At 44.5% G+C, this 230686-nt stretch carries 225 protein-coding genes, 1 tRNA gene, 1 other RNA gene, 1 riboswitch and 7 other annotated features; of the genes, 198 read left to right on the top strand and 29 right to left on the bottom strand.

From position 1 onward, the window contains the following. The first annotated feature begins 24 nt into the window (after positions 1 to 24). The 11 genes from mutM to thrS all read left to right on the top strand — a co-directional run bounded on the left by mutM (position 25) and on the right by thrS (position 11389). Positions 25 to 852 (top strand): DNA-formamidopyrimidine glycosylase, encoded by an 828-nt coding sequence (gene mutM, locus M3593_RS05880; protein WP_251541082.1) that lies wholly within the window; start codon positions 25 to 27, stop codon positions 850 to 852. 85 nt (positions 853 to 937) lie between these two features. Then, positions 938 to 1570: a sporulation membrane protein YtaF gene (gene ytaF / locus M3593_RS05875; protein ID WP_251541076.1), complete on the top strand. Its 633-nt coding sequence runs from the start codon at positions 938 to 940 to the stop codon at positions 1568 to 1570. 25 nt (positions 1571 to 1595) lie between these two features. Further along, on the top strand, positions 1596 to 2192 hold the full coding sequence (gene coaE, locus M3593_RS05870; RefSeq protein ID WP_144477445.1) for a dephospho-CoA kinase: 597 nt from the start codon (positions 1596 to 1598) through the stop codon (positions 2190 to 2192). Between the two features lie 347 nt (positions 2193 to 2539). After that, a complete protein-coding gene (locus M3593_RS05865; RefSeq protein WP_144477457.1) occupies positions 2540 to 3571 on the top strand; it encodes a glyceraldehyde-3-phosphate dehydrogenase in 1032 nt (343 codons plus the stop codon). A gap of 385 nt (positions 3572 to 3956) precedes the next feature. Then, complete coding sequence (gene speD, locus M3593_RS05860) at positions 3957 to 4337, top strand: adenosylmethionine decarboxylase (protein ID WP_144477460.1); 381 nt, start codon at positions 3957 to 3959, stop codon at positions 4335 to 4337. 105 nt (positions 4338 to 4442) lie between these two features. Then, complete coding sequence (locus M3593_RS05855; RefSeq protein WP_251541072.1) at positions 4443 to 4847, top strand: hypothetical protein; 405 nt, start codon at positions 4443 to 4445, stop codon at positions 4845 to 4847. A gap of 127 nt (positions 4848 to 4974) precedes the next feature. Further along, positions 4975 to 5433, top strand: a complete 459-nt coding sequence (nrdR, locus tag M3593_RS05850) for a transcriptional regulator NrdR (protein WP_144477801.1) — start codon at positions 4975 to 4977, stop codon at positions 5431 to 5433. A gap of 303 nt (positions 5434 to 5736) precedes the next feature. After that, a complete protein-coding gene (locus tag M3593_RS05845) occupies positions 5737 to 7152 on the top strand; it encodes a replication initiation and membrane attachment family protein (protein ID WP_251541071.1) in 1416 nt (471 codons plus the stop codon). Between the two features lie 5 nt (positions 7153 to 7157). Next, positions 7158 to 8090 (top strand): primosomal protein DnaI, encoded by a 933-nt coding sequence (gene dnaI / locus M3593_RS05840; protein WP_251541070.1) that lies wholly within the window; start codon positions 7158 to 7160, stop codon positions 8088 to 8090. A 133-nt stretch (positions 8091 to 8223) separates the two neighbouring features. Next, a complete protein-coding gene (gene ytxC / locus M3593_RS05835) occupies positions 8224 to 9099 on the top strand; it encodes a sporulation protein YtxC (RefSeq protein WP_251541069.1) in 876 nt (291 codons plus the stop codon). Between the two features lie 358 nt (positions 9100 to 9457). Continuing rightward, positions 9458 to 11389, top strand: a complete 1932-nt coding sequence (thrS, locus tag M3593_RS05830) for a threonine--tRNA ligase (RefSeq protein ID WP_251541068.1) — start codon at positions 9458 to 9460, stop codon at positions 11387 to 11389. A 407-nt stretch (positions 11390 to 11796) separates the two neighbouring features. Here thrS and M3593_RS05825 read toward each other — a convergent pair whose 3' ends face one another. Further along, entirely contained in the window at positions 11797 to 12000 is a 204-nt protein-coding gene (locus tag M3593_RS05825; protein WP_144477483.1) for a hypothetical protein, read from the bottom strand. A 255-nt stretch (positions 12001 to 12255) separates the two neighbouring features. Next, positions 12256 to 12382: a sequence feature (ribosomal protein L20 leader region), on the top strand. 131 nt (positions 12383 to 12513) lie between these two features. Between M3593_RS05825 and infC the strand changes: the two genes are divergently transcribed. The 5 genes from infC (at position 12514) to M3593_RS05800 (ending at position 14923) form a co-directional block, all read left to right on the top strand. Next, on the top strand, positions 12514 to 13017 hold the full coding sequence (infC, locus tag M3593_RS05820) for a translation initiation factor IF-3 (RefSeq protein ID WP_144477486.1): 504 nt from the start codon (positions 12514 to 12516) through the stop codon (positions 13015 to 13017). A 16-nt stretch (positions 13018 to 13033) separates the two neighbouring features. Further along, positions 13034 to 13234, top strand: coding sequence for a 50S ribosomal protein L35 (gene rpmI / locus M3593_RS05815; RefSeq protein ID WP_023627047.1), 201 nt, complete (start codon positions 13034 to 13036; stop codon positions 13232 to 13234). 37 nt (positions 13235 to 13271) lie between these two features. Then, positions 13272 to 13631, top strand: a complete 360-nt coding sequence (rplT, locus tag M3593_RS05810; protein WP_102263819.1) for a 50S ribosomal protein L20 — start codon at positions 13272 to 13274, stop codon at positions 13629 to 13631. A 386-nt stretch (positions 13632 to 14017) separates the two neighbouring features. Next, positions 14018 to 14293 carry a DUF1294 domain-containing protein gene (locus M3593_RS05805; protein WP_313959720.1) on the top strand — a complete coding sequence of 92 codons (276 nt, stop codon included), beginning with the start codon at positions 14018 to 14020 and terminating at the stop codon, positions 14291 to 14293. Positions 14294 to 14350: 57 nt separating this feature from the next. Beyond that, on the top strand, positions 14351 to 14923 hold the full coding sequence (locus M3593_RS05800; protein ID WP_144477489.1) for a TVP38/TMEM64 family protein: 573 nt from the start codon (positions 14351 to 14353) through the stop codon (positions 14921 to 14923). 61 nt (positions 14924 to 14984) lie between these two features. Here the strand turns inward: M3593_RS05800 and M3593_RS05795 are convergent, their stop codons facing one another. Further along, positions 14985 to 15383: a sigma-w pathway protein ysdB gene (locus M3593_RS05795; protein ID WP_144477492.1), complete on the bottom strand. Its 399-nt coding sequence runs from the start codon at positions 15381 to 15383 to the stop codon at positions 14985 to 14987. Positions 15384 to 15558: 175 nt separating this feature from the next. Here M3593_RS05795 and M3593_RS05790 point away from each other — a divergent pair, with 175 nt between their 5' ends. Next, positions 15559 to 16050, top strand: a complete 492-nt coding sequence (locus M3593_RS05790) for a dUTP diphosphatase (protein ID WP_144477495.1) — start codon at positions 15559 to 15561, stop codon at positions 16048 to 16050. Between the two features lie 75 nt (positions 16051 to 16125). Further along, entirely contained in the window at positions 16126 to 17211 is a 1086-nt protein-coding gene (locus M3593_RS05785; protein ID WP_144477498.1) for a M42 family metallopeptidase, read from the top strand. A 285-nt stretch (positions 17212 to 17496) separates the two neighbouring features. On the opposite strand, the gene sspI is transcribed toward M3593_RS05785, so the two are convergent. Continuing rightward, on the bottom strand, positions 17497 to 17709 hold the full coding sequence (sspI, locus tag M3593_RS05780) for a small acid-soluble spore protein SspI (RefSeq protein ID WP_144477501.1): 213 nt from the start codon (positions 17707 to 17709) through the stop codon (positions 17497 to 17499). A gap of 124 nt (positions 17710 to 17833) precedes the next feature. On the opposite strand from sspI, the gene M3593_RS05775 reads away from it, so the two are divergent. The 3 genes from M3593_RS05775 (at position 17834) to pheT (ending at position 22430) form a co-directional block, all read left to right on the top strand. Further along, positions 17834 to 18589, top strand: a complete 756-nt coding sequence (locus tag M3593_RS05775; protein WP_144477504.1) for a TrmH family RNA methyltransferase — start codon at positions 17834 to 17836, stop codon at positions 18587 to 18589. 70 nt (positions 18590 to 18659) lie between these two features. Beyond that, positions 18660 to 18903 (top strand) — a binding site (T-box leader). Between the two features lie 55 nt (positions 18904 to 18958). Then, the gene (gene pheS, locus M3593_RS05770; protein WP_144477507.1) at positions 18959 to 19996 is read left to right on the top strand and encodes a phenylalanine--tRNA ligase subunit alpha; all 1038 of its coding nucleotides are present in this window, start codon (positions 18959 to 18961) and stop codon (positions 19994 to 19996) included. Between the two features lie 19 nt (positions 19997 to 20015). After that, complete coding sequence (gene pheT / locus M3593_RS05765; protein ID WP_251541067.1) at positions 20016 to 22430, top strand: phenylalanine--tRNA ligase subunit beta; 2415 nt, start codon at positions 20016 to 20018, stop codon at positions 22428 to 22430. A gap of 339 nt (positions 22431 to 22769) precedes the next feature. Here pheT and rnhC read toward each other — a convergent pair whose 3' ends face one another. Further along, positions 22770 to 23699, bottom strand: coding sequence for a ribonuclease HIII (gene rnhC / locus M3593_RS05760; protein WP_251541065.1), 930 nt, complete (start codon positions 23697 to 23699; stop codon positions 22770 to 22772). Positions 23700 to 23831: 132 nt separating this feature from the next. Between rnhC and zapA the strand changes: the two genes are divergently transcribed. The 3 genes from zapA (at position 23832) to polX (ending at position 26510) form a co-directional block, all read left to right on the top strand. Continuing rightward, positions 23832 to 24092, top strand: a complete 261-nt coding sequence (gene zapA, locus M3593_RS05755; protein WP_144477805.1) for a cell division protein ZapA — start codon at positions 23832 to 23834, stop codon at positions 24090 to 24092. A 7-nt stretch (positions 24093 to 24099) separates the two neighbouring features. Beyond that, positions 24100 to 24642, top strand: coding sequence for a CvpA family protein (locus tag M3593_RS05750; RefSeq protein ID WP_144477516.1), 543 nt, complete (start codon positions 24100 to 24102; stop codon positions 24640 to 24642). Between the two features lie 146 nt (positions 24643 to 24788). Beyond that, entirely contained in the window at positions 24789 to 26510 is a 1722-nt protein-coding gene (polX, locus tag M3593_RS05745; RefSeq protein WP_251541063.1) for a DNA polymerase/3'-5' exonuclease PolX, read from the top strand. Positions 26511 to 26708: 198 nt separating this feature from the next. Here polX and M3593_RS05740 read toward each other — a convergent pair whose 3' ends face one another. Then, positions 26709 to 26846 (bottom strand): hypothetical protein, encoded by a 138-nt coding sequence (locus M3593_RS05740; protein WP_186326763.1) that lies wholly within the window; start codon positions 26844 to 26846, stop codon positions 26709 to 26711. A gap of 86 nt (positions 26847 to 26932) precedes the next feature. Here M3593_RS05740 and M3593_RS05735 point away from each other — a divergent pair, with 86 nt between their 5' ends. The 19 genes from M3593_RS05735 to M3593_RS05645 all read left to right on the top strand — a co-directional run bounded on the left by M3593_RS05735 (position 26933) and on the right by M3593_RS05645 (position 48542). Beyond that, positions 26933 to 29287 (top strand): endonuclease MutS2, encoded by a 2355-nt coding sequence (locus tag M3593_RS05735; protein ID WP_144477522.1) that lies wholly within the window; start codon positions 26933 to 26935, stop codon positions 29285 to 29287. A 137-nt stretch (positions 29288 to 29424) separates the two neighbouring features. Next, complete coding sequence (locus M3593_RS05730) at positions 29425 to 29598, top strand: hypothetical protein (protein WP_186326764.1); 174 nt, start codon at positions 29425 to 29427, stop codon at positions 29596 to 29598. A 76-nt stretch (positions 29599 to 29674) separates the two neighbouring features. Continuing rightward, a complete protein-coding gene (locus tag M3593_RS05725; protein ID WP_144477525.1) occupies positions 29675 to 30079 on the top strand; it encodes a DUF350 domain-containing protein in 405 nt (134 codons plus the stop codon). A gap of 283 nt (positions 30080 to 30362) precedes the next feature. Then, positions 30363 to 32066, top strand: a complete 1704-nt coding sequence (locus M3593_RS05720) for a long-chain-fatty-acid--CoA ligase (protein ID WP_144477528.1) — start codon at positions 30363 to 30365, stop codon at positions 32064 to 32066. A 212-nt stretch (positions 32067 to 32278) separates the two neighbouring features. After that, complete coding sequence (locus tag M3593_RS05715) at positions 32279 to 32881, top strand: fatty acid metabolism transcriptional regulator FadR (protein WP_144477531.1); 603 nt, start codon at positions 32279 to 32281, stop codon at positions 32879 to 32881. Between the two features lie 122 nt (positions 32882 to 33003). Continuing rightward, positions 33004 to 33777, top strand: coding sequence for an enoyl-CoA hydratase (locus M3593_RS05710; RefSeq protein WP_251541060.1), 774 nt, complete (start codon positions 33004 to 33006; stop codon positions 33775 to 33777). Between the two features lie 87 nt (positions 33778 to 33864). Then, entirely contained in the window at positions 33865 to 34638 is a 774-nt protein-coding gene (locus tag M3593_RS05705) for an electron transfer flavoprotein subunit beta/FixA family protein (protein WP_144477537.1), read from the top strand. Positions 34639 to 34676: 38 nt separating this feature from the next. Further along, positions 34677 to 35654: an electron transfer flavoprotein subunit alpha/FixB family protein gene (locus tag M3593_RS05700; protein WP_144477540.1), complete on the top strand. Its 978-nt coding sequence runs from the start codon at positions 34677 to 34679 to the stop codon at positions 35652 to 35654. A gap of 161 nt (positions 35655 to 35815) precedes the next feature. Beyond that, on the top strand, positions 35816 to 36130 hold the full coding sequence (gene trxA / locus M3593_RS05695) for a thioredoxin (protein WP_144477543.1): 315 nt from the start codon (positions 35816 to 35818) through the stop codon (positions 36128 to 36130). Positions 36131 to 36363: 233 nt separating this feature from the next. Then, positions 36364 to 37557 (top strand): hypothetical protein, encoded by a 1194-nt coding sequence (locus M3593_RS05690; RefSeq protein ID WP_144477546.1) that lies wholly within the window; start codon positions 36364 to 36366, stop codon positions 37555 to 37557. A gap of 110 nt (positions 37558 to 37667) precedes the next feature. Beyond that, the gene (locus tag M3593_RS05685; RefSeq protein ID WP_251541057.1) at positions 37668 to 38621 is read left to right on the top strand and encodes an NAD-dependent epimerase/dehydratase family protein; all 954 of its coding nucleotides are present in this window, start codon (positions 37668 to 37670) and stop codon (positions 38619 to 38621) included. After that, positions 38608 to 39549 (top strand): lysylphosphatidylglycerol synthase transmembrane domain-containing protein, encoded by a 942-nt coding sequence (locus tag M3593_RS05680; RefSeq protein WP_251541055.1) that lies wholly within the window; start codon positions 38608 to 38610, stop codon positions 39547 to 39549. Before M3593_RS05685 ends, M3593_RS05680 begins: the two co-directional genes overlap by 14 nt. 1 nt (position 39550) lies before the next feature. Beyond that, entirely contained in the window at positions 39551 to 41026 is a 1476-nt protein-coding gene (locus M3593_RS05675) for an alkaline phosphatase family protein (RefSeq protein WP_251541053.1), read from the top strand. After that, entirely contained in the window at positions 41013 to 41792 is a 780-nt protein-coding gene (locus M3593_RS05670; protein WP_144477558.1) for a glycosyltransferase family 2 protein, read from the top strand. The genes M3593_RS05675 and M3593_RS05670 overlap by 14 nt, the downstream gene beginning before the upstream one ends. 50 nt (positions 41793 to 41842) lie before the next feature. Further along, entirely contained in the window at positions 41843 to 42595 is a 753-nt protein-coding gene (locus M3593_RS05665) for a hypothetical protein (RefSeq protein ID WP_144477561.1), read from the top strand. Between the two features lie 35 nt (positions 42596 to 42630). After that, a complete protein-coding gene (locus tag M3593_RS05660; RefSeq protein ID WP_144477564.1) occupies positions 42631 to 43560 on the top strand; it encodes an FTR1 family iron permease in 930 nt (309 codons plus the stop codon). A 94-nt stretch (positions 43561 to 43654) separates the two neighbouring features. Further along, a complete protein-coding gene (locus M3593_RS05655; RefSeq protein WP_144477567.1) occupies positions 43655 to 45115 on the top strand; it encodes a hypothetical protein in 1461 nt (486 codons plus the stop codon). A 15-nt stretch (positions 45116 to 45130) separates the two neighbouring features. Beyond that, on the top strand, positions 45131 to 46903 hold the full coding sequence (gene uvrC, locus M3593_RS05650; RefSeq protein ID WP_144477570.1) for an excinuclease ABC subunit UvrC: 1773 nt from the start codon (positions 45131 to 45133) through the stop codon (positions 46901 to 46903). A 69-nt stretch (positions 46904 to 46972) separates the two neighbouring features. Next, a riboswitch (Lysine riboswitch) is annotated at positions 46973 to 47150 on the top strand. Between the two features lie 159 nt (positions 47151 to 47309). Then, positions 47310 to 48542 carry an aspartate kinase gene (locus M3593_RS05645; protein WP_144477573.1) on the top strand — a complete coding sequence of 411 codons (1233 nt, stop codon included), beginning with the start codon at positions 47310 to 47312 and terminating at the stop codon, positions 48540 to 48542. A gap of 245 nt (positions 48543 to 48787) precedes the next feature. Here M3593_RS05645 and M3593_RS05640 read toward each other — a convergent pair whose 3' ends face one another. Continuing rightward, the gene (locus M3593_RS05640) at positions 48788 to 49240 is read right to left on the bottom strand and encodes a YslB family protein (protein WP_144477576.1); all 453 of its coding nucleotides are present in this window, start codon (positions 49238 to 49240) and stop codon (positions 48788 to 48790) included. A 455-nt stretch (positions 49241 to 49695) separates the two neighbouring features. On the opposite strand from M3593_RS05640, the gene M3593_RS05635 reads away from it, so the two are divergent. From M3593_RS05635 to yihA, 29 genes are all read left to right on the top strand, one after another. After that, entirely contained in the window at positions 49696 to 50304 is a 609-nt protein-coding gene (locus tag M3593_RS05635; protein WP_144477578.1) for a succinate dehydrogenase cytochrome b558 subunit, read from the top strand. A 94-nt stretch (positions 50305 to 50398) separates the two neighbouring features. After that, entirely contained in the window at positions 50399 to 52156 is a 1758-nt protein-coding gene (gene sdhA / locus M3593_RS05630; RefSeq protein ID WP_144477581.1) for a succinate dehydrogenase flavoprotein subunit, read from the top strand. A gap of 6 nt (positions 52157 to 52162) precedes the next feature. Then, complete coding sequence (sdhB, locus tag M3593_RS05625) at positions 52163 to 52924, top strand: succinate dehydrogenase iron-sulfur subunit (RefSeq protein WP_144477583.1); 762 nt, start codon at positions 52163 to 52165, stop codon at positions 52922 to 52924. Positions 52925 to 53114: 190 nt separating this feature from the next. After that, on the top strand, positions 53115 to 53696 hold the full coding sequence (locus M3593_RS05620; RefSeq protein ID WP_144477586.1) for a class D sortase: 582 nt from the start codon (positions 53115 to 53117) through the stop codon (positions 53694 to 53696). Positions 53697 to 53909: 213 nt separating this feature from the next. After that, a complete protein-coding gene (locus M3593_RS05615; RefSeq protein WP_251541043.1) occupies positions 53910 to 56198 on the top strand; it encodes a DUF6359 domain-containing protein in 2289 nt (762 codons plus the stop codon). A gap of 130 nt (positions 56199 to 56328) precedes the next feature. After that, on the top strand, positions 56329 to 56796 hold the full coding sequence (locus M3593_RS05610; RefSeq protein ID WP_144477591.1) for an acyl-CoA thioesterase: 468 nt from the start codon (positions 56329 to 56331) through the stop codon (positions 56794 to 56796). Positions 56797 to 57054: 258 nt separating this feature from the next. After that, on the top strand, positions 57055 to 57279 hold the full coding sequence (gerE, locus tag M3593_RS05605; protein WP_019154738.1) for a spore germination transcription factor GerE: 225 nt from the start codon (positions 57055 to 57057) through the stop codon (positions 57277 to 57279). Positions 57280 to 57468: 189 nt separating this feature from the next. Next, on the top strand, positions 57469 to 57927 hold the full coding sequence (locus M3593_RS05600; protein WP_144477617.1) for a MarR family winged helix-turn-helix transcriptional regulator: 459 nt from the start codon (positions 57469 to 57471) through the stop codon (positions 57925 to 57927). A 10-nt stretch (positions 57928 to 57937) separates the two neighbouring features. Then, positions 57938 to 58735 (top strand): glutamate racemase, encoded by a 798-nt coding sequence (gene racE / locus M3593_RS05595; RefSeq protein ID WP_251541041.1) that lies wholly within the window; start codon positions 57938 to 57940, stop codon positions 58733 to 58735. Between the two features lie 127 nt (positions 58736 to 58862). Further along, positions 58863 to 59933 carry a GerMN domain-containing protein gene (locus tag M3593_RS05590; protein ID WP_144477623.1) on the top strand — a complete coding sequence of 357 codons (1071 nt, stop codon included), beginning with the start codon at positions 58863 to 58865 and terminating at the stop codon, positions 59931 to 59933. Between the two features lie 113 nt (positions 59934 to 60046). Next, complete coding sequence (gene rph, locus M3593_RS05585) at positions 60047 to 60802, top strand: ribonuclease PH (RefSeq protein WP_144477626.1); 756 nt, start codon at positions 60047 to 60049, stop codon at positions 60800 to 60802. A 13-nt stretch (positions 60803 to 60815) separates the two neighbouring features. Next, positions 60816 to 61409: an XTP/dITP diphosphatase gene (locus tag M3593_RS05580; RefSeq protein ID WP_251541039.1), complete on the top strand. Its 594-nt coding sequence runs from the start codon at positions 60816 to 60818 to the stop codon at positions 61407 to 61409. Positions 61410 to 61414: 5 nt separating this feature from the next. Further along, positions 61415 to 61939, top strand: coding sequence for a metallophosphoesterase (locus tag M3593_RS05575; protein WP_251541037.1), 525 nt, complete (start codon positions 61415 to 61417; stop codon positions 61937 to 61939). A gap of 120 nt (positions 61940 to 62059) precedes the next feature. Beyond that, positions 62060 to 62136 (top strand) — tRNA-Arg (locus M3593_RS05570). Positions 62137 to 62462: 326 nt separating this feature from the next. After that, entirely contained in the window at positions 62463 to 63365 is a 903-nt protein-coding gene (ilvE, locus tag M3593_RS05565; protein ID WP_251541034.1) for a branched-chain-amino-acid transaminase, read from the top strand. Positions 63366 to 63439: 74 nt separating this feature from the next. Beyond that, positions 63440 to 63676, top strand: a binding site (T-box leader). Between the two features lie 85 nt (positions 63677 to 63761). Continuing rightward, a complete protein-coding gene (gene ilvB / locus M3593_RS05560) occupies positions 63762 to 65477 on the top strand; it encodes an acetolactate synthase large subunit (protein WP_144477635.1) in 1716 nt (571 codons plus the stop codon). Continuing rightward, entirely contained in the window at positions 65474 to 65989 is a 516-nt protein-coding gene (ilvN, locus tag M3593_RS05555) for an acetolactate synthase small subunit (protein WP_144477637.1), read from the top strand. The genes ilvB and ilvN overlap by 4 nt, the downstream gene beginning before the upstream one ends. A 38-nt stretch (positions 65990 to 66027) precedes the next feature. Beyond that, positions 66028 to 67050 (top strand): ketol-acid reductoisomerase, encoded by a 1023-nt coding sequence (gene ilvC / locus M3593_RS05550; protein ID WP_144477639.1) that lies wholly within the window; start codon positions 66028 to 66030, stop codon positions 67048 to 67050. Continuing rightward, positions 67037 to 68575 carry a 2-isopropylmalate synthase gene (locus M3593_RS05545; RefSeq protein ID WP_251541033.1) on the top strand — a complete coding sequence of 513 codons (1539 nt, stop codon included), beginning with the start codon at positions 67037 to 67039 and terminating at the stop codon, positions 68573 to 68575. The genes ilvC and M3593_RS05545 overlap by 14 nt, the downstream gene beginning before the upstream one ends. Before the next feature lie 33 nt (positions 68576 to 68608). Continuing rightward, complete coding sequence (gene leuB / locus M3593_RS05540; protein WP_251541031.1) at positions 68609 to 69721, top strand: 3-isopropylmalate dehydrogenase; 1113 nt, start codon at positions 68609 to 68611, stop codon at positions 69719 to 69721. A gap of 73 nt (positions 69722 to 69794) precedes the next feature. Further along, entirely contained in the window at positions 69795 to 71204 is a 1410-nt protein-coding gene (leuC, locus tag M3593_RS05535; protein WP_251541029.1) for a 3-isopropylmalate dehydratase large subunit, read from the top strand. 233 nt (positions 71205 to 71437) lie between these two features. Continuing rightward, the gene (gene leuD / locus M3593_RS05530; RefSeq protein ID WP_251541027.1) at positions 71438 to 72034 is read left to right on the top strand and encodes a 3-isopropylmalate dehydratase small subunit; all 597 of its coding nucleotides are present in this window, start codon (positions 71438 to 71440) and stop codon (positions 72032 to 72034) included. Between the two features lie 155 nt (positions 72035 to 72189). Continuing rightward, positions 72190 to 73212: a tetratricopeptide repeat protein gene (locus M3593_RS05525; protein WP_251541025.1), complete on the top strand. Its 1023-nt coding sequence runs from the start codon at positions 72190 to 72192 to the stop codon at positions 73210 to 73212. 157 nt (positions 73213 to 73369) lie between these two features. Then, positions 73370 to 74659: a trigger factor gene (tig, locus tag M3593_RS05520; protein WP_144477651.1), complete on the top strand. Its 1290-nt coding sequence runs from the start codon at positions 73370 to 73372 to the stop codon at positions 74657 to 74659. A 56-nt stretch (positions 74660 to 74715) separates the two neighbouring features. After that, positions 74716 to 74895 (top strand): hypothetical protein, encoded by a 180-nt coding sequence (locus M3593_RS05515; RefSeq protein ID WP_251665101.1) that lies wholly within the window; start codon positions 74716 to 74718, stop codon positions 74893 to 74895. Positions 74896 to 75257: 362 nt separating this feature from the next. Beyond that, the gene (clpX, locus tag M3593_RS05510) at positions 75258 to 76523 is read left to right on the top strand and encodes an ATP-dependent protease ATP-binding subunit ClpX (RefSeq protein ID WP_144477655.1); all 1266 of its coding nucleotides are present in this window, start codon (positions 75258 to 75260) and stop codon (positions 76521 to 76523) included. A gap of 640 nt (positions 76524 to 77163) precedes the next feature. Next, positions 77164 to 78831, top strand: coding sequence for an ATP-dependent protease LonB (lonB, locus tag M3593_RS05505; RefSeq protein WP_251541023.1), 1668 nt, complete (start codon positions 77164 to 77166; stop codon positions 78829 to 78831). A 323-nt stretch (positions 78832 to 79154) separates the two neighbouring features. Further along, complete coding sequence (lon, locus tag M3593_RS05500) at positions 79155 to 81482, top strand: endopeptidase La (RefSeq protein ID WP_251541021.1); 2328 nt, start codon at positions 79155 to 79157, stop codon at positions 81480 to 81482. Further along, positions 81479 to 82063, top strand: a complete 585-nt coding sequence (gene yihA, locus M3593_RS05495) for a ribosome biogenesis GTP-binding protein YihA/YsxC (RefSeq protein ID WP_144477663.1) — start codon at positions 81479 to 81481, stop codon at positions 82061 to 82063. Before lon ends, yihA begins: the two co-directional genes overlap by 4 nt. Positions 82064 to 82120: 57 nt before the next feature. Here yihA and M3593_RS05490 read toward each other — a convergent pair whose 3' ends face one another. After that, on the bottom strand, positions 82121 to 82606 hold the full coding sequence (locus tag M3593_RS05490) for a LiaI-LiaF-like domain-containing protein (protein WP_251541019.1): 486 nt from the start codon (positions 82604 to 82606) through the stop codon (positions 82121 to 82123). A gap of 258 nt (positions 82607 to 82864) precedes the next feature. On the opposite strand from M3593_RS05490, the gene hemA reads away from it, so the two are divergent. From hemA to spoVID, 7 genes are all read left to right on the top strand, one after another. Further along, the gene (gene hemA / locus M3593_RS05485; RefSeq protein WP_144477667.1) at positions 82865 to 84211 is read left to right on the top strand and encodes a glutamyl-tRNA reductase; all 1347 of its coding nucleotides are present in this window, start codon (positions 82865 to 82867) and stop codon (positions 84209 to 84211) included. A 14-nt stretch (positions 84212 to 84225) separates the two neighbouring features. Then, on the top strand, positions 84226 to 85059 hold the full coding sequence (locus tag M3593_RS05480) for a cytochrome C assembly family protein (protein WP_144477669.1): 834 nt from the start codon (positions 84226 to 84228) through the stop codon (positions 85057 to 85059). A gap of 13 nt (positions 85060 to 85072) precedes the next feature. Continuing rightward, complete coding sequence (gene hemC, locus M3593_RS05475; RefSeq protein WP_144477671.1) at positions 85073 to 86008, top strand: hydroxymethylbilane synthase; 936 nt, start codon at positions 85073 to 85075, stop codon at positions 86006 to 86008. Continuing rightward, entirely contained in the window at positions 86005 to 86781 is a 777-nt protein-coding gene (locus tag M3593_RS05470; RefSeq protein ID WP_251541017.1) for a uroporphyrinogen-III synthase, read from the top strand. The genes hemC and M3593_RS05470 overlap by 4 nt, the downstream gene beginning before the upstream one ends. 3 nt (positions 86782 to 86784) lie before the next feature. Beyond that, positions 86785 to 87765: a porphobilinogen synthase gene (gene hemB / locus M3593_RS05465; RefSeq protein WP_144477807.1), complete on the top strand. Its 981-nt coding sequence runs from the start codon at positions 86785 to 86787 to the stop codon at positions 87763 to 87765. Between the two features lie 77 nt (positions 87766 to 87842). Next, a complete protein-coding gene (hemL, locus tag M3593_RS05460; RefSeq protein ID WP_144477675.1) occupies positions 87843 to 89135 on the top strand; it encodes a glutamate-1-semialdehyde 2,1-aminomutase in 1293 nt (430 codons plus the stop codon). 336 nt (positions 89136 to 89471) lie between these two features. Continuing rightward, positions 89472 to 90641, top strand: coding sequence for a stage VI sporulation protein D (gene spoVID / locus M3593_RS05455; RefSeq protein ID WP_251541015.1), 1170 nt, complete (start codon positions 89472 to 89474; stop codon positions 90639 to 90641). On the opposite strand, the gene M3593_RS05450 is transcribed toward spoVID, so the two are convergent. Next, positions 90629 to 90769, bottom strand: coding sequence for a hypothetical protein (locus M3593_RS05450; RefSeq protein ID WP_186326766.1), 141 nt, complete (start codon positions 90767 to 90769; stop codon positions 90629 to 90631). The two genes, spoVID and M3593_RS05450, sit on opposite strands and share 13 nt — an antisense overlap. A gap of 34 nt (positions 90770 to 90803) precedes the next feature. On the opposite strand from M3593_RS05450, the gene ysxE reads away from it, so the two are divergent. Beyond that, a complete protein-coding gene (gene ysxE / locus M3593_RS05445) occupies positions 90804 to 91841 on the top strand; it encodes a spore coat protein YsxE (protein ID WP_144477679.1) in 1038 nt (345 codons plus the stop codon). Positions 91842 to 91859: 18 nt separating this feature from the next. Here the strand turns inward: ysxE and M3593_RS05440 are convergent, their stop codons facing one another. Next, positions 91860 to 92054 carry a hypothetical protein gene (locus M3593_RS05440; protein WP_144477681.1) on the bottom strand — a complete coding sequence of 65 codons (195 nt, stop codon included), beginning with the start codon at positions 92052 to 92054 and terminating at the stop codon, positions 91860 to 91862. A gap of 180 nt (positions 92055 to 92234) precedes the next feature. Beyond that, positions 92235 to 92480, top strand: a binding site (T-box leader). Between the two features lie 54 nt (positions 92481 to 92534). Here M3593_RS05440 and M3593_RS05435 point away from each other — a divergent pair. The 3 genes from M3593_RS05435 to M3593_RS05425 all read left to right on the top strand — a co-directional run bounded on the left by M3593_RS05435 (position 92535) and on the right by M3593_RS05425 (position 98352). Continuing rightward, positions 92535 to 95177: a valine--tRNA ligase gene (locus M3593_RS05435; RefSeq protein ID WP_144477683.1), complete on the top strand. Its 2643-nt coding sequence runs from the start codon at positions 92535 to 92537 to the stop codon at positions 95175 to 95177. Between the two features lie 63 nt (positions 95178 to 95240). Continuing rightward, positions 95241 to 96551: a bifunctional folylpolyglutamate synthase/dihydrofolate synthase gene (locus M3593_RS05430; protein ID WP_144477685.1), complete on the top strand. Its 1311-nt coding sequence runs from the start codon at positions 95241 to 95243 to the stop codon at positions 96549 to 96551. Between the two features lie 82 nt (positions 96552 to 96633). After that, positions 96634 to 98352: a sensor domain-containing diguanylate cyclase gene (locus M3593_RS05425; RefSeq protein ID WP_144477687.1), complete on the top strand. Its 1719-nt coding sequence runs from the start codon at positions 96634 to 96636 to the stop codon at positions 98350 to 98352. A 29-nt stretch (positions 98353 to 98381) separates the two neighbouring features. Here the strand turns inward: M3593_RS05425 and M3593_RS05420 are convergent, their stop codons facing one another. The 3 genes from M3593_RS05420 to M3593_RS05410 are packed head-to-tail and all read right to left on the bottom strand — an operon-like array spanning position 98382 to position 100218. Next, positions 98382 to 99356 carry a hypothetical protein gene (locus tag M3593_RS05420; protein WP_144477689.1) on the bottom strand — a complete coding sequence of 325 codons (975 nt, stop codon included), beginning with the start codon at positions 99354 to 99356 and terminating at the stop codon, positions 98382 to 98384. A 12-nt stretch (positions 99357 to 99368) separates the two neighbouring features. Next, entirely contained in the window at positions 99369 to 99797 is a 429-nt protein-coding gene (locus tag M3593_RS05415; RefSeq protein WP_144477691.1) for a PilW family protein, read from the bottom strand. A gap of 4 nt (positions 99798 to 99801) precedes the next feature. Beyond that, positions 99802 to 100218 (bottom strand): PulJ/GspJ family protein, encoded by a 417-nt coding sequence (locus M3593_RS05410; protein ID WP_186326767.1) that lies wholly within the window; start codon positions 100216 to 100218, stop codon positions 99802 to 99804. A gap of 331 nt (positions 100219 to 100549) precedes the next feature. Between M3593_RS05410 and M3593_RS05405 the strand changes: the two genes are divergently transcribed. The 27 genes from M3593_RS05405 to pheA all read left to right on the top strand — a co-directional run bounded on the left by M3593_RS05405 (position 100550) and on the right by pheA (position 125413). Further along, positions 100550 to 101902 (top strand): VanW family protein, encoded by a 1353-nt coding sequence (locus M3593_RS05405; RefSeq protein ID WP_251541012.1) that lies wholly within the window; start codon positions 100550 to 100552, stop codon positions 101900 to 101902. 25 nt (positions 101903 to 101927) lie between these two features. Continuing rightward, a complete protein-coding gene (locus M3593_RS05400; protein ID WP_251541010.1) occupies positions 101928 to 103589 on the top strand; it encodes a GspE/PulE family protein in 1662 nt (553 codons plus the stop codon). A gap of 13 nt (positions 103590 to 103602) precedes the next feature. Then, the gene (locus tag M3593_RS05395; protein ID WP_144477699.1) at positions 103603 to 104643 is read left to right on the top strand and encodes a type IV pilus twitching motility protein PilT; all 1041 of its coding nucleotides are present in this window, start codon (positions 103603 to 103605) and stop codon (positions 104641 to 104643) included. A gap of 2 nt (positions 104644 to 104645) precedes the next feature. Continuing rightward, complete coding sequence (locus tag M3593_RS05390; protein WP_251541009.1) at positions 104646 to 105851, top strand: type II secretion system F family protein; 1206 nt, start codon at positions 104646 to 104648, stop codon at positions 105849 to 105851. A 126-nt stretch (positions 105852 to 105977) separates the two neighbouring features. Further along, positions 105978 to 106442 carry a type II secretion system protein gene (locus M3593_RS05385; RefSeq protein ID WP_144477703.1) on the top strand — a complete coding sequence of 155 codons (465 nt, stop codon included), beginning with the start codon at positions 105978 to 105980 and terminating at the stop codon, positions 106440 to 106442. A gap of 4 nt (positions 106443 to 106446) precedes the next feature. Then, positions 106447 to 107199, top strand: coding sequence for a prepilin peptidase (locus tag M3593_RS05380; protein WP_144477810.1), 753 nt, complete (start codon positions 106447 to 106449; stop codon positions 107197 to 107199). Between the two features lie 16 nt (positions 107200 to 107215). Further along, on the top strand, positions 107216 to 108211 hold the full coding sequence (gene pilM, locus M3593_RS05375) for a type IV pilus biogenesis protein PilM (protein WP_144477705.1): 996 nt from the start codon (positions 107216 to 107218) through the stop codon (positions 108209 to 108211). Continuing rightward, positions 108208 to 108849, top strand: coding sequence for a PilN domain-containing protein (locus M3593_RS05370; RefSeq protein ID WP_144477707.1), 642 nt, complete (start codon positions 108208 to 108210; stop codon positions 108847 to 108849). Before pilM ends, M3593_RS05370 begins: the two co-directional genes overlap by 4 nt. Beyond that, positions 108846 to 109667: a hypothetical protein gene (locus M3593_RS05365; RefSeq protein ID WP_144477709.1), complete on the top strand. Its 822-nt coding sequence runs from the start codon at positions 108846 to 108848 to the stop codon at positions 109665 to 109667. The genes M3593_RS05370 and M3593_RS05365 overlap by 4 nt, the downstream gene beginning before the upstream one ends. 117 nt (positions 109668 to 109784) lie before the next feature. Beyond that, a complete protein-coding gene (locus tag M3593_RS05360; RefSeq protein WP_186326769.1) occupies positions 109785 to 110906 on the top strand; it encodes an SPOR domain-containing protein in 1122 nt (373 codons plus the stop codon). A gap of 191 nt (positions 110907 to 111097) precedes the next feature. Beyond that, complete coding sequence (locus M3593_RS05355) at positions 111098 to 111670, top strand: Maf family protein (protein WP_144477713.1); 573 nt, start codon at positions 111098 to 111100, stop codon at positions 111668 to 111670. Positions 111671 to 111752: 82 nt separating this feature from the next. Next, positions 111753 to 112424 carry a RadC family protein gene (gene radC / locus M3593_RS05350; protein ID WP_186326775.1) on the top strand — a complete coding sequence of 224 codons (672 nt, stop codon included), beginning with the start codon at positions 111753 to 111755 and terminating at the stop codon, positions 112422 to 112424. A 161-nt stretch (positions 112425 to 112585) separates the two neighbouring features. Further along, positions 112586 to 113608: a rod shape-determining protein gene (locus tag M3593_RS05345; protein ID WP_144477717.1), complete on the top strand. Its 1023-nt coding sequence runs from the start codon at positions 112586 to 112588 to the stop codon at positions 113606 to 113608. A 76-nt stretch (positions 113609 to 113684) separates the two neighbouring features. After that, positions 113685 to 114575: a rod shape-determining protein MreC gene (gene mreC, locus M3593_RS05340; protein ID WP_144477719.1), complete on the top strand. Its 891-nt coding sequence runs from the start codon at positions 113685 to 113687 to the stop codon at positions 114573 to 114575. Beyond that, positions 114572 to 115090, top strand: coding sequence for a rod shape-determining protein MreD (gene mreD / locus M3593_RS05335; RefSeq protein WP_144477721.1), 519 nt, complete (start codon positions 114572 to 114574; stop codon positions 115088 to 115090). Before mreC ends, mreD begins: the two co-directional genes overlap by 4 nt. Before the next feature lie 330 nt (positions 115091 to 115420). Continuing rightward, positions 115421 to 116101: a septum site-determining protein MinC gene (gene minC / locus M3593_RS05330; RefSeq protein ID WP_144477723.1), complete on the top strand. Its 681-nt coding sequence runs from the start codon at positions 115421 to 115423 to the stop codon at positions 116099 to 116101. A 2-nt stretch (positions 116102 to 116103) separates the two neighbouring features. Then, entirely contained in the window at positions 116104 to 116907 is an 804-nt protein-coding gene (minD, locus tag M3593_RS05325) for a septum site-determining protein MinD (RefSeq protein WP_144477725.1), read from the top strand. A gap of 743 nt (positions 116908 to 117650) precedes the next feature. Beyond that, positions 117651 to 118427, top strand: coding sequence for a M23 family metallopeptidase (locus M3593_RS05320; protein ID WP_251541007.1), 777 nt, complete (start codon positions 117651 to 117653; stop codon positions 118425 to 118427). Continuing rightward, on the top strand, positions 118420 to 119286 hold the full coding sequence (locus M3593_RS05315; RefSeq protein WP_251541005.1) for a M50 family metallopeptidase: 867 nt from the start codon (positions 118420 to 118422) through the stop codon (positions 119284 to 119286). Before M3593_RS05320 ends, M3593_RS05315 begins: the two co-directional genes overlap by 8 nt. Before the next feature lie 64 nt (positions 119287 to 119350). After that, the gene (locus tag M3593_RS05310; protein ID WP_251541003.1) at positions 119351 to 120823 is read left to right on the top strand and encodes an Rne/Rng family ribonuclease; all 1473 of its coding nucleotides are present in this window, start codon (positions 119351 to 119353) and stop codon (positions 120821 to 120823) included. A gap of 70 nt (positions 120824 to 120893) precedes the next feature. After that, positions 120894 to 120973: a sequence feature (ribosomal protein L21 leader region), on the top strand. A 15-nt stretch (positions 120974 to 120988) separates the two neighbouring features. Next, positions 120989 to 121297, top strand: coding sequence for a 50S ribosomal protein L21 (gene rplU / locus M3593_RS05305; protein WP_144477733.1), 309 nt, complete (start codon positions 120989 to 120991; stop codon positions 121295 to 121297). 16 nt (positions 121298 to 121313) lie between these two features. After that, entirely contained in the window at positions 121314 to 121646 is a 333-nt protein-coding gene (locus M3593_RS05300) for a ribosomal-processing cysteine protease Prp (RefSeq protein ID WP_144477735.1), read from the top strand. A 12-nt stretch (positions 121647 to 121658) separates the two neighbouring features. Further along, positions 121659 to 121949 (top strand): 50S ribosomal protein L27, encoded by a 291-nt coding sequence (rpmA, locus tag M3593_RS05295; RefSeq protein WP_079509900.1) that lies wholly within the window; start codon positions 121659 to 121661, stop codon positions 121947 to 121949. A gap of 168 nt (positions 121950 to 122117) precedes the next feature. After that, the gene (locus M3593_RS05290) at positions 122118 to 122657 is read left to right on the top strand and encodes a Spo0B C-terminal domain-containing protein (protein WP_144477737.1); all 540 of its coding nucleotides are present in this window, start codon (positions 122118 to 122120) and stop codon (positions 122655 to 122657) included. 49 nt (positions 122658 to 122706) lie between these two features. Next, complete coding sequence (gene obgE / locus M3593_RS05285) at positions 122707 to 123999, top strand: GTPase ObgE (protein ID WP_144477739.1); 1293 nt, start codon at positions 122707 to 122709, stop codon at positions 123997 to 123999. Between the two features lie 89 nt (positions 124000 to 124088). Continuing rightward, positions 124089 to 124541 carry an ACT domain-containing protein gene (locus M3593_RS05280; protein WP_144477741.1) on the top strand — a complete coding sequence of 151 codons (453 nt, stop codon included), beginning with the start codon at positions 124089 to 124091 and terminating at the stop codon, positions 124539 to 124541. A gap of 26 nt (positions 124542 to 124567) precedes the next feature. After that, positions 124568 to 125413, top strand: coding sequence for a prephenate dehydratase (gene pheA / locus M3593_RS05275; protein WP_144477812.1), 846 nt, complete (start codon positions 124568 to 124570; stop codon positions 125411 to 125413). A 36-nt stretch (positions 125414 to 125449) separates the two neighbouring features. Here pheA and M3593_RS05270 read toward each other — a convergent pair whose 3' ends face one another. Then, the gene (locus M3593_RS05270; protein WP_144477743.1) at positions 125450 to 125992 is read right to left on the bottom strand and encodes a transcription repressor NadR; all 543 of its coding nucleotides are present in this window, start codon (positions 125990 to 125992) and stop codon (positions 125450 to 125452) included. 57 nt (positions 125993 to 126049) lie between these two features. Then, positions 126050 to 127189, bottom strand: a complete 1140-nt coding sequence (locus tag M3593_RS05265; RefSeq protein ID WP_251541002.1) for an IscS subfamily cysteine desulfurase — start codon at positions 127187 to 127189, stop codon at positions 126050 to 126052. Between the two features lie 446 nt (positions 127190 to 127635). Here M3593_RS05265 and nadB point away from each other — a divergent pair, with 446 nt between their 5' ends. The 13 genes from nadB (at position 127636) to yajC (ending at position 141044) form a co-directional block, all read left to right on the top strand. Further along, the gene (gene nadB / locus M3593_RS05260; protein ID WP_251541001.1) at positions 127636 to 129219 is read left to right on the top strand and encodes an L-aspartate oxidase; all 1584 of its coding nucleotides are present in this window, start codon (positions 127636 to 127638) and stop codon (positions 129217 to 129219) included. Then, entirely contained in the window at positions 129188 to 130069 is an 882-nt protein-coding gene (nadC, locus tag M3593_RS05255) for a carboxylating nicotinate-nucleotide diphosphorylase (protein WP_251541000.1), read from the top strand. Before nadB ends, nadC begins: the two co-directional genes overlap by 32 nt. After that, a complete protein-coding gene (nadA, locus tag M3593_RS05250) occupies positions 130041 to 131147 on the top strand; it encodes a quinolinate synthase NadA (RefSeq protein WP_251540999.1) in 1107 nt (368 codons plus the stop codon). Before nadC ends, nadA begins: the two co-directional genes overlap by 29 nt. A 166-nt stretch (positions 131148 to 131313) precedes the next feature. Then, positions 131314 to 133269: a SafA/ExsA family spore coat assembly protein gene (gene safA, locus M3593_RS05245; protein WP_251540997.1), complete on the top strand. Its 1956-nt coding sequence runs from the start codon at positions 131314 to 131316 to the stop codon at positions 133267 to 133269. Continuing rightward, positions 133259 to 134242 (top strand): aminoglycoside phosphotransferase family protein, encoded by a 984-nt coding sequence (locus tag M3593_RS05240; protein WP_251540988.1) that lies wholly within the window; start codon positions 133259 to 133261, stop codon positions 134240 to 134242. Before safA ends, M3593_RS05240 begins: the two co-directional genes overlap by 11 nt. Positions 134243 to 134342: 100 nt before the next feature. Then, on the top strand, positions 134343 to 135053 hold the full coding sequence (locus M3593_RS05235) for a YhcN/YlaJ family sporulation lipoprotein (protein ID WP_251540986.1): 711 nt from the start codon (positions 134343 to 134345) through the stop codon (positions 135051 to 135053). A gap of 553 nt (positions 135054 to 135606) precedes the next feature. Then, positions 135607 to 136137: a BofC C-terminal domain-containing protein gene (locus M3593_RS05230; protein WP_395883516.1), complete on the top strand. Its 531-nt coding sequence runs from the start codon at positions 135607 to 135609 to the stop codon at positions 136135 to 136137. Positions 136138 to 136556: 419 nt separating this feature from the next. Further along, positions 136557 to 137165 carry a Holliday junction branch migration protein RuvA gene (gene ruvA / locus M3593_RS05225; RefSeq protein WP_251540983.1) on the top strand — a complete coding sequence of 203 codons (609 nt, stop codon included), beginning with the start codon at positions 136557 to 136559 and terminating at the stop codon, positions 137163 to 137165. A gap of 64 nt (positions 137166 to 137229) precedes the next feature. After that, the gene (ruvB, locus tag M3593_RS05220) at positions 137230 to 138231 is read left to right on the top strand and encodes a Holliday junction branch migration DNA helicase RuvB (protein ID WP_144477761.1); all 1002 of its coding nucleotides are present in this window, start codon (positions 137230 to 137232) and stop codon (positions 138229 to 138231) included. Further along, positions 138228 to 138434 carry a DUF2905 domain-containing protein gene (locus tag M3593_RS05215; RefSeq protein ID WP_144477763.1) on the top strand — a complete coding sequence of 69 codons (207 nt, stop codon included), beginning with the start codon at positions 138228 to 138230 and terminating at the stop codon, positions 138432 to 138434. The genes ruvB and M3593_RS05215 overlap by 4 nt, the downstream gene beginning before the upstream one ends. A gap of 45 nt (positions 138435 to 138479) precedes the next feature. Then, positions 138480 to 139508, top strand: coding sequence for a tRNA preQ1(34) S-adenosylmethionine ribosyltransferase-isomerase QueA (gene queA, locus M3593_RS05210; RefSeq protein ID WP_144477765.1), 1029 nt, complete (start codon positions 138480 to 138482; stop codon positions 139506 to 139508). Positions 139509 to 139556: 48 nt separating this feature from the next. Further along, positions 139557 to 140696 carry a tRNA guanosine(34) transglycosylase Tgt gene (gene tgt / locus M3593_RS05205; RefSeq protein ID WP_144477767.1) on the top strand — a complete coding sequence of 380 codons (1140 nt, stop codon included), beginning with the start codon at positions 139557 to 139559 and terminating at the stop codon, positions 140694 to 140696. Positions 140697 to 140771: 75 nt separating this feature from the next. Continuing rightward, positions 140772 to 141044, top strand: a complete 273-nt coding sequence (gene yajC, locus M3593_RS05200) for a preprotein translocase subunit YajC (protein ID WP_144477769.1) — start codon at positions 140772 to 140774, stop codon at positions 141042 to 141044. Between the two features lie 85 nt (positions 141045 to 141129). Here yajC and M3593_RS05195 read toward each other — a convergent pair whose 3' ends face one another. Next, the gene (locus M3593_RS05195; protein ID WP_144477771.1) at positions 141130 to 141516 is read right to left on the bottom strand and encodes a TIGR04086 family membrane protein; all 387 of its coding nucleotides are present in this window, start codon (positions 141514 to 141516) and stop codon (positions 141130 to 141132) included. Between the two features lie 191 nt (positions 141517 to 141707). Between M3593_RS05195 and M3593_RS05190 the strand changes: the two genes are divergently transcribed. Beyond that, positions 141708 to 142361: a DUF421 domain-containing protein gene (locus M3593_RS05190; protein ID WP_144477773.1), complete on the top strand. Its 654-nt coding sequence runs from the start codon at positions 141708 to 141710 to the stop codon at positions 142359 to 142361. Between the two features lie 26 nt (positions 142362 to 142387). On the opposite strand, the gene spoVB is transcribed toward M3593_RS05190, so the two are convergent. Beyond that, positions 142388 to 143950, bottom strand: a complete 1563-nt coding sequence (gene spoVB / locus M3593_RS05185; RefSeq protein ID WP_251540981.1) for a stage V sporulation protein B — start codon at positions 143948 to 143950, stop codon at positions 142388 to 142390. Between the two features lie 118 nt (positions 143951 to 144068). Here spoVB and M3593_RS05180 point away from each other — a divergent pair, with 118 nt between their 5' ends. The 8 genes from M3593_RS05180 (at position 144069) to dtd (ending at position 154312) form a co-directional block, all read left to right on the top strand. Next, positions 144069 to 144368 (top strand): post-transcriptional regulator, encoded by a 300-nt coding sequence (locus tag M3593_RS05180; RefSeq protein ID WP_283903875.1) that lies wholly within the window; start codon positions 144069 to 144071, stop codon positions 144366 to 144368. 221 nt (positions 144369 to 144589) lie between these two features. Next, positions 144590 to 146860, top strand: coding sequence for a protein translocase subunit SecDF (gene secDF / locus M3593_RS05175; protein ID WP_251540979.1), 2271 nt, complete (start codon positions 144590 to 144592; stop codon positions 146858 to 146860). 162 nt (positions 146861 to 147022) lie between these two features. Next, complete coding sequence (locus M3593_RS05170; RefSeq protein ID WP_144476090.1) at positions 147023 to 147946, top strand: cation diffusion facilitator family transporter; 924 nt, start codon at positions 147023 to 147025, stop codon at positions 147944 to 147946. 19 nt (positions 147947 to 147965) lie between these two features. After that, positions 147966 to 148283, top strand: coding sequence for a LapA family protein (locus M3593_RS05165; protein ID WP_144476091.1), 318 nt, complete (start codon positions 147966 to 147968; stop codon positions 148281 to 148283). A gap of 156 nt (positions 148284 to 148439) precedes the next feature. Further along, on the top strand, positions 148440 to 150809 hold the full coding sequence (gene recJ / locus M3593_RS05160; RefSeq protein WP_144476092.1) for a single-stranded-DNA-specific exonuclease RecJ: 2370 nt from the start codon (positions 148440 to 148442) through the stop codon (positions 150807 to 150809). Continuing rightward, entirely contained in the window at positions 150800 to 151312 is a 513-nt protein-coding gene (locus M3593_RS05155; RefSeq protein WP_144476093.1) for an adenine phosphoribosyltransferase, read from the top strand. The genes recJ and M3593_RS05155 overlap by 10 nt, the downstream gene beginning before the upstream one ends. Positions 151313 to 151628: 316 nt before the next feature. Next, positions 151629 to 153821: a RelA/SpoT family protein gene (locus tag M3593_RS05150; protein ID WP_144476094.1), complete on the top strand. Its 2193-nt coding sequence runs from the start codon at positions 151629 to 151631 to the stop codon at positions 153819 to 153821. 50 nt (positions 153822 to 153871) lie between these two features. Continuing rightward, the gene (dtd, locus tag M3593_RS05145; protein ID WP_144476095.1) at positions 153872 to 154312 is read left to right on the top strand and encodes a D-aminoacyl-tRNA deacylase; all 441 of its coding nucleotides are present in this window, start codon (positions 153872 to 153874) and stop codon (positions 154310 to 154312) included. A 46-nt stretch (positions 154313 to 154358) separates the two neighbouring features. Here dtd and M3593_RS05140 read toward each other — a convergent pair whose 3' ends face one another. Continuing rightward, on the bottom strand, positions 154359 to 156116 hold the full coding sequence (locus M3593_RS05140; RefSeq protein ID WP_251540977.1) for an N-acetylmuramoyl-L-alanine amidase family protein: 1758 nt from the start codon (positions 156114 to 156116) through the stop codon (positions 154359 to 154361). A 182-nt stretch (positions 156117 to 156298) separates the two neighbouring features. Between M3593_RS05140 and M3593_RS05135 the strand changes: the two genes are divergently transcribed. From M3593_RS05135 to M3593_RS05115, 5 genes are all read left to right on the top strand, one after another. Next, positions 156299 to 156475, top strand: a complete 177-nt coding sequence (locus M3593_RS05135; RefSeq protein WP_186326742.1) for a hypothetical protein — start codon at positions 156299 to 156301, stop codon at positions 156473 to 156475. Positions 156476 to 156536: 61 nt separating this feature from the next. After that, positions 156537 to 156772 (top strand) — a binding site (T-box leader). Between the two features lie 233 nt (positions 156773 to 157005). Continuing rightward, positions 157006 to 158283 (top strand): histidine--tRNA ligase, encoded by a 1278-nt coding sequence (hisS, locus tag M3593_RS05130; protein WP_251540975.1) that lies wholly within the window; start codon positions 157006 to 157008, stop codon positions 158281 to 158283. 13 nt (positions 158284 to 158296) lie between these two features. Beyond that, entirely contained in the window at positions 158297 to 160072 is a 1776-nt protein-coding gene (gene aspS / locus M3593_RS05125; protein ID WP_251540974.1) for an aspartate--tRNA ligase, read from the top strand. A 62-nt stretch (positions 160073 to 160134) separates the two neighbouring features. Beyond that, positions 160135 to 160322, top strand: a non-coding RNA gene (gene ssrS, locus M3593_RS05120) — 6S RNA. Positions 160323 to 160811: 489 nt separating this feature from the next. Next, positions 160812 to 161573 (top strand): tRNA threonylcarbamoyladenosine dehydratase, encoded by a 762-nt coding sequence (locus tag M3593_RS05115; RefSeq protein ID WP_144476098.1) that lies wholly within the window; start codon positions 160812 to 160814, stop codon positions 161571 to 161573. Positions 161574 to 161641: 68 nt separating this feature from the next. Here the strand turns inward: M3593_RS05115 and M3593_RS05110 are convergent, their stop codons facing one another. Next, complete coding sequence (locus M3593_RS05110; protein WP_144476099.1) at positions 161642 to 162916, bottom strand: replication-associated recombination protein A; 1275 nt, start codon at positions 162914 to 162916, stop codon at positions 161642 to 161644. Positions 162917 to 163134: 218 nt separating this feature from the next. Here M3593_RS05110 and cymR point away from each other — a divergent pair, with 218 nt between their 5' ends. From cymR to M3593_RS05000, 22 genes are all read left to right on the top strand, one after another. Further along, positions 163135 to 163557: a cysteine metabolism transcriptional regulator CymR gene (gene cymR / locus M3593_RS05105; RefSeq protein WP_144476100.1), complete on the top strand. Its 423-nt coding sequence runs from the start codon at positions 163135 to 163137 to the stop codon at positions 163555 to 163557. Between the two features lie 85 nt (positions 163558 to 163642). Beyond that, on the top strand, positions 163643 to 164797 hold the full coding sequence (locus M3593_RS05100; protein ID WP_251540972.1) for a cysteine desulfurase family protein: 1155 nt from the start codon (positions 163643 to 163645) through the stop codon (positions 164795 to 164797). A 41-nt stretch (positions 164798 to 164838) separates the two neighbouring features. After that, the gene (gene mnmA, locus M3593_RS05095) at positions 164839 to 165954 is read left to right on the top strand and encodes a tRNA 2-thiouridine(34) synthase MnmA (protein ID WP_251540971.1); all 1116 of its coding nucleotides are present in this window, start codon (positions 164839 to 164841) and stop codon (positions 165952 to 165954) included. A gap of 98 nt (positions 165955 to 166052) precedes the next feature. Further along, positions 166053 to 166712: a tetratricopeptide repeat protein gene (locus M3593_RS05090; protein WP_251540970.1), complete on the top strand. Its 660-nt coding sequence runs from the start codon at positions 166053 to 166055 to the stop codon at positions 166710 to 166712. Between the two features lie 33 nt (positions 166713 to 166745). Continuing rightward, on the top strand, positions 166746 to 169181 hold the full coding sequence (gene recD2 / locus M3593_RS05085; RefSeq protein ID WP_251540969.1) for an SF1B family DNA helicase RecD2: 2436 nt from the start codon (positions 166746 to 166748) through the stop codon (positions 169179 to 169181). Between the two features lie 125 nt (positions 169182 to 169306). Continuing rightward, entirely contained in the window at positions 169307 to 169783 is a 477-nt protein-coding gene (locus M3593_RS05080) for a PRC-barrel domain-containing protein (RefSeq protein ID WP_144476105.1), read from the top strand. A 9-nt stretch (positions 169784 to 169792) separates the two neighbouring features. Beyond that, positions 169793 to 169984, top strand: coding sequence for a hypothetical protein (locus M3593_RS05075; RefSeq protein WP_144476106.1), 192 nt, complete (start codon positions 169793 to 169795; stop codon positions 169982 to 169984). A gap of 23 nt (positions 169985 to 170007) precedes the next feature. Further along, positions 170008 to 170142, top strand: coding sequence for a YrzQ family protein (locus tag M3593_RS05070; RefSeq protein ID WP_251540968.1), 135 nt, complete (start codon positions 170008 to 170010; stop codon positions 170140 to 170142). Between the two features lie 280 nt (positions 170143 to 170422). After that, positions 170423 to 171502 carry an AI-2E family transporter gene (locus M3593_RS05065; RefSeq protein ID WP_251541280.1) on the top strand — a complete coding sequence of 360 codons (1080 nt, stop codon included), beginning with the start codon at positions 170423 to 170425 and terminating at the stop codon, positions 171500 to 171502. Between the two features lie 65 nt (positions 171503 to 171567). Beyond that, positions 171568 to 171780, top strand: a binding site (T-box leader). 75 nt (positions 171781 to 171855) lie between these two features. Next, positions 171856 to 174489, top strand: coding sequence for an alanine--tRNA ligase (gene alaS, locus M3593_RS05060; RefSeq protein ID WP_251540967.1), 2634 nt, complete (start codon positions 171856 to 171858; stop codon positions 174487 to 174489). 80 nt (positions 174490 to 174569) lie between these two features. Continuing rightward, a complete protein-coding gene (locus M3593_RS05055) occupies positions 174570 to 174839 on the top strand; it encodes an IreB family regulatory phosphoprotein (RefSeq protein WP_023627198.1) in 270 nt (89 codons plus the stop codon). Between the two features lies 1 nt (position 174840). Continuing rightward, a complete protein-coding gene (ruvX, locus tag M3593_RS05050; RefSeq protein ID WP_186326743.1) occupies positions 174841 to 175257 on the top strand; it encodes a Holliday junction resolvase RuvX in 417 nt (138 codons plus the stop codon). 15 nt (positions 175258 to 175272) lie between these two features. Beyond that, positions 175273 to 175560: a DUF1292 domain-containing protein gene (locus M3593_RS05045; RefSeq protein ID WP_023627201.1), complete on the top strand. Its 288-nt coding sequence runs from the start codon at positions 175273 to 175275 to the stop codon at positions 175558 to 175560. A gap of 679 nt (positions 175561 to 176239) precedes the next feature. Then, on the top strand, positions 176240 to 177391 hold the full coding sequence (gene mltG, locus M3593_RS05040) for an endolytic transglycosylase MltG (RefSeq protein WP_144476109.1): 1152 nt from the start codon (positions 176240 to 176242) through the stop codon (positions 177389 to 177391). 284 nt (positions 177392 to 177675) lie between these two features. After that, positions 177676 to 178314, top strand: coding sequence for an O-methyltransferase (locus tag M3593_RS05035; protein ID WP_251540966.1), 639 nt, complete (start codon positions 177676 to 177678; stop codon positions 178312 to 178314). Positions 178315 to 178319: 5 nt separating this feature from the next. Beyond that, a complete protein-coding gene (locus M3593_RS05030; protein WP_251540964.1) occupies positions 178320 to 179249 on the top strand; it encodes a peptidase U32 family protein in 930 nt (309 codons plus the stop codon). 27 nt (positions 179250 to 179276) lie between these two features. Continuing rightward, the gene (locus M3593_RS05025; RefSeq protein WP_144476112.1) at positions 179277 to 180545 is read left to right on the top strand and encodes a peptidase U32 family protein; all 1269 of its coding nucleotides are present in this window, start codon (positions 179277 to 179279) and stop codon (positions 180543 to 180545) included. A 3-nt stretch (positions 180546 to 180548) separates the two neighbouring features. Further along, positions 180549 to 181184 (top strand): uridine kinase, encoded by a 636-nt coding sequence (gene udk, locus M3593_RS05020; RefSeq protein ID WP_144476113.1) that lies wholly within the window; start codon positions 180549 to 180551, stop codon positions 181182 to 181184. Positions 181185 to 181388: 204 nt separating this feature from the next. Continuing rightward, positions 181389 to 181865, top strand: a complete 477-nt coding sequence (gene greA / locus M3593_RS05015) for a transcription elongation factor GreA (RefSeq protein WP_144476114.1) — start codon at positions 181389 to 181391, stop codon at positions 181863 to 181865. 57 nt (positions 181866 to 181922) lie between these two features. After that, a complete protein-coding gene (locus tag M3593_RS05010; RefSeq protein ID WP_251540963.1) occupies positions 181923 to 183704 on the top strand; it encodes a peptidoglycan D,D-transpeptidase FtsI family protein in 1782 nt (593 codons plus the stop codon). Positions 183705 to 183789: 85 nt separating this feature from the next. Beyond that, positions 183790 to 184464: a YrrS family protein gene (locus M3593_RS05005; protein WP_251540962.1), complete on the top strand. Its 675-nt coding sequence runs from the start codon at positions 183790 to 183792 to the stop codon at positions 184462 to 184464. A gap of 160 nt (positions 184465 to 184624) precedes the next feature. Next, positions 184625 to 185782 (top strand): acyltransferase family protein, encoded by a 1158-nt coding sequence (locus M3593_RS05000; protein ID WP_251540961.1) that lies wholly within the window; start codon positions 184625 to 184627, stop codon positions 185780 to 185782. A gap of 82 nt (positions 185783 to 185864) precedes the next feature. On the opposite strand, the gene M3593_RS04995 is transcribed toward M3593_RS05000, so the two are convergent. Continuing rightward, on the bottom strand, positions 185865 to 186083 hold the full coding sequence (locus tag M3593_RS04995) for a YrzA family protein (protein ID WP_251540960.1): 219 nt from the start codon (positions 186081 to 186083) through the stop codon (positions 185865 to 185867). Between the two features lie 184 nt (positions 186084 to 186267). On the opposite strand from M3593_RS04995, the gene M3593_RS04990 reads away from it, so the two are divergent. The 3 genes from M3593_RS04990 to M3593_RS04980 all read left to right on the top strand — a co-directional run bounded on the left by M3593_RS04990 (position 186268) and on the right by M3593_RS04980 (position 187941). After that, positions 186268 to 186972, top strand: a complete 705-nt coding sequence (locus M3593_RS04990) for a 5'-methylthioadenosine/adenosylhomocysteine nucleosidase (protein WP_251540959.1) — start codon at positions 186268 to 186270, stop codon at positions 186970 to 186972. 181 nt (positions 186973 to 187153) lie between these two features. Beyond that, positions 187154 to 187408 (top strand): YrhC family protein, encoded by a 255-nt coding sequence (locus tag M3593_RS04985; protein WP_251540958.1) that lies wholly within the window; start codon positions 187154 to 187156, stop codon positions 187406 to 187408. 395 nt (positions 187409 to 187803) lie between these two features. After that, a complete protein-coding gene (locus tag M3593_RS04980) occupies positions 187804 to 187941 on the top strand; it encodes a YrzI family small protein (protein ID WP_144476120.1) in 138 nt (45 codons plus the stop codon). A 556-nt stretch (positions 187942 to 188497) separates the two neighbouring features. Here the strand turns inward: M3593_RS04980 and sigK are convergent. Continuing rightward, complete coding sequence (sigK, locus tag M3593_RS04975; protein ID WP_144476121.1) at positions 188498 to 189220, bottom strand: RNA polymerase sporulation sigma factor SigK; 723 nt, start codon at positions 189218 to 189220, stop codon at positions 188498 to 188500. A 273-nt stretch (positions 189221 to 189493) separates the two neighbouring features. Between sigK and M3593_RS04970 the strand changes: the two genes are divergently transcribed. From M3593_RS04970 to M3593_RS04955, 4 genes are all read left to right on the top strand, one after another. Next, positions 189494 to 189895, top strand: coding sequence for a DsrE/DsrF/DrsH-like family protein (locus M3593_RS04970; protein ID WP_144476122.1), 402 nt, complete (start codon positions 189494 to 189496; stop codon positions 189893 to 189895). A 115-nt stretch (positions 189896 to 190010) separates the two neighbouring features. Next, a complete protein-coding gene (locus M3593_RS04965) occupies positions 190011 to 190250 on the top strand; it encodes a sulfurtransferase TusA family protein (protein ID WP_023627220.1) in 240 nt (79 codons plus the stop codon). A 112-nt stretch (positions 190251 to 190362) separates the two neighbouring features. Then, positions 190363 to 191499 carry an NAD(P)/FAD-dependent oxidoreductase gene (locus M3593_RS04960; RefSeq protein ID WP_251540957.1) on the top strand — a complete coding sequence of 379 codons (1137 nt, stop codon included), beginning with the start codon at positions 190363 to 190365 and terminating at the stop codon, positions 191497 to 191499. A 14-nt stretch (positions 191500 to 191513) separates the two neighbouring features. Beyond that, on the top strand, positions 191514 to 192074 hold the full coding sequence (locus M3593_RS04955) for a helical membrane plugin domain-containing protein (RefSeq protein WP_144476124.1): 561 nt from the start codon (positions 191514 to 191516) through the stop codon (positions 192072 to 192074). 30 nt (positions 192075 to 192104) lie between these two features. Here M3593_RS04955 and M3593_RS04950 read toward each other — a convergent pair whose 3' ends face one another. Together M3593_RS04950 and M3593_RS04945 are read right to left on the bottom strand one after the other, a co-directional pair. Next, the gene (locus tag M3593_RS04950; protein WP_251540956.1) at positions 192105 to 192461 is read right to left on the bottom strand and encodes a group I truncated hemoglobin; all 357 of its coding nucleotides are present in this window, start codon (positions 192459 to 192461) and stop codon (positions 192105 to 192107) included. A gap of 78 nt (positions 192462 to 192539) precedes the next feature. After that, entirely contained in the window at positions 192540 to 193211 is a 672-nt protein-coding gene (locus tag M3593_RS04945; protein ID WP_144476126.1) for a response regulator transcription factor, read from the bottom strand. A 187-nt stretch (positions 193212 to 193398) separates the two neighbouring features. Between M3593_RS04945 and M3593_RS04940 the strand changes: the two genes are divergently transcribed. Beyond that, on the top strand, positions 193399 to 193545 hold the full coding sequence (locus M3593_RS04940) for a hypothetical protein (protein WP_186326744.1): 147 nt from the start codon (positions 193399 to 193401) through the stop codon (positions 193543 to 193545). A 140-nt stretch (positions 193546 to 193685) separates the two neighbouring features. After that, positions 193686 to 195464: a M3 family oligoendopeptidase gene (locus M3593_RS04935; protein WP_144476127.1), complete on the top strand. Its 1779-nt coding sequence runs from the start codon at positions 193686 to 193688 to the stop codon at positions 195462 to 195464. A 107-nt stretch (positions 195465 to 195571) separates the two neighbouring features. Here the strand turns inward: M3593_RS04935 and pssA are convergent, their stop codons facing one another. After that, on the bottom strand, positions 195572 to 196111 hold the full coding sequence (gene pssA, locus M3593_RS04930) for a CDP-diacylglycerol--serine O-phosphatidyltransferase (protein ID WP_144476128.1): 540 nt from the start codon (positions 196109 to 196111) through the stop codon (positions 195572 to 195574). 301 nt (positions 196112 to 196412) lie between these two features. Here pssA and M3593_RS04925 point away from each other — a divergent pair, with 301 nt between their 5' ends. Next, the gene (locus M3593_RS04925; protein ID WP_251540954.1) at positions 196413 to 197201 is read left to right on the top strand and encodes a phosphatidylserine decarboxylase; all 789 of its coding nucleotides are present in this window, start codon (positions 196413 to 196415) and stop codon (positions 197199 to 197201) included. A gap of 88 nt (positions 197202 to 197289) precedes the next feature. On the opposite strand, the gene M3593_RS04920 is transcribed toward M3593_RS04925, so the two are convergent. Continuing rightward, entirely contained in the window at positions 197290 to 197430 is a 141-nt protein-coding gene (locus M3593_RS04920) for a sporulation histidine kinase inhibitor Sda (RefSeq protein WP_079510333.1), read from the bottom strand. A 427-nt stretch (positions 197431 to 197857) separates the two neighbouring features. Here M3593_RS04920 and M3593_RS04915 point away from each other — a divergent pair, with 427 nt between their 5' ends. Genes M3593_RS04915 through M3593_RS04880 form a run of 8 tightly spaced genes read left to right on the top strand, consistent with a single transcriptional unit; the run spans position 197858 to position 202899 of the window. Next, positions 197858 to 198373, top strand: a complete 516-nt coding sequence (locus tag M3593_RS04915) for a YqeG family HAD IIIA-type phosphatase (RefSeq protein ID WP_251540953.1) — start codon at positions 197858 to 197860, stop codon at positions 198371 to 198373. 2 nt (positions 198374 to 198375) lie between these two features. After that, the gene (yqeH, locus tag M3593_RS04910; protein ID WP_251540952.1) at positions 198376 to 199479 is read left to right on the top strand and encodes a ribosome biogenesis GTPase YqeH; all 1104 of its coding nucleotides are present in this window, start codon (positions 198376 to 198378) and stop codon (positions 199477 to 199479) included. 42 nt (positions 199480 to 199521) lie between these two features. Continuing rightward, positions 199522 to 200352 (top strand): shikimate dehydrogenase, encoded by an 831-nt coding sequence (gene aroE, locus M3593_RS04905; protein WP_144476132.1) that lies wholly within the window; start codon positions 199522 to 199524, stop codon positions 200350 to 200352. Between the two features lie 3 nt (positions 200353 to 200355). Further along, positions 200356 to 200649 (top strand): ribosome assembly RNA-binding protein YhbY, encoded by a 294-nt coding sequence (gene yhbY, locus M3593_RS04900; RefSeq protein WP_144476133.1) that lies wholly within the window; start codon positions 200356 to 200358, stop codon positions 200647 to 200649. Between the two features lie 19 nt (positions 200650 to 200668). Beyond that, positions 200669 to 201238, top strand: coding sequence for a nicotinate-nucleotide adenylyltransferase (locus M3593_RS04895; RefSeq protein WP_251540951.1), 570 nt, complete (start codon positions 200669 to 200671; stop codon positions 201236 to 201238). After that, positions 201228 to 201794, top strand: a complete 567-nt coding sequence (yqeK, locus tag M3593_RS04890) for a bis(5'-nucleosyl)-tetraphosphatase (symmetrical) YqeK (RefSeq protein WP_251540950.1) — start codon at positions 201228 to 201230, stop codon at positions 201792 to 201794. The genes M3593_RS04895 and yqeK overlap by 11 nt, the downstream gene beginning before the upstream one ends. 4 nt (positions 201795 to 201798) lie before the next feature. After that, positions 201799 to 202152, top strand: coding sequence for a ribosome silencing factor (rsfS, locus tag M3593_RS04885; protein WP_144476136.1), 354 nt, complete (start codon positions 201799 to 201801; stop codon positions 202150 to 202152). Beyond that, positions 202153 to 202899 carry a class I SAM-dependent DNA methyltransferase gene (locus tag M3593_RS04880; RefSeq protein ID WP_251540949.1) on the top strand — a complete coding sequence of 249 codons (747 nt, stop codon included), beginning with the start codon at positions 202153 to 202155 and terminating at the stop codon, positions 202897 to 202899. 106 nt (positions 202900 to 203005) lie between these two features. Here the strand turns inward: M3593_RS04880 and comER are convergent, their stop codons facing one another. After that, complete coding sequence (gene comER / locus M3593_RS04875) at positions 203006 to 203827, bottom strand: late competence protein ComER (RefSeq protein WP_144476138.1); 822 nt, start codon at positions 203825 to 203827, stop codon at positions 203006 to 203008. An 89-nt stretch (positions 203828 to 203916) separates the two neighbouring features. Between comER and M3593_RS04870 the strand changes: the two genes are divergently transcribed. The 3 genes from M3593_RS04870 to M3593_RS04860 all read left to right on the top strand — a co-directional run bounded on the left by M3593_RS04870 (position 203917) and on the right by M3593_RS04860 (position 207387). Next, complete coding sequence (locus tag M3593_RS04870) at positions 203917 to 204516, top strand: helix-hairpin-helix domain-containing protein (RefSeq protein ID WP_251540948.1); 600 nt, start codon at positions 203917 to 203919, stop codon at positions 204514 to 204516. Positions 204517 to 204615: 99 nt separating this feature from the next. Then, positions 204616 to 205026 carry a deoxycytidylate deaminase gene (locus tag M3593_RS04865; protein ID WP_251540947.1) on the top strand — a complete coding sequence of 137 codons (411 nt, stop codon included), beginning with the start codon at positions 204616 to 204618 and terminating at the stop codon, positions 205024 to 205026. Positions 205027 to 205047: 21 nt separating this feature from the next. Next, positions 205048 to 207387: a DNA internalization-related competence protein ComEC/Rec2 gene (locus M3593_RS04860; RefSeq protein ID WP_251540945.1), complete on the top strand. Its 2340-nt coding sequence runs from the start codon at positions 205048 to 205050 to the stop codon at positions 207385 to 207387. A gap of 106 nt (positions 207388 to 207493) precedes the next feature. On the opposite strand, the gene M3593_RS04855 is transcribed toward M3593_RS04860, so the two are convergent. Next, positions 207494 to 207628, bottom strand: coding sequence for a YqzM family protein (locus M3593_RS04855; protein WP_023627242.1), 135 nt, complete (start codon positions 207626 to 207628; stop codon positions 207494 to 207496). Between the two features lie 314 nt (positions 207629 to 207942). Here M3593_RS04855 and holA point away from each other — a divergent pair, with 314 nt between their 5' ends. Next, positions 207943 to 208962: a DNA polymerase III subunit delta gene (gene holA, locus M3593_RS04850; RefSeq protein ID WP_251540943.1), complete on the top strand. Its 1020-nt coding sequence runs from the start codon at positions 207943 to 207945 to the stop codon at positions 208960 to 208962. A gap of 68 nt (positions 208963 to 209030) precedes the next feature. Here holA and rpsT read toward each other — a convergent pair whose 3' ends face one another. Then, entirely contained in the window at positions 209031 to 209291 is a 261-nt protein-coding gene (gene rpsT, locus M3593_RS04845; RefSeq protein WP_144476142.1) for a 30S ribosomal protein S20, read from the bottom strand. Between the two features lie 222 nt (positions 209292 to 209513). Between rpsT and gpr the strand changes: the two genes are divergently transcribed. The 3 genes from gpr to M3593_RS04830 all read left to right on the top strand — a co-directional run bounded on the left by gpr (position 209514) and on the right by M3593_RS04830 (position 212290). Beyond that, positions 209514 to 210638, top strand: a complete 1125-nt coding sequence (gene gpr, locus M3593_RS04840) for a GPR endopeptidase (protein WP_144476143.1) — start codon at positions 209514 to 209516, stop codon at positions 210636 to 210638. 94 nt (positions 210639 to 210732) lie between these two features. Continuing rightward, the gene (gene spoIIP / locus M3593_RS04835) at positions 210733 to 211938 is read left to right on the top strand and encodes a stage II sporulation protein P (protein ID WP_251540941.1); all 1206 of its coding nucleotides are present in this window, start codon (positions 210733 to 210735) and stop codon (positions 211936 to 211938) included. A gap of 19 nt (positions 211939 to 211957) precedes the next feature. Next, entirely contained in the window at positions 211958 to 212290 is a 333-nt protein-coding gene (locus tag M3593_RS04830) for a YqxA family protein (RefSeq protein WP_144476145.1), read from the top strand. 673 nt (positions 212291 to 212963) lie between these two features. Here M3593_RS04830 and M3593_RS04825 read toward each other — a convergent pair. Then, positions 212964 to 213869, bottom strand: coding sequence for a nuclease-related domain-containing protein (locus tag M3593_RS04825; protein WP_251540939.1), 906 nt, complete (start codon positions 213867 to 213869; stop codon positions 212964 to 212966). A gap of 191 nt (positions 213870 to 214060) precedes the next feature. On the opposite strand from M3593_RS04825, the gene lepA reads away from it, so the two are divergent. From lepA to mtaB, 9 genes are all read left to right on the top strand, one after another. Next, complete coding sequence (lepA, locus tag M3593_RS04820) at positions 214061 to 215896, top strand: translation elongation factor 4 (RefSeq protein WP_144476147.1); 1836 nt, start codon at positions 214061 to 214063, stop codon at positions 215894 to 215896. 79 nt (positions 215897 to 215975) lie between these two features. Continuing rightward, complete coding sequence (hemW, locus tag M3593_RS04815; protein WP_251540937.1) at positions 215976 to 217115, top strand: radical SAM family heme chaperone HemW; 1140 nt, start codon at positions 215976 to 215978, stop codon at positions 217113 to 217115. Between the two features lie 76 nt (positions 217116 to 217191). After that, positions 217192 to 218223 carry a heat-inducible transcriptional repressor HrcA gene (hrcA, locus tag M3593_RS04810; protein ID WP_251541278.1) on the top strand — a complete coding sequence of 344 codons (1032 nt, stop codon included), beginning with the start codon at positions 217192 to 217194 and terminating at the stop codon, positions 218221 to 218223. Positions 218224 to 218381: 158 nt separating this feature from the next. Continuing rightward, positions 218382 to 218975: a nucleotide exchange factor GrpE gene (grpE, locus tag M3593_RS04805; protein WP_144476149.1), complete on the top strand. Its 594-nt coding sequence runs from the start codon at positions 218382 to 218384 to the stop codon at positions 218973 to 218975. 36 nt (positions 218976 to 219011) lie between these two features. Continuing rightward, positions 219012 to 220844: a molecular chaperone DnaK gene (gene dnaK, locus M3593_RS04800; protein ID WP_144476150.1), complete on the top strand. Its 1833-nt coding sequence runs from the start codon at positions 219012 to 219014 to the stop codon at positions 220842 to 220844. Positions 220845 to 221027: 183 nt separating this feature from the next. Then, complete coding sequence (gene dnaJ, locus M3593_RS04795; protein WP_144476151.1) at positions 221028 to 222152, top strand: molecular chaperone DnaJ; 1125 nt, start codon at positions 221028 to 221030, stop codon at positions 222150 to 222152. Positions 222153 to 222171: 19 nt separating this feature from the next. Continuing rightward, positions 222172 to 223110, top strand: a complete 939-nt coding sequence (prmA, locus tag M3593_RS04790; protein WP_251540936.1) for a 50S ribosomal protein L11 methyltransferase — start codon at positions 222172 to 222174, stop codon at positions 223108 to 223110. A gap of 76 nt (positions 223111 to 223186) precedes the next feature. Continuing rightward, complete coding sequence (locus M3593_RS04785; protein ID WP_144476153.1) at positions 223187 to 223936, top strand: 16S rRNA (uracil(1498)-N(3))-methyltransferase; 750 nt, start codon at positions 223187 to 223189, stop codon at positions 223934 to 223936. A gap of 5 nt (positions 223937 to 223941) precedes the next feature. Continuing rightward, positions 223942 to 225294: a tRNA (N(6)-L-threonylcarbamoyladenosine(37)-C(2))-methylthiotransferase MtaB gene (gene mtaB / locus M3593_RS04780; RefSeq protein WP_144476154.1), complete on the top strand. Its 1353-nt coding sequence runs from the start codon at positions 223942 to 223944 to the stop codon at positions 225292 to 225294. Between the two features lie 207 nt (positions 225295 to 225501). On the opposite strand, the gene M3593_RS04775 is transcribed toward mtaB, so the two are convergent. Next, positions 225502 to 226428: a Na/Pi symporter gene (locus M3593_RS04775; protein ID WP_144476155.1), complete on the bottom strand. Its 927-nt coding sequence runs from the start codon at positions 226426 to 226428 to the stop codon at positions 225502 to 225504. Between the two features lie 211 nt (positions 226429 to 226639). Between M3593_RS04775 and rpsU the strand changes: the two genes are divergently transcribed. The 5 genes from rpsU (at position 226640) to M3593_RS04750 (ending at position 230581) form a co-directional block, all read left to right on the top strand. Then, entirely contained in the window at positions 226640 to 226813 is a 174-nt protein-coding gene (gene rpsU, locus M3593_RS04770; protein WP_015595024.1) for a 30S ribosomal protein S21, read from the top strand. Between the two features lie 17 nt (positions 226814 to 226830). Further along, positions 226831 to 227277, top strand: a complete 447-nt coding sequence (locus M3593_RS04765; protein WP_144476156.1) for a GatB/YqeY domain-containing protein — start codon at positions 226831 to 226833, stop codon at positions 227275 to 227277. Positions 227278 to 227551: 274 nt separating this feature from the next. Next, a complete protein-coding gene (locus M3593_RS04760) occupies positions 227552 to 228844 on the top strand; it encodes an NfeD family protein (protein WP_395883512.1) in 1293 nt (430 codons plus the stop codon). A gap of 146 nt (positions 228845 to 228990) precedes the next feature. Further along, positions 228991 to 229986 (top strand): flotillin-like protein FloA, encoded by a 996-nt coding sequence (floA, locus tag M3593_RS04755; RefSeq protein ID WP_144476157.1) that lies wholly within the window; start codon positions 228991 to 228993, stop codon positions 229984 to 229986. Positions 229987 to 230020: 34 nt separating this feature from the next. Further along, entirely contained in the window at positions 230021 to 230581 is a 561-nt protein-coding gene (locus M3593_RS04750; protein ID WP_144476158.1) for a hypothetical protein, read from the top strand. The last annotated feature ends 105 nt before the right edge of the window (positions 230582 to 230686 follow it).

Genomic DNA, 230686 nt, shown 5'->3' with positions numbered 1-230686 from the left:
AGAAAAAAAGAAAGGCGGGATAGGATGCCTGAGCTTCCAGAAGTAGAAACCGTCAGGGGCACGCTTGAGGTACTTGCAGTTGGCAAAAAAATTAGCCAGGTGTCGGTTTTTTGGCCCACGATGATCAAAAAGCCGAGTGAAGTTGAGCAATTTAATGATGCCCTACGCGGTCAGACAATCAGTGAAATCGGCAGGAGAGGCAAATTCCTGATATTTTATACAGATGACTATGCGCTTGTCTCCCATCTTAGAATGGAAGGGAAATACGGTTTGTTCAGCGCAGATGAACCTGTTGAAAAACATACCCATGTCATTTTTCATTTTACCGATGGGAAAGAATTGCGCTATAAGGATGTCCGCAAATTTGGGACAATGCACCTTTACGCCAAAGGGACGGAATTCGATTCGCAGCCGCTCGCTGATTTGGGACCTGAGCCATTTTCAGGAGACTTCTCAGTAGAATGGCTTTCGGAAAAGCTTAAAAGGACCAACCGGAAAATAAAGTCTGCACTGCTTGATCAAAAGATCCTTGTCGGTCTCGGGAATATTTATGTCGATGAGGCGCTTTTCCGGGCGAAAATCCACCCGGAACGAATTGCGAACTCATTGTCTCGGGAGGAAGAAGCTGTCCTCTACCGGGAAATTGTCAGTACTCTCTCTGAGGCTGTAGAGAAGGGCGGCAGCACAATACGATCCTATGTAAATTCACAGGGGCAGATCGGCATGTTCCAGCTACAGCTGCTGGTGTATGGCCGAAAAAATGAACCATGCAAGGTGTGTGGCACACCACTGGAAAAAACAGTCGTCGGAGGACGGGGTACCCACTTCTGTCCAACATGCCAAAAACTGTGAACATATAATCGCCTGTTGATTTTCTCACCATATCTAGGCTCCTTCCATATACTAACGTAGCGATTGACAGGAAGGAGCTCAGTTTATGGCACAAATAATCTCCCTGCTTTTACTTGCATTCGCTGTCAGTCTTGACAGTTTCAGTGTAGGGTTAACGTATGGATTGCGGAAAATGAAAATCCCGGTTAAATCGATTGCTGTTATTGCGGTCTGTTCAGCGGCCGTTCTGATGGCTGCCATGATGATCGGACATTTTCTTGAGAGCTTTTTTTCACCTGAATTGGCAGAGACAATTGGTGGCACTGTCTTGATAGTATTGGGCGGATGGGTGTTATTCCAGTTTTTTCGCAATGACCAGTCAGAGATGCTCTGTCATGAAAAAATCATCCTGAATTTTGAGATTAAATCACTTGGCATTGTTATCAATATTTTGAAGAAGCCGATGTCGGCAGACTTTGACCGATCGGGTACAATCAATGGAATCGAAGCCGTCATGCTCGGTCTCGCCCTGTCTCTTGATGCATTCGGAGCCGGGATCGGTGCTGCCTTATTGGGCTTTTCGCCCGGCTATCTGGCTTTGACGGTTGCCTGTATGAGTTCATTGTTCGTCTATGCCGGCATGAGAATGGGCAGCTATTTTTCAGAGAGGAGCTGGCTGCAGAAGTTCTCATTCGTACCTGGAATCTTATTGATCATAATTGGACTGCTCAAGCTTTAGCGGTCTGTTTGAAAGGATAAAACAAATGTCATTAATCATTGGATTAACCGGAAGTATAGCGAGCGGGAAAAGCACGGTATCGGCCATGTTCACTGAGCTTGGCATCACTGTGATCGATGCTGATATCGAAGCGAGGCTTGCTGTTGAGCCAGGAGAAAAAGCATACAATGATATTGTCAGCCATTTTGGCACAGAAGTTTTAGAAGAAGATGGCACTATCAATCGCCCTGCCTTAGGGTCGATCATTTTTAACAATGAGGAAAAAAGGTTGCTGCTCAACTCAATCGTCCATCCCGCCGTACGTGAGAGGATGGCCATGAAAAGGCAGCAAGCTGAAGCTGCCAATGAAAAAGCAGTGGTCCTGGACATACCATTGCTGTTTGAAAGCAAGCTCACAGGCCTGGTCGAAAAGATCATCGTTGTCTACGTGGATGAGAAGACCCAACTGGAGAGGCTGATGTCCAGGAATGGTTTCTCCGAAGATGAAGCACTTTCAAGGATCAAGTCGCAGATGCCTTTGAAGGATAAAGTGGATTTGGCAGATGAAGTCATCGACAACACAGGAACAATTGAGCAATCAAGGCAGCAATTGAAGAAAATCCTGAATAAATGGGGAATCTAAAGAGCCGAATAGGCTCTTTTTTCTTTTGCCGTTAACCTGGTTATTGCCATATTACTAAAAGCCCTTCTGGTCAGTACACCTTCCGCTATGGCCGAGCTTCCGGTTATACCCCTGTTACAGCCCAAATAAATACCTGTTGGCTCAATATCATCTTTGTTTCAGGATTTTTAATCTTTGTTTCAATAAAATCCACTCAAGAAATACTTGTCTTTACTGATAATTATTATCAGAATTATTTTAAATTTTAAATGTGTGCAATTATATATCACAAATAATTTTTAATATGTTATACTAATACCATAACAAAGGGTTATTAAGTATAACACTAATTCGGAAGGGGCCGTACAATGAAGGCGAGAATAGCGATAAACGGTTTTGGGAGAATTGGCAGAATGGTATTCAGAAGAGCCATTCTTGAGGAAAATCTTGAGGTTGTAGCGATTAATGCGAGCTATCCGGCTGAAACACTGGCGCATTTGATTAAATATGATTCAACCCATGGTCAATTTGCAGGTGAGATTATCCCTGCTGATGATCACCTAGTAGTCAATGGGAAAACTGTCAAACTTTTGAGCAATCGCAATCCTGCTGAGCTTCCGTGGAAAGAAATGCAGGTTGATATTGTCATAGAGGCCACAGGAAAGTTCAACTCACGTGACAAGGCTGCACTTCATCTGGAAGCAGGCGCAAAGAAGGTCATTATAACAGCACCGGGCACAAATGAAGATATTACGATTGTGATGGGCGTAAATGAAAGCGCATTAAAAATTGAAGAACATGACATCATTTCCAATGCTTCATGCACAACGAACTGCCTGGCACCTGTCGCAAAAATTCTGGATGATACTTTCGGAATTGAAAACGGATTGATGACAACTGTTCATGCCTATACAAATGACCAAAATAATATCGATAATCCGCACAAGGATTTGCGCAGGGCGCGTTCTTGCGGCCAATCAATCATCCCTACTTCAACAGGGGCGGCAAAGGCGCTTTCCCTTGTTCTTCCGCAGTTGAAAGGAAAGCTTCACGGCATGTCATTAAGGGTGCCGACGCCAAACGTTTCACTTGTAGACCTGGTTGTTGACTTGAAGCGAGAGGTAACTGTGGATGAGGTGAACGATGCGTTCTATTCTGCCGCAAAAGGAAAGCTTAAGGGTATACTGGATATTACAACAGATCCACTTGTATCCATCGATTTCAACACAAATGAGCACTCAGCGATCATTGATGGACTGTCTACAATGGTCATTGGCGCCAACAAAGTCAAGGTACTTGCGTGGTATGACAATGAATGGGGATACTCAAGCAGGGTGGTAGACCTGGTAAAACATGTTGCCGAGGCAATGTCTGCTTCAACAGCCGTGAAAGTTGGATAATTAGAATAGTCATTAAACAAGCCTGCCGCTCCCGGCAGGCTTGTTTAATGACGCTTTCGTTTTGTATCAGATTACCGTCTTCCCTCTTCAGAAAAACCTCTTTAATCTTACAAAGGTAATCAATCGATTCCCGGGGATATCCTTAAAATAGCTATCTAAAAACCTTTTGATATAGCAAGCTGAAATTCATTGAAAAAATTTTATTTTCATGTGTTGCAAAAAAAATATAAACAAAGTATACTAGTCATCGTGAACTTCTTAATAACGGTACCAATTGGCTACTTAAAGGGTTAGGACCTCTCTGGACTAACTTTCCCCCGTGGTAGTTAAGATACCATTGAAACTAGGAATTTCATTCTAATATTGTTAGAGGGGGAAATTGAATATGGAAACAATGGGTCGTCATGTAATTTCTGAACTTTGGGGTTGCGACTTTGAAAAATTGAATGATATGAACTTTATTGAACAAACTTTCGTTTCAGCAGCTTTGAAATCTGGTGCTGAAATCCGCGAAGTGGCTTTCCACAAATTTGCACCACAGGGTGTAAGCGGAGTTGTCATTATCTCTGAATCTCATTTAACTATTCACAGCTTCCCGGAGCACGGGTACGCCAGCATTGATGTTTACACTTGCGGCGATCTCGATCCTAATATTGCAGCTGACTATATTGCTGAAGCTCTTAGCGCTCAAACACGTGAGAATATCGAAATCCCACGCGGCATGGGTCCAGTGCATGTGAAACAGGCACAAGCGAAGGCTCTATAATTGAAAATATGAAAAATTACAAGGGGTGTAGTGATACACCTCTTTTTATTTTGTGCGAAAATTAAGGTAAACTGTAAATAGAAATAATCTGCAGGAGGATTTTTGATGTCTTTTTTGAAATCCATAACAGGAAGATACGAGAAATTCAGCGGGACGAGTGAAAATAACAGCGATGAACAATTGCGGACCCATTACTATAAAGCAAATTTTAATCAGGTATTCCAATCAGTCGAGGATCTGCTTAAAGCTGACCCTGCAGCCCGGATCACAAGTGTATCAAAGGAACATGGAGAAATCTCAGCTGAGCTAAACGGCAGGGTCAGGAGTTTTTTAACCGCGACTGTCATTACGACAAAACCCTTTGAGACAGCGGTCGATTTACATATCTCCACGGAAAAGTTTTCTATGGCAGGAATCAATCCTGCATTGAGACAAGAAGTAATCAAGGTATATGGAAAATTGGATAAAACACTTACGTTCATCGGTTCAGGTAAATATGGGAATCAATAGTCCCTCTTGTCCCATCAGCTTCTTTTTTATAAGATAATAGTAAGGATAATGCTTATGGACGTATTGGTGGATAAAGCGAATGGTCCTTCGCTCATTCTATATTTCAAAATATTCGGAGCTGATCGAGATGAAATGTCCAACTTGCCAAAATAACTCTACCCGGGTTCTTGATTCAAGACCGGTTGACGATAGCCGATCAATTCGACGCAGACGTGAATGTGAAGCTTGCGGATTTCGCTTTACCACTTTTGAGAAAGTTGAAGAAATCCCATTGATTGTTGTAAAAAAAGAAGGTACTCGCGAGGAGTTCAATCGGGAGAAACTCCTTCGCGGTTTGCTGAAAGCGTGTGAAAAAAGACCGGTCGCCCTAAAAGAGCTTGAGGATCTGGTCTCCGAGGTGGAAAAAGAATTGCGAAGCCATGGAGTATCCGAAGTCAAGAGCGAAGCAGTGGGCGAGATGGTGATGGACAGGCTGGCTAAGATCGATGAAGTCGCCTATGTCCGTTTCGCCTCTGTTTACCGGCAGTTCAAGGATATCAATGTATTCATCGATGAATTAAAAGAGTTATTGAAGAAAGAACAATGATAAAGCTGGGGTCCAGACCAATGAAGTATATTTACCAGGGCGCTTGCGCTTTATAAATTTTCACTTAGAGAATTGTCTAGCTCCAGCGCCTAGCCCCTCGAGACGTTTCGGTCCTGTCAATGAAGTCAAAGAGCGACTTCACTGCCAGGCCCCAACGCTTGTCGGGGCTGATCAGGCGCTTACGCTTTTCCATGAGGGAGCTGAAGGAAACTTCGGCTCTTTTTAAGGCGCGCGTGAACGATTTGATTTTCAGCATAGTGGTATTGTTATAGTTTTTAACCGGATAGAGTGGAGGGGAATAGGATGGCTCAGCATTGGCAGGAGACTTTGCCTGTAGACCAATATATTGTTGCATCCGGCGGCCTGCTGCATGATTATGATCGCAAGGTGCTCACCTTTTTGTACCAGCCGTTGATTGGGCCAGCTTGTTTGAGCCTTTATATGACCTTATGGGCCGAACTTGAAGAGAATCGGCTATGGTCACAGTCTGGTACCCATCATAACCTGATGACAATCATGGATATGAATTTGAAGGAGATTTATCACGCCCGCCAGAAGCTTGAGGGGATGGGTTTGCTGAAGACATATGTCAAAAATAGTGAAGATGGCCGTTCATTCATTTATGAATTACAGCCGCCGTTGACTCCTGAACAATTTTTCCTGGATGGCATGCTGAATGTCTATCTGTATCGAAAAATCGGAAAGAATCAGTTTTTGAGGCTTAAACGGTTTTTCAGTGACAAGCTGCCCGAGGCAGAGGAGGGATATTCTGAAATTACCCGGGCTTTTCAGGATGTGTTCCTGTCTGTTCCTCCTCAAGCACTCATGCATAATAGTGATTCAGCTGCCGACCTTGGAGAGGATGAAGCACAATCCTTCATCGGCAGGAGGGAGTCTGACAAAATACAGATTGACCCTTCGGAATTTAATTTCGATCTGTTATTGGGAGGTCTTCAGGATTCTTTGATCCCCAAAAAAGCTTTTACAACGAAGGTCAAAGAAGCGGTCAGCAATCTCGCCTTCCTTTATGGAATTGATGCGTTGAAGATGAAGAATATCGTCTTGAGTGCCGTAACAGCTGATAATGAAATCGATATCGAGGAGCTGAGAAAGGCGGCCCGGGACTGGTACCAATTTGAATACCAGGACCAGTTGCCGGCACTCTTGGACCGGACCCAGCCTCTTCAGCACAAAGCTGGAATCGAGAAGCCAAAAACAAAAGAAGAGGAATTGGTTCTCTATTTTGAAAAAACATCACCAAGACAACTGCTGATCGACTTATCAGGCGGTGCCGTGCCTTCAAAATCTGACCTGCAGATCATCGAAGAAGTGATGTTCAAGCAAAAGCTGCTTCCGGGTGTCGTGAATGTTTTGGTCCAATATGTTATGATCAGAACGGATATGAAGCTGGCCAAAGGCTATATTGAGAAAATCGCCAGCCACTGGTCGAGGAAGAAAATCTCGACTGTAAGGGATGCCATGGAGCTGGCGAAAAGTGAGCACAGGCAATACCTCGATTGGGCAGAAGGAAAGAAAACGACCGCTGCTTCAGGAAAACGGAAACCTGTACGCAAGGAAGTCTTGCCGGACTGGTTTGAGAAAAAGAGCGAGAATGGACCAGACCAGCAGCAAAGTTCTGCTGCCGGAGTGGACCCTGACTTTGAAATAGAAAAGAAAAAGCTTGAAGAAGAACTGAAAAAATACAAATCCGGGAGGTGATTCAGTTGCAAAACATAAATGAAACGCTGAAGAAGCTTGCTAATAACCAAAACTTCCAGGAACGTTATGAAACACTTAAAAGACAGGTCATGCAGGATCAGCATATAAAGCAATTCCTCGATGAAAATGCGGACTATATCACCAGGGAAATGCTTGACGGCAGCATGTCCAAACTGTATGAATTTTCTACCCAGAGCAAGGACTGTGATAAATGCGAAAGTCTCGCAGCCTGCAAGAATATGATCAAAGGCTATGAACCACAGCTTTTCATCAAAGGGAATTACATTGATGTCAAATATGACCGCTGTAAAAAGAAGGTCATGTACGATGAGCAGCAAAAGAACGCCCGGCTGATTAACAGCATATATGTGCCGAAGGAAATCCTGAAAGCGTCATTCGGGGATATTGAGCTTGATGACGCGGGGAGATTCAAGGCCATAAAAATGGCGAAGGATTTTGTTGAGAATTATGAATCCGGCCAGAAGCAAAAAGGTTTGTTCCTGCATGGGCCGTTCGGAACGGGTAAGTCATACCTGCTTGGCGCCATTGCGAATGAATTGGCACAGAAACAGGTCAGTTCCTTAATCGTATATGTTCCGGAGTTTTTCAGGGAAATGAAGAATGCGATCGGGGATCATTCGGTCAACGACAAGCTGGAAGCAATCAAAAAATCTGATGTCCTGATGCTAGATGATATCGGAGCGGAAACGATGAGCAGCTGGGCGAGGGATGAAATCCTTGGAACAATCCTGCAATTCCGCATGCTTGAGAACCTTCCAACCTTCTTTACTTCCAACTTCGACCTTAGCGGGCTTGAACACCATCTGACCCACAGCCAGCGGGGAGAAGAGGAACAGCTGAAGGCAGCGAGGATCATGGAACGGATCAAGTACCTGGCACAGCCGGTTAAAGTAGAAGGAAAGAATCGAAGAGTATAGCAATAGGCTGCAGCGAAACAGGCTGCAGCCTATTTTTTTTGCGCTTTAATCATCCAGCGGCGATATGGATACTTCTAAATTGTCCAAGTCCCCCATATATATAATCAGGGATTATTTAAAAGGGGGGATATGGTTGATTGAAATCATCTTCCAAAAAAAGCAGGATGCCTGGAATTTATACCATCACTTAGTCGCCAGGCTTGCTTCGTTGCAGGAAAAGAATTCAATTCTTCTTAATGAAGATCAAAATAGAGTCCTGATTCCAGAAGATTTTTTTATGAAAGAAAAAATACCGGAACTGAAGAAATGTGTATATGATTTTATTCTTAAGCTGAAACGGGATGACTGGTTAAGAAACATCCTTGCAGAATCTTTTTATTACACGGAAAGTGAAGAGCAGGATCAAATCCTTGATATCATTTACTCTGTCATGGAAGGGAACCGAAAGGATCTGGCACCTTTTATGGAGGGTGCCGAAGAACCAGGGATCGTTAAAAAAGCAATCAATGAAATACTTGATGAGAGAGTCTCATTTTCATTCGATTCCTTTGTCGTATTCAGGCTAAAATCATATTTTGAGCAGCTTTCGAATTGGGCAGAGGTCGCAATCGATGAGTATAAAATGGAACAGGAGTATCAGGTGTTCCTTCATACATTGAGAAGTTTTCTGAAAGGCAGAAAACCGCAAATGCCATATTTGTACTTGGTCATCGAAGAAAACATGACATTTTTTAATCAAGAGTTCACGGAAATGAAGCGGAGCGAGCTGTTTAAAACGATTGACCGGAGGCTGCTTGTCAATCACCCGGTCTACGTCGATTCCGGAACGATTGCGCCGCTCCTGTCGATCGCGCCACAGACGATTTTCCTGTATACCGATGATTCGCACCAGCCATTAGTGCGGACCATTATCAACCTTTTTGAAGAGCGGGTCAAGATTAAGCCAATTTCCGTTTTCGAAGAGGAAAGATTGGATTTTTTCAATGAGGATCATGAAAATATACGATAGCCCACTTGATTTTCAAAACATTACAAACTATAATTACGTACATACTAAAACAATAGTAAATGTAATGATGAGGATATGGGCATTCTTGAAAGGTTTGCAGAGAGGGAAGGCACGGCTGAAAACTTCCTAACACTAAAGAAACGCTTACCACCTCTGAACTCCAGCTATGAACGCCTGTAAGGCAAGTATTGGCTGGCGGCAGAAGCCGTTATCGCAACCAGAGCCATTCCTGCGTTCTTTATGCGCAAGAGTGGGAATTGGGTGGAACCACGTGTGATCAAACTCGTCCCTGTTTCAGGGACGGGTTTTTTTATTTTTTGCGCAAATATGCGCCACATTTCAAAAGGAGGAAAAGCCAATGGCAGACATGTTGAAAATATCGTTTCCAGACGGAGCAGTGAAGGAGTTTCCTGCAGGCACAACAACTGAAGACATTGCCGGTTCAATCAGCCCGGGCCTTAAGAAAAAAGCCATTGCCGGTATGGTGAATGGAAATCCGTATGATTTCAGGAGACCAATCGAGGAAGATGCTTCAATTGAAATCATCACTCCGGAACACCCGGAAGCACTAGAAATCCTGCGCCACAGTACAGCCCACTTAATGGCACAGGCAGTCAAACGCCTGTATAAAGATGTGAACCTCGGAGTAGGACCGGTGATTGAAGGCGGATTCTACTATGATATCGATATGGAGCATTCCCTTTCACCGGAAGATTTGCCGGAAATTGAAAAGGAAATGAAGAAAATCATCAATGAGAACATTGAGATTGTCCGTAAAGAGGTAAGTCGTGAGGAGGCTGTCAAATTCTTCAAGGAGCTTGGTGACCCATATAAGCTTGAATTGATTGAAGCAATTCCGGCCGATGAAAAAGTCACTCTTTATGAGCAGGGCGATTTTGTAGACCTTTGCCGCGGAGTCCATGTTCCATCAACTGGCAAGCTGAAGGAATTTAAATTGCTGAGCATTGCCGGTGCCTACTGGCGCGGCGACAGCGATAACAAGATGCTGCAGCGTATTTACGGAACAGCATTTTTCAAAAAGGAAGACCTGAAAGAGCACTTAAGACTGCTTGAAGAAGCGAAGGAACGCGACCACCGCAAGCTTGGCAAAGAGCTTAGCCTGTTCACAAACTCGCAGAAGGTTGGACAGGGACTTCCGCTTTGGCTTCCGAAAGGCGCGACGATCCGCCGCATCATTGAGCGCTATATTGTCGATAAAGAAGTCAGCCTCGGCTATGACCATGTTTACACTCCGGTAATGGGAAGTGTCGAGCTTTATAAAACTTCCGGCCACTGGGACCACTATCAGGACGATATGTTCCCGGTGATGGATATGGATAATGAACAGTTAGTATTAAGACCGATGAACTGCCCTCATCACATGATGGTGTACAAAAACAGCATCCATAGTTACAGGGAGCTTCCGATCAGGATTGCTGAGCTTGGAACAATGCATCGTTACGAAATGTCAGGCGCGTTGGCTGGCCTGCAGCGTGTCCGCGGAATGACATTGAATGACGCTCACATTTTCGTCCGTCCTGACCAGATCAAGGAAGAATTCAAACGTGTTGTGCAGCTAGTGCTTGAAGTCTATAAAGATTTTGACATGAATGATTATTCGTTCCGTCTTTCTTACCGTGATCCTGAAGACAAAGAAAAATACTTCGATGACGACCAAATGTGGGAAAAGGCACAGGCAATGTTAAAAGAAGCGATGGATGAAATAGGACTCGACTATTTCGAGGCAGAAGGCGAAGCGGCATTCTACGGTCCGAAGCTTGATGTCCAGGTCAAGACTGCGCTTGGCAAAGAGGAGACACTGTCAACTGTACAGCTCGACTTCTTGCTACCTGAACGCTTCGACCTGACTTATATCGGTGAAGACGGCAAGCATCACCGTCCGGTTGTCATCCACCGCGGCGTAGTATCGACTATGGAACGTTTTGTAGCCTTCCTGATCGAAGAATACAAAGGAGCGTTCCCTACATGGCTGGCTCCAGTCCAGGCGCAAATCATCCCGGTTTCACCTGCAGTCCACTATGACTATGCCAGGGAAATCCAGGATAAGCTGAAAGCAGAAGGCTTCCGTGTCGAAATTGACGGCCGTGACGAAAAAATCGGCTACAAAATCCGTGAAGCGCAAATGCAGAAAATCCCTTACATGCTGGTTGTCGGTGACAATGAAGTTGCAGACAAAGCAGTCAATGTCCGTAAATACGGCGAACAGAATTCAGAAACTATCTCCTTCGATGAGTTCCTTGAATCATTCAGGAAAGAAGCGAAGAAATAAGAAAAGCGGAGGGCGCCTTGATCAGCCCCGACAAGCGCTGGAGGGCCGCTCAGTGAAGTCGTTCTTTGACTTCATTGGGCGGACCGAATTCGAAAAGTATAGCCGACTGCCCAGAAACGCAGAAACTGGAGACTCCGACAAAGAAGCGCTTTTTGCTTCTGCCGGCGGAGTTGAAGTTTCGGAGTTTCTAGGAGGCGACACTAGACAATTCGAAAAGCGGAGGCGACTGCCCAACTCCGACAAGCGTTGGAGGGCCTGACAGTGAAGTCGTTCTTTGACTTCATTGGCAGGACCGAAACGTCTCGAGGAGTTAGGAGCCGCAGCTAGCCAAGCGTCTCAAGGGGCTAGGCGCTGGAGCTGGACAAAAAAATAAGAGGGGCCAACTGGCTCCTCTTATTTTTATGGGATTATTCAATAGGTTTGGAACAGGTGGGACATAGATTTTTTGTATAGCTGCGCTGGATTCTTTCACCGCAATTCCGGCAGGATTTTATATTAACAGGCGTGTTATCAATATCATTTGAAAAACCATAGCCAGTCCTGAAAAACTTCAATGCAGTACCAGCGAGCAGTCCAGTGACCACACCGGTAATGATAATTGCGATCAGCATTTGTACACCAGCTTTCTTGTATAATTCTACCAATCATTATAGCAAGAAAGAAGCAATTAGGCAGTGACAAATTAACGTATTGTTATGATCCTTCGACATATTTTTTTTCGGATAAATTTAATTTCGCCTGAAAAAAGTATTGCAGCCTTAAATCCTATCTGATACAATACTTTTTGTTGCAGTTAACGAAAAGTGATTCGTTTGACACATCAATTTCTTTATGCTATATTAGCAAGAGTGAACTGAATACAAGTTTTAGGAAAGAAGAAGCACCCGCTTCTCACCTGGCTGACGCAATAATGCTGTTGGCAGGTAATACGTAAACGTCTAATTATTTTGTTTCCGTAAGTGTGGGTGTCGTCGCCTGCACTTTTTTTATTGCAAAATAAAAATGGACCATATCGTATGTCATTGTGTGAGCAAGATAAAGGCTTTGTCCTTTCAATGTACTTCTTCTCCTTGACAATGTATTCGATAAAACCCTGGAGGTGGCTAATTATTAGCAAAGATGCGATGTTATTAAACGAGGGAATTCGTGCTCGCGAAATTCGTCTGATCGATCAAAACGGCGAGCAATTAGGAATCAAATCCAAAGCTGAGGCTCTTGAGATCGCAGCGCGCGTCAATCTTGATCTTGTGCTTGTTGCTCCGAACGCGAAGCCTCCTGTAGGCCGAATCATGGACTACGGAAAATTCAAGTTCGAACAGCAAAAGAAAGAGAAAGAAGCACGTAAGAACCAAAAAATCATCACAACTAAAGAAGTCCGTCTTAGCCCGACAATTGATGAGCATGACTTCAACACGAAGTTGCGCAATGCCATCAAGTTCCTGGAAAAAGGCGATAAAGTTAAAGCATCAATCCGTTTTAAAGGCCGTGCTATCACTCACAAGGAAATCGGTCAGCGTGTTCTTGATCGCTTCTCTGAAGCTTGCAAAGATGTAGCGACAATCGAATCACATCCAAAGATGGATGGCCGAAGCATGTTCTTGGTACTAGCACCTAAAACTGAAAAGTAACGAGGAGGAAGTCCCTATGCCAAAAATGAAAACACACCGCGGCACTGCCAAGCGTTTCAAGAAAACTGGAACTGGCAAGCTTAAGCGTTCACACGCTTACACTAGCCACTTATTTGCTAACAAATCTACAAAAGCTAAGCGTAAGCTTCGCAAATCTGCAATTGTTTCAAAAGGCGATTTCAAACGTATTCGTCACATGCTTGACAACATTAAGTAAACTCGAGGAATCTCGATTTATATAGGAGGGAAATTACATGCCACGTGTAAAAGGCGGTACAGTTACGCGCAAGCGTCGTAAAAAAGTCATCAAATTAGCAAAAGGTTATTTCGGTTCTAAACATACATTATACAAAGTTGCTAACCAGCAGGTTATGAAATCCCTAATGTATGCATTCCGCGACCGTCGCCAGAAGAAGCGCGACTTCCGCAAACTTTGGATTGCTCGTATCAACGCAGCAGCTCGCATGAACGGCCTTTCTTACAGCCGTATGATGCACGGCCTTAAGCTTGCAGGTATCGAAGTAAACCGCAAGATGCTTGCTGAACTAGCAGTAAGCGATGCAGCAGCATTCGCTCAATTGGCTGAAACAGCTAAGCAACAGTTCAACAAGTAATTAAACGATAAGATGAACCATTCTCATATTGAGGATGGTTTTTTCTTTTTAGATACATAAGCATTCGCGTATTTTTATCTGACAAGTGGAAGCGAAGTTTTGGGGAAAATGTCCGATAGAGAGGCTCTAATGGACAAACAGAAGCGAAGTCGTATGGAAAGTGTCCGATAGAAGGGCTTTAATGGACAAACAGAAGTGGAAGCACGAGAAAACTGTCCGATATAGGAGGTCTAAAGGACAAACAGAAGTCGAAACACGAGAAAAATATCCGATAGGCGGCCTCTAACGGAAAAACAGAAATGGAGTCTCGTGGAAAATGTCCGATACAGATGGATGGCGCGTTATAATGAAGCAGTACTAACATCATTTTAAGAGGACGTGAAGACGTGGAAATCTGGATATTGGCTGGTCTGATCATCGTAATGAGTCTTGCTGGCTTTTTGATTATGGGCATGGATAAAAAGCGGGCAAAAAACCATGATTATCGAATCAGCGAAAGAACGTTATGGACCATAGCTTTGCTTGGAGGGGCAATCGGGGCCACTGCAGGCATGAATCATTTCAGGCATAAGACGAAGCATGTGCAGTTCAAGTATGGCTTGCCGGTGCTGGCTGTTTTAGAGATTGGTATTTTTATATATTTATTTATGCTGTTGGCATAACAGCTTGGGTGATTCTATATGCTAGTAGCAACAGAGATTCGCAGGCAGGTGACATAAATGGATGATGCGTGGTCGATGCTGCTGATTATTGTGGAATCTGGAAGCTGGTTTGCACCAGTTTTGTTTGTATTTCTTCATGTTTTCCGTCAGTTTATACTCATTCCGCCTGCAGTTGTCTGCGTCGCGGGCGGTCTGCTTTTTGGGGTGGTTCCGGGAATCATCTATTCAATGCTTGGTTTGACGGGGGCCAGTATATTATTCTATTTCTTGATGGAAAAAATTCCGGACACCATGCAAAAGTTAAGCAGGTTGAAAAAGCGTCTGATGGGGCGATTCAGGGATCTGACCGTACTGCAGGTTGCGTTGCTGAGACTGATCCCGCTGATTCATTATCAGCTGCTGAGCTTTTGCCTTTATGAGCGGAAAAAAGAGTTTAAGGAATTTATGATGGCATCTTTTTTAGCGAACATTCCATTCGTAATCTTTTTTACCATATTCGGGGAGCGCATTGGACGTTTTGATGCGCTTGCGGGCAGCTTTGTGGTTATTTGCCTGTTGCTGCTCACCTATCTGTTCAGAGAAAAGAGTACCCTCATTAAATGGCGGGAGTTTTTCGATACGACACCTTGAAGTAGGAATTTATGCACAAAGGAAAAGCGCCCGACTCATGTTCGGACGCTTTTATATTTGATTATTCCTCATCCTGTTCATGATTAGCCATAAATTCCTTGATCGGGCTTTTCCAGTCGATTTTGGCGACAGGATAGTTCTCGCGGATTTTTCGTTCGATGAATTGGAAGTCTTCAAGCACGAGTCCCTTCAAGGCAGACGTTTTTTTAGGCCAAATGAAAATGGAAACGACCTCAAACGCAGACGGAGTCGTACCTAAATACTTTTCACCCTCGAACAAAACACCCTTATAAGTGATCAAGAAGTTTTTGCGGACATTGTCCGGGTCATCCAGTAAAAAGAAGCGCTTCTGCTCATGAGCAAGCTCAAGCTTCCGTTTCGGGTGGAATAAATACTTTACCCCGCTGTATATCAGGAAAATGAATAATAGCAAGAAAATAAGACGTAAAAGCAGAATCATGACTGCCCCTCCAATGCGAACTTTCCTTATTTACGGATGAGATTCCAAATAGTTTCAACAAATTTATAATTAATATATACTTTTTATTGCAGAGCTGTGTTGTTAAAAGGAGAAAACCTGAATGGCGGAATCCAGAAGCCTGCTTTTAGTGATAATAAAACGATGGAGCTGAATCATGAATACAATAACACTATTTAAAATGCAAAAAGCACTCGACAGTCATATTGAAACGCAGCACAAGTTAGAGAATGATGATTTAATTGACAGAAAGGTCCTGGCGCTGCTTGTTGAAATCGGGGAACTTGCTAATGAGACAAGGTGCTTCAAGTTTTGGAGTGTGAAACCTTCATCTGAAAAGGATGTAATCCTTGAGGAATTTGTGGATGGAGTACACTTCATCCTGTCACTGGGAATTGAGTGCGGTTATGAAGATATTGAATACATTACCCCAGACAGACCAACGGTGACAGACACAAGCAACCAGTTCCTTGCAGTATATGAGTCGGTACAAAAATTCAGGGACAGCCGCAGCAAGGAAGACTATGTCCGACTTTTTGAAAGTTACATGAGACTTGCGGAACTGCTTGACTTGCACGAAGATCAAATTGAACAGGCATATATTCAAAAAAATGAAGTAAATTATGATAGGCAGCGAAAAGGGTATTAGGCAGAATTTTTTGTACATTGCACCTCTTGTCTAGTATAATAGGTTTCGGAAATACATATTAAGGGAGTCGAAATAATGGCTAAATTAGATGAAACATTAACAATGCTAAAAGATTTGACCGATGCCAAAGGCATTCCCGGCAATGAGCGTGAGCCAAGGGAAGTAATGAAGAAATACATAACTCCATTTGCTGATGAGGTAACAACAGATGGCCTGGGAAGCTTGATTGCGAAGAAGGTTGGAGATGCAAACGGCCCTAAAATCATGGTAGCTGGCCACCTTGATGAAGTAGGATTCATGGTGACAAGCATCGATGACAAAGGATTCATCCGCTTCCAGACAGTCGGCGGCTGGTGGAGCCAGGTTATGCTTGCACAACGTGTGACAATCGTAACCCGCAAAGGTGAAATAACTGGGGTGATCGGTTCTAAACCGCCACATATCCTTCCTGCTGAAGCTCGTAAAAAGCCTGTTGATATCAAGGATATGTTCATTGATATCGGTGCATCAAGCCGTGATGAAGCGAAGGAATGGGGAGTCACTCCTGGCGACATGGTCGTTCCTTACTTCGAATTCACAGTTATGAACAACGAAAAGATGCTGCTTGCAAAAGCATGGGATAACCGCATTGGTTGTGCGATCGCCATCGATGTCCTAAAAGGTCTAAAAGATGCTGAGCATCCAAACGTTGTCTATGGCGTAGGAACCGTTCAAGAAGAAGTTGGTCTTCGCGGAGCGAAAACATCTGCCCAATCAATCGAGCCTGATATCGGTTTTGGTGTCGATGTAGGTATTGCCGGCGACACTCCAGGTGTTACTGAAAAAGAAGCTCTAAGCAAAATGGGTGACGGTCCGCAAATCATCATTTATGATGCATCAATGGTGTCACACAAAGGCCTTCGTGATTTTGTAACGGATTTGGCAGACGAGCTGAACATTCCATACCAGTTTGACGCAGTAGCTGGCGGCGGCACAGACTCAGGTGCGATCCACCTTACACACCGCGGTGTACCTGCGCTGTCCATCACAATCGCGACACGCTACATTCATTCACACGCAGCGATGCTTCACCGTGATGACTACGAGAACGCAGTTAAATTGATCATTGAAGTCATCAAACGACTTGATAAAGAAACAGTTGAAAAACTTACTTTTGAATAAAAAATGAGATTTAGTTGTCCAGAAAATGTTTTCTGGACAATTTTTTTTGCCTATAAACGAAAGTTCTCTTTCATCACTACATTTTGGACCGGTATTTACTCCTGAGTTAGGAAAATCACTACGCAAATGACTATATTCTCTACGGAATTAATAATAATCTCTACAAAAACAGCCAGAATCTCTACGGAAATAACCTTATTCTCTGCTTTTTCCATAAAATAGAAAACGAGATGTTTACTTTATAAAAAAAGAACCCCTCAAACATTAAGGAGTCCTTCCAAAAAACTATTTCCCTTTTAAGCCTGATTCCAGAGCATCCAGCATTTCCTGCTTTTCTTGTTCAGAAGCATTCTGCCAGATGACTTCGAACAGCACTCCAAGTCCAGGAAGCATTTTTTCCTCGCCGTTCTGGATGGCATCGACGATTGTATCTTTAAGCTCGTCTTGCGTATTTCCTGCTACATTTGAAATAACAGCGTTTCTAAGGTTAAGGTTCATCTTTGCTCAAACTCCTTTCAAATTTCCATTGCTGGTTATAGCTTTAACAATTTTGGTTTTATTATGTATCCGTTTTGAGCTATAATAGTAAAATTGAACAAGCCATAATAAAGGAGAGCCAGAATTGAAGTACATTCAATCTGATAAAAATCCGCAAGTTAAACAGTGGAAGAAATTGCTTACGCGCAAGGAACGCGATAAGACCGGCATGTTCCTTGTTGAGGGCTTCCATTTAGTTGAAGAAGCACTATCGAAAAAAGAAGATGTTGAAGAGATTATTTTAAGCGAAAAAACGGAGTTGCCTTCCAGCCTGGATTACGGTTCCATTCCTGTTACGGTGGTAACGGATGAAATCAGCAGGCAGCTTGCTGACACTGAGACAACTCAGGGCATATTTGCTATATGCCGACAGCCAAAGAACCCGCAAACAAATGGAAAAACCTATTTACTTATTGATTCTGTCCAGGATCCGGGCAACCTTGGGACGATGATCCGCACGGCTGATGCTGCAGGGATTGATGCAGTCATTGTTGGGAAGGGCAGTGTCGATATGTATAATCCGAAGGTATTGCGCTCTGCGCAGGGAAGTCACTTCCATTTGCCGGTTATAAGTGGAGACCTTTCAGAATGGATTTCTGAACTTCAGTCTGAAAACATCCCAGTCTTTGGAACGGCTCTAGAAAATGGAGTTGTTTTTACAGAGGCTGAAAATAATGATGCCTTCGCCCTGCTCGTTGGAAATGAAGGAAGCGGCGTTAATAAAGAGTTGCTGGATAAAACAACGCAAAATCTTTATATCCCAATCTACGGCCAGAGCGAATCGCTGAATGTCGCAGTCGCAGCAGGTATCCTGCTATATTATTTGAAAACAGCAAAATAGGCTCGTTTTTTCATAAAACCATTTGATACTGCGGAAAGAATATACTATAATTAACAGTAAAATTAATATTTCAAAAACGATGACGGAGAAAAGTAGCTTGAAGATGGCCATTCAGGGAGAAAATGCCGGTGACTGGAAGCATTTTTATGGAACAGACAAGCGAAGTTCACCTCCAGAGTTGGCATCGGGACCGCTTTTTAGCGTAAAGATGCATCGGCACAAGCCGTTATCTCAATGAAGCGAACACGTAATACATAACTGTATTGCCTGTTAAAAAGGGTGGTACCGCGATAACCATGAACCTCGTCCCTTTATCCGGGATGAGGTCTTTTTGTGTTCAAAAAAGAGAAAATGAAGGAGGATTTACCAATGCAGGATCGGTTAAAAGAACTGCAGGCTGAGGCGCTTGAAAAAGTGGCCGCAGCTGCTGACCTAAAGGAATTGAATGATATTCGCGTTTCCTATCTTGGAAAAAAAGGTCCAATCACAGAAGTCTTGAAAGGGATGGGCAAGTTATCGGCTGAGGAAAGACCGAAGATGGGTGCCCTGGCCAACGAAGTCCGCGATGCGATTTCCGGCCAGATCGAAGTAAAGCAAAAGGATCTTGAGGAAGCAGCCGTCCAAAAGCAATTGGCAGCTGAAGAAATCGATATTACTCTTCCAGGAAGACCTGTTAAGACGGGCAGCCATCATCCGCTGACAAGCATCATCGAGGAAATCGAAGATCTTTTCATCGGCATGGGCTATACAGTTGAAGAAGGACCTGAAGTCGAAAAAGACTACTATAACTTTGAAGCGCTGAACCTTCCGAAAGGACATCCGGCACGTGACATGCAGGATTCCTTCTACATCACCGAAGAAACATTGATGCGCACACATACATCTCCTGTCCAGGCAAGGACGATGGAAAAACACCAGGGCAAGGGTCCTGTAAAAATCATCTGCCCAGGGAAAGTGTATCGCCGCGATAACGACGATGCAACTCACTCCCACCAGTTCATGCAGATTGAAGGCCTTGTCGTCGATGAGAATGTCAGAATGAGCGATCTGAAAGGAACGCTTGAAGTTTTTGCGAAGAAAATGTTCGGCGAAGACCGAGAAATCCGTCTGCGTCCAAGTTTCTTCCCTTTCACTGAGCCATCTGTCGAAATGGATATCTCTTGTAAAATTTGCGGCGGCTCAGGCTGCAGCGTATGTAAAGGAACTGGCTGGATCGAAATCCTTGGAGCAGGGATGGTCCATCCTAATGTACTTGAAATGGCTGGATACGATTCAAAGAAATACACTGGATTCGCGTTTGGTATGGGGCCTGAGCGTATTGCGATGCTCAAGTATGGCGTCGATGATATCCGTCATTTCTACACGAACGATGTCCGCTTCTTGAAGCAATTTTCGGTTGAAGAATAAGGATTAGGAGGGTAAAACCATGTTGGTATCATATAAATGGCTGCAGGAATATATCGATTTGGAAGGCGTATCTGCTGAAGAGCTTGCCGAAAAAATCACCAAAAGCGGCATCGAAGTAGAAGGCGTAGAAAAATTGAATGAAGGCTTGAAGGGCGTCGTTGTCGGGCATGTTCTTGAATGCGAGAAGCATCCAAATGCTGAAAAACTGAACAAGACACTTGTTGACATCGGTACAGGTGAACCGGTACAAATCATCTGCGGCGCACCGAATGTCGGCAAAGGCCAAAAAGTGGCGGTTGCAACGGTTGGTGCTGTTCTGCCGGGCAACTTCAAAATTAAAAAAGCAAAACTTCGCGGAGAAGAATCCCACGGGATGATTTGCTCACTTCAGGAACTTGGCATTGAAGGCAAGCTTGCGCCGAAAGAGTATGCAGAAGGAATCTACAATTTCACTCCTGAGACAGAAATCGGCCAGGACGCTCTTGAAGTCTTAAACAGGGATGATGAAATCCTTGAGCTTGGTCTGACGCCAAACCGTGCTGATGCGATGAGTATGCTTGGTGTTGCATACGAAGTTGGAGCCATCCTTGGAGAAGAAGTTAAGCTGCCAAATCCACAGCCTGAAACTTCATCAGAACAAGCAAGTAACTATATCAATGTGACAGTGGATGCAAAAGAAGATAATCCTCTATACGTTGCGAAAGTAATCAAGAATGTCAAAGTCGGTCCATCTCCAGTTTGGCTGCAAACAAGGCTGATGGCTGCAGGCATCCGTCCACACAATAACGTAGTTGATATCACAAACTTCATTTTATTGGAGTACGGACAGCCGCTACACGCATTCGATTACGATAAATTGGGCTCAAAAGAAATCCTTGTGCGCCGTGCGAAGGATGGCGAAGTGATTGAAACGCTTGATGATGTAAAACGTATGTTGACTCCGGACCACCTGGTCATCACAAACGGTACTGAGCCAGTAGCTCTTGCAGGTGTCATGGGCGGAGCGAATTCAGAGGTCAGCAGTGACACAACGACTGTCATGTTAGAGTCCGCTTATTTCACAGGAGGAGCGATCCGCAAAGCTTCAAAAGACCATGGCTTGCGCAGCGAAGCAAGCTCTCGCTATGAAAAAGGTGTGGATCCTGAGAGAGTCCGTCCTGCTGCAGAACGTGCTGCTGAACTAATGATCGAGCTTGCCGGCGGTGAAGTACTAGGCGGAGTTGTCGAAGCTGATGCTTTGGAGGTTAAGCCTGCAGTTGTTTCAACCACTCTTGGAAAAATCAATAAAGTTCTCGGTACAGAACTTGAAATGAAGCAGGTCGAAGAAATTTTTGCCCGACTGAAGTTCGAAACTTCCGTCGACAATGAGACAATCACGGTGACTGTGCCGACGCGCCGCGGCGACATCACCATCGAGGAAGATTTAATCGAAGAGGTAGGCCGTCTGTATGGCTATGACAATCTGCCGACTACTCTTCCTATAGGTCCATCCACACCTGGGCATCTTTCTGAATACCAGAAAAAACGCCGTGTGGTCCGCCGTTTCATGGAAGGAGCAGGCTTGTATCAGGCAGTCACTTATTCACTTACAAGCGATGAAAAAGCAACACAGTATGCGTTGGACCAGCGCGAACCGGTTGAACTGGCAATGCCGATGAGTGAAGACCGAAGCCTTCTACGCCTGAGCATCGTGCCTCAGCTGCTGGAAGTGTTGAAATACAATAATGCTCGCCAGATTGATAGTGTCGCTGTTTATGAAACAGGAGCAGTCTTCCTGAAGAACAGCAATGACGAGCTGCCTGAAGAGCGAGAGCACCTGGCTGCCGCGATCACTGGCCTGTGGGAAAGCCATCCATGGCAGGGCGAGAAGAAGCCTGTTGATTTCTTTGTTCTCAAAGGAATCGTTGAAGGTTTGTTTGCCAAGCTTGGCCTAGAGAGCCAGCTTGGATTCCAGAAGGCTGAGCTTGATGGATTGCACCCAGGACGTACGGGTGAAATCTTGTTGAACGATAAAGTGATCGGCTTTATCGGCCAGGTTCACCCAACCATGCAAAAATCACTCGACCTGAAAGAAACATATGTTTTTGAATTGTCGCTTAAAGCTCTGTTGGAAGCTGAAACGGCACCGCTTCAATACACAGCAATCCCGCGCTACCCATCGATCACAAGGGATATTGCCCTTGTTGTTGACAAAGGGACGGCAGCCGGTGACCTGGAGAAGATCATCACCGAAGCTGGCGGATCACTTTTAAAAGAAGTAAATGTTTTCGATCTTTACGAAGGTGAAAAAATGGAGCAAGGCAAGAAGTCACTTGCGTTCTCCTTGAAATACTTTGATCCAGAAAAGACACTGACAGATGAAGACATTGCAAAAGCACACAATAAAGTCCTTGCTGCACTTGAAGAAAAAGCTGGAGCAGTATTAAGAGGATAAATGTTAAAAAGGCAGCCCGCGGGCTGCCTTTTTATTATGGGATTCTGAGGGAGAATCGCGAAAATATAATCCAATGACCAGGTGGAAATCTTGGTGAATAGCTAATCAACCGAGAAAATCAACGTGATTACAGTCAATTATAGCGTTTGAACTCTGCTAGCGATGGGATTCCGCGATCCAGCTAGGGATTCCCGCGAAACTTGATACTAATTCCGTGAAAATCCAGCATAATTCCGCGTACTGGAAAAAACAGCTCATTTTTTCCAGTTTCCAGGTCAACACCCGAGTGATTTTCCAATTACCAGGTCAACACCCGAGCAAAAAATTCCAGCTTTCGTTTTACACCCGCGCAATCTTCTTCGCTTTTTCAGTATTAGCAAAATGAAGTTTGACGAACTCGGGCAGCACATCCACACCTTTTTCAAGAATCAGCCTGGCCGCTGCCTTATCAACTGCAGCGCCGGCGCCTTTTGGAATGGTGAAACCTGCGCGTTTACTAAGGTTTTCAAAATGTCGAACAAAAGCATAACGGGCAATCATCGATGCGGCTGCGACCCCTAGATGGATTCCTTCTGCCTTTGTGCTGAACAGGACATTTTCCCGGATGATTTGACGTTGGCCTTTCAAATGTGCAAAATAAATAGGTTCTTTAGCGAATTCATCAATCAGGATCGCTTCCGGTTTTTCTGGGGCGATTTTATCAAGAACATGGTTGATGGCCTGATTGTGCAGCAGGGCTTTCATCTTCCCTTGTGACATGCCCTTCATTTGCATCTGGTTGTATTTTTCATTATGTAAGGTCAGCAGGCTGTGAGGCAAAAAGGTCACTAGCTGTCTCGCAATCTCAATGATCTTATCGTCCTTGAGATTCTTGGAATCCTGGACTCCAAGCTCTTTCAGCACAGGTATATCCTGTCTCCTGACATAGGCGGCGACAACCGTGATCGGACCGAAATAGTCGCCGGTGCCCACCTCATCCGAACCGATGATCGCCATTTCCCCGATATTTTTCGGCAAATGGGCTCCCGGTGCTGGCGCAGCACTTTTTTTAGCTGCAGGTGCTAATGCAGTGCCCCACTTTGCTGCTTCACTTTCTCCATCTTTCCCCTGGAATAAAACTTTTCCTGATTTATAGGCAGTGATCGCACAGGAAGGTGTTTTTGCGGCAAAAACACTGCCGGGCGGAAGTTTATCGATCAGGAACTTGCTGTAATATTCTTTCATCTTTCTGATTTCTTCCGGTTTTTTCTGAAGGACACTATTTCCCATGGCTCTACACTCCTTGTTAAAGTTAGACATTTTCTTCCAAAAACCATATCAATCTGACAGGCAACTACTTCCCAGCGTTTTACGTTCATGATATAGTATAGAATAGGATTCTTATGAATGGGGGCATAAATGTTGTCAGACACAAAAAAAAATCGGTCGACTGTCGATATATATGGACAGCAATATACAATAGTCGGCATAGAAAGCACCAGCCATATCCGGCTCATTGCCTCAATGGTAGATGATAAAATGCGGGAAATCGGTTCAGCGAATCCTTCACTTGATACTAGTAAATTAGCTGTGTTGACGGCTGTGAATGCTGTTAATGATTACATAAAAATGAAAGATCGTGTTGAATCGCTCGAAGCGGAAATTAAAAGGTTAAAGGACTGAATAATTCATGCTTGATCTTGCTGTTTTGGCTATATTGGTCATGGGCTTCATTGTAGGACTGAAGAGGGGGTTCATCCTGCAAACCATCCATTTGGCCGGTTTCATCGCAGCTTTCGTTGTTGCGTACCTATATTACGACCAGCTTGCTCCCAAGCTGACTCTATGGATTCCATATCCGAACCTCGGCAGCAATTCTACATTGAATCTCATATTTGAGAATGCCAATTTAGAAGATGCCTATTATCGGGCTATCGCGTTTGCGGCTATCTTTTTCGCGGTGAAAATCCTGCTCCAGATTATCGGATCCATGCTTGATTTTGTGGCACACCTGCCAATCCTGAAGCAGTTGAATGTCTGGGCAGGAGGGTTTCTAGGTTTTATCGAAGTTTACCTGCTGCTGTTCATCGTTCTTTACATTGCAGCCCTGCTGCCAATCCAGGCGATCCAGGGACCATTGAACGATTCAATTCTAGCCGAAAACATCATAAAAAATACGCCGGTATTCTCTCAGCAAATCAAGCAACTCTGGATTGAATACATGGCTGCATAACTTCTCTATTGCGGAGAAGTTTTTTTATCGTGCCGAAAAGTTTTCATTTAATTTCACAGTGGGGCTTGTTTTCTATAAAATAGAAGACAATGACCAAGTCCGGGTTATAAAAAACGGTCGAGAAATCGAAAAGGCAGGTGGAGTTCATGTCTGTTAATAAAAAGGATATCGTGCAATTACTTGAAACTATTGCTATATATATGGAATTAAAAGGTGAAAACCCATTTAAAGTATCCGCGTTCCGAAAAGCTGCGGCAGCTCTGGAGGGTGATGAACGGAGCATGTCGGAAATAGGCGATCTGACTGAACTCAAAGGAATTGGCAAAGGCACTGCAGGAGTCATCCAGGAGTTCATGGAAATTGGTCAGTCGACCGAGCTGAAAGAATTACAGGAAGAGGTACCGAGCGGTCTCATTCCGTTGCTGCAGCTGCCTGGAATGGGCGGCAAAAAAATCGCCAAGCTGTATAAAGAACTGGGTGTGGAGAGTATCCATGACCTGGAGGAAGCTGCGAAGGCGGGGAAAATCCGGGACCTCGCAGGATTTGGCAAAAAATCAGAAGAAAAGATTCTCGCTGCGGTTGAAAATTTTGGTACGAGACCGGAAAGGCTTCCGCTTGCCTATATGCTTCCGGTTGCTGAATTAATTGAATCGTATCTTCAAAAGATAAAAGATATCGAACAATTTTCAAGGGCGGGCAGCTTGCGGAGGATGAGAGAGACAATAAAGGACCTGGATTTTATCATCGCTTCCACTGATCCGTCTGCTGTTAAGGACGAGCTGGTCAGGCTTCCAAAAATCAAAGAAATCATTGCTGCAGGCGATACGAAGGTTTCTGTTACCCTTGGGCTTGATTATGATGTCAATGTGGATTTCCGTCTTGTTGATCCTGAGGAATTCGCGACAGCCCTCCACCATTTTACCGGCTCAAAGGACCACAATGTGAGAATGCGGCAGCTGGCGAAGGAAAAAGGAGAGAAAATCAGCGAATATGGTGTGGAGAACGTAGAGACGGGGGAAGTCACCACATTCAAGTCAGAAGAGGAATTTTATCAATATTTTGGACTTCCTTTCGTTCCGCCAGAATTGCGGGAGGACGGCTCGGAAGTTGAGTTATACAAAAAAAATCTGGAACTCATTACACTTGATGCCATCAATGGGGATCTTCATATGCACTCAACATGGAGCGATGGCGGCCATTCAATTGAAGAAATGGCGATGGAATGTATCGCGAGAGGCTATAAATATATGGCCATCACCGACCATTCACAGTATCTGAAGGTAGCGAACGGCTTGACGCCCGAACGCTTAAGGAAGCAAATGGAAGAAGTGAAAGAACTGAATAAGAAATTCGATGACTTCACGATTTTGACGGGAATTGAAATGGATATTTTGCCGGATGGAACACTGGACTTCGAGGATGAACTGCTTGCTGACCTGGATTTGGTTATCGCATCGATCCATTCCTCTTTTTCACAGCCTGTAGAAAAAATCATGAATCGGCTGAAGACTGCTTTAGAGAATGCACATGTTGATATCATCGCCCATCCAACTGGACGGCTGATTGGCCGCAGGGAGGGGTATTCTGTTGATATCGATATGCTGATCAAACTCGCGAAGGAAACGAATACGGCGCTTGAACTGAACGCCAATCCTAACAGGCTTGATCTGGCGGCGGAGTACCTAAAAAAAGCGCAGGATGAAGGCGTTAAAATCGTCATCAATACGGACGCGCATAAAGTGGACACGCTGGAACACATGGAAATTGGCGTAACGGCCGCCAGAAAAGGATGGATCAAGAAATCATCTGTCCTGAATGCTTTGGACTTGAAAGGTTTGCTAGATTTCCTGCACGGCCGGGATCAATAAGGGAATTTTAATTCTTTTGTAGAAATGTCTAGCACCAGCGCTTAGCCCCTCGAGACGCTTGTCTAGCTGCGGCTCCTAACTCTTCGAGACGTTTCGGTCCTGCCAATGAAGTCAAAGAACGACTTCACTGTCAGGCCCTCCAACGCTTGTCGGAGTTGGGCAGTCGCCTCCGCTTTTCGAATTGTCTAGTGTCGCCTCCTAGAAACTCCGAAACTTCAACTCCGCCGGCAGAAGCAAAAGCGCTTCTTTGTCGGAGTCTCCAGTTTCTGCGTTTCTGGTCAGTCGGCTATACTTTTCGATTTCGGTCCTGGCAATGAAGTCAAAGAGCGACTTCACTTCCAGGACCTCCAGCGCTTGTCGGGCTGACCAAAGCGCTTAAGCTTTGCTAATAACCTTCGCTTAGGAAGAAGGAGGAAATTTTTGTGCAGCAACGAGTTTTGAAAACATTGGAATTTGATAAAATCAGGAGCCAGCTGGTAGAACATACATCATCCTCATTGGGGCGGGAAAAGGCAGTAGCCCTGTTGCCTTCGGTCGATTTTGACGAGGTTTCCCGTTTGCAGGAGGAAACAGATGAAGCAGCAAAGGTTCTAAGGCTAAAAGGGAATATACCGTTAGGCGGCATTCACGACATCAGGCCACATGTGAAAAGATCGCAGATTGGCGGGACGCTCAGTCCCCTTGAGCTGGTGCAGGTGGCAAGCACGGTGCATGCCAGCAGACAGATGAAGCGTTTCGTCGAAGATCTTCAGGAAGTGACCGAAGTGCCGATTTTGCTGAGCTACACTGAAGGCATCATCGTACTGGCGAACCTGGAGGAGTCGATCAGGAATGCAATCGATGAAGGCGGCGAAGTTCTTGATGGCGCGAGTGAAGCACTTAGGTCGCTCCGTCAGCAAATGCGGACAAGAGAATCAAGGGTACGGGAGAAACTGGAGAGCATGATCCGCTCATCAAGTGCTTCAAAAATGCTCTCTGATGCCATCATCACCATCAGAAATGATCGATTCGTCATTCCGGTCAAGCAGGAATACCGATCCCATTACGGCGGCATTATCCATGACCAGAGTTCTTCTGGCCAGACGCTGTTCATCGAACCACAATCGGTTGTCCAGCTGAATAATGAGCTGCAGAACATCCGGGTAAAAGAACAGCAGGAAATTGAACGGATTTTGTCTGAGCTTTCAGCCCTGACCGCTGAGCATCATGATGAGCTCCTGGAGATCGTGGTCATCATGGCCGAGCTTGATTTCATGTTTGCGAAGGCCCGATACGGAAGCAAGATCAAGGGTTCGAAGCCAATCGTCAATGACGAAGGCCGAATCAATCTTTTTCAGGCAAGGCACCCATTGATTTCAATAGACGAAGTTGTCCCGAACAGCATCACTTTAGGAAGTGACTATACGACGATTGTCATCACCGGCCCAAATACCGGGGGTAAAACTGTTACATTGAAGACAGTCGGCCTTTGTACACTCATGGCCCAGGCCGGATTGCAAATCCCCGCGCTTGATGGGTCGGAAATCGCTGTATTTGGTTCAGTATACGCGGATATCGGGGATGAACAATCAATTGAGCAAAGCTTAAGTACCTTTTCGTCCCATATGGTCAATATCGTGGAAATCCTAAATAAGGTGGACTATAACAGTCTTGTGCTTTTCGATGAACTTGGAGCCGGAACCGACCCGCAGGAAGGTGCTGCCCTTGCAATATCAATCCTCGATGAAGTATACAAGTGCGGAGCAAGAGTCATTGCGACAACCCATTATCCAGAGCTGAAGGCATATGGCTATAATCGCGAGGGTGTCATCAATGCCAGCGTAGAGTTCGATGTCGAAACACTGAGCCCGACTTATAAACTCCTGATTGGTGTACCGGGACGAAGCAATGCCTTCGAGATTTCAAAGAGACTGGGACTGAAGGATTCTGTCATCGAAACAGCAAGGTCTTATATCAGCGCTGACAGCAATGAGGTTGAAAATATGATTGCTTCCCTGGAATCCAGCCGCAAGCAGGCGGAAAAGGACAGGGATGAGGCCCACCAGCTTCTGAAGGATGCCGAAAACCTTCATAGAGACATGCAGAAGCAGATGGCTGAATATTATCAGAAAAAAGAGGAACTTGCTGATAAAGCAAAAGTCAAAGCGGCATCCATCGTGGAAAAAGCAAAGGATGAAGCAGAAGAAGTCATTCGTGAGCTCCGGAAGCTGAGACTGGAAAAAGGGGCTGAAATCAAAGAGCATGAATTGATTGATGCCAAAAGGCGCCTAAGTGAGGCAACACCAGAGCTAAGCCAGGTAAAGAATGCTGGCAAAGCGAAGTCTGCCCGCCATGAATTCAAGCCTGGGGATGAGGTCAATGTTCTGACCTTTGGCCAAAAAGGGCACCTGGTGGACCGCGTAAATGATAAAGAATGGCAAGTACAGATTGGCATTCTTAAAATGAAAGTGAAAGAGTCTGATATGGAATATATCAATACGCCTAAGCCGGTGGAAACTAGACCGGTTGCCACCGTGAAAGGGAAGGACTTCCATGTAGGCCTTGAGCTTGACCTAAGAGGAGAGCGCTATGAAGATGCGCTTATGAGAGTCGAGAAATATATTGATGATGCCCTGCTTGCCGGCTACCCGCGCGTTAACATCATCCACGGAAAAGGAACAGGAGCCTTAAGGCAGGGAGTCCAGGAATATCTGCGCAACCATCGCTCCGTCAAGAAAATCCGCTTCGGAGACGCTGGAGAAGGCGGAACAGGTGTAACGGTAGTGGAATTCAAATAATGACACGATAAAGAAATGGCTCTGTTAAAGCCCAATGTTGATTTTGCACCTGTTGATTGTAGTGGAAGGCGCGTAGACTCCTCCGAAAATGCTAACGCATTTCCATCGTGCGTGGGCAGATTCGAGGAAGCTGTTCAGTGTCCTGCGGGCGCAGCTGGTCAGGTGAGACCCCGCAGGAGCAAAGCGACGAGGAGGCTCAGCGCCAGCCAAGAAGAATTTGGTCTTTGAAAAAGCTGGCACTTGAGCTTTTTCATAATTCTTCCCCCGCGGAAAGCGAAGCGCCTGGAACGAAAATCAACAGTCTTGTTTAACAGAGAAAAAAATATTAATCACTCCAGAAACCATTATAATAGGCTTAGGGGTAAAATATATTCAGGGAGATTGGACATGAAGCATTTCTGGGAAAATGAATATGTAGTGACAGCAGGTTATTACAGTGTGGCGATTCTCTGCATGGTTGTATTCCTGGCTGTCTTTGAATTGGTCACTAAATACCGGAACTGGGATGAAATCAAAAAGGGGAATATTTCAGTCGCGATGGCAACCGGAGGGAAAATCTTCGGTGTAGCCAATATCTTCCGCCATTCTATCAACCAGCATGATTCACTTCTCACGATGGTTGGCTGGGGAGTTTTCGGCTTCTTGCTGCTTTTGATTGGATACTTTATTTTTGAATTCCTGACACCGAAGTTCAACATCGATATAGAAATAGAAAATGACAACCGTGCAGTTGGCCTGATTTCCATGGTCATCTCTATCGGCCTGTCGTATATCATCGGGGCGGGAATTTAATCAGGAGGATCAGAACAGATGGAAAAACTGGCAAAAATCTTGCTGATCCTATGCGGAGTCTTTCTGTTGGTCGGCATCATCTATATGATGTTTTTTGCATAAAACTGTAGAAAACCGCCTTTTATGGCGGTTTTTTTAATGGGCAAAATGAACGCTATCTGATTATTTTTTGGGTGTTTGTCCCTATTATCCTACAAAAAACTATTCTAATTGTCATAAAAAGACCATTATATTATAATGGGAGATAGAATTTTCAAAAAATTTTAAATAAGGAGGCGTCAAGATGGAAGTAGAAAAGCCGTGGCTGTCGCAATACCCTCCGGAAATCCCTGCTCATTTGGATCTCCAAAAAGCAACTGTCCAGGATTACCTTAAGCAAACTGCTGAGAAGTACCCCGAGAAGGTTGCCATCCATTTCATGGGCAAAGAACTGACGTATAAGCAAGTCTACAACTATGCGAAGAAACTGGCTGCCTATTTACAAGACTTAGGAATTGAAAAAGGGGACAGAGTCGCGATCATGCTCCCAAATACTCCTCAGTCAATCATCAGTTACTATGCAATCCTGATGGCCGGCGGAATCGTTGTCCAAACAAATCCGCTGTATATGGAAAGAGAGCTTGAGTACCAGATGAAAGATTCCGGTGCCAAAGCAATTATCACCCTGGATATTTTATTCCCTAGGGTGTCAAAGGTCATTGCCAATACGGATTTAGAGAATGTAATTGTAACCGCTATCAAGGATTATCTTCCATTCCCAAAGAATCTTGTCTACCCTTACATCCAGAAAAAACAGTATGGTATTATCGTGAACGTGAAGCATGAAGGCCAGAATCATCTTTTTACCGAGATTATGAAAAAGCCTGCGGGCAAAATTAAGGAATACGAGCTTGACTTTGAAGAAGACTTGGCTTTATTGCAATATACAGGCGGAACAACCGGATTTCCGAAAGGGGTCATGCTGACGCATAAAAACCTGATAGCGAATGCGGCAATGAGCAATGCCTGGCTGTATAAATGCAAAGAGGGACAAGAAACCGTCCTGGGGATCCTTCCGTTTTTCCATGTGTATGGGATGACAGCTGTTTTGATTTTGTCTGTCATGCAGGGACAAAAAATGGTGCTTTTGCCGAAATTCGACGCTGAAACGACGTTAAAGACGATTCAAAAACAAAAGCCGACACTTTTTCCTGGCGCGCCAACCATTTACATTGGGTTGTTGAATCATCCTGATATTAAGAAATATGATTTGTCCTCGATTGATTCCTGTATCAGCGGCTCTGCGCCACTGCCTGTGGAGGTCCAGGAAAGATTCGAGGAAGTAACAGGCGGGAAGCTCGTTGAAGGATATGGCCTGACTGAATCGTCACCGGTTACTCATGCTAACTTCCTGTGGGATAAAAAGCGTGTGAAAGGAAGTATAGGCGTCCCGTGGCCGGATACAGATGCCGCTATATTCTCTATGGAGACTGGCGAGCCGCTGCCGCCTGGTGAAATCGGCGAATTAGCTGTAAAAGGTCCGCAGGTGATGAAGGGTTACTGGAACAGGCCTGAAGAAACAGAGCAGGTCCTAAAGGATGGCTGGCTGCTGACTGGCGACCTTGGCTATATGGATGACGAAGGTTATTTTTATATCGTCGATCGGAAGAAGGACATGATCATTGCCGGAGGCTTCAATATCTATCCGCGTGAAATCGAGGAAGTCCTCTACGAGCATCCTGCGGTCCAGGAGGTTGTAGCGGCTGGTATACCAGATCCTTACAGAGGAGAAACGGTAAAAGTCTATATTGTGCTGAAGGAAGGTGCAGAGGCGACCGAGGAAGAACTCAACGAGTATTCACGCAAGCATCTGGCGGCCTATAAGGTACCAAGACTTTATGAATTCAGAAAAGAATTGCCGAAAACAGCAGTGGGCAAGATTCTCAGAAGAGCACTTGTAGACGAAGAAAAAGCAAAAAGTTTAGAAGATCAGCAAAAGCGAGCTTAACACTAAAAGCCGGCTTAATCGGCTCTTTCTTTTTGACAAAGAAAGCTTGTCCAATTGAAACACATTTCCTTGACAGAAATGTGAGTGAATACTATTATAAAAATATGAATGACGATTCATTCAGTAAAAAGTAATGCAGACAAAATCGTAATCGGGAGTGTGCCACTTTAGCATTTATTGCTTGTGCTTTTCCTGGAGCGGGAGTGAGTGAATTGAAAAAAAACAGGCCGAAGTATATGCAAATAATTGATGCAGCAGTCGTCGTTATCGCAGAAAACGGCTATCACCAGGCGCAAGTGTCTAAAATAGCGAAGCAGGCTGGAGTGGCTGACGGGACCATTTATTTGTATTTCAAGAATAAAGAAGACATACTGATTTCTCTGTTCCAGGAGAAGATGGGTTACTTCGTAGAAAATATCGAAGAAAAAATTGCAGGAAAAAAGACAGCAACAGAGAAATTATACATGTTGGTCGAAACGCATTTCAAAATGCTTTCCCAGGACCGGCATCTTGCAATTGTGACCCAGCTGGAGCTAAGGCAGTCGAATAAGGACCTCCGTCATAAAATCAACGAGGTGCTGAAAGGCTACTTAATGCTGATCGACAAAATCATTTTGGAAGGCATAGAGAATGGAGAGTTTTCAGGCTCCCTGGATTTGCGTCTTGCTAGGCAGATGATTTTTGGTACGGTGGATGAAACTGTGACTTCATGGGTAATGAATGAACAGAAATACAATCTGCCAGACCTGGCTGAAGCGGTACACCAGCTGCTGATCAACGGCTGCGGTTACCACGGTGCCAAACCGGTCCTTTAATCAAGTCCTTTCCATCTTCCTGTTTATCAGGTCTTATGGAAACGGTACGTAAAAAGGCATGTATCGCACATGGGGCCCATCCCTTGTGCGAAACCTGTCTTAATGTAAAAGGAGGGGAAAATGTGGAGTATCTTAAATGGTCTACGGAGGACAGGATTGCAACAATTACGATTGCCCGTCCGCCAGCGAATGCCCTTGCTTCAGGACTGCTAAAGGAAATATCGGCAGTGCTTGATGAAATCGAGGGAAATGAAGAAGTCAGGGTCATCCTGATCCATGGTGAAGGGAGATTCTTCTCTGCAGGAGCAGATATCAAGGAATTCACCACAATCAAAACCGGTGAAGACTTTGGGAAGCTCGCAGAGTATGGACAAGATCTTTTTGAGCGCATGGAATACTTTTCGAAGCCGATTATCGCAGCTATCCATGGTGCTGCACTGGGTGGAGGACTGGAGCTTGCAATGGCTTGCCACTTCAGGCTTGTCGCAGAAAATGCTAAATTAGGATTGCCCGAATTGCAGCTCGGATTGGTTCCTGGATTTGCAGGGAGCCAGCGTCTTCCAAGATATGTTGGTGTTGCCAGAGCAGCGGAAATGCTGTTCACAAGCGATCCGATCACAGGGGTGGAAGCAGTACAATACGGCCTCGCCAACCACGCCTACCCAGAAGAGGAATTGCTTGAAAACGCATACAAGCTGGCCGGCAAGATTGCGAAGAAGAGTCCTGTATCCATTGGGGCAGCTATCAAACTCTTAAACTATACGAAGCATGAAGCCTTTTACAAAGGGGTCAAAGATGAGGCGAAACTCTTCGGCGATGTCTTCCTGTCAGAGGATGGCCAGGAAGGAATCAAGGCATTCCTTGAAAAAAGACAGCCGGAGTTTAAAGGCAGATAAGCAAACTTTTAGCATCAAAATTTTTTGTTATAAATTTTTCTAATCTTTAGAACAGCTAAAATGTTTGAATACTTAGGAGGGGAACAAATGAATATTTACGTTCTAATGAAGAGGACATTCGATACAGAAGAAAAAATCACGCTCTCAAACGGCAAAATCAATGAAGATGGTGCGGAATTCATCATCAACCCTTACGATGAATATGCAATCGAAGAAGCTATCCAGGTCAGGGATGCCCATGGCGGAGAAGTAACAGTTGTTTCTGTCGGAAACGAGGAAGCAGAGAAGCAGCTTCGTACAGCCCTGGCAATGGGAGCGGATAAAGCAGTATTGATCAATATCGAAGATGACATAGAAGACGGAGACCAGTTCACAACTTCAAAAATCCTTGCTGAATACCTGAAGGATAAAGAAGCCGACTTGATCCTTGGCGGAAATGTCGCAATCGATGGCGGATCCGGACAGGTAGGACCACGAGTTGCTGAACAACTTGGTATGCCTTATGTAACGACCATTACTAAACTGGAAATCAACGGAACTACTGCTACAATCACTAGAGACGTAGAAGGGGATTCTGAAGTCATTGAGACAAGCCTGCCGGTTCTTGTAACAGCGCAGCAGGGCTTGAACGAGCCGCGTTATCCATCTCTTCCGGGAATCATGAAAGCGAAGAAGAAGCCTCTTGAAGAGCTAGAACTTGATGATCTTGATCTTGATGAAGACGATGTGGAAGCTAAGACGAAAACAATCGAAATTTATCTTCCTCCGCAAAAAGAGGCAGGAAAAGTCCTTCAAGGTGAGTTAGCCGACCAGGTTAAGGAACTTGTCAGCCTGCTTCACACAGAAGCAAAAGTCGTTTAAGACATATAGGAAGAATAAATACGCAGGAGGTAAATCAAATGGCGAGAAAAGTATTAGTATTGGGAGAAGCGCGTGACGGACAGCTTAGGAATGTTTCTTTTGAAGCGATCGCGGCTGGAAAAACAGTTGCTGAGGGCGGAGAAGTAGTTGGAGTCTTGCTTGGCGAATCTGTAAGTTCATTAGGCAATGACCTATATCAATATGGTGCCGACAAAGTTGTGGCTGTAGAAGATGCCAAACTGGCACAATATACACCAGACGGGTTTTCACAGGCATTGATGGCTGTCATCGAGCAGGAAAATCCTGAAGGCATCATTTTCGGACATACATCCCTTGGAAAAGACCTTGCACCGAAAATCGCAAGCAAACTGGGCTCAGGACTCATTTCAGATGCGGTAGCGGTAGAGGAAGCGGGAGGCAATCTTGTATTCACTCGCCCAATCTATTCAGGTAAGGCTTTTGAAAAGAAGATTGTCACTGATGGATTATTGTTTGCTACAATCCGTCCAAACAATATTGCTCCTTTGGAAAAAGATGCAGGCAAATCCGGTGAAGTATCAACTGTTTCAGCAGAAATCAAGGATTTAAGAACAATCATCAAGGATGTTGTCCGCAAAGCAACTGAAGGCGTAGACCTGTCAGAAGCAAAGGTCGTTGTAGCTGGAGGACGCGGTGTCAAGAGTGAAGATGGCTTCGAACCTCTCAAGGAACTGGCAGACGTCCTTGGCGGAGCGGTTGGCGCTTCCCGCGGTGCATGTGACGCTGACTATTGTGACTATTCACTTCAGATTGGCCAGACAGGCAAGGTTGTAACACCAGACTTATATATCGCTGCTGGTATCTCTGGAGCAATCCAGCACCTTGCAGGTATGTCAAACTCCAAAGTCATCGTAGCGATCAATAAAGATCCGGAAGCAAATATCTTTAAAGTGGCAGACTACGGAATCGTTGGTGACTTATTCGAGGTCGTTCCAATGCTTACTGAAGAGTTCAAAAAACTCAAAGTCAATGCTTAAAATAATACATTAAAACGGACGTGAACAGCGTCCGTTTTTTCATTTTTTAAAGAATATTCAAATGCAAAGAGGGTAAATTACAACAAGAGCATATAGATAGCATCAATTGGTAAACGATGATATACTGACGATATTATCCAGATTTTTTAGGAGGCATTCAAATGGCTATTACACATGCTACTGACGCAACTTTTGCTAACGAAACAGGATCAGGCCTAGTGCTTGTTGATTTTTGGGCACCATGGTGCGGCCCTTGTAAGATGATCGCTCCTGTGCTTGAAGAATTAGATTCAGAAATGGGCGACAAAGTGAAAATCGTGAAGCTTGATGTGGATGACAACCAGGAAACTGCAGCACAATACGGCATCATGAGCATTCCGACATTGCTTGTCCTTAAAGATGGACAGCCGGTTGATAAAGTAATCGGTTTCCAGCCAAAAGAAGCACTTGCAGGACGTCTTCAGCAGCATATCTAATCAACTAGCAACAAAAAAATCCCGCCATCTCATTGATGGCGGGATTTTTTTGCGTTGATGAAGATTCATCAGAAATTCTAACAATAGGGCATGATAATTTCAATGTTCATTAGTTTGTCAAAGTTTTCTCACAAAGTTCGTTGACAGTGAAAATCATTCTCGATTATAATAACAACTGTGATTGAAAATCATTATCATTTAAAAAAGAAATTATCAATTGGGGGCATACAATCATGAAAAAACGAGATCTTAAAATAGTTTTTGCTAGTTTCATAATGGCGAGTGCTGTATTGGCTGGATGTGGCGCGGATAAAGATACAGCTTCAAAGCCTGAGGATAAAAAGCAAGAAGAAACCGTAAAAAAGGAAGAAACGACAGAAGCTGAAGAAGCGGAAACAGAAGTCGAGTATGGTGATGTATATAAGGAAGCTGTCACCGAGCTTGAAAAAGCCAAGGAAAACAAGGATGTCGACTTTGATAAAGTAACAAAGCTTTATAACGAAAATCTTCAAAGCCTAGTCCAGAAGAGAGATCAGGAATTTGAAGATACAGTTGACCAGCACATCACGACAGCATTACAGGCTGGAAAAGATGGTTCAATGGATAAGGTAGTTGTTAAACAAATTTTCGATAAGCTTATGCAAAAAGTATTTTATACTACGATGAAACATGAATTTATCGAAGTGGCTGAAAACTGGGATGATAAAGAAGCAGTGAAGGAAGAAATTGAAGAGGCAAAAGAATTTTACGCAATCATTGAAGGTACAGTCCAAAAACGCGATGATGCTAATGGCACGAACATGAAGGATGCAATTTCCGGCGGGTTCGCTGAAATGGAAAAGGCTGTTGAGGCAGATGACCAATTAGCATTCAAGCTTGGACAACAAGTTGTCGATAAAACGTTAATGAAGACATTCTACCTTGCAACTGCTGCAGTTCCAAATGGTTATGCTACTAAAGCCGCAAATGAGGCAAAAGAAGATGCCGAAGCGGCTAAAGTTGAACAGGCAGAAGGATGGGCCTTCTACCAGTCAATTGCTAGCTACCTTGTAAAGAACGCACCGGAAGAAGCAGAGATTATTGAAAAACAGTTCAACCTGGAAACTGATGTGAAGACGATTGACCCGGCAGCTGTAAATAATGCTGCAGTCAGAGGTTTTGCGAAAATTGCTCTCCATGAATTAGAAGAAAGCGAAGAGAACTGGGGCGAGGATAAAGGGGTAATCACAGCTCTTGAAGGCGCTCTGTTCACTGACCTTATTGGTGAAGACATTAAGCGCCTGGTCGGTGAAGAGGTATATGCTTCACTTTCAGAGAACGCCCAAAAATATTACGAAGCTGCCAAAGCAAAAGATAAAGAAAATGGAGAAGTTTTGAGGAAAGAAGTAGAAGCAGCTCTTCAGACTGTAATCGATTCAGCAAAATAATGCTTGCCGGAAGAACCTTGTACCCTGACAAGGTTTTTCCTTTTTTACTCTGCTTCTAAATTTCTCTATAATATAGAATGGCAGAGACAATCGTGACTGAGGTGTATTCTTTGAAAATAATCGTTACAGGCGGTGCCGGTTTCATCGGCTGCCACCTATCAAGAAAGTTAGTGGAAGAAGGCAATGAGGTACTGGTCATAGATGCAATCCATCCTTATTACTCAAAAAAAAGGAAATTGGACCAGCTGCATTACATTGGAGAAGCGGGACCGTATCGATTTGAGGAAAAGAACCTGCTGGATGATGAGGAGGATATCCGGAGAATTTTCCTTGAATTTCAGGCAGACTGTGTAGTTCACCTGGCAGCATTGCCTGGAGTCAGCTACTCACTTGAAGCCCCCGGGCAATATGTCGATTATGACGTAAAAGCGACCGTCAACGTCCTGAAGTTCTCCGGCGAGTCGAATGTAAAGAAGGTCATTTACGCTTCCTCATCTTCTGTATATGGAGAACAGGCGAATAAACCATTAACAGAAGCAATGGCAACTGGCAAAGTGATCTCACCCTACGCTGCAGCTAAATATGGTGCCGAATCCTTTTGCCATGCATTCGCTAGCATGTACAAGTATGATATGACAATCCTTAGGTTCTTTACAGTGTATGGTCCATGGGGCCGGCCAGATATGGCGATCACAAAGTTTATAGAAAGAATTTTGAACGGTGAAGAAATCACGGTTTATGGCAATGGGACATCACGTGATTATACTTACATAGATGATATAATTGAAGGGATTTATGCAGCAATCCATAAAGCGCGTGGAACGAATATTATGAATTTAGGATCTTCCTGCCCAGTTTCCATCGAGGAATTGATAGAGGCTATCGCAAAACATTTTCCAGATATGAAGATTCACCATGCAGGGTTCAGGCAGGGGGATGTGACATCGACCTGGGCTGATACCTCCAAAGCCAAGGAACTGCTGGGTTTCCAAGCCAAAGTTCCTTTCGATGAAGGGTTGGCCAGAACAGTGAAGTGGGCAGTTGATTACTATGGCAAGGAATAAGTCCTTACTTTTTAAAATCGTTGGAATGATTCTCGTGATCATTTTTGCGATCCTATCATTCAGATACTTCCATATCGGCACATTGATAGACGAGAGCATCCATTTTTGGAGGTCAGGTTTTCTGTTATGGGGTGCCGCATTTACATACCTCCTTGCATTTCTAATCAGGGCCCTGGCATGGAAAGTATATATTCCGAAACAAGTGAAGTACTTGAACTGTGTGCAGGGTATATTTTTAAGTTTATCCATCAATCATATTACGCCTGTCAAAGCAGGGGATTTTTTTCGTGCGGGGTTCCTGGCCGCCAAGGAACAAGAATTGACCGTCGATGAATCCGCCAATTCCGTGATTTTTATGCGGTTCCTCGATATAGTTACATTGGCATCCATTACCGGAGCAGGATTATTGATCTTAGGCAAAGATCTTGTCTTCAATCTCTCCTTGCCATTATTGGCAGCTTTCGCGATTCTCGCTGTAATCGGAATTATGCTTCTAAACCGTTTTTTTTCTGGTTTTGTCCAAAAGCATCTGATAATGTTGAAGGATGCTTTGTCCCAAAAAAGGAGTCTCTATCTATTCCCATTGGTCATCATCAGTTGGGTATTGGAGAGCTTCGTCATCTGGAATGTCGCAAAGTCCATGGGGATATCTCTTTCTTTCATTGAAGGCTTGTGGGTTAATTCCCTTACTGTTGGAGGCCAGGTTTTCCAAATTACACCTGGCGGAATATCAACGTATGAATCAGTTATGACATCCGCTTTGGCCATTTTGGGGATTGGGACCAGGGAGGCCTATACAGCTTCCATTTTAAGCCATGGCTTTAAATTTGTTTTTTCATATTTTACTGGCCTGCTGTTATTGATTTCCTCTCCTGCATATTTTCGCAGGGAACTAAGGAATTTCAGGTCAGGGAGAAAGAAGGATTAAAATGAAAAGCGCATCTAAATTTGAAAAATTTGCGGCCCGAAGCTGGAATCTGCTTAATGAGGGGAAGCCATTCACGCCAATTTTCACGATTGGCACCATGGTATTATTCCACCTCGGCGATTTGGGCAGCGCGGGAAGGTTCACAGAGTTCCTTTTCGCCCTGCTTACAGTCCTGCCGCTGTTTATCATGTATTTTATTTATGATTTTCCGTTGTTTTTGAGAAACTATCTATGGATTCCGTTTATCGTATTTATCGTTATTTGGCCCGATCTTAACTTAAGTTTGCTGCTGTTTGCAGCTGGCCTTTATTTTTTCTTTACCGTGTTTTTCTGGGGGACGTTTTATTACCACTTAAGAATTGGCACTTCCTGGCTGAACTTCACGAGATTTTGGAAGCTCGTTTTAAAGAACAGTGATTCGACAAGCGGTAATGCCCAGGAGCAGCTTCCGAAGTTCTTGCTGCTGCTCTCCGTATGGGAATTGTCATATACCGCGATTTCTGGCGGCTCTGGTCTTCCCCTGGCGGATTTGGTGATCTTTTATGGCTTCATATTATTGTTTGCCTTTATTTTGCACAAATATTTATTCGACTGGAAACCAAAGGCTTATGAAACGTATACAAAGGATGAGGGGCCTGATGTTCCTCAAAATGGCCTGTCCGATAAGGTGATTGTCATCGTCATTGATGGAATGCGTAAGGAACGTTTTTACGAGGCGAATACGCCTTTTCTCGACCAGTTAAAAGAGAATGGCACGGAATATCTGAATATGGAAACATTGTACCCTGCGAGAACCGTGGTGTGCTTCAGTTCAATGTTTACCGGTACCTATCCGTTTGAGCATGGCATAAAATCCAATATGGTCTATAAGCTTGGGGTCAATACGGAAACGATCTTTGACTCGCTGAGGAAAGTTGGCAAAAGGGGAAGACTGCTTGGCATAGCCCATCTGGTTGATGCAATGGGAAGCGATGTCGAGACGGTGACGGCTGTGATGCATAAGGATAAGGCTGACACCAATATGCTGGCAAGGGCAAGAAAAATCATGGACGAGCAGGACCCTGATCTGTTTGTCGTGCAAATGATTGGGACAGACCAGGTTGGACACAGCCGCGGAGTCCTCTATGATGATTATATTGAAAAAATCGAGGAAGCCGACGCACTGATTAAGGAGTTTGTTGAATGGCTCGAGGCAGAAGGGAAAATGGAGAACACTACGCTTGTCGTTTGTGCAGACCATGGGCAGGCTGACGGAATCGGGGGCCATGGCCACCTTGATGAAGGTGAAAGATTTGTTCCATTTTTCATGCATGGGCCGCATATCAGGAAGGGAAATAAAGTCCAGGAAAAGCATAGCCTCGTCTCACTTGCTCCGACGATTTCCTATCTGATGGGAGCGCCGTATCCAGCAAGCAGCAGGGGCAAAGTCTTAATGGACGCAATCAAAGCAGAGAAGGAAGAGAATGAATTTGAATAAAGTGATCGTATTTTTACCGGCTTTTAATGAGGAAGAGTCAATAGCTGAAGTGATTGGCAATATACCGCGCAGTTTTGCCGGTGCTGCTCAGGTGGAAGTGCTGGTCATTGACGATGGATCTAACGATGGAACAGTTGCTGAAGCAAAAAAAGCAGGGGCAGACCATGTCATCAGCTTTGAAAAAAACCGCGGCCTGGGTGCCGCGGTCCGAAAGGGAATACAAGAGTGCTATAAGATGGGTGCAGATGTCGGTGTAATGATTGATGCAGATGGAGAATATCCTGCATGGCAAATTCCTGATATCGTCAAACCAATCTTGAATGGCGAAGCAGATTATACAATGGGCTCAAGATTTATGGGCACAATAAAAGGAATGAAATTTCACCGCAGGATGGGGAATTATTTTTTCACATTTTTGCAAACCTTATTATTGAAAAAATGGCTTTATGATGGACAATCTGGAATGAGGGCGTTTTCACGGCAGGTCCTCAAGCATGCGGAAATCATCCATGATTACAATTATGCGCAAGTATTGACACTGAACCTTGTCCGAAAAGGCTTCAGGGTGCTGGAGGTGCCAATCCAATACCGCGTGAGGACAACGGGCACATCCTTTATTTCGTTCAAAAAATATATGACGAATGTGGTGCCTGCCGTCTACCGGGAAATGTCCAGGCCGGTATCTAAACTTGCTGGAGAAGAGATTTTTCAACGTAAAGGCAGTAAAAAAAGTGACAAAAAGGTGACGGTTATCAAATATGATTGACATTCATAATGATAATCATTATCATTATCATTGTAGGAGGGAAACAACGAATGAAAAGAGCCATATTTTTTTGTTTTTCACTGATATTGATTCTCAGTAACATTCCGCTGTCTGCCAGCGCATATTCATATGGGGATCCCAATGAAGAAAAGGTTGCAGAAGTCTATAAGGAAATGCAATTGAAGCTGGATGAGAACCCTCCGAATTTCACAGCGGCAAAATCCCTGTTCGGAACAGTCAAGGAAGAAATTGACATGCATATGGGAACTGAGCCAGGAGAAGTCATCATGAAAAGCCTGGATGATGAAGATAAAGAAGCAACCATTGAGAATATGGAAAAACTCCTCGTATTGAATATAGCGAGAAGACTTGAAAGCATCGAAAAGAATTTTGAGGAATTTGACAACTCCAAAAAGCTCCTTGCGAAAGGATTTGCTACATATCAAGCGTTATCGCCAAAGGTAGAGGCGCAAAATGCTGAAGTGGACCAACAGATCAAAGCTGATTTTGATGCTGCACTGGAAGCATTGGGGAATCCCGGATTGTTTGGCGTCGGGAAAAAACCATCGGACATCGAGACTTTTAAAGAAAAAAAAGAAGCAATCCTCGATTCATTACAAAAGGAGTTCAATCTCGCCAGCCTGGAAGTAGGTCACTTTGCTGAAAGTGCAACTGAACAAGAAGGTACGGGCAAAAAGGATTGGACGGATTTATCGAATTTCCGCAACTGGATTCCAATCATCATCATCATTGGAGTGATTGCGGCAGTAGTGGCCATTGGCATAAAGAGAAGAAGAGCATAAATTTTGATGACACCTTGGAGAGGGGAGAATCAGCAATGGAAGTTCAAGCGTTATTGATTACTTTTCGTGAAGTATTGGAAGCATTATTAATTATCGGGATCATCACAACCTATCTAAAAAGGATGGATCATTCCAAATATACGAAGTATGTGTGGCTGGGAGCGGGTCTTGCCGTTCTTGCGAGCATCGGGGTAGCGATCCTGTTCCAGGTCGTGTTCACCGGATTCGCAGCGATGGGCAGCGAGATCTACCTCAAGATCGGAATCATGATTGTATCGACGGTCCTTCTGACCCAGATGGTATTTTGGATGGCGAGCCACAGCAAAAACCTTAAAGGCAATATGGAAGGGAAAATGAATAAATTCATCTCGACAGGCAATATTGTCGGTATGGTCATCCATTCATTCCTCGTTGTCTTGCGTGAAGGAATCGAGACAGTGTTCTTTTTTGCAGCGATCACCGGCGGTAACATCGGTGCTGCGATGCAGGGATGGGGAGCGATTACCGGAACACTGATTGCTGTAGTCGTTTCCTATATGTTCTTCAAAGGCACAATGAAGGTGAATCTCAAGACATTCTTCCAGATTACAGGAGCTTTCATCATCCTGATATCTGCCGGTTTGCTTGTACAGGCAATCTCAATGATGCAGGACATTAACTTGATTGGAAGCGTCATGTACCATGTTTACGATATTACATGGCTGTTGCCTGAACACCCGATTGATTATGCACACTATCTCCGGGACACCGGTGCAGCACCGCTCATATCCGGTGATGTCGGAATCTTCCTGAAGGCGTTGTTCGGATATTCTTCAATGCCATCCATCGAGGAAGTCATTGCTTATATTGGCTACTTTGCGGCAATTTTCCTGCTGACATCATCACGCAGCTCCAAGAAACAGCAGGCTGCTGAAAAAACGGCAGAAGCGAAGCAGGTCAATGTACTGAAGCCACAAGTAAAATAAAAGTTTTGAGGTGTAACTCTCCTCTCTCCAGAAAAAGTACAGGGATATTCCTTGTACTTTTTTCATACGTAAAAACAAAGTTGGTGTTTGTAAGATGAATTTCGCAAAAATAAACCGAGTCCTGATCTCAGGAGTGAGTTTGCTTGCTATCCTATATGTTTTCATGACGCAGCTTGGCAATCTGAATCCCTTCGTCTCATCCTGGGATCAGGTAGACTTTACCCTAGCGCTTGATCGATATGATTTAAGGGCAATGCAACCCCATTTTCCTGGCTATCCTTACTTCATTTTAGGTGGATTGCTCACGGATAAATTCGTGCAGAATCCAGGACAGGCGCTGGTAGCATTCAATGTGCTCGTATATGCGAGTTCGATACTGCCCGTGTACCTGCTGGCGTCAAAAGTCGTTTCAAAGGAAAATGCCTTTCTCGTTGCAGGCATTATTTACACAGCGAGCTATCCGCTGATTATCGTCAATCAGCCGATGTCTGAAGGTGCTGCACTTGCCGCATTCTGGTGGTACTTCTGGAGCATAGCAGCTGCAGAAACAAAATCTTCAGGGAAATGGATGCTCCTTCCCTTGTTTTTATTCAGTGTGCTATTGGGGATCAGATTGAGTTATATTCCGATGGGGATTGGCCTCATCTATCTTTTTTATAAAAAATGGACGAAACAAGAGCTTACTTTGCCAGGTATGATAAAACTTACGGCTATTGCCGGCTTGTTCCAGTTGATTTGGGTTGGAGGTCTGATTCTCACCGAAGGAAGTGTCGCCAATTTCCTGGAGCTGGCATTCGGATTCACCGGCGGCCATTTTCAGGAATGGGGTGGCACCTCGGCATCGAACGAACTTTCCATTTTTGCAAGGTTGAAGGCATTCGTGTTTACCAACATTTTGTGGTGGGGAATATTTTCACGAACAACTGTTTTGATGGTATTATATATAGTTATTGGCAGCATTATTTTATGGCCATCCCGCAAAAGCGGAATTTTTAAAGAAGGCAATGTCCAATTAAGTCTGCTGCTGATGCTGGCTTATGGAGGCTGGGCGCTTTTTGCCCAGAATATCGACAAGCCGAGGCATATATTGCCCGTAGCGCTGCTGATTGTATTTTTTTGCATGCTCGTCTTTTTTAAAAAAAGAGCAGAGAAATTTACACGTTATCTAGCGCTTGCTGTAATCATTGCCCAGGCAATTGTTTCATCAAGCTATGTGCAGGAACAGGCTGAGTTATCACCCGCTGTCTACCAGCTCGCGAATTATCTTGAGGAACAGCATGATGAGTTTGTCCTTTATACATGGGAGGAAACAAGGGTGCTTCAGTTCTTGGGAATGCCTTATCCCCATAAACGAATCTATACTTATAAGATTTTTCTTCATGACCAGGGATTATATGAAGGAAAAACGATATATTTAACAAATAGTGTAATAGACGGCTTCCGGTCCCAGGGTATCAATCCAGGCGGAAAGCTTGAAGAAGTGAAAACATTTTCGTCAAATGAAATTTTTGACCCGGTCTATCATGAGATTATTTTATATAAATGGACACCGTAACAGGAGGTGAATGGCATGAATGAGCAAATCAGGAATAAGCTTGCTCTTCTTCCTGCGCAGCCAGGATGTTATTTAATGAAGGACAGGCAGGGAACCATCATTTATGTGGGAAAAGCCAAGATTTTAAAAAACAGGGTCCGCTCTTATTTTACCGGATCGCATGACGGCAAGACGCTCCGGCTTGTGAATGAAATCGAGGATTTCGAGTATATTGTCACCTCTTCCGATATGGAAGCACTGCTGCTTGAAATCAATCTAATCAAAAAATATGACCCGAAGTATAATATCATGCTCAAGGATGACAAGACCTATCCCTTCATCAAGCTGACGGCAGAGCGGCATCCAAAACTGATCATTACCCGCAAGGTCAAAAAAGACAGCGGAAAATATTTTGGTCCATACCCGAATGTTCAGGCAGCGAATGAGACGAAAAAGCTGCTCGACAGGATTTATCCGCTCAGGAAGTGCTCGACACTGCCAGACAGGGTCTGTCTCTACTATCATATGGGCCAATGTCTGGCACCCTGTGTCAAGGACGTCAGCAAGGAAGAATATAAGCAGATTACCGATGAAATCACGAAATTCCTGAATGGCGGATACAAGGAAATCAAGGTTGATTTGACAGAAAAAATGGCTGCCGCTGCCGAGGAACTTGACTTTGAAAGGGCAAAGGAGTTCCGCGACAAGATTGCCCATATTGAAGCAACAATGGAAAAGCAGAAGATGACCACGACAGACTTTACCGACCGTGATGTGTTTGGCTATGCAGTCGATAAGGGCTGGATGTGTGTTCAGGTATTTTTTATCCGCCAGGGGAAATTGATTGAAAGGGAAGTTTCGATGTTCCCGATCCATAATGAACCCGAGGAAGATATTCTCACATATCTTGGCCAATTTTATTCGAAAAATGAGCATTTCAAGCCAAAGGAGATATTGGTGCCCGAAAGCGTCGACCTAGAAATGGCAGAGGGATTGCTTGGTGTAAAAGTCCTCAAGCCTCAGCGCGGCAAGAAAAAAGAGCTTGTACACTTGGCTTCAAAAAATGCCCGGATCGCCCTTCAGGAAAAGTTCTCCCTGATCGAGCGCGATGAGGAAAGGACCATTAACGCAGTTGAGAACCTTGGGAAACAAATGGGGATCTATACACCCCATCGGATCGAATCATTTGATAACTCCAATATCCAGGGAACTGACCCGGTTTCAGCGATGATCGTATTCATTGATGGGAAACCCGAGAAAAGGGAGTACCGGAAATATAAAATCAAATCAGTGAAGGGGCCAGATGACTACGAGTCGATGAGGGAAGTCGTCCGCCGCCGGTATACCCGGGTGTTGAGAGAGGGTTTGCCGCTGCCGGATTTGATCATCATCGATGGCGGAAAAGGGCATATCGAGTCCGCCCGGGATGTCCTGGAGAATGAATTAGGTCTTGATATTCCGATTGCCGGCCTGGCCAAGGATGATAAGCACAGGACTTCCCAGCTGCTATATGGCAATCCATTGCAGGTGATTGAATTGCCGCGGAACAGCCAGGAGTTTTACCTGCTGCAAAGGATTCAGGATGAGGTGCACCGCTTTGCCATCACCTTCCACCGCCAGCTGAGGGGAAAAAGCGCTTTCCAATCGATCCTCGATGATATCGCAGGCATTGGCGAAAAGCGGAAGAAAGCGCTGCTGAAACATTTCGGTTCAGTCAAAAAAATGCGAGAAGCCTCTGTTGAGGAATTGAGTGCAGCCGGGCTGCCGGCGAATGTTGCTCAGGAACTATATCAGAAATTACAGGATTAATGTAGCAATCTATATTTTTGTATGCTATAATGATAAAAATTTCATATTGCTATCACTTTAGAGTATTAAAGTGAAGATAGAGGTGCAAGCTTCAAGAGTAAAAGGCCGGAGAATTATAGGATTCTGGGAAGGGCTTTGAAAGGGGATGCTTGCCGAAGTGAGGAGATGCCTATCCATTTTCTCGCTGGTCCTTCGTTGAATAAACGCTGGATTGTCAAGATTGCCATCTTGGAGTGCTATCTCATGTTGCAGCGTATATACACGTTTATTAAGCAATGGGAGCCACTTCCATTGCTTTTTCTGTTTTTACGGCTCTTTTTTTAAAAGGCTCGGGGAAAATACATATGCAGATAAGCCTTGAAGCTCTTACAGAGGCAAAATACTGAAAAAGAGGCAGGGGAAACTAATGGGATTGATTGTACAGAAATTCGGCGGAACATCGGTTGGCAGTGTTGAAAAGATCAGGAATGCTGCCTCAAGGACAGCAGAAGAATTGAGGAACGGCAATAATGTTGTCGTAGTCGTATCAGCAATGGGCAAGACGACCGACCATCTTGTCGACATGGCGAACGATATTTCAAGGGCGCCATCCAAAAGGGAAATGGATATGCTTTTGACGACGGGAGAGCAAATCACCATCGCGCTTTACTCAATGGCTCTTGCACAGAGCGGAATAGACGCAGTTTCTTTTACTGGCTGGCAAGCTGGAATCCAGACCGAAGCCATCCATGGAAACGCCCGGATTATCGATATTGACACAGACAGGATTTCCAAAGAGCTGGAGTCAGGAATGGTGGTCATTGTCGCCGGATTCCAGGGTGTAACAGAGGACGGGGAAATCACCACACTTGGAAGGGGCGGATCAGATACAACAGCCGTCGCGCTTGCAGCCGCATTGAAGGCTGATAAATGCGATATTTATACAGATGTAACGGGCGTGTTCACGACCGATCCAAGATTTGTGAAAAGTGCAAGGAAGTTACTGAGTGTCTCATATGACGAGATGCTTGAGCTGGCGAACCTGGGAGCAGGTGTGCTCCACCCGCGTGCGGTCGAATTCGCCAAGAATTACGGACTGCCGCTTGAAGTAAGATCCAGTATGGAAAAAGAAAGAGGCACAATGATCGAGGAGGAGAATGAAATGGAACAAAATCTAGTTGTACGTGGAGTAGCGTTTGAAGACCAGATCACGAGAGTATCAGTACTGGGAGTAAGCACTTCTTTAAAAGGGCTTTCTACGATCTTCACCACACTTGCCCAAAATCATATCAATGTGGATATCATCGTCCAGAGCCGCACAGAAGCAGGCACAGCCAATATTTCATTCTCCATCAAGAGCAATGATCTGACAGAAACACTGGACGTACTGGAACGGAATAAAGAATCATTGAATTATCAATCCGTCGAATCAGAAACTGGCCTTGCAAAGGTATCGATTGTCGGATCAGGCATGGTCTCAAATCCCGGGGTTGCCGCGAAAATGTTTGAAGTCCTTGAAGGAAACGGCATCCAGGTCAAAATGGTAAGCACATCCGAAATCAAAGTTTCCACAGTCGTAAACGAAAAACAAATGGTCCATGCCGTCGAATCACTCCATGAGGCATTCGAGCTTTATTCAGGAGCGGTTAAGACGAACTAATAAATCATGCTTAAAGCTTCCTGGGTGCCCCCCAGGAAAGCTTTTATATATGCTGCTGTGTGATCGTAAAAGTGTCCCTCAAGAGTTTATAGGCACATTAGAGACGATTATATGCGGATAAAAGGGCAGAATGAGAGTTTATTGTTACATTAAAGCGGATTATGTGCGGATAAAGGGCAGAAGAGAGTTTATCGTCACATTAAAGCGGAAGGGCACAGTAACGGTTTCACTGTGCCCTCTTATATTTACTCAATAATATCAGTCTTATCCCACTTGATTGTAAACTGGACTTTTGATGCTTTCTTATTGGGGTGCTCGAATGCTTCTGCTGTAAATTTTTTCTGGTGTTCCATTTGCTGGGCGATGAAACCGGCTTCCAGCTGGAATGTGGTATTTGGGTTTTTTTTCAGTCGGGAGGAAATCAGTTCACTGCTGAGTTCCAGCAGTATTTCTCTTCTGGATTCTTCTTTGATGGTGAGACGGCCCCAGCCGGCGTCCTGGAAAAACTGGATGGTCTCCTCCAAGTTGGACAAAAGATGTTTGCGGGCGAGGCGTTTACCGGCCCAGTAAAGGATTTCTGGAGTATCTTTGCCAAGCAGTTCGTTCAATAATTCTTCCCTGATCAATTCATATCCGAAAGCGCTGACAGCGAGTGGCTCGCTTTCGGTTTTTGGCTCTGAAGTTGTTGTTTCGCTCATGTTCTCCCCACTTTCTATGAATCTATTATAAACAATTTGCCAAAAAAACACTGGCGTTGATAAAAATAAATAACTGTTAATTTTTGTTTCCATAAAGAATTTTATAAATTTTTTCCATGTTTATACCATACCCGTAACTCGGAATTTCAAAAATTAATTTTGTGTCATTCGGCTGCAAAGGGCAATAGTATTATTTTAATATACTCTTTCTGAGGTGGGAATAAATAAAAAGTGGGATTTTTACGATATCAATATATTTTAAAAATTTTATTTATATAAGCATTTTTATGTATACGTTTTCTTGACGCTCCAATATGATGGGAGTAAAATGAACATGTCACATAATTGTAAGAAATGCTTATATTTTTGATGTGAGGCTGTTTCAATCTCTTAGGTTAATAGGGATGGGGAGAGAAGTCTTAACATCACGGCCAAATTTCAAGGGGGGTATACATATGGCAGGTAGACAAGAGTTTTATTGGCGGAGGCTGCATTCATTGCTGGGTGTAATTCCGGTAGGTCTTTTCCTCACGCAGCACCTTGTAGTCAACCACTTTGCTACTGGGGGAGAGGAATCATTCAACAATGCAGCACATTTCATGGAGCAGTTGCCTTTCAGGTATTTTCTAGAAGTTTTCATTATCTTCTTACCATTATTATTCCATGCTATTTACGGTCTTTATATTGCTTTTACAGCTAAAAACAATATAGGCCAATATGGCTATTTCAGAAACTGGATGTTCATGCTTCAGCGTGTGTCCGGGGTGATCACTTTAATCTTCGTTGCATGGCATGTGTGGGAAACTCGTATTGCTGCGGCTTTCGGTGCTGCTGTTAACTTCCAGATGATGGAGACAATTCTTTCAAGTCCATTCATGCTATGGTTCTACTTGATTGGTATCATTTCTACTACTTTCCACTTTGCTAACGGATTATGGTCATTCTTCGTAAGCTGGGGCATCACTGTTACACCGCGTTCTCAAGTGATTTCCACTTATGTCACAATCGGTGTATTCATTGCGCTTTCCATCGTTGGTGTCCGTGCGATCCTGGCATTTGTATAAGATTTTTTAAAAAATGAACAAGCTTATGCTAAAAAATAGATTTACCCATGAACGGATATGAAAGACAGACTTGGATTTAAGGGAGTGAGTCACGATGAGTAAAGGTAAGGTTATCATAGTCGGCGGCGGTTTGGCTGGCTTAATGGCTACTATAAAAGTTGCAGAAACAGGAACTCCTGTTGAACTGTTTTCTCTTGTGCCGGTAAAACGTTCCCACTCTGTTTGTGCACAGGGCGGAATCAACGGTGCAGTAAATACAAAGGGTGAAGGTGACTCTCCATGGGTGCACTTCGATGATACAATCTACGGCGGTGACTTCCTTGCGAATCAGCCTCCTGTAAAAGCAATGGCTGAAGCAGCACCGGGAATCATCCATCTTCTTGATCGTATGGGTGTAATGTTCAACCGTACACCTGAAGGATTGCTGGACTTCCGCCGTTTCGGAGGTACACAGCATCACCGTACAGCTTTCGCTGGTGCGACAACAGGCCAGCAGCTATTATACGCTTTGGATGAGCAGGTTCGCCGCCATGAAGTGGCTGGTTTGGTTACCAAGTACGAAGGATGGGAATTCCTCGGAATAGTTAAGGATGAGGAAGGTGTGTGCCGCGGAGTTGTAGCACAGAACCTGACTTCAATGGAAATCAAATCATTTGCTTCAGATGCCGTAATCATGGCAACTGGAGGCCCTGGCATTATTTTCGGTAAAACGACTAACTCGGTTATCAATACTGGTTCAGCAGCTGCGATCGTATACCAGCAGGGTGGTTATTATGCAAACGGTGAATTCATCCAGATTCACCCAACGGCAATTCCTGGCGATGACAAACTTCGTCTGATGAGTGAATCTGCCCGCGGTGAGGGTGGACGAGTATGGACTTACAAAGATGGTAAGCCATGGTACTTCCTTGAAGAGAAGTATCCTGCTTATGGCAACCTTGTACCGCGTGATATCGCTACACGTGAAATCTTTGACGTGTGTGTAAGCCAGAAGCTTGGCATCAACGGCGAAAACATGGTTTACCTTGACCTATCACACAAGGATCCTAAAGAGCTTGATATCAAGCTTGGCGGAATCATTGAGATCTATGAAAAATTCATGGGTGATGACCCAAGAAAAGTTCCGATGAAAATCTTCCCTGCTGTTCACTATTCCATGGGCGGACTGTGGGTTGATTATGATCAGATGACCAATATTCCTGGCCTGTTTGCTGCCGGTGAAGTTGATTACTCACAGCACGGTGCAAACCGTCTTGGCGCCAACTCATTATTGTCCGCAATTTACGGCGGAATGGTGGCAGGACCGAATGCAATCCGCTACATCAACGGGCTTGAAAAGAGCTCAGATGCTGTTTCATCAGCTCTGTTTGATGATGCAATCAAGATGGAACAGGAAAAGTGGAACAATGTTATGTCATTGGATGGAACTGAAAATGCATACGTCCTTCACAAAGAGCTTGGCGAATGGATGACAGACAATGTCACAGTTGTCCGCTACAATGACAGACTGAAGAAAACCGATGATAAAATCGTTGAACTGATGGAGCGTTACAAAAATATCAATATCAACGATACTGCAAAATGGAGCAACCAGGGTGCGGTGTTCACACGCCAGCTTCAAAACATGCTTCAGCTTGCACGTGTTATCACAATCGGTGCCTATAACCGTAATGAAAGCCGCGGAGCACACTATAAGCCAGAGTTCCCTGACCGTAATGATGACGAGTTCTTGAAGACGACTATGGCTAAGTTTGTTGATGCAAATTCAGCACCGGCTTTCCATTATGAAGATGTTGACGTTTCCTTAATCAAACCGCGTAAGCGCGATTATTCCAAGAAGAAAGGGGAGTAATAAGGTATGTCAGAGAAAAAGACTGTCCGTTTTATCATCAGCCGCCAGGAGACTCCTGATTCAGCCCCTTATCAGGAAGAGTTTGAACTTGAGTATCGTCCAAATATGAATGTCATTTCCTCATTGATGGAAATTCGCCGTAACCCGGTTAATGCTAAAGGTGAGGCGACAACACCAATTGCCTGGGATATGAACTGTCTTGAAGAGGTATGTGGTGCATGTTCGATGGTCATCAATGGCCGTCCGCGCCAGTCTTGTTCAGCGCTGGTTGACCAGCTTGAGCAGCCAATCAGACTTGAGCCAATGAGAACATTCCCGGTTGTCCGTGACCTTCAGGTTGACCGCAGCCGCATGTTTGACTCGTTGAAGCGGGTAAAGGCATGGATTCCAATCGATGGAACGTATGATCTTGGACCAGGACCTCGTATGCCGGAGAAAAAGCGTCAATGGGCATATGAACTTTCGAAATGTATGACTTGCGGTGTCTGCTTAGAGGCTTGCCCTAATGTAAACAGCAAATCAGACTTCATTGGTCCACAGTCATTATCACAGGTTCGTCTGTTCAACGCTCATCCAACTGGAGCATTGAACAAAGGCGAGCGCCTTGAAACCATCATGGGAGACGGTGGACTTGCAAACTGCGGTAACTCCCAGAACTGTGTCCAGTCCTGCCCTAAAGGCATTCCATTGACGACATCAATTGCTGCCTTGAACCGTGATACAACATTCCAATCTTTCAAGAACTTCTTCGGAAGCGACCAGGTGTAAAGAAAAGCCAAAGCGCCTTGGTCAGTCCCCGGCAAGTTCTGGAGCTGGAGTCTAATTGGATTTGAAAACTTTATCCATTGTAAAGCACAGCCTCCCTTTCTTTATGGAAGAGGAGGCTTTTCAATTTATGCTTTTTTTACATAAGTACAGCTTGGTATACTGAGACTAAGAACTCAATTAGGAGCAGTATATGAAACTAACAAAATTGTTGGCTATTGTAATTGTCATCAGTGGAATCTTGGTTCTCGGAATTGGTTTGTTCCAATTATGGGATATGAAGCGCCAGGAGCAGGCTTCGCTAAAAGCTGCCAGAGAATTGGTTAAAGAAGATCGAAAGTCCGTGAAAAATGAAGAATTTAAGCCGGAAACAGGTGAGACATCAGGCCTGCTATTAATCCCAAAAATTGAAGCAGAACTGCCGATTGTAGAAGGAACGGAACCGGATGATCTTGAAAAAGGTGTAGGCCATTTTAAAGACTCTTTTTATCCTGATGAAAATGGTCAAATCGTGCTTTCGGGTCATCGTGATACTGTTTTCCGAAAAGCAGGTGATTTGAAAGTGGGGGATCTTTTGACAGTGAAAATGCCGTACGGAGATTATTCATACGAGATCGTCAGCACAAAAATTGTCAGCGCAGATGATACCAGCATCATAACACTTCAGAATAATGAAGAAGAACTCGTGCTGACAACTTGCTACCCTTTCAGTTATGTTGGGGATGCTCCTGACCGGTATATTATCTATGCCAAGAGAATAGCAGAAGGTAATTAATCTAACAAAAACTGTCCAGGATCAAAAGTCCTGGACGGTTTTTAAAATGGTAAGATGGTAACTATAGGAATTGATAGCGTTTTCATACTATTGACTCATTTTTCAAAAAATAGTCATAATTTACAGTACCTTCATGGAATAGCTGATTTATCCATGTTATATTCCTTCTGACAAAGCTTTATATTTCATAAAAAAATCTGAGGAGGAATACATGTGGGGAAGATTCGACAGAAACTTTTTTCATTGCTGACAGCTGTTATTTTGGTGATCAGTATTGGTATGCCCTTTACAGGCCAAACATCTGCAGAAGGCATACTGACTGTCCAGCAGGCAATAGAAAATAATAGCGGTACCGGAACGGTTGAAGGATACATAGTTGCCCATACAACAGGAACTAATTCGTATGATTTTGAAGCTCCTTTCAAAGATGATTACAACTTTGCGCTTGCAGACAGCCCCGATGAAAAAGATGCATCAAAGATCCTGCCAGTCCAGATTAAGACTACTTTCAGGGCTGAATTTGGTTTAATGTCAAATCCGGATCTCATCGGTAAAAAAGTTCAGGTTACAGGCTCTCTCGAAGCTTATTTCACTGTACCTGGCCTCAAATCCCCAACAGCGATGCAATTTGCAGATGGCAGCGGCGGGAACCCTGGTGACCCAGGAGAACCTGAGCCCCCGGCTGTTACTAATTTAAAAATCCATGATATTCAGGGTGAAGGTCATATCTCTCCATATAAGGACCAGAATGTTGCCGGTGTAACAGGTGTCGTGACAAAAATAGAGGGTAATAGCGCCTTCTTTATGCAGGAACCACAAGGAGATGGGAACCCTAATACTTCTGAAGCTATCTACGTATACAAAAAATCTCATGGGCTTGCTGTGGGTGATTTGGTAAAAGTGGATGGACTCGTTAAGGAATGGGTTCTTGATGGGTACGGCGATAAGCTGCAAACGGATCTGGCGATGACTGAAATCAATGCGACTGCCGTAACAAAGCTGGCTTCAGGCACGGAGCTCCCCGAGCCGGTCATCATTGATCAAGATAGAATGCAGCCAACCAGGGTCATTGACAATGATCAGTTTGGTGTTTTTGATCCAGAAGAAGATGGGATCGATTTTTATGAAAGTCTTGAAGGCATGAGGATCGGGGTTGAAAGTCCCCAGGTAATCGGCCCTCAAAAGTATGGCGAAGTACCTGTCATCGCCAATCAGGTTGAAGGGAAGGTATATAGCCCTCAAGGCGGAATTTTGCTGACGAAGGAAAGCAGCAACCCTGAAAGATTGTTCCTGCTGATCAACCGAGACTTTATCGCAAAGGCAGGAGACCGTTTTGATGGATTGGTCACAGGTGTTGTAAGTTATAGCTTCTCCAATTTTAAGATATTGGTGGACCAGGAAACTCTGCCTGAGTTAAATGAAGCTGAATTTGTAGAAGATTATTCGGAGTTGGAAGCGGGAAAAGATCAACTGACAATCGCCAGCTATAATATTGAAAACTTCTCCGCTGAAACTGACGCAGCTAAGACAAAAAGAATTGCTGGTTCAATCATCCAAAATTTGAACTCGCCTGATATCATTGGATTGGTAGAAGTTCAGGATAATGACGGCCAGACAGCTAGCGGATCCGCAGATGCATCCCAGAGTTACCAGACACTGATCGATGAAATCGCGGCGCAGGGCGGGCCTGTATACAAGTGGACGGATATTGCTCCTGAATACAATCAGGACGGAGGGGCACCAGGCGGAAATATACGTGTCGGATACTTATTTAACCCGGAACGAGTGCAATTGAAAGATGCCCCTAAAGGCACTTCGACAGAAGCAGTTGCCTATGAGAATGGGGATCTGACATTGAACCCAGGAAGAATCGATCCGCAGAATTCTATTTTTGAAGACACTAGAAAACCACTGGCAGCAGAGTTTGAGTTCAAAGGGGATGATGTGGTTGTCATTGCCAACCATTTTAACTCTAAAGGCGGAGATGACCCAATATTCGGCAAAACGCAGCCGCCAGTACTTGATAGTGAAGTGAAAAGAATCGAGATTGCCAGATTGCTGAATGAATTTGTGGCGGGGATACACGCTCAAGATCCTGAAGCAAATGTAGTCGTACTTGGTGATCTGAACGACTTCGAATTTTCAAATCCAATTGATGCCCTTGAAAACGGCCAACTAACCAATATGATAGAAACATTGCCATCTGGGGAAAGGTTCACGTACAATTATCAAGGGAATTCACAGGTGCTGGACCATATTCTCGTATCCAACCACCTTGCAGGCAGCAGTGTTGCTGATATCGTCAATATCAATTCTTTGTATATGGAAGAACATGGACGTGCAAGCGACCATGATCCAGTATTGGTACAAATCGATTTTGGACAGAATCAGTGTCCGGAACAAAGTGGTAACCCTGCGAAAGACAAGGTAATGGATAATAACGGAAAACACTTGGGACACGATAAAAAAGCAAAGGCTTGCGGGTATAGAAGCGCAGGCTAATGAAGAGGAAGGATTGGGACTCCCAATCCTTCCTTTTCGTTTTTTCATCTATTTTTATTTCCAAAATTCATAAAAATACTTATAATAAAGAAAAGAATGAATGTTCATTCAGTTTTCGGGAGGTTTCAACATGAAGAAGATGGAATATATTGATGAGATTGTCAGCTGGGAAAAGGAATTTGATTTTTTTTACCAGGTGAAAGTGCGCTTTTCTGAAACAGATATGTTCGGACATTTAAATAACACCGTTCCGTTTACATATTTTGAACAGGCGAGGATTGAATATTTCAAGAGTCAGGGATTCATGCAGGATTGGGTAAAGCCGGAAAACAAAACAATCCCGGTTGTAGCAGATCTGCAATGCGATTATTTAAGCCAGATCTTTTTTGATGAAGACCTGAGGATTTTTGTCAAGGCCAACTCAGTCGGCAATTCCTCGGTAGACCTTCATTATATGGCAAAGAAAGCCGATGGTTCCATTTGCCTTACTGGCAGGGGGACGATTGTCCAGATTTCCAAGAAAACAGGCAAGGGCGAACCCTGGACAGAAGAAATGAGGGAGCTATTTTTAAAAAGCAAAAAATCCACCGTTCAATAAGGTGTTGTGAAATTAATTTTTCGTAAAGCTTAAAAAATTAATTTGCAGAGATTTTAAGTCTGCTGCTAGCGCCTGGTAAATCAATAAAATAAGGTATTTGAAAACGAATATGGACTTGGAATTTAGCCTAATTATAAAAATTGGCTGAAGTCCTTTAATTATTGTCACTCCACTACTTTCCTTCACATATGATATTTTGACTAAATTTATACCCACCCCGCAGTTCACAGCTGGCGAAGGCAAGGAGGGTTACAATACTTGAAGGAAAATGAATATACTCACAAGCCATTACTCACTAAACGCGAAAGAGAAGTTTTCGAACTGTTAGTACAAGACAAAACAACAAAAGAGATCGCTAGTGAATTATTTATCAGCGAAAAAACAGTTCGGAACCATATTTCAAACGCCATGCAAAAGCTTGGTGTAAAGGGGCGTTCCCAAGCTGTTGTAGAGCTCCTGCGAATGGGAGAGCTAGAACTTTAATCATGACCGGCCAACCCTAGAGGTGGGCCGGTTAAGATGTTTATAGGGGTAAAACAGGCGAGTATCGGAATTCTTTCTTGAAATTTGCTCGAAAAAAGTAGAAAATAAGGGCAATAGTAAAAATCATCTCGGCTTGGATACCAAGTTTTAATTGATTATAGAATTAGATTTTTTTAGGAGTTGTTACGGATGAAACTTGAAGGGGTAGAAAAAAATAAAGGGCTGGAGACGGTAGCTGGTATTGAAAAGGATCTAAGGTACATATCAGGAATCATTAAGCAGAAGGGCCGGGAGATCCTCAGCAATTACACCATTACACCACCCCAGTTCATTGCCCTGCAATGGCTGTTTGAAGACGGAGATATGACAATCGGGGAATTGTCGAACAAAATGTTCCTCGCCTGCAGCACGACGACGGACCTTGTTGACAGGATGGAAAAGAATCAGCTGGTTGTAAGGGTGAAGGACCCGAATGACAGGCGTGTGGTCCGCATCCATCTTCTGGAGGAAGGCGAAAGGATCATCGATGAAGTGATCAAGAAACGCCAGCTGTACCTTCAAGAGGTTTTGAAGGATTTCTCCGGCGAAGAAATCGTGTCGCTTAAGGAAGGCCTGGCAAAATTACATCAAGAAATGCGTGGAGAATGAGGCGAGTTTTTTGAATCGACCAATCGGAATCATTGATTCAGGAGTTGGCGGGTTAACCGTTGCCAAGGAAGTCATGAGACAGTTGCCATACGAACAGATCATCTACGTCGGTGATACTGCTCGTTGTCCCTATGGACCAAGGCCTGTTGAGGAAGTGAAAAAATTCACCTGGCAAATGACCCGGTTCCTGCTTGAGAAGAATATTAAAATGCTAGTCATCGCGTGCAATACAGCGACCGCGGTGGTTCTGGAAGAAATCAGGGAAGAGCTCTCCATACCGGTACTGGGTGTCATCCAGCCGGGCGCAAGGACAGCCATCAAGGTAACGGATAATTACAAAATCGGGATTATCGGGACGGAAGGCACGGTTAAAAGCCGTGCCTACGAGCATGCTTTGAAATCAATCAACCGAAAGACTGCGGTTGAAGCACTCGCCTGCCCAAAATTCGTGCCTCTGGTGGAAAGCGGGGAATTTGATGGCCGTGTTGCCAAGAAAGTCGTAACGGAAACCCTGAAGCCATTGCAGGGACAAGGACTCGACACATTGATCCTTGGCTGCACCCACTACCCTTTGCTTGAGCCGCTCATCAAAGAAGTCATGGGACCTGAAGTGAAGGTCATCAGTTCTGGAGAGGAAACCGCACGCGAAGTAAGTACGATCCTTGGCCACAACGATATGTTTGCAGACCGGGACGAGCTGCCTGAGCATTCATTTTACATGACTGGATCCAGAACGATCTTTACCACGATCGCTTCACAGTGGCTCGAACGGCCAATCGAGAACGCGGAGAAAATCAAATTAGGATGATGTTATAGACCTCCAGAGATGGAGGTCTTTTTGTTTTCAGTTTATACTAAAAATCTTACCAAAGAGGGTCTAAAATATCGAAAGGCTCGTATACATGATAGTACAAACTGTCTTTGGAGGGATTTATATGTCAAAAAATAAAAAGGCTGTGGTCGTTACAGCTGCTACATTGGCAACTACTGTATTCCTGTCAGGCTGTGGTCTATTCGGGGGCGAGGAGAAGAAGAAGATCGACCCGCCTCAGGACGTGACTCTCATGGAGAATGGGGAAGCGCTTGATGAAAATGTTACGACTGAAACAAAAGAGAATGGTAAAGAAGCGGTGGAGACATCCATCCAGACAGAACTGTACCTGATTGATAAAAATGGATATGTCGTCTCCCAGACGATGGAACTTCCAAAAACAGAGAGTGTCGCCAAGCAGGCATTGGAATACCTCGTGGCCAATGGCCCTGTGGAGCAAATGCTCCCTAATGGCTTCAGGGCCGTCCTCCCAGCTGACACGCAAATGACACTGAACATCAAGGACGGGACAGCAACGGTTGATTTTTCAAAGGAATTCGCAACCTACAAAAAAGAGGATGAGAAAAGAATCCTTCAAGCGGTGACCTGGACGCTTACACAATTTGATTCCATCGATGAGGTGAAACTCCAGATGAATGGCACGCCGCTCGAAGCGATGCCTGTGAATGGAACTCCAATCGGCGAAGAGTTGAGCCGTGCTGATGGCATCAATGTCGACAATTCAGATGTCGTAGATATCACTAATACGAAAGCAGTGACCGTTTATTATATTGGCGGTGAAGAAGGCGCGTACTACTATGTTCCGGTAACCAAGCGTGTCAGCAATGATCAGAAAGATAATATCACTGCCATTGTCAATGAGCTTGTTGAGGGTCCAGCATATGCTTCGAATCTGCTGTCGGATTTCCAGTCCGGTGTGAAGCTGCTTGATGAGCCAAAGATCGAAGATGGCAAGGTAACGTTGAACTTCAACGAATCTATTTTCGGAAGCCTGGAAGAAAAAATGGTATCTGAACATCTGCTGAATTCTCTTGTGTTGTCACTGACAGAGCAGGAAGGTGTCAAGAGTGTGGCACTGACGGTGAATGGAAAGGCAGATGTGCTGTCAGAAAAGGGCGAGAAACTGGCAGAGCCAGTCACAAGACCTGAAAAAGTAAACACAGGTAGTTTTTAATAACAAAATTTTGATATACTAATTAAAGACATTCAAAGAGGCAGGCGATTTTCCTGCCTCTTATTTATTGTTGTTCCAGGCAAACTGCTTGAACATGCTAAGGAGGGCTTTAAATGAGATACGATGGGCGAGAACCCTTACAATTAAGACCAATACATATAGAAACCGATTATTTAAAACACCCTGAGGGCTCTGTGCTGATTTCTGTGGGCGATACGAAAGTAATCTGTACCGCGAGCATTGAGGATCGGGTGCCGCCATTCATGCGCGGCGAGGGAAAAGGATGGATCACGGCTGAGTATTCCATGCTGCCTAGAGCGACAGAGCAAAGGAATATTCGTGAGGCGGCAAAAGGGAAAATTTCTGGAAGAACAATGGAAATCCAGCGTCTGATTGGCAGGGCTTTGCGCGCGGTCGTGAATCTGGAGGCTATTGGCGAGCGGACGGTCTGGGTTGACTGTGATGTCATCCAGGCAGATGGAGGCACCCGGACGGCATCGATTACAGGAGCATTTATTGCCATGGCACAGGCTCTTGAGAAGCTTAGTAAGCAAAAGAAGCTGTCTGCTTTCCCGGTAAATGATTTACTGGCAGCAACAAGCGTTGGTGTCTTGAAAGATGGAAAAGTTGTTGTGGACCTGAATTATGTAGAAGATTCGGCTGCCCATGTCGACATGAATGTGGTGATGACGGGCAATGGAGAATTCGTTGAATTGCAGGGAACAGGAGAGGAAGCTACATTTTCCTACAGTCAGCTGCAGGAGCTATTGAAGGCTGCACAGGATGGGATTACGGAATTATTCGAATTGCAAAAGTCTGCACTCGGTGAGGAATTGGCCGCAAAGATCGAGAGAGCAAAAAAGCGCTAGGGGAGATCTAAAAATGGAATCAGTTATTATCGCAACAAAAAATAAGGGGAAAGCAAAGGAGTTCGAGAAGTTATTTTTGCCTAAAGGACTTACTGTAAAAACACTGCTTGACTACCCGGAGCTTGAGGATGTTGAAGAAACTGGTTCGACTTTCGAGGAGAATGCAGTCCTGAAAGCCGAGACAATTGCCAGAGTACTCGGAGTCCGGGTGATCGCAGACGATTCAGGACTTGAAATTGACGCGCTGGATGGCCGCCCTGGTGTCTATTCGGCACGATATGCAGGAATTGAAAAGAATGACGAAGCAAACATCGACAAAGTTCTCGATGGACTTCAAAATGTGCCAGAAAACGAACGGACTGCCAGATTTTGCTGTGCATTGGCGATGGCTGAGCCAGGCAAGGAAACATTGACGGTTTTCGGGACATGTGAGGGGAGAATCCTTCGTGAACGAAGGGGCAGCAATGGGTTTGGCTATGACCCGATTTTCTTCGTTGAGACAGAAGGGAAAGGCATGGCAGAATTGACTTCAGAGCAAAAAAACAGCATCAGCCACCGGGCCAATGCGATCAGGAAACTGGATGAAGTTCTCAAGGAACGGGAGTAAACGATATGAGTAAAGTGCTGATTGTCAGTGACAGCCATGGGTCAACAGAGGTGCTGGAAGGAATCGAAAGAGAGCACGGAAGGGATGTAGACCTGATGATTCACTGCGGTGATTCGGAGCTTTCCGAGAAGGATCCTGCCATTATGAATTTCAGGTCAGTCAAAGGGAATTGCGATTTTTACGGCAATTATCCTGACAATGAAGTCCACGACTTAAGCGGCCTGAAAATTCTTGTGACACACGGGCATTTATACTCAGTGAAATCCACACTCGTGAACCTGTACTATAAGGCCAAAGAAGCAGAGGCAGATATTGTTTGTTTTGGACACTCGCATATTCTCGGTGCTGAAATGGTCGATGATGTGCTTTTCATCAACCCGGGAAGCATCAGACTTCCTCGCGGCAGAATTGAAAAGACCTATGTGATCCTCGAGCTGGACAGTAATAAAGTCTTATTAAGGATCTTTGACTATGGTAACGGAGAATTATCCGACTTAAGGCAGGAGTTTACACTTCACAAAAAAGACTGATACTACTATAATAGTTTTCTGAGGGGAATCAATCTTTCCCCTCGGAAAAAAGTTTAGGTTTCATATTGACATTTTGTTATTAGCCTAATATAATAAATCTTGTCTTTAAAAAACAACTATGTCCCAGTAGCTCAGCCGGATAGAGCATACGCCTTCTAAGCGTACGGTCGGGAGTTCGAATCTCTCCTGGGACGCCATTTAAACTACATACCTTAACTCACCTTCATGGAAGGTGAGTTTTTTTTATGCTCAGGAACCCTAAAGAGAAAAAAATTAAAAAATTATAAATGTGAATATATCAACAATGTAAGCGTATACAGATTAGTCAATAAGTCAAAATTATCAAATAATTTAGAAAAAGGGTGTTGACGAGGCTGATAAATGGGCGTAAGATAATCCTCAAATATAAAAATACAAGTTTCACCAATGCAGTTTTTGCAACAGCCCATTGTGTAAAATTGTATTTTTTTTAAACCTAATTCTATTCATTTAAAGCGTCTATTCATTAAAGGAGTGTTGTGTTGTGCCCGAGCAGTGGATCTACTTAAACGGGGAATTCGTCACCAAGGAAAATGCTAAGATTTCGGTATATGATCATGGATTTTTATACGGAGACGGTATTTTTGAAGGGATACGGGTATACAGCGGCAATATTTTCAGGATGGAAGAACATATGGACCGTCTTTACCGGTCAGCTAAATCCATCATGCTGAATATGCCACACTCTAAAGAGGAGTTCACTGATCTTGTAGTAGAGACAGTAGAACGGAACCGATTAAGAGATGCCTATATCCGGGTGGTCGTGTCACGGGGTGTTGGTGACCTGGGACTGGATCCGTATAAGTGCCCTAATGCGAATGTCGTTATCATTGTGGAGCCGCTGTCCATCTTCCCGAAGGAATTGTATGAGAGCGGACTTGAGATTGTTACGGTGGCGACTAGAAGAAACCGTCCTGATGTTTTAAGCCCGAAAGTGAAGTCACTGAATTATTTAAATAATGTCCTCGTAAAGATTGAGGCGCATCTGGCCAATGTGAGCGAGGCTCTGATGCTGAATGACCAGGGCTATGTTGCCGAGGGGTCCGCGGATAATATTTTTATCGTAAGAGGCAACACTTTCCTTACCCCGCCTAGTTATGTAGGGGCCCTTGAAGGAATCACAAGGAGCGCGGTGATTGAAATTGCTTCTAAACTAGGATACGAGGTGAAGGAAGAACCGTTTACCCGCCATGATGTTTACACGGCAGATGAAGTGTTCCTTACCGGAACTGCAGCCGAAGTGATCGCCGTTGTCAAAGTGGATGGAAGAGTCATCGGCGATGGGATGCCAGGCGAGCATACCCAAAACATCCTGAAGGAATTCAGGGCTACTGTTGTAGCCGATGGCATCCAGGTCTATCCGGAGACAGCCCATCAAGTCAGTTAAATATAGTTTTATGTCAAGCTTAGTTGATTATGTTGCAAACAACATCAACCTATCTGGGTTTTTAATCGAATATAGATAAAGCGAAGACAGGGACAAGTAATTCAATGCGATCAGCATGCACAGAGAGCCGGGTTAGCTGGAAGCCGGTGATGCCGTATTGAATGAACTCACCCTGGAGCGCCAGTTTGAAAGGATACTAGTAAAACTGGTCGAGTGCAACGCACTTGTTATCAAAATCACGAGCGCACGCGTTAAGCGTGAAGAAGGGTGGTACCGTGGAACAAGGAGATAAAGCCTATTCCATCCCTTTGCCTGGGAAACCTTAGGCATATGGAGATGGATGGGCTTTTTTATTTTGAAAAAATACAGTGAATCCAAATATGGGAGGTTCGATAAATGGAAGCTGCCTTGAAGGAAACAAAGGCTAAAACGAGTAAAGTGAGCGGCGCAGATTTGCTGCTAAAGGCTCTGGAAAAGGAAAACGTCGAAGTCATTTTCGGCTACCCAGGAGGAGCTGTCCTCCCGATTTACGACAAACTCTATGATTCTAAGATCCTTCATGTGCTGCCAAGGCATGAACAGGGAGGAATCCATGCGGCTGAAGGATATGCGCGGATCAGCGGGAAACCGGGTGTGGTCATCGCAACTTCTGGACCGGGCGCGACCAACATCATCACCGGCATTGCCGATGCGATGATGGATTCGCTGCCGCTGGTCGTTTTCACCGGCCAGGTGGCGACAGGGGTCATCGGTACAGATGCCTTCCAGGAAGCTGACATTCTGGGAATCACCACCCCAATCACGAAGTATAACTATCAGGTCAGGGAGATCAAAGACATCCCACGGATCATCAAGGAAGCTTTTTATATTGCGACAAGCGGCAGGCCTGGTCCGGTGGTCATCGATTTTCCAAAGGACCTTGCGTCGGGAATACTGGCAGAACCGGAGTCGGCAGATCAGGAAATTTATTTACCAGGTTATCAGCCGACAACGGAGCCGAATTTCCTGCAAGTCAGAAAGCTGTCAGAAGCAGTCAGCAAGGCAAAAAGACCAGTCATCCTCGCTGGAGCTGGCATCCTTCATTCAAAGGCATCAAATCTATTAAAAGAATACGCTGAACAGCAGAACATTCCGGTGGTCCACACACTGCTGGGCTTGGGTGGATTTCCCGCAGGACATAAACAGTTTATGGGGATGGCGGGGATGCATGGCTGCTATACGGCCAACATGGCTCTCTATCATTGTGACTTGCTGATCAATATCGGGGCACGCTTTGATGACCGGCTGACAGGCAACCTGCAGCACTTTGCGCCAAAAGCAACTGTCGCCCATATTGATATAGACCCTGCGGAAATCGGGAAGAACGTGCCTACGAAGATTCCGGTTGTAGGAGATGCCAGGGAAGCTTTAAAACAGCTGCTCAAGCTCGAAGGGAAACCTCCGCAGCAGCAAGAATGGATTGAAACTCTGGAGTCCTGGAAAAATGAATTTCCTTTTCATTACGAAGACAATGAAATTCTAAAACCGCAAAAGGTCATGGAACTGCTATATGAAAAAACAGCAGGCGAAGCGATTGTCGTTACCGATGTCGGTCAGCATCAAATGTGGGCTGCTCAATACTATCAGTTCAAAACAGCTGATCGATGGGTCACCTCAGGAGGGCTCGGAACAATGGGATTTGGTCTTCCAGCCAGTATAGGCGCACAGCTGGCAGACCCGCAGGCTTGCGTAGTCGCCGTTCTCGGTGATGGCGGTTTCCAGATGTCAACCCAGGAGCTGGCTGTGATTGCCGAATTCCAGCTGCCGATCAAGATTGCGATTTTCAATAACAAGGCACTTGGGATGGTAAGGCAATGGCAGGAGATTTTCTACCAGGAAAGGTATTCTCACAGCAAAAATCCGATACAGCCATCCTTCGTAAAACTGGCTGAAGCATATGGCATCAAAGGGTTTGAAATCCACTCCGAAGCTGAAGCGCATGCCATCCTGGATGAAGTGCTCAATGACAATGAACCGGTGCTGCTCGATTTCAGGGTCGATGGAGCTGAAAATGTATATCCAATGATTGCCCCAGGAAAAGGAATCCACGAAATGGTGGGAGTGAGGAAATGAAGCGAATCATAACGATGACGGTCCTGAACCGGCCCGGAGTCTTGAACAGGATCACCAATCTTTTTACAAAACGAAATTACAATATTGAAAGCATTTCGGTTGGTCTTACAGAGCAGGAAGGAGTCTCCCGGATGACCTGTGTTGTCCATGTGGAGAATGACGGGATGGTTGAGCAGATCACGAAGCAGTTGAACAAGCAGATCGATGTGCTGAAGGTGGCGGATATCAGCGACCAGGCGATAGTCGCCCGTGAGCTGGTTCTTGTGAAAGTGCCGGTCCTTCCCCAGAATCGGGCAGAAATCTACTCCATCATTGAACCATTCCGGGCATCAGTGATTGATGTGAGCAAGGATAGCATCATCATCCAATTGACAGGTGAAACGGAAAAGATCGAGGCATTTATCGATCTGATCAAACCATATGGAATCAGGGAGCTGGCCCGGACTGGAACGACTGCATTCCCGCGGGGGAACCAGCGGACCAGCCAGCAAAAAACATTTTCTTTTGTCTGATCAAAAACCAATTTTTAAAATAGAAAGGGAGAGAGAATATGGCGAAAATGTACTATAACGGTGATGCAAATGAGGCTTATTTCAACGGAAAGAGGGTTGCGGTTGTCGGTTATGGCTCACAGGGACATGCGCACGCACAGAATCTCCGCGACAGTGGCGTTGAGGTTGTTGTTGGCTTAAGATCAGGAAAGTCATGGGAAAAGGCTGTTGAAGATGGCTTTGAGGTCAAGACAGTGGCTGAAGCAGTTGCCTCATCAGATGTGGTCATGGTATTGCTGCCGGATGAGCGGCAGACAGCAGTATACAAAAATGAAATTGAACCCCAGCTTTCAAATCAGGCTTTGATGTTTGCCCATGGTTTTAATGTCCATTTTAACCAGATCGTTCCGCCGGAAACTTGTGATGTGTTGCTGGTCGCTCCAAAAGGGCCGGGACATCTTGTCAGAAGGACATATGAAGAGGGGGCAGGCGTTCCAGCGCTTTTCGCCATCCATCAGGATGTATCGGGAGAAGCAAGGGAACTAGCGCTCGCTTATGCAAAAGCAATTGGAGCATTAAGGGCCGGAGCATTGGAAACAACCTTCAAGGAGGAAACGGAAACAGATCTATTCGGGGAGCAGGCTGTGCTTTGCGGCGGGTTGACTTCACTCGTTAAATCGGGCTTTGAAACACTTGTCGAAGCAGGATACCAGCCGGAGCTGGCATATTTTGAAACGATGCATGAACTGAAGCTGATCGTTGATTTGATGTATGAAGGCGGATTGGAAGGAATGCGCTATTCCATTTCTGACACGGCACAATGGGGCGATTTTGTCAGCGGGCCAAGGGTTGTAAATGATCAGGTGAAAGCGGAAATGAAAAAAGTTTTGACAGACATCCAGGAAGGAACCTTTGCAAAAGGCTGGATTGAAGAAAACGAAAACAACAGACCGGTCTTCAATGCGATCAATGAAAAAGAAAACAGCCACCAGATTGAAGAGGTGGGAAGAGAACTAAGAAAGATGATGCCGTTTGTCAACAAACAAAAGCAGAGAGAAGTGGCTGCCAGTGCGAAAAATTAAAATTTTTGATACGACATTGCGTGATGGGGAGCAGTCAGCCGGGGTCAATTTGAATTTCACGGAAAAACTAGAGATTGCCAGACAGCTTGAGCGGCTGAATGTCGATATCATTGAAGCCGGGTTTCCGGCCGCTTCCAAAGGGGATTTTGCCTCAGTTGCGGAAATTGCCCGTGAGATCAAAGACTGTTCGGTGACAGGGCTCGCGCGCTCGGTTATAACGGATATTGACTCTGCGTGGGAAGCCTTGAGGCATGGTGCAGAACCAAGATTGCATCTTTTTATCGCAACTTCGCCTATTCATAGGGTCCACAAGCTGAAGCAGACCAAAGAAGAAGTGATCGAAACAGCGGTAAGAACGGTGAAATATGCGGCAGCCAAATTCCCGGTCATTCAATGGTCTGCTGAGGATGCTTGCCGGACTGAGCTTGATTTCCTGGCTGAGATTGTTGAAGAGGTGATCAGGGCAGGTGCAAATGTGATCAACATTCCAGATACTGTTGGATATATCTCTCCGCAGGAATATGGACAGATTTTTACTTACTTGCAGGAACACGTTCCTTCTATTAGTAAGGTCGAACTTTCAGCGCATTGTCATGATGACCTTGGGATGTCAATCGCCAACTCCCTTGCCGCTGTATCTGCGGGTGCTTCACAGGTGGAAGGAACCATTAACGGAATTGGCGAGCGGGCAGGGAATGCAGCACTCGAAGAATTCGCTGTTGCCCTCCATATCCGTAAAGATTTTTACGAGGCGGAAACAAGGATGAACCTCAAGGAAATCAGCAGAACAAGCAGCCTTGTCAGCAAGCTCACGGGTATGGCGGTTCCGGCGAACAAAGCGGTGGTCGGCCGGAATGCCTTCGCGCATGAGTCGGGAATCCACCAGGACGGAGTGCTGAAAGAGAAAACGACTTATGAAATCATTTCTCCAGAGCTGGTCGGCCTTCAGAATAACTCGATGGTACTCGGAAAGCACTCTGGACGACATGCATTCCGAAACAGATTAAATGAAATTGGGCTATCTGTTCCAGAACACGAGATCAATCACTTATTCTCTGTATTCAAAGAGCTGGCAGACCGGAAAAAGGAAATGACTGATGATGACCTTGCAGCCATCATCCTCGAAGAGAAGCTGTCTAAAGAACAGCAGTATTACCGGCTCGATTCCATTCAGGTACAGTACGGGACCAACCAGGTACCTACTGCAACGGTCACCCTGTCTGGCTGTCAGAATGAAAAAATCCAGGAAGCTTCAACAGGCTCCGGAAGTATCGAAGCTTTATATAATACGCTTGAAAAATGCATGGAAGAAACAGCGAGCTTGTTAGATTACAGGATCCAGTCAGTCGGGGCGGGCAGGGATGCTCTTGCACAGGTTTACGTGAAACTGGATTTCGGGGGAATCGAGACAAGCGGAAGAGGCCTCGCACAGGATGTGCTTGAAGCTTCTGCGAAGGCGTATCTCAATGCTGTCAACAGAGTCCTTTATATGGAAGAAACAAAGAAGGTTGCCGTTAACGGCTGATCAACAACTACTAAAAAAGTGGAGGCGAGTGTAATGGAAAAAAGGATCGCAATCCTGCCAGGAGATGGCGTAGGTAAAGAAGTAAGCAAGGGGGCGGTCACGATCCTCCAGGCAGTAGCCGAGCTTTTCGGGCACAAATTCCATTGTGTGTATGGAGAAATTGGCGGCGCAGCCATCGATGAGTATGGAACCCCGCTTCCGGAGCACACCCTGGATCTTTGTAAAACCAGCGATGCTGTTCTTTTAGGGGCAGTAGGCGGACCGAAATGGGATGGGATGCCCGGGTATCTGCGTCCTGAAAAAGGGTTGTTGAAAATCAGGAAAGAGCTTGGATTGTACGGGAATGTCCGGCCAGTCCAATATTACTCCAGTATTTCCGGTGTATCTCCGCTTCGCGAGGAAGTCGTCGAGGGTGCTGATATGGTCGTAGTCAGGGAACTGACAGGCGGGCTTTACTTCGGGAAACCGAGTGAGCGGACAGTCCAAAAAGGTGAAGCTTCTGTAGTAGATACTTTGTTTTACCAGAAAAAAGAGATGGAGAGAGTCATTCGCTACGCGTTCGAGCTGGCCGCAACGCGCAAAAGCAAGGTCACTTCAGTGGATAAGGCCAATGTCCTGGAATCAAGCCGAATGTGGAGGGAAACAGCTGAAGAAATCGCGAGAGAGTTCCCGGATGTGCAGCTTGACCATATGCTCGTGGATAACGCAGCAATGCAGCTGATCAAAAATCCTCGGCAGTTCGATGTAATTGTAACAGAAAACATGTTTGGAGATATTTTAAGTGATGAAGCCTCGGTGCTGACCGGATCGCTTGGCATGCTGCCGTCAGCCAGCGTTTCAGTCCAGGGACCATATTTATATGAGCCGATCCATGGTTCAGCACCAGATATCGCCGGAATGAATGCTGCCAACCCAATCGCGATGATCCTTTCAGCTGCGATGATGCTGAGAATGTCTTTTGGGCTGGATGAGGAAGCAGAAGCAGTCGAGAACGCCGTGAAGCAGGTTCTTGAATCAGGAAGCAGGACACGTGATATCGCTGTAATGGGAAGCTTCCCGGTCACAACTGAACAAATGGCCGAAGAAATCAAAGCTGCCCTTCTCGATAATGAAGCAATTTTCAATATCATGGGTGCTTATGCTTAAACCGGTGTTAATGATTCTAAGATCTTAACTGAGTATAAATCTATCTTATATACAAATGAAAGGGGAGGTTATTTTGGGAAAAACGATCATTGAAAAAATCTGGGAGAAGCACGTCGTCCATATGGAAGAGGGCAGGCCGGACCTATTATACATTGACTTGCATCTTGTCCATGAAGTGACCTCCCCGCAGGCTTTTTCAGGGCTGAGGATGAAAAATCGGACAGTAAGGAGGCCTGACCTGACATTTGCGACGATGGACCACAATGTTCCCACCCTTAATCGCCGGGAGATCAATGACCAGGTTGCCAGGAACCAGATGGACACATTAAGGAATAATTGCGAGGAGTTCGGAATTCCGCTCGCTGACCTTGACAGTCCGGAACAGGGAATCGTCCATGTCATCGGGCCTGAGCTCGGTTTGACGAAGCCAGGGATGACCATCGTCTGCGGAGACAGCCACACATCGACACACGGAGCCTTCGGTTCACTTGCCTTCGGGATAGGAACAAGTGAGGTTGAACATGTTCTTGCTACGCAAACGCTCTGGCAGACAAAACCGAAAACATTGAAAATCGAAGTTTCCGGCTCACTCGGGCCTGGAGTCAGCGCCAAAGATGTCATTCTGTTTATTATCGGTCAATATGGCGTCAAATTCGGTACAGGATATGTTATTGAATTTTGCGGCGATGTGATCAGGAATATGTCGATGGAAGAAAGGATGACGCTTTGCAATATGTCAATCGAGGGCGGGGCAAAAGCATCAATCGTTGCTCCTGATGAAAAGACTTTCGCCTACCTTAATGGAAGGAAGTATGCACCACAGGGAGATGCGTTTCTTGATCATATCCTTGAATGGCAGAAGCTTGCCTCTGATGAAGATGCGGAGCATGACGATGTGATTGAAGTTGATGGAAGAGAAATCGTACCGATGGTCAGCTGGGGAACGAACCCAGCGATGACGGCCCCGGTTACGGAAAGAGTGCCATATTTAGCAGAATGTGAAACGGATGCAGAAAAGAAATCCGTTCAAAGAGCCTTTGAATATATGGGACTTGAGGAAGGTCAGCTTATCAAAGATATCCACGTGACGAAAGTATTCATCGGTTCCTGTACGAATTCAAGGATCGAGGACCTCCGAGCTGCCGCCGAGATTGTCAAAGGGAAGAAGGTCGCTGCAGGAGTAAATGCGATTGTCGTACCAGGTTCCCAGCAGGTGAAAAAGGCAGCAGAAGAAGAAGGCATAGCCGCTATTTTTATCGAAGCAGGATTTGAGTGGAGGGAATCAGGCTGCAGCATGTGCCTCAGCATGAATGCTGATATCGTACCAGCCGGGGAGCATTGCGCCTCCACTTCAAACCGGAACTTTGAGGGAAGACAGGGTGCTGGAGCACGGACGCATCTAGTGAGCCCGGCTATGGCAGCTGCAGCTGCGCTTAACGGACACTTTGTTGATGTCAGGTCGATGGCTGGAGTAACGGTTTAGTGTTTATACCAAATAGTGACTGATGGCGCAATTAATGACCATGAGTATTGCAATTAACGGCACGAAAGACACTATTCTCGCTATCTTTTCGTGCAAATACCACTAATGAGTAAGAGAATAATTTTTCCAGGAGGAAGAATAGCTGAAAAAATTGTCCTGAACTCTAGGCAAGTTCCGGCCGCCTCCTAACAGTTAATTCGTAAGGAAAAACTTTACGATGAAAGGAGCCTGAAATGTCCAGTTTTAAAGAAATGACAGGAAAAGCTGCTGCAATGGACCGGACCAACGTGGATACAGACCAGATCATACCGAAGCAATTCCTGAAAAGAATCGAGAAGACCGGGTTTGGTCAATATTTATTTTACGACTGGCGCTTCAAGCCAGATGGTGAACCAGATGAAAGGTTCGAACTCAACCATCCTGCCAGCCAGGGAGCATCGATTTTAATCGCCAACGAAAATTTTGGCTGTGGATCCTCCAGGGAACACGCGCCATGGGCATTGCAGGATTATGGGTTCCGGGTAATCATTGCTCCATCGTTCGCAGACATATTTAAGCAGAATTGCCTTAAAAATGGAATTCTCCCTGTAGTATTGTCTGAAAAGGAAGTATCCTGCCTGCTTGGAAAAGCAGCTGGGCAGGAGTATGAGATGACCGTTTCGCTTGAGCAGAAATGTGTTTATGACAATGAGGGTTTCAGGGCAGAGTTCGAAATTCACCCATACTGGTATAATATGCTCCTGAACGGATGGGACGAAATCGAATTGACTCTCCAGCTCGAAGGAAGTATTAAGGAATATGAGGATGGGGTTGCGAAGATAGGGTGCTAGTTTTGGCAACTAAACTTTATAGAAATTAAAAGATTCACAGGCTCTGCTTGTGAATCTTTTTGTTTTTTCCAGAAATCGTGCTACACTTTCTAAAAAGCTGAAGAGCTAAATCGATTACCAAATAGATATTTTTTTAAAAGTAAGGCGGTATGTGTATGAAAAAACGGGATTCAAATAAGGATAATCTGATCCTGTTTCCCGGTCTGGGAAAGAGGCTTTTGGAAAAAGGCCTGGATTATTTAAAACAGCAAAAGTACAGGGAAGCCATTCAATGTCTGGAGCAAGCCCTGGAGCACGAACCTGAGAACAGCGATATATATGTAGGACTCATACTCGTCCATTATGAAACGGGCAACCTAAAGCTGGCCAAGGAAATCGCGGCGGATATGCTAAAGAGCGGCCGAGGTGATTATATCCAGGTGATCGAAATGTATTTGATGATCCTCGTCCAGTTGAATGAGTACAGTGAAGTAGTTACTGCGATTGAAGCATTGCTCGAAGATCGGGAAATCCCTGTTGATAAGCATGAGCATTTTATGAAAATGCTTGAGTTTGGTCGAAAGATGAAAGATGGGACAGAAAAATATGAGACTGCTGAAATGGATGATGAACAACCAGAAGAACAGGAACTACATCTGTTTGAATCGGAAGACATAAATAAGCAGGTTTTGGCTTTAGGAAGTCTCACCAATGTGAACATTCGTCCGTTCATCAAGGTTTTGAAAAAATTTGCAGGTTCAGAAGAGGGCCATCCCTTTATAAAAACCATGCTGGTCAATATATTGAGAGAACAAGAGTATTCAGAGGAAATTGGTGTAAGTAAATTCGGCTGGAATGAATCTTTTACCCCCACTCATTTGCCTGATGTGAAGGAGTACATTGAGGACAGCGGAGTGCTTCAGTTATTAGCCGATGAGATTGAAAATGATGATCCTGTATTGTATGAACAGGTGCAAAGCCTCGTTGAGCGGTATTTTTTTCTGGTTTATCCGTATAAAACTCCTGTCGGCAAGCCTGCTGCCTGGGCTGCTGCAGTTCATTTCACTGCCAACGAGTACTATGGATTTGATGATCCGCTTGAGGAGTTTGCTGATCTTTACGGCAGTCACCATGTTGAAGCAGCAAAGGTTCTTGAGTTTATCAGAGAGTTAGAAGAAATTTCTTACCCGATAATATAGTCCAGGCTGTTGAAACGAAATAAACCTGTGTTATAATGTAGTGGTTGTATTATGTAAAAATCATTCTATTTTACATTTAATCTGGAATATTGCTTGGTTAACAAGAGTATTCATCGTCGAATGAAAATGACAATAGATTATTGTTGGAGGGAACTGTATGTCTGCAAAGGTAGAAAAAAGAGAAGGGAACCAAACGGTTCTAACAATTGAAGTAGATGCAGAAAAGGTCAACCAGGGTCTTGACGCTGCATTCAAGAAAGTCGTTAAGCAAATTAACGTACCAGGATTCCGTAAAGGAAAAATGCCACGCCAAATGTTCGAAAAGCGTTTCGGCGTAGAATCTTTATATCAGGATGCAATTGATATCCTTCTTCCAGAAGCATATGCAAGTGCAATCGACGAAACTGGAATCGAGCCAGTTGACCGTCCTGAAATCGATGTAGAACAAATCGAGAAGGGCAAGAGCCTGATCTTCAAGGCAACTGTAACAGTTAAGCCGGAAGTGAAGCTTGGCGAATACAAAGGACTTGAAGTAGAAGCATTCGACACAAACGTTACAGATGAAGAAGTAGAGAACGAATTGAAAGCAATGCAAGAAAAGCAGGCTGAGCTTGTTGTTAAAGAAGAAGGCACAGCTGAAAATGGCGACAATGTTGTCATCGATTTCGAAGGATTCGTTGATGGCGAAGCTTTCGAAGGCGGCAAAGCTGAAAACTATGCACTTGAACTTGGTTCAGGTTCATTCATTCCAGGTTTCGAAGAACAACTAGTTGGAACAGCTACTGGCGAAGAAAAAGATGTAGAGGTTACTTTCCCAGAAGAGTACCATGCAGCTGAACTTGCTGGTAAGCCTGCAACTTTCAAAGTGAAAGTTCACGAAATCAAAGGAAAAGAACTTCCAGCTCTAGATGACGAGTTCGCTAAAGATGCTGACGAAGAAGTTGAAACTTTAGATGAGCTTAAAACAAAAATCAAAGATCGTCTTGCACACGACAAAGCGCACCAGAAAGAACATTTCGAGCGCGACACTGTTGTTGAAAAGGCAGCAGCTAATGCTGAAATCGAAGTTCCTGAAGCGATGATCGACACTGAAATCGACCGCATGGTGAACGAATTCGAACAGCGCCTGCAAATGCAAGGCATGAACCTTGACCTGTACTACCAGTTCTCAGGACAAGATGAAGCTGCTCTTCGCGAACAAATGAAAGAAGAAGCTGCTACACGCGTTCGTGTGAACCTGACTCTTGAAGCAATCGCAAAAGCTGAAAACATCGAAGTAACTGATGAAGAAGTAAATGCAGAGCTTGAAAAGATGTCTGAAATGTACAATATGACTGCTGACCAAATCCAGGCAGCACTAGGCGGAAGCCTTGAAGGAATCAAAGGCGATCTTCAACTGAAAAAAGCAGTTGATTTCCTTGTAGAAAACAGCAAAACTGTTGCATAATATTAGAAAAGCGTAAGCGCCTTGGTCAGCCCCGACAAGCACTGGAGGGCCGACCGGTGAAGTCGTTCTTTGACTTCATTGGGTGGACCGAAATCGAAAAGTATAGCCGACTGTCCAGAAACGCAGAAACTGGAGACTTCGACAAAGAAGCGCTTTTTGCTTCTGCCGGCGGAGTTGAAGTTTCGGAGTTTCTAGGAGGCGACACTAGACAAGTGACTCGAGGGGCTAGGCGCTGAAGCTAGACATTTCTCAAAGTGAATTTTATACTTAGTATAAAAGATAGAAACAAGGCGCGAGTAAATCGTGCCTTGTTTTCTACCATTATCACCAATATACATACATAATTTTTTAGCAATTTCCTGTAAGCCGATTTAATGGCCGGATTTATGGTTAAGATGAGTTAGTACATATTTTTTTTTCGATTCATAAGCGCGAACCTGAAATAGCCGAGGGTTATTATTTCCTGTACCCTGGCAAAATATGATACAATGCAATACATACCTGCTACAATGCAGCAGAAAAACCGTCACTTAACTGTTCGTTTGCTTATGAATCGCAGCTTTATATATGTTTTAGAAGTTCTCAAGGGGTGAAGGCATTGTTCAAATTTAATGATGAAAAAGGACAGCTCAAATGTTCTTTCTGCGGCAAGACTCAGGATCAGGTCCGCAAGCTGGTAGCCGGTCCAGGTGTCTATATCTGTGACGAGTGTATTGAATTATGCACAGAAATCGTTGAAGAAGAACTTGGTACTGAAGAAGAAGTTGAGTTCAAGGATGTTCCGAAGCCACAGGAAATCCGTGATATCCTTAATGAGTATGTAATTGGCCAGGACCAGGCGAAGAAAAACCTTTCTGTAGCCGTTTACAACCACTATAAGCGTATCAACTCAAACAGCAAGATTGATGATGTTGAACTGTCAAAGAGTAATATTGCGATGATTGGGCCGACAGGTAGCGGAAAAACCTTACTTGCCCAAACATTGGCTCGTATTCTTAATGTTCCTTTCGCAATCGCGGATGCAACATCATTGACTGAAGCAGGATATGTCGGTGAAGACGTTGAAAATATCCTGTTGAAACTGATCCAATCAGCTGACTATGATGTGGAAAAAGCTGAAAAAGGAATCATTTATATCGATGAAATCGATAAAATCGCAAGAAAATCCGAAAACCCATCTATTACAAGAGATGTGTCCGGTGAAGGCGTGCAGCAGGCGCTCCTTAAAATTCTTGAGGGAACAGTTGCAAGCGTTCCGCCACAAGGTGGACGAAAGCATCCTCATCAGGAATTCATCCAGATTGATACAACGAATATCCTGTTCATTTGCGGCGGGGCATTTGATGGTATCGAACAAATTATCAAACGCCGCCTTGGCCAGAAAGTAATCGGCTTCGGCGGTTCTGATAAAAAAGAAGAAGACCTAGACAAGAAGGAATTGCTGTCAAAAGTGCTTCCTGAAGACTTGCTGAAGTTCGGTTTGATCCCTGAATTCATCGGCCGTCTTCCAGTGATTGCGAGCCTAACTCCGCTTGACGAAGAAGCACTGGTTGAAATCCTGACAAAGCCGAAGAACGCACTTGTGAAGCAATATCAGAAAATGCTTGAGCTGGACGATGTCGAGCTTGATTTTGAAGATGATGCTTTAATCGAGATTGCGAAAAAGGCAATCGAGCGCAAGACAGGAGCACGCGGACTGCGTTCCATTATTGAAGGCATCATGCTTGATGTCATGTTCGACCTTCCATCACGTGACGATATTGTTAAGTGCATCATCACGAAGGAAACAGTCGAGAACAACATGCCGCCAAAGCTAGTCCTAGAAGACGGTACAGTCCTGAAAGACGAAAGAAATTCAGCTTAATGCTTCCTAAATCCCGGTGAGTGCTCACCGGGATTTTTTAGTGTGAAAAATTCCGATTGCTGGAACGATCGGAGGTGAACTTTGGACAGGTTTGGTGGTAGAAGAGTAAAAGCTGTCCGAACTAGAGCCACCTTCGGACAGCTTGGATGGTGGAAGAGGAAAAGCTGTCAGAATCAGAGCCAACTTCGGACAGGTTTAGCGGTGAAAGAGGAAAAGCTGTCAGAATCAGAGGCAACTTCGGACAGGTTTAGTGGTAGAAGAGGAAAAGCTGTCCGAACTAGAGCCAACTTCGGACAGGTTTAGCGGTGAAAGAGGAAAAGCTGTCAGAATCAGAGGGAACTTCGGACAGGTTTAGCGGTGAAAGAGGAAAAGCTGTCAGAATCAGAGCCAACTTCGGACAGGTTTAGCGGTGAAAGAGGAAAAGCTGTCCGAACTCGGGCCACCTTCGGACAGCTTGGGTGGTGGAAGAGGAAAAGCTGTCCGAACTACCTCAAACCCTCCCGGCAAAATGTCTACAATCCGCTATAAAACCCGGTCACTTCAGGCAGAAAAATTCACTTGAAAATATTGTTTATTCCAACACGCTCAGGGGGATACTAGGTGAAAGCGAATAGTATCAACTTACGGGAGGGAATGTATATTGAGTTGGACCGGAATCGCCTTATTTATACAGCTGTTTTTCGGTATCATCATTGGGCTGTATTTCTGGAATCTATTAAGGAATCAGAGGACGCAAAAGGTATCAATTGATCGGGAATCCCGAAAGGAAATGGAACAGTTAAGAAAGATGAGGTCGGTGTCACTGAGTGAGCCGCTTGCTGAAAAGGTCAGGCCTTCAAGCTTCAATGATATTGTCGGACAGGAAGATGGAATCAAGGCTTTGAAAGCAGCCTTGTGTGGTCCTAATCCGCAGCATGTCATCATTTACGGACCTCCTGGAGTAGGGAAAACAGCGGCAGCGAGACTGGTATTGGAAGAGGCTAAGCAAAACCAAAAATCCCCCTTCAAAAAATCATCGGTATTCGTTGAACTGGATGCTACTACTGCCAGGTTCGATGAAAGAGGGATTGCAGATCCTTTAATCGGTTCGGTGCATGACCCGATCTATCAAGGAGCTGGAGCAATGGGACAGGCCGGTATCCCTCAGCCTAAGCAAGGGGCGGTCACCAATGCACACGGTGGAGTTTTATTCATCGATGAGATCGGTGAACTGCATCCAATCCAGATGAACAAGCTTTTAAAAGTACTGGAAGACAGGAAGGTATTTTTAGAGAGTGCGTATTATAATGAAGAAAACACGCAAATCCCGAGTCATATCCACGACATCTTCAAAAATGGGCTCCCGGCAGACTTCCGCCTTGTAGGCGCGACGACGAGAACTCCAAGCGAAATCCCTCCGGCAATTAGGTCAAGATGCATGGAAGTATTTTTCCGTGAGCTAACTCAAGAGGAAATTTCTGAAGTAGCGAGGAATGCAGCTGAAAAAGTACAGCTGTCGATGAGTGAAAAAGCGATTGAGATTTTGTCAAACTATGCACGGAATGGCCGTGAAGCAGTCAATATGGTGCAAATCGCCGCAGGGCTTGCCATATCAGATGACCGGACATACATCAAGGAAGAGGAAATTGAATGGGTCGTCCATTCAAGCCAGCTGACACCGAGGATGGAAAGAAAAATTAATGAAAAGTCAGCGGTTGGTCTGGTAAATGGCCTGGCTGTATATGGACCAAACACCGGCGCTCTTCTTGAAATCGAGGTAACGGTCATCAAGGCGAAGGAAAAAGGGTCCATAAATATCACCGGCATCGTAGATGAAGAAAGCATCGGCGGACAGGGAAAATCAATCCGCAGAAAAAGTATGGCGCGGGGTTCGATTGAAAATGTCATAACTGTCCTGAGGTCGATGGGCGTACCGGCAGATGAGTTTGACATCCATGTGAACTTCCCTGGCGGTACACCGATTGATGGGCCATCTGCCGGAATTGCCATGGCGACTGGAATTTATTCAGCCATCTATAAAATCCCAATGGACAATACCGTTGCAATGACTGGAGAAATCAGCATCCATGGAAATGTGAAGCCGATTGGCGGTGTCTATCCAAAAGTGAAGGCAGCGAAAAAAGCAGGCGCCACGAAGGTCATCATTCCAAAGGAAAATGTCCAGACCATCCTGAATGAGATCACGGGAATTGAAATCATTCCTGTTACCCATCTGGATGAGGTTTTTGAAATCGCTCTTTTAAAAGATCATCCGCGAGAGCAGATCATCAAGGCTGCGAGTGATCTAGCCCAAAAAGAGACTAGCTAATTGGATCATGAAAAAGAACGCGTGTCTGCGTTCTTTTTTTATGGAGCTTTTGTCTCATCATTTAAGTCTAGCAGCTAAATGTGTTTATTTTTGCCTGAAAAAGGAAAAGGTTTTGTACCAGTATTTATAGTGAAAGAAACTTCAATTTGAACCATAAAGTCAATCATGATTCGGACATATTTTAACAGGAATATCAGGATACTAATCATTAGAACTAAAACAGGGCAATCCGCTCTAGATATTAGACACTTGAAAACAAATACGATAGAATTGAACAACAAAGTATTATGGTTTGATACAATGCATGTTGGAGGTGCAATGTCATGGCGAACAAGAACGAGTACACAGTCCCACTCCTGCCGTTGCGCGGTCTGCTTGTGTATCCGACGATGGTCCTGCATTTGGATGTAGGGCGGGAAAAATCGGTACAGGCACTGGAGAAGGCGATGGTGGATGACCATTTGATCTATCTAACTACCCAAAAAGATATATCCATAGATGAGCCGGGCGAGGAGGACCTTTACCAGATGGGCACGCTAACCCGCGTCAAACAAATGCTGAAGCTGCCTAACGGAACAATCCGCGTACTGGTTGAGGGTTTATCCAGAGCTGAAATTATTGAGCTATTCGACGAAAATGATCACTTCTCCTGTAAAGTCAGAACGTTTGAAGACGATGACAGCAAGGATGTCGAAGATGAAGCATTGATGAGAACGATGCTTGAGTATTTCGAACAATACATAAAAATGTCCAAGAAGATTTCTGCGGAAACGTATGCATCCGTTTCAGATATAGAGGAGCCTGGAAGGATGGCGGATATCATTGCTTCGCATCTTCCGCTGAAGTTGAAGGAAAAGCAGGAAATCCTTGAGACGATCGACATAAAGGACCGGATGAACCGAGTCATCGAAATCATCCACAATGAAAAAGAAGTGCTTGGCCTTGAGAAAAAAATCGGCCAGCGCGTAAAACGTTCAATGGAGCGGACCCAGAAGGAATATTACCTTCGTGAGCAAATGAAAGCCATCCAGAAGGAGCTTGGTGATAAGGAAGGGAAAACGGGTGAAATATCCGAACTTACCGAAAAAATCGAGCTTGCCGGAATGCCTGATCATGTGAAGGAAACAGCGTTGAAGGAGCTTGACCGTTATGAAAAGGTTCCAACAACCTCTGCTGAAAGCGCAGTGATCCGGAATTACATTGAATGGCTGGTTGCTTTGCCGTGGTCTAAATCCACAGAGGATGACCTCGATATCAGCAAGGCTGAGAAAATCCTTGATCAGGACCATTACGGACTTGAAAAAGTAAAAGAAAGAGTTCTTGAATATTTGGCTGTCCAGAAATTGACTAATTCCTTGAAAGGACCGATTCTTTGCCTGGCTGGACCTCCAGGGGTAGGGAAAACGAGTTTGGCGAAGTCGATTGCCAAGTCCCTGAACAGGAATTTTGTCCGCATCTCGCTGGGCGGAGTGCGTGATGAGTCTGAAATCCGCGGCCATAGAAGGACCTATGTAGGTGCGATGCCGGGACGGATAATCCAGGGCATGAAAAAAGCAGGAACCATCAACCCTGTTTTCCTTCTGGATGAAATCGATAAAATGTCCAGCGATTTCCGCGGCGATCCATCTTCAGCGATGCTAGAGGTGCTGGATCCGGAGCAAAACCATAACTTCAGCGACCACTATATTGAAGAGACGTATGATCTTTCAAAGGTCATGTTCATTGCTACTGCCAATAACCTCTCCACTGTTCCAGGGCCCTTGCTCGACAGGATGGAGATCATCAATATCGCTGGCTATACCGAGCTGGAAAAGCTGCATATTGCCAAAGACCATTTGCTGCCTAGACAGATCAAAGACCATGGACTGTCAAAATCCCAGCTTCAAATGAAAGATGAAGCGATCACAAAAGTGATTCGTTATTATACCCGTGAATCAGGTGTCCGCTCTCTTGAAAGACAGCTTGCCTCAATCTGCAGGAAAACGGCTAAAATTGTAGTTTCCGGCACGAAAAAGCGCGTAATTGTTAGCGAGAAGAATGTAGAGGAATTCCTGGGGAAATCCAAGTTCAGGTATGGACAGGCAGAATTGGAAGACCAGGTTGGAGTGGCAACCGGCCTTGCCTATACAACGGTCGGCGGAGATACGCTGCAGATCGAAGTTTCTTTATCTCCGGGCAAAGGAAAACTAGTGCTGACAGGAAAGCTTGGGGATGTCATGAAGGAATCTGCGCAGGCAGCATTCAGCTATGTCCGTTCTAAAGCGAAGGATTTGGACATCGATCCGGATTTCCATGAGAAAAATGATATTCACATCCACGTCCCTGAAGGAGCAGTCCCTAAAGATGGACCTTCTGCGGGGATTACGATTGCTACTGCACTCGTTTCGGCTTTATCAGGAAAGCCGATCCGCAGGGAAGTAGGAATGACAGGAGAAATAACATTAAGAGGACGGGTTCTGCCGATTGGCGGCCTCAAGGAAAAATCTTTGAGCGCACACAGGGCGGGTCTTACAAAAGTTATTTGTCCAAAAGATAATGAAAAAGATATTGATGATATTCCTGAAAGTGTACGTAAGGAGCTTGAATTTGTGTTAGTTTCACATGTAGATGAAGTATTGAAGCACGCTCTTGCCAGCGGTGATTATCAATGAAGGTAAACAGTGCAGAAATCGTAATCAGTGCTGTAAGGCCGAACCAGTATCCGGAAGGTAATCTTCCGGAGTTCGCTCTTGCAGGACGCTCTAATGTTGGTAAATCTTCTTTTATCAATAAAATGCTGAACAGAAAGGCTCTTGCCAGGACTTCCTCGAAGCCGGGCAAGACCCAGACCTTGAATTTTTATTTGATCAATGAAATGCTGCATTTTGTTGATGTTCCAGGGTATGGGTACGCGAAAGTATCTAAATCTGAACGTGAAGCATGGGGGAAGATGATCGAAACCTACATCACATCGCGTGAGCAGCTTAAGGCTGTGCTGCTAATCGTAGACCTCAGGCATCCGCCTTCAAAGGACGATGTCATGATGTATGATTTCCTAAAGCATTATCAAATCCCTGTCATTATCATTGCGACCAAAGCCGATAAAATCCCAAAGTCCAAGTGGCAAAAGCACTTGAAGATCACGAAAGAAACACTTGATTTAGACCCGGAGGATTCAATCATTCTTTTCTCGTCTGAAACAGGTGAAGGGAAAGACAAAGCATGGTCAGTCATGGGAAGCTTCATGAGATAAAGTGAATCTGAACAAAAAGAAAAACCCGCACCGTGATGGACCACAGTGCGGGTTTTCTTATTTTTTCTTAATGAATAACAAGTACAGTCCAATCACTATTAATGCCGCAGGCCAGAATTTCCATGCCGTCGCAACCCCATTTTCCAATAAACCGAGCCATGCAGTGACTCTGTCATAAAACAGCAGCAAACCTGCTAAAATGAGAAAGAGGACTCCATGGAACAACCCATTGCCGGTTTTCTGATAACGCAGCAAGAACCCAAGGGCGATGATCAAGATAAAGGCTCCAAGATGATCGGGCCACAGCTCGAACTTATTGACCACGTGAAAATGAACACCAAAGCCAACCAGGATCACGCCTGGGAAAATCGATTCATAATCCCTGCCCCAATATCCCTGGACTAAAAAGGCGGCTCCGACGATGATCAACAGTGTCGGCCACGTATAAAACTCGTTGAACAGTGAAATATTTTCCTGCTGGAGATAGAAATAGACCCCAAAACCTATGAGGATTATTCCGGGTATGATTTTCTGATTTTTCATTCTTCCACCACTTCCAATAAGGCTCACTTGAATTAAAGGACAAACTTTGATAAGGTACATTAGGGAGTATGTTTATTTGCTTAGTAGATAGTATAAAAGTATAACAAACATACAGGAAAAAATAGTTCAATTTAATCAATGCCATTATATAAATGTAATTTCAAGAGTTGTTCACATTTACAACGTTAAAAGTGGAAAAACTCATGTATAATTGCCTTAGCCAATTATGCAATTTCTCTGTGGGGGTGTCAATTCATAATGCATATTATCGTTGTCGGTCTTAACTATAAAACTGCCCCTGTCGAAATCCGCGAAAGGTTGACATTCAATGAAGCGAATCTTGGAGAAGCAATGAGCGCACTCCAGCAAAAGAAAAGCATCCTTGAAAATGTTATCGTATCAACATGCAACCGTACAGAAATATACGCCGTCGTGGATCAGCTTCACACTGGCAGATATTATATCAAAGAGTTTTTATCTGAATGGTTCGGGATCCCTCAGGCAGAATTCACGCCATTCCTGTTCATCTACGAACAAGATGGAGCAATTGAACACTTATTCAAGGTATCATGCGGCCTGAACTCAATGGTACTAGGTGAGACCCAGATCCTTGGACAGGTACGTTCAAGCTTCATGCTTGGACTCGAAGGAAACACGACTGGAACTGTTTTCAACCAGTTGTTCAAACAGGCTGTCACGCTCGCAAAGCGCGGCCATTCCGAAACGGATATTGGTGCGAACGCTGTGTCGGTCAGCTATGCGGCTGTTGAATTAGCCAAAAAGATTTTCGGAACTCTTGACGAGAAGCATGTGCTGATTCTCGGTGCCGGCAAAATGGGTGAACTTGCCATCCAAAACCTTCATGCAAATGGAGCGAGGAAAGTGACGGTCATCAACCGTACTTACCAGAAGGCGGAAGACCTGGCAAACCGTTTTTCTGGGGTTGCCAAAAGCTTGGATGAACTCCAGACTGCGCTGGCGGATGCAGATATCCTGATCAGTTCCACAGGAGCCAAGGATTTTGTTGTCACAAAGGAAATGGTGGCGATGGTGGAGCAAAAGCGGAAAGGGAAGCCGTTATTCATGGTGGATATTGCTGTTCCGCGTGACCTGGATCCGGAAATCGCGACATTGGAAAATGTCTTCCTATATGATATAGATGACCTTGAAGGAATTGTCGAAGCGAACCTTCAGGAACGCCAGAAAGCAGCCGAGAAGATCCTGATCATGATTGAAGGGGAGATTGTCCAATTCAAGCAATGGCTGAACACTCTTGGTGTTGTACCGGTCATTTCCGCATTAAGAGTTAAAGCCCTCTCAATCCAGGAAGAGACAATGAATAGCATTGAACGGAAATTGCCGCACTTATCTGAACGGGATAAAAAGGTGCTTAACAAGCATACGAAGAGTATCATCAACCAGCTTCTGAAAGACCCGATCCTGCAGGCTAAGGAGCTAGCGGCAGGGCCGGATGCGGAAGATGCTCTGGACCTTTTCGTCAAGATTTTTAATATTGAACAGCTCGTCGCAGAACAAGAAGGAATGAAAACAGCTGAGACTAAGCAGGTAAAAGTTCCTTCGCCTCAGGCTTCTTTTCAGCCATAAGAGAGGTGTTGCCCATGGGTGATCTTTATATAACGCGTCTCCATGAAATAACCATTGTGATTTATGCGGCCAGTGTGCTCTTATATTTCATCGATTTTCTTAACCGTAACCGGAGGGCGAATAAAGTTGCCTTCTGGTTACTTGCATTTGTATGGGTATTCCAGACGGTTTTCCTGGTGTTTTACATGGTCGACACAGGCCGATTCCCGGTACTGACCCTTTTTGAGGGGCTCTACTTTTATGCATGGGTGCTGGTCACACTGTCGCTGGCAATCAATAAACTGCTGAAAGTGGATTTCATTGTTTTTTTTACGAATATCCTGGGGTTCATCATCATGGCGATCCATACCTTCGCACCGGTGCAATACGACTCCAATGTCATGTCTGAACAGTTGGTATCAGAGCTTCTGCTCATCCATATCACGATGGCGATCCTGTCTTATGGGGCTTTTTCGATCTCATTCGTCTTTTCGCTGTTATATCTCATCCAATATGACCTTTTAAAGAGGAAAAAGTGGGGTAAGCTGTTATGGAGGATATCTGATTTATCACGGCTTGACTACTGGTCTTACATATTGAACGTCATTGGGGTGCCGATGCTGCTCCTTAGCCTGATCCTTGGGCTGCAATGGGCATGGATCAAGGTTCCTGATCTTGCCTGGTATGATGCCAAGCTATTAGGCTCCTTCATCGTCCTTGCAGTTTATAGCATCTACCTGTATTTGAGGGTTGGCAAGGAGATGTATGGGAAAGCGCTGGCACTATTAAATATTGCGTCTTTCCTGATCGTACTGATTAACTTCTTTCTTTCTGGGAAATTATCATCTTTCCATTTTTGGTATCAATAAATAGGAGGCTGTCATGAGAAAAATTATCGTTGGCTCCAGACGGAGTAAGCTGGCATTGACACAAACAAACTGGGTAATACAGCAGTTGAAAAATTTGGGTGCTCCTTTTGAATTTGAAGTGAAGGAAATCGTGACTAAAGGAGATAAAATCCTTGATGTCACTCTTTCTAAAGTCGGAGGAAAAGGGCTTTTCGTAAAAGAGATCGAGCAGGCCATGCTTGATAAAGAGATTGATATGGCTGTACATAGCATGAAAGACATGCCTGCAGTATTGCCAGAAGGACTTGTCATCGGATCTATCCCCGAGAGGGAGGATCACCGTGATGTCTTGATTTCAAACGGCCATGTTCCTTTCAAAGAATTAAAACCAGGTTCGGTTATCGGAACAAGCAGCCTTCGCAGGAGTGCCCAGCTTTTAGCTCAGCGTCCTGATCTTGAAATGAAATGGATTCGCGGAAATATCGACACAAGAATTTCAAAGCTGGAAACAGATGACTATGATGGCATCATCCTCGCAGCGGCTGGATTAAAACGGATGGGATGGGCAAGTGATGTCGTCACTGAATTCATCGATCCGGAAATCTGTGTGCCGGCAGTCGGCCAGGGAGCGCTTTCGATTGAGTGCCGCGGCGATGATACAGAACTTCTTGAGCTTCTTGAAAAATTCACTTCCGCAGAAACAAATGCGACAGTGAGAGCAGAAAGGTCATTCCTTCACAAGATGGAGGGCGGCTGCCAGGTTCCGATTGCAGGATATGCGCACATCAATGACAAGGAAGAAATCGTCCTGACAGCCCTAGTTGGATCTCCTGATGGAAAGACAATCTTCAAAGAGCAGGTAACTGGAACGAATCCAGAGGAGCTTGGAGAACTTGCTGCAGAAAAATTGATCAGCCAGGGTGCGAAAGAGCTGATCGACAAGGTAAAACAGGAGCTTGATAGTGAATGATAGCACCTTTTTCGCTGCAAAATAGAACAGTAATGAATCCAAGGGGAAAGGCACATTCTAAGCCTTTCTCCGAATTGGTTGCTAGAAATGGAGGGATTCCTGTGGAAATCCCTCTTATTGCCTTTCAGCCGGTTGCAGCTTCGGAAAAATTGGTTCATGCACTTGCAGGATTACATAATTATGATTGGATCATCTTCACCAGCAATGTAACGGTTGAAACCTTTTTTTCCTTTTTTGAAAAAAATAGGCCGTCCCTTCCTAAAATAGCGGTAATTGGTGACCAAACGAAAGCTTCCCTTGAAGAAAGGGGAGAACAGGTGGAGTTTACGCCTGAAGAGTATGTCGCAGAAGGATTCGTGGAAGAGTTTTTGCCTTATGTGAAAGCTGGCGACAAAATCCTCATCCCAAAAGGGAACCTTGCCAGGGACTATATCTCTAAGTCCTTGAAAGAAAAGGGAGCCATTGTCGAAGAACTCATTATCTATGAAACCTATCTTCCAGGAGAAAGCCGGGACAAGCTCGTTCAGATGCTAAGTGATGAAAGACTTGATATACTTACATTTACAAGCCCTTCTACCATTAATCATTTTATGGGAATCGTAGAAGAACATAATTTAAGAGGCAAGCTGGAACGTTGCCTCATTGCCTGCATCGGCCCTGTGTCTAAAAGGAAAGCAGAGCAATGGGGATTGACGGTCCATGCTATGCCTGAGAAATACACTGTAGAAGAGATGCTGAAAAGCGTTGCCGAGTATATACAAATTGGAGGGTAAATGATGAAACACCTTGAATTCAGCCGCCATCGCCGTCTTCGCCAGTCAGCGAATATGCGCGCACTAGTACGTGAAAACTATCTTCGAACTGAAGACCTGATCTACCCGCTTTTCGTCGTTGAAGGAGAGAATGTGAAAAACGAAGTATCTTCAATGCCGGGAGTCTATCAATTATCTCTTGATAATTTAAAAGAAGAAATGACTGAAGTGGATTCTTTGGGCATTAAGTCAGTGCTGCTTTTCGGCGTTCCTGACGAAAAAGATGAAGTAGGCTGTCAGGCGTATCATGACCACGGTATTTTGCAGGAAGCAATCCGGGTCATCAAAAAAGATTTTCCTGAGATGATTGTCATTGCGGATACATGCCTTTGTGAATACACAAGCCATGGCCACTGCGGCGTCATCGAGGATGGCAAGGTTTTGAACGATCCATCTTTGGAGCTGCTTGGAAAGACAGCTGTCAGCCAGGCGAAGGCCGGAGCAGATATCATCGCACCATCAAACATGATGGACGGATTCGTTGCCGCGATTCGCTTTGCTCTTGATGAGGCAGGATTCCAGGATGTGCCCATCATGTCCTATGCAGTAAAATATTCTTCTGCATTCTATGGTCCATTCCGCGAAGCAGCAGAAAGCACACCGCAGTTTGGTGACCGCAAATCCTACCAGATGGATCCAGCAAATCGCATCGAAGCAATGCGCGAAGCTGAATCCGATGTAGTGGAAGGCGCTGACTTCCTGATCGTGAAGCCGGGCATGCCATACCTTGATATCGTCCGTGACGTGAAAAACAACTTCAACCTTCCAGTTGTCATCTATAATGTCAGCGGGGAATATTCCATGGTCAAAGCAGCAGCACAAAACGGCTGGATTGATGAGAAGAGCATCGTCATGGAAATGCTGACAGGAATGAAGCGTGCCGGCTCTGACCTGATCATCACTTACCATGCGAAGGATGCAGCGCGCTGGCTGAAAGAACAGTAATCAAGCTTCTTGCTGCAGGACATCAGATTAGCTGATGCTGTAAAAAAGAGGCACAATCAAAAGAAATGAGGGATATTATGCGCTCATATAATAAATCGATTGAAGCTTTCAAAGAAGCAAAGGAACTTTTGCCAGGCGGGGTGAACAGCCCGGTCCGCGCGTTTAAATCTGTCGATATGGATCCAATTTTCATGGAAAAAGGCAAGGGTTCAAAAATCTATGATATTGACGGCAATGAATATATTGACTATGTATTATCATGGGGACCGCTGATCCTTGGCCACACAAATGATAGGGTCGTGGAAGGAATCAAGAAGGTAGCTGAGCTTGGTACAAGCTTCGGTGCACCAACTGTTGTCGAGAATGAGCTTGCACAGCTTGTCATTGACCGTGTGCCATCGATCGAAATGGTCCGGATGGTATCATCGGGAACTGAGGCAACGATGAGTGCATTGCGCCTTGCGCGTGGATATACAGGCCGTAACAAAATCCTGAAATTTGAAGGATGCTACCACGGCCATGGCGACTCGCTGCTCATCAAAGCTGGCTCAGGGGTTGCTACACTTGGTTTGCCTGACAGCCCAGGTGTTCCTGAGGGTGTTGCTAAAAACACGATTACAGTGCCTTATAACGATCTTGAGAGCGTTCGTTACGCATTCGAACAGTACGGAGATGACATCGCCGGCGTCATCGTAGAACCAGTAGCGGGAAATATGGGTGTCGTGCCGCCAGTGGGAGGCTTCCTTGAAGGCTTGCGCGAAATCACTAGCCAGTACGGAACAGTATTGATCTTTGATGAGGTCATGACAGGCTTCCGTGTAGGCTATAACTGTGCTCAGGGATACTTCAATGTAACGCCTGACCTGACCTGCCTTGGAAAGGTAATCGGCGGAGGGCTTCCAGTAGGAGCTTACGGCGGAAAGCGGGAAATCATGGAGCAAATCGCCCCGAGCGGACCGATTTACCAGGCGGGTACACTATCTGGTAACCCGCTGGCCATGACAGCCGGACTCGAGACTTTAAAGCAGTTGACTCCAGAATCTTACAAGGAATTTGAGCGCAAAGCCGATATTCTTGAAACAGGACTAAAAGCAGCGGCAGAAAAATACGGAATTCCGCATACCATCAACCGCGCAGGCTCGATGATCGGCATTTTCTTCACCAACGAAAATGTCATCAACTACGAAATTGCCAGGACATCGAATCTGGAATTCTTCGCGGCCTACTACCGTGAAATGGCAAACGAAGGAGTATTCCTGCCGCCATCACAATTTGAAGGCCTGTTCCTGTCAACAGCACACACAGACGAAGACCTGCAAAAAACAATCGAAGCAGCCGAAAAAGCATTTGCCAAGCTGCAGAATAAATAAGCTCATTAGACACCTTTCAATTGAAGGGTGTCTTTTTCATTTTGCAGTAAATTGAGGGGTTAGGAATATATTTTATTTTTAAGGAATATAATCGGTTTCTAAGGAATATATTTATTTTTTAAGGAATAAATTATCGGTTTTAAGGAATATATCATTACTTTTTAGGAATATAGCATTCTGCGTTATAAATTGGACCATATTCTTTAGAGATAGCAGTGTTGCTACGGCCACTTCATCTCATTTTTATGTTCTAAATTATCATAAAAGTAAATACAGACTCATAAAGTGTTAATGACATAGTGATTTTACGTTTAAGGAATGAAAGGAGGAGTCGCTTTGTCTCAGGGGAATCAATCGTGCCTGCGATTTTCACTAGAGGAGTCAGTGTGGTTTCAAAGAGGACAGGAAGTCGCGGAGCTTGTCTCGATTTCACTCGATCCCAATATAACGATCCAGGAAAATGAGCAATATGTATCCATTCGCGGATCTCTGGAATTGACAGGGGAATATACTTGCTATGAACAGCAGCATGAGGAAGATGGGGAGGATCAGCTATCGACTCTAAAGTACGTCCATTCTGTCATGGAGAGGGATGAAGGAGTTTATGAATTCCTTCACCGGTTTCCGGTGGATATCACCATTCCGAAAAACCGGATTGAAAGCATCTATGACATCGATATCCAGGTAGAGGCTTTCGACTATGTTTTTCCGGAAAAGGAGCGTCTGAAGCTGAATGCCGATCTGGCGATTACCGGTCTGTACGGGGATCAGCAGCATGAAGCAGAGCAGGACGGTGTTAACGAAGAAGCCCAGGAACTGGAAATCAGTTACCGGGAAGAAGCTACAGCAGAGTTGGCGGGAACAGCCGCAGAGACAGACAATGATTATTCAGGAGAAGCAGTTGAACAGGATTTCCCGGATCCTCCGGCGTATTCCTTCGTTCAGCAGAATGAAACCTTGAATCATCAAGAAGAAGATTCCTATGAAGAAGAATTGTATGCACCGTTCAGGGCTGAAGCGAAGAAAACAGCTGCAGCGGAAGAGGCATCACAACCGGAACTGCAGGCCCAAAGGGAGCCCGAGCCAGAGTATGCTTTCAGTGATTTTAGAGGCGAGCAAGAGCCGGTTGCGGAGGTCGAGGTTGAGCAAGAGGAAGCAGAAGTGGAGGTCGAGCTGGAGGCTGAAGAAAAGGCCGTACCAGAAAGTATGCCTGCTGAAGTGGAAGAATCTCCTGAAAGCTCATCTTCTCCTTTACTGAAAAAGAAAAAGCCGAACATGAAAAAAGGGATTTCCATTGCCGAATTTTTAGCGCGGAAGGAAGAGGTTTCGGAGGTTGCCAAAATAAGAGTGTGCATCGTCCAGCAGGGAGATTCGCTTCAATCGATTTCGGAACGCTATGATGTGCCGGTACAGCAGCTTTTGAGAGTAAACCATCTGAGCATCGACCATGAAGTACATGAAGGCCAGGTATTATATGTTCCCGGTGTGGCTATTCACCAATCATAATCTTTAAAATGGAGCAATGCCTTGTCCAAAAGGAAGCTGGTTGTCAGGGCTGGCTTGGCTGCTGGCTGGGATTGTGACAGCACTAAGTATGGGCAGGTGTTTACAAGCACCTGCCCAACTCTATTCATGCATACGAGTTCCAGAAAGTAGGCGAGTGTTCCGATGGATGATCGCAATTTTTTAAAAGAAGAATCGGCAGTGTTGAAGCATTATCCAATCGAGCCGTATTTTGCGGAAGACTTTGGAAAAATAAAAAAGGTCTATACCAAATCAGGACCCTTTGCATTGAAGAAAATCCATCCATATGAAGGGACGGATTTTATCAAACATATCCAGACTCTTTATCAAAAAGGCTATAACAGGATTGTTCCCGTCTATCCGGCAAACGACGGCCGCTATGGAATTTTGCATAATAATTCACTGTATTATTTAATGCCCTGGATGCCAAATGCCATAAGGGAGGACCAATCTGAAAGGCATAAGCAGCTGTTCAGGGAGCTGGCAAGAATGCATACCCTGTCAGCCAAGGAGCTGGAAATCAGCCAGGAAGTTAAACAGGAGCATTATGAACAGACTTTGAAGGAATGGGAAAAAGAAGAAGAGTTTGTCAATGGTTTCCTTGAAAGCTGTGAGAACAGGGTATATATGTCCCCATTTGAACTGACTTTCTGTCTGTATTACATCCAGATTCGGCAGGCGATGCAGTTTGCCAGACAAAAGCTTGAGGCGTGGAGTGAAAAAACGAAAGATCAGAAGAAAACGAGGACTGTGACGCTTCATGGCAAAGTCTCGCCTGAGCATTTTCTGTTCGATGAAAGGGGATACGGTTATTTCATCAACTTTGAAAAGGCAAGGAAAGGTTCTCCAATTCAGGATTTGCTGCCGTTTCTGGCCAGGTCATTAAAAACACAGCCGAAGTATGGTGATGAAATCATAGACTGGATTTATGTATACCTGAAGCATTTCCCCTTCCGTGATGATGAAATGCAGTTATTCATGAGTTATCTTGCCTTTCCGTCAGGCATTATCCGTGTCGCAGAAACCTATCATCAACGCAAGAAAGAAGTGGATGAAAGGAAATTTGTGCAAAAGCTTCAGCGCCAGTATTGGCTTTTGAGCAATACAGGTTATGTAGTTACCAAGATGGACGAACTCGAAAGGCAGAAGGAGCAGGCCAAACAAGAGGGAGCCCAGAGCTGAAAGCGGCTCTAAGGCTCCCTAAAATATTTCGAATTTTATTGCCAAAGCGATCAGGATGAAAATCGTTAACAGAAAGACATCGAAGGTCGACGGGAAGAAAAGGGTTCGTATTCCTTGAAATACACAAAAAGGAATGATCAGCTGTGCGCACACCGCCCTCGCCGTCCTCGCCCATCTGGGGAGTGAATACGGATTATACCTCTTTCTTTTCATTACCATCCCTCCAAGCAAGTAAGATATCCCTTTTTTATTCTATGAGACATGGGCCTAAAATGTGCTGATTATTGTCACAGGATGTGGCATGAAGTATAAAATAATGAAAAATAGGAAATGATGATTGACGTCAATCATCTTTTTTAGGTAGTATAACTAATATACAAAAACCAAAAATAAAGCAAAGCATTGACAGGGAAGAGTACATGAGCAGCCAGCTTGAAGAGAGGAAGTCCAATTGCTGGGAGGACTTCTAAGCGGGAACCATGGAAGGTCGCCCTTGAGCATCGCCTGGGAACGGGATACTCTCAGTAACAGGCGACGGTGAAGAGCCGTTATCCATATTTGAGCCAGCAGCTGATCTCTGTTTTTTACCGTTGCTGGGAAAAAAGGTGGTACCGCGAACATACTCCATTCGTCCTTTTATGGCGAATGGAGTTTTTTATTTTTCCAAAGAAAAGCATTTGAATGGAGGAAAAAATGATGGAAGAGAATTTGTCGATGCCGACCAAATATGATCCTTCTTCGATTGAGCAGGGACGCTATGAATGGTGGGTCAAGGGGAAGTTTTTTGAAGCAAAAGATGATGAAACAAAGAAACCTTATACAATCGTGATTCCGCCGCCAAACGTAACCGGGAAGCTGCACCTTGGCCATGCGTGGGACACAGCTCTCCAGGATATCCTTACGCGAATGAAGCGTATGCAGGGCTATGATGTTCTTTGGCTTCCAGGAATGGACCATGCCGGGATTGCCACCCAGGCAAAGGTTGACGAGAAGCTGCGCAGCCAGGGCATCAACCGCTACGAGCTTGGCCGCGAAAAGTTTTTAGAAGAAGCATGGAAATGGAAAGAGGAATATGCTCAGCATATCCGCAAGCAATGGTCAAAGCTTGGACTTGGACTTGATTACAGCCGCGAGCGATTCACATTGGACGAAGGACTATCAAAGGCTGTTAAAGAAGTATTCGTTTCTTTATACCGCAAAGGATTGATTTATCGCGGCGAATACATCATCAACTGGGACCCGGCTGCTAAAACAGCTTTATCGGATATTGAGGTTATCCACAAAGACGTCCAGGGTGCTTTCTATCATATGAGATACCCTCTGGCTGATGGCAGCGGCCATATTGAAATCGCTACGACAAGACCGGAAACAATGCTTGGTGATACGGCAGTTGCTGTCCATCCGGAAGATGACCGTTACAAGCATCTGATCGGCAAGACGGTAATCCTGCCAATCGTGGGACGCGAGATTCCGATCGTCGGTGATGATTATGTTGATATGGAATTCGGTTCTGGTGCTGTAAAAATCACGCCTGCACATGACCCTAATGACTTTGAAATCGGCAACCGCCACAATCTTGAAAGAGTCCTTGTCATGAACGAAGATGGCTCAATGAACGCAAAAGCGGGCAAGTATCAGGGCATGGACCGTTTCGAGTGCCGCAAGCAAATCGTCAAGGACCTTCAGGATGCTGGCGTTTTGTTCAAAATTGAAGAACATATGCATTCAGTAGGACATTCTGAGCGCAGCGGGGCTGTAGTCGAGCCATATCTATCGACTCAATGGTTCGTTAAAATGCAGCCGCTTGCTGATGAAGCTATCGCACTTCAAGGCAAGGAAGACAAAGTAAACTTCGTTCCTGAGCGCTTTGAAAACACCTATATGCGCTGGATGGAAAATATCCGCGACTGGTGTATTTCCCGTCAGCTCTGGTGGGGCCACCGCATTCCAGCCTGGTACCATAAAGAAACAGGCGAAGTATACGTTGACCACGAGCCGCCAGCAGACCCTGAAAATTGGGAACAGGACAACGATGTTCTTGATACATGGTTCAGCTCTGCGCTATGGCCTTTCTCAACTATGGGCTGGCCGAACGAGGAAGCAGCTGACTATAAGCGCTATTATCCGACAGCTGCATTAGTAACAGGCTATGATATTATCTTCTTCTGGGTTTCAAGGATGATTTTCCAGGGACTAGAGTTCACGGAACAGAGGCCATTCGAGGATGTATTGATTCACGGACTCGTTCGTGCCGAAGATGGCCGGAAGATGAGTAAGTCACTTGGAAACGGTGTGGATCCAATGGATGTCATCGACCAGTATGGTGCCGACTCACTCCGCTACTTCCTGACAACAGGAAGCTCTCCAGGTCAGGACCTTCGTTACAGCACTGAAAAGGTTGAGGCAACATGGAACTTCGCGAATAAAATCTGGAATGCATCTCGTTTTGCGTTGATGAACATGAACGGCCTGAAATATGAGGAAATCGATTTGAGCGGTGAAAAATCTGTTGCCGACAAATGGATTTTGACAAGGCTGAATGAAACAATCGAGACGGTTACAAGACTTTCAGACCGATATGAGTTTGGCGAGGTTGGCCGTGCCCTTTACAACTTCATCTGGGATGATTTTTGTGACTGGTATATTGAAATGGCGAAACTGCCGCTTTACGGCGAAGATGAAGCAGCCAAGAAGACGACAAGATCCATACTTGCATATGTACTTGATAACACGATGCGCCTGCTTCACCCATTCATGCCATTCATTACAGAAGAAATCTGGCAGAACCTGCCTCATGAAGGTGAATCCATCACGGTTGCAAGCTGGCCACAGGTTGATGCAGCTCTTACAGACCAACAGGCTGCAGAAGATATGAAGCTGCTCGTTGAAGTCATCCGTTCTGTAAGGAATATCCGCTCTGAGGTGAACACGCCGCTCAGCAAAAAGGTTGATATGTTCCTGAAGGTGAAGGATGAAAAAACATTAAGCATGCTAGAAAACAACCGTGGTTACATTGTCCGTTTCTGTAATCCAGAGAACCTGGAAATCGGGCTTGAAGTCAACGCTCCTGAAAAAGCGATGACAGCGGTCGCTACAGGACTCGAAATCATCATGCCGCTTGAAGGCCTGATCAATATCGATGAAGAAATCGCCCGTCTTCAGAAGGAAAAAGAAAAGCTGGATAAAGAAGTAGAACGTGTCCAGAAGAAGCTTTCCAACGAAGGCTTCGTTAAAAAGGCTCCTGAGAAAGTCATTGAAGAAGAGCGCGCGAAGGAAAAAGACTACGTTGAAAAGCGTGCGGCAGTGGAAGCTCGCATCAATGAATTGAGAAGCTAATAAATGAAATACTGAAGACGAACCATTTTTGGTTCGTCTTCATCATGAATTGAGGTGTTTTACATGTTTGAAACATATGAGCAAGCGATAAATTGGATCCATGCAAGACTGCGTCTGGGCATGAAGCCAGGACTATCAAGGATGGAATGGATGCTTGAGAGACTGGAGCATCCTGAAAGAAGGATCAAGACAATCCATGTCGGCGGTACGAACGGAAAAGGCTCTACTGTCACCTTCCTTCGTTCGATTCTGCAGATAGCAGGCTACCGTGTCGGCACCTTTACCTCGCCCTATTTCGAACAATTCAATGAGCGGATCAGCATCAACGGGCAGCCTATCAGTGATGATGAACTGGTTGAATTGACGAATGTGATCAAGCCGCTCGCAGACGAACTGGACCAGACGGAATTGGGCGGACCGACTGAATTTGAAGTAATCACCGCCATGTCGATCTATTATTTTGCAAAAATGTCTCCCGTTGACGTTGTCATTTATGAAGTGGGGCTTGGCGGACGTTTTGATTCGACGAATGTCATCCATCCGCTGTTGTCGATTATCACAAGCATCGGGTTGGACCATACAGCGATACTGGGTGATACATATGAACAAATCGCTTTTGAAAAGGCGGGCATCATCAAGAACGGTGTGAGTGTCATTACGGGAGTGAAACAGCCGGAAGCGCTCGAAGTGATCAAGAAAAAAGCGCAAGAAGGAAAATCACCGCTGTATGTGCTGGAAAAAGATTTTTCAACAAGTTCCAGGGAATCTCTGCAGCAAGGCGAGCGATTTTCCTTCTCAAGCATGTTCGGCCAGTTTAAAAATCTGGAAACTTCCATGATTGGTTCTCATCAGGTCGACAATGCGGCATGTGCTGTCATGGCGGCCCAGGTTCTTGCAAACTACTACTCCTTCATTATTGAGGGAAATGATGTCCGGGAGGGACTCACCAAAGCTTACTGGCCGGGACGTCTCGAAATCCTTAGTGAGGCACCATATGTCTTGATTGATGGTGCGCATAATGAGGAAGGAATAAATGCCCTTGCCAGTGAAATAAAATCTCGCTATGCCGATAAAAAGATTACCATCTTATTCGCGGCTCTCAAAGACAAGAAGTTCGACAAGATGATTGCAACACTGGAAGATGCAGCGGACTCGCTGGTATTCACAACATTCGATTTTCCGCGGGCAGCGTCTGCTGAAGAGCTAATAGAGGTTGGAAACAGCAAGAACCTTAGCATTGCTCCAGATTATCCTGACTTCCTTCATGAGAAAATAAATGAGATAAAAACCGATGAAATCTTAATCGTGACAGGCTCTCTGTATTTTCTTTCAGACGCAAAGCCCAGGATTATCAACCTGCTGAAAAATAAATAAGAAAATTATGACATTCGACAAAAAGTTTGCTAAAATATTTAAAAAGTGAGACTTTTTACCCAGGGAGAAAGGAGGTGGATAGATGAAAATAACCCCTATGTTCAAAAACTCAATATGGTTTGCATGGCTGATGGCCGTTCCAGTCGGAATCTGGGTGATTTATCAAGTCTATCCACCTCCCAATGTGAGCATCTGGGAAGTCATTCCCTTTCTTGTTCTGATGGCCGTGGTGGCTTCCATGCCGATGGTCGTCAACAATACGCCAATCTTCCTGATCCAATGGGTTTCACTCGCGGTATTCCTGAACTATGGAATTTTCATCGAAATGGTGCTAATGCAAATTTCGGTCTTGATCCTTCTAATGAGGCTGCGTGTACAAAAATCAGATATATACAGGTTTCCACTAAACTCGTTAATGTTCTTTATTGTATCATTGGTGAGCGGCCTGCTGTTTTATGCGCTTGGTGGTCGTGAAGGTGTTGATCTGGCAAAGAACCCATACACTTATGTCCTCGGAACTGTTTATGGCATTAGTAATTACGGGGTAAACACCCTATTCCTGTTATTTTTGCAAGCGGTAATCTTTAAACAGAAGGGTCAATATTTCGGGAAAGACTTCATATGGGAAACAGTCACAACATTTATTACATTCCCGATTGGCTTCGTGCTATATGAGCTGTATTTAAGTGAAATGGGACATTATTCGTTATTGTTCGTAGGGATTCCGTTCGCAAGCCTGTCTATCATTCTCAGTCTCTATTACTCCAGCGGCAAGGTGAACCAATTTTTACAGAATGCGGCGGAAATCGGACATCAGCTGGCAGAAAGATTAAAGGCGGATGAAGTGCTTGATCTTTTCGTCAAAAAGCTGATTGAAATGCTGCCGGTAGACTATGCTTACATATTGGATGTAGTGGAAGATAAGGAATTGAAACTGATCCATAAGGTTGAATTCGGGGAAGTACTGGAACCGATTGCGGAACCGCTTGAAAAAGGCAAAGGAATCAGCGGACTCGTCTGGGCAGGGAAAAAACCTATGCTCTTCCATTCCAGAAAAGAATGGAGCCACATAAATTCCGGCTACGTCCCAGCGGGAGCTGAAAGCATACTTGGCGTTCCCATTGTCCGGAACAACCAGGTTGTCGGTGTACTCGTCCTCGCCGCAAACAAAAAAAGAGCATTTGAAAAATCACAATTGATGATTGTCGACATCCTCTGCTCCCACTTCGCGATTGCCGTGGAAAATGCAAGGCATCACGAAAAAACGAAGGAAAACAGCGAGCGATGCGCGCTCACTGGATTGTATAATTACCGTTACTTCGAAAATAGGCTTACAACCGAATTCGAAAAATTGCAATTAGGCCAAAGGGAACTCTTATCCCTCATTCTCCTAGACATCGACCATTTCAAATCCGTAAATGATACATACGGTCATCAAAGCGGAAACGAAATCTTAATACAACTAGGGGAACGACTCAGGAAAAAAATCGGCAAAATCGGAACCCTTGCACGTTACGGCGGGGAAGAGTTCGTCATCCTGCTGCCCGACATGATGAAAGGTGATGCACTTAAACTCGCAGAACAAATCAGGCTGCTGATTGCCGATGAGGCTTTTATCCTCCTGCAATCAATGGATGAAGAAGGAAAGCAGCTGCATGTCAATATCACCGCCTCAATCGGCGTGGCAACAGCACCACAGGACGCCGATGATTCACTGGCATTGATCAGGCATGCAGACAGGGCCTTATATGTTGGAGCCAAGCGGTCCGGACGGAATCGGGTTGCGGAATATGTGAAATGAAGAAGGCTGATCCCCGTGGGATCAGCCTTTTAGTATTTTACATCTATACCTTCGTCAGGGTTGATGTACCATTGATCGTCATTTGGTCTTGGGCAGGATTTGTTTTGGCCTGAAGGGAAATCTGTGTATTCAATGAGTTTATTATTTTCGTCAATTTTATAGATGTTGCCGTAAATGCAAAATAAATAAGCATTACCATTAAATTCAGGTGGGACAGCGAAAATTGCATCTCCGAATACTAAAATGTCTGCTGTACCAGAGAAGAGAACTTTTTCTTTAAAGTAGGCATTACCATTCACTTTGATAGCACGGTTACCTTGTATTTCAATTTTCTTTTCAAAGTAAGTGGATTGGTCAAAGGTCAGATGCTTATCCTGTCCTTTTAAGTTGATTTCCGTTGAATTCACGATTTTATAATCGGTTGGCAATGGTTTAGTTTCCCCAACCAGACTTTCGCCGTTCTTTTCAATAGTAATCATACTTTCCAAAACTTTAGTTTCTGTCTTAGTTTTGCCATAACTTTTAAAGTTAACTGCGATAGTATCATCCGCCTTAATGTCTGAAATAGTAATATCCTTGACCTCGTATACATTATCTCCTTCAACGGTTCTTAAAAGAGAATTGTTGAGTGCATCAATTCTGAGTTTCAGATCTTTCAGGAAGTATTCATCATATTCGACAGTACATCGAATTGTGTTTTTCTTACACGTTTTTACTTTGCCCAGAGGGTGAGGTTTTTTGTTCCCGTTGTTGTTCTTAATTGCTGTATCAGCCTGGGATTCCGCGTAGATGTTTGCCCGGCTAACAGCATTTGCAAGCCATGCTTCATAGTGGGCAACACCCATTTCTGCAATGTCGGTGGCCTTATTGGTCTCGTCTGTCTTATTAAATTGTTTGCGGGCAGACAGTGCCATTCCACTCAATGAAAGAGCCAGGGTAAAGGTGATGGTGATAATCACCAGGACAAGGACAAGTGCATACCCTTTTTGATTTTCCACTTTCAAAACGAGACCTCCCTAATATCTTTTTACGGTCGTTTCAACTTCATATGTCTGCCCTTTTTTATCGGTTAAGTTTAGATGAACTGTAAGTGGTTGATGAGCGTCTACTTTTATATTATCTATGGAAGCTGGTGCAGGATAGCCTGCCTTTAATTCAAGATCATAATTGGTTTCGCCAAGCAGGGTATCTGCAGAATCTTTGCCAATGTAGGCTCTCTTGTCTGAATCATCATAATTTATCCAATAGGAATCATTTTTCTGGTGATACTCCTTAATAGTTGCCAGGATCAGATTGGCTGTCTGACCCATGCTATTTTTATCGGAGATTTGATCGTAATTATTATTAAAACTGAAAAACACTCCGTATATTACTCCTGATATGATGAAAAGCACAGTAATTGCAGCGAGAAGTTCTACCAATGACAATCCCTTTTGGTTATTCATGTACTCACCTTCTTATATACGTATATGTTTCAGAGGAACTTTCAGGATCATCGTTGTCAAAGATTGTTACTTTGGTTTTAATCAAATTTTCTTCACCAGGCTTAAAAATTGCCGATATAGTATATGCACTATTGATAGCTTGGCCGGAAAGTGCTTCCAAGCTTTCTTTATTTAAGACACAATCAAAATCAACACAATCAGTTACCGTTTGCAACCTACTCTTAGATATATATACTTCGATTAAATTTACAATTTGCTGGGCAGTCTGAGATGTTGATAGTTTCTCTTCATTTTTTTTGACGAATAATGCTGATTGGCTGAAGAAGCCAGCAAAAGAAGTAAGAACTATTGTAAGAATTACGATTGACAATAAGACCTCTAGCAACGTCAAACCACGCTGGTCATCCAACTTTTTTACCAAGACTTTCTTCCTCCGTCTTCTAAATCTAGTAATTTTATTATACAATATTACTATGTGAAAATTGTCTAATTTTGAGAATCCAAGCAGAATATTCATATGAAATTTGTTGTAATCAGCGATTTATAGAAAAAAAGAAAATAATAGCATGTTTTTTTATAGGTATTTTGGTTCATAGTCATTCCAGGGATGATTAAGCTTCCGAGATAGCTACCTGGTAATTGAAGGCAATAAACCCTTTAGGTATGAGATCTCCTGCTTCAATCAAAAATCGGAAATACATAAGATTACACTCTTTAAATCTATTAAATTAATCTGCGGGGAGAAAAAATACATGAGAAAGCAGCAAATCATTAAATTTTCGCTAATCCTCTCTGTTTTTTCTGTGTTTATATTTAGTTTCGCCTATTATGGAATACCCGCATTCGGATTCCGCGCATCCAGTAACCAGGCATTCTCTGAAAAAACATACATAGGCACCGTGGACGTATCTAATAAAACACATGAGCAGGCAAAGGCAGCGGTTGAAGCGAAAGTGAACGAGTGGGCAGCAGCGACCAGAATCAGTCTGGTATTTAAAAGTGATACCTTTGCTGTTGATCCATCACAATTCATTTACTTAGTTGATGAATCGGTTGCTGACGCTAAAAGCGGAACTCAAAATGAGCTTTATGTAGAAATGAACGAAGGTATTCTAAGCAGGTTGACCCTGCCTGAAACTATAGTCAGGCATATAGAAAAAGAAATGCTTATGAATGAATTGCGTGCAGCCGGTCAACGGTTTTTACCATCATTGGAGATCAGCCTGGAAAACTTTCTTCCGGAAGAGGAGCCAGTAACGATATCAAAAACTTCCATTGATCTTCCTGATGAGAGCAATGAAATTAAAGAACTCGTGGAAGTGATTCAAAAAATAGAAATAGCTTCCGAATCTCCAGTCTCTTTAGTTAAAACTGCGTATGAAAAAGGGCTGATCGAAAAGTCTTCTTTTGCTTACAGTCAAATTGCATCTGCGATCTATAAAGCGGTATTGCCAACAAATTTTACAATTACAGAGAGACATATCAGTTCTGTATTGGCAGATAATATTGAGCTTGGTTTCGAGTCAAAGGTTGATTTTGCGAAAAGCCTTGATTTGAAATTTTATAACCCCAACAAAACACCCTACAGGATAGAGCTTACTATTGTTAATGAAGAATTGCAGGTAATGATTAAAGGAGCTCCTCTACTATATGAATATAAGGTTACAGCATCTGGGAAGCAGGAGTTCAAACCAAGAACAATAAAACAGTACTCCCCACTTTTACAGCCGGGTCAAAAGTCGGTAGAGAAAAAAGGTAAAGCAGGATACCTGATTACAGTCAACCGTGAAAAGTACGGGCAAAAAGGAGAGCTCCTTGAGTCCCAATTCCTTTCAGAAGATTTTTACCGGCCTGAACACAGAGTGGAAATACTGCCGGTGGCCCCTGCAGTTCAGCCTGCTAGCCCAGACAATAACAGCATTGGCACTGTAGCAGGACCGGCTGAAAACAAAACAACTACAACTGTTCTGCCCGGTGTTCCAGCAGGAGCGGACAGCACCGCACCAACTCAAGATCACAGCAATGACTCTCCAGGACAGGATACAAGCGCCGAAGTGGAAGACGATAGCAGTCTCTGGGGAAAGCCGAATGAGGAGCCAAAATAATCAGTAGGACCGGGAGCGAAAGAAGATGAGACAAACACGTAAGCGGCTTGGTGATTTATTAGTCGAAACAGGGATGCTTACAGCTGAACAGCTGCAGGCAGCCCTTGCTGAAAAAGCTGATGGCCAGAAGCTTGGTGATGCATTGCTCCAACAGGGCCTTATCACCGAACAGCAGCTGATTGAAGTACTGGAATTCCAGCTAGGCATCCCGCATATCAGCTTATATCGCTATCCGTTTGATACCAAATTGTTTACCCTCGTGCCAAAAGAATTGGCGACAAGGAAATTGGTCATTCCGCTGAAAAAAGAAGGCGATAAATTATTTGTCGCGATGGCAGATCCAATGGACTTTTTTACAGTAGACGATCTCCGGCTTTCGACAGGCTTTCAAGTCGAAACTGCTATTGCAACAAAGGACGATATCCTCAGGGCAATCAATAAGTACTACGATAGCAATGAAGGGTTTGAAGAGTTCATGGAGCTCAATGCTCCGGTTGAAACGATAAAGGAAGAAGTGCTGACTGAAGCAGATTCGCCGATCATCCGGCTGGTCAACCAGCTGCTTTCTGGTGCTTCCACTCTAAAAGCGAGTGATATTCATATAGATCCTCAGGAAACAAGAATAGTCGTCCGTTATCGAGTTGATGGAATACTCAGAGTTCAAAGAGTATTGCCTAAGCATATGCAAAATGTGCTGATTGCCAGGATTAAAATCATGGCGAACCTGGACATTACAGAGAATCGCATTCCGCAGGACGGGCGCATCAAGGTGAATATTGACTTCCATCCTGTTGATTTGAGGGTTTCGACAATGCCGACTGTATTTGGTGAAAAGGTTGTCATGCGAATCCTTGATATGGGAAGCACATTGAATGATATAGAAAAGCTTGGATTCAACAAGCAGAACGTTGATCGGTTCTTGAAGATGATTACTAAGCCAAATGGAATCGTATTAATTACGGGTCCAACAGGATCAGGAAAATCATCGACATTATATGCAGCTCTTAACAAGCTAAACAGCGAGGAAGTCAATATCATCACGATTGAAGACCCGGTAGAATACCAGCTTGAAGGCATAAACCAGATCCAGGTGAACCAGAATGTTGGAATGACATTTGCAGCAGGGTTAAGATCCATTCTCCGGCAGGATCCTGACATCATCATGGTTGGGGAAATACGGGACAAGGAAACCGTTGAGGTATCTGTTAGAGCATCCCTGACAGGGCATCTTGTTTTAAGTACGCTCCATACGAATGATGCACTAAGTTCAGTGACACGAATGCTTGATATGGGTGTAGAGCCTTTCCTGGTTGCATCATCTTTAAGTGGAGTAGTCGCCCAGAGACTTGTCAGAAAGGTCTGTCGGGATTGCGCCAAAGCACAAGAGCCAACAAAGCGGGAAATCGATATTTTCGCAAAAAGAGGAATTCAAATCGATACCGTCTGGAAAGGCAGTGGCTGCTCTTCCTGTAATATGACAGGATATCGCGGCCGGATTGCCATCCATGAGGTATTGGACATTAATGAAGAACTTCGTAAAGCTATCATGAATGAGGAGCCTGTCACCGTTCTTCGTGAAATTGCCGTTAAAAACGAGACCATCTTTCTTATTGACGATGGCTTGCTGAAGGTAAAGCAAGGTCTTACGACTACTGAGGAAGTATTAAGGGTGGCAATTACAGAGTAAGCGGGGATCGAAAATGAAAGAAAAAATCGAACATTTGCTGAGTACCGGATTTGAACGTAAGGCCTCTGACATCCACATTACAGTCGGTGTGCCACCCATATTGAGAATCAACGGTGAATTACAAAGATTTGGCACAGAGGCGATTTTGCCTGAAGATACAGAGGGAATGGCAAAAGCAATCATTCCTGCAAAACTATGGGACGACTTCAAGTCCAAGGGGGAACTGGATTTCTCCTACGGCATACCTGGCATATCGAGATTCAGGGTCAATGCTTATCACCAGAGGGGATGTGTCTCCCTCGCAGCACGTGTTGTCCCAACCACAATTCCTACTCTTGAGGAACTGGAACTCCCCTCGGTCTTGAAGAAGATTGCCGAGAAGCCACAGGGGCTTGTACTCGTTACCGGGCCAACAGGAAGCGGGAAGTCAACAACACTGGCAGCAATGATACAGTACATAAATAAAAATATGTCGAAGCACATAGTCACACTAGAGGACCCAATTGAGTATTTGCATAAGCATGGGAACAGCATCATAGACCAGCGTGAAGTGGGCTTCGATACGAATAACTTTGCCAACGGATTGCGTGCCGCGCTCAGACAGGATCCTGACGTAATCCTGGTAGGGGAAATGCGTGACCTTGATACAATCCAGACGGCTATTACTGCGGCTGAAACAGGCCATCTCGTGCTGGGTACATTGCATACATCAAGTGCGCCGGCAACCATCAACCGGATTATCGATGTGTTTCCATCCGCCCAGCAAGCGCAAATCCGGATCCAGCTGGCTTCAGTCCTGGTTGCTGTTGTTTCACAGCGATTGTTTCCGACGGTTGATAAAAGAAGCCGCCGCGGAGCAACTGAAATCCTGATCAATAATGCGGCAGTGGCCAATTTGATCCGGAATGAAAAAATCCACCAAATCATCAGCATTATGCAAACATCAAAAGCATTTGGCATGCACACGCTTGAGATGAGCATTAAGGAACTGGTCATGCAGGGGATTATCTCGAGGGAATCAGCTGAACCATACTTACTGGAGAAGTTGGTGTAAGAATGGCGAGATTTAAATATTCCGGACGTGACCGGACAAAAAAACGCTCAGGGACCATTACTGCTGGCTCCAAAAGAGAAGCGCTCGAGAAGTTGCGGGCAGAAGGAATCCGCACTACAGATATCATCGAGGTTCCCGAGACACTGCTGACTAAGGAAATTTCATTTGGTAATCCTGTCAAACTCCAGCATCTAGTCATTTTTTTGCGCCAGTTCGCCACTTTGCTTAAAGCAGGAGTATCGGTTGTCGAATCGACGAAGATTCTTGCCCACCAGACAGACAGCAAAGCATTAAGGAAAGCACTGTTAGATATTGAAGCAGAGTTAAGAGAAGGAAACCAGTTATCCCAGGCTTCTAGCAGACATAGCAAAATTTTCTCTCCTATGTATATAAATATGATCAAAGCTGGTGAGGCCGGCGGCAATATGGATGAGACACTTGAACGTCTTGCCGATCATTATGAAAAACAGCATAGCATCAGGCAGAAGATTGTAGCCGCATTGACATATCCTGCAGTGATCGGCCTGATCGCTGTTGGCGTCGTAATCTTCCTGCTTGTTTCAGTAGTCCCAACATTTGTAGGGATGTTTGAAGATTTTGGCGGGGAACTTCCAGCTATCACAATGTTCGTACTTAAGGCAAGTGAGTTCATGCAAAGTTTTTGGTGGTTGCTCCTTCTGTTTTTTATTGGGTGTACTGTTTCACTAGTTTTAGCGAAGAAAAATAAGAAAAGTAAATATTACCTTGATTACGCCATGTTAAGAATGCCGATTTTTGGGAAGCTGATGCAAAAAGCAGTGCTTGCAAGGATGACCCGTACACTAAGTTCATTGTTCACAAGCTCAGTACCGATCCTGCAAGCGTTGTCCATTGTAGAAAATGTCGTCGAGAATGAAGTGATTGCCCGTGTCGTACGCGATTCCCGTGACGCTATGGAAGTCGGAGAATCCATGACTGGACCAATGCGCAGGCACTGGGCTTTTCCGCCACTCGTCACCCAGATGATTGCAATCGGAGAAGAAACCGGTTCACTTGACGGCATGCTCGGAAAAGTCGCAGATTTCTATGAAAAGGAAGTAGAGACAAGCACCGACCAGCTAAAGTCACTAATCGAGCCGATCATGATTGTCTTACTCGCTGGACTCGTCGGAACGATTGTCACCTCCATCATGGTCCCAATGTTCGACATATTCAATCATGTGAACTAGGAATTGGCAAATAAAGACAAAAAACAACCTAATTTATATATTAATTTAAAAGTCAATCAATTATAATACTGGTAGATACATAGTTCTTTTGTACCGGGAAAATAAAACTAAAAAGGAGAGGTTCGAATGTTAAAAGCGATTAAGAAAAAAATGAAAGATCAAAGAGGTTTGACACTTGTCGAACTTTTGGCGGTTATTGTTATTTTGGGGATTATTGCTGCGATTGCTGTGCCGAGTGTAGGTAGTATTATAGAAAATTCTAAAAAAGATGCTCACATCGCTAATGCTAAACAAATGGCAAATGCTGCTAGGTTGGCAGTAACTAATGGCACTATTACTGTCCCAAGTAGTGGATCAGTGAATATTGATTTAGGAGACTTGAAAACCGGTGGCTACATTGAGAATATTAAAAACCCTAGTAATAAAAGTGTAAATTACAATGACGATGCGAGTCTTGTAACCATTACCAAGGTTACTGGAGGATATAAATATAGAGTAACTTTAAAAAGTGGTTCTGATGCTAGTTTAATAAACCACATTACTGATGATGTAGACGCAAGCGAACTTGAAAGAACAAACGTTTCTTTATAATAATATGTATATTTTCTTATTTAGTTACGGCCTCCTTCTAGGCTCCTTCTACAACGTTGTAGGACTGCGAGTGCCGGAAGGCAAATCCATCGTAGCACCGCGCTCTTCCTGTCCGAAATGCGGGCACCAGTTGATGGCACTTGAGTTAATTCCTGTTCTATCATATCTATTCCAAAGGGGGAAGTGCCGCCAGTGCAAGGTCGGCATTTCTCCCGTTTATCCTTTCTTCGAGCTTTTGACGGGCTTGCTTTTTGCCGGAGCATTTCTGTTAAAGGGCTGGAACTATGAGCTTTTGATCGCTCTTACGCTCATCTCTTTGTTTATTATTATTACGGTCTCTGATCTGGCTTATATGATCATCCCTGATAGGGTGCTGCTGGTGTTCGCAGGGATTTTTGCTCTCGAGCGAATCTATCAGCCTCTTATGCCTTGGTGGGCTTCTCTTATCGGTGCAGCTGCTGGATTCATTCTCCTCCTATTAATCGCTTTCGCAAGTAAGGGTGGCATGGGCGGCGGTGATATCAAGCTTTTTGCGTTGATTGGTTTCGCTGTTGGTTTTAAATCGATGCTGCTCTCCTTCTTTTTTTCCACCTTCTTTGGGGCTTTTTTCGGAATCATCGGCCTGCTATTTGGTCTGGTAAAGAAGAAGCAGCCCATTCCATTCGGGCCATTCATCGGCATTGGCACGCTGACTGCATATTTTTTCGGAGAGAAAATAATAGATTGGTATCTGAATCTATTGCTTACAGTTTTTTAATAAGGAGTTTTTTGAAATGGCATTTCCTTTTTTTTCTGGCAGAAGCAAAGTTGTCAATATTGTCATCAATGACCATGCTATTCGTTATGTTGAATTAAAACAGAAGAATCCAGCCATTCCGCTTCATTATGGACAGCGCTTTTTGCCTCCGGGTGTCATTTCGGACGGAAAGATTCAAGATTTTGATACATTGGAGAATATCCTTGACGAATGCATTGAAGATTGGAAGATTGCTAAAAGGGAAGTTCGGTTCATAGTACCCGATTCCCTGGTGATGATCAGAAAGGTTTCTATTCCCTCTGATGTGAAAGAGGATGAAATCCATGGTTACTTATATTTGGAGTTAGGGACTTCAATCCACCTGCCTTTTGAGGATCCGGTGTTCGATATTGTAACCCTTGGCTCTGAGGGCAAACAACAAGAAGTTCTAGTTTTTGCTTCTCCTGAAAAATATGTGACTGAATACGCAGATTTGTTCAAAGCTGCCAGACTTAAACCGATTGCTGCCGATATCTCCCCGCTGGCGATATACAGGCTATATCACCAATCTGATTTATTCCGCAAACATGATGTCCTGCTGTCGGTCCGGTTTGACCTTGATGTTATCAGCATGTGTGTATTTGAGGAACATATCCCTGTTTTTATGCGTCATATCCCTGGTGACTTGAAAGATAACTGGAAGGTCAAGTTGAGTAAAGGTGAAGTTTCTGAACAGACAATGGTGTATGAAGGAGAAATTTCCGAGCTATCCTTTCAGCTTGAGGATATTTACCGCGATATCATAAAGTTGATGGATTTTTACCGTTATTCACTTACCCAGGGTAAAAAAGAAGTAACAAAAATCCTGGTAACTGGGGACCATCCAATGCTTGAACGTGTAATTGCAGACATGAAGGAACAATTTGAAGTCCATGTGGATACCTTGAGTATCAATTTACCTGGAAGTGAGCAGGGTATCTTCCCTGATTCTTTTCATCTGGCGCTGGGCCTTGGATTAAAAGAGGTGCAATGATGCTTGTAGAGATTAATCTTTTACCTAAAAAAGAACATAAGAAATCCTCCGTACTCTTTATGGCACTGGCAGGAATTCTTTTAGTATCGGTAAGTGCCTCGGTTATTTTTTTTCAGGGAAGCAGCTACGAGGACAGGATGGCTTCTCTTGATCAACAGATTGTGAATGTTCAAAAGCTGAATGAAGTCCAACAGGCAAAATTAGCTGATGGAGATACAGGCAGTTCTGCTGCGATGCTTCAGCAAGCGGTGGAGTGGGCAGAACAATACCCAGTTGAAACGGTTCCGCTTCTGCAGAGGGTCATCGGACTTTTGCCGGAGCGAGGATTTATCCAGGAACTTGAATACGGTAATGCAAACTCTGTAGTGATTAAGATTCAGTTTGATGCCTCAAGAGATGCGGCATTTTATTTGAGTTCATTAAAAGACTCGGAGTGGGTTGAGAAAGTGATACTTTTGAATATTGTGGCAGAAACTGATGACCAAGTAACAAGTACCGCAGGAGCAACACTTTCTTCTTCTCAAGCGAGAGAAGAGGAAACCCTTCCGCGCTATAGTGCGGAATACGAAATCTTTTTCAAGCCTGAACAATTCAAAGGGCACAAGGGAATTGCTTCTAAAGAAGGAAGTGGCACATGAACCTCCAACTTGAAAAGAAACATATCATGACAATGCTTGCTATAGGATTGTTGGCAATATTGATCTATTTAGGTGGTTTTGTTCTTTACATATCTCCTTTGAAAGGCAGCATCGCATTAAAAGAAAGCCAGCTTAAAACAGAGCAAAAGCTGAGCAAGACATTGGAGAGCCGTATATCCACAGCTAGTGGGAGTGATTTTAATAGTACTGTTGAACTTCAGAAAAAGCTCCCCGTCGACCCGATGACCGAACAGCTCGTGTTAGACCTTGAGAAGGCGGAGGTCATATCTGATAGTTATATCACTTCGATGGAATTCAATCATGACGGAGAAATCGCCAGTCACGAACAGGCTAGTAACAGCGGGAAGCAAAGTTCAGAGGAGGAAACTGCCAATGGCCAAAACCAGGGGGTGGAAACCATTTCTGCAAACAATGCGCCGCAGGTAAATCTTCCTAAAGGGGTTTCTAAATCCTCTGTGACGGTTACAGTTGAGTCCCACGGCTATTTTTCCCTCGAAAAATTCCTGGCCACTATGGAGGACTTACAGCGAATTGTTATGATTGAAGCCATGTCATTCAGCGGTCCTGAGGAAATTACTTCTCTTTCGGATAAAAATAGTAAAATTACGATGACCGTTACAATAAACACGTTCTATCTGTCAGGTGTTGATGACTTAAAGGCTGAAAGCACTAAGATCGAAACCCCAGCCCCGGCCAACAAGCGCAATCCGTTCCCGACTTTCGGAGATTATTCAGAAGATAATCTTATAGAGTCAGAAAAGTCTATTGATGAAACTAGTGAAATGGATGGCAACTAATCTAGTAAAAAAATTGACGAAAGCATTCTATAACAAGACGACAAAAGTCTTGTTATTTTTTTTTGTCTGTGTGATAGGATGAAGCAAAACAGGAACGGGCAGGGGGAGGTACAAGCTTTGGACAAGCATGGCAAAACGATTACAATCAAGATTAATGGCAAGAACCGTCCGGTTCAGGAAGACAGGCAGGATCACCAAAACGGCATCGAAAAAAAGAAGCAGAAAGAAGATAAGGTTGAAAATAGTAAAATTGAAAAAGAAAATAGCGGCAAGTTCCCGATTAATGATCTTCGTGATGATCGGGGCAAGGTATATCCACTGGATAATGAAGCAGCGTTAAATGAAACTGCGGCTGCCCAGGAAAAGACTGAGGAAGACTTTGACTGGATTTTACCTGATCCCGTCGAACAGGAGATTGTCAAAGAATATAAAATCGCGCCAAAGCAGCAGAAGAAGAAAAAGAAAAGTCTGGGGATATCGGTTTGGAACACAAAAACAAAACGTAGCAACCGGTTTTACACGACAATTTTTGTGACGGTCTTTTTGGCGGTGTTGCTGGGAACGGCGTTTGGGATTACTTTCCTTAAGTTTGTCGCATCTGAACAAGACACGACTGCACTACCGACTGTGAGTGCCCCGAAAGAAGGCTCTCCAGCGAAAAATCCGGCGAGCGGCGGGGAAGAGCTAAAACTAAAACCAATTCCAGTGTTCATCGTCCAGAACGGAATTTTCACGACCGAGGATGGTGCGAAGGAACGAGTGAAGCTGCTTGCAGATAAAGGAGTCACGGCTGAGCAGTTTTCTGTAAATGGCCAATTCGCTGTCTATTTAGGAACAGCCGGCAGCATCGAGGCGGCGAAACAACAGGCTGAGGCCCTCAAAGCCAAAGGTGTGGAGGTTTTTGCGAAGCCATTCGAAATTCCGGGAGGAACAGCCGCCGGTTTGAACGCAAATGAGGCAAAGTTCCTCCAACAAGCTCCGGAACTGTATTCAATCATGGTGAGCGGATCACAAGCTTCACCAGAGGAAGTGAAAAAGGCAGAAGATTTTAACGCACTCCTCGGAAAAATTGCGGACAAAAATATAAAGGATCAAAATATCTTAAAAGCGAAGGCCAGTATGGAGAAGGCAAGTGCTTCTTTCGCCAGCTACCAGAAGTCGAAGGACGCCAACCAGCTTGAGGAAATGGAGAAAAGCCTACTCTCATTCCTATCTGCCTATCAGGCCATTGGAAAATAAGCCATAGTAGTAACGAAGCCCCAAAAGAATATTTTCCGGGAAATTGTACAAATTAACAGAGCCTTCGCCATTTTGCGGCAGGCTCTGATTTTTTTTGCCAATTACTTGGCTAATTATTGTCGCAAATGGTGAACTCTGATAGTATTAGCTTGTGTCTCCCTTTGACGCAATAAGAAAAGAAAGGTGATTTTATGCAACGCCTCATTTTAGCCTCTTCTTCTCCACGGCGAAAAGAACTTCTTGAAAACCTCCGCTTGGAATTCGAAATCTCGAGCAGTGATGCAGATGAAAGTTTCAGTGAGACCCTAAGCCCATCTGAAGCAGTGATGGAGCTTGCTTCAAGGAAGTCAGGGACAGTAGCTCAACATTTTCCGGATTGTTTTGTGATTGGCTCAGACACTGTTGTGGTCCATGATGGAATGATTCTTGGAAAACCTGAAAGCGGACAAGAAGCTTCAAAGATGCTCAAAACGCTGTCTGGGAATACTCATTCAGTCTACACCGGAGTATCAATCATCTCCCCTGAGAAGGAAACGCGTTTTTATGAAAAAACAGATGTGACATTCTGGGATCTGTCAGATGAAGAAATCGACACCTATATAAAGAGCGGTGAACCATTCGATAAGGCGGGCGGCTATGGAATCCAGGGATTCGGCAGCATGCTTGTCAGGGAAATCAGTGGAGATTACTACACAGTTGTTGGACTGCCTGTATCAAGATTGATCAGGGAGTTAAGAAAAATCGGTTACAACCTTCCTTATTAAAAGAAAACCACAGAAACTTCTTCTACACTTCCCTCGTCATAATCATGACCGGGAGGAAAATGTATTGTCTACACATTCATTAATGATCAGAGATTATCCGCAAAATGAGCGGCCGAGGGAGCGCTTTGTCCAGAATGGCCCCCAGAGCCTTTCCAACCATGAATTACTTGCCCTGTTATTAGGCACGGGATCGCGGGATGAATCGGTCCTCCAGCTTGCGAACCGGATGCTTTCCCAGTTTGAGGGGCTGCGCCTGTTAAAGGACGCGACCCTCGAAGAACTGACCCAGATTAAAGGGATCGGCCAGGCAAAAGCGATCCATGTTCTCGCTGCCGTTGAAATCGGCAGGCGTATCGCCAATCATACCCTTGATGAACGCTATGTCATCCGCTCCCCGGAGGACGGTGCAAAATACCTCATGAATGATATGCGCTTTTTGACCCAAGAGCATTTCGTCTGCCTGTATTTGAATACGAAAAATCAGGTGATACACAGACAGACAATATTCATCGGCAGTCTTAACGCTTCGATTGTCCATCCGAGAGAAGTGTTCAAGGAGGCAGTCCGCAGGTCGGCGGCTTCAGTCATTTGCGTCCACAATCATCCATCCGGCGACCCGACCCCGAGCAGGGAGGATATCGAAGTCACCAAGCGGCTTAGTGAGTCGGGGAAAATAGTCGGAATTGAATTGCTAGACCATTTGATAATTGGGGAAAATAAATATGTTAGTTTGAAGGAAAAAGGGTATGTATGATACTAGGATTTTGATTGACGTTACGATATAATATAATTTATGATTTTTGCGGACGAGCTTAAAAACTCGTCGGAAAATCCGCCTATGAACATTCAACTAATTTTGTTATAGATTGCCTGTTCTTTTATTGCATTTTTTTGTTAAGAAAGGGAGATACAAATATGTTTGGGATTGGAACAAGAGACCTGGGAATCGATCTCGGTACTGCGAATACGCTTGTTTTTGTTAAAGGAAAAGGGATTGTTTTAAGAGAGCCATCCGTTGTGGCCCTGCAGACAGATACAAAAAACATCGTCGCAGTGGGAAATGACGCTAAGAACATGATCGGACGTACGCCTGGTAACGTCGTAGCATTAAGGCCGATGAAGGACGGCGTCATCGCGGATTATGAAACAACAGCGACAATGATGAAGTATTATATCAAGCAGGCTACGAAAAACAAAGGTTGGTTTGCCGGCAAGCCTTATGTAATGGTCTGTGTTCCATCAGGAATCACTGCGGTTGAAGAGCGCGCGGTAATCGACGCAACTCGACAGGCTGGCGCAAGGGATGCGTTCACGATTGAGGAACCGTTTGCAGCGGCCATCGGTGCCAACCTTCCAGTTTGGGAACCGACAGGAAGCATGGTGGTTGATATCGGGGGTGGAACAACAGAAGTCGCGATTATTTCCCTCGGCGGAATTGTTACATCCCAGTCTGTCCGCATTGCCGGTGATGAGATGGACGACGCAATCATCAACTATATCCGTAAAACGTATAACCTTATGATTGGTGAGAGAACGGCAGAAACGATTAAGATGGAAGTAGGTTCAGCAGGTGACGCCGAAGGAATCGAAAACATGGAAATCCGCGGCCGTGATTTGTTGACCGGTTTGCCGAAAACAATTGAAATCACTGCAGAAGAAATTGCTAAAGCACTTCACGATACAGTATACGCGATTGTCGATGCTGTTAAGCTGACACTTGAAAAAACACCGCCGGAACTTGCTTCCGATATCATGGACCGCGGAATTGTCCTGACAGGCGGAGGCGCATTGCTCCGTAACCTGGATAAAGTCATCAGTGAAGAAACAAAAATGCCAGTATTGATTGCTGAGGATCCTCTGGATTGTGTCGCTGCCGGAACAGGCAAGGCGTTGGATCATATCGATCTATTCAAGAGCAAAGCAAAAGAATCAAGATAATTTGAAGAAGGGAAGCGGAAATCATCCACTTCCCTCATCTTCTGTCATCCATATTTTTAGATTAGAGGTGTGAATCATGCCACAGTTCTTTTTTAATAAACGCCTGATAATGCTTCTTGTGAGCATTATAGTCCTCGTGGCATTGATTGGTTTTTCTTTGAGGGAAAGAGAAGAATTAACATGGCCGGAGCAATTTGTCAAAGACTCGACCAGCTGGGTGCAATCCATTGTATCCAGACCAGTTAATTATGTTGCAGGCTTTATTGAAAACCTTCAAGACTTGCAAAATACATATCAGGAAAACAAAGAGTTGAAGAAACGCGTTGATGATATGGCCCGCCTTGAAGCCAAAGTATACTCCCTTGAAAAAGAAAACGAGGAGCTTCAGGAAATTTTAGATAAAAAAGAATCGCTTGCAGACTATGAACCAATCCAGGCCGTCAGGATTGCCAGAAGCCCTGAACGCTGGAATGAGTTGATCATCATCAATAAAGGTGCGTCCAACGGTGTGGAAAAAAACATGGCTGTCATCACGTCTAAGGGGCTGATTGGCAAAGTAAAGAGCACAACGCCGTTTTCAGCCACAGTCCAATTGGTCAGCTCGATCGATCCTACCAACAGGATATCCGCCATCCTTCAGGCAGATAAGCCGCTTTACGGCACAATTGAAGGATATGACAAGAAAAAAGAACTGCTTTTACTGAAAGGCCTTCCGTACAATGCCAAAATCGAAAAAGGGCAAAACGTCGTTACGACAGGAATGGGTGGTATCTTTCCAAAAGACTTGCCGATTGGCAAGGTCGTCGATGTCGTCCCTGATCAATTTGGCTTGAATCAAACAGCCTATATAAAACCGGAAGCAAATCTCTATGATTTGGAACATGTCATGGTTGTCAAGAAATCCATGGTCTCTGTAGACCTTGAAGAAAGCTTGGAAGATAGCGAAGGTGAGGAGGAAGGCAATTGATCCGTTTCCTGCTCCCCGCGCTTTTCGTTTTCTTATTCATTCTGGAAAGTTTGTTTGTTGAACTGCTGCCAGCTGAATTATTTAATAGTGACCGTATCCTCGTGCCGCATTTCCTGATGGCTGGGATTTTGTTTCTTACCGCATATCTGAGTCCGAAACATGGAATTCTGTACGGAATCATTTTTGGACTGCTTTTTGATCTAGTATACACAGAAATTATCGGGATTTATCTTTTCATGTTTCCGGTCATTGCCTATTTGTTCACATACATGATCAGGATTCTTCAAACCAATGTGCTGGTTGTTTCCATCCTGTCTCTTCTGGGGATTGCGTTATTGGAACTCGGGGTCTATGAGATGATGCTGTTAATAAAAATTACTGACCTGGACTTTTCGACCTATGTTAAAATAAGACTAGTCCCTACCTTGATTTTGAATCTGGCCTTTATCATTTTGGCTGCCTATCCGTTCAAAAAGCAATTCGAGAACGCCGCAGACAGACTCAGGCATGATTAAGGGATCCATACGGAGATTTCAAAGGGACTTTACCATGGAATAGAAGCATTATGAAGAAAAAAGCAATCATGGATATGGAAATAAAGGAATTTGGCAGGCGATTGTCGAATTCCTTTTAGGTACTATATGAAATTTATTTTTTTAGCAGACAATTGTCTTGCGCTTTAAGTTTTACTTTTACACTTAGATTAGTGTCTAGCTCCAGCGCCTAGCCCTTCGAGACGTTTCAATCCAATCATTGAAGTCAAAGAACGACTTCAGTGGTAGGCCTTCTAACACTCGTCGAGGTACCAAGGTGCTTGCGCTTTTCGTTTGAGGTGAACATCCAGTATGAAGAAAACACAAAATGTGACAATTAAAGGGACAAAAGACGGTCTTACGCTCCATTTGGATGATACTTGTTCTTATGACGACTTGAAAAAAGAGTTGGAGAGGAAGTTATCGAATTCCACTCGTGTCCAGGAGGAGCAGCAGCTGCTTTCTGTTAAGGTGAAGGTAGGGAACAGATACCTTACGAAGACCCAGGAAGAAGAGCTGAAAGACTTGATCCGGCAAAAGAGGAATTTGATCGTTGATGACCTTGAGACGAATGTCATTTCCAGGGATGAAGCCGAAAAACTTCGCCAGGAAACGGAAATCGTTCCGGTTGCCAAGGTAATCCGCTCAGGCCAGGTCCTTGAAATAACGGGTGACTTGCTGCTCATTGGTGATGTTAATCCCGGGGGAACAGTCAAGGCTACCGGAAATATATTTGTCATGGGTGCGTTAAAAGGGATTGCACATGCAGGTTCGGCCGGCAATGATGAAGCAGTGATTGCTGCTTCTGTCATGAAGCCTTCGCAGCTTAGGATCAGTGACTGCATAAATCGCGCTCCGGACGAGGTGCCTGAGGACGAAAATCGTGCAATGGAATGTGCGTACATATCAGATACAAAGCAAATCGTTGTTGATAGATTGCAAGTTTTAATGAAAAAAAGACCTAATTTAACTAGATTCGAAGGAGGCCTTTAAAAGTGGGAGAAGCGATTGTAATTACATCCGGAAAAGGCGGGGTCGGCAAAACGACAACCTCTGCCAATATAGGTACAGCTTTGGCCCTTCAAGGCAAAAGAGTCTGTCTGATTGACACAGATATTGGGTTGCGCAACCTGGACGTTGTCATGGGACTTGAAAACCGCATCATTTATGATCTTGTCGATGTCATTGAGGGCAGATGTAAAATCCATCAGGCACTTGTAAAAGACAAGCGCTTCGATGATCACCTTTATTTGCTTCCAGCTGCACAGACAAGTGACAAAACAGCGGTCCAGCCTGAGCAAATGAGGAAATTGGTCAATGAACTTAAGCAGGATTATGATTATATCGTCATCGACTGCCCGGCTGGAATCGAGCAAGGCTATAAGAATGCTGTTGCCGGTGCAGACAAGGCAATCGTTGTCACTACACCTGAAGTTTCGGCTGTAAGGGACGCTGACAGGATCATCGGCCTGCTAGAAAAAGAAGAGAATGTTGAATCGCCGAAACTGGTCATCAACAGGATCCGCAGCCATATGATGAAAAATGGCGACATGCTTGATGTCGATGAAATCACCACACATTTATCCATCGATCTCATAGGGATCGTAGCGGATGATGATGAAGTCATCAAAGCATCCAATCACGGCGAACCAATTGCGCTGAATCCAAACAGCAAAGCTTCCATCGCTTACAGGAACATTGCCCGAAGGATCCTCGGCGAATCCGTACCATTGCAACAGCTTGATACTGAAAGCAAAGGCGTATTTTCGAAGATCAAGAAATTCTTTGGTGTACGCTAAATATAAAGCACCTGCTTCCTCCCGGCTATCACGGGACAGTAGGTGCTTTTTACTTTTGTGGGGAGTAGTCCTCAGCTAGAACCAGTTCTCCCCCCCCGAAAAAGGACAAGTGGCCGGAATACGGTCGCAGCACAACCAATTCTCCGCCCGAAAAAGGACAAGTGGCCGGAATACGGTCGCAGCACAACCAATTCTCCGCCCGAAAAAGGACAAGTGGCCGGAATACGGTCGCAGCACAACCAGTTCTCCCCCCGAAAAAGGACAAGTGGTGGAAATATGGTAGAAGCACAACCAATTCTCCGCCCGAAAAAAGACAAGTGGTGGAAATATGGTAGAAGCACAACCAGTTCTCCGCCTGAAAAAAGGAAAGTGGGAGGAATACGGTCGCAGCTCAACGAGTTCTCCGCCCGAAAAAAGGAAAGTGGGAGGAATACGGTCGCAGCTCAACGAGTTCTCCGCCCGAAAAAAGGCAAGTGGCCGGAATACGGTCGCAGCACAACCAGTACTCCGCCCAAAAGAGAGCAAGTGGCTGGATTACGGTAGCAACCATAATGGTTTCTATTATGAAAAGTGTCAGAGTCAACCCACTTTTCTTACCCAAAGGGTCTCCAGCAGAAAAACTGTGAATTGATATTGGTTATTGAATTTTCTAAGCCTTCCACTCCCCCAAAAATGTCATACTCTTGTGGGACAGGTCATAAACTTGTACTAACATTGAGTACAAGGGGATTGGTGGGGATTGGATGAACTCGAGAGCTGACGATATACGAAGAAGGATGATGAAGCGGAAACGGGAGCGGGAGAGGATGGAGAAAACGAACCATAACCGTTTTTTCTCTACGGAGGAAGAACGGCATGGTTTTGACAGGCTCCCATCCTATGATATGGGTCCAGGGGAAGGGGGCCATCCGTTATTCAAGAAGGAAGTGTTTTTGTTCAAGGTGCTTGCATCTGCTTGCCTTGTTTTGATTGTGGCGATTATTTACCGGAGCCCTTCTGAAAAAGCTGTGTCGGTCCAGCAATACGTGAATCATACGATGGAGCAGGAGTTCCAGTTTGCTGCTGTTTCAGATTGGTATGAGGATCAATTTGGCAAGCCATTGGCACTTCTTCCGGCAAAAAATGCTGATGAAGATAGCGAGAATGAGGTTGCATCTGGCAGCCAATATGCGCTTCCTGCCTCTGGGAAGATTCTTGAGGATTTTGGCGACAATGGACAGAGGATCATGATTGAAATTGGCAAGGGTGCGGGTGTTGAGGCGATGAATGAAGGCCTTGTCCATTTTGTCGGCATGAAAGAGGGATTTGGTAAAACGGTGATTGTCCAACATGGGGACAAGAGTGAAACCTGGTATGGGAACCTGGACAAAATTGATGTGAATCTTTATGAGTACATTTCCAAAGGTGCGAAGGTGGGAACAGCGATGGACAGCGAGGACGGTCTTAAAGGTTCATTTTATTTCGCTATTAAAAAAGGGGATGATTTCGTCGATCCCGTCCAGGTGATCAAGTTTGAATAAAAACTTTGAATTATTGCGGAAAGTACAGATTCATCCTTTACTCTGGGTGGTCATCGCCCTTGCTGTTGCGACTGCGCATTTTATAGAGCTGATGATGGTGCTGCTGATAATTTTTGTTCATGAAATGGGACATGGTGCTGCAGCCTCTTTTTTTTCGTGGAGAATCAAGAAAATCGCCTTGCTGCCATTTGGCGGTGTCGCTGAGGTGGATGAGCATGGGAACAGGCCGCTAAAAGAAGAACTGGTTGTCGTGCTCGCAGGACCATTACAGCATGTCTGGATGTTGGGGCTTTCCTATTTGTTCTTCATCGCAGGGGTTTTCCCCGAAAAATGGCATACGTTGTTCATGGAGTATAATCTGATGATCCTGGTCTTCAACCTCATACCGATTTGGCCTTTGGACGGCGGGAAGCTGATGTTCATTCTGCTATCGATGAACACCTCTTTCCAGGAAGCCCATCTGCGTACCTTATATGGTTCAGTTGCAGCGCTGCTGATCTTTTCTGCTTCCCTGCTGTTCATCGCACCGCAGACGTTGAATGTCTGGGTCATCATAGGCTTCCTGGCATTTTCGCTGTATTTTGAATGGAAGCAGCGGCGCTTTACATTCATGCGCTTCTTGATGGAAAGACACTATGGCAAGCAAGTGGATTTGCGCGAGCTGAAACCCATCAATACCAGTGAGAATGAAATGGTCGGCCATGTGCTCGAAAGGTTCCAGCGCGGCTGCAAGCATCCGATCATCGTCAAGCAGCAGAATGGAAAGGAAATGGTGATTGACGAGAATGAATTGCTCCATGCTTTCTTCAGTGAAAAATTACTGACCGCCAAAATAGGAGATTTGCTTTACACCTATTAAAATAGGATAATGAATGCAGCGCAGACACCTTTTGCGCTGTATTTTTTGTGAGTAGGGAGAAACGATGGACCAGTTAATCATCAATGCAAATTTAAGAGAGAAGCGCTTCGCTTTGGTTAAAAATGGTGAAGTTGAAAAAATATATATCGAGCAGCCGGGCCAGCAATCGCTGGTCGGAAATATTTATCTTGGTATTGTCGAAAAAGTGATTCCGGGAATGAATGCGGCGTTCGTCAACTTTGGCGAAGGAACAAGCGGATTTTTACAAAAAGACAAGCTATCTTCCTATGTTCTGTCAGACAAGGAAAACAAAGCGAATATCCCGCTTGGATCTTATGTCCATCAGGGCGAAAAGCTGCTAGTGCAGGTGGAAAAGGATGCGGCCGGGACCAAAGGAGCAAGACTGACAGGGGTCATCGAACTGCCGGGAGAGAATATTGTCTATATGCCGATGGGCAAATACATAGCTGTTTCCAAAAAGGCAGATTCCAGTGAAACGAGAGCCAGATGGAAAGAATTTGCGAGCCAGGTAAAAACGGATGAAGAAGGACTCATTTTCCGGACTGAAAGCCTGAACCAGCAAGAAGAAGTGATAATCAGGGAGCTCGATCAGCAGCGAAGCCTGTATGCTGAATTAGAAAAGTCTGCTTCAGGAATGAAAAAGCCAGGTCTTGTTTTTAGCCGGGATTATTTTTTTGAACAGGCATTGTCCGCACTGGCAGCTGTTAAAAATGGAACTGTCATCGTGGACTGTCTTGAATTCAAGAAGAAAATTGACCTCCATGTTCCAGAAGGGGTTGAGCTTGAATTTTATAATGGAAAAGAACCTGTTTTTTCTTTTTATAAAATCGAGCCGGAGATTGAGCGGCTGCTGAAGCGAGTCGTCTGGCTGGATAAAGGCGCCTACATGGTTATCGACCAGGGTGAGGCGCTGACGATGATTGATGTGAACACGGGGAAGTTTTCAGGAAAAACGGATTTGCGTGACACGGTCATAAAAACGAATATAAAGGCGGCAGTGGAAGCAGCACGACAGATCAGGCTCCGGGATCTGGCTGGCATCATTCTGATTGATTTCATCGATATGAAGAATAGCGGAGAGCGTGACAAGGTGTTGAAAGCCATTCAGAAAGAACTGATCCATGATGATCGCCGCAGCCGGATTGTCGGTTTTACTGAACTTGGCATCCTTCAGCTGACAAGGAAGAAGACAAAGCAGTCAGTGGCCGAGACACTGACGGAAAAATGCGGGACATGCGGAGGAACGGGGCAGGTGCTCAGCTCGGAAACAGTGGCTTACAAGCTTGAGCGTGAGCTGTGGGAATATAAAAATTCCGATTACGAAGAAATGCTTATTTCCGCTACTGATGAAGTGATTCGCCATTTTTCCGGTGAAGCTGATATCCATAAATTGAGGCTTGAAAAAGCGCTTGGTTATAAGATAAAATTCTCGGTGTCAGACGCGGCGAGACCTTTTTTTGAAATTCTTCAGGCTGGTGCTTCGACAGAACAGGATCGAACCAAAGCTGGCCATTAAAAGAACATGGATTATATGTTGACACTTTTACTCGGCATATGATAGTATTTTAATGTTATTGTTTGTAGCACCCGTGCTACAACCGCTCACAACAGGTAATTAAGCTTTGCAATCTGCAAACGCCTGCTGATGGCGAGTCTGAGTCTAATGAGGAGGTGCACTGGAATGTACGCAATTATCGAAACTGGCGGCAAGCAAGTAAAGGTAGAAGAAGGACAAGCAATCTACATTGAAAAGCTAAACGCTGCTGAAGGCGAAACTGTAACTTTTGACAAGGTTCTTTTTGTTGGTGGCGAGAACGTTAAAGTTGGAAGCCCTGTAGTTGAAGGCGCAACTGTAACTGCTAAAGTTGAAAAGAATGGCCGTCAAAAGAAAATCATCGTTTTCAAGTACAAAGCGAAAAAGAACAATCGTAAGAAGCAAGGTCATCGTCAGCCTTACACTAAAGTAGTTATCGAAAAGATCAACGCTTAATTAAAGGCGGATTGCTATGATTCGTGCAACGATTAATCGTACAAAATCCGGACGCATCCAGTCGTTTACAATCAGCGGCCACGCTGGATATGCTGCCCATGGCAGCGACATTGTCTGTGCAGGTGTTTCCACCATCTCGATTGGGACAGTCAATTCCATCATTGGATTGACAGGTGTCACCCCGGACATTGAACAAGGTGCCGATGGTTTTCTCCGCTGTGAAATTCCCGACAATTTGCCGGAGGAGACACAGGAGAAAATCCAATTACTCCTTGAAAGCATGGTCATTACATTGCAATCGATGGAACAAGAGTACGGAAAGCACATAAAATTAACCTTCAAAAAGTAGGAGGTGGAACAAATGTTAAGATTAGATCTTCAATTCTTCGCTTCTAAGAAGGGTGTAGGTTCAACTAAGAACGGACGTGACTCTATCGCAAAGCGTCTAGGCGCTAAGCGTGCAGACGGTCAATTCGTAACTGGTGGTTCTATCCTTTACCGTCAGCGCGGAACTAAAATCTACCCAGGTGTAAACGTGGGTAAAGGTGGAGATGACACTCTATTCGCTAAGGTTGACGGCGTCGTTAAATTCGAACGTCTTGGCCGCGACCGCAAGCAAGTAAGTGTTTATCCAGCAGCTCAAGAAGCGTAAGCTAAAGAGAAGCCCTAACCACTTCGGTTAGGGTTTTCTTTCGTTTTATGGCTTAGTGCTCTATAAATAAAAAAGGATCCAACTAACTTAAATACATAATTAGCTTACGCAGAATGGCTTTTTTGTTATACTTACACCAAGCAAGTCTTATGAGTAGGGAGTATGTGTATGAAAAAAGAGTGGGATACAATCGAGGTTTTGCGCCATGAGCGCCATGATTGGATGAACAAGCTTCAATTAATTAAAGGGAATTTATCGCTGAATAAAGTGGACCGGGCTAAAGAGATCATTGAAGAAATCATCATGGAAGCCAGGCAGGATGCAAAGCTATCAAATTTACGTCTTCCCCAGTTTGCCTCTACATTGTTAACCTGCAATTGGGAGAGTAATCATTTCCAGCTGGAATACGAGGTTATGGACTCCCAAAACTTCCACAGATTAGATGACCAGCTTTTGACAGACTGGACTAAGCAGCTTTTTGAAACATTGAATTCTTCAATTGAACCATATCAGGAAAATCATCTCTCCGTTACAATTGAACCGCAGGAGAAAGGAATCGGGTTCTTTTTTGATTTTAGCGGAATAATAAAGGATAAAAATCGCTTAGAAAGCTTCCTTGACCAGAAGCCGGGAAACAAGATAAAAATCATTTCCGATGGCGTGGTTGAAGGAGAACTGACAATCGAAGTTTTCGTGGAAACACTCTAGGGAAACATAAAAAGCGAATAACAAATTTCAGACAGGTGGTAATGACATAATGTTTGTCGATCAGGTTAAGATTTATGTAAAAGGCGGCGACGGCGGCGATGGCATGGTCGCGTTCCGACGCGAAAAATATGTGCCGAAGGGCGGCCCGGCTGGCGGCGACGGCGGTAACGGCGCAAATGTAGTCTTCCAGGTGGAAGAAGGGCTGCGCACGCTGATGGACTTCAGGTACCAGCGCCATTTCAAGGCACCGCGCGGCGAGCACGGAATGTCCAAGAACCAGCATGGCAAAAACTCCAAGGATATGATTGTCAAGGTTCCTCCAGGGACAATCGTATCTGATGCTGAAACTGGCGCGATCATTGCTGACCTGGTGGAGCATGGCCAGCAGGCTGTCATCGCTAAAGGCGGACGCGGCGGACGTGGCAACTCACGTTTCGCTACACCTGCCAATCCGGCTCCTGAACTTTCCGAAAAAGGGGAGCCAGGCCAGGAACGCGAAATCATCATGGAATTAAAGCTGCTTGCTGACGTAGGGCTTGTAGGTTTTCCAAGTGTAGGAAAATCGACATTATTATCCGTTGTGTCAGCAGCCAGGCCGAAAATCGCTGAATATCATTTCACGACTATCGCTCCAAACCTGGGCATGGTTGAAACAGAAGACGGAAGAAGCTTTGTTTTAGCTGATTTGCCAGGTCTTATTGAAGGAGCGCACTCCGGAGTGGGACTCGGACATCAGTTCCTGCGTCATATCGAACGTACAAGGGTCATCATCCATGTAATCGATATGGCTGCGACGGAAGGCCGCGATCCATATGAAGATTATCTGACAATCAATAATGAGTTGAAGGAATATAATTTAAGGCTGACGGAAAGACCGCAAGTCATCGTCGCCAATAAAATGGACATGCCAGATGCGGAAGAGAACCTTAAAGTGTTCAAGGAAAAAGTCGGGGATGAACATCCTGTTTTCCCAATTTCAGCTGTGACGAGGGAAGGCCTGCGTGAATTGTTATTCGCAGTAGCTGACCTGATTGAAAAGACGCCGGAGTTCCCTCTCATTGATGAAGAGGTATTGGAAAAAGACGAAAACCGCGTTATGTACAAGCATGAAAAAGCAGAACAGGAATTCCAGATTACTCGCGAACCGGATGGAACATTTGTTATCTCGGGTGACAGTATAGAAAGGCTGTTCAAAATGACTGATTTTTCAAGAGATGAATCTGTACAAAGGTTTGCCCGCCAGATGCGCGGCATGGGTATTGATGATGCTCTCCGTGAAAGAGGAGCAAAAGATGGAGATACGGTCAAGCTTCTGGAATATGAATTTGAATTCGTAGAGTAGGCCTCAGGTGGTGACAGGGAGTCGATTAGCCAAAAGGCTAATCGGCTTTCCTCTTTAAAGTAGGAAGCATTCTGATGGGGTGATTTGAGATGAAGGAAAATCAAGATAAAAAATTCTATCTCGTTCGGGAAGATGTCCTGCCGGAAGCAATGAAAAAAACGCTTGAGGCAAAGGAAATGATTGAACGGGGCAAAGCGGAGTCGGTCTGGGATGCAGTCCAGAGGGTCGACTTGAGCCGGAGCGCCTTTTACAAATACCGTGATACTGTTTTTCCGTTCCATACGGTTGTGAAAGAGCGGATCATTTCACTGTTTTTTCAGCTTGAAGACCGATCTGGGACACTATCGGAATTGCTGAGCACTGTTGCGGCTACTGGCTGCAATGTTTTGACCATCCATCAGACCATTCCTCTGCAGGGAAGGGCGAATGTGACGCTAAGCTTGAATATCACCGAAATGAGAGTCGAAATGGACGAGATGCTGACAAGGCTGAGAAAAATGGAATTTGTAGAAAAAGTTGAAGTGCTGGGAACAGGCGCTTAAAGATAACAGCAGGGGGAGGTATGGATTTGAAAGTAGGATATCTTGGACCAGAAGCGACGTTTACAGATTACGCAGCCAGGCAGTTGTTTCATGAAGCGGAGCGGATTCCGTTCGTCAGCATACCAGAATGCATGGATGCGGCCACAGAAGGGGAGATTGACGCAGCGATTGTCCCATTGGAAAATTCAATCGAAGGTTCTGTTAACTTAACAGTCGATTACCTTGTCCATGAAACAGATCTCCAGATTGTTGGTGAAGCGGTGGTGCCAATCAGGCAGCATTTGCTGGTACACCAGGACAATTTGGAAAACTGGAGAAATGCGGAGCTAATTTGCAGCCATCCGCACGCACTTGCACAGTGCCATAAGTTTTTACATAAAGAATTTAAAAAAGTACCGCACGAACATATGGCTTCAACAGCCGCAGCGGCCAAATTTGTCAAAGATCATCCGGAACGGAATATCGCGGCGATCGCAAACAGTCTTGCTGCACAAGAATATGAAGGACTGGCCATGGCTCAGCAAAATATCCATGATTATAGTTATAACCATACTGTCTTCGCAGTTCTCACAAAGCCGGAAAACAAGCTTCAACTCGACAAGGGCGAAGATTTCAAGACCAGCTTGATGATCACCCTGCCTTCAGATCAGGCAGGAGCATTGCATCAGGTCCTGTCGGCATTTTCATGGAGGAAGCTCAATCTTTCCAAAATTGAATCCCGCCCGATGAAAACCGGTCTCGGAAAATATTTTTTCATTATTGATATCAATTTTAAAATGGATGACGTCTTGATTCCAGGGGCCATAGCCGAACTGGAGGCACTGGGCTGCACCGTTAAAATGCTCGGAAGCTATTCCAGCCATAAAATATAAAAAGATCCATCAGCCACTGATGGATCTTTTGCATTTCTACTGTTCTAAATCAATAAGGAAATTTGCTTTTCTAAGCGTTTCTTCCGCTTCATCCAGTGCTTTTTCCGTCGGGGCTGAAATGCTGTGCAAGTGGATGCCGTCGGTCAATTCTGATAAATAGGAAGCATTGGTGGATTTTATTTTTTCCATGAACTGCTTCACTTCGTAACGGTTCGAGACCATGATGGAAGCGGTCAGGTCGCCATACACAGGATGCTCGATTTTCACGTCTTTTACCGTTACACCATGATCGACAAGGAGCAAAAGTTCTTCTTCAGTCCTTTCAGGGCCGTGTGAGCAGGCAATGATCCGTTCCGCCTCTGTTGGCCGGGAGGCGTGCATGTATAAATAACCCTGGCTTGTAGCGATGATAGGTTCATTTTTTGCTTTTAGCAGGGTGATATCACCGACAATGACTTGTCTGCTTACGTTCGTAATGGCTGCCAGCTCGCCGCCGGTAATCGGCTCACGGCTTTCCTGCAGGCGCTTCAGGATGAATTCCCGGCGTTCATCCCCAAGGATTTTCGTAGGTTCCTTCATAACCGATCTCTCCTTCGACTTCTTCATTCGTGAATTTTACCATAAATCAGCCTGAAGTTAAACGGCTGCGACCTTTCCAGAGATGACCGCCAGGAGTTTCCCAAGTTCGACCACATCATCGGCTGCAGTAGTCCGCCCGAATGAAATCCTGAAAAATTCCTTTGCTTCTTTGCTATTGATGCCCATTGCCGTCATGGTTCTGGCAGGGCTTAATAGTCCTGTGTGACAGGCTGTCCCGGTTGAAATCGCGAATCCCCTACGGTCACATTCCAGCAGGACAAATTGCCCCTCCACGCCTTTTATGGCCATTCCCACGATTCCTGGCAGCTGATCGTCCCCTTCTACGCCAAATAACTTATATGGGCTTTTTGATCCTGTAAGAAGATCAACAAGAATAGTCCTTAACTCTTTAAGTCGATCATTCTCTGTTTTGATCAGTGAGTGCGCTTTATGGGCAGCAGCGGTCATGGCGGCTATTCCCGGGACATTGACAGTGCCGGGCCTGAAGCCTTTTTCATGCACGGTACCATCAATATATGGCTTCCAGGCAAGCTTCGGATTGACATAGGCGACTCCAGTTCCTTTTGGTCCGTAAAACTTGTGGCCCGAAATAGACAGGGCATCCACGGAACGTGCAAGAGAGTCCATTGGTATCTTTCCAAAGGTTTGCACGCAATCTGTGTGGATCAGGATTCCATTGGTCCTGCAGTATTCAGCGATGTTTTTGACCGGCTGGAGGGTTCCGATTTCCGGGTTGCCATGCTGAATGGAAACGAGCACTGTTTCAGGCCGAACAGCTTTGATAAAGGTGTCAATCTTAATTCTTCCGTCCTCGTCCAATGGCAGGAATGTGATTTCCCAGCCTTCTCCCTCCAGCTTTTTCATCAAATTATAAACTGAGGAATGTTCAGCAGCACCGGTAATAATGTGGCGGCCGTTTTTTCTTTTTGCAGAGAGAAGCGCCATAATCCCAAGAAAATTCCCTTCAGACCCTCCGCTTGTAAAATATATCCCTGCTTCTTCGACATCAAGCAACCTGGCAAATTCCTGTCTGCAGCTCTCAAGGAGATTAGCCGCTGCAGAGCCCGCTTCGTGAAGACTCTGGCTGTTTCCAAAGTACTCTGCCGATGCTTTGATAAAAATATCTGCAGCATCCCGGTCAAGCGGGCATGTAGCAGCATAATCGAAATATTTCATAGGTTCGCTCCTCCGATTTGTTTTAATGATCATTCCCAGGGTCTGTTTCCAGGAAAGTGAAACATGTGCCCCCAAAAAAAAATCCCCGGCATTTCGGTCACAAAAAGCCGGAACATGTGCCCGAAAAGGAAAAATCCCCGGCATTTCGGTAACAAGAAGCCGGAACATGTGCCCGAAAAAGAGAAATCCCCGGCATTATGGTCACAAGAAGCTGGAACATGTGCCCGAAAAAGAAAAATCCTCGGCATTACGGTCACAAGAAGCTGGAACATGTGCCCGAAAAAGCGGTATCCTCAGCTATACGGTCACAAGCTGACAACACGTGAACTGCTTTGCCCCTTTTGCTTTCCTGTATTAGTTTCAAAGAATAAAAGTTCTTGTCAATAGTGTAAAACTGTGTAAATATATATGTCAAGACACCTGTTAATCCAGGAGGCTATCAATCTATGAAACAATATGATGTGATTATTATTGGCAGCGGCATTGCCGCACTGCAATTGGCCAATAAGTTAACGAAGGATTTAAATGTGATGATTCTCACAAAAGAAAATCTGACAAAAGGAAATTCCTATCTTGCACAAGGCGGGGTGGCCGCAGCCGTTGCTCCGGGGGACGATCCTTACTTACATTATCTCGACACAATGGAAGCGGGAGCGCACCACAATAATGCCAAAGCTGTATTGGAAATGACGAAAAAGGCTCCTGAGCTGATCAATGGTTTATGGCAGTCAGGTTGCCGTTTTGATGAAGATGAAAATGGTAATCTGCTTTTGGGAATGGAAGGAGCACACAGTGAAAAGAGGATTGTCCACAGCGGGGGTGACGAGACAGGCAGGCATATGGTCGAGTTTCTGATTTCTGATCTAGCCTCCAATATAACCGTTGAACAATCGACTTTTGTTTATGACCTTATTTTAAATCAGGAAAAATCAAGATGTATCGGGGTGAAGGCGAAGCTGCCAGATGGATCAAATGAGATTTACCTTGCTCCACATGTGGTGCTGGCAACGGGCGGTTGTGGCCAGATTTTCTCTTTTACTTCCAATGCAGAAACGGCAAGCGGTGATGGAATTGCCCTTGCCTATAGAGCAGGGGTTGAATTGGCGGATATGGAGTTTGTCCAGTTCCACCCGACACTGTTATATGTGGATGGAAAGACGAGGGGGCTTATTTCGGAAGCAGTCAGGGGCGAAGGTGCGCTGCTGGTCACTGAAGATGGCAAACAAATCATGGCAGGCATTCATCCTTTAAAGGACCTGGCACCGAGGCATATTGTTTCGCAAACAATCTATGATTATTCTCGAAGAGGAATTCAAATTTATTTGGATATATCCTACATTGAGGATTTCAGCTCGAGGTTTCCCACGATCAGCAAGCTATGCACTCAGCATGGGATAGACATGGAAAAAGGTCTGATTCCTGTCGTTCCCGGCAGTCATTTTATCATGGGAGGAATTAAGACAGATTTGCAGGGACGAACAAGCATCCCAGGATTGTATGCAATCGGTGAGGCAGCGTGTACCGGCATCCACGGGGCGAATAGACTGGCAAGCAATTCTCTATTGGAAGGAATGTTTGTCGGCGGCAATCTCGCTGATTGGATCAACAGCCAACGGGCTGACAAGGAGACTGGCAACAATCTGCCTGTTCATGTAAAAACCTTTTTCGCTGGTAAACTGCCGGTTCCTGACATGCTAAAACAAACCATGATGGACAGAGCCGGGATTGTAAGGACTAAGGAACAGCTCACCCTTCAGGCTGAATGGCTTGCTCAATTTAATCACGATAAGTGGCTGGACGCTGACCTGGACCACTTATCGCCAGCACAATTAATCAGCCTGTTTATGTATATTACCGCCACCTTGGTCACCCAGTCTGCATTGGAGCGGACAGAGAGCAGGGGCGGTCATTATCGTGAAGATTTTCCATATGAAGATAATGCCAATTGGATGAAAAAACAAATCATCCATCAGCGAAAAAACCGAAAGGATGGTAAGCATGAATTCAATCAAACTGCGCTTGCTACTTGAACAATTTTTCATTGAAGATATCGGCGAGCGTGACGTCACCAGTGAATTGATTTTCGCAAATGAAAGTAAGGGAATCCTGGTGTTCATTGCGAAGGATGAAGGGGTTTTCTGCGGAGAGCAGATTATCGATCTTGGTTTCAGGCTGATGGATGAGAACAGCCAGGTTACCATGAAGGTAAAGGATGGCGAAAAGGTTGGCAAAGGTCAGGAACTGGCGTTGATTACCGGCAAGGTTTCCGCACTATTAAAAGCGGAAAGAGTCGTTTTGAACCTCGTGCAGCGAATGAGCGGAATAGCCACAAAAACAAACGAAGCTGTAAAAGCATTGGACAGCACGAAGACAAGGATTTGTGATACACGAAAAACAACCCCCGGCCTGCGGATGCTTGAAAAATATGCAGTTCGATGCGGTGGCGGGTTCAATCATCGTTACGGCTTGTATGACGCGGTTATGATCAAGGACAACCATATCTCTTTTGCGGGCTCGATCAGCAAGGCAGTGGAAGCAGTCAGGTCAAACCTTGGACATATGGTGAAAGTAGAGGTGGAAATCGAAACAAAGGAGCAGCTGCTTGAAGCGATTGAAGCGAAAGCAGATTGCATCATGTTCGATAACCGCACGCCGGAACAAATTGAAGAATGGATTGGCTATGTACCGGAAGGAATAGCAACCGAGGCCTCCGGCGGCATCACGCTCGATACACTGCATAGCTACAGGAGTTGCGGAGTTGATTATATATCACTGGGATTCCTCACGCACTCTGTAAAATCATTGGATATTAGCGCAAAGGTCATGGCTGAAACGAAAGGGGATGTACAATATGAATATATTGGAGGCGCTCGAAGCTAAATCAAAAATGCTCCCTGAGAAATACCGGAACATGTCGGTTCAGGAGCTTGAGGGCATGATTAAGGACATTAAGGGGAAAATGGGCAAAAAGCTGTTCATACCTGGTCATCATTATCAAAAAGATGAAGTCATCAAATTTGCCGATGCGACAGGCGATTCACTGAAACTTGCCCAGCTGTCTGCCGATAACAGGGAAGCGGAGCATATTGTTTTTTGCGGAGTTCATTTCATGGCCGAGACGGCTGACATTTTAACAACTGAAAATCAGAAGGTCTACCTGCCGGATATGAGAGCCGGATGTTCAATGGCAGATATGGCTGATATTTACCAGACAGAACGCGCCTGGGATTACCTGCAGGTGCTGTTTGGAGATACGATTTTGCCATTGACCTATGTCAATTCTACTGCAGCAATTAAATCATTTGTCGGCGCTAATGGCGGAGCTACCGTTACATCCTCAAACGCCGAGAAGATGGTTCGCTGGGCTTTTTCAAAAAAAGAGCGTCTGCTTTTCCTTCCAGATCAGCACTTGGGCCGGAATACGGCTTTTAACATTGGAATTGGGCTTGATGAAATGGCCGTTTACAATCCGATTGAAAATATTCTTGAGTATGATGGCCCTCTTGAAAAGGTAAAAGTGATTCTTTGGAAAGGACATTGTTCGGTACATGAAAATTTCACGGTGGAAAATATCGCGGATGTTCGGGCAGCATATCCTGATATGAAAGTCATTGTCCATCCAGAATGCCGTCATGAGGTAGTGGCATTGTCAGACATGGCAGGATCAACGAATTATATTATTGAGGCAATTGAAGCGTCGCTTGCAGGCTCATCGTGGGCGATTGGTACCGAAATGAATCTGGTAAACCGGCTGATTTCCCAGCATCCAGATAAAAAAATCATTTCATTGAATCCTCATATGTGTCCGTGCTTGACGATGAACAGGATTGACCTCCAGCACCTTGCCTGGAGTCTGGAATCGGCTATCCAGGGTCAGGAAATCAACCTCATAAAAGTCGATGAAGAAACAGCATTCAACGCAAAGCTTGCCCTGAATCGCATGCTTGTGCAATCATAATTGAAGTCCTTCCCATATCGGGAAGGATTTTTTTTATGGGAAAAGCTTAATCTTACGGCGAAAAACATATTTATTTACATAGAAGCATAAGTTTTTTTGAAGATTGTTAGCAATTTGCCCACACCAACATAGAATATATGGACTTATGCCATAGGAGGGAATCAGAGTGAAAATCCATATCGTACAGAAAGGGGATACTCTTTGGAAGATCGCCAAAAAGTACGGCGTGAACTTTGAAGAGCTGAAACAGATGAACGCCCAGCTCAGCAACCCTGATATGATTATGCCCGGTATGAAAATAAAAGTTCCAACTGGTGGAGGCACAATAAAGAAAGAAGCTCCCATCGCAGGTGGAACGCCTCAAGCAAAAATCAATATGGGTGGCAAAAAGGAAATGCCGATTGCCAAAGAGAAACCAATGCCAATTCCAGAAGTAAAGAAAGAAGCACCAAAAGAGGCTCCTGTTAAGGAACAGCCGAAGGTGGAAATGCCTAAACCTGCTCCAAAGGAAGAGCCAGTTAAACCATATAAACCTAAAATGCCTGTACAAATCAAGCCGGAAATTGATATTAACAATTACTATATGATGAATATGGCTAATATGCAGCTCCCGCCACAGCCAAAACCACAGCCAAAACCACAGCCAAAGCCACTGCCAAAAGCCCAGCCAAAAGCGGAGCCGCAGCTCCCGCCAAAACCAACTAACATTTTCCCGGAATTTAAACCAGAGGCTAAGCAAATCAAACCACAGGTAAAATCGGAACTTAAGCCCCTGCCTCCAAAAGCAGAGGTAAAGCCAAATGTAAAATCAGAAATTAAACCAGATATAAAAATTGAAAAGAATGCTTACATGGATGAATCACCATCAATGATGCCATTCGTTCAAGGAGGTTACCAGCAGCCTATGATCCCATACCCATATAATTGTTATCCAGGTGCACCTTCAATGTCAGGTCCTGCTTATGGTTATCCAGGAACCCAACAAATGCCATACCCTCAGGTGCAGGGAATTTCCCAGTATCCAGATATGATGCCTAACATGGCATTGCCGGCAGAGGACATGGAATCCTCATCTTTCGCAAATATGCAGAGCCCGGTAATGGGTGAAAACATGCCACATTATGCTCCACCGCAGATGACTGGACCGACTTTTTATGGGGTGCCTATTTCACCTGTTATGCCTGGCCCAGGCTACATCCCTCAGCCGCAACAAATGCCATATATGCCGCAGGTCGGCGGAATGATGGATAATCAGCCAATGCCACAAGTAGGCGGCATGATGGAGGATGAATCATCTGAAATGCCAATGATGCCTCAGATGCCGCAAGTCGGCGGGATGATGCAGGGTCAGATGCCGATGATGCAGCAGGTCGGTGGAATGATGGAAAACCAAATGCCGCAGGTCGGCGGGATGATGCAGGGTCAGATGCCGATGATGCCGCAGGTCGGTGGAATGATGGAAAACCAAATGCCGCAAGTCGGCGGGATGATGCAGGGTCAAATGCCGATGATGCCGCAGGTCGGTGGAATGATGGAAAACCAAATGCCGCAGGTCGGCGGGATGATGCAGGGACAAATGCCAATGATGCCGCAAGTCGGTGGAATGATGGAAAACCAAATGCCGCAGGTCGGCGGAATGATGCAGGGACAAATGCCGATGATGCCACAAGTCGGTGGAATGATGGAAAACCAAATGCCGCAGGTCGGCGGAATGATGCAGGGACAAATGCCTATGATGCCGCAGGTCGGTGGAATGATGGATAATCAAATGCCGCATGTAGGCGGAATGATGGATAATCAAATGGCACCTCAAGTCGGCGGAATGATGCAGCCTCCAATGATGCCTAAGCAAGTTCCAGGTGCTGTTGCTGGAGGCGATTGCGGGTGTGGCGGCACAATGGGCAGCCATTATGGTATGATGGGTCCTGGAATGAACCCATACCAAATGATGACTTACGGCGGCTATCCAGGTGCACCAGGAATGCATATGTACCCTCACCATGGCTACCCAATGGGCATGGGACCGCAGGGATTTATGAACCCTTATGAAGCAGGTCCAATGGGTGGAGGATACGGAATGCCAATGCCTAGATATAATGACGAAGAGAGCAATGAATATTAACATCAGGAGAGGGGGAGACGATTATTTTTTCAATCGTCTCTTCTCTTATTTCAACAGCGAACTGGATGTCAAAATTCATGGCATGAAACAGTTGAGGGGCAATGTCTATCTTGTTGAAACAGAGGACACCCGCCTCATTTTAAAAGGATATAAAGATTTACGAAAATTAAAGATCCAGGAGGCATTTGCTTCCTCATTGAGGCAAACCGGCTTTGCCTCCTCATACAGATTTTTAAGGATGAACACAACTCTTCAATTCCAGGGTTTATTTTACGGCTTTATTGAGTACATTGACCATCATGAAAATCGATTTGATTATGGGGAACAGGCGGACAGAAAAGAAGGAATCACGCTCCTGGATAAATTCCATGAACATACTTCATTGCTGGCACCTTCCTATGCAGGGATGCTTCCTAAAGCGGATTTGGCAAGAAAATGGGATCATCGAAAGAACGAATTCACCAAAAATTTGCAAGCTGTCCATTTTTATGTGAACAACGCCATCACAGATGAGCTCCTGGATTGGGCCGATGTTTCGTTAACACATTTTGATGCTTCAAAAAAAGAGCTTGAACAAGAACCGCCAGCAATCCTTCATGGCGATGTTGCCCATCATAATTTTCTTCGATCAAAAGAGGGAAAGCTGTATTTAATTGATTATGATTTGATCAGCCTGGGCCCGAGAGCGTACGATATGCTCCAGTATGCCAATCGAATCCTGCCCTTTCTGGACTGGGAATTTGACTCTCTGAAAAAAATCGGTCATTTTAAAAAATGGCTCGGTTATGAATCGTTTTTATACGGCCTATTGTACCCGGCAGATATCCTGAGGGAATGGAACAGGATGTTCAGAGAAAGAAATCATTTATCACCAAACAGACTTTCTCCTCTGATTGATATGACGATAAACCAGTTCCAGCAAAGAAAAAAATTCCAGGTAGATGTTAAATCCCAGCTTAATACTTGGAAGTGATTTGGACGTATCTGTCAGAATGAAAACCCATCCCCATCCGCACTCTAATAAATGAGCATTAAGAAGAATGCTCATTTTAGCTAGGATGGGGGTTTTTCGTTTGAACAAGAAAATGATGTTCGTTCCTTTAGCCTCACTGCTTGCGTTAGGTCTGACAGCCTGCAACGGAAATAATGAGGCATCTGTTCAAAGTACGAACAGGAACCAGGCCCAGCCACTTGGTTATTATTCGAATGAAAAAGGAAACGAAGTCGATGTAATGGATGACAGGGAAGGGGCACTTACGGAGCTATTTGACCATAATTTTGGCAAAGAAGGTGCCGCTGAAGAAAGTCGCAAGCGAAAGATGCTTCAGTCGAGGGATGAAAATGGGAATCCTCCAAACCCGACCGTTCCGCGTTCAGATCATGACCATAATTTTTTTCAAAAAGACAATAAATACAGCCGAGGAGATCTGAATTACCATGGACATTTAAGTGAGCACAGAGGGAGCGGCAAGGCAGGTATTTATTCCAATACCGGACAGGATAACAAACTTGCACGCAAGGTCTCGCTTGCAGCAGAGTCTGTCGATAATGTCGATAAGGTGAGGTCCGTACTGTTCGGCCGCGAAGTTGAAATTGCGGTATCCTACAAGGATAAGTCGCTGAAAAAACAAACAGATAAGAAAATTAAAAAAGCAGTACTGCCATATACCGAAGGCAGGGAACTTCGCATCATCGAGGATGAGGGAACCTTCAGCAGGACAAGGAATATTGATTATGACCGAAAAAATGGCAATCCGCGTGAAAGCATCAATATCAATCCTTGATAAATAATAGAAGGCAGATCACGATCTTGCCTTCTATTTTTATGCTCAAAGAAACATTTTTTGATCGAGCTTGGACAATAATCACATCAATGAGCAGATAAACAAGGCCAGAGCCGATTTATCATAACAATAATCGCATTAATGAGCAGATAAACAAGGCCAGAGCCGAATTATCGATACAATAATCACATTAATGTGCAGATAAACAAAGTCAGAGCCGAATTATCGTCACAAAAGTTCCATATATTCCTTCAATGTACCGATAATTTAAGTTAATTCTGCTTTTTCTTCATAATTAACACTTTTAAACTCCGATAATTTGTGGACGTGCCTTTATCTACCCTTAATGTCCGCTAATCTGCAAACAAACACTAGTTTTTTCAACATCATCCTCATTCAACCCAATCCTTCTATAACGGTATTCAAAAGCAATTATTCCAAGCAATACAGCAAAGGGATAATTAAAAGTCGATTGGCTATACTAGTAGTGAAAAAGAATTTAAACACTTTTGGCAAATAAGAGAGGTGGACGGCAATGGCTTCAATCAATTTAATCAAAGCGTTCAGCACTGCTGTATTGCTCCTAATCAGTTTATCAGGGGCTGGTCCAGTACTTCCCCCAGGGCAGGTTCATGCTGAGAAGCCTGGTGAAGCAGTCCATGAATTCAATGAACCTCTTAAGGTCACAATCATTTTGCAGAGAATCTATCTTGATGGTGAAATGAGTGAGGAAAAGGTCGTGGAGACGGTTTGGTCGTTAGAAGATTTTTGGGCTAAATATGATAAATGGCAGCTTGTAGATATGGATGCAAAGATGGCGGTATTCAGGCAGGATGTTGATGATATTTCACCGCTTCTGAAGGCAAATGGATATTTCGGCCTGTCAGATGAAGGGGTACTGACTATTTTTAATGGAAGGCCTGATGGTTCGAATATTATTCAATCGTTCTTCCAAATCGACCTTGGCAGACTTGAGAGCATCAAGCGGGATCAATTGAAAAAGGGAATTCCGATCCGCAGTAAACAATGCTATGAGGAGGTCTTGGAGACCTTTAAACCATATACGGTGAAAGACTTACATTGAAGAGCCGGGATGACTGGCTCTTATTTGCGTTTTCCAAGGTTTCTTAGAGATTTTATTACTGGATAAGAAAGTATAATATATCCACTTAGATTAGAGCAGCTCGAGACGTTTGTCTAGCTGCGGCTCCTAACTCCTCGAGTCGCTTCGGTCCTGCCAATGAAGTCAAAAGAACGACTTCACTGTCAGGCCCTCCAGCGCTTGTCGGAGTTGGGCAGTCGCCTCCGCTTTTCGTTTTCGGTCCGCCCGATGAAGTCAAAGAGCGACTTCACCGGGCGGCCCTCCAACGCTTGTCGGGGCTGACCAAGGCGCTTGCGCTTTTCTTATAAATGATCATACGTTCGCCTTTTTGCATATTTTTGTTCATACCTTTAAAAAGAGTATGTTAAAATGAGTTACAGCAAAGCAGAGGGGCGAGAGTATTGTATGAATTCATAAAAGGTACCGTCGATTTTGTCGGTCCTGAATATATAGTGGTTGAAAACGGGGGTATTGGCTATCAAATAATGACGCCAAATCCTTTTGTGTTCACAAAAGAAGCAGGCAAAGAGGTTTGTATTTTTACATATCATTATGTCCGTGAAGACCTCATTTCGCTTTACGGGTTCAAGACCCGGGAAGAAAAGGCGCTTTTCACCAGGCTTTTGAATGTTTCCGGCATCGGGCCGAAAGGGGCACTGGCCATCCTTGCGTCGGGAGAACCGGGCCAGGTGGTCCAGGCGATAGAAAATGAGGATGAATCGTTCCTGGTCAAGTTTCCTGGAGTAGGCAAGAAGACTGCGAGACAAATGATTCTTGATCTAAAAGGAAAATTGCATGACCTGGTTCCAGATTACTTCCCTAATCTATTCAATGCTGATGAGGTGGCTGCGACAATTTCCCAGTCCAATGAGTTCGATGAAGCGCTACTGGCATTAAAGGCACTTGGTTACTCGGAAAAGGAAATCCGCAAAATCACACCAGATTTGAAAAAGGAACAATTGACAACAGACCAATACATCAAAAAAGCATTGCAAAAGCTTTTAAAGTAAACTAAGTGATAACAGACCAGTTGACCAGCAGGTTCGATTATCCAGCATAAAGAGGTGAAAACAGATGGAAGAACGAATCATCTCCAGTGAAGCGGGCGACCAGGATCTTTCATTTGAGCAAAGCCTGCGTCCCCAGACTCTAAGACAATATATCGGCCAGGATAAAGTGAAGGCCAATCTTGAGGTGTTTATTAAAGCGGCAAAAATGAGGCGTGAAACGCTTGACCATGTACTCCTCTATGGGCCACCCGGCCTGGGAAAGACTACACTGGCAGCGATCATCGCCAATGAAATGGGTGTCAATCTAAGGACAACCTCAGGGCCGGCGATTGAAAGACCTGGTGATTTAGCGGCTATTTTGACTGCTCTGGAACCTGGCGATGTTCTGTTCATTGATGAAATTCACAGGCTGCCGAGAACGATTGAAGAAGTGCTTTACCCAGCAATGGAGGATTTCTGCCTTGATATCGTCATCGGAAAAGGGCCGAGTGCCCGTTCTGTCCGGCTTGATCTGCCCCCATTCACGCTCGTTGGTGCGACAACCCGTGCTGGTTCTCTGTCAGCACCATTAAGAGACAGGTTTGGAGTATTGAGTCGTTTGGAATACTATAATGAGGTACAGCTAACTGATATTGTGGTCAGGACAGCTGAACTTTTGGAGACGGAAATTGACTGGCTTGCGGCCCAGGAACTCGCGAGAAGATCGCGGGGGACACCAAGGATCGCCAATCGCCTGTTGAAGCGTGTGCGTGACTTTGCGCAGGTGCGGGGCAATGGTGCGGTCGAGGAAACACTTGCCCGGGAAGCATTGGAGCTCATGCAGGTCGACCGTTTGGGCCTTGACCATATAGACCATAAATTGCTTAAGGGCATCATTGAAAAATACCGAGGCGGCCCGGTCGGTTTAGAGACGATTTCTGCTACGATCGGAGAAGAATCTCAGACCATAGAAGATGTTTACGAACCCTACCTATTGCAGATCGGGTTTTTGCAAAGGACCCCAAGGGGAAGAATTGTAACGGAGGCTGTATACCGACATTTTGAAATGGAGGTGCCAGAACGATGACAGGAGCAGCGAAATTCGTCATGATCGCCGGAGCAGTCATCTTCATCATTGGCTTCATTATGCAGTTTATCAATATAGGAAGATTGCCAGGGGACATTGTCATTAAAAAAGGAAACACAACCTTTTACTTTCCAATTGTCACTTCCATTCTGGCAAGTATCATCTTATCAGCGATCTTTTACTTGATCGGCCGATTCAGATAATCAAGGATCATTAAAAATTTATAGAAACTTAGTAAGGGTGACATCATGAAAGTAGATATGTTTGATTTTCATTTGCCGGAGGAACTGATTGCCCAGACTCCGCTTGAACAAAGAGCGGAAAGCAGACTGATGGTTTTGAATAAAGAAACGGGCAGCTTGGAACATGATATTTTCAAGAACATTAAAAACTATCTTATGCCAGGTGATTGCCTCGTCCTGAATGATACCAAGGTGCTTCCTGCAAGGCTTTTTGGCTTGAAAGAGGATACCGGAGCAAAGATTGAAGTGCTGCTTCTGAAACAGCTTGAGGATGATGAGTGGGAAACGCTTGTTAAACCGGCGAAAAGAGTGAAGGAAGGCACGAAAATCACTTTTGGCGACGGCCTTTTGACAGCGGTATGCACCGGAGAAGCCGAGCATGGCGGCAGGAACATGAAGTTCTCCTATGAAGGCATTTTCTATGAAGTACTCGAACAGCTTGGAGAAATGCCGCTTCCTCCTTATATCAAAGAGCAGCTGGAGGATAAGGACAGGTACCAGACGGTTTACGCAAGGGAAAGAGGATCTGCTGCGGCGCCGACTGCAGGCTTGCATTTTACAGAGAGCCTGTTGGAAGATATCAAGGAGATGGGCGTCCATATCGCTTTTATTACTCTCCATGTCGGACTGGGAACGTTCAGGCCTGTGAGTGTTGATTCCATCGAGGAGCACGATATGCACTCAGAATTTTACCAGGTAACCGAAGGTACGGCATTGCTTTTAAACACAGTTCGTGAACAGGGCGGCAGAATCATCACAGTGGGAACGACATCGACTCGGACACTGGAAACGATCGCCACAGCGAATGATGGTAAATTTGTCGCTGAAAATGGCTGGACAAGCATCTTCATCTATCCTGGTTATGAATTCAAGGCTATCGATGGGATGATCACCAATTTCCATTTGCCGAAGTCTACACTGATCATGCTGATCAGCGCTTTGGCTGGACGGGAAAATGTCCTGAATGCCTATAATAAAGCAGTTGAGGAAAAATATCGCTTTTTCAGTTTCGGAGATGCGATGCTGATTCTATAGTAAAAAACACATTAAATGAACTTTGGACTTCTGGAAGGAGCTTGAACATTGTCAGCAATCCGTTACGAATTAATTAAAACTTGTAAGCAGACAGGAGCGAGGCTAGGGCGGGTGCATACACCTCATGGCTCTTTCGAAACCCCTGTCTTCATGCCCGTTGGAACCCTGGCGACAGTCAAAACGATGTCACCTGAGGAATTGGTCCAGATGGGTGCCGGGATTATCCTGAGCAACACCTATCATCTTTGGCTGAGACCAGGCCATGAAATCGTCAAAGAAGCTGGAGGCCTCCATAAATTCATGAACTGGGACCGCGCGATTCTCACTGATTCAGGTGGTTTCCAGGTATTCTCTTTAAGCGAGTTCAGAAAAATCGAAGAAGAGGGCGTCCACTTCCGCAACCATTTGAATGGTGACAAGCTATTTCTTTCCCCTGAAAAGGCGATGGAGATTCAGAACGCTCTTGGATCCGATATCATGATGGCTTTTGATGAGTGCCCGCCATATCCAGCGGAATATGATTATATGAAAAAGTCAGTCGAAAGGACATCCCGCTGGGCCGAGCGCTGCCTGACAGCACATCAGCGTCAGCAGGACCAGGGATTATTCGGGATTGTCCAGGGCGGTGAATACGAAGAACTGAGGAAGCAGAGTGCAAAGGACCTGGTTTCTATGGACTTTCCTGGCTATGCAGTTGGCGGCCTGTCAGTCGGAGAACCGAAGGATGTCATGAACAGGGTACTAGAATTCACCACTCCATGGCTGCCATCCGACAAGCCTCGCTACCTGATGGGAGTTGGCTCACCGGATTCCTTGATTGATGGCGCCATCAGAGGTATCGATATGTTTGATTGCGTATTGCCTACACGTATCGCCCGGAATGGCACGCTGATGACAAGCGAGGGCAGGCTGGTTGTCAAGAACGCCAAGTTCGCGCGTGATTTTGGCCCATTGGATCCGAACTGTGACTGCTATACTTGCAAAAATTACAGCAGGGCATACATCCGTCATTTGATTAAAACGGATGAAACATTCGGAATTAGACTTACTTCTTATCATAATCTTCATTTTCTGATAAACTTAATGGAGCAGGTCAGACAGGCGATTCGTGAAGACCGTCTGGGGGATTTTAGAGATGAGTTTTTTGAGCAGTATGGTTTCAATAAGCCTAACGCCAAAAACTTCTAAATAAACTGCTTTTTAATGAGGCTGTTCTGGCATCAAAAGCTTCGGCAGCCTTGACCATGAAAGGAGGGGAAACGAATGGAAGGATTGGTAGGTACAGTATTCCCGTTATTGCTGATGTTTGTATTATTTTACTTCTTGTTGATCCGCCCGCAGCAAAAGAGGCAAAAAGCGGTTCAGCAAATGCAGAGTGACCTGCAAAAAGGGGATAAGGTAGTCACGATCGGCGGTTTGCATGGAATCGTTGATGGAATTGATGAAGGTACTGTTGTCATCAAATGTGGTGACGGAAGCCGTCTTACATATGACCGCGCGGCAATCCGCGACGTCAAAGAATCAGCGGGCGTATAATGTAAAGCGGATGCGCTCTTAACAGATTCAGAATGTAAAATGTTTTACTTGCGAAAAAAGAAGCGGACTTTTGCCCGCTTCTTTTTTATGCTTTAGAGGTGCCGCCTACGATGTTCACCCCGAGTATGCCGCCCATCATCGCGGTGAGGATGTAACAAACATGGTAGATGACTTGTTCCAGCGAAAATAGACTGTCATATCCCAGATACTGAAACAAGAAAATAATCAGGGAATAAGCCAGGCCTGTTCCTCCTCCAATTATCCACCCTTTCTCTTTGCCGTTCCCGCCGGTGATAAATCCCCCGATAAAAATCGATAAAAATGAGATGGATGTCATCACGTATTGAAGCGATGATTCCTGGACTGAAGTGAATTTCAGCAGAAGTGAAAATATAAAACTGCTCACGATTGCCAATAAAAAAATGGCAATCACTCCGTAAAGGACGGCCCTGCCCAAACTTTTCGATTCCATTAACCCCTCTCCTCTCTAGTCTCTGTTCCCCTGCAACCGGGAAAACCCTAGTACAAGCATATTCAGGTAAATGGACAATTAGAATCAGATTTTCATTAACAGTCAGTTGAAAAAGCAGAAACTGTCAGTATTTTTTCAGCGGAAAATAAAACACTAAGGAGGAATGCTTTAAGAAGAAGGGCGGGGGAAAAGTGGAACAGTACTTCATCATCCTTTTTAGGACATTGCTCCTTTACTTATTAATCCTGTTGATTTTTCGTTTAATGGGAAAAAGGGAAATCGGTGAATTGAGCATCCTTGATTTGGTTGTCTATATCATGATCGCTGAGATGGCTTCCCTGGCCATAGAAAACACGAAAGATCCGTTGATTAATACCCTTCTCCCAATCAGTATTCTTGTCATTATCCAGATTACATTGGCACTCCTTTCTCTCAAAAGCAAAAAGTTCAGGGATATTGTAGATGGAAAGCCGACAATCATTATTAATAATGGGAAGATTGATGAAAAGGCAATGCGATCGCAAAGGTATAACTTTGACGATCTGCTGCTTCAATTACGGGAAAAAGATGTTGGAGACATTTCCGATGTGGAGTATGCCATATTAGAGCCGTCTGGTACCCTATCTATATTCCAGAAAAATTATGATGATCAGCAGGACAACAGCAGTCTGGCCCTGCCGCTGATCATCGATGGCGAGGTTCAGGAAGATAATCTTGATATGATCGACAAATCAAGATCCTGGATGCTGGAGAAACTTAGGAATAAGGGGTATGAAGATCCCGGCGAGATCTCTTTTTGCAGCTACCAAAACGGAAAATTTTATATCGATCTCAAAGATAAATAAAAACGTGGATTCATTGTCCACGTTTTTTAACTATACGTCCTTCTAAAAAAAGACATTAGGACTGACCGCAGTTTCATAAGCTCATTTTTCCTGATTAAACCAAGAGCAACTGACAGTGAGAAATAGAGGGTTGTAACCGCTCCAGCATTGGCAAGAATTCTTAATGATAGTCCCAGCTCTTCACCCTGCCAATCCCAGAGCAGGAAACCCAATGAGCCAGAAAGAATGATGATGGTAAATAACTTTAAATAATCTTTTACATAAAAGCTGAAGGAAACAGCCTTAAGCATCGTCGCAAAATGGAGAAGGGTAATCAGGACGATTCCCATGACCATTCCCAGGGCGACTCCATTGATGCCAAACGCAGGCTGGCTTGCCAGAAGGAAGATGACTGCGGTTTTTGCCAGGTTTCCGATCAGGCTGTTAATCATCGCTGCCCTTGCCAAATCAAGAGCCTGCAGTGCTGCCTGCAGCGGACCCTGGAAATAGTAGAACAGGAAGAATGGAGCCATCAGCTTGATGAATTGAGAACCATTTGAACTCCCGTACATTAACGTCATCAAAGGCTCAGCAAGTACATATAACACCACGATCGCAAGGCCGCCTGTTAATAAGGAGAAGCGCAATGATTGCTGAAGGAGGTGCTCAATCACCTTCATGTTCTTTTTTGAGTTCGCTTCACTGATTGCCGGAACAAGGGATGTGGACAGAGAATAGGTGATGAAGGAAGGCAATAACAGCAGCGGCATTGCGAAACCTGTCAATGCTCCATATTGTTTGGTAGCAGCAACAGCTGCCACACCGGCTATCGCAAGACTGTGAGCAACTACGATAGGTTCGAAAAACCAGGAAACTGAGCCAATCATTCTTGAACCGGTTGTTGGCAAAGCAATCCTCATTAATTCATTGAAGGTCGATTTTCCAGAATGGACAAACCCGAAAAAATTCTTCCGCAGCCGGAACTTTTTCCTGAGCTTAAAGGTGGTCATTAAATAAATCAAGGAAATTAGCTCCCCAATCACTGAAGCGATCATGGCACCTGCCGCAGCATATTCAATCCCATAAGGCATGAAGGTTTTTGTCAAAACAGCGATCAAGGTGATCCTTACAAGTTGTTCGATTACCTGGGATATGGCAGATGGCCTCATATTCTGCCGGCCCTGGAAGTAGCCGCGAAGAACGGAGGATACGGCCACAATCGGAACTATCGGCGCAATCGCCAATAGCGGCCACTGCGTTCTTGGATCTGTGAACAATGTTTCCGATAAGTATGGTGCAAGCAGGATGAGAGCAGGTGTAAATAAGATGGACAGTGAGACGGTCGTAGCCAGAGAAACGACAAGAATCTTCTTGATTTTTCGGGAATCACCCTTTGCCTCAGCTTCTGCCACATTTTTGGAAATCGCGACCGGGAGGCCCAGCTGGGTAATCGTCACAACGAGCACCATGGTAGGGAAGGCCATCATATAGAGGCCAACACCCTCTTCGCCAATAAAGCGGGCAATGACAATTCGATTTATAAAACCAAGGACCCTTGTGATGAGCCCGGCTATAAGTAAAATAAATGTTCCTTTTAAAAACTTCGACATTCCGCTCCCTGCCTTCTCAAAAATGCATATTTCATATACAATTAACTATATGCAGGAAAGTGGACAAAGCATGACAAGGTTAAAACATTAAACCAGAAAATTTGAACGAGGAGGCCAGATGATGGAAAAAAGCCATCAGTATGGACGGTATTACAAGCAAGTGAAGCCGGCTCTTGAAAGCAAAATCGAAGAATTCAAAATATTCGGTTATGACCAGGTGAATGGACCTGATCTATGGGCATACCTGACCAAGAAAAAGTGGAAAAAACCAAAAGAAGACATCCAACTATATGAAATTGTTGCTGATATCTTATCTGCAAAAATCGGTGACGTCATGAATTTCACAACAGTTGAAGCTTTCAAACTTGGAGATATTGCATTCGATAACGAAGAAGAGATGAAGGAATTGTTGAAGTAGCATTAAGTTTGTAATAGAACCCGAAAAAGACGGAACCCGATTTTTTCTTCTCATGTAAAGCTTTCCTGATGAAGAGAACGGAAAAAGCCTAATTGACAGTTTTTTTAAACTGATACATAATTAGTATGCTATAAATTGGTTAAAGTTTTTTCATTAAGTCTTTTTTTTATTTGTCTGGCAGCATGTGTTTTTGTGCGAAGAATAAGGAGGATTTATACATAATGGTTAAACGCAGCCGCATCTTGGCCTTCTTTTTGCTGGTTATTTTAATCGGAAGTGCCATGGGTGCAACAACCCAGAATATATTGAAGAATATCAACCTTGGTCTTGATCTTCAGGGAGGCTTTGAAGTTCTTTATGAAGTCTCGCCTCTGCATGGAAAAGAAGGACAAAAAGTTGACCGGGAAACCTTGAAGAGTACTGCGGAAGCACTTGAACGCAGGGTTAACGTTCTAGGTGTCAGTGAACCGAACATCCAGATAGAAGGGGATGACCGGATCCGCGTCCAGCTTGCTGGTGTCAAGGATCAGAACAAAGCCCGTGAAATCCTTTCTACCGAAGCGAATCTTACCTTCCGTGACGTGAACGACCGCATCATGATGGATGGAAGTGACCTGGAGGAAAACGGTGCAAAGCAGAGCTTTGACCAGCAAAACAAACCTAGTATTTCAATCACTTTAAAAGATGGGGACCAGTTCGGTGAAATCACGAAGCAAATTCGTGATATGGCTCCTGAAAATCAACTGATTATCTGGCTTGATTTCGAGGAAGGAAAGGATTCCTACAAGGAAGAAAGGATGAAGCCTGATCCTAAATTCCTTTCCAATCCTAATGTAGATAAAATCCTGAATCAGAAAAATGTTGAAATTACCGGTAATTTCACAATCGAAGAAGCCCAGCAGCTTGCCTCTTTGCTGAACGCAGGCTCATTGCCGGTCAATCTAAAAGAAACATACTCAACATCTGTAGGCGCCAAGTTCGGTGAACAGGCATTGGATGAAACAATATTCGCAGGAATCATCGGTGTCCTTGCTGTATTCGTCTTTATGCTGGTTTTATATCGTTTGCCTGGTATAGTGGCAGCTATTACTTTATCTATCTACGTTTACCTAATCCTGCTCGTATTTGACTGGATGCACGGCGTCCTCACACTTCCGGGTATTGCCGCATTGATCCTTGGTGTGGGAATGGCTGTAGACGCCAATATCATCACCTATGAACGGATCAAAGAGGAATTGAAGGTTGGACGGAATATTAAAGCGGCTTTTGAAGCGGGAAGCAAAGGCTCCCTGTCGACGATATTCGATGCCAACTTGACAACATTGCTTGCTGCAATCGTATTGTTCGCATATGGGACAAGCTCTGTAAAAGGTTTTGCGACAATGCTGATTATCAGTATCCTGGCAAGCTTCATCACCGCAGTCTTCGGAGCCCGACTTTTCCTTGGCCTGCTCGTTAACAGCGGACTATTCAAGAACAAACCACAATGGTTCGGGGTAAAGCGAAGTGAAGTCCATGATATTTCTGAAGGTGTGGATACACTGGATTTGAAAACTAAATTCGACCGTTTTGATTTCATAAAAAACAGGAATAAATTCTTTACGGCTACAGCTGTATTAGTCATCATAGGTTTGATTGCGCTTTTCGCATTCCGACTCAACCTTGGGATCGATTTTGCGAGCGGGACCAGGGTGGAACTCCTATCTGACAGCAAGCTTACAGCTGAACAGGTTAAGGATGAGCTGAAAAAGGTAGACCTCGAGACGGATGATATCGTCATATCTGGCGAGAACGGCGAAATCGGTGTGGCCAGGTTCAAAGGAGTTCTATCAAAGGAAGAGATTTCTGAGCTGAAATCCCACTTTAAGGACGTTTATGGAGCAGAGCCGAATGTCGGGACTGTATCGCCGACAATCGGAAAAGAGTTGGCTAAAAACGCCATGATTGCTGTTGCCATCGCTTCCGTGGGGATCATTATCTATGTAACAATCCGTTTTGAAATTTACATGGCATTGGCAGCTGTCCTTGCACTGCTCCATGATGCATTCTTTATCATTGTTTTATTCAGCCTGACCAGGCTCGAGGTGGATATCACCTTCATCGCCGCCGTCCTGACGATTGTTGGTTATTCAATCAACGATACCATTGTTACTTTTGACCGGATGCGCGAGAATATGGTGAAGAAGAGACGTTTGAAGACACCGGAAGAAATTGCGGATGTCGTCAATTCTTCGCTTCGGCAGACACTAGGCCGCTCTGTCAACACAATTATGACTGTTGTCATAACTGTCGTTGCGCTGTTGATTTTCGGAAGTGCATCCATCTGGAATTTCTCATTCGCGCTTCTTGTTGGTTTGATTGCCGGTACTTATTCTTCCATTTTCATCGCGGCACAGCTGTGGTATGTATGGAAGGTCAAAGAACTTAAGAAAAAAGGCACCATCAAGACTTACAAGGAAAAGAAAGTCTACTCAGATGAGCCGCAAGTTTAATATAAGCTATAAAAAAATACCACGGGGTTTCCCGTGGTATTTTTTCGTTTTTGGTTAGAACACCCAGTTTACAGGATAAAATAAAACGAATACCGAAAGAATAAAGATGGCAGAAAAGTATATCGATTGCATCAAAAGTCAGCGCAGGGAGGAATTTTCACATTGGAAAAAGATGTTCGATTTAAGAAGGCAGAGTTTGCTGCAATGGTTGGCGTGGTAGGTAATATTATACTTGCTGCACTGAAGTGGAGCATTGGCATATACGCTAACAGTAAGGCTCTTGTTGCGGATGCTGTCCATTCTGCCTCGGATGTTGCCGGATCACTGGCTGTATACATAGGTTTGAAGGCGGCGAAGGCTCCACCTGATGAAGATCATCCTTACGGACACGGTAAAGCTGAATCCATTGCGGCCATCATCGTAGCCGTCCTATTGATGCTTGTGGGTGTTGAAATCGGCAGATCGTCCTTTGAAGCCTTCTTCAAGCCCATCGAAGCACCTAAATCCATTGCCATAGTAGCTGTTATCGTTTCGATTATCGTAAAAGAGGGAATGTTCAGATATAAATATAGATTGGGGAAACAGCTGAAAAGTGATGCGTTGATTGTCAATGCATACGAGCATAGGTCAGATGTTTATTCCTCTATTGCCGCTCTTATTGGAATCAGTGCTGCTGTCCTGGGAGGCAAGTTTGGGATTGGCTGGCTTGAGTATGCCGATCCAGTGACAGGCTTGCTAGTTGCTTTGCTAGTTATCAGGATGGCCTGGAAGCTTGGCAAGGAGTCTATCCATAACACACTTGACCATGTACTGCATGATGAGGACACAGAGGAATTCAAAACCATCGTCCAATCGATCCCGGAAGTAAAGAAACTGGATGAGTTGCATGCAAGGGAGCACGGACACTATGTGATTATTGATTTGAAGATATCTGTCGATCCGCATATCACCGTTGAACAGGGCCACCGGATTGGAAAATGTGTGAAAAAGAAACTGATGGAGAACAAGAATGTCCAAAATGTCATGGTCCATATAAATCCATACAGTGAAAGTGGAACATTCGATGATAACGTAGAGATTCAATAGCAAAAAGGGAGGGGAAAACATGAAGTTTCAATGGACGTTGCTGCTGGGGTTTGCTTTTGCATTGATTGTTGCCGTATTTGCGGTCATCAATGTCGATCCGGTAACAGTGAACTATTTGTTTGGGGAAGCTAAATGGCCGCTGATCCTGGTCATTCTGGGTTCGGTATTGATGGGAGGACTCATTGTTGGTTCAGTGGGCCTGTTCAGGATGTTTGTCCTTCAACGTGAGGTAAAAACATTGAAAAAGAAAAACAGGTCATTGGAAGAACAGCTGGCCCAAAAGGAAACAGCTCAAGAGGAACAAGTACAAGAACAACAAATACAGGATATTCATTGATATCCGCAAATGGCAGCATGAAAAAGGCTGCCATTTTATATGCTTTTTTTAGGAACCGATGCATTCCGTGACACGAAATAATAAGCCGGTTAGCATTCATTGTCATTGAAACAGTCCTTTCGCTTTTGTATAATGATAAAGCTGAGAGGTGAACGTATGTTAAAGCCAAAATCAAGATGGATTGTTAAAGAATCCGATATGATAAAAATAGAGTCACTTGCAAAAGACCTGAACGTAACTCCTCTGACGGCTTCATTGCTAGTCAATCGCGGACTGGATACCGTGGAAGATGCCCGGTATTTTTTATTTGCGCAAAAAGGTGAGTTTCACGACCCTTTTTTGCTGAAGGATATGGACAAGGCAGTTGAGAGAATCAATAAGGCAGTTGAGACACAGGAGCCCATCTGGGTGTTTGGAGATTATGATGCTGATGGTGTAAGCAGTACGACGGTCATGATGAAAGCATTGGTTGAATTGGGTGCCAACGCCGACTACTACATACCGAACCGTTTTACAGAAGGATATGGCCCAAACGAAAAAGCTTTCAGAGCTGCTTCTGAAAAAGGTGTCGGGCTGATCATCACTGTCGATACCGGCATTTCAGCTCTTCATGAAGCAAATGTGGCCAGGGAATTAGGCATCGACCTTATCATAACCGATCATCATGAACCAGGTCCTGTCTTGCCTGATGCGTTTGCCATCATTCATCCAAAACTGGAGGACAGTGCTTATCCTTTTAAGGATTTGGCCGGGGTCGGCGTAGCGTTCAAGGTTGCCCATGCATTGCTTGGCCGACTTCCTGAGCATTTGCTGGAGTTTGCTGCCATAGGTACGATTGCCGATCTGGTGCCGTTGCTTGGGGAAAACAGGCTGATCGCAATTAAAGGCATTGAAAAACTGAAGTTAAGCCAGACGCCAGGTTTGAATGCGCTGCTTAAGCTCGCCAAAACAGACCGGTCATCAATTGATGAAGAAACGATCGGTTTCATGATCGGGCCGCGGGTCAATGCAGCAGGCCGTTTAGGAAGTGCAGACCCGGCAGTACAATTAATGATGACATCGGATTCTGAAGAGGCAAAAATGCTGGCCGAAGAAATTGATTCAATCAATAAAGAGCGGCAAAGTATTGTTGCCCAGATTGCAGAAGAAGCTATTGGTGAAGTGGAACAGCGTTATCCTATCGAAGATAATCCAGTACTCGTTGTGGGCAAGGAAGGCTGGAATGCCGGTGTAATCGGAATCGTAGCCTCCAAGCTGGTAGAAAAATATTATCGGCCGACGATTGTACTCAGTTTTGATGATGAAAAGGGGCTTGCGAAGGGATCTGCCCGAAGTATTGCCGGATTTGACCTCTTTAAAAATCTATCAACATGCAGGGATATCCTTCCACATTTCGGCGGTCATCCTATGGCTGCCGGCATGACACTGGAGCTTAAAAATGTCGATGAATTAAGGTCCAGGCTGAATGCGCTGGCAAAAGAGCAGTTGAAGGAAGAAGATCTGATTCCGGTGTCACATATAGATGCCAGAATAGATGTTAAAGAGATTACAATAGAAACGATCAATGAGCTTGGCCTCCTTTCTCCATATGGTGTCAGCAATCCCAAGCCAAAGGTGCTGGTTGACGGGGCGAACATTTCTACCCTCCGAAAAATAGGAGCGGACCAATCCCATCTGAAATTGGCGCTTGAGGAAAATGGTACGGTGATTGATGGAATCGGATTTGGGTTTGGCCACCTGCATGAGCATATTTCACCGAGCTCCAAACTATCGGTAATTGGAGAATTATCGATCAATGAATGGAACAATATCAAAAAGCCGCAGATTTTCCTTAGGGATTTAGCCGTAAGGTCATGGCAGCTATTCGATTTCCGCGGACTGAAAAGAATTGAAAAGCTTCCAGACATGATTCCAGGTGATCAGCCTGTTCACTGGATCCACTTCAATGCTGAATCGACAAATAAGTTTTCTCCGATTATCGGAGATTCATTGCAGCTTGTAGCGACCGATGAACAAGCAGAGCAGATTGTGCTGAACGATTCATTCGTTGTCTTGCTGGATCTGCCGCCTTCCAAGGATATTCTCGAAAGGTTATTCGCCAAAAAGAATCCAGGAAGAATCTATGCTCATTTTTACAAAGAAAATAGCGATTTCTTCACGACAATGCCGACCAGGGAACATTTCAAATGGTTTTATGCTTTTCTTTCCAAGAAAGGTCCCTTCGACCTCAAACGGTATGGCGATGAATTGGCCAAGCATAGGGGATGGACAAAAGAAACAGTAGAATTCATGTCGCAGGTGTTTTTTGAACTAGATTTTGTTAAAATAAACAATGGGTTTATTTCACTAAAAGAAAATGTCCCCAAAAGGGATCTTTCTGAATCCAAAACATATCAGCACAAGGTGCAAGCATTCACTCTTGAAAATGAATTGCTCTATTCACCCTATGAGCAGTTGAAGAACTGGTTTGACCAGTTCATTCAAGAGTCGGTGAAAAATGAGGAGGCAATTATTCAATGGATTTGAAACAATTCGTAACAATCGTTCCCGATTGGCCAAAGCCCGGCATTAAATTCAAGGACATCACTACCTTAATGGACAATGGTGATGCTTATAGATATGCTACAGACCAAATCGTGGCCTATGCCCGTGAAAAAAACATCGACCTTGTTGTCGGACCCGAAGCCCGTGGATTCATCATCGGCTGCCCAGTTGCCTATGCACATGGGGTAGGCTTTGCACCGGTAAGGAAGGAAGGAAAGCTTCCGCGCGAGACAATCAAGGTCACTTACGGACTTGAGTATGGCAGCGATGTTTTAACGATTCACAAAGATGCAATCAAACCAGGGCAAAGAGTCTTGATCACCGACGACCTGCTCGCAACAGGAGGAACGATTGAAGCGACGATCAAGCTAGTTGAAGAACTGGGCGGGATTGTGGCTGGTATCGCATTCCTAATCGAGCTGACTTATTTGGATGGCCGCGAGAAACTTGAGGGCTATGATGTCTTAACCCTTATGGAATTTTAATCAAACGGGCGCTTCCTCGCGAAGTGCCCTTTTCTTATTGGGAAATGAGACACGGATAGAAAAGCTTGAGAATGGCTTTATAGGGCTAAATTGCCAGAAATTAAATATCTTTCGACAATTTTTTTAATTTCTGCTGTAAAATATCTTCCTTTCTCTTTACATCTTCGATTTTTTCTTTGATAATAGTAACAATCCTTTATAAGAATAATTATTGTATATAAAGGATTTTCATGTATATGTGTCGATTTTTTCCTTGGTGCCCGCTGGTGAATATAAAGCGGGTTAATATATAAAGAAATCTAAATTAGGTGATCCTATGGCGAATGACCAGGTAATGACAGCTGAACAAGTCATTGACTGTACAAAATCATATTTAAATGATCAACATGTTGAATTGGTAAGGAAGGCATATGAGTTCGCCAGGCAGGCTCATCACGATCAATTCAGGAAGTCGGGTGAACCGTATATCATCCATCCAATCCAGGTAGCGGGCATCCTTGCCGACCTTGAGATGGACCCGGCAACTGTTGCTGCCGGTTTTCTTCACGATGTCGTCGAAGATACGGAAGTGACTCTTGATGATTTAAGAGAGGCCTTCAATGACGAAGTGGCGATGCTTGTTGATGGCGTCACAAAGCTTGGTAAAATCAAGTACAAGTCCCATGAAGAACAGCAGGCTGAAAACCACCGGAAAATGTTTGTGGCGATGGCACAGGATATCCGTGTCATCCTGATCAAGCTTGCTGACCGCCTTCATAATATGAGGACTCTGAAACATTTGCCAAGTGAAAAGCAGCGCAGGATTTCCAATGAGACACTGGAGATTTTTGCTCCGCTCGCTCACAGACTTGGTATCTCCAAGATCAAATGGGAACTTGAAGATACGGCATTGCGCTATCTCAACCCTCAGCAATATTACCGGATCGTCAATTTGATGAAAAAGAAAAGAGCAGAACGCGAACAGTACCTTGATGAGGTCATTGATGAGGTAAGGGAAAGGATGAAAGAGGTTTCAATCAAGGCTGAAATTTCGGGAAGGCCGAAGCATATTTACAGCATCTATCGAAAAATGGTGCTGCAAAACAAGCAGTTCAATGAAATTTACGACCTGCTTGCTGTCAGGATAGTCGTTAACAGCATTAAGGACTGTTATGCCATCCTTGGAATCATCCATACCTGCTGGAAACCGATGCCTGGCCGGTTCAAGGACTATATTGCGATGCCAAAGCCTAATATGTACCAGTCGCTGCATACAACAGTCATTGGTCCGAAAGGGGATCCGCTCGAAGTCCAGATCAGGACCGATGAAATGCACCGGATCGCCGAATTCGGGGTGGCTGCACACTGGGCGTATAAAGAAGGCAAACCTGCTGACGGTTCCAATTTTGAAACGAAGCTATCATGGTTCAGAGAAATCCTTGAATTCCAGAATGATACTGCGAATGCCGAAGAATTCATGGAGTCTCTCAAAATTGACCTATTCTCGGATATGGTATTTATTTTCACCCCAAAAGGCGATGTCATCGAATTGCCTGCTGGTTCCGTCCCGATCGATTTCGCCTATCGGATCCACTCCGAAATCGGCAACAAGACGATTGGTGCGAAAGTCAATGGCAAAATGGTCACGCTTGATTACCAGCTGAAGACAGGGGATATCATTGAAATCCTGACGTCGAAACATTCTTACGGTCCAAGCAAGGACTGGCTCAAGCTGGCTCAAACTTCCCAGGCCAAAAACAAGATTCGCCAGTTCTTCAAAAAGCAGCAGAAGGATGAGAATGTTGAAAAAGGCCGGGAGCTTTTAGAAAAAGAAATCCGCAATATGGACTTCGATGTCAAAGAAATCCTGACCTCTGAAAATCTTAAAAAGGTTTCAGAGAAATTCAATTTTACCAATGAAGAAGATTTATTCGCTTCAATCGGCTATAACGGCATTACTGCACTCCAAGTGGCGAACAGGCTGACGGAAAAGCTTCGCAAGCAGCGTGACCTTGAGCAGGAAAAGGATATCTCAAATGCCGTATCCGAGCTTAAGGCTTTCACACCTGCGAAGAAACGTGAATCTGGTGTCCGGGTCTCTGGCATCGACAATCTGCTCATCAGGCTTTCCCGCTGCTGCAACCCTGTACCTGGAGATGATATTGTTGGATTCATCACAAAAGGCAGGGGTGTATCCGTTCACCGTTCCGATTGCACGAATATCCACACAGAGGATGCGCAAGCAAGGCTGATTCCGGTTGAATGGGAAACCGCCCTTAACGACCGGAAAGAATACAATGTTGACATCGAGATCAGCGGCTATGACCGCAGAGGATTGCTGAACGAGGTACTTCAGGCCGTTAATGAAACAAAGACGAACATTACTGCCGTTTCCGGCAAGTCAGATAAAAATAAAATGGCGACCATCAATATGTCGATTGCCATCCATAATGTCAGCCACCTGCAAAAGGTCGTGGACCGGATCAAGCAGATTCCGGATATCTACGCTGTCAGAAGGGTCATGAGTTAATCCCTGATGCTAATGCGTTAAGGGAGACTTGACATGTAAGGAGAATCATAATGCGTTTAGTAATACAGAGAAGCAAAGAAGCAACAGTTACTGTTGATGGAGAAGTAAAAGGCTCCATTGAAAAAGGATTTGTCATCCTGGTGGGGGTTACCCATGAGGATACTGAAAAAGATGCTGCTTTCCTTGCTGAGAAGGCAGCGAATTTAAGAGTATTTGAAGATGAAGCCGGTAAGATGAATCTTTCCCTGCTTGATGTGGGGGGAGAGGTTCTTTCTGTTTCCCAATTTACCCTTTATGGAGATTGCCGCAAAGGGCGCCGTCCGAATTTCATGGATGCAGCAAAGCCGGACCATGCAGAAACAATCTATGAAGCATTCAACCGTTTTGTTGCCGAAAAGGGATTGAAGGTTGAAACTGGCGTATTTGGCGCCATGATGGACGTTCAATTGACCAATGACGGTCCGGTAACCTTGATCATCGACAGCAAATGAATCCAGGCGAAAAGAAGGGATCCCGAATTAGCGGGATCCCTTCTTTTTAATTGTTTTTAAAATAGCGAGCCAGTCCTTCAAAAATACCATTCGCCACAGCTTCCTGGTACTGCTGTGTATTGACGAGCATTTCCTCTGCAGGGTTGCTCAAATAGCCTAATTCAAGAAGTACGGCTGCCTGTCTGTTTTCCCTGATGACATGATAGTCACCAAAACGGGAGCCGCGGTCTTTAAGCATCGTTTTGCTTACAACCGAGGAGTGGATTTGGTCGCCCAGGGGCTTTTGCTTTGAATTATAATAATAGGTTGTCATCCCCCTGACAGTCCTGTCATTGATGCTATCATAATGAATGCTGATAAATGCGTCGGCGTTATGGTAATGCGAACTGCTGACTCTGGACCCCAGTGAGATGTATTGATCATTATTCCTGGTAAGGACGGCGTTCGTGCCAGCTGCTCTTAGCTTTTCGTATAGAAGCTGTGCTGTTTTCAAGGTGATCGTTTTTTCCAAAGATCCTCTCACGCCGGTTGTACCATTGTCACGGCCTCCGTGCCCGGGGTCAATGACAATCGTTTTATTTTTTGTATGCTTTTCTGCACCTGGCTTTTCTATTTGCGGTGCATTGCCCTGTACTGAAACGATCCATCCTGCTACAAAGCCTGTTGCTCCATTTGGAAGAGCGATTTTATACCAGTCCTTTTCGACACTTATGATTTCAAAGCTGTCTCCCTGGTTTGCACGAAAAATCACCGGTGTTCCTGTGCTTGGGCCTTTACGGATGTTTGTCCCATCATGGAGCATGGAAACGTTGCTGTTTTTTACTGGCTGGCTTGGCGCAGCCGTGGGGCCGCTTTTCTTGATATCGAAAAACCAGCTGGCAGCCCAGCCTGTTTTCCCTGACTGATATTCAATTTTGACCCATTTATTTTTTTCATCAAGGATCTTGAAATTCTGCCCCTTGGAAACAGAACCGATGACCGAGCCATTAAGTGAATTTTTGTCACGGACATTCAGGTTAGATGCCGTTACCGTACCCGTGAATTGATCAGCAGGGGCGGGCGAGGCACTGCCTGATGAAGGTGTTCCGCTGATTTTTAAATAATCAGCGCTTACCCAGGCCTTTTTCCCTGCATATGTAATCTCTGCCCAACCGTTGGACTGAGAGTGGACGGGAACTACAGCTCCATTGTTCAATTGTCCGACTCTGCTGGCGTTTAAAGATGGTTTCTCCCTTACATTCAGGGAGGTGGCAGTGACCGTCCCGCTTGATACAGCAGGTTTGGATGGTTGTGCCGTCGTTTCATTCTTTTTCGAATTTATGTACTCCATGGCAACCCAGCCTTGTAAAGCGGCAGTGCGCACTTCTGCCCAATTGCCTTTTGAACTGAGGACCTCGACAGCCTGTCCACGATTAAATGATCCAATTACATCATAATTGGTGCCCGGGCCTTTCCTTACACGCAGTCCATCGGCCGTAACGCTTCCCGAGTTGCCTGCTGGCTTTTGGGTAACTGCTGGCTTGACACCTTCCCTGACAGTGAACCACTGTGCTACCCAGCCTTTTTTGCTGCCTCCAAGACTGAGTTGGATCCAATCGCCTTCTTCTTTTATGATTGGAAATTTTTCGCCTTTTTTAACCGACCCTGTAACAGGGTAACTCAGTCCAGGACCATTTCTGACATTCAGGCTTGTGGCAGTAATCGATACACTGCCATTGTCTGCTTTGGCCGTCTCTAAAACGGGCAGGTTCCCAAATATAAGCATCAGGCAAAGGATGACAGGAACCATTTTCTTTCTGGGCATGATCTCCCTCCCTTATTCTTTATAGAGTCTTATAAAAATATATTACCGGAATTTACCGGCAAAATCACGAAGACTTTTTTCTTATATCGGAACCAATTAAGAAAATTCAATAGAAAAAAGCGTATATAAAATCGAAAAATGGTGGGAAGAATAATAGGCAATAAACAATGGAAGGTGATACCATGCGTTTCAGTGATAAAGGAATTTCCGCAGCAACCGGTGAGAACCAGCTATTCGGGGTGGATTTCCACGATTTCATTCAAAAAGAACAAAACGCACACGTCGTGGAATTGGCGTCGGAATTTGGCCTTTCACTCCGTGACGTGAGAAAATTGAAAAAACAGCTGGAACGTTATTGAATTGTGCTTGACATTGCTAATTGGACTCCGTATTATAATATAAATAAAATGTCATACGGAAAACATACCGTTGATGGAGCATAGTAGCCAGGAGACAATGGCAAGAGAGGAAATGCCGCGGCTGGAAGCATTTCTGCATGATGACCTGGTGAATGAACACTCCGAAGGATTTTCTCTGAACATCGGCAATGCCGTCAGTAGGAGAAGACGTAGGCAGGCGTTAACTGTTAAAGAGGAAGTGCCGATTGGCGCTTCAATTAGGGTGGCACCACGGGAATCAAAGCTCTCGTCCCTTGTTATTATAGCAAGGGATTGGGGGCTTTTTTGCATTCTTTTTTACGGGATAAGAAAGTATACAATTCACTTTGAGAATTGTCCAGCTCCAGCGCCTAGCCCCTCGAGACGTTTCGGTCCGCCCAATGAAGTCAAAGAACGACTTCACCGGTCGACCCTCCAACGCTTGTCGGGGCTGACCAAGGCGCTTGCGCTTTTCTATACATAAAGACCTATTGAATGGAGGAGGATGAACTGTGTCTAACCAAATCAAAATTCCACGCGGAACACAGGACATTTTGCCAGGCCAGACTGAAAAATGGCAGCTTATTGAGGCGAAAGCAAGAGAACTTTGTGAAAGATACCAGTATCGGGAGATCAGGACACCGATTTTTGAGCATACAGAATTATTCCAGCGAGGCGTTGGGGATACGACAGATATCGTTCAAAAAGAAATGTATACATTCACTGACAGAGGAGATCGAAGCTTGACACTGCGCCCGGAAGGAACAGCAGCGGCTGTCCGCTCTTTTGTCGAGAATAAAATGTTCGGAAATCCGAACCAGCCAGTAAAGCTTTATTATATGGGGCCTATGTTCCGTTATGAACGTCCCCAGGCAGGACGCTTCCGCCAATTTGTCCAGTTTGGCGTAGAAGCAATGGGAAGTGCGGATCCTGCGATTGATGCCGAGGTAATCTCGCTTGCGATGGGAATCTATCAGGAGCTGGGGCTAAAAAAGCTGAAGTTGGTGGTTAATAGCCTCGGAGACAAGGAGAGCCGTACTGCACACAGAGAGGCACTTGTGAGCCACTTCAAACCGCGGATCGGGGAATTCTGCAGCGACTGCCAGAACCGCCTTGAAAAAAATCCGATGCGGATCCTCGATTGCAAAGCGGACCGTGACCACGAGCTGATGAAGTCAGCACCATCCATCATTGATTACTTGACGGATGATTCAAGGGTATATTTTAACAAAGTCACAAAATACCTGACAGACCTGGGAATTGAATTCGAAGTAGATGCCAACCTCGTGCGCGGTCTGGATTATTACAACCACACGGCTTTTGAAATCATGAGCAATGCTGAAGGGTTCGGCGCGATCACCACGCTTTGCGGCGGCGGCAGATACAATGGCCTGGTTGAAGAAATCGGCGGTCCGGAAACACCGGGTATCGGTTTTGCACTGAGTATTGAGAGATTGCTTGCAGCCCTTGATGCAGAAGGTGTCGAACTGCCGGTCAAGGAGGAAATCGATTGCTATCTCGTTTCACTCGGCGATGAGGCAAAAGATTATACGGTAGGCCTGCTTCACAAGTTAAGGATGGCAGGATTCTCGGCAGAACGCGATTATCTTGATCGTAAAATCAAAGCTCAATTCAAGGCTGCAGACAGGGTCAATGCTAGGTACGTGGCCGTTCTGGGCGAAAATGAACTGAAAGAAAATAAAATCAATCTAAAATCAATGGCGGACGGGGAGCAGAAAGAACTGCCGCTTGAGAGCTTTATTGAAAAATTCAAGGAAATCTGCAGATAGTGGGGGAGTTTACATGTTTGGGAGATCATATTTTTGCGGTGAAGTAACAGAAAAGGCAGTTGGTGAAAAGGTTACGCTAAAAGGCTGGGTGCAAAAGCGCCGTGATCTGGGAGGACTGATTTTCATCGACCTCCGGGACAGAACCGGCCTTGTCCAGATTGTTTTCAATCCTGAAGTATCACCAGAGGCGCTTTCCATCGCCGAGAAGGTCCGTACAGAGTACGTCCTTGATGTAAAAGGGACTGTCATTGCCCGCGAAGCAGGCAGTGTGAACGAAAACCTTAAAACTGGAAAGATCGAAGTCCAGGTAGACGACCTGACCATTATCAATGAAGCGAAAACAACGCCGTTTGTAATTGCAGACAAAACGGATGTATCTGAAGATGTGCGTTTGAAATACCGCTATCTGGATCTTCGCCGCCCGGTCATGTTCGAGACTTTTAAAATGAGGCATCAGGTAACAAAAGCGATTCGCGATTACCTGGATGGCGAAGGGTTCCTGGATGTTGAAACACCAATCTTAACAAAGAGCACGCCTGAAGGAGCGAGGGACTATCTCGTACCAAGCCGTGTGCATCCGGGTGAATTCTACGCTCTTCCGCAATCTCCGCAGATTTTCAAGCAGCTGATGATGGTTGGCGGCTTCGAGCGTTACTACCAAATCGCCCGATGCTTCCGTGACGAGGACCTGCGTGCTGACCGCCAGCCAGAATTCACGCAGATTGATATCGAAACAAGCTTCATGAGCCAGGAAGAGATCATGGGCCTAACTGAAAAAATGATGCAAAAAGTCATGAAGGATGTAAAAGGATTGGAAGTGACATTGCCATTCCCTCGCATGAGTTACCAGGAAGCAATGGACCGCTTTGGATCCGACAAGCCGGATACACGCTTCAGCATGGAGATTGTTGACCTTTCCGAAACAGTCAAGGATTCAGGGTTCAAGGTATTCGCATCTGCTGTCGCAGGAGGCGGCCAGGTCAAGGCAATCAATGTAAAAGGTGCGGCATCCAATTACTCACGCAAGGATATTGATGGCCTGACTGAATTTGTGGCTGTATACGGAGCGAAAGGCCTGGCTTGGCTGAAAGCGGAAGAGGATGGCCTAAAAGGGCCAATCTCAAAATTCTTTGGCGAAGAAGAGCAGGCTGATCTTCAAGCTAAGCTTGATGTCACGGCGGGTGACCTTCTGCTGTTCGTAGCGGACAAGAAAAATGTCGTGGCAGATGCGCTTGGTGCATTGCGCCTGAAGCTTGGAAAAGAGCTCGGACTGATCGACCAGAGCAAATTCAACTTCCTCTGGGTGACAGACTGGCCACTGTTGGAATTCGACGAAGAAGCAGACCGTTACTTCGCTGCACACCATCCATTTACGATGCCAGTCCGCGAAGACCTTCCAATGCTTGAGAGCGATCCAGCGAATGTAAAAGCACAGGCATATGACCTTGTTCTGAACGGCTATGAACTTGGCGGCGGATCCTTAAGGATTTTTGAAAGAGATGTCCAGGAAAAAATGTTCTCAGTGCTGGGATTCACTAAAGAACAGGCATATGAACAATTCGGCTTCCTGCTTGAAGCCTTTGAATATGGCACACCGCCACATGGAGGCATAGCGCTTGGACTAGACAGAATGGTGATGCTGCTTGCGGGCAGGTCAAACCTCCGCGACACAATCGCCTTCCCGAAAACAGCAAGCGCAAGCGACCTTTTGACAGACGCTCCTGGAGAAGTTAGCGGAGCCCAGCTGGATGAATTGCATTTGTCATTAAATGTTAAAAAAGACCAGTAATATCCAGCACCCATTTTCTTGAAGTTGATTCAAGCGTGTGATAATATAATAACAACAGATGAAGAGTCCTGATGTGTTCGTTGTTTAACCTGAAGTTTTGACCTAACATCTATCCTTCGGGAGCACGAGTTTTCGGGCCGCGTAAATGCCTCTGGCTAGAGGACTTACAGAAACCCGGAACAGGGCACCCACCTGCTGAGAGCGGGTTCAAGACGAAGGCATCCAACACGACGGCACGATTGGGACTCTTCCTACATACGTACACCAAAGCCATGCATCCGCATGGCTTTTTTGTTTTTATGGAACTTGGGTTTGGGGATTGCTTTTTTGATCTGGAATTTAGATGTTAATAGATTTTCGCCTAACGTAAAGTTATGACCGAGATAGGGTGTCTAATGGACAGATATCCGGGTTTTGGACTTACGTTTGTCCGATAGAGAGGGTCTAACGGACAGTTATCCGGTTTTTGGACTTGCGTTTGTCCGATAGAGAGCGTCTAATGGACAGTTATCTGGGTTTTAGACCTAAGTTTGTCCGATAGAGAGCGTCTAACGGACAGTTATCCGGTTTCGAACCTACGTTAGTCCGATGGAAAGGCTATATCTTTGCTAGAACTCTTCCATCACCATGCCAATACACATTAATTCCTATAAAAATACTTGAAATTAACGATAGGTATGTTATATTCGAAAGCGGGTATAGATAGTAACACCAATCTTAATATTTGGAGTGAGTCTGGATGCTTCATCAATTTTCTAGAAATGAACTGGCCATCGGCAAAGAGGGCCTTGATATAATGAAAAACAGTACGGTAGCTGTATTAGGAATTGGCGGTGTCGGTTCATTTGCGGCAGAAGCACTGGCACGGTCTGGAGTTGGCAAACTAATTTTGATTGACAAGGATGATGTTGATATCACGAATGTCAACCGCCAGTTAATTGCGCTGCTTTCGACAGTCGGCAAGCAAAAGGTCGAAGTGATGCGTGACAGGATTATGGATATTAATCCCGAATGCGAAGTTGTAGCGCTGAAAATGTTCTATACTGAGGAAACCTATGAAGAGATCTTTGGCTACGACCTTGATTTTATTGTCGATGCTTCAGATACGATTTCTTATAAAATCCATCTGATCAAGGAATCCATCAACAGGGGCATTCCAATGATTTCAAGCATGGGTGCGGCTAATAAAATGGATCCTACGCGTTTCCAGATTGCTGATATTTTCAAGACCCATACCGATCCGCTGGCGAAAGTCATCCGTACCCGCCTGCGAAAAGAAGGAATCAAAAAAGGAATCCCTGTTGTCTTTTCAGACGAAAGCCCGATTGTCATCAGGGAGGATGTACGGAAAGAGGTAGGAAATGACAATGCCGAAATCCGCAAGGCTAAAATGCCTCCGTCTTCCAATGCGTTCGTTCCTTCAGTAGCGGGACTCATCATGGCCAGCCATGTAGTCAGGGAATTATTAAAAGACATCGAAATTGAGCGAGTGAACAGCTAAGGAAAAATCGATTTCAGACCTATAAACAGCTGAAAAAGCGGCAAGGACCTCTAAAAAGGTCCTGCCGCTTATTTTTTGTGTCCGGTGATTTTTTCATAGATGGAGGCAATGGCCTGTTCGAACTTCCCGGTTTTCTTTGGTTTATAGTATACCTTGTTTTTGATTCTGTCCGGGAGATACTGCTGTTTGACCCAGCCACCCTCGTAATCATGCGGGTACAGATAGTCCACTCCTCTCCCAAGGTCCTTTGCCCCTTTGTAGTGGGCATCCTTTAAGTGATCAGGCACTTCTCCGCTGATGCCTGAGCGGATATCAGCCAGTGCTGAATCAATGGCGGCATAAGCAGAGTTCGATTTAGGGGACAGGCATAACTCGATCACCGCATTAGCGAGTGGAATCCTTGCCTCCGGTAAGCCGACTCTTTCGGCTGCTTCAATTGCTGCAAGTGTCCTTTGCCCAGCCTGTGGACTTGCCAATCCGATGTCTTCATAGGCAATCACCAGAAGTCTTCGGTTGATGCTGACAAGATCGCCTGCTTCAATCAATCTTCCAAGATAATGGAGAGCCGCATTCACATCGCTGCCCCTGATGGACTTCTGGAAACCTGACAGGACATCGTAGTGTGCATCACCATCTTTATCGTGAGAGAGACTCTTTTTCTGCATGCATTCTTCTGCTGCGCCCTCATCGATATGGATGATACCTTCTCCATTTGGTTCAGTGGATAAAACAGCAAGCTCCAGGGCATTCAAGGAGCTTCTCACATCTCCGCCGGAGGCTGTGGCGAAATGGGTAAGTGCCTCTTCTGTCAGCTCGATCTTCAAGTTGCCGAGGCCTCTTTCTTCATCGGCAATCGCTCTTCGCAAAGCTGTTTTTATATCCTCTGGTTCAAGCGGCTTCAATTCAAAAATCTGGCATCTTGAGCGGATGGCAGGATTGATCGCATGGTACGGATTGCTGGTTGTGGCACCAATCAGGACGATCATCCCATTTTCCAGGTATGGAAGCAGGAAATCCTGTTTTGCTTTGTCAAGCCGGTGCACCTCATCAAGCAGCAGGATGACTTTCCCTGACATCTTCGCTTCTGCAGCTACTACTTCCATATCTTTTTTATTGTTCGTGACGGCATTCAGTGTCCTGAATGCAAAATTCGTGCTCCCGGCAATCGCACTGGCAATCGAAGTTTTCCCGATGCCAGGCGGTCCATATAGAATCATTGACGATAATTGTCTCGCCTTGACCATTCTGTTTATGATTTTTCCTTCAGCTACCAGGTGGGACTGGCCGATCACTTCCTCGATCGTCCGCGGCCTCATCCTGAAAGCAAGAGGTTTAAGGTTCATGCTCATCGCTCCAATAAAACGGAATTTCGTGTATATATACAATAACATGAACGGGGGACTTGCGCATTGTACATGCAATTTATGCTATAATGTCAAAAGCCTACCTATTGACTAAGGATTTTGTTAAAATTTATAGTGTGAGAATGCCATATGGGGCATTATGAATATATCAAATAAATATCAACCCATTTTAAAGAACTATGGAATAGAGGTGCAATATGAAAATATCCACGAAAGGGCGCTATGGACTGACAATTATGATTGAGCTTGCCAAAAAGTTTGGCGAAGGGCCAATTTCTTTAAAGTCGATTGCGCAAACGAATGATTTATCAGAGCACTATTTAGAACAGCTGGTGGCTCCCCTGAGGAATGCCGGACTGGTAAAAAGCATCAGAGGAGCGTATGGAGGATATATTCTTGGTTCTGAGCCTTCGCAGATCTCAGCAGGCGATATCATCAGGGTCCTTGAAGGCCCAATCAGTATTGTCGAAGGCATTGAGGATGAAGAACCTGCAAAACGCGAACTGTGGACCCGTATCAGGGATGCAGTAAAAGATGTCCTGGACAACACCACGATTGAAGATCTTGCCAATCACACCGATAATTTTGGCGAGTCTGATGCGTACATGTTTTATATATAAAAGCTGTTTTTACATTGACTTTTGAATGCAAAGCTGACGAACAGAGCCTATATAAACTAAAATATTCTGAAGAGAGGGTAAAACTTTGGATAGAATCTATTTGGACCATGCGGCCACAACACCGATGCATCCAGAAGTCCTGGCTGAAATGGTTAAAGTCATGGAATCTGAGTTTGGGAATCCTTCAAGCATCCACCATTTCGGGCGCGAGGCGAGAAAAATCCTGGATGATACTCGTGATGAACTAGCAAAAAGCATCGGGACAAAAGGGAACAATATCATTTTCACAAGCGGCGGAACGGAAGCGGATAACCTCGCTATTATTGGCTATGCCGAACAAAACCGCTCAAAAGGGCAGCATATCATTACGACGCAGGTTGAACACCATGCTGTCCTGCATAGCTGTGAGGAGTTGGAAAAACGGGGCTTTGAGGTCACTTATCTCCCTGTTGATGAAAATGGCCTTGTTTCCATTAATGCTTTTGATGATGCGCTGCGGGATGATACGATTCTTGTGACCATCATGTACGGAAATAATGAAGTGGGGACAATTCAGCCGATTGCAGAAATAGGGAAGCGACTTGCCGGACACCAGGCCGTTTTCCATACGGATGCAGTCCAGGCTTATGGAATCGAGAACTTCAGCGTAGAAGAATTGAAGGTGGATATGCTTTCTGTTTCGGCCCATAAAATCAATGGACCAAAAGGAATCGGTTTTCTTTATATCCGAGATGGAATTAAGCTGGCACGCCAGCTTTTCGGCGGGGAACAGGAGAGGAAGCGCCGTGCAGGTACTGAAAATGTAGCAGCAATTGCCGGATTCCGGAAAGCTGTTCGTCTATCGCAACTAGAGCTTGAGCGCAAGCGCGCCTTATATCGGGATTTGCAGAAGCGTTTCATCAGCAGGCTTGAAGAAAGCGGAATCTCTTTCCAGCTGAACGGATTGCTTGATAATTCACTGCCTCATATTTTAAACTTAAGCTTTCCTGGTACAAATGTCGAAGCCATGCTTGTCAATCTCGACCTGGCTGGAATTGCGGCATCAAGTGGTTCAGCATGCACAGCAGGTTCCATTGACCCATCACATGTGCTGGTTGCAATGTTCGGAAAAGATTCTGACAAGCTGACGAACTCGATCCGTTTCAGTTTCGGATTAAACAATACACCAGAACAGATTGACAAAGCTGCTGCAGATACAGCTAATATTGTCCAGAGGCTCGCGAAAAACAAACGGGCATAAGGGTACACTAGTTTTAAAGGAAGAGAGTGAGGTGAAGCATAATGGAAAAATCACCGAAAGATACTAGAGTGGTGGTTGGAATGTCCGGGGGAGTCGACTCATCCGTCGCTGCGCTGGTCCTTAAGGAGCAGGGCTATGATGTGATCGGCATCTTCATGAAGAACTGGGACGACACCGATGAAAACGGCGTCTGCACAGCCACGGAGGATTATGAAGATGTCATCCGCGTGTGCAACCAGATCGGCATTCCGTATTATGCAGTCAATTTTGAGAAACAATACTGGGATAAAGTTTTTACTTATTTCTTGGATGAATATAAAGCAGGCAGGACGCCAAACCCTGATGTCATGTGCAATAAAGAAATCAAATTCAAAGCATTCCTTGAGCACGCGATGAATCTTGGAGCGGATTATCTTGCGACAGGCCATTATGCCCGCGTGGAAGACCGGGACGGCGAGCGGAAAATGCTTCGCGGACTTGATGAGAACAAAGACCAGACCTACTTCTTGAATCAGCTGAACCAGAGCCAGTTGGAAAAAGTATTGTTCCCCATTGGCGATATGGAAAAGTCCCGCGTGAGGGAACTGGCAAAGGAAGCAAATCTAGCCACAGCAACGAAAAAAGACAGCACTGGCATTTGCTTCATTGGTGAAAGGAATTTCAAGGAGTTCCTGGGAAATTACCTTCCAGCCCAACCGGGAAATATGGAGACCATGAGTGGTGAAGTAAAAGGCAAGCATGACGGTCTGATGTATTATACGATCGGCCAGAGACAGGGCCTGGGGATCGGCGGTGCAGGCGAACCATGGTTTGTGGTTGGAAAGGACCTTGAGCGCAATGTATTGCTAGTTGAACAAGGATTCCATAACGATCTGCTCTATTCAGACAGCATTACGGCTGTGAATATCAGCTTCGTATCCGACAAGCCAAAGCCAAGGACCTTTGAGTGCACGGCGAAATTCCGCTACCGCCAGCCTGATAATGCTGTAACGGTTGAGCTTCAGGACGATGGAACCGCAAAAGTGATTTTCAAAGAACCAATCCGCGCTATTACTCCAGGACAAGCTGTCGTTTTCTATGATGGAGAAGAATGTCTTGGCGGCGGAACGATTGATGAGATTTTCAAAAACGGAAGCAAATTGACATATGTCGGTTAATTCTGATTGATCCCCGGCGGGCCAGCTTCGCCGGGGATTATTTTGTGAGTTTGATTACATGATTGTGGTATACTGGCATGGAGAATGGAGTGTTCAAAATGGATAAAAACCAGACAGGTATTGATTTGATGAGAGAAGGAAAATGGGAAGAGGCTGCCAAGGCTTTCGCTGAAGCGATCGAAGAACAGCCAAAGGATCCTGTTGCATACATAAATTTCGGGAATGTCCTTACAGCAGTAGGCGATACCGAAAGAGCAATGAATTTTTACGATAAAGCAATCGATCTTGATGAAAATGCCCCTGCTGCCTATTACAGCAAGGGTGGGGTTTATTTTGACCAGCAAAATTTTGCTCAGGCTAAAAGTATGTTTGAACTAGCCCTGAAAAAGGGTCTGGAAACCGGGGATAACTTTTTCATGCTTGGCATGAGCCTTGCGAATATGGAAAGCAGCAAGCTGGCATTGCCATATCTGCAGCGAAGCACTGAACTTCTTGAGGATGATGCTGAAGCGCATTTCCAATACGGGCTATGCCTTGCGAGGGAAAACTTTATTGATGAAGCAATAACCGTACTTGAAAAGTCAGTTATGCTTGACCTTGGACATGCCGATGCACTCTATAATCTTGGCGTTGCCTACGGTTTCAAAGAAGATGGCAAAAAAGCTCTTGAAATGTTCAATCGCGCATTGGAAGTACAGCCTGACCATCTGCTGGCCGGCCATGGAAAGAAATTGATTGAGGGACAAGATAACCAATAAATGCGGTGAATCAGCGGAAAGGGGGAAGAAACTTTGGATAAACAGAACTCTCTAGATTTGTTTTCAGAGCAGGGGAAGTTCATGAAAGGAAAGCATTTAGTCACCATTTTCCATAATGAACAAAACCTTTACACCGTACTGAGAATCAGGGTCGAGGAAACAAATGAACAGTATGATGATAAAGAGGCAGTCATTACCGGGTACTTCCCCAGGGTTCATGAGCAGGAGACATATATTTTCTTTGGTGAGGTAAAAGAACATCCCAAGTTTGGCGCACAATTTCATGCAACGCATTTTAGAAAAGACCTTCCTCAGTCAAAACAGGGAATCATCAGCTATTTGTCCAGTGACCTTTTTAAAGGAATCGGAAAGAAAACGGCTGAAAAAATCGTTGAGACTCTTGGTGAAAAAGCCATCACGAGGATCATCGAGAATCCCTCTGTTCTGGACCAGATTCCGAAACTGGCACCTGAAAAGGCAAAGGACTTGTATGATACTCTGATGGAGCATCAGGGCCTTGAACAGGTGATGGTCGCTTTGAACGATTATGGTTTTGGCCCGCAGCTGTCGATGAAGATATATCAAGTGTATAAAGAGCAGGCCATTGAAGTGATCCAAAATAATCCCTATAAGCTTGTTGAAGACATTGAGGGCATCGGTTTTGGCAGGGCGGATGAACTTGGAAGCCAACTGGGCCTGACGGGTAACCATCCTGACCGGATCAAGGCTGCCTGCCTTTATACCCTGGAGAATTCAAGCATACAGGGCGGACATGTCTTCATGGAGGCGGAAGCACTGCTTGTAGATGTGAAAAAGCTGCTTGAAGACAATCAGAATTTCCAGATTGAATTTACGGATATCTCCAGGGAAATCATCAAGCTCGGTGAAGAAGGAAAGCTGATTGCCGAAGAGCAGAGAATCTATTTGCCATCGCTCTATTATTCTGAAAAGGGACTTGTGGCGAATATCAAAAGGATTCTTGAACAAACGGAGTATGAAAATCAATTTCCTGAATCCGAATTCCTCCTTGCGCTCGGGAATCTTGAAGAGCGTCTCAATGTCCAATATGCTCCGAGTCAAAAAGAAGCCATCCAGACAGCACTGATGTCGCCAATGATGATCCTGACAGGCGGACCTGGTACAGGGAAAACGACCGTAATAAAAGGGATCGTGGAACTATACGGAGAACTCCATGGCTGTTCTTTGGAGCCGAAAGATTATAAAAAGGAGGAGCCGTATCCGTTTTTGCTTGCAGCTCCTACCGGCAGGGCCGCAAAACGAATGACCGAGTCCACGGGTCTGCCTGCCGTAACCATCCACAGGCTGCTTCGCTGGAATGGCGCTGAAGGCTTTGAACATAATGAGGATCAGCCGCTTGAAGGGAAAATCCTGATTATTGATGAGACCTCAATGGTCGATATCTGGCTGGCCCATCAATTGTTCAAATCACTGCCTGATAATATTCAGGTTATCATTGTGGGCGATGAAGACCAGCTTCCTTCCGTTGGTCCAGGGCAGGTATTGAAGGACCTGCTTGATTCCGGCAGGATTCCTACAGTGAGGCTGACCGATATTTACAGGCAGGCAGAAGGTTCATCAATCATTGAACTTGCCCACCAAATCAAAAAAGGGTATCTGCCTGAGGACATTTCTGCCCAACAGGCTGACCGCTCTTTTATAAGATGTTCGACAAACCAGATTCCCCAAGTAGTCGAAAAAGTTGTCGCAAATGCCAAGAAAAAAGGCTATTCGCCAAGAAATATCCAGGTTCTGGCTCCTATGTACCGGGGACCTGCAGGGATTGACCGGCTAAACGAGCTTTTGCAGAATTTATTCAATCCGAATGCAGACGGCACAAGGAAAGAGCTGGCCTTCGGCGATGTGAAATACCGGATCGGCGATAAGGTCCTCCAGCTGGTCAACCAGCCGGAAGCAAATGTGTTCAACGGGGATATGGGTGAGGTCGTCGCGATTTTTTACGCAAAGGAAAACACAGAAAAACAAGATCAGTTGATTGTTTCCTTTGACGGGATCGAAGTAACTTATAATCGTCCAGATCTTTCACAAATTACCCATGCTTACTGCTGTTCGGTGCATAAATCACAGGGGAGTGAATTTCCGATTGTCGTACTTCCGGTTGTGAAAAGTTATTACAGGATGCTGCGAAGGAATTTAATCTATACGGCCATCACAAGAAGCAAGCAATTCCTGATTCTCGTTGGCGAAGAAGATGCCTTGAAAATGGGCATCGAACGCGGAGAAGATACAGAGCGGAATACAACGCTTGTTGAAAAGCTAGTCGAGATGCTTCCTGATTTGAGCGGTAAGCAGACAGAGAAGGTAACTTTACCGGCTACACAAGAGGACAGTAAGCAGGTTGACTATCTGGAAATGATGAAGAGCGCGGACCCGATGATCGGAATGGAGAACGTGTCTCCTTATGATTTTATGGAAGAGAATAATGCATAAGAATCCGCAGCTATGTGGATTCTTTTTTATTTTTACAGACAGTGAAACGCTTTGGAAAACCTTACACATCATGATTTGCCCGAGACGGAGGAAACTAAGAGTGTTCGGAAAGGCGGGACACACTTTTGCGGACATTTTCACTTTTAAAGGGATTGCCTGTATATGAATTGGCGAGTGGTCAAAAACTGGGCGAAGTTTGTGATGTGAGCATTTCAAGCAATGGAAGCGTTGTAGGCTTACTTGTAAAAAAGGGTGCATTCATCAAGAAAACGTTTCAGGTCAAGATAGGTCAGGTTGAATCCTTTGGCTGGGATGGTGTAATGGTAAAAGACAAAGCAGCGTTGGAGCATTTGGAGGCAGAGCCTGAATATACGTTCGAGCATAATGAGGGACTTGCTGGCAAGATCCTGTTATCAAGGGATGGAGAACAGCTAGGTTTGTTGGAAGACGTATATTTCATGGAAGAATTGGGCACGATTGTAGGGTACGAACTAACGGATGGCTTTTTTTCGGATATCATGAATGGAAAGCGTGTCGTCAAGACAACCGGTCCGCCTGCAATCGGAAAGGATGCCATCATCGTGACAGTTAAACCGAGATGAGGTGTCCTTATGTTAAGTTGTCCCAATTGCAGAAGCAAGGATATTGGCAAAATTGGCATCAACCAATATTATTGCTGGAATTGCTTCATAGAACTGTCTTTGAATAAAGGTCTGATCCATACCCATCAAGTCGAAGAGGATGGAACCCTCAGCTCCCTTGATGACTTATTCGACGAAGATCAACGTCAATACGGCATGTAAAATAAACCGAAGAGGTGAAACACATGAACAAAATGTTAACCTCCGTGATCGCATTTGGCGCAGGTATGGCAGCCTATAACTATGCTTCCAACAACAATATGGTGTCTGGCAGGAAAATGAAGAAGCTAGGCAGAAAAATGACAAAAGCATTTCTTTAAAAAAGGAACCAATCCCCTGTAGTTTTTTATGCAGGGGATTTTCTAGTTGGGGAAATGGAAAAAAACCTCCGGAATTTCCAGTTCGCTATATTATGGCGAAAGTCGCTATAAAAAGTAAAAAGTCGCTATAAAAACTAAAAACTCGCTATAAAAAGCAAAAACTCGCTATAAAAAGTAAATTATCGGTCCTTTTTATTTAAAAAAATCCCGCCTCGGTACCAATAAAAGGTATAATCCGCTTCCTTTCTTTCAAGAATAAACAGGAGGGAGGGCGAACATGGTGAATATCCAAATGAAATGGTACTACCGGCTTGGATTTCTTCTCCTTTTGTTTATTGTACTTTTTGTTTTTATCAAGCTTCAATCTCTATGGGTACCTGTGCTTCAAATATTAATATCATTGCTGATTCCTTTTTCGATAGCTGCTTTCATTACATATCTGCTTCACCCGATTGTTGAATCCCTTCACCAAAGGGGCTTGCACCGGGGAGTATCGATTTTGATCATTTATATTTTATTTTTTGGCGGCGCAGGTTTTGCTTTTTATAAGGGTATTCCTGCTTTAATCCGCCAGCTGCGTGATTTGACGGAGAACGCCCCATATTTCGCCGAACAATATAAACAGATGGTTAACAATGTGGTTGACCAGACCTCGACATGGCCAGCAGGGATACATGAGAGGATCGAGGATGGAATCAACAGTATGGAGCAATGGCTTGATGGAGTGCTTGCAGGAACGATGTCTGTTTTGATGGGAATCATTAATTCCATTTTGACGATTGCGGTGATTCCGTTCATTGCCTTTTACATGCTTAAGGACTTCGATGCAATGAAAAAGGCAGCCTGGTACTTAACCCCCAGGCAATGGAGGCAGCCGGGCGCAAGATTTCTTCATGAAGTCGACAAGTCGCTCGGCAGCTATATACGCGGCCAGCTTCTCATCTGTCTGATCATCGGTGTGCTCTCCTCGTTGTTTTTCTGGCTTGCGGGTATTAAGTATTCGCTCCTTCTTGGAGCCATTGTCGGAATTACGAATGTGATCCCGTATTTCGGTCCGATCATTGGGGCAATACCGGCTGTCATCATCGCCGCAACAATGTCTATGAAAATGGTACTGCTGTCACTTGTGATCGTCTTTTCACTGCAATTTCTGGAAGGTAACATCCTATCCCCGCTGATTGTCGGAAAAAGCCTGCATATGCATCCTTTGATGATCATGTTCGCGCTTCTGGCAGGAGAAGAAGTAGGCGGCATCCTTGGGCTGATTTTGGCCGTTCCCGTACTGGTTGTTTTGAGGGCGGCACTGATCCACGCAAAAGACCACATCATTCTTGAGAGAAAAAAAGCACGTCCGACATAAATTTATGCCAAGTCGTTTGACAAACGCAATCCAGCTATATATAATTCGGCTATAGATTAATAATTCGAAAAATGTAGAAGGAACGAGTATGTTATAGACCATCGTCCAGAGAGGGATTGCCCAGGCTGAAAGAATCCCCGGTGAAGGATAACAGAAGGCTATTCCGGAGTGCAGGCAAAACCTGCCGTAGCAGCTGCGTTAAAGCGTCATTGAGAGATGGGCGTGCGTTTTTGCGTCCATAATCAGGGTGGTACCGCGAGCAAGCTCTCGTCCCTGTCCAGGGATGAGGGCTTTTTTTGTTGCCTAAAATCCCTGAAAGCTAAAATTTCACAAGGATTTAGGAGGTTTGTTTCATGAAGAAACTGACAGGTTCTGAAATCAGAAGAATGTATCTTGAATTTTTTAAGGAAAAAGGCCATGCCATAGAGCCAAGTGCTTCGCTTGTTCCGCACGATGATCCGTCCTTGCTTTGGATCAACAGCGGTGTAGCGACATTGAAGAAGTATTTTGACGGCCGTGTTATTCCGGCAAACCCGCGTATCACCAATGCGCAAAAATCGATTCGTACGAATGACATCGAAAATGTCGGCAAAACAGCACGCCACCATACCTTCTTTGAAATGCTCGGCAACTTTTCGATCGGTGACTACTTCAAGGTAGAAGCAATTGAATTTGCATGGGAATTTCTAACGAGTGAGAAGTGGATCGGATTTGATCCTGAAAAATTATCCGTGACGATTCACCCTGAGGATGATGAGGCGTTTAACATCTGGAAAGATAAAATCGGCATTCCTGAAGAGCGGATCATCCGTCTGGAGGGTAACTTCTGGGACATCGGTGAAGGCCCAAGCGGTCCGAACACAGAAATCTTCTATGACAGAGGTCCTGAATACGGCAACGACCCTGAAGATCCGGAGCTTTATCCTGGCGGTGAAAATGACCGTTACCTCGAAGTATGGAACCTTGTGTTCTCTGAATTCAACCATAATCCGGATGGCACATACACGCCGCTTCCGAAGAAAAATATTGATACTGGTATGGGACTGGAGCGTATGGCTTCTGTAGTCCAGGATGTTCCAACAAACTTTGAAACAGACTTGTTCATGCCAATCATCAATGCAACTGAGGAAATCTCCGGTGAAAAATACGGACAGTCCAAAGAGAAGGATGAAGCATTCAAAGTTATTGCTGACCACATCCGTACTGTAGCTTTCGCTGTCGGTGACGGTGCACTTCCTTCCAACGAAGGCCGCGGGTATGTACTTCGCCGTTTATTGCGCCGTGCTGTACGTTATGCAAAAAAGCTGAACATCAACCGGCCATTCATGTTTGAATTGGTGCCGGTAGTGGGCGAAATCATGCATGATTTCTACCCGGAAGTAAAAGAAAAGACCGACTTTATCCAGAAGGTCATCAAAAATGAAGAAGACCGCTTCCATGAAACGCTGCACGAAGGCCTCGCTATTCTCTCTGAATTGATTAAGAAGGAAAAGGAAAAAGGCAGCGGCAAAATCCAGGGTGAGGATGTCTTCAGACTATACGACACATATGGATTTCCAGTTGAACTGACCGAAGAGTATGCAGAAGAAGAAGGTTTGAAGGTCGACCACGAAGGCTTTGAAAGAGAAATGGAACTCCAGCGTGAAAGAGCTCGTGCGGCACGCCAGGATGTTGGTTCCATGCAGGTTCAGGGAGGCGTTCTGGGGGATATTAAAGAAAGCAGCGAGTTCGTCGGATATGATAACTTTGAAACGAACAGCAAAATCGTTGCATTGATTAAGGAAGGCGAGCTTGTTGAGGAAGCGAATGCTGGCGACGAAATCCATTTCATCCTTGATGTCACACCTTTCTACGCTGAAAGCGGCGGACAGATAGCTGATAAAGGTACAGTCGAAGCAAATGGCGTCAAGCTGTCAGTGAAAGACGTCAAGAAAGCTCCGAATGGTCAAAACCTCCACAATGCAGTGGTGGTGGAAGGAACTGTTTCGAAAGGACTTGAAGTCACTGCAAAAGTCGATCAGGATAACCGTGCAAAAATCATCAAGAACCATACTGCAACACACCTGCTGCATCAGGCGTTGAAGGATGTACTGGGCACGCACGTCAATCAGGCAGGGTCACTTGTCGAGCCAGACAGACTCCGATTCGACTTTTCTCACTTCGGCCAGGTAACCGCTGAAGAACTTGAGCAAGTAGAAGCTATCGTCAACGAAAAAATCTGGAGAAGCATCCAGGTGGAGACGAGCTTCAAGCCAATTGCTGAAGCGAAGGCAATGGGTGCGATGGCATTGTTTGGCGAGAAATATGGTGATATTGTCCGTGTCGTAAAAGTTGGCGACTACAGCCTCGAGCTTTGCGGCGGATGCCATGTTCCTAATACATCTGTCATCGGGCTTTTCAAGATTGTATCCGAAGGCGGCATCGGTGCTGGAACAAGAAGGATAGAGGCTGTAACCGGCGAAGCGGCTTACAAGGTGCTTAACGACCAGATCGGCATACTGAAGGAAGCTGCTGGTAAGCTGAAGACTTCTCCGAGGGAAGTGGCGAACAGGATCGATTCACTGCTCACAGAAATGAAGCAGCTGCAGCGCGAAAATGAATCCCTTGCTGCTAAATTGGGAAATATTGAAGCAGGGAGCCTAACATCACAGGTCAAAGAAATTAACGGTGTCCAACTGCTTGCTGCACGCGTCCAGGCTTCTGATATGAACAGCCTGCGAAATATGGCTGATGACTTAAAGCAAAAACTTGGTTCTGCAGTCATCCTGCTTGGCATGACAGATGGCAGCAAGGTCAACCTGATTGCAGCTGTTACAGATGATTTGATCAAGCAAGGCTATCAGGCTGGAAAATTGATCAAGGAAGCAGCAGCCATTTGCGGCGGCGGCGGCGGAGGCCGTCCGGATATGGCCCAGGCTGGCGGAAAAGACCCATCAAAACTCGACAATGCGCTTCAATTTGCCGAAGAATGGGTAAAATCAATTTGATATAAAAGTAAAGTAGTGTAGAATGAAGGTATCTTGAAAGAAAATTTTACCTGCCATTTCTTAAAAGTGAGGTGCATTCGATGAGCTCTTTTGATAAAACGATGAGATTTAATTTTCCCGAAGAGCCTTTTGAGCATGATGCCAATGAAGTCCTGCTGCAGGTGTACGAAGCGCTGCAGGAAAAGGGATATAACCCGATCAACCAAATCGTCGGATATTTGCTCTCTGGCGACCCGGCCTATATTCCCCGCCATCGGGATGCCCGCAACATCATCCGCAAGCTGGAGCGGGATGAAATTATCGAGGAACTGGTTAAATCCTACTTAAGGAACCATCGAGAGGGGAAATAAATTGCGGATCATGGGACTGGATGTCGGATCGAAAACGGTCGGCATAGCCCTGAGCGATGAACTCGGCTGGACAGCTCAGGGACTTGAAACATTGAAAATCAACGAAGAAGAAAATGTGTTTGGTTTCGATGAAATTGGTAAAATAATAAAAGAGAACGAAGTCGGCAAAGTAGTCGTAGGTTTGCCGAAGAATATGAACGGGACGATTGGCCCGCGCGGCGAAGCAAGCCAGTTCTATGCCCGTGAGCTTGAAGAACGGTTTGGGGTTCAAACCATTTTATGGGACGAGCGTCTGACGACAGTGGCTGCCGAGAGAGTTTTGCTTGAGGCAGATGTAAGCCGCAAAAAAAGAAAGAAGGTCATCGATAAGATGGCCGCAGTAATGATCTTACAAGGCTATTTGAACAGCCAAAATTAAATTGAGGTGACTACAATGGATCACGGTGAAAACAACATTACAGTAGTAGACGAAAACGGCAACGAACAATTATGCGAAGTACTTTTCACATTTGATTCCGAAGAGTTCGGAAAATCATATGTACTTTATTATCCAGTCGGAGCAGAAGATAACGATGATGAGGAAATCGAAATCCACGCATCTGCTTTCACACCAACAGAAGATAATGAAGATGGCGAGCTCATGCCAATCGAAACAGATGAAGAGTGGGACATGATTGAAGAAATGCTCGAAACATTCCTTGCCGAGCAAGACGAAGAATAAGATTGTCAAATCTGGACCAGGCGAATGAAGCCTGGTCCTTTTATTTTTTGCCGGAAAAATATAAATGGACAATCAGTGGCATGATTCTTAGGTATGCGTCCGATAGAAGGCTCTAACGGACAAACAGGATGCTGTATCCCGAATAAGTGTCTGATAGAAGGGCGCTATCGGACAAACAAGGAGAAGAATCCTGAAGAAGTGTCCGATAGAAGGGCGCTATCGGACAAACAAGGAGAAGAATCCTGAAGAAGTGCCCGATAGCAGGGCCCTATCGGACAAAAAGGGAGAAAAATCCTGAAGAAGTGTCCGATAGAAGGGCCCTATCGGACAAAAAGAGAGAAGAATCCTGAAGAAGTGTTCGATAGCAGGGCTCTATCGGACAAAAAGAGAGAAGAATCCTGAAGAAGTGTCCGATAGAAGAACTCTAACAATCAAACAAAGCTAAATCTTAAAATGTGTAATCAATATTTGCCTTCCACAATAGCACCTTCCATAAAAGGCACTGCATATGGGTGTCAGAACATATCTAACATCATTGTCGAATTTTTGGTTTGTTTGTCGTTCAAGGTATTTTTTCGTAATTATTTGCAAATAGAAATAGAAAATATAGTATAATGGTTCGAGATGTGATAATAGAGAGTATCCAGGAAGTATGTTTTGTTATCTGGAGGGGGAACTTATGTCTGACGAAAAGAATATACAGGATCCGAAAAAAGATAAGAAAAATTTGATTACTGAAAAGCTGATTGAGCAGCAGAAAGAAGCGAAAATTGTGAGGAAGATTGTTTTCATTACTGCAATCGTGGCCATCTTGCTCATCGGAGCGATCGGCGGCGGCGGCTATTATTACATAAAAGAAGCCATGAAGCCTGTCGAGGAAAACAGCAAGAAAACCATCGATGTCACGATTCCTATTGGTTCTTCTACTACAGGTATCGGGCAGATTCTTGAGGATAAAGGGGTCATAAGGGATGCCCGAGTCTTCAAATATTATGTGAAGTTCAAAAATGAAGCCGGCTTCATGGCCGGAGATTATAAAATGAAACCGTCAATGACGCTGCCTGAAATCATCACAAGCTTGAAAACAGGTAAAGTCATGCAGGATGTGGTCATGAAGATCACAATTCCTGAAGGTAAACAGCTGAAACAAATTGCCGGGATCATTGCTGAAAAAACACAGCAGGATGAAGCAGAAGTTTTCAAACAGCTGAACGATAAAGAATTCATCAAAAAAATGATGGAGAAATATCCGGATGTCCTTACTGATGAAATCCTGAAAGAGAATGTGAAGTACCCGCTAGAAGGCTATCTATTCCCTGCTACTTACCCATTTTACTCCGAAAAACCAACAATCGAGGAAATTGTCACTGTCATGCTGACAAAGACGAAGGAAGTGCTTGGTGAATTCAGGGGACAGATGGAAGAACAGGAAATGTCGACGCATGAATTAATGACGATGGCATCACTAATCGAAGAGGAAGCAACTGAGAAAGCAGACCGCGATAAGATTGCCAGCGTCTTCTACAATCGCCTGGAAGACGGAATGATGCTGCAGACAGACCCAACTGTCCTGTATGCCCACGGCGAACATAAAGAACGCGTGTATTTTAAGGATCTTGAAATCGATGACCCTTATAATACCTATAAAATCCAGGGGCTGCCACCTGGACCTATCGCCAATCCCGGGATCATGTCAATTGAAGCCGCACTGGCTCCAGCTGACACTGATGATATGTATTTCATCGCGACTTCCACAGGTGAGGTGCTCTTCTCGAAGACTCTGGATGAGCATAATCGCAAAGTGAATGAACATATCACCAATAAAAAATAACAGCAATAAAAGGGAAATGCAGAAAGGTTCGCATTTCCCTTCTTATTGTGGTAAAATAATTCAAGTGTTTTTTTATAGTCATGTTACTGTCTGGCGGATGCTCTATTTGGGCGTCAGTGTTTATTCGATAGCGTGCATTGCAGATGAAGGAGTTTAAGCTTTTTAGCTAATGGACCTGTTTGGTTTTCTCTTTTAACCTGTGAACGCTATTTTTTCATGCCTGTACAGTCATGTCCAAACCTACTCTGGCTTTCTTTAGAGCCTTTGAATAGAGGTGAGGCAGCTTGCTGAACGAAGAGCTGCAGAATTATATAGATTCTCTCATACAGCCCAGAGATGGCATACTATCCGAGATGGAAGAGTATGCGTTGCTTAACGGTGTACCCATTATGGAGCAGGCCGGCATAGAAACAATGCTCCAGCTTCTAAGAATCCAGCAGCCGGAAACAATCCTGGAAGTCGGGACTGCAATCGGCTATTCCGCAATGAGGATGGCATTTGCCCTGCCGCAGGCTAATATCATCACACTCGAGCGTGATGAAGACCGGTACGAGCTTGCCGTCGATTATATTAAAAGAGCGGGCATGCAGGGCCGAATCACCCAGATCAAAGGGGATGCGCTTGAGCTTGAAGCGGAAGTCGGGGCCCATGCTCCATTTGACGCTATTTTCATTGATGCGGCAAAAGGACAGTACAAACGATTTTTCGAACTGTACTCGAGTTACTTGAAACCCGGGGGAATGATCATCACGGATAACATCCTTTTTAAGGGGCTTGTATATAACCAGGAAGCAGAAAGCAGAAGAGTCCGCAGCCTGGTAAAAAAAATAGACGAATTCAACCGCTGGCTTGCAGCCAATGAGGAGTATGACACGATCATACTTCCGATTGGCGATGGCGTAGCGGTTAGTAAGAAGAGGTGAACGGAATGAAGAAACCTGAATTATTGGTAACGCCAACTAGTATAAATGATATTATCCCATTGGCAGAGGCTGGAGCTGATGCATTCCTGATTGGAGAGCAAAAATTCGGTCTTCGTCTTGCTGGTGAGTTCAACCGTGAAGACGTAAAACAGGCAATTGAATTGGCACACTCTAAAGGCAAAAAAGTATATGTAGCCATGAATGCGTTGTTCCACAACGAAAAAGTGGACTTGCTAGGCGACTACCTCACATTCCTCCAAGATGTAAAAGCGGATGCAGTTACTTTTGGTGACCCTGCTGTTTTGATGGCTGCTAAGGAATATACACCCGACATGAAGCTGCATTGGAGCACCGAAATGACAGGGACGAACTGGTATACGTGCAACTATTGGGGCAGGAAAGGTGCAAAGCGCGCTGTCCTTGCAAGGGAAATCAATATGGATGCCATCGTAGAAATCAAGGAAAATGCCGAGGTGGAAATCGAGGTACAGGTTCATGGAATGATGAACATGTTCCAGTCAAAGCGCCCGCTTCTTGGCCATTATTTTGAGTATCAAGGCAAGGCACTGGAGGTAGAAAATCGTAAGCAAGAACGTGATATGTTCCTCCACGATAAAGAGCGTGAGAATAAATACCCTATTTTCGAAGATGAAAATGGCACGCATATCATGAGTCCTAATGATATTTGCATTATTGACGAACTGACGGAGCTTTTGGAAGCAGGCGTCGATTCTCTTAAAATCGACGGTATCCTGAAGAGCCCTGAATATATATTGGAAGTTACAAAGCTCTACCGCAAAGCCATTGATTTGGCAATTGAAGATCCTGACCAATACGACGAAGAAAAAGATAGCTTGCTGGAAGCGGCAGAAGAACTGCAGCCGCCTAATCGCCCGCTGGATACAGGATTCTTTTTCAAAGAGACGGTTTATTAACAGGAAGAACTATGAGGAGGTTGCGTAATGGCAGCAGTAGCAGATAAAATTTCGCAAATTGTCGATGGTAAACGTGTCATCGTGAAAAAACCAGAACTGCTAGCGCCGGCTGGAAATCTTGAAAAACTTAAGATTGCCGTCCACTACGGTGCAGATGCCGTTTTCATCGGCGGACAGGAATATGGTTTGCGTTCTAATGCGGATAATTTCACCTTTGAGGAAATGAAGGAAGGTGTCGAGTTCGCCAAGAAATACGGTGCAAAAATATATGTTACAACAAATATCTTCGCACATAATGAGAATATTGATGGACTAGAAGATTATATGATGGGGTTGAAGGAAGCAGGGGTACACGGAATCATCGTGGCTGATCCGCTCATCATCGAAACTTGCCGCAGGGTCGCTCCTGAGATCGAGGTCCACTTAAGCACGCAGCAATCTCTATCAAACTGGAAAGCAGTCCAGTTCTGGAAGGAAGAAGGACTCGAGCGTGTCGTACTGGCGCGTGAAACTGGTGCTGAAGAAATCAAGTTAATGAAGGAAAAGGTCGACATTGAAATAGAAACCTTTGTCCACGGAGCAATGTGTATTGCTTATTCCGGACGTTGTACTCTGAGCAATCACATGACTGCACGTGATTCAAACCGCGGCGGCTGCTGCCAGTCATGCCGCTGGGACTATGACTTATATAAACTCGAAGGAAGCGATGAGAACCCATTGTTCAATGATGGGGATGCTCCGTTCGCTATGAGCCCTAAAGACCTTAAGCTGATTGAATCAATTCCGCGTATGATTGAAATTGGCATTGACAGCCTAAAAATTGAAGGCCGCATGAAGTCGATCCACTATATCGCAACAGTAGTCAGCGTATACCGCAAAGTGATTGATGAATATTGTGCGGATCCTGAAAACTTCGTAATCAAGCAGGAATGGCTTGAAGAATTAGACAAATGTGCGAACCGCGAGACAGCAACTGCCTTCTTTGAAGGGGTTCCTGGGTATAAAGAGCAAATGTTTGGAAACCATAGCAAAAAGACCACTTTCGATTTTGCCGGTCTTGTGCTTGATTACGATGCTGAGACACAAATGGTGACACTCCAGCAAAGGAACTACTTCAAGCCTGGCGACGAGGTTGAATTCTTTGGACCGGAAATCGAGAACTTCACTCATGTGATTGACAAGGTCTGGGATGAAGATGGCAATGAACTGGATGTTGCCCGCCATCCGCTTCAGATCGTGAAGTTCAAGATGGACAAGCCTGTCTACCCAAATAACATGATGCGGAAGGAGAAGTAATAAATGGACCGCAAACCTGTTGTAATTGGTGTAGCCGGCGGCTCCGGCTCAGGAAAGACAAGCGTGACAAAAGCTATTTATGATAGCTTTAAGAGTCAATCAATTCTTATGATTGAGCAAGACTACTATTACAAAGACCAGAGCCACCTGCCTATGGAAGAGCGTTTAAAGACAAATTATGACCATCCACTGGCTTTTGACAATGATCTTTTGATAGAGCATATCCAGAAACTGCTTCAGCACGAGGCAGTAGAGAAGCCGGTTTACGATTATGCCATCCACACTCGCTCAAACGAAGTCGTACATGTCGAACCGAAGGATGTTATCATTCTTGAAGGGATTTTGATCCTCGAGGATCAGAGATTGCGGGATTTGATGGATATCAAACTCTATGTAGACACGGATGCAGATTTGCGGATCATCCGCAGGCTTCTGCGCGACATCAAGGAGCGAGGGCGCTCAATGGATTCGGTTATTGAACAGTACGTGAACGTTGTCAGGCCGATGCATAACCAGTTCATTGAGCCGACTAAGCGTTATGCGGATGTAATTATACCTGAGGGCGGTCACAACCATGTTGCGATTGACCTGATGGTAACAAAAATTCAAACAATTCTTGAACAAAAATCATTTTTGTGACACAATAGCATAGATAATATGGACATGGAAGTACTTGCAAAAAGTGCTTCCTTTTCTCCAAAGGTAAATAAATGGCCTGAAATGGCCCTGTTTAAACTGCGCGCCCTGATATAGGACGCGCTCCTGTATATTTTTCAGGATACATAATATAATATTACACAATCTATTTTGGGGATTTGTGAAGACTAGAAGGAGTGAAGTATTTTGGCTACAGAAAAAGTTTTTCCTATGACACAGGCAGGGAAAGAAAAGCTGGAACAAGAATTGGAACAATTGAAGACAGTTAAACGAAAAGAAGTGGTTGAGAGAATCAAGATCGCCCGCAGCTTTGGTGATCTTTCAGAGAACTCTGAGTACGATTCTGCAAAAGAGGAACAAGCTTTTGTTGAAGGCCGTATCACGACTCTTGAAAATATGATCCGAAACGCAAAAATCATCCAGGAAGATGAGTTGAGCACAGATGCTGTCAGCCTTGGCCGCACGGTTACATTTGTCGAGCTTCCTGATGGCGATGAAGAATCTTATACAATCGTTGGAAGTGCAGAAGCAGATCCATTTGAGGGCAAAATTTCAAATGACTCTCCGATTGCGAAAAGTCTGATGGGCAAAAAAGTGGGCGATCAAGTGGCTGTCCAGACTCCTGGCGGTGAAATGAGCGTTCGCATCACTTCTATTAAGTAATGATCTATAGGTTTGAAATTCCGGCACCTCGTCAACACTTTTGACGAGGTGTTTTTTATGCGTAAAAAAAGAATGGTAGCCTGGATTTCCATCTGTCTGGCAGGCTTTGGCCTGCTAATATTCCGGCTGGCTCAGCTGCAGCTGATCGATACAGAATCATTTTCAAAACATAGGATCAATTTAATCGAAGCAAGCGTCAAGCAAAGGTCACAGGAAATGGTCGTAGATAATGGCAGAGGAAATTTCCTCGACCGTCGGGGTGAACCATTAACCTATGAGACCTCGTCAGTGTTGGTTCTGTTTCCATTTTTAAAGAAAATGGACTGGGAGGCTGATAAGGTCGCACGAGCCATTGGTGTTTCTGAATACGCATTAAAAACTGCAGTTGAAGATTCCAAGGAACCATTTGCTTTTGGAGATCCAGATCCTGTAATCCTGACCAGAAGCCAAATGGAGGTCATCAATGGACTGGAAATCCCTGGTGTATTTGCTGTTGAGCGAAAATACCCTATGGAAAAAGTGCCAGCCACGCAGCTTGTGGGAATCATAGGCGAAAATGAAGATGCCCTGAGATCGAGGTATGGTGAGAAGGAGTTCCTGCCTAGGACCATGATTGGCCTATCAGGTCTGGAAAAAAGCTTCGATGAATTCCTCGTAGCGGAAGGGAAGTCAAAGCTTGTTTACCATGTGGATGGAGAAGGGGCTCCATTATTCGGAATCAATGTGAAATATATCGAACCAGCCAACCCGTTCTATCCAATCAATCTGCAGACATCGATTGATAAGGATTTGCAAATGATCCTTGAGGAAAAAGTGGATCAGCATAAAATCAAAAAAGGCGGAGTCATCCTGCTGGATATTGAAACAAACAGCATTTTGGCAATGGTTTCGAGGCCAGTCTTAAACCCATCCAAACCCTATACGGATGAAGGGGTTGAAAATATGATGGTCAAGCAGCATATTCCAGGGTCGGTGTTTAAAACGGTGGTCGCTGCGGCTGCGATTGATAAGGGGCTGGATGACCCGGCCAGGAAGTTTGATTGCAGCAAGACCATCAATGGTGAAAAAGATACGAAATATCAACACGGGATGCTCAATTTTCCTGAAAGCTTCGCAGTCAGCTGCAATCGAACATTTGGAGAAGTGGCCCAGGAATTACAGAAAGACGATCCACATATTTTGGAAAGGTATGCTGAAATGCTTTCAATGACAGGCGGTACAGGCTGGACTGGAAATATTTTTCATATAGAGGGTTTCAGACAGCTTCAGGATGAGGAAACAGGAAGGGTTTTCCTGTCGGATGAAGCGAGGAAGGATAGGAATTTTGCCGCATTGTCAGGAATTGGCCAGCATGAAGTCAGGGTGTCTCCGCTTGCAGTCGCCAACATGATGGCGACAATCGCCAGGGGTGGTGAAAAAGATATGGTCAGGGCTGTCTTGTCGATCCAGTATCAAAATGGGACGAAAATGACCGAATTTCCCAAAGATAAACTTCCAGGGGAGCATATTTCCCCTTATACGGCCATGAAACTCCAAAAGCTTTTACGGGAAGTCGTTGTGAATGAAGAGGGTACTGGCAGGTGGTTCCGGGACTTGCCATATGATGTTGCGGGAAAATCCGGAACTGCTGAAACAGGCAGATACGAAAGCAAAAAGCAATTGCACAATAAGTGGTTCGCCGGATATTTTCCTTTTGAAAAGCCAAAGTATGCACTTGTGACTGTCAATTTAGGGGTCTTCGAGGATGAGGGCGGTGTTAACCCTCTTTTTGCAGATATAGTAAAGGAGGTCTATAATTTCAACCATGGAACACCCGCTGAAGGTCCTGAAAATGAGTGATACCAGATTAGACGAATATAAAATCCTTCAAGTTTGCCCCGAGTCATGGTAGAATGTTGACAACCTTGAAAGGGAGGGAAAGATTTTGAAGAATGATTATGACAGCCTAAATGAGGGGATGCGCTCTCAGAAAAGGGCGAAGCGCAGAAAAACGAACCTTATTTTAAATAGCTTGATTGTTATTGTGATTTTGTTAATTGGCATTGTTTCATTTAATATCTTTTTCAGCAATGATGAAAGCGCAGCTGACCAAAACGATGTAGCGACAGAAAAGAGTCAGTCCTCAGATTCTCCAGAGAAAAAAGAGGATAGCAAAGGCGTTGGCTCAAAAGATGATAAAGACTCCGAAAAAAATGCTGAGGAGAAATCCGATTCGGAAGAAGCAGATGAAGAGTCTGCCGAGGAACAGGCAGAACCGATCGTGACAGAGGGCGGCAGTGATGCCAACGTGAAACAAACGATTGAAAATCCTGAATGGAAGCCGGTTGGCACTACCCAAACCGGCGAACATAATACTGTATTCGACCAAAATGCAGCAGATTGGCAGGAAATGATTCTTGCCTATTCTTATGCAACCGGGATTGATAAAAATAACATGACGGTATGGTGGAATGAAAATGGCGGTGCGCCTAATACAGCAGTCGGAACGATCTCTGAAAAAGGCAGCGACCAGACATTCAGGGTGTGGATTCAATGGGTGGACGGCGAAGGTTGGAAACCGGTCAAGGTAGAAGAATTGATCCAAAATGATAAACGCTAACAATGATTCGTTATACGTCTAAAAAAGAATAGCGAAAGAGTTAATCATTAGCACTCTAATACACAATTTGGCAATGGAAGTTGTCACTTGTATTAGACTGCTATTTTTTTGTGCATTTTCCTTCAAAAAGATATATAGTTAACGTAAAGGGAGGGAATTTATGGAAGATAAAAAGGTGTCCATCAGACATTTTTACCTTGACTGGATAAAGGTCTTGGCAATGATGATTGTGTTTCTTTATCATTGTTCAATGTTTTTTAATTCATTTGACTGGCACATTAAGAACAACATAATAAATCATACATATGTTGAGTTTTTTTCACTCTTAGTAGGAAATTGGATCATGCCAATCTTTTTTGTGCTTTCAGGAATGTCTACTTATTACGCATTAAAAAGAAGGGATTCTACAAGTTTTATAAAAGAAAGACTTTTACGATTGGGCATCCCCTTACTTTTAGGAATCTTTCTATTATCACCTCCTCAAGTGTATATTGAGAGAATCACGAATCTTCAATTTAATGGGTCATTCATGCAGTTCTATCCCCATTACTTTGATGGACTCTATTTGGAGATAGGGGGAAATGGAAATTTCGCTTTTTTTGGACATCATCTTTGGTACCTTTTAATGCTGCTGCTTTTTTCCGGCATCACGCTGCCGTTTTTTCTGAAAATAAGGCAGGACGCAGGGCGAAAGGAATTTAGTATCTTTCATTATTTGCTCATACCCATTCCTTTATCAATCGCTGCCTTGACTGTTAACAGCATTGTGAATTTAGGAAGTTGGGGAATTATCTTTTATTTATTGCTCTATATTTCCGGATTTTATTTTTTTGCTAGAGAATCATTAAGGCAGTTCGTGCGTAAAACAGGCCTTTTTGCGGGTGGGTTTAGCATCCTTTTTACAGCGATCTATCTAAATTGGGTTATCTTCTATGGGTTCCCGCTGAAAACAGGAGTGAGTTGGGCGATTTTTATGATTGTTCGTGTCTTATTGGTATGGAACACGCTATTCTTTATGCTTTTCCTGGGAGATAAATATTTGGACTTCACTAATCGAACATTAAAATATGCTAGTGAAGCCTCGATGCCTTTTTATATTCTTCATCAACCGATTATAATCGTAATAGGATACTTCATATATAGCATAGATTGGCCCATTCCATTGAAGATAATAGTATTGGTATCCTTATCATTTGCCCTCATCATGTGCATTTACCATTTTATGATTCGGAGAGTAAACTATCTGCGGCTTTTGTTTGGATTAAAAGAAGTCAAAGAAGTAAATATAGGAGAAACCACAAAGACGATTAAATTATAAATGTAGTTGGCCTCAATAGAAAAAACTTGGGATATCCCAAGTTTTTTTGTGTGCTTATTAGTGTAAATGCATAGGAAGACTCTTAGTTGTTCCTTTCCTTTTTAGCCTTGAAATGGACCGCTGCAGAATAGAACAGCCTGCCTTTATCATCAAGATGCATTTGATGGGACACATGATGGACGGATAGCATGATTGCTTTATTGATCTCGATTTGTTTGTTGATTTTTTGCTCAAGGGTTTTTAAATCGACCGCTTCGAAAAATTCAACTTTGTCTTCAATTAGTTCAAATTGGAAATCCATAGATTTTGCTCCTTTTGCGTACAAGAATTCTATACACAATAAAATAGCAAATTCTCTATAAAAATGATACGTTTTTTGATAAATTAAAACGATAGGCATATTTCGGGGGTTAACACCGAATTCTAGTAGTGCGTATGCGTAAAAGTATTTATACATAGTAGTAAATTTTTGGGAGGACGCAGTTATGAGCAGAATTGGTATTATTGGTGCAATGGATGAAGAAATAAAGCATATTCTTGATGCAATGAAGGATTATGATGAGAAAAAGAAAGCGGGCATTACTTTTTATGTCGGCACATTTAACGGATATGACGTTGTACTTTGTAAGTCAGGAGTAGGAAAAGTGAACGCGAGTGTATGTACACAAATCCTGATTGATGAATTCGCCGCTTCTAAAATTGTTTTTACAGGAGTAGCGGGAGCGGTGAATCCGGAATTAAGAATTGGCGATATCGTCATTTCAACAGATTGTGTGCAGCATGATATGGATGTCCGCGCACTAGGCTTCAAACTAGGGGAAATCCCTTATACGGAAGTCTCTGTCTTTAAAGCGGATAAGCAATTAATTGATTTGGCGTTAGCAGCAAGCAAAGAAATCGTTGAAGACAAGAAAATCGTCAGCGGCAGGATTTTATCAGGTGACCAATTCATCGCAGACCGGAAAAAAGTGAGATTCCTTCATGAGGAGCTTAATGGCTATTGCACAGAAATGGAAGGGGCAGCCGTCGGACAGGTATGCAGCATGAACAACATCCCATTCGTGATCATCCGTTCGATGTCCGACCAGGCAGATGGTTCAGCAGACGTGAACTTCCTGGAATTCACAAAGCTTGCCTCAAAGAATTCTTTTGAAATCGTCAATGAAATGGTGAAAAACTGGAAGCTTTAATGTCCGGATACATCAGGGGAAAAGGTTTTAATAGCGTGGAGCTTAATTCCACGCTATTTTTATGTTATCAGGTATGGAATAAGTTTGGACCTGGCAGTTTCCAAAATTTACATACCGTTAATATGTTTAAAACATGTTAAAGTAGGGATGTGGTTAAGTCTAATAAATGCAGGTGATTAAAATGAAGGCTAAACAACTCTATGAAAAAATGGTTGATTACAAACAGTTTGGAACGATCCTCCTTGCTGTGGGAGTTTTCTTTTATCTTGGGACGATTCTTCCGTCAGAAACGAAAGTGATGACAGATATATATATTGCTATTGGTGCTTCAATGGGCTTCCTTGCTAGTTCGATCCTATTCTTTGCTGCTGCGAAAAAATACCGCAACCAGCTGATTGAATCAGAGGAAGGCCAGGAATTATTGATGAAGAAATAAGGATGGCTTGCTGAACTGCATTCCGGTTATTGGATTGATCCGATAACAGGAATGCAGTTTTTTTTGTTGAAATATGGCGAATGTTTTTTTTGGAAAAAAAGGCCAAAAAAGGTTTACAAAGTATTGAACAGTGGATATACTTACCAATGTGAGTTAATAATTCAGAAGGAGGTCGAGTGAAATGATCATGAATGGATACTGGGAAAACGCACAAACTTCATATCGTAATACGCATTCGACCGGATCGGACTGGATTATTTAAGTTGCTTTATTGACTAATACATCCAAAGCCGCAGGGAGAATCGTGCCCTGTGGCCTTTTTGTGCCCATTTAAGCTGCAGGGGAGGAATCCTTGCGGCTTTTTGGGGTGGAATCAAAAGGAGGTGAACCCGATTATGACCTTAAATATCTTGTTTTTCACAATTACAATTAAAAAACGCCAAATGACTTTAGAAGAAATTCGCCATAATGAAATGGTTGAAAAAATGGTTGAAGAAAACAAAACTCGTCAATCAATGCTGCGCCAGTTTTAATTCATTTGAAAAATTAACGAAGAAAGGTGGAAAGAAAATGATTTATTTAATTCAAAGAAGACTGGCTAGCTTATGGGTGGAGAAGGACACCACCTAACGACGGAGTTGGGAGGTAATTTGATGTCATTGCATATATTGTTGTTAACGCTTGTTTTCAGGAAAAAGAAATTCCATCGTTAACAAAATGTTCACAACCCCGCCCTTTTAACACCGTACTTATATGATAAATTTGGTGTAACAATGGGTCTGTTAAAGGGGTGATGGGCATGTTCTTAATCGTCATGGGATTGGTGATCTGCGGCGCTGTCGGTTTGGTAGTGGCTGCAGAAGTGAGCGTGGAGTAGAAAGTCTAAGGGCATCAGCCATAAGTGGTTGATGCCTTTGTTGTTATAAAGGGGTGCATGCGTATTGCGTTTTTTTGCACCCACACCCTTATACCATTGAAGACTATTCCGGAGAGAAAAAAGCGGGAATATTGATGAACCGGAAAGCTGTTTTTACAATTTACGAAGTAGCATTCCATAAAAAAACCCGGAGCAACTGTCCGGGTTTTTCCTCATTGTCCTTTATTTTTCTTCTTTTCCTTTTCCGCACGGTAAAATTCATGGAACATTTTCATCAATGCCCGTTTTTCGATCCTTGATACATAACTTCTTGAGATCCCGAGTTCTTTGGCAATTTCCCGCTGTGTTTTCTCCTTTTTCAAATCAAGTCCAAAACGGCCAACAATGACCTCTTTTTCACGGTCATCGAGAACATCGATATATTCTTTCACTTTTTCAAGCTCCATATTGAGCTGGATCGTGTCAATTACATCCTCCGATTCAGACTTCAGGACGTCGATGAGCGAGATTTCGTTTCCTTCTTTGTCCTGGCCAATCGGGTCATGCAGCGAAACATCCTTTTTTGTTTTCTTCAATGCCCTCAAATGCATAAGAATCTCATTTTCTATACATCTTGCAGCATAGGTGGCAAGCTTGGTGCCCTTTCCTTCCGAATAACTTTCAATGGCCTTGATCAGGCCGATTGTTCCGATTGAAATCAAATCCTCAGAATCCTCGCCAGTGTTTTCGAATTTCTTCACGATATGTGCGACAAGTCTCAGGTTGTGTTCAATCAGCATGTTCCTTGCGTGTGGGTCGCCATTCGCCATCAACCTTAAGTACTTTCGCTCATCAGCAGCAGATAACGGTTGAGGAAATGCATTGTTTTTAACATACGAAACAAGAAGGATGACTTCTTTTACTAGATACCCGAGTGCTGTCAGTATGCCAGACATGTTTCCACCCCCGCTTTTTTAGGCTTTCGCCTATAATAAATTCCTATGTCTCATTAAGAGGGATTGTGTCTGTCCCAATAAAAATTTTCTGTTGGAAATTAATACCATAAATTTGTTTTTGAAAAGGAATAGATATCCCTATGAACATTTTGTTTTGTCACTTTTTAGACCAATAACGTTCACATAAAAGAAACAGACATAGATATGGGGGTATGGGTATAATTCAAGTGTAAGGTAAATTAATCGAAAAAATTTATTAGGAGGCAATAAATTATGGAACAGCAAACACCATCTTTAGCGGTTATTTTATTATCTGAAGATCTAGAAAAATTGCATGCTGGAGCACTTGTTGGGTCGGTCGCATCTATGTCAGGAATGACAGTTAACGTGTTCGTGACAATGAATGCCCTTAAATCTTTCCGTAAAGACAGCTTCGAAAACACAGACTTTATTACAGGTACAATCGGTAAGGAAATGCTTGCAAAGAAAATCCCATTATTCGATTCATTATTGCAGGAAGGCAAAGAGATGGGTGAGTTGAATATTTACGGATGCGCATTGGCAATGGACATCATGGATTGGAAAGAAGAAGATATGCTGGATGTATTCGATGGAGTCATCGGGGTAACGAAATTCCTGGGAATGACCCAGGGAGCAACAGTCATTACAATGTAACTGCAGAAGCAGGAAAAGTGATTCGGCGTGCAGGCCTTTCACACTTTCCCTTCAAGCAAAAATAAAAATCTGTTCTTATTTTAACATAAAAATGAACTTACAGGAGGCATAAATCATGAGTGAAGTACAAGTAACAAAATCAATCGATGCAAGAGGAGCATATTGCCCTGGACCATTAATGGAATTGGTAAAAGGCATTAAAACAGCACAGGTCGGAGATGTGGTAGAAGTCCTTTCCACTGATAAAGGTTCAGCAGTCGATATCCCTGAATGGGTCAATAAAATGGGCCACGAAATTGCCTACCTCGAAAATGAAGGCGATGAATTCAAGATTGCGGTTAAAAAAGTAAAATAATTGATCGCTGTTTGACACAGGCTCTTTACGGTAACTCTAGTGTTTCAAGCCGTAAAAAAGTCCGAAAAAAACAACAGCCTTGATCAAGGAATCCAGTAAAGAGGTGGACGAAATGACAAAAAAAATCGTGGTTCTTGGAGCAGGCAGCGCGGGTACAATGGTTGCAAACAGGCTAGCCCGTCAGCTTGGCGAAGAAATTAAAAAACGGGAAGTCGAAGTCACTTTGATTTCCAATACAGAAAAGCATATTTACCAGCCGGGATACCTATTCATTGCTTTTAATGAAAAACCGTCCGAGCATTTTATCAGAAAGCAGGATGCCCTTGTACACAGACATGTGAACCTTGTTTATGATGATGTTGAGAAAATCGATGTAGAGAAGAAGACGGTCAAAGGCAAAAAGCAGTATCAATATGACTACCTAGTCATTGCAACAGGATCACATCCTGACTTTGACAGTGTTCCAGGTTTACGGGAAGGTGCGCATAACTTCTATACACTCGAAGGAGCAGAACGCCTGCGTGATGACCTTGCAGCGATGGAAAAAGGTAAAATCCTGATCACTATCGATGTGCCGCACAAATGTCCGGCTGCTCCGCTTGAACTGGCATTGATGCTGGATGACTATTACCGCAAAAATGGCAGACGCAAGGATATTGAAATCAAATACGCCTATCCCATCGGCCGGATCCATTCATTGGTTCCTGTTGCAGAATGGGGACTGCCGCAGTTTGAAAAACGGGATATCAAGTATGAAACATTCTTCAATCTGGAAGAAGTTGATCCAAAGCGCAAAGTCGCGATTACAATGGACGGCTCTGAACATGAGTATGACATGCTCATTACGATTCCGGCGCATACAGGTGCCAAAGCTGTGATTGAATCCGGCATTGGCGATGAATCAGGCTTCATTCCGACAAACCGGACAACATTGAAAATGATTGGCCAGGATGATGTCTATGTAATTGGTGATGCAACAAACCTGCCAATCAGCAAAGCTGGATCAACTGCACACTATCAATCTGAATCCCTGGTTGCCAATATCATCAGCAGATTATCGGGGCGTCCGGAAACAGCTGTCTATAACGGCAAGGTGGCCTGCTTCCTTGAAAACAGCCTTGAAGATGCCAGCATGATTACGTTTGACTACAATAACCCACCGCAGCCAGCAGAGACTTCTGACCTGCTGCACTGGTTCAAAGCAGTATACAATGAGCTTTACTGGTTAAATGCCAAAGGGATTTTATAGAAGGGGTGGTTGAGATGGTTACAGAAACACCTCAAATACAGAAAACGGAACAACATAAGCTCGTCAGCTTCACTGATGCAGCCATGAATGCAGTAACCGGGGAAATGGTCTCGACCATTGCCGAAACAGGTGTCAAGATGGTCGAGATGGCTGATGACCTGCTTCAGCCTGAAACGCTCTCTCTATTAAAGGCCCTGCCTGAAGTAGCCGAGAACCTCGAGCGGACTTTGATGGAAGTAAAACGCATGGAAGAAACAGGAGTCCTGAAATCACTGATGCAGCTTGCGGATATGGCTGCTGCCATGAAAGGAGCGATGACAGGACCAATGGTGACCGATATGGTGGAGAAGGCAATCAAAGGTGTAGAACTTGCGGATTCCTTCATCCAGCTGGGTGCCATCGACCTTGTTGACGGTATGCTGTCTGCGTTCCATCATGCTCAAGAGGAAACAAAAGATAAAGAGCCTCTGACCTCCCTGCAGCTGATGAGAGCTGTCACACAGAAAGAAACAAGGGAAGGCATGACTCTGATGATTTCCTTCCTGCAAAACCTGCCAAAGCAATTAAATAAATAGAAAAAGAGAAGGGGCATCCCTTCTCTTTTTCTATTTATAAAGGATGTCATTTTTCATTTCTGTCAGTTTTGTGAGAACTCCATCGATATCTTGTTCCGAGACATTAAATTCCCTTAGGCTTTCTGCAAGGTGATTGGCGATCGCGCCAAAATGTTCATCATTAAGGTTCATGCCTTTATGCGCAAGCTCCATGCTTCTTCCGGAATACTGGTTTGGTCCTCCTAATGCCCAGCTGATGAATAAGGACTGGTGGCGCCGCTGTTTTTCCATGTCTGTTTCCTCGAAGAACTGGTTGACCGTTTCATCAGCAAGCACCTTTTCGTAAAAAACATCAACAACTTTCGTAATCGCATCCTGTCCGCCAAGGCGGTCATATAAAGTTTCCATTCAAGTATTCCTCCCTTTTGAGAATGACTTGCTTATTATCTCTTTTTATCCATAAGAATATGAATGAAACTTTTTTTCCTAATCAATCCACTTATATCCTACTCCCCAGACGGTAGCCAGGTATTCATCTGCGGCAAATCCGGCTTTCCGAAGCTTGTCCCTCAGATTCCTTACATGTGAATCAATCGTACGGTCTTCCGTTGCGACACCATATCCCCATATTGTAGAAATCAGATGTTCTCTTGTGAATACCTTGTTTTTGTTTTGCAAGAAAAGGCTTAATAAGGAGAATTCCTTTGGGGTCAGCGGGATCAGGATACCGTCATGCTGAACTTCATACGATTCCATATTTAGATTCAGTCCTTTGAATGTAAGCATTTGGCTTTTGGATGAATGTCTTCTTAGCAATGCCTCAATTCTTGCAAGAAGTTCTTCTTCATCAAAAGGCTTGGTGATATAGTCATCAGCTCCGATCTTTAAACCTTTGACGATATCCGGTTTCTCGCTCCTCGCGCTCAGCATGATAATCGGAATATCCCAGTGTTTCCGTATTTCTCCGCATGCCTCCCAGCCGTCCATCTCGGGCATCATGAGATCGAGTATGACAAGGTCTGCTCCATGATTCTCGAGGAAATCAATAGCCTCGCTGGCGGAGGTCATCTTGATGCATTTATGGCCTGCAGGCTCCAGGTAAAGAGCAAGTAAGTCAAGCATCCTCATTTCATTATCTATTAGCAATATTGTCGGCATTTTAATAATTACCCCTTGAAAAGTATGATTATCTTCATCTTACACTAAATAAGTGAAGAAATTGTGCACGCCACTCGTGCTTCGCTGATAAATTTGCAAATTTAACGGGAAGCTGCACCGGAGCCCAAACCAAAATGGACAGAAACCCATAACCTGATAATAGGATAAAGAAAAGGAGGTTGAAAGTATGCCTTACGGTTATTATCCGCCATACGGAGTTCCTTATGGAGGTTATCCCGGCTTTTACGGCGGGGGTGGTGCGTGGTTTGCACTATTCATCATTTTGCTTGTAATCGTCCTTATTTTCGGAGGATGGTGGTATTTCACTTGTTAAGAAGGTAAAGGGTTTATCCTGATGGGATAAACCTTTTAATATGCCTTTTCTTGAATAGGGATGGACTGGGTTTATGAAAAAATAGAAATTTTAGAAAAGTAACATTATAATAAATTAATAGACCTAAAGGGGGAAATGAAATGGCAAATACATATTCTGATGTTTGGGACCTCGAGGTGTTTTTTAAAGGGGGAAGCAGTTCTCCGGAATTCGCAGACCATTTAAAGGCCGCAGGGGAGCAAATCGAAAAGTTTAAAAAGGAAGTAGAGGGATGGGAGCCAGTAAATCAGTCAACCGAGAGTGCGATGCTGGCAAATCTCGTAGGGCTGTTCGATGGAGCAGCGAAGAAGGTAAGGCAGGCTGGTGCATTTGTGAGCTGTTTGCATGCTCAGAACACGGATGATAAGAAGGCTGGGCAATTGAAGGCGACCGTTACCGAACTCAGTGCTTCATTGCAAACTGCACTGACTATTTTCGATCAGAAGCTATCCAGCTTTTCAAATGAAGTTTGGGATGAACTGTTGCAGGACGGACTATTGAAGGAGCTCCGTTTTGTGCTTACTGAGCGGCGGGAACGTGCAGCTGAAAAACTTTCCGAAAAAGAGGAGTCGGCCATAAATGCATTAAGTGTGGATGGCTATCACGGCTGGGGGCAGATGTATGACCTTCTTGTGGGAAATACGAAAGTCCAGTATAAGGAGGAAAGTCTTTCTGTCGGCCAGGCTGCCAATAAGCTGTCAGACGCAGACCGTTCTGTCCGTAAAGAGGTTTTCGCGGCATGGGAAAAAGCCTGGGGAGAGAAAGAGGATTTTTACGCAAAGACACTCAATCATCTCGCGGGCTTCCGTCTGAATGTATATAAGCTGCGGGGCTGGGAGGATGTCTTGAAGGAGCCGCTTGATATCAACAGGATGAAAAAAGAAACACTTGATGCTATGTGGGAGGTTATTTCGGACAACAAGGAGCCGTTTGTCCGGTTTTTGAACCGAAAAGCAGGGCTCCTGGGACTTGAAAAGCTGAGCTGGTTTGATTTGGATGCGCCAATTGGCAGTGCTGAATCGAAAATGTCCTATCAGCAAGGAGCTGATTTTATTGTCGATAACTTTGCTCAATTTGGCAAAGAAATGGCGGATTTTGCAAAAATGGCATTTGAGGATAATTGGATAGAGGCTGAAGATCGTCCTGGCAAGGCTCCTGGCGGCTTTCATACCTTCTTTCCTGAGAGCAGCCAATCCAGGATCTTCATGACCTACTCTGGTACGCCATCCAATGTCTCAACCTTGGCACATGAACTTGGACACGGTTTCCATACTTATGCAATGAGGGACCTGCATCTGTTGAATCGGAATTATGCGATGAATGTGGCAGAAACAGCTTCTACATTTGCTGAAATGATTGTTTCAGATGCTTCCGTGAAAAACGCGCAGACTAAGGAAGAGAAGCTTGGTTTATTGGAGGATAAAGTCCAGCGTTCAGTCGCACTCTTGATGAATATTCATGCCAGATTCCTGTTTGAAACTAAGTTCTACGAAGAGCGCAAACAGGGAGTGGTCAATCCGGAAAGATTAGGGGAATTGATGAAAAATGCGCAACAAGAAGCATATGGAGGGGCACTCGAGGAGTATCACCCGCTGTTCTGGGCGTCCAAGCTGCATTTCTTTATAACTGGAGTACCATTCTATAACTTCCCGTACACATTCGGTTACTTATTCTCCCTTGGAATTTATGCAATGGCCCTGGAAGAAGGCAAGGGATATGAAGAAAAGTATATTGCTCTTTTGAAGGATTCAGCATCGATGACAGTAGAGGAACTGGCACAGAAACACCTGAACGTCGATCTCACGAAAAAGGATTTCTGGGAAAAAGCCGTACGCATGTGCGTGGATGATGTAGAGGAATTCATGGCTTTGACGGAATAGGCTTTAGTATCACTTTAGGTGCCGCAGAGTCAGCATTTAGTAATATGGCGTAAGCAGGTTTTGCCCGAAACAGACAAACGAAAACCCAGCCCTTTTGAGGCTGGGTTTTATACTTTTCTTAGCTTGAAAGGACTGATCATCAGCAGACTGAGGATCAGCATAATGAATAAGAATGACTGCGGAGGAATATGGGGGATGGTCAGAAAACTCAGCGTTGCCAGCACTCCTGCTGCGGTGATCGGCAATCCTGTGAAGTAGCCGTTATTCTCGGTAATATTGAATCTAGCCAGTCGGAATGCGCCGCAGCCTATATAAAAAACAATGAAAAACGCACCGGGAGCCCCAAACTCGGACAAAATTCCCTGATAGATTAATAGTGCAGGAGCCACACCGAATGATATAATATCACTCATGGAATCTAATTGCTTTCCAAGTTCAGATTCAATATTAAGCTTTCTGGCAACCATTCCGTCAAACCGGTCTGCCAGGGCAGCGATGAAAATCAATAAAAGGCTTAAGTTTAAATTGCCTTCCATGCCAACGATGATTGCGAATCCACCTAACGAAAGATTAGCCAGTGTCAGCACGTTTGCAGTCTGAGATTTTACTTTTTTGACAGTTGAGTCTAGTACATCGTGAAGAAACATATAATTCACTCCTCTTACTGGAAGACAGTTTCTGCATTGTTCTGCTTTCCGAAAGTATTCGGACACAATTTCAAATTTGCATCGAACCTTTTGAGCAGATTCATTCATAATCGTTTCAAAAAGATAGAGCCTTATTGAAAAGGGAACTAGCACATTGGGTTATTATATAATAATATATAATTCTAAGCTGATTATGCTCTTTCGTAAAGATTTCTTTTTGGTATTTCCCGGAATTTTTAATCAATTACATTCATCAAAAAAACAAAACTAATACTTAATAATTTAATCGGAGGTATGTTCATTGCTCCAGTCTATTTATCGCCTGCTTATAGAATTGACAAATGGGAAATGGACTTCGGCCATTTTGCATAAATTCGCAAAATCTAAAAACAGCAAAGTCATTATCCCTTCGTTTGCCAAAACTTATAACATCAATCAGGACGAAATGGAAAAATCGATAGAAGAGTATGAGAGCCTGCATCAATTTTTCATCAGGAACCTGAAAGAAGGATCAAGAATAGTAGATGAAGAGCCTTTGTCTGTTGTCAGTCCTGTAGACTCAGTGATTGAAGATATAGGTGAAATTGAGGCTGACAAAACGATTAACGTAAAGGGGAAAGTGTATTCGATTTCCGAGATGCTTGGTAATGATGAAGCAATGGCAAGGTATGAACAAGGCACGTATATGATTTTTTACTTGAGCCCAAGCCATTACCACCAAATTCACAGCCCTGTTGCAGGCAATGTAGTAAATCAGTGGACATTGGGAAGGAAGTCGTATCCTGTTAACAAGATGGGGTTGAAATACGGAAATTATCCATTGTCCAAGAACTTCCGTAAAATAACTGAAATCAGGCATGATTCAGGCATGATGGCAGTTATAAAGGTTGGCGCCATGTTCGTCAACTCGATTGAAACCACCCACGCCGGAACGAGCCTCGAAAAAGGCGAGCAAATGGCGTATTTTACCTTCGGCTCGACTGTTGTGCTTCTATTTGAAAAGGGGACAGTGAATCTACTGCCGAACATCACAGCGCCATATCCTATTAAATATGGCGAGAGAATCGGTACCAGGAATGGACAAGGATGACCAGCGAGGCACAGGTTTAATCTGTGTCTTTCGTTTTTGTTTTGTATTTATGCCACACAAAGCAAAAAAAAGAGCCCTTTTGGGGCTGTCAGGAAGAGACTTTGATTCGGTTAGATAATGACCGCCGGTGGATTTCCGTTTCAATCAAACGAATAAACTCATAGCTAAGGTTCAGTTCTCTTGCCTTGAAATAGGATTCGATCAACAGCTCGTCCGATAGCTTGCGCATTTCAGTCATTCACCCCCAAAAGGATCTTCTAAATCAGATTTTAACTGCATATAATTGTAAGTTGTTTCGTTTCTACCCTTACTCTAGCAGATTGAAACTTGCAGAACAACCGTTCTGATTATCCACAATTAGCAGTGGATAACCTGTGATTAAATTGTTTATAAATGGGAAATTTGTAAGAGAATCAATGTGTATATTGTGCATAAGGTTATCCACAGGATTGGAAATCGCTGGATTTTGTCGAAAAGTTTTTTGTAATACTTCGAAAATTTAACGCTTATAGCAGAAAATCGGTTGTTTTTGTCAATTTTAATCAGTAGACAGCTGTTAATTCGGGGAGATCTGTATGTTTGTTTTGAATACGAGGATAAAATTGGGTATGATGTTAACGGTATGATAGGAATTTAATTAATGAGGTGTTATAAAATTGCTAAAGCATTTTTTGCCTGACCAGCATGTGAAAAATATATTTGAAATCGAGCCGGATAGCCTGAAGGAAAAAGGCGTCAAGGGAATCATAACGGATTTGGACAATACCCTCGTAGAATGGGATCGGCCGACTGCGACCCCGAAGCTGATCGAGTGGTTTGATAATATGAGAAGAAATGAAATACTCATAACGATTGTTTCAAATAATAATGAGAAAAGAGTCAAGGCATTCTCTGATCCGCTTCAAATCCCTTTTATATTTCAAGCGAGGAAGCCAATGACCAAGGCGTTCAATAAAGCTTTGAAGCAGATGGGCTTGCGTAAAGAAGAAACAGTCGTGATTGGCGACCAGCTGCTGACAGATGTCCTTGGCGGCAATAGAAGCGGATTCCACACGATTCTCGTTGTACCGGTTGCCCAGACAGATGGGTTTGTGACCCGATTCAACAGGAAAGTGGAAAGAAGGATTTTAAATTGGTTCAAGAAGAAAGGAAAGCTGAATTGGGAGGACTAGATTTGAGTGAACAATTAATCTGTACAGGCTGTGGTGTGAAAATCCAAACTGAAAATCCTGAAGAACTGGGGTATGCCCCTGCTTCTTCCTTGGAAAAAGAGGCTATCGTCTGCCAGAGATGTTTCCGCCTTAAAAACTATAACGAAATCCAGGATGTAAGTCTCACCGATGATGACTTCTTGAAAATATTGAATGAACTAGGGAGCAGGGATGCCCTCATTGTAAAAATCGTCGATATTTTCGACTTTAACGGCAGCTGGCTTCCCGGGATCCAGAGATTCGCTGGAAAGAATCCGGTATTATTGATTGGCAACAAGGCTGATCTTGTGCCTAAATCGGTCAAGCAGCGCAAGCTGATTGACTGGATGAAGAAAGAATCCCGGGAACTTGGGCTCAATCCGATCGATGTCTTTCTTGTAAGTGCGGCAAAAGGGTATAACATCAGAGAAGCTGCGGCGGCAATAGATGAATACCGGAATGGCAAGGATGTTTATATTGTTGGCTGCACAAATGTAGGGAAATCTACTTTTATTAATCGAATCATTAAGGAAGTGACAGGCGAAGGAGACATCATCACCACTTCACATTTTCCGGGAACAACCCTTGATATGATCGAAATCCCGCTAGAGGACGGCAAAGCGATCGTCGATACTCCGGGAATCATCAACCATCACCAGATGGCTCATTATGTGGATAAGCGTGATTTGAAGTACATTACGCCTAAAAAAGAGATCAAGCCAAAGGTGTACCAGCTGAACGAACAGCAGACATTATTTTTCGGCGGCCTGGCACGGTTCGATTATCTGGCAGGAGGCAGAAGGTCTTTTTCCTGCTATGTACCGAATGAAATCAATATCCATCGTACAAAGCTGGAAAATGCGGATGAGCTGTATAAGAACCATGCGGGTGAATTGCTGACCCCGCCTCGGCCTGAGCAAATGGATGAATTCCCTGAACTTGTCCGACATGATTTCACGATTAAGGAAGCCAAAACAGATGTCGTTTTTTCAGGGCTTGGCTGGGTGACAGTCAATGATGCGGGCGCAAAAATTGCAGCATATGTTCCGAAAGGGGTTCATGTGATGCTGAGAAGGTCTCTGATTTAAACTCTTCGAGATCCAAAAACTATGAGGAAAGGCGGGAAAAGCATGAAAAAATTGTTCGGCGTCATCGGTGATCCAATTGGCCATTCCATGTCTCCTGCCATGCATAATGATCTCTTTGATTTTTATGGAATCGATGCAGTCTATCTTCCCTTTCATGTCACCAAGGAAAATCTTGAGGCAGCAGTAAAAGGGTTCAAAGCATTGGGTGTTAGTGGCTTCAATGTGACAATCCCGCATAAAACTGATATCATGGCCTATCTCGATCAAATCGATCCTTTGGCAGAAGCGATCGGAGCCGTCAATACGGTCAAAAATGAACATGGCATTTTAACAGGCTACAATACAGATGGACCCGGCTTCGTCAAAGGACTTGAATCAATGGATGCTGATCCTGGTTCAAGGTCAGCTTTGATTATTGGAGCAGGTGGTGCTTCAAGAGCGATTTACTTCTCAATGGCCCAGGCAGGAATTCAGCGGATTGACCTGTATAACCGGACAGCCGGGAAGGCTGAGGAATTAGTCAGCTCCTGTCCCTTCAAGGTCCGTTCAAAGGTCCTTGACAGAAAAACAGCTGAAAAGTCACTGCATGAATATCAGTTGATCATCCAGACCACTTCCATTGGAATGTCACCTGACCTAGAAGGTTTGCCGCTTTCACCTGAGAATATTTCCAGGGATGCAATCGTCAGTGATATCATATATAATCCTCTGCAAACAAAATTTTTGGAGGAAGCGTCTAAAAAAGGAGCCGAAATCCAGAATGGCGTCGGGATGTTCGTTTTGCAGGGGGCACTTGCTTTCGAAAAATGGACCGGGATTTTTCCGGACACCGAGAGAATGAGAGCCAATGTTTTAAGAAATTTAGGAGGTTAACACATGTTAACAGGTAAGCAAAAACGTTTTTTAAGGTCAAAAGCCCATCATCTGACTCCGATTTTTCAAGTCGGCAAAGGCGGGGTAAATGAAAATATGATCAAGCAAATCGCGGATGTGCTTGAAGCAAGAGAGTTAATCAAGGTAAGCATCCTCCAGAACTGTGATGAGGACAGGGATACTGTTGGAGAGCAGCTTTCACGCGGAGCAAAAGCGGAGCTTGTCCAGGTCATCGGGAATACAATTGTATTGTATAAAGAATCACGCGAGAATAAGCAAATCGTTCTTCCAAGATAAACAACTGGGAGGTGCCTGTTTGATGAAGGTTGGCATATTGGGCGGAACCTTCAATCCGCCGCACACCGGACATTTGGTCATTGCGAATGAAGTACTGCATGCTTATGGGCTGGATGAAGTTTGGTTCATGCCCAATCAGGTTCCGCCGCATAAAACAGTCAACATGCTTATCAGCAATTCAGACAGGCTTGAGATGCTCGAGCTTGCTATTGCCGACAACCAGAAATTCCGGGTGGAAAAAGCAGAACTCGAGAGAAGTGGTCCTTCTTACACGTATGAAACGATGAAAATATTAAAAGCTAAGAATAAAGAAATTGATTTTTATTTCATTATTGGCGGCGACATGGTTGAGTACTTGCCAAAATGGCATAAAATAGATGAGCTGCTGGAGATGGTGAAGTTCGTGGGGGTCAGCAGGCCGTCGTACACGACGGAAACGGAATATGATATTCTGTATGCAGAAACGCCACAGATGGACATCTCTTCTAGCATGATCAGAGAGAGAATAAGGGACGGTATAAGCATTCGCTATCTGCTGCCCGAATCTGTCAGGCTTTATATAGAGGAGAATGGTTTATATGGATCGTGAACAAGCACTTGAGATTGTGAAGCCGCAGCTGACTGAGCATCGATATGTGCATACTATTGGAGTGATGGAGACTGCCATCAGGCTGGCAGAAAAATACGGCGCAGACCGGAAAAAAGCAGAAATGGCCGCCATTTTCCATGATTATGCCAAATTCAGGCCAAAAGAGGAAATGAGGCAGATTATCGTTGACCAAAAAATGCCGGCCATCCTGCTGGAGTTCAACAGTGAGCTTTGGCATGCCCCTGTAGGAGCCTTTCTCGCCGAAAAAGAAGCAGGCATAAAAGACGGGGAAATCCTTGATGCCATCCGATTCCATACTTCAGGCAGGGTAGGCATGACCCTCCTTGATAAAATCATTTATCTGGCTGATTATATTGAGCCGGGCCGCCATTTCCCCGGGGTCGATGAGGTAAGGGATTTGGCAGAGAAAGATTTGGACATTGCGCTGACCCAGTCAATGAAAAATACCATCCTATTTTTGATAAAAAAAAACCAGCAGGTTTTTCCAGATACATTTAACGCATATAACAGCATTGTAAAAAACTCAGGAGGGTGATTGAATGAACGATCGACAACTATTGATGACAGCTGTAAAAGCAGCAGACGATAAAAGGGCAGAAGATATTATGGTATTGAATATGAAAGGCATCTCGCTGATTGCCGACTATTTCATTATCTGCCATGGTAATTCGGACAAACAAGTGCAGGCAATTGCACGTGAAATCAGGGAAAAAGCAGAAGAACAGGGATATGGTCTGAAAAGGATGGAAGGCTTCGATGAAGCGAGATGGGTCCTGATTGATATTGGCGATGTGGTTGTCCATGTCTTCCATAAAGAAGAAAGAAGCTACTATAATTTGGAACGTCTCTGGGGAGACGCACCAATCGAAAATGTTCAAAGTGAGCTGAATTAAGTGTCCTACGAAAGATTCGCTTATTTGTATGATGAGCTCATGCAGGACGTTCCCTATGATGTATGGGTCAAAATCGTCGAAGCGTACAAAGAGAGATATCAAGTGAATGGAATGAAGCTTCTCGACCTCGCATGCGGCACCGGGGAGCTTTCTGTCAGATTTGCGCAAAAAGGCTATGATGTTACTGGCGCGGACCTGTCTGGCGATATGCTTTCGGTAGCCCAGATGAAGGCCCAGGCACAATCTATGCCTATCCAATTCTTCCAGCAGGACATGACAGAACTAGAGGAATTAGGTGAGTTTGATATCATCGGCATCTTTTGCGATTCCCTGAATTATTTGAAGGATGAACAGGCAGTAAAGAAGACCTTTGAAGGCGTATACCGTCTTTTGAAAAAGGGCGGCTTGTTCATTTTTGATGTCCATTCCGTTTATAAGATGCGCGATATTTTTGCGGATGCTACATTCACATGGGATGACGAAGAGATCACCTATATCTGGAACAGCTTCAAGGGAGACGACCCGCATAGCGTTGAACATGAACTGACTTTTTTTGTACTCGATGAAAGAACCGGAAAATATGATCGTGTTGATGAAGTGCATTACCAGCGTACATATCCGGATGCAATATATGTAGAATTGCTGAAGCAGGCAGGCTTTGAGAATATTGAAATCACCGGTGATTATTCACTCAAGGCTCCTGACTCAACAACTGAGCGATTATTTTTTGCTATGATCAAGTCATAATAGGATTTATATTCATTAGAAAAGCTCCCGATTCACACGGGAGCTTTTTTGTACCATTTCTGTCACAATTTTAAGGAAGGATTTTCGGGTTAAATGGAGAAAACTTTTAAGGACCGAATTGTTCCTTAATGCTTTCTAATTCTGTTGCGTATTTTTTATGTGTTGCCTGGAACAGCTTTTCAAACATATCTCCTGTTTCACGATCCAGTACCTTGATTCCTTCTCCAGTTATACCGCCTTTCACGCAAACCTTTTCCTGCAAAGTCTGTAATGTATAATGATTTTGACTCAAAAGTTCCCCTAAACCAATTAACATTTCGCTTGCTAGTTTGGTGGCGGTTTCCTGATCAATCTCCGTTTCTTTGACAGCACCATTGATAAAGCTCTGGACAAGGTGACTGAAGAAAGCTGGACCGCAGCTGACAATATCTGATGCTACTCTTGTAATGTTCTCCTCTATTACCAGCGGGACAGATACCTTTTTAAAAAGAGTTAACATAGCTTCCCGCCATTCCGTTGTGCATCGGGTGCCAAACGAGAAAAGCGATACCCCGGCAAGTGCTCTGCTTGTAATGCTTGGAATGATCCTCATGACTGAACAATCCACTTTGCTTTCAATTTGTTCCACACTGATTGGGCTAGTAATGGAGATTACACATTTATTCTTCGTAAGCACAGGATTGATGGTTTCAAGGACTCCCAATACATTATGAGGCTTCACGCATACGAAAATGGCATCGGCTTTTTCAGCTACTTCTATCGCATTCTTTCCAATGGCTAAGCCTGGATATATTTTTTGAATCTCTAAAGCTTTTGATAAGGTCCTATTCGTAATCATCATTGAAGAAGGGGAAACGGCATTCCCATCAATGAGAGCTTCGGCGAGAATTCTCCCCATATTCCCTGTGCCTATTATCCCTATTTTCATAACCCTTCCCTCCTTCGTACATTTATTCTCCTATATCCATATGATTTTAATTTTTATTTTATGCCAATGAAGAAAGGTGTTGATGCTGCTTGGAATGGATCAAGGAAAACAAAATCTTTGTAATTGCAGGAATTGCGGCTTTGTTATTTTTTCTTTATTCATCATTCGATAAAGGGGATGAACTCACCGAGGAAAATGCCGTGGCATTGGTTACAGAACTGGAACCTGAGAAAGAGGCGGATGTCGAGGAAAAAGAAATCATCATGATGGCGGAGATAAAAGGAGCTGTTGTTCATCCCGGTGTATATGAGGTAAAAGAGGGAGGGAGGGTGATCGACCTGATTGAGGTGGCTGGAGGTCTTGAAAATGAGGCTGACGCGGCCGCGATTAATTTTGCCATGTATGTCCAGGATGAAATGTCAATTTATGTGCCGCGCATCGGAGAAGAAGTTCCTTCATCTTTGCCGGTACAGAATGAGGGTGAGGCGGCAAATGGAAAGCTGGATTTAAATACTGCCCAATCAGCCGACCTCCAGACCTTGCCGGGAATCGGTCCGGCCAAGGCTGAAGCAATCATTGAGTACCGCGAAACGAACGGGCCGTTTAAAGCAATCGAGGATTTAAAAGAAATCAGCGGGATTGGGGAAAAAACTTTTGAAAAGTTAAAGGACTTGATTTCGGTTAAATAGCTGCCGTTGAAATTGAACTCTTTCAGCCAAAGACTTAAAATGGAGGATATAAAAAGGTTATCATAAATTATATTGAGCGTTTTTAAGGGGGATTACAGCATGGAACGAAAGAGTTGGGATGATTATTTTTTGGATATTGCCGAAGAAGTGGGCACGCGTTCTACCTGCCCAAGGCTGCATGTCGGGTGTGTCATTGTCAAGGACAAGCATATCGTTTCGACCGGTTACAATGGATCAATCCACGGTCATGACCATTGTGAGGATGTTGGCTGCCTGATTAATGAGCAGGGTCGCTGCATCAGGACTTTGCATGCGGAGGAAAATGCGGTCCTCCATGCGGATAGAGGACTATTAAAAGGAGCAACGGCGTTCGTCACCCATGAGCCATGCGAAAAGTGCTCCAAGACCCTTGCACAATCAGGAATTGCCCGTATTGTTTATAAATCTGCGTATCCTAACAAATACAATGATCTCTTTTTAAGGGATGTAGAGGTTGTACATTTGCCATAATAAATCTAAAGGATTAATGACATGAAGTTTATACGGATTGCACCCATCAGGGGACAGTTGCTTTACTTTGCCGCTGTCTCACTGCTGGGCTTGCTGACAATTAAACAGAATCCACTTCTGTACGGGGCGTTGTTTTTGCTCACCCTCTTCTTTCTAAAAGAATTTAAGAAACTCCATGCATCACTCCTGGTGCTTATGAGTGCCTGTTATGCTGTATTTATGGCTGCCGGGTACTTTGATGATTTTGAAACAGTGTATATGGGCAGCGAAAAGAACTTCCTTGTTTTATTTGATGATGAAATCAAGGTGGATGGTGATTTGCTTTATGCCTATAGCAGATCACTGCCGGCCGATGAAAAACTTATCATCAAATACAGAATCAAAACCATTGCTGAAAAAGAAATCATCCAGAATCTCCTCAATCCGGGAACAGCCTGTTCAGCCTCCGGAATCCTCTCAAGCCCGCCGCCTGCCACAAATCCAAATGCTTTTGACTACAAAAAATTCCTTGAACGAGACAAAATATCCTGGATTCTTGAAGCCGACCAGCTATCTTTGGCTACCTGCCATAAAAAGTCGCAAAGTATCTTGACAATGCTTAAAGGCTTCAGGCAAAAAGAAGTGCTGAGAATCAATCAGATTTTCCCTGACGAGACCTCAGCGCTTGCGGCAGCACTGATTTTTGGCGAAAGAGATTTCTTTAATCCCGAAACAGAACGATCCTACCAGAAAATAGGCATTGTTCATTTATTGGCGATTTCAGGACTGCATGTAGGCCTGCTTACTGGAATGCTCTACTTCATTAGTATCCGGCTTGGGGTGACGAAGGAAAAAACGGAGATGCTGCTGATGGCCTTCCTGCCGTTGTATACGGTCATGACTGGACTCGCACCACCGGTCATCCGGGCTTCCGCTATGCTTCTTCTATTGATTGGTTCAAAGCGCTATTCGGTCCGGATGAATCCGCTAGATGCCATTTCAGCTGCATTTATGATCATGGCGTTATTACAGCCAGGCATCATTTATGACACAGGTTTTCAGCTCTCTTATAGTGTCAGTTTCTCATTGATCCTTTCGGCGCCGGTTATCATGAAAACCTTCACTTCACTTGCCGGGCAAACTGCTGCAGCTTCTTTTATCGCCCAAACCTCCAGTCTCCCGATCATCATTTCGTCCTTCCATGAAGTCTCTGTCATATCCATGCTCGCCAATCTTCTTTTTGTCCCTCTTTTCTCATTTGGATTGCTTCCAATTTTGCTGTTAACCTATATTTCCATCTTTTGGGCTTCACCGCCTTCGTTTTATTTAATCCTTCTGGAAACGCTGATACACAATGTTAACCTTTTTGCAGCGAGCCTTGCTGAGCTTCGGATATCGACCCTCGTGATTGGTAAGCTGGAGCCGATCCTCCTGATTTTGCATATCCTTTTGATTCCGATTTTCTTTTATATGTGGGAAGGATTTTTAATAAGGAAGGCCAAACCGCCATTATGGATTTTTGCGCTTCCTCTCATTCCTCTTTTCATGCAGATTTTATGGCCCTATATGAGCCCATATGGAAAAATCGTATTTCTGGATGTTGGCCAGGGCGACAGCATTTTCATCAGGCTTCCGCATAACCAGGGGAATTATCTTATTGATACTGGCGGTGTCATCCCTTTTGCAAAGGAAGATTGGCAGCAGGGAAGGAGCCAGTATGATCCAGGCAAAAAAATCGTCGTCCCATTTTTGAAAAGCGAAGGAATCAGAAGCCTGGATAAATTGATTTTGACACACGGGGATGCCGACCATATTGGAGGGGCCAGGGCGCTGTTCGAAGAGCTGAAGGTCAAACAGCTGATTCTCCCGCGTGTCCCTGATCGATCGGACTTGGAATACAGGATAATTGATGTTGCACACAAGGAGGGAACAGAAATCCAAGAAGCTGAAATGGGCACAACGTGGAGTTCCGGTGGAGGGGAATTCCTGATTATCAATCCAATTCGATCTCCAGCAGACCGTAATGACGGGTCAATTGTATTGCTCGCTGATCTTGGCGGGAAAAAGTGGCTTTTCACTGGAGATCTTGGTTTGGAAGGGGAAAGGCTAATGGAGCAGACCATTAAGGGACTTGATATCGATGTGTTAAAGGTTGGCCATCACGGCAGCAAATATTCCAGTTCGGAAAGCTTTCTGGAATGGACAAAGCCGGAATACGCGATCATTTCTGTCGGGAAAAAGAACAGGTATGGCCATCCAGGGAAGGAAGTGCTTGAAAGGTTGAAGGAAGCTGGGGCGGTTATTTACAGGACAGATGAAGGTGGTGCCATCACTTACAAGTTCAAAGGCAATTCAGGAACCTTTGGCATGCAATTGCCATAGTATAGAACAAAGAGCAAATACGTCTCTCCCCTTATAATCACATGAAAACGAAAAGAGACTGCATCTAAAAATGCAGTCTCCACAACTTTATCCTATGTAGCCGTGATTAACTCCCGATTAACTGCACGACTGTCGCAATAATGAACATTGTTGCAAAGAATCCAAAAGAAACGATGAATCCAACACCTGAGTCAACAGCGTCATTGCGATTGCTTTGGACATTCTCTTCGAATTGATTCACAGTCAATCCCCCCTATTAATTCTATAATAGTATAAGCGATTCAATTTAAAAAATCCAGTCTTCTCTTTACAGCTTATTTACCCAATGTACCAAGAGTTGACACAAATACTTTTCCCGGTTGGGGCTAAAATAATCTTAACTTCGATGCACCGCTGCCATATAAGTATCCTAGGCCTTATACAGCAGCGTTCAATATAGATAGGGGAATTGGCCGAGATAGTCGGAGGCCAATTCCCTTAGAATGCTTGTCAAAATGTCCAAGCTTCTTTACGATAGACATATGGGAAAACTGGAACTGAACGGAGCGGAAAAAAGTGGTATTGGACATTTGGAAAAAGATAAGCAAAAAACAGGTGGATTCTGTTTATTTATTGTATGGGACAGAAGCATTCCTAATAAATGAAACAAAACAGCTGCTGGTCGACAATGTTTTGGATGAAGAAGAAAAAGATTTCAATTTTTCGGTATACGATCTTGAGGAAACTCCCATCGAGGCAGCATTGGAAGACGCTGAAACCTTCCCGTTCATGGGAGAAAAGCGATTGGTCATCCTTCAGAATCCCATGTTTTTGACATCTGAAAAGTCAAAAGGAAAGATTGAACATAATCTCGCCAAACTGGAGGATTACCTTTCACAGCCTGCTCCCTACTCCATCGTCGTATTTTCTGCGCCATACGAAAAACTGGATGAACGCAAAAAAATAACCAAGGAGTTAAAGCGGAAAGCAACAGTAGTAGAAGCCAAAAAGCTGAATGAGCAGGAAATTAAATCCTGGGTAAAAGAGCGCGCTGAAATGCATGGGTCCGTCATAGAAAATGATGCGATTGAGCTATTGCTCGCACTTGCAGGGACGAACTTATTCATGCTCACTTCTGAAATTGATAAACTGGCTCTTTATGCGGGCGATAACCAGCCGATCACCAAGGACATTGTGGACCGTCTGACTGCAAGGTCTTTGGAACAAAATATTTTCACTCTGGTCGACAAGGTTGTCCACCGGAATGTAGAGGCTGCCTTGAGGATTTATTACGATCTTTTGAAGCAAAATGAGGAACCAATTAAAATCCTTGCGGTCATCACTGGCCAATTCAGGCTGATTTACCAGGTAAAGGAGCTTGCACGGAAAGGATATGGCCAACAGCAGATAGCCGGGACGCTGAAAATCCATCCTTTCAGGGTAAAACTTGCTGCAGGACAAGCAGGGGCATTTTCGGATGAAGAATTGACAAGGATCATGAAGCTTCTGGCAGACGCAGACTATCAAATGAAAACAGGCGGCATGAAAAAAGAAATGCTGATTGAAATGATCCTGTTCCAGATCAAAGGCAGGTAACTTACATAGAATGCAAAATAAAAAAACGACCCTGACAGGTCGTTTTTTTATTAGCAGTATGAAAAAAATTAGCCGTTAGCGTTCAATTTTTTCATAAGACGGGCTTTTTTGCGGGCAGCTGCATTTTTGTGGATAAGACCTTTAGCTGCTGCTTTATCAAGCTTGCTTGCTGCTTGAGCGTAAGAAGCTTTTGCTTCAGTATCGTTGTTCACGATTGCTGCTTCAGCTTTTTTAACTGCTGTACGCATAGTTGATTTAACAGTAATGTTGTGAGCTCTGCTCTCTTCACTTGTTTTTACACGTTTAATTGCAGACTTAATGTTTGGCATTCCGTTCACCTCCTAAAAAGCATCGAGATTTTATGGAACTCGACATTTCCAGTACATTTCTTATTTATTAAGAACAAATGATATTTTATCAAACAGGGGTGAATAATGCAATACTCTGCTTTAATTTATGTCCAGAGCTGCGTGAATGTTTTTTGATATAAAAGGAAAAGATAGGCAATAGTATGCTGTTTAGCAGCCAAACTGTTTGGGAGGAATGCGACCATGAAGGAACCAATCGACTTGAGCATGTATTCAATCAGGACTGACCTGGCTGTGGAAGCGAGGGAGATGGTGCTTGCAGACCAGGCATCAACCGTCCATACCGAGGAGAATCTCTCTCAAATTGAAGGCGTCATTATAAAAGAAAAAGAGGAAAATGATATAAAGATTTCTCTCGTTGAGGTAACCGCCGAGGGTGAGAAGAGCCTCGGTAAAAAGCAGGGGCAGTATTTGACAATCGAAGTTGTCGGCATCCGCCAGCAGGATACCGAGCTGCAAGGGAAAGTAGAGAAAGTCTTCGCCAATGAATTTGCCCAGTTTATCAAACAATCCGGGATTAAGGAGGATGCATCCTGCCTTGTTGTTGGGTTGGGGAACTGGAATGTGACCCCCGATGCTCTCGGACCGCTCGTTTGTGAAAATTTGCTTGTGACCAAGCATCTATTCGAACTGCAGCCTGAGTCTGTCGAGAAGGGGTACCGCTCTGTCAGTGCGCTTTCTCCTGGTGTGATGGGATTAACGGGAATCGAAACATCGGACATTATTTTTGGCGTAGTCGAAAAGACGAAGCCGGACTTTGTGATTGCAATCGATGCGCTTGCGTCACGCTCTATTGAAAGAGTCAATTCAACAATCCAGATATCCGATACGGGAATCCATCCCGGCTCTGGAGTAGGGAATAAAAGGAAGGAACTCAGCAAAGAGACGCTCGGGATCCCGGTAATTGCGATCGGCGTTCCGACAGTCGTCGATGCTGTTTCGATTACAAGTGACACAATTGATTTTATCCTGAAGCATTTCGGAAAGGAAATGAGGGAAGGAAACAAGCCTTCGAGATCACTTGTTCCTGCGGGGATGAGTTTTGGGAAGAGAAGGAAGCTGACGGACGAAGACTTGCCTGAGGCAGAACAACGTCAGACATTCATGGGAATGATCGGCACACTTGAGGATGAAGAAAAAAGGAAGCTGATTTATGAGGTTCTTTCACCATTGGGCCACAACCTGATGGTCACTCCAAAAGAAGTGGATGTTTTCATCGATGATATGGCGAATTTGATTGCCAGCGGACTCAATTCTGCGCTGCATTCGAACATCGACCAGGATAACACTGGTATGTATACACATTAGGTTATATTTCAAAATGATTACGATTGGAATCCTGGTTCTATCTTCTCTAGCAAAGTCATAACATTTACTAGACTTGCATGAGAGAGGTGGAGCAATGAGACTTAATAAACGTTCGGGAATAATTGTAGCTGTCCAGGGGACTCAAGTTGTAAAAGCCGCACTAGCATTTGTATTCTTTCTCATTGGGATCGTTTCGATAAGCGGGGCCATGACGACGCTGAGGCCGGAGCTTAGGCTTTCCTCCGATTCTGTCAATCAGGCTGCAACTAACCTGAACGGCCAGCTGCTGTTCAGCTTGATGGGGTGGGAAAATCATCAGTTCCTGCAGGCGCTGCCAGAGGAATATGAAGCTCCAAAGCTGACCAATGTCATGTTCAAGCTTACTACCAATATCAATCTGGATGATCCCAGAAGCTTGCTGGGAAGGGAACTGCCTGGTTTCTCGCTTTTTGATGGGAAAATTCTGGTTGCGGGTAAGGGAACCAATTATACAAACATGCCGATGGAATCTGCTCCTCCGCTAGATGTGTTGAAAGCGGAGCAGGAGGCAGCCTTGCAAAATACCGAGGATCTTCCAGGTGCTTCGGAAGGAAGTACGGCAGCTCCGCCACTGTCAACCGGCGACCGTAAAGCTGTATATATTTATTTTACCCATACAAGAGAATCGTATCTTCCGTACCTTAAGGGTGTAACCGATCCGAATCAGGCGTATCATTCACAGGTAAACGTGACCAGGATTGGTGATCATCTGAAATCAGGTCTTGAACAGCGGGGAATCGGAACGACGGTTGATAAAACCGATGTCATGGGAAACCTGAACAAGAAAGGGCTTGGATTTGGAAAAGCCTATCAGGAAGCACGCCCGGTAGTTGAAGCGGCCATGTCAGGAGACCGGAATCTGCAATACTTCATAGATATCCATCGGGATGGTTACCGAAAAGATAAAACAACCATACAAATCAACGGAAAATCCTATGCTAAACTGGCGTTTGTCATTGGCGGGGAAAATGCGAATTATGAGAAAAACCTAGCACTCGCACGCGAACTGCATAATCTCCTTGATAAAAAGTATGGCAAAGGACTCAGCAGGGGCGTCATAGAGAAAAAGGGTGCGTCAACCAACGGGAAATTCAATCAGGACCTTTCAGGGAATGCATTATTGATCGAATTCGGCGGTGTCGATAATACATTCGAGGAATTAAATAGGTCCGCGGATGCTTTGGCAGATGTATTCAGCGAATTTTACTGGCAGGCCGAAAAAGTAGGAGCGCCAGCCCAACAGCCTCCAGACAAGAAATAAAATCAGTCAGGTGATCGAGATGAAAATGTTCATGCTAAAAAGCTTAATGCTCGCTTCTTTAATGTTCATATCCGTATTGTTCGGCATGCAGCAGGCAAACGAAGGAATCCATAAAATGAAAGGGTATGATGATCCCGAATTCAAAAGTGCCCTCAGTGTAAAAGAAAACGAAAGTGGCAGCTTCGAGACCGCAATCCTGGGCAACGACATTTCCAGCCATGACCTTGAACAAAAGCGAAAAAAGCTAGAAGAAATGAAAGCATTCAACCTCTTTTCATCAATCGGAAAAAAGCTGGCAGACGGAATATCCGTTGTTATGGAGAAAACAGTAGAATTGATTACCGGGAAGTAGCGAGGACAGCGGGCTTGGGGCCTGCTGTTTTTCTTTTGTAAGGCGTGTTTTGGACTGTGAAACTCCATATAATGGAAAAAAAGTATCGTCAATAGACCATATTGGGACTGCTGAACTCCAGATAATGGGAAAAGGTGTCACCAATAGGGTGTATTGGAACTGTAAAACTCCAGATAATGGAAAATGGTGTCATCAATAGATCGCATTGGGACTGCGAAACTCCATATAATGGAAAATGGTGTCACCAATAGACCGCCTTGGGATTGCTGAACTCGAGATAATGGAACATAGTGTCGCCAATAGACCACATTGGGACTGCAAAACTCCAGATAATGGAAAATGGTGTCATCAATAGATCGCATTGGGACTGCGAAACTCCATATAATGGAAAGTGGTGTCACCAATAGACCGCATTGGGATTGCTGAACTCGAGATAATGGAACATAGTGTCGCCAATAGACCACATTGGGACTGAAAAACTCCAGATAATGGAAAGTGGTGTCACCAATAACCGCATTGGGACTGCTGAACTCCAGATAATGGGAATTTGTGTCACCAATAGACCGTATTGGAACCCCTTTAACTCCCAAAAAAGGAACGGAGCATCATTAAAGCTATGGACGCCCTATTACAAAATAATAGTCACCAATGAAAACCATTGGTGACCAAAAATTCATTCATAATATGACCATTGGGCATATCCTGAGACTATTAAATTCTCCTTCAATGTCTGTCTGATGGTTCTCTTGGGAAATAAATCGCCAGTCCATTCATAGATTGTATTAGTGGATAACTTTTCAGACGGATATAGAACTTGATAATCCTCAATGCTTTGCACTAGCGCGCTTTTAGTATTCACAGGTTTTCCGCATTTTGGGCATGTTAGTATATGTGAATGATATTCTACCATTCCTGTCCCGCATTTCTGACAAAATACACCCTTTCTTAGCTGTGAATACTCAAAATGAGGCACCTTGCTAAAAGGGGATTTCGTAATATGGGATGCTAATAACTTTTCGGATAATCTTACATGCTGATGGTTCAAAGTAGTCTGCTGGTTATTCAATTGATGGATAAAGCGGTTCAGGTTTGTCGGGAGGATGATTCTCCTGTTAAGCGGGGCATGGTACAAAGTAAATTCGGGATTGACAAATACGAGATACGGCTCAATGGGGATTTTAATTCCGGAACTATTAAAAAATTGTCTTAGGAGTGAAACGTTCCTGTCTAGTTGCAGCAGTGGGTTTTTAACTTCGTTCCCGTTAATGGTTTTGAATGTATCACCTTCGAAATAATACTCTCCTTCAAAATTTTTAACTTCAAATAGGTAGGAGAGTCTCTGTAAGACCATCAACGAGTCAATCTGGAAATGAGAATGATTCTGCTCAAGCAGCAAGTCATTTAAAATATATGACTGCATGGTTATTTGTTGCAGGTACCCGTCAAACATCACCTCGCCTTCAAATCCCTTTTGTAAATTTAAATAGTACTGTTTCTCTTTTTCGGATAAAACCATCCGTGTGTTCAATGCCTTCAAAACTTTTAATTCTTCAGACTCATAACGTTCTTTTAAAAACATAATTCATCTCCCTTCTTCCATTCATTTTACTTAATAAGTTCCTAATATTCTGTGAACAATATATGGACGCAATCCTGCCGTGATAAGGCACCCTCCACGAGACTCTTCCTCCATTATTTATTGAATCTTGATATTCCTGCTGATATAATCAACAATAGTGTACATGCGCGAGTATAGTAGGAGTGAACGCAATGAGCAGAGAAGATAGACTTAATAGACAAAGTAAAATACGAAATTTTTCGATTATCGCCCATATTGACCATGGAAAGTCCACGCTGGCTGACCGGATCCTTGAAAAAACGAATGCATTGACTGCGCGTGAAATGAAGGATCAGCTGCTGGATTCGATGGATCTTGAGCGTGAACGTGGAATCACGATAAAGCTGAACTCAGTACAATTGAAGTACCAAGCGAAAGATGGAGAGATCTATACTTTCCACCTTATCGATACACCTGGACACGTAGACTTCACTTATGAAGTATCTCGAAGCCTTGCAGCATGTGAAGGTGCTGTCCTTGTTGTCGATGCAGCGCAGGGAATCGAGGCACAGACGCTGGCGAATGTTTACCTTGCAATCGATAATGACCTGGAAATCGTGCCGGTCATCAATAAAATCGATCTGCCGAGTGCGGATCCTGAACGTGTCAGAAACGAAATAGAAGAAGTGATCGGCCTGGATGCTTCTGAAGCTGTCCTGGCGTCCGCAAAAGCAGGAATCGGGATTGAAGATATCCTTGAGCAAATCGTCGAGAAAGTTCCTGCCCCTCAGGGAGATCCTGATGCTCCATTAAAAGCATTGATTTTCGACTCTTTGTATGATGCGTACCGCGGCGTAGTTGCATATATCCGCGTTGTCGATGGAACGGTCAAAGTCGGCGACAAAATCAAAATGATGGCGACAGGCAAAGAGTTTGAAGTAACAGAAGTCGGAGTATTCACGCCAAAGGCTACTCCTTCACCTGAGCTGACTGTCGGAGATGTAGGTTTCCTGACAGCGGCAATCAAGAACGTCGGCGACACACGTGTGGGTGATACGATCACAAACGCGAAAAACGGTGCTGCCGAAGCACTTCCGGGATACCGTCGCTTGAACCCAATGGTATATTGCGGTCTGTATCCGATCGACTCAGCGAAATTCAATGACCTGAGGGAAGCACTTGAAAAACTTGAGCTTAACGATTCAGCGCTTCAATTCGAACCGGAAACATCACAGGCATTAGGCTTCGGTTTCCGCTGCGGATTCCTGGGACTTCTTCATATGGAAATCATCCAGGAGCGCATCGAGCGTGAATTCAAGATTGACCTGATCACTACTGCGCCAAGCGTTATTTACGATGTCATCATGACAGACGGCACTGAAATTAAGGTGGATAACCCTTCCAATATGCCTGATCCGCAAAAGATTGACCGTGTAGAAGAGCCATATGTAAAAGCAACAATGATGGCGCCGAATGATTATGTCGGAGCGATCATGGAGCTTTGCCAGGAGAAACGCGGTATCTTCATCGACATGCAATATATGGATGAGACACGCGTCAGCATCGTGTATGAAATCCCGCTGTCTGAAATCGTCTATGATTTCTTTGACCAGCTGAAATCAAGCACGAAAGGCTATGCTTCGTTCGATTACGAGCTGATCGGCTACAAGCCTTCCAAGCTGGTGAAGATGGACATCCTGCTTAATGCTGAAAAAGTAGATGCATTGAGCTTCATCGTTCACAGGGACTTTGCTTATGAACGAGGGAAAGTAATCGTCGATAAGTTGAAAGACCTTATTCCACGACAGCAATTCGAGGTGCCAATCCAGGCGGCCATCGGCCAGAAAATTGTTGCCCGTTCGACCATCAAGGCGATGCGCAAAAACGTACTGGCCAAATGTTATGGCGGGGATATCTCACGTAAGCGTAAGCTCCTTGAGAAACAAAAAGAAGGTAAGAAGCGCATGAAGCAGGTTGGTTCTGTAGAAGTGCCGCAGGAAGCCTTCATGGCAGTCCTGAAGATGGACGATAACAATACAAAGAAATAATATAGAGGGGAGGCTGGATGTGCTTGTTAACCAAGCGATTCTGGCCTCTTTTTTCAATAAACCAGGGAAGTGAAAATTAATGAAATCAGCATATATCCATATTCCGTTCTGCCATCATATTTGCCACTATTGTGATTTCAATAAAGTCTTCATGAAAGGACAGCCTGTTGATGACTATCTTGATGCCCTTGCAAAAGAAATGGAGTTAACAGTAAAACATGATCAGCATGTCCTTGATACGATTTTCGTGGGCGGCGGTACTCCGACTGCATTGGATGAAAGGCAGTTAGGCAAATTGGTCAAGTCAATCCAGGCAAAGCTGAACTTCAATAAAAACACAGAGTATACATTCGAAGCGAATCCAGGCGACTTGTCAAAAGAAAAGTTGGCCATCCTGAAAGATGCCGGTGTTAACCGCCTGAGTTTTGGAGTACAGACATTTAATGATGAACTTCTGAAAAAAATCGGCCGCAGCCACCGGGCGAGGGATGTATTTGAATCAATCGAAAATGCGAAAGCGGCAGGCTTCGATAATATCAGCATCGATTTGATATACAGTCTTCCCGGCCAGACGAAGGCTGACTTCATCGAATCCATCGAAACGGCCCTTTCTTTGGGCCTGGTCCATTACTCTGGTTATTCATTAATCATTGAACCAAAAACAGTATTTTATAATTTAATGCAAAAAGGGAAACTGCCAATCCCTGGCGAGGATGCCGAAGCGGAAATGTATGAAACGCTTATGGATCATATGGAAACAAACGGCTTCCATCAATACGAAATCAGCAATTTTGCTGTCCCGGGATACGAAAGCAGGCATAATCTAACCTACTGGAACAACGAGGAGTACTATGGTTTTGGTGCAGGAGCTCATAGTTATGTAAAAGGCATGAGACAGTCCAATTACGGTCCCTTGAAAAAGTATATGGAACCGATCGACAGGGGAGAGCTGCCTCTTATGGATGTGCATAAGGTTACCCTTGAAGAACAAATGGAAGAAGAAATGTTCCTGGGATTAAGGAAGACAAAAGGTGTTTCCATTCGACATTTCGAAGAAAAATTCGGCCGCAATCCCATGCAATTTTTCGCTGGACAAATTGAAGATTGGACCAGGAAAGGGCTGCTGGAAACCGATGATGACCGCATCTTCCTGACAAGGCAGGGACGCATGCTTGGCAATGAAGTTTTTCAATCATTCATTGGGGTATCAAATCATTGACATCCTTATCGATTACTGATAAATTATTTTTAGAATTAGCACTCGTTATTATAGAGTGCTAACAGAGGTGATGATGTTGTTAACAGATCGTCAGGTGCTTATTTTGCAGGTGATTGTTGATGACTTTATTCGTTCAGCTCAGCCGATAGGTTCGAGGAGCTTGTCGAAAAAAGAAGAAATTAATTTCAGTTCGGCGACAATCCGGAATGAAATGGCAGATTTGGAGGATATGGGATTTATTGAGAAGACCCATACATCCTCAGGAAGGATTCCTTCCGAAAAAGGCTATCGTTATTATGTTGATAACCTTCTGCTGCCGCAAAAAGTGAACCGTTCTGATATGGCGGCGATCAAATCGATTTTTGCTGAAAGAATATACGAGCTTGAGAAAATCGTCCAGAAATCGGCAAAGATTTTATCTGAAATGACCAATTATACATCAATCGTTTTAGGACCGGCTGTAAAAGACAACAGGCTGAGAAAGCTGCAGATCGTTCCGTTGAATAAAGATACGGCGATCGCCATTATCGTGACTGATACAGGGCATGTGGAAAACAGGATGTTCCATTTCCCTACCAGCATTGATCCGTCTGATGTAGAAAAAATGGTCAATATCCTGAACGAGCGATTGGCCGGCGTCCCGCTTACCAATCTTAATTCCAAGATCTACAAGGAGATCGCTATGCTGCTGCGCCAGCATATCAGCAGTTATGACACACTCCTTAATACAATCATGGACACTTTGAATATGCCAGCCCATGAAAAAGTTTTCTTTGGCGGGAAGACGAATATCCTCAGCCAGCCGGAATTCAACGATGTTGAAAAAATCCGCAACCTGATGAATATGATCGAGCATGAGGATGGCTTATATAACCTCATCAGGAAAAACCCGGCCGGGATCAATGTCAGGATTGGTACGGAAAACGATAATTCAGCAATGGAAAATTGCAGTCTGATCACTGCCACTTATTCCATGGGTGAAGAAAAGCTGGGATCCATTGCAGTTTTAGGTCCGACACGGATGGAGTACTCACGGGTCATCAGCTTGCTTCAGTTGATCAGTACGGATTTGTCCAAGGTACTTACACAGCTGTATCAAAATAAATAAGCATGGAAATATTGATTAAGGGTGGAGCAGCCTGTTCCATCCTGAATCGTCATGTGTTTTCTACTGAAGCGATTATGCTTCGTTGAAATATATCCAGATTAACCTGGACAAAGCGGCCCGTGATCCTTGCCGCGATACTTTTAGGGAGGTGAGTTGACGTGACAGAAGAGAGAAACAACACTGAGCAAGAATTGAACAGCCAGGCAGAAGAAGAAGCGGTTGAAGAGGTTTTTGCTGAAAATGAAGCTTCTGAACAGACTGAAGATATTCCGGCTCAAGAGGAAGGGCAACAAGATCCGATGGAGCAGAAAATTGCTGAATTGGAAGGCAAGCTTGAAGAAGCCGATAACCGTTACTTGCGCCTTCAGGCTGATTTTGACAACTTCCGCCGCCGTTCAAGGATTGAACTTGAAGCGAGCGCTAAATATAGAGCCCAAAACATTATTACAGATCTGCTTCCGGCCATCGATAACTTCGAGCGTGCATTGAAGATGGACGTGGATAATGAACAGGCGAAATCCCTTAAACAGGGAGTAGAAATGGTTTACCGCAGCTTGCTTGACGCCCTTAAGAATGAAGGCGTTGAAGTAATTGATGCAGTTGGCAAAGAATTTGATCCGCATCTTCACCAGGCAGTGATGCAGGCTGAAGATGAAAATTACGGTCCAAACATTGTTGTTGAAGAATTCCAAAAAGGCTATATACTGAAGGACCGCATCATTCGTCCAGCGATGGTAAAAGTGAACCAATAACAGTGGTTACATAAAAGATCCAGGAGGTAATTGAATATGAGTAAAATCATCGGTATTGACTTAGGAACAACAAACTCTTGTGTAGCCGTATTAGAAGGCGGCGAACCGAAGGTAATCCCGAATCCAGAAGGCAACAGAACAACTCCTTCTGTCATCGCGTTCAAAAATGGCGAACGCCAGGTGGGTGAGGTGGCTAAGCGCCAGGCAATCACTAACCCAAATACAATCATTTCCATTAAGCGTCACATGGGAACAGACCATAAAGTGGAAGTTGAAGGCAAGGAATACTCACCACAGGAACTTTCTGCTGTCATTCTTCAATACTTGAAATCTTATGCTGAAGACTATCTTGGTGAGCCAGTAACAAAGGCAGTCATCACTGTACCAGCGTACTTTAATGATGCTGAGCGTCAGGCAACAAAGGATGCAGGCAGAATCGCTGGCCTTGAAGTTGAGCGTATCATCAACGAGCCGACAGCTGCAGCACTTGCATACGGCCTCGATAAAATGGACGAAGACCAGACAATCCTGGTTTATGACCTTGGCGGCGGTACTTTCGACGTTTCCATCCTTGAACTTGGTGATGGCGTATTTGAAGTAAAATCTACTGCAGGTGACAACCGTCTTGGCGGTGACGACTTTGACCAGGTCATCATTGATTATTTAGTAGAACAATTCAAGAAGGAAAACGGAATCGACCTTGCTAAAGACAAAATGGCCCTTCAGCGTCTTAAGGATGCAGCAGAGAAAGCAAAGAAGGATCTTTCTGGTGTCACTTCAACACAGATTTCCCTTCCGTTCATCACTGCAGGGGAAGCTGGACCGCTTCACCTTGAATTGAACCTGACTCGCGCTAAATTCGAAGAGCTTTCTGCAGGATTGGTAGAGCGTACTATGGGACCTACTCGACAGGCACTTAAAGATGCTGGCTTAAGCCCATCTGAACTGGATAAAGTTATCCTTGTCGGCGGATCTACACGTATCCCGGCTGTTCAGGAAGCAATCAAGAAGGAAACTGGAAAAGACCCTCACAGAGGCGTAAACCCTGATGAAGTTGTTGCAATGGGTGCTGCAATCCAGGGCGGTGTTATCTCTGGTGATGTTAAAGATGTCGTTCTTCTGGACGTTACTCCGCTTTCACTTGGTATTGAAACAATGGGCGGCGTATTCACAAAGCTGATCGATCGTAACACAACAATTCCTACTTCTAAATCACAGGTGTTCTCTACAGCTGCTGACAACCAGACTGCTGTTGACATCCACGTGCTGCAAGGTGAGCGTTCAATGGCATCTGCCAATAAGACGCTGGGACGCTTCCAGTTGACGGATATCCCGCCGGCACCACGCGGAGTTCCTCAGATCGAAGTAACATTCGATATCGACAAAAACGGTATTGTAAACGTTCGTGCGAAAGATCTTGGCACAAACAAGGAACAACAAATCACCATCAAGTCTTCTACAGGATTGTCCGATGATGAAATCGACCGCATGGTTAGAGAAGCGGAAGAGAACGCAGAAGCTGACAAGAAACTCAAAGAAGAAGTAGAACTTCGCAATGAAGCTGACCAACTTGTCTTTACTGCCGAAAAGACCTTGAAGGATCTTGAAGGCAAGGTAGATGAAGAAGAAGTCAAGAAAGCAAACGAAGCAAAAGACGAACTGAAAGCTGCAATCGAAAAAGGCGAAATTGAAGAAATCCGCACTAAGAAGGATGCTCTTCAAGAAATCGTTACAAACCTGAGCGTCAAGCTATACGAAGAAGCTGCAAAGCAGCAGCAGGCTCAGCAAGGCGCTGAAGGTCAAGAAGGAACAAAGAAAGACGACAACGTCGTTGACGCTGAATTCGAAGAAGTAAATGACGACAAGTAAAAAAAATAAATAGAAATCAAAAAGTCAAAGTCAGGTATAACTTGGCTTTGACTTTTTTCATGTAATAGAACGTCAGCTAAAAAGGGAACTAAATTACCGCATAACAGATATTTTAATTATTGCGTATGAATATATGGAAATGTTAAAATTACCTTTATGTGAAAAGATTCGGGAGTGGTAATCATGAGTAAACGGGATTACTATGAAGTCCTCGGTGTCAGTAAATCGGCTACCAAGGATGAATTAAAGAAAGCCTATCGCAAGCTTTCTAAACAATTCCATCCGGACATCAACAAAGAGCCGGGAGCAGATGAAAAGTTCAAAGAAGTTAAAGAAGCATACGAGGTCCTTAGTGACGACCAGAAGCGCGCCCAGTATGACCAGTTCGGCCATGTGGACCCTAACCAGGGTTTTGGCGGAGGTGATTTCGGCGGCGGGTTTGGCGGTTTCGAAGACATCTTCAATTCCTTCTTCGGCGGAGGAGGCGGAAGACGCCGTGATCCGAATGCACCAAGACAGGGTGCTGACCTGCAGTACACGATGACATTGAAATTCGAGGAAGCTGTCTTCGGCAAGGAAACAGATATCGAGATTCCTCGTGAAGAAGAATGTGATACTTGTGACGGAACAGGTGCAAAACCGGGTACAAAAGTGGATACATGTAAACACTGTCATGGCAGCGGACAGATCAGCGTGGAACAAAACACGCCATTTGGACGTATTGTTAACCGCAGAGTGTGTCATTACTGTAATGGAACAGGCAAGGAAATTAAAGAAAAATGCACAACATGTTCTGGTACCGGGAAGGTTACGAGAAGAAACAAAATTCATGTTAAAATCCCGGCGGGTGTCGATGATGGCCAACAGTTGAGAGTGGCTGGAAAAGGGGAAGCTGGAATCAATGGCGGACCTTCAGGAGATCTTTATATTGTCTTCCATATCAGGTCGCATGAATTTTTCGAGCGTGACGGCGATGACATTTATTGTGAAATGCCAATCACATTCGTCCAGGCATCGCTTGGTGACGAAGTGGAAGTCCCGACACTGCACGGCAAGGTAAAGCTTAAAGTACCTGCAGGAACACAAACTGGAACCAAATTCCGCTTGAAGGGCAAAGGGGTTCCCAATGTCCGCGGCTATGGTACAGGAGACCAGCATGTCCTGGTACGAATCGTGACTCCGACAAAGCTGTCTGAAAAACAAAAGCAGCTGTTGCGCGAGTTTGCGGAAGTAAGCGGGCAATCTCCTCTTGGTGAGCAAGAGGAAAGCTTTTTTTCAAAAGTGAAACGCGCCATTAAAGGTGATTAATCGAATGGAGTTGGTATAAATGAAATGGTCCGAAATCAGCATTTTAACAACAAATGAAGCGGTTGAGCCGATTTCAAATATCCTGCATGAAGCAGGCGCAAGCGGCGTCGTGATTGAAGATCCACTTGAGCTTGTGAAGGAAAGAGAGGACCAGTTCGGGGAAATATACCAACTCAATCCAGATGATTATCCTGAAGAAGGCGTCATCGTCAAGGCGTATCTCCCTGTAAACAGCTTCCTGGGAGAAACAGTCGATGAAATCAAAGAAGCAATCAATAATCTGATCATCTACAATATTGATATCGGATTGAATAAAGTATCAATCAGCGAAGTGAATGAGGAAGAGTGGGCAACTGCCTGGAAAAAGTACTATAATCCTGTGAAGATTTCCGAAAAGTTCACGATTGTCCCTACCTGGGAGGAGTACACTCCAGTGAATACGGATGAACTGATCATCGAGCTTGATCCAGGCATGGCTTTTGGGACCGGGACCCATCCAACTACCGTCATGTGTATCCAGGCGCTGGAAAGAACAGTTCGTCCTGGCGACCGGGTCGTTGATGTTGGAACAGGTTCAGGTGTACTTAGTATTGCCGCAGCGAAACTGGGTGCTGAAAAAGTGGAAGCGATGGACCTCGATGATGTCGCGGTCCAGGTGGCAAAACTCAACTTTAAGCTGAACAAAGTCCATGATGTTGCAACCATTTCACAAAACAACCTTCTTGATGGAGTTGCAGAAGGGGCCGACATTGTTGTCGCGAATATTCTCGCAGAGGTCATCCTGCGTTTTGCGGACGATGCCGGAAAGATTGTCAAGAGTGGCGGTCATTTCATAACTTCAGGGATCATCCAGCAGAAGAAAGAAGTCGTCAAGGATGCAATGATCAATGCTGGCTTTGAAATAGAAGAAATTATGACAATGGAAGACTGGGTTGCGATTATCGGGAAAAAGAAATAATGAAGAAAAAAGGGGAACAGCTTAACCCCTTTTTTCTGTCTTTTTAAAACAGCTTTTTTCGAAAGCGGGTGCTGTGATGCAGCGTTACTTTATTGACGATCTAGAAAGTCAGGAGCAATTCCGTATTATCGGCGATGATTTTCATCACATTGTTCGAGTGATGAGGATGAAGACTGGGGATGAAATCATCTGCGTCAGTCCCAATGGCAAAAGCGCAGTTTGTCAGATTGAAGAAATTACCGATGAAATGGTTGTGGCAAACGTTGTAAAATGGGAGGAAGGGACGAGGGAGCTTCCCGTCCATGTCGTGATTGCGAGCGGTCTGCCCAAAGGGGATAAGCTCGAATTGATCATTCAAAAAGGCACTGAACTGGGTGCCTATGAATTTGTCCCCTTCACCGCATCCCGCTCGATTGTGAAATGGGACAGCAAGAAGGCTGGCAAAAAGGTTGAACGCTGGCAAAAGATAGCCAAAGAAGCGGCAGAACAGTCCCATCGCAATATTGTACCGTCGGTTAAGGAGCCGGTCAGCCTAAAACAATTAGTCAAACTTGCTGATGATTATACTTATAAGCTAATTGCCTATGAGGAAGAGGCGAAGGCCGGGGAAGCATCTGTCCTGTCTGCGACTCTCGCGAAAATGGAGAAAGATCAAAGTCTCCTGATTGTTTTTGGCCCAGAAGGGGGATTGACCGCTGAGGAAGTCACCCTTTTAACTGAAAATGGATTTTTGGCTTGTGGTCTTGGACCACGCATTTTACGTACTGAAACAGCACCGCTTTATGCATTGTCTGCTGTTTCCTATCATTTTGAACTATTGAGGTGAAGATCATGCCTGCAGTTGCTTTTCATACATTAGGTTGCAAGGTTAACCATTACGAAACAGAAGCCATCTGGCAATTATTCAAGGAACAAGGATACGAAAGAGTGGATTTTGAATCTACCTCTGATGTTTACGTCATCAACACATGTACGGTAACGAATACTGGGGATAAAAAGAGCCGCCAGGTCATCCGCCGCGCTGTCCGCAAAAATCCGGACGCTGTTATTTGTGTTACCGGCTGCTACGCCCAGACATCTCCAGCTGAAATAATGGCGATTCCTGGAGTTGATATTGTTGTCGGAACTCAGGACCGTGTGAAAATGCTTGAATATATCGAGCAGTACAAGCAAGAGCGACAGCCAATCAATGCTGTCGGCAACATCATGAAAAACCGTGTATATGAAGAGCTTGACGTACCTGCCTTCACGGATCGTACAAGAGCTTCATTGAAAATCCAGGAAGGCTGCAACAACTTCTGTACTTTCTGTATCATTCCATGGGCACGCGGTCTGATGAGATCCCGTGATCCGCAGGAAGTCATTCGCCAGGCTCAGCAGCTTGTTGATGCCGGCTATAAGGAAATTGTTCTTACAGGCATCCATACAGGCGGCTATGGTGAAGATATGAAGGATTATAATCTTGCAGCATTGCTTAGAGATTTAGAGGCACAAGTAAAAGGGATTAAGCGTCTGCGTATTTCTTCTATCGAGGCAAGCCAGATTACAGACGAAGTGATTGAAGTAATCGACCTGTCCAATATCATTGTCCGTCACCTGCACATTCCGCTTCAATCCGGCTCTGATACCGTTTTGAAAAGAATGCGCCGCAAGTACACAATGGAATTTTTCGGGGAGCGCCTTGATCGTCTGAAAGAAGTCTTGCCAGGTCTTGCGGTCACTTCTGATGTCATCGTAGGATTCCCTGGTGAAACAGAAGAAGAATTTATGGAGACATACAACTTTGTGAAAGAGCACCAATTCTCAGAGCTTCACGTCTTCCCATATTCAAAACGAACAGGCACACCTGCCGCAAGAATGGAAGACCAGGTCGATGAAGAGGTAAAGAACGAACGAGTTCACCGCTTGATTGAACTATCTGACCAGCTTGCAAAGGAATATGCTTCACAGTTTGAGGACGAAGTACTGGAAGTAATCCCTGAAGAACTTTACAAAGAAGCTCCAGAAAGCGGGCTTTATGTAGGGTACACAGACAACTATTTAAAGGTTGTTTTCCCTGCTGCCGAGGATATGGTCGGCAAAATTGTCAAGGTGAAGATCGCAAAGTCGGGATATCCTTACAATGAAGGCCAGTTCGTACGCGTGCTTGAAGATGAAAACGCAGCAGAACAAGCTGTTATATAAGGGAAATGCAAAGAGCTGGCCAAATGCCAGCTCTTTTTGTTTTTACGCTAACTAAAGAACAAGAGTAATTCAGGTGTATTGTCCCTTATTAAAAAGATTTTGGCGAAAGTTTAATTATATCGACCACATTCCAAGTTTTATCGTCGGATCTTTAAATATATCAAACACATAGGGGTTAAAGTACATTTTACAGATGAATCGACCATCTCACCGACCCTTCCCATGAATCACTTCAATCATCACCCCGAATTTCTCCGCGACAGGCAGAACCAGCAATGAAGCGATTAGGTTATAAATGACGCTGACATGCGCCAGCTGGACATCTGGCCTTTCGGCAGTAAAAGGGGCCAGTGCTGCAATCTCGCCGATGAAGGGGAAAAATAAAGCGGCTCCTGCAATGTTCAGCCATACATGGGCAAAAGCTGTCAGTCTTGCCTCTTTGCCTGCGCCAATCGACGCAAGCAGGGCGGTAATGCAGGTCCCGATATTGGCGCCAAGCATGGCAGCTATGGCTGAGTCCATCGATAATGTTCCTTCAGACAGGAATCCCATCACGATGCCGGTCATTGCAGTACTGGACTGGATCATCCCTGTCACAATGGTACCAGTAAATATGCTGATCCAATGACTGTTGTTCAAGTTGGCGAGTGCATGTTCAACTGCCGGCAGACTTGTTACAGGGTCGGCGAGAAAGGTGAAACCGCGCATGGCTGCAAAAATAGCAGCGATGCCAAAAGAAATCGCGCCAAGATTTTGCCATGTCCGGTTGCGGAAAACCAATAGAATTGCCCCGATGATCGCAAAGGGCACAATGAAGGCATCAATATTGAAAGTTATGATTTCAAGAGTGAAGGTTGTCCCGATATTCGATCCAAGAATGATGCCGATTGATTGCGAGAATCTTAGCAGCCCAGCAGAAATCAAGCCGATAGTAATGACCATGACAGCAGAACTGCTGTGCAAAAGTGCGGTCACTGTCATTCCGGCTATCATACCCTTTATTGGTGTATCAGTCATGAGAGCCAGCCAGTTTTTCATCCTGCTTGCCGAAAGCTCGAATAAGCCTTTACGGAGCAGCGTCATGCCTCCGATAAATACAGCGAGGAAAACAATAAATAATAGCAGATAGACCATAAGCACCATCCTTTCATTTAAATGTATGAAAAGGAAAAAGGGACATGCATGGATTTTCTTTTTTTAAGGATCGTTGAGGGCGAAAATACATAATTTAAAACAAGGGCCAATTACAGTTGACCTCCTGCCAGTGATATATTATAATTGCAAGGTACATGGTTTCCCATGTGTTTTGGTGTTAGTGTGTTGTGCTCGGAGGGAGGGAAAGAGAATGTCTAAAACTGTCGTTCGTAAAAACGAATCGCTTGAAGATGCTCTTCGACGCTTCAAACGTACTGTATCTAAATCAGGTACTATCCAAGAAGCTAGAAAGCGCGAATTCTACGAAAAACCTAGTGTAAAGCGTAAGAAAAAGTCTGAAGCTGCTAGAAAACGCAAGTTCTAAGAGAGGGTGGAATTAACTTGAGCCTGCTCGAGCGTTTAAATAATGATATGAAACAAGCGATGAAGAACAAAGAAAAGGACAGACTCACGACGATTCGGATGGTAAAAGCTTCCTTGCAGAACGAAGCGATCAAGTTCGGCAAGCAAGAATTATCCGAAGAAGAAGAGTTAACTGTACTTTCTCGTGAAGTGAAACAACGCAAAGATTCCCTCCAGGAATTTGAAAAAGCTGGTCGTCAAGACCTCGTTGAAAAGATACAAACAGAACTAAAGCATGTCGAAATTTACATGCCACAGCAGCTTAGCGAAGAAGAAGTGACGGAAATCGTCAAAGAAGCTATCGCGGAGACCGGTGCGGCATCAAAAGCCGATATGGGTAGAGTAATGGCTGTCCTTATGCCTAAAGTAAAAGGTAAAGCAGACGGATCTCTCGTTAATAAACTTGTACAACAACACCTTTCATAAAAAGCTCGAAGGCCGCAGGATACTCTTGCGGCCTTTTTAGCGCATAATAAAAGATGTGCCAGCATGATTCATGTGTTATGTTTGTTGCGTGGTTCCCAGGACATTCTGCACTTCGGTTGGCTGGGATTCAAGAGGCCCCCATTCCAAAATACATAATTAACAAATCTGTAAAAAACATTGAAACCTTTTGGTGTACCTATGCGTATTACCAATATGGCCTTATTTTTTACAGAATGGAGGTGCCTAATTGAAAATCAAATCAGTGATTGCCAGCATCATCATCCTCTTGTCACTGGCCAGTCTGGTCAATCCTTTCACTGCGGATGCTGACCAAAAAGTGGTCTATGTCGTTCCGATTGAAGAAACAGTGGAAAAAGGCCTGCTTGCCTTCTTGAAGAGAGCTGTGGGAGAGGCGGAAGAGGCTGGTGCGGAAGCAATCATTTTTGATGTGAATACACCTGGCGGAGCTGTCGATGCCGCTGATGGGATTGGAAAATTGTTGACGGGAACTGACTTAAAAACGGTGTCATTCGTCAATAAAAAGGCGTTATCAGCGGGTGCCTATATTTCCCTGAATACAGATGAAATTTATATGGTTCCCGGAGCTACAATGGGATCGGCTGCGATCATCGACCAGCAGGGCAACACTGCTGGAAAGAAGGCGGAATCTTATTGGTTTGCAGCCATGAAAGCTGCGGCTGTCGAAAGTGGCAGAGATCCGATCTATGCCCAGGCGATGGCTGACGAAAGCATCGACCTTCCTGAACTGGGTGCAGGAAAAGGGAAGTTGCTTACCCTGACGGCAGAACAGGCACTTGAAGTGGGATATTCGGAAGGAACAGTCAAAAACCTCAATGACTTGCTTAATAAACTGGGCTATGAGGATGCCGAAGTCCGGAATGTAAATGAAACTTTCGCTGAAAAGCTGGCGAGGTTCATCACACATCCTATAGTGATCCCAATCCTTATGACAATAGGCAGTCTTGGTTTGGTCCTTGAGCTTTACTCACCTGGATTTGGCCTGCCGGGAATTGCTGGGTTGTCAGCGCTGCTATTATTCTTCTATGGACATATGGTTGCCGGACTGGCCGGTTTTGAAACACTGATCCTGTTTGCGCTCGGAGTCGGGCTAATACTGCTCGAGTTGTTCATCCCAGGCGGAATTGCCGGAGTCATTGGTTTACTGGCCATTGTCGCGAGCTTTTTTATGGCATCGGATAATGTGGTCCATATGGGAATCTCTTTATTGGTTGCCCTGACAGCGTCCATTGTTTTATCTATTTTGATGATAAGGGTGTTTGGAAAAAAGATGAAATTTTTCAAAAGAATCATACTGACCGATTCAACAAGCACTGAAAAAGGCTATGTGTCTAACAAGAACCGTCTGGAACTGATTGGAGTAGAAGGGGTGACGCTGACACCTCTCAGGCCTTCAGGCACCATCATCGTGGAAGATGAGCGCATTGATGTGGTGAGCGAGGGCGGCTTTGTTCCAAAAGGAAAGAAAGTAAGGATTGTTAAAACGGAAGGCTCAAGAATCGTGGTAAGAGAAATTAATGAGATCTAATTTGTTTTTTTTCATTGTCATGTTCCAAAGCAAAACAATGAAAAACCATAACAAGTAGAGATAAAACCAAAGGTATTTGATCGATTGATTTTCTAACACTGAAAGATCAAAAGCCTGGGTAATATAATTCTTAGGAGGCAGTTCAAATGGATGCAGGTACAGCGTTTGTATTGATTGCGGTTGCACTTGGGATCATTTTCCTTGGTGTATTGCTGACATTCGTGCCGGTAATGCTATGGATTTCAGCATTGGCAGCGGGTGTAAGGGTCAGCATTTTCACGCTGATCGGAATGAGATTAAGAAGGGTAATCCCAAGCAGGGTCATCAATCCGATGATCAAGGCTCATAAAGCAGGTTTGAATGTAACGACTAACCAGCTGGAAAGCCACTACCTTGCAGGGGGTAATGTTGATAGGGTCGTTAATGCCCTGATAGCTGCACACCGTGCGAATATTGAGCTTTCATTCGAGCGAGCGGCTGCGATTGACCTTGCAGGCCGTGACGTACTGGAAGCCGTACAAATGAGTGTTAATCCGAAGGTTATTGAAACTCCATTCATCGCAGGTGTAGCCATGGATGGAATCGAGGTAAAGGCAAAGGCGAGAATCACAGTAAGAGCGAACATCGACCGACTCGTCGGGGGTGCTGGTGAAGAAACGATTGTTGCCCGTGTTGGTGAAGGGATCGTATCGACAATCGGTTCTTCCGACAACCATAAAAAAGTGTTGGAAAATCCTGATATGATTTCACAAACCGTCCTTTCCAAGGGTCTTGATGCAGGAACAGCATTTGAAATTCTATCGATTGATATCGCGGACGTTGATATCGGCAAAAACATCGGTGCTGAGCTGCAGACTGAGCAGGCGGAGGCAGACAAGAAGATTGCCCAGGCGAAGGCCGAAGAGCGCCGTGCGATGGCTGTTGCACAAGAACAGGAAATGAAGGCGCGCGTCGAAGAAATGAGAGCGAAAGTGGTCGAAGCGGAAGCTACTGTACCATTGGCAATGGCCGAAGCGCTTCGTGAAGGGAACATTGGTGTGATGGACTATATGAATATCCAGAATATCGAAGCCGACACAGATATGAGAGGTTCCATCGGCAAGCTGTCAAACGGTAAAAAAGACGATAAGAATAATCAATGATGAGAGAACCCGATAAAAGAAAGGGGGGCTCCACATGCAAATTTTATTAGAATTATTCAGTAATCCAATAGCCCTGTTCATTCTGATCGGGGTAATCTCAAGTCTGTTCAATCAAAAAAAGAAGGATGGCAGCCAGCAACAGCAGCGCCGTCCTGTCAGGCCGCCCGGACCAGTCCAGCAGCCACGTCCGGCGCCTGTGAGAAGACAGCAGGCCGAAGCAAAAAGGGAGCCGCTCCGTCCTGAGATTGAAAAAGCTGATGATTACTATCCCCGGTCCGAGAACCGCAGACCTGCAGAACCAAGCAGGGACAAGAGAAGTCAGAGCCCGGCCGATTCAGGAGTTGAAGTCCTGACAGATATTCAAAAGAAATATCAAGAACGAAAGCATCAAACTGAAGAATCTGCAAAAAAACAGCAAACTGGCAGGATGTCGTCCAGTCAAACATCTGGCCGGCTGAACCAGAAGAGAGAACAGGTACAAACCGATGTCGTATTCCAGCCGGATAAAGACACTCTGTTAGAGGGATTGATCTGGGCTGAAGTCCTAGGAAAGCCCCGTGCGAAAAAGCCTTACAACCCGTCGAGGAGATATTAGGCAAAGGATTTTGACCGCTCCTGCTGGTTTGAAAGAATGCTTATGATAAAGTTAAAAATGGTGCTAGAACCTCCCTTTTTCTCATACATATGAGATGAAAGGGGG

It is taken from the genome of Mesobacillus sp. MER 48, from assembly GCF_023714225.1.
GTDB lineage: Bacteria > Bacillota > Bacilli > Bacillales > Cytobacillaceae > Mesobacillus > Mesobacillus oceanisediminis_A.
The sequence above is the reverse complement of the archived record's forward strand: the minus strand, read 5'-3'. Positions and strand labels throughout refer to the sequence as shown.

Excerpts from the sequence above, each read along its gene's own strand:
- mutM (WP_251541082.1), top strand. The coding sequence starts at position 25 with ATGCCTGAGCTTCCAGAAGTAGAAACCGTCAGGGGCACGCTTGAGGTA.
- ytaF (WP_251541076.1), top strand. The coding sequence starts at position 938 with ATGGCACAAATAATCTCCCTGCTTTTACTTGCATTCGCTGTCAGTCTT.
- coaE (WP_144477445.1), top strand. The coding sequence starts at position 1,596 with ATGTCATTAATCATTGGATTAACCGGAAGTATAGCGAGCGGGAAAAGC.
- M3593_RS05865 (WP_144477457.1), top strand. The coding sequence starts at position 2,540 with ATGAAGGCGAGAATAGCGATAAACGGTTTTGGGAGAATTGGCAGAATG.
- speD (WP_144477460.1), top strand. The coding sequence starts at position 3,957 with ATGGAAACAATGGGTCGTCATGTAATTTCTGAACTTTGGGGTTGCGAC.
- M3593_RS05855 (WP_251541072.1), top strand. The coding sequence starts at position 4,443 with ATGTCTTTTTTGAAATCCATAACAGGAAGATACGAGAAATTCAGCGGG.
- nrdR (WP_144477801.1), top strand. The coding sequence starts at position 4,975 with ATGAAATGTCCAACTTGCCAAAATAACTCTACCCGGGTTCTTGATTCA.
- M3593_RS05845 (WP_251541071.1), top strand. The coding sequence starts at position 5,737 with ATGGCTCAGCATTGGCAGGAGACTTTGCCTGTAGACCAATATATTGTT.
- thrS (WP_251541068.1), top strand. The coding sequence starts at position 9,458 with ATGGCAGACATGTTGAAAATATCGTTTCCAGACGGAGCAGTGAAGGAG.
- M3593_RS05825 (WP_144477483.1), bottom strand. The coding sequence starts at position 12,000 with ATGCTGATCGCAATTATCATTACCGGTGTGGTCACTGGACTGCTCGCT.
- infC (WP_144477486.1), top strand. The coding sequence starts at position 12,514 with ATGTTATTAAACGAGGGAATTCGTGCTCGCGAAATTCGTCTGATCGAT.
- rpmI (WP_023627047.1), top strand. The coding sequence starts at position 13,034 with ATGCCAAAAATGAAAACACACCGCGGCACTGCCAAGCGTTTCAAGAAA.
- rplT (WP_102263819.1), top strand. The coding sequence starts at position 13,272 with ATGCCACGTGTAAAAGGCGGTACAGTTACGCGCAAGCGTCGTAAAAAA.
- M3593_RS05800 (WP_144477489.1), top strand. The coding sequence starts at position 14,351 with ATGGATGATGCGTGGTCGATGCTGCTGATTATTGTGGAATCTGGAAGC.
- M3593_RS05795 (WP_144477492.1), bottom strand. The coding sequence starts at position 15,383 with ATGATTCTGCTTTTACGTCTTATTTTCTTGCTATTATTCATTTTCCTG.
- M3593_RS05790 (WP_144477495.1), top strand. The coding sequence starts at position 15,559 with ATGAATACAATAACACTATTTAAAATGCAAAAAGCACTCGACAGTCAT.
- M3593_RS05785 (WP_144477498.1), top strand. The coding sequence starts at position 16,126 with ATGGCTAAATTAGATGAAACATTAACAATGCTAAAAGATTTGACCGAT.
- sspI (WP_144477501.1), bottom strand. The coding sequence starts at position 17,709 with ATGAACCTTAACCTTAGAAACGCTGTTATTTCAAATGTAGCAGGAAAT.
- pheS (WP_144477507.1), top strand. The coding sequence starts at position 18,959 with ATGCAGGATCGGTTAAAAGAACTGCAGGCTGAGGCGCTTGAAAAAGTG.
- pheT (WP_251541067.1), top strand. The coding sequence starts at position 20,016 with ATGTTGGTATCATATAAATGGCTGCAGGAATATATCGATTTGGAAGGC.
- rnhC (WP_251541065.1), bottom strand. The coding sequence starts at position 23,699 with ATGGGAAATAGTGTCCTTCAGAAAAAACCGGAAGAAATCAGAAAGATG.
- M3593_RS05750 (WP_144477516.1), top strand. The coding sequence starts at position 24,100 with ATGCTTGATCTTGCTGTTTTGGCTATATTGGTCATGGGCTTCATTGTA.
- polX (WP_251541063.1), top strand. The coding sequence starts at position 24,789 with ATGTCTGTTAATAAAAAGGATATCGTGCAATTACTTGAAACTATTGCT.
- M3593_RS05725 (WP_144477525.1), top strand. The coding sequence starts at position 29,675 with ATGAAGCATTTCTGGGAAAATGAATATGTAGTGACAGCAGGTTATTAC.
- M3593_RS05720 (WP_144477528.1), top strand. The coding sequence starts at position 30,363 with ATGGAAGTAGAAAAGCCGTGGCTGTCGCAATACCCTCCGGAAATCCCT.
- M3593_RS05705 (WP_144477537.1), top strand. The coding sequence starts at position 33,865 with ATGAATATTTACGTTCTAATGAAGAGGACATTCGATACAGAAGAAAAA.
- M3593_RS05700 (WP_144477540.1), top strand. The coding sequence starts at position 34,677 with ATGGCGAGAAAAGTATTAGTATTGGGAGAAGCGCGTGACGGACAGCTT.
- trxA (WP_144477543.1), top strand. The coding sequence starts at position 35,816 with ATGGCTATTACACATGCTACTGACGCAACTTTTGCTAACGAAACAGGA.
- M3593_RS05690 (WP_144477546.1), top strand. The coding sequence starts at position 36,364 with ATGAAAAAACGAGATCTTAAAATAGTTTTTGCTAGTTTCATAATGGCG.
- M3593_RS05680 (WP_251541055.1), top strand. The coding sequence starts at position 38,608 with ATGGCAAGGAATAAGTCCTTACTTTTTAAAATCGTTGGAATGATTCTC.
- M3593_RS05675 (WP_251541053.1), top strand. The coding sequence starts at position 39,551 with ATGAAAAGCGCATCTAAATTTGAAAAATTTGCGGCCCGAAGCTGGAAT.
- M3593_RS05670 (WP_144477558.1), top strand. The coding sequence starts at position 41,013 with ATGAATTTGAATAAAGTGATCGTATTTTTACCGGCTTTTAATGAGGAA.
- M3593_RS05665 (WP_144477561.1), top strand. The coding sequence starts at position 41,843 with ATGAAAAGAGCCATATTTTTTTGTTTTTCACTGATATTGATTCTCAGT.
- M3593_RS05660 (WP_144477564.1), top strand. The coding sequence starts at position 42,631 with ATGGAAGTTCAAGCGTTATTGATTACTTTTCGTGAAGTATTGGAAGCA.
- M3593_RS05655 (WP_144477567.1), top strand. The coding sequence starts at position 43,655 with ATGAATTTCGCAAAAATAAACCGAGTCCTGATCTCAGGAGTGAGTTTG.
- uvrC (WP_144477570.1), top strand. The coding sequence starts at position 45,131 with ATGAATGAGCAAATCAGGAATAAGCTTGCTCTTCTTCCTGCGCAGCCA.
- M3593_RS05645 (WP_144477573.1), top strand. The coding sequence starts at position 47,310 with ATGGGATTGATTGTACAGAAATTCGGCGGAACATCGGTTGGCAGTGTT.
- M3593_RS05640 (WP_144477576.1), bottom strand. The coding sequence starts at position 49,240 with ATGAGCGAAACAACAACTTCAGAGCCAAAAACCGAAAGCGAGCCACTC.
- M3593_RS05635 (WP_144477578.1), top strand. The coding sequence starts at position 49,696 with ATGGCAGGTAGACAAGAGTTTTATTGGCGGAGGCTGCATTCATTGCTG.
- sdhA (WP_144477581.1), top strand. The coding sequence starts at position 50,399 with ATGAGTAAAGGTAAGGTTATCATAGTCGGCGGCGGTTTGGCTGGCTTA.
- sdhB (WP_144477583.1), top strand. The coding sequence starts at position 52,163 with ATGTCAGAGAAAAAGACTGTCCGTTTTATCATCAGCCGCCAGGAGACT.
- M3593_RS05620 (WP_144477586.1), top strand. The coding sequence starts at position 53,115 with ATGAAACTAACAAAATTGTTGGCTATTGTAATTGTCATCAGTGGAATC.
- M3593_RS05610 (WP_144477591.1), top strand. The coding sequence starts at position 56,329 with ATGAAGAAGATGGAATATATTGATGAGATTGTCAGCTGGGAAAAGGAA.
- M3593_RS05600 (WP_144477617.1), top strand. The coding sequence starts at position 57,469 with ATGAAACTTGAAGGGGTAGAAAAAAATAAAGGGCTGGAGACGGTAGCT.
- M3593_RS05590 (WP_144477623.1), top strand. The coding sequence starts at position 58,863 with ATGTCAAAAAATAAAAAGGCTGTGGTCGTTACAGCTGCTACATTGGCA.
- rph (WP_144477626.1), top strand. The coding sequence starts at position 60,047 with ATGAGATACGATGGGCGAGAACCCTTACAATTAAGACCAATACATATA.
- M3593_RS05580 (WP_251541039.1), top strand. The coding sequence starts at position 60,816 with ATGGAATCAGTTATTATCGCAACAAAAAATAAGGGGAAAGCAAAGGAG.
- M3593_RS05575 (WP_251541037.1), top strand. The coding sequence starts at position 61,415 with ATGAGTAAAGTGCTGATTGTCAGTGACAGCCATGGGTCAACAGAGGTG.
- ilvB (WP_144477635.1), top strand. The coding sequence starts at position 63,762 with ATGGAAGCTGCCTTGAAGGAAACAAAGGCTAAAACGAGTAAAGTGAGC.
- ilvN (WP_144477637.1), top strand. The coding sequence starts at position 65,474 with ATGAAGCGAATCATAACGATGACGGTCCTGAACCGGCCCGGAGTCTTG.
- ilvC (WP_144477639.1), top strand. The coding sequence starts at position 66,028 with ATGGCGAAAATGTACTATAACGGTGATGCAAATGAGGCTTATTTCAAC.
- leuB (WP_251541031.1), top strand. The coding sequence starts at position 68,609 with ATGGAAAAAAGGATCGCAATCCTGCCAGGAGATGGCGTAGGTAAAGAA.
- leuD (WP_251541027.1), top strand. The coding sequence starts at position 71,438 with ATGTCCAGTTTTAAAGAAATGACAGGAAAAGCTGCTGCAATGGACCGG.
- M3593_RS05525 (WP_251541025.1), top strand. The coding sequence starts at position 72,190 with ATGAAAAAACGGGATTCAAATAAGGATAATCTGATCCTGTTTCCCGGT.
- tig (WP_144477651.1), top strand. The coding sequence starts at position 73,370 with ATGTCTGCAAAGGTAGAAAAAAGAGAAGGGAACCAAACGGTTCTAACA.
- lon (WP_251541021.1), top strand. The coding sequence starts at position 79,155 with ATGGCGAACAAGAACGAGTACACAGTCCCACTCCTGCCGTTGCGCGGT.
- yihA (WP_144477663.1), top strand. The coding sequence starts at position 81,479 with ATGAAGGTAAACAGTGCAGAAATCGTAATCAGTGCTGTAAGGCCGAAC.
- M3593_RS05490 (WP_251541019.1), bottom strand. The coding sequence starts at position 82,606 with ATGAAAAATCAGAAAATCATACCCGGAATAATCCTCATAGGTTTTGGG.
- hemA (WP_144477667.1), top strand. The coding sequence starts at position 82,865 with ATGCATATTATCGTTGTCGGTCTTAACTATAAAACTGCCCCTGTCGAA.
- M3593_RS05480 (WP_144477669.1), top strand. The coding sequence starts at position 84,226 with ATGGGTGATCTTTATATAACGCGTCTCCATGAAATAACCATTGTGATT.
- hemC (WP_144477671.1), top strand. The coding sequence starts at position 85,073 with ATGAGAAAAATTATCGTTGGCTCCAGACGGAGTAAGCTGGCATTGACA.
- M3593_RS05470 (WP_251541017.1), top strand. The coding sequence starts at position 86,005 with ATGATAGCACCTTTTTCGCTGCAAAATAGAACAGTAATGAATCCAAGG.
- hemB (WP_144477807.1), top strand. The coding sequence starts at position 86,785 with ATGAAACACCTTGAATTCAGCCGCCATCGCCGTCTTCGCCAGTCAGCG.
- hemL (WP_144477675.1), top strand. The coding sequence starts at position 87,843 with ATGCGCTCATATAATAAATCGATTGAAGCTTTCAAAGAAGCAAAGGAA.
- M3593_RS05450 (WP_186326766.1), bottom strand. The coding sequence starts at position 90,769 with ATGAATAGAGTTGGGCAGGTGCTTGTAAACACCTGCCCATACTTAGTG.
- ysxE (WP_144477679.1), top strand. The coding sequence starts at position 90,804 with ATGGATGATCGCAATTTTTTAAAAGAAGAATCGGCAGTGTTGAAGCAT.
- M3593_RS05440 (WP_144477681.1), bottom strand. The coding sequence starts at position 92,054 with ATGAAAAGAAAGAGGTATAATCCGTATTCACTCCCCAGATGGGCGAGG.
- M3593_RS05435 (WP_144477683.1), top strand. The coding sequence starts at position 92,535 with ATGATGGAAGAGAATTTGTCGATGCCGACCAAATATGATCCTTCTTCG.
- M3593_RS05430 (WP_144477685.1), top strand. The coding sequence starts at position 95,241 with ATGTTTGAAACATATGAGCAAGCGATAAATTGGATCCATGCAAGACTG.
- M3593_RS05425 (WP_144477687.1), top strand. The coding sequence starts at position 96,634 with ATGAAAATAACCCCTATGTTCAAAAACTCAATATGGTTTGCATGGCTG.
- M3593_RS05415 (WP_144477691.1), bottom strand. The coding sequence starts at position 99,797 with ATGAATAACCAAAAGGGATTGTCATTGGTAGAACTTCTCGCTGCAATT.
- M3593_RS05405 (WP_251541012.1), top strand. The coding sequence starts at position 100,550 with ATGAGAAAGCAGCAAATCATTAAATTTTCGCTAATCCTCTCTGTTTTT.
- M3593_RS05400 (WP_251541010.1), top strand. The coding sequence starts at position 101,928 with ATGAGACAAACACGTAAGCGGCTTGGTGATTTATTAGTCGAAACAGGG.
- M3593_RS05395 (WP_144477699.1), top strand. The coding sequence starts at position 103,603 with ATGAAAGAAAAAATCGAACATTTGCTGAGTACCGGATTTGAACGTAAG.
- M3593_RS05390 (WP_251541009.1), top strand. The coding sequence starts at position 104,646 with ATGGCGAGATTTAAATATTCCGGACGTGACCGGACAAAAAAACGCTCA.
- M3593_RS05385 (WP_144477703.1), top strand. The coding sequence starts at position 105,978 with ATGTTAAAAGCGATTAAGAAAAAAATGAAAGATCAAAGAGGTTTGACA.
- M3593_RS05380 (WP_144477810.1), top strand. The coding sequence starts at position 106,447 with ATGTATATTTTCTTATTTAGTTACGGCCTCCTTCTAGGCTCCTTCTAC.
- pilM (WP_144477705.1), top strand. The coding sequence starts at position 107,216 with ATGGCATTTCCTTTTTTTTCTGGCAGAAGCAAAGTTGTCAATATTGTC.
- M3593_RS05370 (WP_144477707.1), top strand. The coding sequence starts at position 108,208 with ATGATGCTTGTAGAGATTAATCTTTTACCTAAAAAAGAACATAAGAAA.
- M3593_RS05365 (WP_144477709.1), top strand. The coding sequence starts at position 108,846 with ATGAACCTCCAACTTGAAAAGAAACATATCATGACAATGCTTGCTATA.
- M3593_RS05355 (WP_144477713.1), top strand. The coding sequence starts at position 111,098 with ATGCAACGCCTCATTTTAGCCTCTTCTTCTCCACGGCGAAAAGAACTT.
- radC (WP_186326775.1), top strand. The coding sequence starts at position 111,753 with ATGATCAGAGATTATCCGCAAAATGAGCGGCCGAGGGAGCGCTTTGTC.
- M3593_RS05345 (WP_144477717.1), top strand. The coding sequence starts at position 112,586 with ATGTTTGGGATTGGAACAAGAGACCTGGGAATCGATCTCGGTACTGCG.
- mreC (WP_144477719.1), top strand. The coding sequence starts at position 113,685 with ATGCCACAGTTCTTTTTTAATAAACGCCTGATAATGCTTCTTGTGAGC.
- minC (WP_144477723.1), top strand. The coding sequence starts at position 115,421 with ATGAAGAAAACACAAAATGTGACAATTAAAGGGACAAAAGACGGTCTT.
- M3593_RS05320 (WP_251541007.1), top strand. The coding sequence starts at position 117,651 with ATGAACTCGAGAGCTGACGATATACGAAGAAGGATGATGAAGCGGAAA.
- M3593_RS05310 (WP_251541003.1), top strand. The coding sequence starts at position 119,351 with ATGGACCAGTTAATCATCAATGCAAATTTAAGAGAGAAGCGCTTCGCT.
- rplU (WP_144477733.1), top strand. The coding sequence starts at position 120,989 with ATGTACGCAATTATCGAAACTGGCGGCAAGCAAGTAAAGGTAGAAGAA.
- M3593_RS05300 (WP_144477735.1), top strand. The coding sequence starts at position 121,314 with ATGATTCGTGCAACGATTAATCGTACAAAATCCGGACGCATCCAGTCG.
- rpmA (WP_079509900.1), top strand. The coding sequence starts at position 121,659 with ATGTTAAGATTAGATCTTCAATTCTTCGCTTCTAAGAAGGGTGTAGGT.
- M3593_RS05290 (WP_144477737.1), top strand. The coding sequence starts at position 122,118 with ATGAAAAAAGAGTGGGATACAATCGAGGTTTTGCGCCATGAGCGCCAT.
- obgE (WP_144477739.1), top strand. The coding sequence starts at position 122,707 with ATGTTTGTCGATCAGGTTAAGATTTATGTAAAAGGCGGCGACGGCGGC.
- M3593_RS05280 (WP_144477741.1), top strand. The coding sequence starts at position 124,089 with ATGAAGGAAAATCAAGATAAAAAATTCTATCTCGTTCGGGAAGATGTC.
- M3593_RS05270 (WP_144477743.1), bottom strand. The coding sequence starts at position 125,992 with ATGAAGGAACCTACGAAAATCCTTGGGGATGAACGCCGGGAATTCATC.
- M3593_RS05265 (WP_251541002.1), bottom strand. The coding sequence starts at position 127,189 with ATGAAATATTTCGATTATGCTGCTACATGCCCGCTTGACCGGGATGCT.
- nadB (WP_251541001.1), top strand. The coding sequence starts at position 127,636 with ATGAAACAATATGATGTGATTATTATTGGCAGCGGCATTGCCGCACTG.
- nadC (WP_251541000.1), top strand. The coding sequence starts at position 129,188 with ATGAATTCAATCAAACTGCGCTTGCTACTTGAACAATTTTTCATTGAA.
- nadA (WP_251540999.1), top strand. The coding sequence starts at position 130,041 with ATGAATATATTGGAGGCGCTCGAAGCTAAATCAAAAATGCTCCCTGAG.
- M3593_RS05240 (WP_251540988.1), top strand. The coding sequence starts at position 133,259 with ATGAATATTAACATCAGGAGAGGGGGAGACGATTATTTTTTCAATCGT.
- ruvB (WP_144477761.1), top strand. The coding sequence starts at position 137,230 with ATGGAAGAACGAATCATCTCCAGTGAAGCGGGCGACCAGGATCTTTCA.
- M3593_RS05215 (WP_144477763.1), top strand. The coding sequence starts at position 138,228 with ATGACAGGAGCAGCGAAATTCGTCATGATCGCCGGAGCAGTCATCTTC.
- queA (WP_144477765.1), top strand. The coding sequence starts at position 138,480 with ATGAAAGTAGATATGTTTGATTTTCATTTGCCGGAGGAACTGATTGCC.
- yajC (WP_144477769.1), top strand. The coding sequence starts at position 140,772 with ATGGAAGGATTGGTAGGTACAGTATTCCCGTTATTGCTGATGTTTGTA.
- M3593_RS05195 (WP_144477771.1), bottom strand. The coding sequence starts at position 141,516 with ATGGAATCGAAAAGTTTGGGCAGGGCCGTCCTTTACGGAGTGATTGCC.
- spoVB (WP_251540981.1), bottom strand. The coding sequence starts at position 143,950 with ATGTCGAAGTTTTTAAAAGGAACATTTATTTTACTTATAGCCGGGCTC.
- M3593_RS05180 (WP_283903875.1), top strand. The coding sequence starts at position 144,069 with ATGATGGAAAAAAGCCATCAGTATGGACGGTATTACAAGCAAGTGAAG.
- secDF (WP_251540979.1), top strand. The coding sequence starts at position 144,590 with ATGGTTAAACGCAGCCGCATCTTGGCCTTCTTTTTGCTGGTTATTTTA.
- M3593_RS05165 (WP_144476091.1), top strand. The coding sequence starts at position 147,966 with ATGAAGTTTCAATGGACGTTGCTGCTGGGGTTTGCTTTTGCATTGATT.
- recJ (WP_144476092.1), top strand. The coding sequence starts at position 148,440 with ATGTTAAAGCCAAAATCAAGATGGATTGTTAAAGAATCCGATATGATA.
- M3593_RS05155 (WP_144476093.1), top strand. The coding sequence starts at position 150,800 with ATGGATTTGAAACAATTCGTAACAATCGTTCCCGATTGGCCAAAGCCC.
- M3593_RS05150 (WP_144476094.1), top strand. The coding sequence starts at position 151,629 with ATGGCGAATGACCAGGTAATGACAGCTGAACAAGTCATTGACTGTACA.
- dtd (WP_144476095.1), top strand. The coding sequence starts at position 153,872 with ATGCGTTTAGTAATACAGAGAAGCAAAGAAGCAACAGTTACTGTTGAT.
- M3593_RS05140 (WP_251540977.1), bottom strand. The coding sequence starts at position 156,116 with ATGCCCAGAAAGAAAATGGTTCCTGTCATCCTTTGCCTGATGCTTATA.
- M3593_RS05135 (WP_186326742.1), top strand. The coding sequence starts at position 156,299 with ATGCGTTTCAGTGATAAAGGAATTTCCGCAGCAACCGGTGAGAACCAG.
- aspS (WP_251540974.1), top strand. The coding sequence starts at position 158,297 with ATGTTTGGGAGATCATATTTTTGCGGTGAAGTAACAGAAAAGGCAGTT.
- M3593_RS05115 (WP_144476098.1), top strand. The coding sequence starts at position 160,812 with ATGCTTCATCAATTTTCTAGAAATGAACTGGCCATCGGCAAAGAGGGC.
- M3593_RS05110 (WP_144476099.1), bottom strand. The coding sequence starts at position 162,916 with ATGAACCTTAAACCTCTTGCTTTCAGGATGAGGCCGCGGACGATCGAG.
- cymR (WP_144476100.1), top strand. The coding sequence starts at position 163,135 with ATGAAAATATCCACGAAAGGGCGCTATGGACTGACAATTATGATTGAG.
- mnmA (WP_251540971.1), top strand. The coding sequence starts at position 164,839 with ATGGAAAAATCACCGAAAGATACTAGAGTGGTGGTTGGAATGTCCGGG.
- M3593_RS05090 (WP_251540970.1), top strand. The coding sequence starts at position 166,053 with ATGGATAAAAACCAGACAGGTATTGATTTGATGAGAGAAGGAAAATGG.
- M3593_RS05075 (WP_144476106.1), top strand. The coding sequence starts at position 169,793 with ATGTTAAGTTGTCCCAATTGCAGAAGCAAGGATATTGGCAAAATTGGC.
- M3593_RS05070 (WP_251540968.1), top strand. The coding sequence starts at position 170,008 with ATGAACAAAATGTTAACCTCCGTGATCGCATTTGGCGCAGGTATGGCA.
- alaS (WP_251540967.1), top strand. The coding sequence starts at position 171,856 with ATGAAGAAACTGACAGGTTCTGAAATCAGAAGAATGTATCTTGAATTT.
- M3593_RS05055 (WP_023627198.1), top strand. The coding sequence starts at position 174,570 with ATGAGCTCTTTTGATAAAACGATGAGATTTAATTTTCCCGAAGAGCCT.
- M3593_RS05045 (WP_023627201.1), top strand. The coding sequence starts at position 175,273 with ATGGATCACGGTGAAAACAACATTACAGTAGTAGACGAAAACGGCAAC.
- mltG (WP_144476109.1), top strand. The coding sequence starts at position 176,240 with ATGTCTGACGAAAAGAATATACAGGATCCGAAAAAAGATAAGAAAAAT.
- M3593_RS05030 (WP_251540964.1), top strand. The coding sequence starts at position 178,320 with ATGAAGAAACCTGAATTATTGGTAACGCCAACTAGTATAAATGATATT.
- M3593_RS05025 (WP_144476112.1), top strand. The coding sequence starts at position 179,277 with ATGGCAGCAGTAGCAGATAAAATTTCGCAAATTGTCGATGGTAAACGT.
- udk (WP_144476113.1), top strand. The coding sequence starts at position 180,549 with ATGGACCGCAAACCTGTTGTAATTGGTGTAGCCGGCGGCTCCGGCTCA.
- M3593_RS05010 (WP_251540963.1), top strand. The coding sequence starts at position 181,923 with ATGCGTAAAAAAAGAATGGTAGCCTGGATTTCCATCTGTCTGGCAGGC.
- M3593_RS05000 (WP_251540961.1), top strand. The coding sequence starts at position 184,625 with ATGGAAGATAAAAAGGTGTCCATCAGACATTTTTACCTTGACTGGATA.
- M3593_RS04995 (WP_251540960.1), bottom strand. The coding sequence starts at position 186,083 with ATGGATTTCCAATTTGAACTAATTGAAGACAAAGTTGAATTTTTCGAA.
- M3593_RS04990 (WP_251540959.1), top strand. The coding sequence starts at position 186,268 with ATGAGCAGAATTGGTATTATTGGTGCAATGGATGAAGAAATAAAGCAT.
- M3593_RS04985 (WP_251540958.1), top strand. The coding sequence starts at position 187,154 with ATGAAGGCTAAACAACTCTATGAAAAAATGGTTGATTACAAACAGTTT.
- M3593_RS04980 (WP_144476120.1), top strand. The coding sequence starts at position 187,804 with ATGACCTTAAATATCTTGTTTTTCACAATTACAATTAAAAAACGCCAA.
- sigK (WP_144476121.1), bottom strand. The coding sequence starts at position 189,220 with ATGTCTGGCATACTGACAGCACTCGGGTATCTAGTAAAAGAAGTCATC.
- M3593_RS04970 (WP_144476122.1), top strand. The coding sequence starts at position 189,494 with ATGGAACAGCAAACACCATCTTTAGCGGTTATTTTATTATCTGAAGAT.
- M3593_RS04965 (WP_023627220.1), top strand. The coding sequence starts at position 190,011 with ATGAGTGAAGTACAAGTAACAAAATCAATCGATGCAAGAGGAGCATAT.
- M3593_RS04960 (WP_251540957.1), top strand. The coding sequence starts at position 190,363 with ATGACAAAAAAAATCGTGGTTCTTGGAGCAGGCAGCGCGGGTACAATG.
- M3593_RS04955 (WP_144476124.1), top strand. The coding sequence starts at position 191,514 with ATGGTTACAGAAACACCTCAAATACAGAAAACGGAACAACATAAGCTC.
- M3593_RS04950 (WP_251540956.1), bottom strand. The coding sequence starts at position 192,461 with ATGGAAACTTTATATGACCGCCTTGGCGGACAGGATGCGATTACGAAA.
- M3593_RS04945 (WP_144476126.1), bottom strand. The coding sequence starts at position 193,211 with ATGCCGACAATATTGCTAATAGATAATGAAATGAGGATGCTTGACTTA.
- M3593_RS04940 (WP_186326744.1), top strand. The coding sequence starts at position 193,399 with ATGCCTTACGGTTATTATCCGCCATACGGAGTTCCTTATGGAGGTTAT.
- M3593_RS04935 (WP_144476127.1), top strand. The coding sequence starts at position 193,686 with ATGGCAAATACATATTCTGATGTTTGGGACCTCGAGGTGTTTTTTAAA.
- pssA (WP_144476128.1), bottom strand. The coding sequence starts at position 196,111 with ATGTTTCTTCACGATGTACTAGACTCAACTGTCAAAAAAGTAAAATCT.
- M3593_RS04920 (WP_079510333.1), bottom strand. The coding sequence starts at position 197,430 with ATGCGCAAGCTATCGGACGAGCTGTTGATCGAATCCTATTTCAAGGCA.
- aroE (WP_144476132.1), top strand. The coding sequence starts at position 199,522 with ATGAAAAAATTGTTCGGCGTCATCGGTGATCCAATTGGCCATTCCATG.
- yhbY (WP_144476133.1), top strand. The coding sequence starts at position 200,356 with ATGTTAACAGGTAAGCAAAAACGTTTTTTAAGGTCAAAAGCCCATCAT.
- yqeK (WP_251540950.1), top strand. The coding sequence starts at position 201,228 with ATGGATCGTGAACAAGCACTTGAGATTGTGAAGCCGCAGCTGACTGAG.
- rsfS (WP_144476136.1), top strand. The coding sequence starts at position 201,799 with ATGAACGATCGACAACTATTGATGACAGCTGTAAAAGCAGCAGACGAT.
- comER (WP_144476138.1), bottom strand. The coding sequence starts at position 203,827 with ATGAAAATAGGGATAATAGGCACAGGGAATATGGGGAGAATTCTCGCC.
- M3593_RS04865 (WP_251540947.1), top strand. The coding sequence starts at position 204,616 with ATGGAACGAAAGAGTTGGGATGATTATTTTTTGGATATTGCCGAAGAA.
- M3593_RS04860 (WP_251540945.1), top strand. The coding sequence starts at position 205,048 with ATGAAGTTTATACGGATTGCACCCATCAGGGGACAGTTGCTTTACTTT.
- rpsT (WP_144476142.1), bottom strand. The coding sequence starts at position 209,291 with ATGCCAAACATTAAGTCTGCAATTAAACGTGTAAAAACAAGTGAAGAG.
- gpr (WP_144476143.1), top strand. The coding sequence starts at position 209,514 with ATGAAGGAACCAATCGACTTGAGCATGTATTCAATCAGGACTGACCTG.
- spoIIP (WP_251540941.1), top strand. The coding sequence starts at position 210,733 with ATGAGACTTAATAAACGTTCGGGAATAATTGTAGCTGTCCAGGGGACT.
- M3593_RS04830 (WP_144476145.1), top strand. The coding sequence starts at position 211,958 with ATGAAAATGTTCATGCTAAAAAGCTTAATGCTCGCTTCTTTAATGTTC.
- M3593_RS04825 (WP_251540939.1), bottom strand. The coding sequence starts at position 213,869 with ATGTTTTTAAAAGAACGTTATGAGTCTGAAGAATTAAAAGTTTTGAAG.
- lepA (WP_144476147.1), top strand. The coding sequence starts at position 214,061 with ATGAGCAGAGAAGATAGACTTAATAGACAAAGTAAAATACGAAATTTT.
- hemW (WP_251540937.1), top strand. The coding sequence starts at position 215,976 with ATGAAATCAGCATATATCCATATTCCGTTCTGCCATCATATTTGCCAC.
- dnaK (WP_144476150.1), top strand. The coding sequence starts at position 219,012 with ATGAGTAAAATCATCGGTATTGACTTAGGAACAACAAACTCTTGTGTA.
- dnaJ (WP_144476151.1), top strand. The coding sequence starts at position 221,028 with ATGAGTAAACGGGATTACTATGAAGTCCTCGGTGTCAGTAAATCGGCT.
- prmA (WP_251540936.1), top strand. The coding sequence starts at position 222,172 with ATGAAATGGTCCGAAATCAGCATTTTAACAACAAATGAAGCGGTTGAG.
- M3593_RS04785 (WP_144476153.1), top strand. The coding sequence starts at position 223,187 with ATGCAGCGTTACTTTATTGACGATCTAGAAAGTCAGGAGCAATTCCGT.
- mtaB (WP_144476154.1), top strand. The coding sequence starts at position 223,942 with ATGCCTGCAGTTGCTTTTCATACATTAGGTTGCAAGGTTAACCATTAC.
- M3593_RS04775 (WP_144476155.1), bottom strand. The coding sequence starts at position 226,428 with ATGGTCTATCTGCTATTATTTATTGTTTTCCTCGCTGTATTTATCGGA.
- rpsU (WP_015595024.1), top strand. The coding sequence starts at position 226,640 with ATGTCTAAAACTGTCGTTCGTAAAAACGAATCGCTTGAAGATGCTCTT.
- floA (WP_144476157.1), top strand. The coding sequence starts at position 228,991 with ATGGATGCAGGTACAGCGTTTGTATTGATTGCGGTTGCACTTGGGATC.
- M3593_RS04750 (WP_144476158.1), top strand. The coding sequence starts at position 230,021 with ATGCAAATTTTATTAGAATTATTCAGTAATCCAATAGCCCTGTTCATT.